The organism is Klebsiella sp. C349492 (assembly GCF_042055345.1).
GTDB classification, from domain to species: Bacteria; Pseudomonadota; Gammaproteobacteria; order Enterobacterales; family Enterobacteriaceae; genus Klebsiella; species Klebsiella scottii.
Genome location: NZ_JANQCE010000002.1, coordinates 287048 through 517733, shown reverse-complemented (window position 1 = coordinate 517733; position 230686 = coordinate 287048). Strand labels below are relative to the sequence as shown.

The window sequence follows — 230686 nt, the reverse complement described above, 5'->3', positions numbered from 1 at the left end:
GGGTCGCGCTTCTGAGCCTCGGCATGGTGGAGTGGCAGATGTCCTATCTGTGGCTGCTGCTCCTGCCGCTCGTGGTCTGCCTCGCCTGCGGGGCGATCAACTCCGGGCTGGTGCTGGTCGCCGGGCTGCCGCCGCTGCTGGCAACGCTCTCAACCTCCGTGGCCTTTACCGGCCTGACCGATTTACTCACCGGCCAGCGGCGCATTGCGGTCAGCGATCCGCTGATGGTGGCTTTTCGCGACCAGACGCTGCTCGGCATCCCCTGGCCGCTGATCTATCTGCTGGCGGTATTCGTCCTGTTCCAGCTGCTGGTGCACCACTCGCGCTTCGGCCAGCATCTGCAGGCGGTCGGCGGCAACCGCGATATGGCGCAAATGAGCGGGCTTAACGTGCGCCGGCTGACGGTTTACGTCTGGCTGCTGGCAGGCATCGCCGCCGGTCTGGCGATTCTGCCGCTGCTGAGCCAGGGCTCGGGCAGCTCCAGCGGTACCGCCACGCCGCTGCTGCTGGAGACCGTGCTGGCGACCTTTATCGGCGCCGCCTTCTCGCGCCGGCGCGTCGTCACCATCTGGGGCGCGCTGCTTGGCGCGGTGCTGGTCAACGCCCTCTCCAACGGCCTCGGGCTGCTGGGGGTCAATATTTTCTGGATGGGCGCCATCAAAGGCACCCTGATCCTTATCGTGCTGGCGGCTTCTGCGGTCAGACATCACGGAGGCAATCAATGAGCCAGCTGACGCTCAAATCCTCATCGCCGGAGCAGACCGCCGGCGGCCCGCTGGCCTATCTGTCGCGGGCGGGCTTCGGCATTATCACCCTGCTGGCTATTGCCCTGTTCGGCTGGGCTAACCCGGTATTTCTGACCGTTGATAACTGGGCAAACCTGCTCCAGGGCAGCGCGATTCTGCTGATTGTGGCGATGGCGATGACCCTCATCGTCAGCGCGGGCGCCATCGATCTCTCGGTTGGCGTCGCGCTCGACTTTGGCGCCGCCTTTGCGCTGGTGGCCCTGAAAACCTGGCACCTGCCGTGGCAGGCCGCGGTGGGCTATGCCCTGCTCGGCGGGGCGATCATCGGTCTGCTGAACGCCTTTCTGATCCTGATTTGCCAGATCCGTCCGTTCCTTGCCACCCTCGGGACCTGGTTTATTGCCAGCAGCGTGGAGCGGATCTATACCGACGGCGGCGGCTCGATCGCCTATCGCCGGATGGCGCCGGAGTACCACGATCTGGCAGTGGGAAATATCGCCGGTATTCCGACGCCAGTGGTTATCGTGCTGGCGCTGTGGCTGGTGGCCTGGCTGATTACCGAGCGCACGCTCTTCGGCAAGTACGTTCGCGCCATTGGCCAGAACGGGGAAGCGGCGCGCATCGCCGGGATCCGCGATCGGCTGACCATGCTATGGGTGCTGGTCGCGGCCTCAGCGCTGTGCGCCATCGGCGGCGTGATCCTCTCCGCTAACCTGCGGCAGTTTACGCCGCTGGCCGGCCAGTCCTATTTGATGGATGCGATTGCCGCCGTCTTTATCGGCACCGCCTTTAACCGCCAGGGCCGGGCCAGCATCGCCGGTACCCTCGGCGGGGTACTGTTCCTCGCCATCATTGATAACGGCCTGAACCTGATGGGTCTTAACTACCTGGTCAAAGACGCGCTGGTCGGCGTCATTCTGGTGGTCGCGCTGGCCCTCTCTTTCTGGCAGGCGCGTCTGCGTCAGCAGCATCGTTAACGGAGTATCTATGGCAGCCTTTGACGCCGTTTTTGTCGGCCTGACGATCCTTGATATCGCCGGTCGACCGGTTCTCGACATCCCGCCCCGCGGCGGGGTGGCCTTTATCGAACAAATTCGCCTGAACCCGGCGGGCACCGCCGCCGGAGCGAATATCAACGCCGCGAAGCTCGGCGTTCGCACCGCCGCCGTCGCCTGCCTCGGCCACGATGAAAAAGCCGATTTTATTCTCGCCAGCTACGCGCGCCTGGGAATCGACTGCTCGCTGATTCAGCGCACGACGCAAAAGGAGACCTCGGCAACGATCCTGCCTATCCGCCCGAACGGCGAGCGGCCCGCGCTGCACTGTCGCGGCGCCTCCGATGCGCTGTTCGTCGGCGAAGAGGCGTTCGCCTCGATTCTCGACTGCCGCTTCCTGCATCACGGCGGCACGGGTCTGCTGGCGGCAATGGACCAGGGTCAGAGCGCGCGACTGCTGGCGGCGGCCAGGGCGCGCGGCGTCACCACCAGCTTCGACCTGATCGCCCCCGATGAGCGAACCCTGGATCTGCTGCGCCCGCTGCTGCCGTCGGTAGACTACTTTATGCCCTCGCTGGAGGAGGCCGCCTATCTGTCGGGACGCAGCGAGCCCGCCGAAATCGCCCGTTTCTTCTTCGACCTCGGCGTGGGGACCTGTATTTTGAAAGACGGCGCCAACGGCTCCTGGCTGCTGACCCGCGACGGTCGCGTCGAGCATATCGCCCCGTGGCGCGTAGAGGCGGTAGATACTACCGGCTGCGGCGACAGCTACTGCGGCGGCTTTATTGCCGCGCTGGCCCGCGGGTTGAACGAAAAAGAGGCCTGCGAAGTGGCATCGGCCGCGGCGGCGCTGGTCGCCACCGGCCTGGGATCGGATGCGGGCGTGATCGACTGGGACCACACCCTGGCATTTATGGCCGCGAATCGGGCCGGATAGCCTGCGACCCCGCGCTTAGCGCCACTGGTATAACAGCGGCTCGCCGGCGACGTAGCGCTGGAGATCGGCGGCAATCATCGCCGTATGCTTGCTGATGCTTTCGCGGGTCGCGCCGGCAATATGCGGGGTGATAATCACGTTAGCAAACTCGGTGACAAACGGGTGATCGCGCCACAGCGGTTCGCGATGATAAACGTCCAGCGCCGCGCCGCCCAGCGGCCCGTGGCGCAGAGCGTGAATGAGCGCCTCCTCGTCAACCACCGCCGCGCGGGAAGTGTTAATCAGCAGCGCGCCGGGCTTCATGCTGTTCAGCAGCGGCGCGTTTACCAGGCCGTCGCTGCCGGCGCCGCTGCTCAGATGCAGGCTGACGATATCCGCCTCGCGGAACAGCGCTTCGAGAGTGGTTTTCCGCAGCCCCGGCTCGTTGATATCCTCGCCCGCCACGAACGGGTCCACCACCAGCACCGCCATGCCGAACGCGCGGGCGATACGCGCCACCCGGCGACCAATATTCCCGTAGCCAATCAGCCCCAGCGTTTTATTGCGCAGCTCGCTGCCTTTAAACACCTCGTAAGGGCTCTGCGGGCTCACGTCCCACACCACGTCGCGGCGCAGCCCGGCCTGAGTGACCGCCGCCGCATTGTCGGCGTTGGTAAACTCGCCGCGCTTCAGCGCCGCGTGCGCCTGCGGGATATGCCGCGCCAGGCTCAGCATCAGCCCAAGCGTGAGCTCCGCCGCCGCGTCGGCGTTGCGGCCCGGCGTGTAGAGCACGCGAATGTCGCGCGCCGCCGCGGCTTTAACGTCGATATTCACCGGATTGGCGCGGGTACAGGCAATCACCTTCAGGCGCGGGCAGGCGGCGATCACCTCTTCCGTCACGTCGTCGTAGCTGGTCACCAGCACTTCGGCATCGTGAGCCAGATCGATCAGCTGGTCGGCGCTGAGCTTCGGTTTGCCCAGCGCCCATCCCTCAACCCGCAGATCGCCCAGCTGGTGGAACGCCGCAAGATCGCCGGAGTGTTCAGCGGTAAATACAATTTTCATTGGTCTGATTCCTGAGAAATACGTTGAAGCGCCTCCTGCCTGGCCTGCCAGACGGGCAGCATCTGTTCGCGTAGCAGGCGATAAACCGGATAGAGCGCGGCGTAGCGGGCGTGCGCCCGCGGATCTGGCTGATAGCGCGTCTGCTCCAGCTGCGGGTAGTGCGAGAGTCCGTTAACGCTGCGGGCTGCCAGAATCGCCGCCCCGCGGGCGCTGAGTTCGTTAAAGGTGCTGGAGACCACCGTTCTGCCGCTGCAGTCGGCAATAATCTGTAGCCAGGTCGCGGAGGCCGCGCCGCCGCCGGTCAGGTACAGCTCTCCGCCCTGCGGATAGCCCTGCAGCGAGTCGACGATGGCGTAAGCCAGCCCCTCAAAGACCGCCCGCTGCAGCTCGGCGCGGGTAGTATGCTGGCTGATGCCAAAATAGCCGGCCCGCGCATCCGGGCTATAAAACGGCGCGCGTTCGCCGTTCAGATAGGGCTGCCAGAACACGCCCCCGCTGCCGGGCTCGACGTCGGCAATCGCCCGCTCAAGCTGCTGGAGATCCGGGCTCAGGGAGATATGCTGCTGCAGCCAGTCGATATTCGGCGTTCCGGCCTGCATCGGAAAGAGGTTAATAAAGCTCCCCGCTTCGGTATGGGTGACGTAGCGCGTTCCTTCGTTCACCGTCTGACGACCGTGGCACACGATGCCGGTACAGCAGGTCGTACCGAGGATCGTATAGATATCGCCGTCATTCACCGCGCCGCAGCCGAGCGCCGCGCTGCACACGTCGAGCGCGCCGGCGGCCACCGGCGTACCGGCCGCCAGCCCGGTCAGCTCCGCCACCTCGTCGCGCAGGGCGCCGGCCTGCGCATCCGGCGCCAGCAGCGGCGGGAACAGATGATGCAGGTCGGCAAGCCCCATTTCATTCAGCACCACCGCCGACAGCTCCCCGCTCTGCTGATTGAGCAGCGAGGTGCTGGCATCGGTGATATCCAGCGCCGCGACGCCGGTCAGGCGAAAGCGGATCCAGTCTTTGGCAAAAAACAGATAGCGCGCCGCCGCCAGCCGCTCCGGCTGATAATGCCGGAGCCAGCATAGCTGCATGCTGGTATTGCACGGCTGCAGGTGGGTGCCGGTCTCGGCAAAAAAGCGGCGATCGAAGCCCGGGCGGCGCAGCAGATCGCTCATCAGCTCCCGGCTGCGGGTATCGCTCCACAGGATCCCCGGCCCGACCGGCTCGCCCTCGGCATCGCTTAGCCACACCCCTTCGCCCTGCCCGGCAAGGCCAATGGCTCTTAAGCGCCCGCTCTGCAGCTCCGGGCGTTGCGCAATCTGGCGCAAAATAGCGATGACCGACTGCCACAGCTGCGCCATATCCTGCTCGGCGTAGCCGTTAGCCGACAGACGCGGCCCGGTATTCTCCGCCGCGCTGGCCCGCGCCTGAAAATGCTCATCAAACAGCACCGCCTTGACGCGCGAGGTGCCGATATCGATACCCAGATAAAAATCCATGCCTGATCCGATCGCTTATTGAAAATTAGTCGCGCTCGTAGCGGCGACGCATCAGCTCGCACTCGAACAGGAATTCCAGACCTTCCAGCTGACGGCGCGCCTCGTTAATATCTTTCCCCCAGCAGGTCAGACCGTGGCCGCGCAGCAGGAAGCCGTAGCGCAGCGGGCGGGTTTGCGCATAATCTTCGATGCGCGCCGCCAGGGCGTCGATATCCTGGTCGTTATCAAAAATCGCCACCGGGACGGTGTCGAGATGGCTGTGCTGGCCGGTCAGCGTTTTCTGCATTTCGTAGCCCTGCAGCGCCAGCGTCCCGCTCTTCTCGATGCGCGACAGCACCGTCGCGTTGACGGTATGGACGTGCAGCACGACGTTGGCCTCGGGGAACAGGCGATAGACCAGGGTATGCAGCCCGGTTTCCGCCGAGGGCTTGCGCCCGGAAGGCGCGGTATTGCTGGCAATATCAACCTGCAGAAAATCTTCGCTGGTCAGGCTGCCCTTATCGCGTCCCGACTCGCTGAGCCAGCACCAGGTCTCATCCTGGCGCACGGACATATTGCCGCCGGTCGCCGGCGCCCAGCCCTTCGCACCGATCCAATGACAGGTGGTGACCAGTTGCGCGAGTCTTTCTTGCCACATAGCAGTTCCTTAGTTTAGCGATGGTATTTTGAGAACCTTGACGCTCGGGCGCCGTTGTTGCTGGCAGCGTGGGCGCTGCTGTGACTCAAAATGGTAAACAGGGTATCCCGAGACAACGTTCTTTAGCCGTCTAAATGGCTATTTATCCGATACTAACACCGCCTGCCCGGCTGAACAATATTTCAGGAAAGGCTTACATTAAGAATGGTTATATCAGAAATGCATATGAAATTACCGTTTTTAACAGTGATACAACTGAACGTTTTCATAACGCCAATATTACCCGCTGCGGGCCGCTAAAAAGACGGGGGATCGTTCTGCGTGCGGCTGGCGTAAATTTCAGCGCCGGCGATAGCGACCGCGCGCGATGGCAAAGTCCGAACGGCTGCTCCACGCTGGTGCAAAACTTTGCACCATGCACACCATTCTGGCAAAACGGCGCCGTTTAACGCCTTTTTATGTGCACACTGCATACCCCAATATGTTCCCGTTGCCCCGCTTTTTTTGGCACACCTCTTGCTACCCCTCTGGCATCGCCATTCGGGTGACCACTCAGAGGTTCCACTATGTCAAACAGCAACGATTTCCCGCTCGTCGAAGCGCCGGCCTCAGGGCGCAAGGGCCTGTTTTCAATCTCCATGGTTCTGTTCAGCTTTACCTTTTTTACCGGCACGATGTTCGCGGGCGGTAAGCTCGGCGTCTCTTTTTCCATCGTTAACCTGCTGTGGATTGCGGTTATCGGCAACTTTCTGCTGGCCCTGTACGCGGCGTCGCTCGGCTGGATTGCCGCCCGCAGCGGGCTGAACACCGTACTGATGGGGCGTTTTTGCTTCGGCGAGATCGGTAGCAGGCTCGCCGATTTTATTCTCGGTTTCGCCGAGCTGGGCTGGTACGCCTGGGGTACCGCAACGGTGGCTATTTCGCTGGTCAAAATCCTTGCCCTGCCCGAGGCGATGACCATTCCGCTGATGGTGCTGTTCGGCATCCTGTTCTGCGTCACCGCGCTGGTGGGCTATAAGGGGCTGGATGCGCTATCGAGGGTTTCGGTCCCGCTGATGTTTATCCTGCTGGTGGTCTCGATGTACCTTGCCGCCCACCACGCCGGCGGCTGGCAGGCGATGACCAAAATCGAACCGGGCGAAACCATGACCTGGTCGGCGGCCATCACGATGGTATTTGGCACCTTCGCCAGCGGCGCGACCCAGGCGACGAACTGGACGCGGCTGGCTAACTCCAGCCGCACCGCCATCCTCGCCAGCATGGGCAGCTTCCTTATCGGTAACGGGTTGATGATTGTGGCCGGGGCCTGGTGCGCCATCGTTTATCAGCAGGCCGATATCGTGGAAGTGCTGATTTTGCAGGGGCTCTCCGTCGCCGCGGTGGTCATGCTGTGCCTCAATCTGCTGACGATTCAGGGACCGACAATCTATAACGTTTCGGCCGCCGCCTGCCACCTGCTGCGCAGCGAACGCCGCCGGACCCTGACCGTTGTCGCCGCCGGCGTCGGCATTCTGCTGGCCATTGGCGGGATGTACGAAATGCTGATCCCGTTCCTGGTTCTGCTGGGCAGCATCATCCCGCCCATCGGCGGCGTGATCCTCGCCGACTACTGGTTTTATCGCGGCGGACGCTATCCTCTGCTGCAAACCGCGCGCTTACCGCGCTTCAACTGGCTGGGCCTGGGCGCTTATGCCGTCGGCGCGCTGGTGGCTTACCTGTCGCCGTGGGTTGCGCCGCTGGTGGGCATCTCCGTCTCCGCGCTGGTCTATATCATCCTGACCCGCCTGAGCAAACGCCAGCCCGCGGCTGACGCGGCTGCGGAGCAGTAGCCATGAGCCTGACGGTCAGCGAAATCCTCGCGCTGGAGGGACTCTCGGCGATGCGGCTGCGCGCGGGGCGGCAGGGGCTCCAGCTGGCGGTGCGCTGGTACTACGTCGCGGAAAATGAAAATATCGCCGAGTGGATCATGGGCGGAGAGCTGGTGTTTATCACCGGGATCAACCATCCCCGCAATGAGGAGAACCTGATCCATCTGCTGATGGAGGGCAAGCAGCGCGGGATCGCCGGCATGGTGATCCTGACCGGCGACGCCTATATCCAGACGATCCCTCCGCGGTTGATCGCGCTGGCCGACGAGCTGGGCATTCCGCTGATCGAACAGCCCTATCTGCTCAAAATGGTGATCGTCACCGAGCGCATCGGTACCGCGCTGGTGCGCAGCGAAAACGCGCTGCAGTCGCAGCGCGATATTCTGCTGCAGCTGTTAACCGGCGACTATCCCGACCTGCAAATCCTGCATCAACGCGCGCTTCATCAGCAGCTGGATTTTACCCGCCCGCTGCGGGTGGCGGCGCTGCGCCTTGAGGGGATTCAGCGCCTGTTTCGCCAGTTTCCGCCGGAGCAGGCCGAAGCCTGGCTGCAGCAGGCCCGTCGCACCGTGCGCCAGCGATTGCAGCAGCAGCTTAACCAGCAGGGCAACCCCTTCCCGCTGGTAGAGCGCAGCAATATGTTGCTGTTCCTGCTCCCGGATGAGGAAGGCGAATTTTATCAGCAGAAAAAGTGGCTACAGCAGTGGCTGCTCCAGCTTGCGGAGGGCGATGACGGGATGTCGCTGCTGTGCGGCCTCTCCGCGCCGGTGCAGGAGCTGCAGGGCTATCAGCGGGCGCTGTCGCAGGCGCGCCAGGCGCTGGATCTCAGCGATACCCTGCGCCCGGCTCAGCGCATCAGCGACTATCAGCAGCTGGGCTTTATCAAGCTGCTCTCCGCCGTCGGCGATCCCACGCTGCTGAGCGATTTTATGCACGACACCCTTGGCTGCCTGATCGAACCCGATCGTAAAAGCCCGTGGCTGCTCATGGAGACCCTGGAAACCCTGCTCCAGGAGAACGGCAACGTGATGAGGGCCGCCGAGCGGCTGGGCATTCACCGCAACACCCTGCATCAGCGTATCCAACGTATTGAAAAGCTGACCCGCTATCCGGTCAGCCATCCGCAGTTTCATCTCAACGCCTCGGTCGCCTTAGCGATCTGGCGTATGTCGCAAAACCATTTACGGGAACAACCATGAAAATTATCAACGCGCGCCTGCGCCATAAAGAAGCGCTCTATACCCTTGAGTTACAGGACGGCATGATTAAAAGCATCGCCCCGCAGGCCGCCGCGCGGGCGGCTGACGCCAGCGATATCGACGCGCAGCAAAAGCTGGTTATCCCGCCGTTCGTCGAGCCGCATATCCACCTTGACGCCACCCTCACGGCGGGCGAGCCGGAGTGGAATATGAGCGGCACGCTGTTTGAGGGCATCACCCGCTGGAGCCAGCGTAAAGAGAGCGTCACGGTAGAAGATACGCGCCAGCGCGCGCTGAAGACCATCGGTATGCTGCGCGATAACGGCGTCCAGCACGTGCGCACCCACATTGATGTCACCGACCCTTCCCTGACGGCGCTGGAGGCGATGCTGGAGGTGAAAAAAGAGGCTGCCGATCTTATCGACCTGCAAATCGTCGCCTTCCCGCAGGAGGGGATCGAGTCGTTCCCCGGCGGACGAGAGCTGATGACCCGCGCCATTGAAATGGGCGCCGACGTGGTGGGCGGCATTCCGCACTACGAGAACACCCGCGACAAGGGCGTCAGCTCGCTGGCCTTTCTGATGGACCTGGCCCAGCGCCACGGCTGCCTGGTGGACGTGCACTGCGATGAAATCGATGACCCGCAGTCGCGCTTTCTGGAAGTGCTGGCGGAAGAGGCTCGGGTACGCGGCATGGGCGCGCAGGTCACCGCCAGCCATACCTGCGCGATGGGTTCCTACGATAACGCCTACTGCTCGAAGCTGTTCCGCCTGCTCAAGGCGTCGGGCATCAACTTTATCTCCTGCCCAACCGAAAGCATTCACCTGCAGGGGCGCTTCGACAGCTGGCCAAAACGCCGCGGCGTGACGCGGGTGGCGGAGCTGGACCGCGCCGGGATTAACGTCTGCTTTGCCCAGGACTCCATTCAGGACCCCTGGTACCCGCTGGGCAACGGCAACATCATGCGCATCCTCGATGCCGGGCTGCACATCTGCCATATGCTGGGGTATGAAGATTTGCAGCGCTGTCTCGATTTGATTACCGATAACAGCGCCCGGGCGCTGTGCCTGGGCGATAATTACGGTATCGCCGAAGGCCGCCCGGCGAACCTGCTGATCCTTGATGCGGAAAATGACTATGACGCCGTGCGGCGTCAGGCCAAAGTGCTGACCTCCATTCGCCGCGGCAAAATCATTCTGCAGCGCCAGCCGGAGCAGATCCGCTATCCGGCGGCAGACCCGCGCCGTTAGCCAATATTTGGCGCAAATGCTCCGGCCGCCACCTGCTCGCGGGTAACGACGCCGCTGTCCAGCACCCAGCCGCTGATTAATGCCGCAGGCGTGACGTCAAACGCCGGGTTATAAACCGATGCATCCGCCGGCGCCCACTGCACCGCGCCGAAGCTGCCGGCCACGCCGGTCACTTCCGCCGCCGCGCGCTGTTCAATAGGAATGGCCTCGCCGTTCGGGCAGCCGCGGTCGAGCGTGGTTTGCGGCGCGGCGACATAGAACGGAATACCGTGATATTTCGCCAGCACCGCCAGCGAATAGGTACCGATTTTGTTCGCCACGTCGCCGTTGGCGGCAATGCGATCGGCGCCAACCCACACCGCATCGACCTGCCCTTTAGCCATCAGGCTGGCGGCCATCGAATCGGTAATCAGCTGATAGGGCACCCCCAGCTCACCCAGCTCCCATGCGGTCAGACGGCCGCCCTGCAGCAGCGGGCGCGTCTCGTCGACCCACACGTTCGCCACCAGGCCGCGCTGATGGGCCAGCGCGATCACCCCTAACGCCGTGCCCACCCCTGCGGTCGCCAGCCCGCCGGTGTTGCAGTGGGTCAGCAGGCGACTGCCCGCTTTGACCAGGCTGACGCCGGTTTCCGCGATGCTGGCGCACAGCTGCTTATCTTCAGCGATCAGGCGCAGCGCTTCTTCTTCAAGAGCCGGAATATAGTTCTCTTTCGCCAGCGCCAGCTTCATGCGGTCGAGGTTATTCATCAGGTTGACCGCCGTCGGGCGCGCGGCGCGCAGCGTATCCAGCGCCTGCGATAGCTCATCGCGGGTCAGGCCGCGCTGCGCCAGAAGCGCTAACAGCAGACTGGCAGAGAGACCGATTAACGGCGCGCCGCGCACCCGCAGAGCGTGAATATGGTCAACCAGTAACGAAACGTTATCTGCCGCCAGCCAGCGTTTTTCCTGCGGCAATGCCTGCTGGTCAAGAATAAAAAGCTGATTTTCGCTTACCCGCAGGCTGGTGGTCTGTAGTGTCTGCATGTCGTTAAATCCCTGTTGCGTTGTTGTATCACATTGTGTCAGGATGGAATCCAGAAGTATAGACGTCTGAACGGCTTAACCGGAACTTTTGAGGATCGAGGCAATGTCGCAATACCATACCTTCACGGCCAGCGATGCGGTGGCTTATGCACAACAATTTGGCGGTCTCGACGACCCGTCGGAACTGGTGTCCGCGCAGGAAGTGGGTGACGGTAACCTCAACCTGGTATTTAAAATTTTTGATACCCAGGGCGTGAGCCGCATTGTCGTTAAGCAGGCGCTGCCCTACGTCCGCTGCGTCGGGGAGTCCTGGCCGCTGACGCTCGATCGCGCCCGACTCGAGGCGCAGACGCTGGTGACCCACTATCAACACTGCCCGCAGCACACGGTAAAAATTCACCATTTCGATGCTGAACTGGCGGTGATGGTGATGGAGGATCTTTCCGATCACCGCATCTGGCGCGGCGAGCTTATCGCCAACGTTTACTATCCGCAGGCGGCGAGCCAGCTGGGCGAATACCTGGCCCAGGCGCTGTTCCATACCAGCGATTTTTATCTCCATCCTCACGATAAAAAAGCCCAGGTCGCGCGCTTTATTAACCCGGAGATGTGTGAAATAACCGAGGATCTGTTCTTCAACGACCCCTACCAGGTTCATGAACGCAACAGCTATCCGCCGGAGCTGGAGGACGATATTGCCGCCCTGCGCCACGATAGCCAGCTCAGGCTGGCGGTGGCCTCGCTCAAGCACCGCTTCTTCTCCCAGGCGGAAGCGCTGCTGCACGGCGATATCCACAGCGGTTCAATTTTCGTTGCCGAGGGCAGCTTTAAGGCCATCGACGCCGAGTTCGGCTATTTCGGCCCGATTGGCTTTGATGTCGGCACCGCCATCGGCAACCTGCTGCTGAACTACTGCGGCCTGCCGGGCCATCTGGGCATTCGCGACGCCGCCGCCGCGCGCGAACAGCGCCTGAACGATATTCAGGCGCTGTGGACGACCTTTGCCGAACGCTTCCAGGCGCTGGCGGCGGAGAAGAGCCGCGATGCGGCGCTGGCTTATCCCGGCTATGCCTCAGCGTTCCTGAAAAAAGTGTGGGCGGATGCGATTGGCTTCTGCGGAACCGAGCTGATTCGCCGCAGCGTCGGCCTGTCGCACGTTGCCGATATCGACAGCATTGAGGATCGGGCCATGCGCCATGAATGTCTGCGCCATGCGATTTCGCTCGGCAAAGCGCTGATCGTGATTGCCGAACGTATCGACAGCGTCGACGAGCTGATCGCCCGCATTCGCCAGTACAGCTAAGCCGTTCCCCGTGTATTCCCGGGCGCGGCGCTAACGCTGCTTTGCCCGGGCTACCCGCTCACCGCACTTCCCTACCCCAAATACTCGATCACCGACAGCCCGCCGTTATAGTCGGTGCTGTAGATAATCCCCTGCGCGTCAACGAACACGTCGCAGGACTGGATCACCCGCGGGCGACCCGGACGGGTATCCATCATCTTCTCCGGCGCCGCGGGCACCAGCGCCCCGGTTTCTACCGGCCGGTACGGGTCGGAGATGTCATAGGCCCGCACGCCCGCGTTTTGGTAAGTGGCGAAAATCAGCGTCGAGCTGACGAAGCTTCCGGGGCGATTCTCATGCAGATTATGCGGGCCAAAATGCGCCCCTTTCGCCACATAGTCGCTCTCCCGCGGCTGCGGGAAGGTCGAGATGCTGACCGGATTCGCCGGGTCGCGGATATCGAACAGCCAGATCAGCTTCTCGCCGTCCTGCTGGTTGTCGAGCACCGCTTCGTCGAGCACCACCAGCAAATCGCGATCCGGCAGCGGCAGCGCGGTATGGGTGCCGCCGCCAAACGGCGGGCTCCAGTTGCGGTGGCTAATCAGCTTCGGCTGGGTGCGGTCCTTGACGTCGAGCAGGGTCAGACCGCCGTCGCGCCAGCTGCCGTAGGCGGTATCTCCGGCGATAATGGCGTGATGCAGGGCGTAGCGTTTCCCCTGCGGCCAGCTCGCCGTCTCCCCTGCCGCCTGGTTCATCCCCGGCAGCCACCAGCGCCCGGCGACCTGCGGCTTGCGCGGATCGGCGAGATCGATGGTCAGGAAGATATAGTCGCTAAAACCGTCGATCAGCGCGGAAACGTAGGCCCAGCGGCCGCCGACGTACCAGATCCGGTGAATGCCGATCCCGTCGAGCGACAGAAAGCTGATTTCACGCGGTTTATCCGCAACGGAGATATCAAAAATACGCAGCCCGGCGCTCCAGCCCTTCTCCCGTACGTCGCTGACCGTCTCGCCCACCGAACGGGTATAGTAGACCTTCTCGTCGGCAAAGCGGGCGTCGGCAAAGAGATCCCGGGCGTTGATCACCAGCAGCAGATCGTCGTGCGCCTGCAGGTGCACGTTCCAGGTGCCGCGCGGCGCGGCGATGTAGTTCACCGCTTTGGGGTTTTTCGGATCGCGAACGTCCACCACCGAAAAACCCTGGGACACCATGTGGCCGATATAGGCAAAACCACGATGCACCATCAGCTGGACGCCATCCGGGCGTCCGCCCTGATCGCTATGCCCAATCAGCCGCATATTGCGGCTGTAATCGGGACGCGGGAGTTCCGTCGCCATACCTGCTCCTTACTTGTTTTTAGCTTCCAGGGTGGCGAACCACGGGGCGATAAAGTCTTCGGTCTGGCCCCAGCCCGGAATGATTTTGCCAAGCGACGCCACGTTTACCGCCCCCGGCTGCGCGGCCAGCAGCGCCTGAGGGATTGCCGCGGCTTTAAAATCGTAGGTTGCAGGCGTCGGCTCCCCGGCAATCTTGTTGGCCACCAGACGTACGTTGGTCGCCCCGATTAGCTTCGGATCCACGGCCACGCTCACCTTCCACGGGCTGCCGGATTCGCGCATCAGCTGCAGATCCTGGTTAGAGATATCAATGCTGTAGAGCTTAATTTCGGTACGGCCGTTCTCTTTCAGCGCCTTATAAGCCCCCTGGCTGAAGGCGTCCCAGGTGCCCCAAATCGCGTCAATTTTGCCTTTCGGGTATTTCGCTAAGATCGCCCCGACTTTGTTGGCGGTATCGCCCTGCACGTCGGAGGAGACGGCGCCGATCGACTCCAGCTCTTTGATGCCCGGGTTCTGCTTGAGCAGCGCCTGGTAAGCCACCTGACGGCGCTCCATCGGCGGGAAGCCGGCGACCCACAGCTTGATAATGTTGGCTTTACCGTTGAAATCTTTCACCAGCTGACCAAAAGAGAGATCGGTCAGGGAGGCGTCATCCTGCTGGGTCACGGTCACGCCCGGGATCTCGCCGCTGACGGCGGTGTCGAATACCGCGACCTTAATCCCGGCGTCCACCGCCTTCTTCACCAGCGCGGTCGAGTAGGGATCGCGCCCCTGGGAGAGAATAATGCCGTCATATTTCTGGCTAATGGCCTGATTGACGAAGTCCTGGAATTTCGCGTCGTCGCCGTTGCTCAGGAAGGTGCTCATTTTAAAGCCGAGCTTCTTGCCTTCCTGGATAGCCCCGGACACAAACTGGGTGGTGTTATCATCGGAACCCAGGTTACGGATCACCGCAATGCGGATCGGCCCGTTATGTTCAGCGATAGCGGCCGGCACCGGCGTTGGGGTTTGAGCATAGGCGGCTACGGAGTTGAGCAGCCCAAGCGCAATAAGAGAAAGCGTTATTTTTTTCATCATGTTTACCCTGTTTATAATTAAGTGCGGCGCTGAAAATAGGTCAGTGCTAACGCGCCAGCCAGCACCAGCCCTTTAATAATGTCCATTGCGTAGTACGGAACCGAGAGCATCACCAGGCCGTTGGAGAGCACCCCGAGGATCACCGCCCCCACCAGCGTGCCCAGCGCGTTCGGTTTGCCCGAGCCCGCCAGCGAGAAGCCGATCCACGCCGCCGCCACCGCGTCCATCAGGTATCCCCCGCCGGCGTTAACCTGGGAGGAGCCGATGCGCGACGCCAGCAGGATGCCGCCGAGGCCCGCCAGCAGCGAGGCGATAACGTACGCCGCCACCTTATAGCGCGTGATGCGCAGGCCGGAGAGGCGCGCGGCCTCCGGGTTGCCGCCGATGGCGTACATCCGCCGCCCGTGGGTGGTGAAAGAGAGCGCCAGCTGGGCAACCACGGTCACCGCCAGCATAATGATGACAATCGTCGGAACCTGCCCCAGCAGGCCGAACGCCGCCGGAATGGTCCCTTCCGCCATCTCGCCGCTCGGCAGCACCATGTTCTCGGTAATCGAGCCGCCGTAGCTGTAGGTCATCGCCACGCCCTGAATCACGAACAGGCTGGCGAGGGTCGCGAGCATGTCGGGAATGCGCAGCACCACGATCAGAAAGGCGTTAAACAGCCCCACCAGCGTACACAGCGCCAGGGTGATCAGAATCGCCTCGGTGGTGCCAAATCCGTGCCAGACGAACAGCGAAATCACCAGCGCGTTCGCCAGCGAGGCGGTCGAGCCGACCGACAGATCGAATCCGCCGATGGTGAGCGAAATCGACACCCCGATGGCGATCACCGTCACGATGGCAATCGAGCGCAGGATGTTGATGATGTTGAACGGGTCAAGGAAGTTATCCGATGCGAGGCCAAAAACGGCGATCAGCAGCACAACGGTCAGCAACATGCCCCATTTGTAGAGAAAATCGAAAAATCGCTGACGGCTCGATGCCGTCGCGGTAGCGGTCAGGGCCTTGCTCACGCTGCTGCTCCTCCGGTGGAGTAATAAAGTAGGGTCTCTTCGCGGGCCTCTGCGCCCGCTATTTCTGCCACAATGCGGCCATCCCACAGCACGCAAATACGGTCGCACAAACCAACCAGCTCCGAGAATTCGCCCGAGGCGTAGATCACCCCTTTGCCCTCTCGCGCCAGTCCGTCGATTAAATTGAACAGGTCGGTCTTTGCCTTCACGTCGACGCCTTTGGTCGGCTCATCAAAAATCAGCACGTTGGCGCTACCGCGCAGCCATTTACCGATGGCCACCTTCTGCTGATTGCCGCCGGAGAGACGACGCAGCGTCTGGCCTGGGCCGGTGGTGCGAATACCGATCCGGGCCACCACCTCCTCCGCCCAGCGCCACGCCTGACGATGGCCAAACAGGCTCCAGCGCGAAAAGCTGCTATCGTCGCTCACCGCGAGGTTCATGGCGATAGGCTCTTCGATAAAAATCCCCTCCTTGCGCCGCTCCTCTGGCACCAGCGCCAGCCCGTGGGCGACGGAGTCCGCCGGGTCGCGCGGGCGCCACGGCTGGCTATTCAGCTCGCCGCGCGTCAGACGGCTTTTACTGGCGCCGAACAGCGCCTTACATAGTTCGGTTTTACCGGCTCCCGCCAGCCCGGCGATGCCGAGAATTTCGCCTTTGCGCAGGCGCAGAGAGATATCCTGCAGCAGCCCCTCGTCGTGCAGCCCTTCCACCTGGAGCAGCACCTCTTCACCGTGCGGCGGGCGCTTCGGGGGAAAAATATCGCTAAGCTCATGGCCGAGCATCTTTTCCACGATCTGCTCGCCGCTGAGCTCCGCCATCGGGCCGCTTTCGATCAGCCGTCCGTCGCGCAGCACCGTTAAGGTGTCGCAAATGGCCTTCAGCTCATGAATGCGGTGCGAGATAAACACCACGCCGATCCCCTGCTGCTGCAGGCGGCGCACCACGGTAAACAGGCGTTCGCTTTCGTGACGATCCAGCGGCGCCGTCGGTTCATCAAGGATCAGGAAGCGGCAGTGATGCGACAGGGCCCGCGCCAGCAGAATTTGCTGCTTCTCGGCCAGAGAGCAGCTATCGATAGAGCGCCGCACGTCAAGAACGATATCCAGCTGGGCCAGCGCGGCCCGGGCCTGCTCGCGGACCCGCCGCCAGCTAAAGCCCTGGCCCGGCAGCGCCAGCCGGTCCAGCATGATGTTCTCGGCAATGCTCAGGCCGGGAACGAGCGCCACGTCGACTTCCTGCTGCACCAGATGAATGCCAAGCTGCTTTGCATCGCGTGGAGAACGAATATTTACCGGCTGATTATTGATGACAATCTCGCCCTCATAATGCGCGTGCGTCCCGCAGAGCACCGCCATCAGCGTCGATTTTCCCGCGCCGTTGGCGCCGGTCAGCGCGTGCACGGTCCCCCCCTTCAGGGAAAACGCCACGTTGTTCAGCGCCCGAAAGCCGGAAAAGGCCAGGTTAATGTTGTGCATCTCGAGGCGATTGGCTGTCATCCCCTGCTACCCTTTACGATTAATATTTTGATTTAATGAATTTTTCACAGCCGCCCTTGACTGACAACTGCGTAAAAGGCATAAGATAAAACGAAATAATATTAGCCATCCGGATGTCCAGACATAACATCAGGTTAGCGAAACGACAATAAGGTCAGCCTCTATGAGCAACAGCGATATCCGCGTGGTCCCCGGCCCCGCCAACTACTTCTCCCATCCCGGCAGCCTCGCGCGGCTGAATGATTTTTACAGCGCAGAGCAGCTTTCCCGGGCGCTGTGGATCTACGGCGAGCGGGCAATAGCGGGCGCAGAACCCTTTTTACCCGAGGCCTTCAATGCGCCCGGCGCCAAAAAAATCCTCTTTAAGGGCCACTGCAGCGAAAGCGACGTCGCCCGACTGGTTCGCGAGGCGGGTGAAGACCGCTCCGTGGTGATTGGCGTTGGCGGCGGCGCGCTGCTGGATACCGCCAAAGCGGTGGCCAGGCGGCTTGCGCTACCGGTGGTGGCGATCCCGACCATCGCCGCCACCTGCGCGGCGTGGACTCCGCTATCGGTGTGGTACAACGACGCCGGCCAGGCGCTGCATTTTGAAATTTTCGACGACGCCAACTTCCTGGTGCTGGTGGAGCCGAGGATCATCCTCAACGCGCCGGAGGAGTATCTGCTGGCGGGGATCGGCGATACGCTGGCGAAATGGTATGAGGCGGTGGTGCTGGCGCCGCGTCCGGAAACCCTGCCGCTGACCGTACGCCTGGGGATTAACGGCGCGCTGGCGATCCGCGACGTCCTGCTGGAGAGCAGCGAAACGGCGCTCGCCGACCGGCAGCGCGGCGAGCTGAGCCAGCCGCTTCTGGACGTTATCGATGCGATTATCGCCGGCGGCGGGATGGTCGGCGGCCTGGGCGAGCGCTACACCCGGGTTGCGGCCGCCCACGCGGTGCACAACGGCCTGACGGTGCTGCCGCAGACGGATAAATTTCTCCACGGCACCAAGGTCGCCTACGGCATTCTGGTGCAGAGCGCCCTGCTCGGCCAGGATGCGGTGCTGGCTCAGCTGGTGGCGGCCTATCAGCGCTTTAACCTGCCGACCACCCTCGCGGAGCTCGACGTAGATATCCACAACCAGGCCGAGCTGGAGAAGGTGATTGCCCATACGCTGCGCCCGGTGGAATCGATCCACTTCCTGCCGGTGGAGCTGACCCCGCAGACCCTGATGGCCGCCTTTGAGAAAGTGGAAAATTTCCGCCGCCAGGTGCACTGAGCGCGGGAAAGCGTAAGAAAGGCCCGGCCGCCGGGAAGATTTCCGGCGCCGGTCTGGACGTAGGTGGCGGGTTTAACGCCTGAGGGAGCGGCCTAGCAGCACTTAGCGCCGCCCTTGCCGCCGTAGCGCGCGTCCTGGCGCTCGCGGAAGAACTCTTCGTAGGTCATCGGCGTCTGCTCAGGGTGAGTCTGGCGAATATGCTCGACGTAGTTATCGTAATCAGGCACGCCAATCATCATTTTTGCCGCCTGGCCTAGGTATTTTCCCGCTTTCGAAAGGCTATCGAACATTTTCATCTCTCACATCATCCTCTCCCTTACGGGAGAGGATTTGGCTAACAAAAAGCGGCTCGCTAATGCGCGCGTTTCGCCTGGGTGACCAGGCGCTCGGCATCGGCGGGCATCGCTTCGTACGGCGTCTCTTTGGCCGTTGGCTGGTCCTCTTTCAGCGCCGCCAGCGCGGTTTTGATTGAGAACAGCGCCAGCACGACCACCACCACCATAAAGAAGATGGTCAGACCGGCATCCAGACGGTTGTTAAAGACCAGCTGCGCCAGCTGGGATTCGGTGTACTGCGGCGGGATGGCGCCGCTGTCGATCATCGCCTGGAACTTATTGGCGATGGCCAGGAAGCCGACTTTGGTATCCGGGCTGAACGACTTCTGCCAACCGGCGGTCAGGGTACAAATCAGCAGCCACGACGTGGGCAGCAGCGCGACCCATGCATAGCGCTGACGTTTCATTTTAAACAGTACCACCGCACAGAGCATCAGCGCCATCCCTGCCAGCATCTGGTTGGCGATGCCGAACAGCGGCCACAGGGTGTTAATCCCGCCGAGCGGGTCCACCACCCCCTGGTGCAGGAAGTAGCCCCAGGCCAGTACGCACAGCGCCGTCGCCAGCAGGTTCGCCGGCAGCGAGCTGGTTTTCTTCAGCCCCGGGCTTATCACGCCGAGCAGATCCTGCAGCATAAAGCGCGCCGCGCGGGTGCCGGCATCCACCGCCGTCAGAATAAACAGCGCTTCAAACAGAATGGCGAAGTGGTACCAGAAGGCGACATCCATCAGGCCGCCAAGCGAACCGTGCAGGATGTAGGCCATCCCGACCGCCAGCGTCGGCGCGCCGCCGGCGCGGGAGATAATCGACTGTTCGCCGACCTCGCTGGCTATCTGGCGCAGCGTATCCGGGGTGATGCTAAAGCCCCAGCTGCTGACCACCTGCGCGGCGGACGCCACCACGTCGGTGGTTCCGGCAGGCGCCAGCACCGCCATCGGGCTGTTCATCGCAAAGTAGACGCCGGGGTCGATAACGCAGGCCGCCACCAGCGCCATAATGGCGACGAATGATTCCATCAGCATGCCGCCATAGCCGATAAAGCAGGCCTGGCCTTCGTTGGCCAGCATTTTCGGCGTGGTGCCGGAGGCGATCAGCGCGTGGAAGCCCGAAACGGCGCCGCAGGCGATGGTGATAAACAGGAACGGGAACATGCTGCCGCTCCACACCGGGCCGGTGCCATCAATAAATTTGGTCAGCGCCGGCATGGTTAGCGTCGGGCGCATAATCAGAATACCAATCGCCAGCCCGACGATGGTGCCGATTTTCAGGAAGGTCGAGAGGTAGTCGCGCGGGGCCAGCAGCAGCCAGACCGGCAGCACCGAGGCGATAAAGCCGTAGCCCACCAGAATCCAGGTCAGCTGTACGCCGGTGTAGTCAAACCACGGCGCCCAGGTCGGGCTTTCCGCAACCCATCCGCCGGAAACGATGGCAAACACCAGCATCACCAGGCCAATCACCGACACTTCGCCAATGCGCCCAGGACGCAGATAGCGAATGTAGATCCCCATAAAGACCGCCAGCGGGATGGTGAAGGCGACGGTGTAGGTTCCCCACGGGCTGTGGGTCAGCGCTTTAACCACGATCATCGCCAGCACCGCGAGGATGATCACCATGATCATAAAGCAGGCCACCAGCGCCAGCACCCCGGCGGTCGGCCCCATCTCCTCTTTCACCAGCTCACCGAGCGAGCGCCCGTCGCGGCGGGTCGAGACAAACAGCACCATAAAGTCCTGCACGGCGCCGGCCAGCACCACGCCGGCGAGGAGCCAGATCATCCCCGGCAGGTAGCCCATCTGCGCCGCCAGCACCGGCCCGACCAGCGGTCCGGCGCCGGCAATTGCCGCAAAATGGTGACCGAACAGCACTTTTTTATCGGTCGGAACGTAGTCGAGGCCGTCGTTGTGCCGCACCGCGGGCGTCATCCGCGTCGGGTCAACCGCCAGCACGTTTTTGGCGATATAGAGGCCATAGAAGCGATAGGCAATCAGATAGATGCAGACTGCCGCCACGACAATCCATAGCGCATTAATCTGTTCACCGCGGTTTAAAGCTATGTAGCCGAGGGCAAAGGCTCCAATGACGGAGAGCAGTGTCCAGATGAGGTATTTCCCTGAATTATTCATTATCGGGTTCCACGGGTAGGGTAATCAATCTGTTACATTTTGTTTCTAGAACACAACGCAGATTTTAACAACTTCGGAACCGTGTAGATGTCGCCCAGGGGCAGGGATTTATCTCACATTGCTAGCGAGATCACTTCTGGCAGGAAAATGGATGAAAACCGTGGCGTCATAAAGGCGTTCGCGCGGTGCCTGTTCAGGCTACAGAAATGAGACCGTAGCCCGGACGGGCGCAGCGCGAGCCGGGGAAAGCGGCGACTTAGCCGAGCACCGAGGTGCCCAGGCGGCAGGTGCAGCAGCGCCGTCCGCGGGCGTCGAAGATGGCAATTTCCCAGCTTTGCCCCTGGCGGCCCAGGTGCAGAGGACGGCACTCGCCGCGGACTTTACCGCTGGAGACCGCCCGATGGTGGGTGGCGTTCAGTTCGGTCCCGACCACGCACTGGCCCTCTTCGGTCATCAGCCAGCCGGCCATCGAACCCAGCGTCTCCGCCAGCGCCGCCGACGCGCCGCCGTGCAGCAGGCCAAAGGGCTGATGGGTGCGGGCATCGACCGGCATTTCGGCCTCCAGCACTCCCTCTTCCAGCCGGGTATAGACAATGCCCAGATGGGCCACCATCGTATTCGCGCTGGTAGCGTTAAGCTCGTCCAGCGTCAGCTGACGTTTCCAGGCCATTTATGCCCCCAGCGTCGAGCCGCCGTCGACCACGATATCCTGCAGCGTGATATGGCTGGCGTGATGGGAGGCGAGGAACAAAATGGTGCTGGCAATCTCCTGCGGCCGGGCGATCTTACCCAGCGGAATGCCGAGCTTGAACTGCTCGCCAAAACCGCGAATGCGCTGCTGCTCGGCGTCATCGCTAACCCACAGCGTGCGCTGCATATCGGTGTCGGTCGAACCCGGCGAGACCAGGTTACAGCGCACCCCGCTGCCCGCCAGCTCAAGTCCGACGGTCAGCGCCAGGCTCTTCAGCGCCGCCTTCGACGCGCCGTAGGCGCTCATCCCGATCCGCGGCGTATGCGCGGCGTCGGACGCCACGGTGACAATCGCCCCGCCCCGCTGGCGGCGGAACTGGGGCATCGTCTGCTGGAACAGGTTAAACGCGCCGCCAACGTTAACGGCGAAGGTCTGCTGCCACTCTTCAACGCTCAGCGCATCGGTCGCGCCCATGCGTAAAATACCGGCCGCATTAACCAGCACGTCGAGACGCTCAATGCCGTTCAGCAGGCGCCCACACACCTCAGCCACCTGCGGCGCGTCGGCCACGTCCAGCGTCTCGGTGGCGAACGGATAGCTTTCGCCCGCGAACGCGAGGTCAAAACCGGTTACCTGCGCGCCGGCCTCGACGAAGGCCAGCGCAGTGGCATAGCCGATGCCCTTCCCCGCTCCGGTAACCCATACGGTCTGGCCCTGAAAATCGAGAGCGGCCATTATTTCACCTCGCGGGACAGCAGCGCCCACCAGGCGTCAACAGAGGGATTTTTAGCCAGCATGACGAAGTCGATATCGCCGTGCACTTTGCGCCAGCGCGCGGCCAGCGCCATCATGCGCACCGAATCCAGGCCGTAGTCGATCAGATTTTCATCATCCATCGGCTCGTCTGACTCATCGAGCAGCGGCAGTATCAGCGCGCGCAGCGCCGCCTTTGACGCCGGCAGCGGCAGCAGCTCTTCGGTCATGACCACCCGACCGCAGCGTCCGGCGACGTATTTCAGCGCCATCAGATGATCTTCGCGGCTAAAGTCCGCCAGCGCGTCGGCAACGAAGAACGGCTTGATGTCGCGCATAAACGCATCGGTAGCGGTCGTCATGCAGCCGATATGAGCATACACGCCGGTGACGATCAGCTGGTCACGTCCGCTCTCTTTCAGCATCTCTTCCAGCGGCGAACGGTGGAACGCGCTGTAGCGCCACTTCACCAGCACGGTGTCGTTTTCGTCCGGCGCCAGGGCGGCAATCACCCGCTGCTGCTCCGGCGAGCGGGTCAGGCCCGGTCCCCACATATCGTTCAGCAGGGCGCGATCTTCCTCGCTCTGCTCTTTCGGCTGCGCGGTGTAAAACACCGGAATATTGTGCTGCTTGCAGAAATCGCGCAGCGCGGCAATGTTGGCGACCACTTTCGCCATCATCGCGCTATCTTCACCCCAGAAGTTGAGGAAATACTCCTGCATATCGTGGATAAGCAGCGCGGCGCGGGACGGCTCAAAGGCCCAGCTTACTTTGTTCGCCGGGATATCGCTGGCTTCCGGCAGCGCGTAAGCCTGTAATTGAGGAATGGCCATTCTGTCTTCTCCTTCAGCCCAGCTTGCGTTCAGCCAGCCACTGACGTAATTGTTTTTTATCGACTTTGCCCACCGGCGTCAGCGGCAGCGCGTCCACGCACTCCACGCGATCCGGCAGCTTAAATTCAGCCACGCCCTGCTCGCGCAGGAACCGGCGTACCGCGACCGCGCGCAGCGGCTCTTTGACTACCAGATACGCACAGCTTTTCTCGCCCAGCAGGCTATCCTCCATGCTCACCAGCGCGGCATGGATCGTCGCCGGGTGGCGCAGCAGCAGGTTTTCAATCTCTTCCGCAGCGATCTTCTCCCCGCCGCGGTTGATCTGATCTTTCTCACGCCCCTGCACGGTGATATAGCCGTCTTCGTCGATCGAGATCAGATCGCCTGAGCAGTAGAACCCGTCGGCGTCAAACGCCTCCAGATTATGCTGCGGGCTTTTATAGTAGCCGCGGAAGGTGTAGGGCCCGCGGGTCATCAGGCGGCCGACTTCGCCGCGCGGCAGCGGGTTGCCTTCGGCATCCGCGACCCACACTTCGTCGTCGGGGCTCATCGGGCAGCCCTGGGTATTGATAATGCGCTGCTGGCTATCGTTGAGGCGGGTATAGTTCACCAGCCCTTCCGCCATGCCGAAAACCTGCTGCAGCTGGCAGCCAATCTCGGCCGGAATGCGCGCGGCGAGCGTCGCGGACAGGCGCGCTCCGCCAACCTGCAGCAGCTGCAGCGACTGCAGCTGCGCATTGCTGCCCCATTCGTGGATCGCCTGCAGCCACAGGCTGACCGCCGGCGGCACCAGCGAGGCAACGTTAATCTGATGCTTTTCAATCAGCGGGAAGCACAGCGTGGCGCTCGGATCGGCGGCAAGGATCACCCGTCCTCCGGCAAGAAACACCCCCAGCGATCCCGGCGAGCTCATCGCATAGTTATGCGCCGCGGGCAGCGCGTTGAGATAGCGCGTATCGGCGCTGATAGCGCAAATTTCATTACTGCGGCGAATGCTGTATTCGTAATCGTTGTGGGTGCGCGGGATCAGCTTTGGCGTACCGGTGCTGCCGCCGGAGAGCTGGAAAAAAGCCACCTCATCGGCAGGCGTCGGGTTAGGGATGAAGCCTGCGGCCGGCTGGGCGATCGCCGCGGCCAGGTCATACTCACCGCTATCGCCGCGCAGCAGCGCCACCCGCACCGACGGATGCTGTTCGATAAATCCGTTAAGGAAGCTATCGTCGGCAAACAGCGCATGCTGGCGATCGGCAATCAGCAGCGCGGGTTCAATTTGCGTGGCGTAGGCGTTGAGCTCGCTGCGCTGATGGCTGAACAGCGCGTTGACCGGCGCCACGCCGATGCGCAACAGCGCAAAGAAGGTGATATAGAATTCGGCGACGTTGCCCAGCTGCACCAGCGCGGTTTCACCGCGTTTGAGCCCCATGCCCTGCAGGGAGCAGGCGAGATTATCCACCAGTTGGTTGAACTGGCGATAGCTGTACTGGACTTCGCCGTCGATAATCGCCACGGCATCGCTCGCCGCGTGACGGGTAATCAGCTGAGTTAACGGCAGATCCTGCCAGTAGCCTTTTTCACGGTAGCGGGCGGCAAAACTTTCCGGCCAGCGGTTAAATGCAATCATCATCGCCTCTTAATACAAGCCGAACACGTTCAGCATAGTGGTCAGTTTGACGCCGGTTTCGCGCCACTCCCCCAGCGGAGAGGAGGCCGGAACGATCCCTGCGCCGGCAAACAGGCGCAGCGTGTGCTGATGCAGGCGGGCGCAGCGAATGGTCACAACCCACTCACCGTTGCCTTCGTCATCACACCAGCCGACGATGCCGCCGAACAGCTGGCGATCGAACGGTTCCAGCTCGCGGATCAGGCGCGTGGCGGCCTGGTGCGGGAAACCGCTGAGGGCCGGCGTCGGATGCAGCAGGCACGCCAGAGACATGGCGTTTTCCCCGGCCGCGGCGGTCCCTGCGATTGGCGTCGCCAGATGCCATAAAGTTGGGGTGGTGATCAGCTGCGGAGAGTCCGGCAGCGACAGCTCGCGGCAGCGCGGCGCGAGCACCGCTTTCATCGCCTGGGTCACCAGCTCGTGCTCGTGGCGATCTTTGCCGGAAGCCAGCAGCTTATTACCCGCTTCGCGATCCAGCACATCGTCCGGCTGGCGCCGGGCCGATCCCGCCAGCGGCAGGGAGCTAAAGCTATCGCCCTCTTTACGCAGCAGCAGCTCCGGGCTGGCGCCGAGTAAAACGCCGCCGTCCGAGAGCGGCACATGGAAGTTAAAGCTGGCGGGGTTTTGCGCAATCAGGCGCTCCAGCAGCGCACCGCTGTCCACGCGATCGCGGGTGGTGATATCAATCAGGCGCGACAATACGACCTTATCGACTTCCGGCGTAGCGGTCAGCGCGGCGGCGCGCTCGACCATTGCCATAAATGCGTCCTGCTCGGGGATCTCCTGCCGGGCCACGACGTCCATCGCCGCCTGGCCTGACGCGTAGCGCGCAGACTGCTGCTTGCCGGTGCGGGAGAAGGTTTCCCAGCGCTCGGGAATAAACAGTTCGGACGGCTGGCGGGTATCAAAGGGGATCGCACCGACCATCACCGGCTTGTGGATCCCGGCGGCTTTCGCCTCCCGGAACGCGGCGGCCATTTGTTGCTGGAATTCACCGGTCAGCGCATCGCCGTCGGCGGCGGAATGGGAGAAGCGCCTGAAACAGCCTGAAGTGCTAAAACTGCGGTACGGCGACATAAAGAAGAAGCTTTCTGGTGCCAGAGTCATTTTTTGTTCCCGTACATCCTCGGCCAGTGACGTTTCCATATCATCCTCCAAAAACGATAAAGATATTACGAATAATTATCATTTATATTTTGGTTGGCTAACCTAAAAGGTATTGCTCTACATGTCAACCGTATAAACAGCATGTTGTGCTACTTAGGCTTGCATCCATGCGGCACAAAGCTGAAAATGAGACGCATTTATCTCAACTCAATCAGGATGCAAATTCGTGAATTTCTCCACTTTGTGCCGCCGTACTCTGCTGGCCTGCGGGCTGGCGTATTTAGGAATTACCTCAGCGCTCGCCGCCGACTGGCCGCGTCAGATTACCGACAGCCGCGGCGCGCACACCCTCGAACACAAGCCGCTGCGCATTGTTTCCACCAGCGTCACCCTCACCGGCTCGCTGCTGGCGATTGATGCCCCGGTGGTAGCCAGCGGGGCCACCACGCCGAATAACCGCGTGGCCGATGCTCAGGGATTTCTGCGTCAGTGGAGCACAGTCGCCCGGGATCGTAAGCTGGCGCGACTCTATATCGGCGAGCCGAGCGCTGAAGCCGTCGCCGCACAGATGCCGGACCTGATCCTGATTAGCGCCACCGGGGGCGATTCCGCGCTGGCGCTGTACGATCAGCTTTCTACTATTGCGCCAACGCTTATCATCAACTACGACGACAAAAGCTGGCAGGCGCTGCTCACCCAGCTCGGGCAGATTACCGGTCAGGAACAGCAGGCTTCGGTGCGCATTGCTGAGTTTGATAAACAGCTGGCGGCGCTGAAGCAGCAGATGAAGCTGCCGCCGCAGCCGGTTAGCGCGCTGGTTTATACCGCCGCGGCCCATAGCGCCAATCTGTGGACGCCGGAGTCGGCTCAGGGCCAGATGCTCGAACAGCTGGGCTTTACGCTGGCCACCCTGCCCGCCGGGCTGCATGCCAGCCAGAGTCAGGGTAAACGTCACGATATCGTCCAGCTTGGCGGGGAGAATTTAGCCGCCGGACTCAATGGTCAAAGCCTGTTCCTGTTCGCCGGCGACGAGAAGGACGTTAAGGCGATTTACGCTAATCCGCTGCTGGCCCACCTGCCTGCGGTCGAAGCCAAACGCGTCTATCCGCTGGGCATCGAAACGTTCCGACTCGACTACTACAGCGCCATGCTGGTGCTGCAGCGTCTCGCAACCTTCTTCGGCTAAACCCTGTTCCCGGCCGGCGCAACGCCTGGCCGGGAAGCAGGCTCAACTTTCGCTCACCGTCTCCGGACGCTGAAAGCGGCGTAATTCACTCAGCAGCCCGATCAAAATCGCACCAACGATAACCAGCACCCAGCCGCTGGCGCTTGCCGAAGCGACCGGGGTCATCATCACGCCGAGGCCGCCCAGCAGCGCGGCGCCAATGGCATCGCCGGTGACGTTCTGCGCGGTCCACAGGCCGTTAATGCGCCCAAGCATCGCCTCCGGCGTCTGGGTTTGAATCAGGGTGTACTGCAGCAGCGAACTGATGGCGCTCAGCCAGCCAAACAGCGCCAGGCACAGCGCGCCCAGCTGCCACAGCGGCATCAGGCTAAACAGCGCGATGGCGACAAAGGAGCCGACGGTGGTGCCCAGCATCAGCGCGCCAGGTCTGGCGGTTTGCGCCAGCTGGCCGCTGGTTAGCGCCCCGAGCGCTGCGCCCAGCGGGATCGCCGCGTACAGCAGGCCGATTTGCGAGGCCGACATCCGCCAGCCTTCGGCCAGCGCCGGATAGAGCACGCGCACCGCGCTCGCCATCGTCAGCAGGCCGCCAAGCAGCGCGATACCGCCAATCAGCGGGCTATTAAAGAGGAACTTAAGCCCCGCCAGCAGCGACTTCAGCGGATGCTCGCGCGGCTGCGGCGGCGGAGGTAGCTGCGGTAAGCGCAGCAGAGTCAAGGTGGTGATAAAGGTTCCGGCCGCCGCCAGGCCGTAGTTCCAGGCCACGCCGCCGGTCGCCAGCAGCAGGCCGCCGATCATCGGCGAAATCACCGAGCCCAGGCGCACCGTCAGCATGGTAATCGCCCCGGCCTGCATCAGATTTTCCCGCCCGACCAGCGCGGGCGTTGCCGCCAGCAGCGCCGTCACGCCCAGCGAGGCAAAGAAGCCGTCCCAGATGCCCAGCAGGTAGATGGCGATCAGCGAAGGCTCGGGCAGCAGCGCGTTCAGGCACAGGCCGACAAAACCGATCCCGCAGGTACCGCGCGCCAGCAGGATCAGGCGCTTACGCTCGTAGCGATCCGCCAGCACGCCCCCCACCATCAGGCCGATAAACATCGAGCCGCCGGTCAGAGTGACCGAGAGTCCCACCTGCAGGGTGGAGTGGGTCATCATCTGGATTTGTACCGGGATCGCAACGCCCAGCAGGCCAAGCGAGAGGATAGAGATAAAGCGGGCGATAAAGACGGCGCGAAACGCCGGATGCGTTTTCAGCAGGCTCAGGTCCAGCAGCCGGGATTGTCGGTTCATTACAACACCTTGTTATTATTTTCCATCAATACTCGTCATACGTCGGGCTGCAGATGCGCCGGCGGCGACCGAACGACCCCGCCTCGCTGCACCTCGGGCCATTGCGGGCGGATTGACTCTTCGCCCGAGCGGCGCTGTGCGTCAGCGCCCGGGCGCCCACGCCCTGCCGTCGCGATGCATCCCGAATGATTTGCGTATACCATTCTTAGGGGCCGCCATGCTAACATAACTGGATAGAATCGATAACGATAATTACTATCATTATCATGTCAGGGATGTGAACTATGTCGTTTTCTACGACCACGGTGCGCGCCGTTGCCGTGCCTGGTCTGCTGCTGGTTTTAGCCGTTGCGATTGCGCTCAGCCTGCTGGTCGGCGCCAAACCTCTGCCACTCAACGTCGTTGTGGATGCCTTTACCGGCACCTGCCAGAGCGCTGACTGCACCATCGTGCTCGATGCCCGACTGCCGCGCACCCTTGCCGGACTGCTCGCCGGCGTCGCGCTGGGCCTGGCGGGGGCGCTGATGCAGACCCTCACCCGCAATCCGCTGGCCGACCCCGGCATTCTGGGCGTCAACTCCGGCGCCAGCTTCGCGATCGTCCTCGGCGCCGCGCTGTTCGGCATTCATTCTCCGCAGGAACAGCTGCTGATGGCCTTTTGCGGCGCCTTTGCCGCCTCGCTGCTGGTGGCCTTCACCGGCAGCCAGGGCGGGGGTCAGCTTAGCCCGGTGCGCCTGACGCTGGCCGGCGTCGCGCTGGCGGCGGTGCTCGAAGGCCTCTCTAACGGCATTGCGCTGCTTAACCCCGATGTATACGACCAGCTGCGGTTCTGGCAGGCCGGCTCGCTGGATATCCGTACCCTGCAAACGCTTAAAATTGTCCTGATCCCGGTGCTGATCGCCGGCGCCGTCACGCTGCTGCTCAGCCGGGCCCTGAACAGCCTGAGCCTCGGCAGCGATACCGCCACCGCGCTCGGCAGCCGGGTAGCGCGCACGCAGTTTATCGGCCTGCTGGCGATAACCGTCCTTTGCGGCAGCGCCACGGCGGTGGTCGGCCCAATCGCCTTTATCGGCCTGATGATGCCGCACATGGCGCGCTGGCTGGTGGGCGCCGACCACCGCTGGTCGCTACCGGTCACCCTGCTGGCAACCCCGGCGCTGCTGCTGTTTGCCGATGTTCTTGGCCGCCTGCTGGTTCCCGGAGAGCTGCGGGTATCGGTAGTCAGCGCCTTTATCGGCGCGCCGGTGCTGATCTGGCTGGTGCGTCGTCAGCCGCGCGGAGGTGCAATGTGATCGCCCCTTCCCGTCGTTTGCTGCTTAGCTGTTTTATCCTGATCGTCGCCAGCGTGCTGGTTTCCCTTTGGGGGCTCGGCAGCGGCCTGGTGCCGCTGCGGGTGGAGCAGGTTATCTCCGCTCTGCTGGGCGATGCGCCGCGTAATATTACGATGGTAGTCACCGAATGGCGGCTGCCGCGGGTGCTGATGGCGCTGCTGATCGGCGCGGCGCTGGGCGTCAGCGGCGCGATTTTTCAGTCGCTGATGCGCAACCCGCTGGGCAGCCCGGACGTCATGGGCTTCAACACCGGCGCGTGGAGCGGCGTGCTGGTGGCGATGGTGATCTTTGGCCAGAACCTGACGGCTATCGCGCTGGCGGCGATGGTTGGCGGGGTGCTTACCGCCCTGCTGGTCTGGCTGCTGGCCTGGCGTAACGGGATTGAAACCTTCCGGCTGATTATTATCGGCATCGGTATCCGCGCGATGCTGGTGGCGTTCAATACCTGGCTGCTGCTGCGCGCGTCGCTGGAAACCGCGCTTTCCGCCGGGCTATGGAACGCCGGTTCGCTCAACGGGCTGACGTGGAGTAAAACCTGGCCATCGGCGCCGCTTATTGTGCTGATGCTGGCGTGCAGCGTGCTGCTGGCGCGGCGTATGCGCCTGCTGGAAATGGGTGACGACACCGCCTGCGCGCTGGGCGTGCGGGTTGAGCGCTCTCGCCTGCTGCTGATGCTGGTGGGGGTGGTGCTGACCGCCGCCGCCACCGCGCTGGCGGGTCCGATCTCCTTTATTGCGCTGGTAGCTCCGCATATCGCCCGCCGCCTCAGCGGCACCACGCGCTGGGGTCTGACCCAGTCGGCGCTGTGCGGCGCGCTGCTGCTGGCGCTGGCCGACTACAGCGCCCAGCGTCTGTTTATGCCCTATCAGCTACCGGTGGGGGTCGTCACCGTCAGCCTCGGCGGTATCTATCTCATCGCACTGTTAATTCAGGAGTCCCGCAAAAAATGACCGCTGTAACCCCCCGTTTGCGCGGCGACCAGTTGACCCTGGCATACGGCAAAAAGATCATCGCCGAATCGCTGAACGTGACCATTCCCGACGGCCACTTCACCGCCATTATCGGCCCCAACGGCTGCGGCAAATCGACGCTGCTTCGCACCCTCAGCCGCCTGATGACTCCGGCCAGCGGCCATGTTTATCTCGACGGTGAGCAGATCCAGCGCTACGCCAGCAAGGACGTGGCCAGGCGGATCGGCCTGCTGGCGCAAAACGCCACCACCCCGGGCGATATTACCGTCCAGGAGCTGGTTGCCCGCGGTCGCTATCCGCATCAGCCGATGTTCACCCGCTGGCGTAAAGAAGACGATGACGCGGTCAATCAGGCGATGAGGGCCACCGGCATCACCGACCTTGCGCTGCAGAGCGTTGACACGCTCTCCGGCGGCCAGCGTCAGCGCGCGTGGATTGCGATGGTGCTGGCGCAGGAAACCGCCATCATGCTGCTCGATGAGCCGACGACCTGGCTGGATATCAGCCATCAGATCGATCTCCTGGAGCTGCTGAGCGAGCTGAATCGCGAGAAGGGTTATACCCTGGCGGCGGTGCTGCACGATCTCAACCAGGCCTGCCGCTACGCCACCCATCTGATCGCCCTGCGCGACGGCAAAATTATCGCCGAAGGGGCGCCGAAAGAGATCGTTACCGCCGAGCTTATCGAGCGGATTTACGGCCTGCGCTGCACGATCATCGACGATCCGGTCGCCCATACGCCGCTGGTGGTGCCACTGGGCCGACGCTAGCCTCCCCTTTTCTCCCAGGCTAAAGCATAAAAAACCCCGGTCGCGCTACGCTTACCGGGGTTACAGGATTATGCGCCGGGGTCGCCCGGATAACTCCGGACGACGCTCTACCTATCCCAGAATCTCCCGCACCACCGGACCTATCGACTCAAAGGCCTGCGGAGAGATGATCTCGACGTGCGCGCACGCCTGGCTGAAGACCTCCAGTTCGCCGATCCACGGCCCCCACACCGCCCGCGGGTCCATCCCCGGCTGGCGCGTTTTTTCCGCAACGAACAGGGTCGCCTTGCCGTCGAACTTCGCGCTGTGCGCGGTGGTCAGCAGGCGCACCGCGTCGGCGTAGTTGCCCTCAATCACGCTAAACAGCTCGCCGGACGGCTGACCCTGCTGCGCGGCGAGGAACGCTTCCCGCTCGCGGTCAATTTCGGCCAGCACCTGCGGGTCGAGGCCGTTGGCCTCTTTTTCCGCCCAGTTTTGCGACTCCGGCGGCCAGGTATCCAGCAGCCCGAGGAACGCTACCGCTTCGCCACGCTGGCGTAAGCGCGCGGCAATTCCCTGCGCCAGGGTGCCGCCGAGGGAATAACCGAACAGGTAATATGGCCCGTGCGGCTGCTGCGCCAGTAAAGTTTGCAGATGAGATTCGCAGACTTCATCAAGGCTGGCGGCGCTCACCATCGGCCCTTCCGGGCGCGGCGATTGAATGCCGGTAATTGACCAGCGCGGATTGAGATAGCGAGCCAGCACGCTGAACTGCCAGGCAAAGCCGGAGGCCGGATGGAAGCAGAACAGCGTCGGGCCGTCGCTTTTACGCAGGGGTAAAATCGTATCAAAGCCCAGGCGCTGCGCCTGCTCGTCGCTCAGATCGGACGCCAGCAGCGCGCTCAGCTGCCCTACCGTCGAGGCGACCATCACCTGTCCCGGCGTCACCTGACGCGCAAACCGGCGGCTCAGCTGCGCCGCCAGGCGCATCGCCAGCAGCGAGTGGCCGCCAAGCGCAAAGAAATCCGCTTCAATATCGTTCACTTCGCAGCCCAGCAGCTGGCTGAACGCCTCGGCAACCGCACGCTCGCTCTCTGACTCCGGCGGCCGGCCGCGACGCTCCTGGCTCAGCGTTGGCAGCGGCAGCGCTTTACGATCCAGCTTGCCGTTAGCGCTCAACGGCAGCGCCGGCAGCTGGATCAGCACCACCGGCACCATATGCGGCGGCAGCTGCTCGCCGAGACGCGCTTTCAGCGCCGCGGTATCCAGCGGCAGCCCGGATTCAGACACCAGGTAACCGACCAGTTGGCGCGCATCGCCGCCGGTCGCCGCCGCCTGATTAAAGACGCAGGCGTGGGTGACCGCCTGAGCCACCTCCGGCAGCGCCGCCATGACGCGATCTATTTCGCCCAGCTCAATGCGCTGGCCGCGAATTTTCAGCTGATCGTCGCTGCGCCCCAGATACTCCACCGCCCCGTTATCGAGCCAGCGCGCCACGTCCCCGGTGCGGTACATGCGCTCGCCGGCGCTAAACGGGTCGGCAATAAAGCGGCCGGCGGTCAGGTCCGGTCGTCCGAGATAGCCCTGCGCCAGCTGGATGCCGGTAAGGTACAGATCGCCTGCGACGCCGGGCGGTACCGGGCGCATCGCGGCATCAAGAATACGTAATCCGGTGTTCCACACCGGCCAGCCGATCGGCACGCTGCTGCCGGTCACCGCCGCCAGCTCCGCGCCGCAGGCCGGGTACCAGCTGACGTCTACCGCCGCTTCGGTCGGACCGTAGAGGTTATGCAGCGCCACGCCGGTCAGGGCCTCCCATTCGCGGCACAGCCCGGTCGGCAGCGCTTCCCCGCTGCAGAATACCCGCCGCAGCGTTTGGCAGGCGGTGACGTTTTCCGCGTCGAGCGAAGCGACGAACGCCGCCAGCATCGACGGCACAAAGTGGGTCGTGGTCACGCCGTAGCGGGCGAAGAACTGCTGCATCGCCAGCGGGTCGCGATGCGCTTCGGGTTCCGCCATCACCAGGCGAGCGCCGGCGATAAACGGCCACCAGAACTCCCATACCGAGACGTCAAAGCTGCACGGCGTTTTCTGCGCCACCACGTCATCGGCGCCGAGCGGATAGTGATTTTGCATCCACAGCAGGCGGTTGACGATCGCGGTCTGCCCCACCATCACCCCTTTCGGGCGTCCGGTCGAGCCGGAGGTAAAGATGATATAGGCGGTATGCTCCGGCGTTGAGAGCGCCAGCGGCGCGTCATCCCCCGCCGCCAGCGGCTGCTGATAGCACAGGCTGGCAAGCCCGGGGATATCGCTAAAGCGCGCCAGCTGATCGTCAGAGGTCAGCAGCAGCGTCGGGCGCGCATCTTCGAGCATCATGCGCAGGCGATCGTCAGGATAGCCGGTATCGAGCGGCAGCCAGGCGGCGCCCGCTTCAACGATGGCGTGCAGCGCCAGGGTGAGGAAGACCGAACGCGGCAGCGCCACCGCCACGCTATCGCCGGGCTTAACCCCGCGCGCGCGCAGCACCTCGGCGAGCGCCACAACCTGCTGGCGCATTTCGCGGTAGCTGAACTGCCAGCTGGCGTCCGCCAGCGCGGGCGCATCCGGGGTCTTCATCGCCTGTTCTGCGACCAGCGTGCTCAGCGTCGTGGCGGGCAGCGCGATGCCGGTATTATTGATTTCCGCCAGCCGCTGCGTTTCCCGCGCTGACAGCATGTTCGCTTCGCCGCAGCGCAGCGCCGGGTCGGCGGCAAACTGGGTCAGCAGCGCGGAGAGGCGCTCAACGTGCGCGCGCAGCGTGGCCTCATCGTAGCGCTGCTTATTGGCCAGCACTTCCAGCGACAGGCCGCCGGCTTCGTCCGGGAACAGCGCCAGCTCAAGATCGTTAACCGGGCCGGTCGCCAGGGTATGCGTCACCGCCTGCACGCCGTCAATATCGAGAACGTAATCAAAGACTTTGATATTTAATACCGGGCCAAACAGCGGCTCATCGCCCGCGGCCTTGCCGCTATCGCGGACGATTTGTTCCGCATCATAGCGCTGGTGGCGACGCATTTTTTTCAGCTGTCCGGCCAGGCGGAGCGCCAGCTCGGCCAGGGTTTCCTGGGCATCGATGTTTATCGCCAGCGGCAGGACGTTAAGCACCGGCCCGGTCGCGGTCAGCGCCGCCGATCCCATGCGGCGCATAAAGATAAAGCCGGCGGCATAGTCCATACGGCCGCACAGGCGCCCCAGCCACAGCGCGGTAAGCGCCAGCGCCAGGTCGGCGCGCTGGCACTGCGGGGCGCCGGCGGCCAGACGGCTGAACGTCGCGGCGTCAGCGTCAAGCTTCAGGCGCCAGATCTCCGTGCCCGTTGCCCGTCCCGCCAGCGGCGCGGCGGAGAGCGAGACCGGCGCCGGCAGCGCCTTGCGCTGCTCCTGCCAGAACTGCTTGTCCCGCTGCCAGCCGTCGCTGCCGTAATAGCGCTGATACTCTTCCACCACCTCAGCGAACGGCGTAAACGGCGACTCCGGCGTCGCCTCGCCGCGCTGCCAGGCGCGGTAAATGGCGGCGATCTGGCGGGTAATAGCGGGGAAACTAAAGCCATCTACGAGTAAATGATGATAGCGCTGATACCAGTACCAGCGATTATCCGCCGTGCGCAGCAGCTGGTGGCAGACCAGCGAATTCCCGCTATCGACGCGCAAATTCTGTCCGAGGTCGGCCCGCATAATTGCCAGCGCGGCCTCGTGCGGATCGTCCGCCTCGCGCAGGTCGCGGTACTGCGGTTCGTCGAAGGCCCGGGCCTCATCAACCCACTGCCAGGCTTCGCCGTTGTCTTCGCAAAAGCGCATGCTAAGCGTATCGGCCTGGCTCAGACCGGCGACGATCGCCCTGCCGAGCAGCGCCGGATCGAGGCTGCCGCAGAGCTCGACGTAGTGAGCGACGCTCCAGGCGCCGGGCAGCGTAGACAGCCGCTCCGCCATCCAGATCCCCGGCTGCGCTGCAACCAGCGGTAAACGAGTGGTCATCATCGGCTCCTTAGGACGCGTAGTGCGCGGGGGTGAGGGTTGACCAGTTCGCCGCCAGCCAGGCATTGCACGCTTCCAGCGACTGCGGCGGACACTCTACCGTCCAGCCCTCCGGCAGCGCGCAGTGATGGGGCCACAGGCTGTACTGCTGCAGCTCGTTACGCAGAATGTAAAACTGCCCTTGCGGATTATCGAAGGGGTTACTGAATTGCATTTCAAACTCCTGTTAATACTCGCTATCCTGCTGGCCGCGTCGGCAGCCCTGGCGCACGATCAATGATTGGGTTGCGAAGGGGCGGATTCTGTAGATTGCCACAGCTGAATCAGTCCCGCCGTCAGCCCGCCGCGCCAGCACAGCGCATCGTGTCCGCCGTCAACCTGGCGCCAGAACACCGTCCCTTCCGGCCGCTGCAGCCGGGCTAAAAGCGCCTGATTGGCGCGGAAAATTAGGGGCTCCCGCTCGCCGGCTTCGAGCCAGACTCGCAGCCCCTCGGCGCGCAGCTCGCCCAAACTCAGGCCTTCAATCAGCGCGCCATCCTGCGCGCCGCCGCGGTGCGGCCACCAGTAGGAGCCGGACTGGCTGAGCACGCAGCCAAAACGCTGCGGCCAGTTCAGGGCGGCGAACATTGCCGCCAGGCCGCCAAAGCTTTGCCCGGCCACGACGGTCCGCTCGGCCCGGTCGCTAAAGGCCGCGATTTGACGCACCTGCGGCAGCAGCTCCTCCTGCACCGCCAGCCAAAAATCGCGGTTGCAGGGCAGCTCGCGGCCGCGGTGCGCGTTATCAATCACGTCGATCAGCAGATATACCGCCGCCGGCAGCCGGCCCTCGCGGGTGAGTCCGGCCAGCGGCGACCATACCGGCATGCTCTCGGCCCAGAACTGGCCGTCCAGCAGCACCGCCAGCGGGCGCTCTTCCGCCGCGCCCTCGCCGGTGGCATAAACCCACGCCCGACGGCTGTTGCCAAGCCGCGCGCTGCGCCATTGAATGCAGACCGGCGGGGCGTAACTTTCATCGCGCAGCGCCCAGCCGGGCTGCTCCGGCGCCTGCGGAAGCTCCAGCGCGGAGACCGCGTGGCCGCGCCCGCCCTTCCAGCTTTGCGGATTGAGCGGGTCGGCAACCGCACGCGGCAGCAGACGTCGCCAGCCCTCGCGCAGCAGCGTGCGGTCCGGACTGTCGCCGTTAAAAATCTCAGGAGCAAAATCGTCATCGCGTTCGGAGGGGATAAAACAGTAGCTGCCGCGCCAGGTCGGCGAGAGCGTGGTCTGCCATTGCCAGGCATCGGTGCCCGGGACGCGCCGCAGGGTTTGCGGGACGGCATTTTTGTGGTGGTCGGTGACGCCGGTGATGTAAATCCACACCCGCCGCGTCGCCGAAGTGGCCTCGCTGCCCGCCGGGTCCCGCCACCAGAACGTCACCCGGTATGCATCGCCAGACGCCTCTGACTGCGGGCCGGTAAGGTTCTGCCACCAGTCATCGCTTCCTGTCTTGAGCATTCAATAACCCTATGTTTATCGTGATATTTATCAATAAACGTAATATTTTATTGATAATATTATTGATAACTATTTGCATTTGCAATAGCGTATTACCGCGCGTTGGTAAGAGTAACTTCTAAAAACATGCCAGAGATGGAACCCATTTGTCCTCTACTGGCAACATTGGTGTATGCCGTCTCCTCTCCCGGTGGGAAGGGGCCTTTGGGGAAAGCGGCAACAGACAGCAGGATTTAAAATGAATAACAGGATCAAATCCCTGGCCTTGCTGGTCAATCTGGGAATTTATGGTGTTGCCTTCCCGCTGTGCGCGGAAGAGACTACAGACAGCAAAAAAGCGGCCGCTGAAGAGACTATGGTCGTTACCGCGGCGGAACAGAATCTGCAGGCTCCCGGCGTCTCCACCATCACCGCCGATGAAATTCGTAAGCGTCCACCGGCCCGCGATGTCTCAGAAATTATCCGCACTATGCCGGGCGTTAACCTGACCGGCAACTCCACCAGCGGCCAGCGCGGCAACAACCGCCAGATTGATATTCGCGGCATGGGCCCGGAAAATACCCTGATCCTGATTGACGGTAAGCCGGTCACCAGCCGCAACTCTATTCGTCTCGGCTGGCGCGGCGAGCGCGACACCCGCGGCGATACCAGCTGGGTGCCGCCGGAAATGATCGAACGCATTGAGGTCATTCGCGGCCCTGCTGCGGCGCGCTACGGCAACGGCGCGGCGGGCGGCGTGGTCAATATCATCACCAAAAAAGGCGGCAACGAGTGGCACGGTTCATGGAATACCTACATGAACGCCCCGGAGCATAAAGACGAGGGCTCCACCAAGCGCACTAACTTCAGCCTCAACGGTCCGCTGGGCGGCGATTTCAGCTTCCGCCTGTTCGGCAACCTTGAGAAGACGCAGGCCGATGCCTGGGATATTAACCAGGGGCATCAGTCCGAGCGTACCGGCATCTACGCCGATACCATGCCTGCCGGGCGTGAAGGGGTTAAAAACAAAAGTATCAACGGCGTCGTGCGCTGGGACTTCGCGCCGATGCAGTCGCTGGAGTTTGAGTCGGGCTACAGCCGCCAGGGCAACCTCTACGCGGGCGACACGCAGAACACCAACACCAACGACCTGGTGAAAGAGAACTACGGTAAAGAGACCAACCGTCTCTATCGTCAGACCTACTCCGTCACCTGGAACGGCGGCTGGGATAATGGTATCACCACCAGCAACTGGGCGCAGTACGAGCACACCCGCAACTCGCGTAAGGGCGAAGGCCTGGCCGGGGGTACGGAAGGTATCTTCAACAGCAACCTGTTCTCCGATACCGACCTTTCCGACGTGATGCTGCACAGCGAAATCAGCATTCCGTTCGACCTGTGGGTCAATCAGAACCTGACGCTGGGGAGCGAATGGAACCAGCAGCGGATGAAGGATAACGCCTCCAATACCCAGACCTTTATGGGTGGCGATATTCCGGGCGCAAGCAGTACCAACCGCAGCCCGTACTCACAGGCGGAGATCTTCTCGCTGTTTGCCGAAGACAACGTTGAGCTAACCGACTCCACCATGCTGACGCCGGCGCTGCGTTTCGATCACCACAGCATCGTCGGCAATAACTGGAGCCCGTCGCTGAACCTGTCCCAGGGCCTGGGCGACGACTTTACCCTGAAGATGGGTATTGCCCGCGCCTATAAAGCGCCGAGCCTGTATCAGACCAACCCGAACTACATCCTGTACAGTAAGGGCCAGGGCTGCTACGCCAGCGCAACCGGCACCGGCTGCTATATGGTGGGTAACGATGACCTGAAGGCAGAGACCAGCATCAACAAAGAGATTGGGCTTGAGTTTAAACGAGACGGCTGGCTGGCCGGGGTGACCTGGTTCCGCAACGATTACCGCGACAAAATCGAAGCGGGATACGCGCCGCTCTCCTCTACATCAAGCGGTAAGGTGAAAACCGATATTTACCAGTGGGAGAACGTGCCGAAAGCGGTGGTTGAGGGCCTGGAAGGGACGTTAAACGTGCCGGTTAGCGAGACCGTTAACTGGACCAACAACATCACCTACATGCTGCAGAGTAAGAACAAAGAGACCGGCGATCGCCTGTCGATTATCCCGGAATATACGCTCAACTCGACCCTCAGCTGGCAGATATACCAGGATGTTTCCGTGCAGTCGACCTTTACCTGGTACGGCAAGCAGGAGCCGAAAAAGTATAACTACAAGGGCGAACCGGTTACCGGCAGCGAGAAGAACGAGGTTAGCCCATACAGCATCCTCGGCCTGAGCGCGACCTGGGACGTCACCAAAAACGTCAGCCTGACCGGCGGCGTGGATAACGTCTTCGACAAGCGCCACTGGCGTGCGGGTAACGCCCAGACCACCGGCGGCACCACCGGTTATATGTACGGCGCGGGCGCCGAAACCTATAACGAATCGGGCCGTACCTGGTATATGGGCGTCAACACTCACTTCTGATTGCTCGCCTGAATCCCAGCCGCCCTCCAGCCATAGAGGGCGGCCGGGAAATCGGTTAACATCCTTTCATGCAGACACAGCACAGCACTCTTTTACTTGCCGGCCATCCTCTCCAGCGGATTGATTTCGACCCAGCCAGCTTCCAGCCCGCGGATCTGCTGTGGCTGCCCCATCACGCCCTGCTCGCCGCAGGCGGCCGTAAGCGCCAGGCCGAACATCTTGCCGGACGCATCGCCGCCGTTCACGCCCTGCGCGAAGTTGGCGAAAAAATGCCGCCGCCGCCCGGAGAGCAGCGCCAGCCGCTGTGGCCCGCGCCGTGGTTCGGCAGCATCAGTCACTGTGAAAATAGCGCCCTGGCGGTAGTCTCTTCTCGCCCGATAGGGATTGATATTGAGCGGCGCTTTACTCCAATCCTCGCGGAGGAACTTGCCAGCAGCATTATCAACCCGGTGGAAAAAACGCTGCTGGCGGCCAGCGGGCTGCCCTTTGCGCTGGCGCTGACGCTGGCGTTCTCGGCAAAAGAGAGCGGGTTTAAGGCGCTCTCCCTCCCCCGCCAGCTCGGGATGGATTTTCTGCGCATGCGGGTGACGTATATAGAGGAAGGAATGCTGCGGATGCAAATTGATGATGAGATAGTTCAGGTTCACTGGATGCAAAGCGACGCGCGGGTCATCACGCTCTGCGGGTTGCCAAAATAGCATCACCCGCGCGGGCTGCCCGCACGGGTTATCTGGCTACGGTTAGAGCAGCGTAGGCGCCAGCGCCGCGATCGCCGGCGCATCGAAACCGTGGTGCTGACGAAGCCAGCCGCGGTCTGCCGCCGCCGCATACTCACCGTCCGGGATCCCCAGGCGCTTCAGGGGGATACCGGCGCCGCCTTCGGCCAGCACTTCGGCAACCAGGCTGCCGAGTCCGCCATTCACGTTGTGCTCTTCAACCGTGATGACCGCGCTACAGCCCTCCAGCGCCGCCAGCAGCGCCTGAGTGTCGCAAGGGCGAATCGACGGAACGCTCACCACCTTAGCTTCAATGCCCTGTTCCGCCAGCAGTTGCGCAGCGTCGACGATTTCATGCACCGTCGACCCCGTAGCAACCAGCGCAATATCCCGGCCTTCGCGCAGGGTAACCACCGCCCCCGGCACAAAGCGGTAGCTCTCGTCGTGCAGCTCCGGCAGCGCCTTGCCGTCAAGGCGGATGTAGACCGGCCCCTGATGCTGGATGGCGTAGTCGATTATCTGCCGGCACTCGCGCGGCGTAGAGGGGGCAAAGATTTGGATATTGCCGAACCCGCGCATCACGGCAAGGTCGTCAATGGAGTGATGGGTGCTCGCCAGCGGGCCGTAGCTGGCCCCGGCGTTCAGACCAAACAGCTTAACGTTGGTGTTGTTGTAGCAGACGTCGACTTTGATCTGCTCATTGGCGCGCGAAATCAGGAAGGGCGCGGCGTTACAGGTCACAGCAACTTTCCCGCCCAGCGCCAGCCCGGCCGCCATGCCGACCATGCTTTGTTCGGCAATCCCGACGTTAACCAGACGGCCGGGAAATTGTTTAATAAAGGGCGCAATTTTCGCCGTCGAAGTGGAATCAGCAACGACCGGCACCAGATCAACACCGCTTTCTACCGCGTCAATAAACGCTTGCACCATTACGCTCGCCAGGTGTTCTGCATTACTCATCTTTCAGTTCCTCCAGTGCCAGTTCAATCTCTTCGCCTTTCGGTACCCGGTGGTGCCATTCCGGACGCCCCTGAATAAAGGAAATACCGGCGCCTTTTGTCGTATTTGCGATAATGACGTTAGGTTTACCTGCCTGCTGCAACCCTTCCAGAGCGGCCACTACTGAGGCCATATCGTTTCCCTGACACTCGGTCACGGTCATGCCAAACGCTTTCCACTTATCGGCAAGCGGGTCGGTATTCATAATCTCGCGGGTCGGCCCGGCGAGCTGAAGGTTGTTTTTATCGTTGATAATAATCAGGTTATCGAGCTCGTAATGCGCCGCAGCCAGCGCCGCCTCCCAGTTGCTGCCCTCGGCCAGTTCGCCATCGCCGGTAATTAAAAAGATGCGGCGGGTGCTGTTGCTTTTCTTTGCAGCCAGCGCCAGCCCCACCGCAACAGGCAAACCGTGGCCCAATGCACCGGTATTCAGTTCGATGCCGGGGGTTTTTTGACGAACCGGGTGGCCCGGAAGGTGCGAGTTCGCGTGCTGATAGGTCGCCAGCCACTCGACCGGGAAAAAGCCGGCTTCCGCAAGCACGCAGTAGTAGCACCCCACCGCGTGGCCTTTAGACTGGATATAAATATCCCGCTCCGGGTCGGCAATCTGCTCCGGGGAGACGTTTAGCTCGCGGAAATAGAGGGCGGTTAATAGCTCTACCTGCGACAAATCGGCGCCGGTATGCCCCCCGGCCGGGCTGTTGGCATTCAATCTGATAATATGGCGGCGTACCGCGCGAGCTTTACGCTCAAGTGCCTGGACATCGTAGCTATAGGGATTCATTTAATACCTCTGAATTTAATTTCAACTTGGAATATTTATTCCACAAGGGACTAAAAAAACCAGACATCCCCAGGCAGCGCATCATCAGGCTTCCGCCGCTGCATCATACTCAGGAACATTCTGCCTCCTTACTATCAGGCATGTCTGTGCCTGGATAAGTTTTCAGTTGACTTGATATCACCATGAATATATATTCAATAATGATTCTTTATTCAATTATGCGACAGCTGTTCTGTTTTTGTCCATAGCTGATTTTGAGGATTGATAAAAGTTAGAGTTTCATCACACTTAGTTCTCTTTCTTTTTCACGTATGATAAAAGCCTCTATACCCTGAATTATTCGAATTACAGTCTGCTCAGGCAGGGGCCGGCGCGGTAGACGCACGCAGCCAGCGGACATGTAGTTTTCGGCCTGACGGGTATAACATAATGGATATACGTTAATGATTTTCGGGGATATATATGGCTAAGCAGGATGAACAAAGGCTGTTAGTTAAGATTGCCACACTTTACTATCTTGAAGGACGAAAGCAGTCCGACATTGCACAACTTCTTTCGCTTTCCCAGTCATTTGTCTCCCGTGCCATCACCCGCTGCCAGAAAGAAGGGGTGGTAAAAATTAGCGTCGTTCAGCCCTCGAATATTTTTCTTAACCTCGAAAAAGGCATCGAAGATCGCTACGGAATTAAGCAGGCTATCGTCGTCGATACCGAAGAGGATGCCAGCGATCACACCCTCAAACGCGCGATTGGGTCCGCTGCGGCCCACTATCTGGAAACCCGCCTGCGGCCAAAAGATCTGATCGGCGTCTCCTCATGGAGTTCGACCATCAGGGCCATGGTCGATGAGGTCCACGCGCAAAACCTGAAGGCCAGCGGAGTTATCCAGCTGCTCGGCGGCGTGGGGCCGAACGGCAACGTACAGGCAACCATCCTGACCCAGACGCTCGCTCAGCATCTTAACTGCCAGGCCTGGCTGCTTCCTTCGCAGAGCATTGAGGGCTCGATGGCGGAGAAAAACCGTCTCATCGCCAGCCAGGACGTCGCCGATGTGGTTTCGCGTTTCGACGAGGTCGATATTGCCATCGTCGGGATTGGTATTCTCGAACCTTCTCAGCTGCTGAAAACGTCAGGTAACTATTACCACGAAGATATGCTGCAGGTGCTCGCCGAGCGCGGCGCGGTGGGGGATATCTGCCTGCACTATTACGACAAAAAAGGCCAGGCCGTGTTAAGCGATGATGAAGATCCTGTTATCGGCATGGCGCTGGAAAAAGTAAAAAAATGCCCCAACGTCGTGGCGCTGGCCGGCGGTAGCGATAAGGTTGCGGCGATCAAAGGCGCCCTCTCCGGCGGCTATATCGATGTTTTAATCACCGATTATCCAACCGCGAGGCTGCTGGTCACCGGCTAATTTTCCATCAGACATCTTTTTGCATGCCTTTGCGCCACCTTTTCTGATGCCGAGGCGTGCAAAATAAACATTTATATTTCAATATCCTGATTAAATTTCCTGGCGCTTCCCCCTCCAGCCCTCCGCGCATTTATCCATGCAGATAAGTGTGATTGCCAGCACAATTGATAACTTTTCCTCTAGCCCCGGGGAAAGTTTCTGGCTAAGGTATTAAATAAATAATCACTATCGAATATATATTCAGTGATTACAAAAGTGATAACGAAATGTCACATCATGGCCTGCTAAGTAGCAACGCGATAGCGAGGAATGTTCGCCCCCTCAGCGCCAGGACGAAGTGTGACTCAGGAGACTATCTAATGCCGGCAACACAACAAGAGTTCATTATTGCGCTCGACGAAGGGACGACCAATGCAAAAGCGGTGGTGCTCGACGGCCGCGGCAACGTTATTGTGAAATTTTCACAACCCCTGGCGATTCAAACCCCTCGCGATGGCTGGGTAGAGCAATCTGGCGAGACGTTGATCGAGGCCTCGCTTGAGGTGATTGCCAAAGCGGTTGAGCACGTTGGCGCGGAAAATGTTGCCGCATTAGCCATCAGCAACCAGCGGGAAACCGCCATCGGCTGGTATCGCCATAGCGGAAAGCCGGTTAACGCCGCCATCACCTGGCAATGCACCCGCAGCGCCGTTTTTTGCGACGATCTGCGCCATGCGGGCAAAGAGCAGCAGATTAAAACCACGACCGGGCTGCCGATTGCTCCTCTGTTTTCCGCCTCCAAAATGCGCTGGCTGCTGGAGTCTATCCCCGAGGGTCGCCTTCTCGCCGAACGCGGTGAGATCTGCCTCGGCACCATTGATAGCTGGCTGCTGTGGAATTTAACCCACGGCGACGCCTTCTGCTGCGATTACTCCAACGCCGCGCGCACCCAGCTGCTCAATTTACAGAGCGGGCAGTGGGATGACGACATGCTGGCCTTGTTCCAGATCCCCCGCGCCGCGCTGGCGGAAATTAAGCCATCCAGCGGATTATTTGGTTACACCCGCGGGCTCGCGGCGATACCTGACGGCATTCCGATCATGGCGATGGTCGGCGACTCTCACGCCGCGCTTTTTGGCCATGCATTAGGGGAACTCGGGTGCGTGAAAGCCACGTACGGTACCGGCTCGTCGGTGATGGCGCCGGTTAAATCAGCGCAGTGCGATATTGACGCGCTGGCCACCACCATTGCCTGGCATGACGGCGAGCGCATCACCTATGGACTGGAAGGCAATATTCCCCATACCGGCGATGCCGTGGCGTGGATGGCTGACAGCACCGGCCTGAGCGAACTCTCCGCCGACGAGCTGGCCCACGAACTTAACACCCTGCCCGCTTCGGTTGACTCGACGATGGGAGTCTATTTTGTGCCGGCGCTGACCGGGCTTGGCGCTCCGTGGTGGGACGATAGCGCCCGCGGCGTGATTTGTGGACTGAGCCGCGGCGTTAAGCGCGCGCACCTGATCCGCGCCGCGCTGGAATCCATCACCTATCAGATAGCCGATGTGGTGGTCGCCATGCGCCAGCATGATGATTTCAGCCTGTCGGCGCTGATGGTCGACGGCGGACCGACCAAAAACGACTGGCTCATGCAGTACCAGGCGGATCTGCTGGGCTGCCCGGTCATGCGCAGCGATGTGCCTGAACTCTCCGCCATCGGCGCAGCCCTGCTTGCCCGCAAGGCGCTCAATCCCGATACGCCCGTCGACCTGACGGCCTTTTTAACCGAACACAGTGAATTTAGCCCCGACATGGCCCGCCATCAGCGCCTGCAGGCAAGGTGGCAGGAGTGGCGCCATGCGGTGGACAGAACATTATGGAAACCGGCTACGTCCGCCTGACGCCCACCAGGGAAAACGAAGGTGACGAACCTTAATCATTAACAGAAGGAGAATTCCGGCCCATACAACCGCCTTTCCGGCCTTACGTTGTTTCACCGTACCCGACAATAACAACATAGAGAGAACATTGTCATGAAATTACGTTTAACGCTTTTGACTGTTGCAACCCTGACCGCGCTTTCTTTTACTGCTCAGGCAGTAGAAAAAGGCACCATCATGATCATGGTTAACTCGCTGGATAACCCGTATTACGCTTCTGAAGCCAAAGGGGCCAGCGAGAAAGCAAAAGAACTCGGATATAAAACAACCATTCTGTCTCATGGCGAAGATGTAAAAAAACAGAACGAACTGATTGATACAGCCATCGGCAAAAAAGTTCAGGGTATTATTCTGGATAACGCCGACTCAACCGCCAGCGTCGCGGCGATTGAAAAAGCGAAACAAGCAGGCATTCCGATTATATTAATTAACCGGGAAATTCCTGTCGATGACGTGGCCCTTGAGCAGATTACGCATAATAACTTCCAGGCTGGTTCGGAAGTCGCCAACGTATTTGTCGAGAAAATGGCGGAAAAAGGAAAATACGCCGAACTGACCTGCAACCTTGCAGATAATAACTGCGTCACGCGTTCTAAATCATTCCACCAGGTTATTGACCAGTATCCGGATATGGTCAGCGTAGCTAAACAGGATGCCAAAGGTACGTTAATTGACGGCAAGCGCATCATGGACAGCATTCTGCAGGCCCACCCTGATGTCAAAGGCGTGATCTGCGGCAACGGCCCGGTGGCTCTTGGCGCCATCGCCGCCCTGAAGGCGGCCAACCGTACCGACGTCGTGGTGGTCGGCATCGACGGCAGCAACGACGAGCGCGATGCGGTTAAGGCCGGCACGTTGCAGGCAACCGTCATGCTGCAGGCCCAGGCTATTGCGGCGCAGGGCGTTACCGACCTCGATAACTACCTGCAAAAAGGCGTGAAGCCCGCGAAGCAACGCGTCATGTTCCGCGGAATTCTGATAACCAAAGATAACGCAGATAAAGTTCAGGACTTCAACATCAAATCCTGAGTTCGGGTTGTTGCGCCCCTTCGGGGGCGCGTAGGAGAGTGATATGTACAAAAAAACCTGGCTGGCACTGGCCGTTCTTGCTCTCGGGGGCTGTCGTATCGTCTCCCAGCAGGAGCTGGCCGATCTTAAATCCCCGCCCAATCCGCACATGGCAAATATCGATCAAACGTGGCAGAACAAAATCGTGCCGCAGGTTGTGGCGCAGGCCCGCCCGGTCAGCGAACTGATGGCCGCACTGCGCGCGGCTAAAGATTTCGATAGCGCCTGTCAGGCTCTGGGCTATCGCGCCCAGGAGGAGAATCCCTGCATTTTTTACGTCAAAGTAGCAGGTAAAATCACCGGGATCGACTCAGCCTCCCGCAGCGGAAAAATGACGGTCGAAGATAGCGCCGGCGGCCCGGCTGTCGTGCAAATTGGCCCGACGCTTCGCGGCACCCAGCTGCGGGATGGCTATAAAGGCGCCAGCTATCAGGATTTTAATGACCAGGTACTGTTTGGCGAATACGGCCGGGCCATTAATGAACAGGCGGTGAAAATGATCCAGGCCGCGCAGGTGAAAAGCGGCGAAATGACCCAGGTATACGGCGTCTTCTCCGCCTGGGATATTCCGCAGACGCTACCCGACATTACGCCAGCAAAAATCGAACGTTCCGGAGGACAATAAGATGCCGTCGCAACCTATCGTCGCTCCCCAACCAGTCGAATCTGAAGTTATTATCGAAACGCGCGAGCTGTCGCGGGTTTATCCGGGCGTTATTGCCTTAGATAATGTCAATTACCGGGTATATCGAAATAAAGTAAACGTTCTGATCGGAGAAAATGGTGCGGGTAAATCCACCATGATGAAAATGCTTGCCGGTGTCGAAACGCCCTCCTCCGGACAGATTATTCTCGACGGTGCCGAAGTGTCATTAAGCTCCACTCATCAGGCGGAAAGTCAGGGCATTAGCATTATTTTCCAGGAGCTCAATTTATTCCCCAATATGAACGTCATGGATAATATTTTCATGGCGAACGAATTTTTCCAGAAAGGCCGGATTAACGAAAAATATCAGTATGAACTGGCGAAATCGCTGCTGGAAAGACTGGAGCTTGATGTCGATCCCTACACCCCGCTGGGAGAGCTGGGGATCGGCCATCAGCAGCTGGTGGAAATCGCGCGCGCGCTCTCAAAGGACACCCGGGTCCTGATCATGGATGAGCCCACTTCAGCGCTCAGCCAGTCGGAAGTTAAGGTCCTGTTTAACGTCATTGAGCAGCTAAAACGACGCGGCGTCACCATTATTTATATCTCCCATCGCCTGGAAGAGCTGATGGAGATTGGCGACCACATCACTATTTTCCGCGATGGCCGCTTTATCAGCGAACGCACCGTCAGCGATGCCAGCATTCCCTGGATCATTGAGCAGATGGTCGGGGATAAGAAAAAGCACTTCGACTATCAGCCGGCCCCGCAGGGCGAGGCGGTTCTTGCCGTCGAGGGCCTGACCGCGCTGCATCACAGCGGCGGCTACAAGCTTAATGACGTGACCTTCACGCTGAATAAAGGCGAGGTCATCGGCATCTATGGCCTGCTGGGCGCCGGGCGCACCGAGCTGTTTAAGGGCCTGATCGGATTGATGACCTGCCAGACCGGCAGCATCCATCTCAACGGGGAGAATATCGGCAAAGCCCACTTTCAAACCCGCTTAAAAAAGGGTCTGGCGCTGGTACCAGAAGACCGCCAGGGCGAAGGCGTGGTGCAGATGATGTCCATTCAATCCAACATGACGCTCTCTGACTTTAGCCTGCAGGGCTTTCGCCGGGCGTGGAAGTGGCTGAATCCGCAGAAAGAGAGCGCCAGCGTGAAGGAGATGATCCGCCAGCTCGCCATCAAGGTCAGCGACCCCGAGCTGCCCATTACCTCCCTGAGCGGCGGCAACCAGCAGAAAGTCGTGCTGGGTAAAGCGCTTATGACGCAGCCACAGGTGGTGTTTCTCGATGAACCCACCCGCGGGATTGACGTCGGTGCCAAAACGGACGTCTATCACCTGATTGGCAAAATGGCGCATCAGGGGCTGGCCGTCATGTTCTCCTCCTCGGAACTGGATGAAGTGATGGCCCTGGCCGACCGCATTCTGGTGATGGCCGATGGCCGTATTACCGCCGATTTACCGCGCCATGCGGTTACCCGCGAAAAGCTCATCGCGGCTTCAACACCCCAAGATTAATCAGGCTGGAATCCATCATGAACCAGAAATATATGATTTATATGTACCTGCTGAAGGCCAGAACGTTTATCGCTCTGCTGCTGGTAATTGCATTCTTCAGCGTGATGGTACCGAATTTCCTGACCACCTCTAACCTGCTGATTATGACCCAGCACGTGGCGATTACCGGCCTGCTGGCCATTGGGATGACGCTGGTGATCCTTACCGGCGGTATCGACCTCTCGGTCGGGGCCGTCGCCGGGATCTGCGGCATGGTCGCCGGCGCGCTGCTGACCAACGGGCTGCCGCTATGGAACGGCAGCGTGATCTTCTTCAACGTGCCTGAAGTGATCCTCTGCGTGGCCATTTTTGGCATCCTGGTCGGCTTTATTAACGGCGCCGTAATCACCCGCTTTGGCGTCGCTCCCTTTATCTGCACGCTCGGGATGATGTACGTCGCCAGGGGTTCTGCGCTGCTGTTTAATGACGGCAGCACCTACCCTAACCTCAACGGCATGGAAGCGCTGGGAAATACCGGTTTCTCGATCCTCGGTTCCGGCACCGTGCTCGGCATTTATCTGCCCATCTGGCTGATGATCGCCTTCCTTGTGCTCGGCTACTGGCTGACGACAAAAACGCCGCTCGGTCGCTACATCTACGCGATCGGCGGCAACGAGTCCGCTGCCCGCCTCGCCGGGGTGCCCATCGTGAAAGCGAAGATCTTCGTCTACGCCTTCTCCGGCCTCTGCGCGGCGTTCGTTGGGCTGATCGTTGCTTCTCAGCTGCAAACCGCCCACCCGATGACCGGCAATATGTTTGAAATGGACGCCATCGGCGCCACCGTGCTTGGCGGCACGGCGCTGGCAGGCGGCCGAGGCCGGGTCACAGGCTCCATTATTGGCGCCTTCGTTATCGTGTTCCTCGCCGACGGCATGGTCATGATGGGCGTCAGCGATTTCTGGCAGATGGTCATTAAAGGCGTGGTGATTGTAACCGCCGTCGTCGTTGACCAGTTCCAGCAAAAACTACAGAACAAAGTCATCCTGATGCGTCGTCATGAAGAAAAGCAGACCACCGCGCTGCCTGGCGGCGCTGCCTCCAGCTAATACGCCGACAGACAACGATCATTGCGCCGGGCGTACACCGCCCGGCCTCGCTAAAGGGAAAATAATATGAACAGAAATTTTCACAACAAAACGATTGTTATTACCGGAGCCTGTCGCGGCATTGGCGCGGGGATCGCCGAGCGCTTTGCGCGCGATGGCGCCAGGCTGGTGATGGTCTCTAACGCCGCTCGCGTTCATGAAACCGCGGAAACCCTGCGTCAGCGCTACCAGGCGGACATTTTGTCACTGGAGGTCGACGTGACCAACGAAGCCCAGGTTCAGTCTCTTTATGAACAGGCCGCCGCGCGTTTCGGCACCATTGACGTCTCCATTCAAAATGCCGGGGTGATCACTATCGACTACTTCGACCGTATGCCAAAGGCTGATTTTGAGAAGGTGCTGGCGGTGAACACCACCGGCGTCTGGCTGTGCTGCCGCGAAGCGGCTAAATACATGGTCAAGCAAAACCACGGCAGCCTGATTAATACCTCTTCGGGCCAGGGCCGCCAGGGCTTTATCTATACCCCGCACTACGCCGCCAGCAAGATGGGCGTTATCGGGATCACCCAAAGCCTGGCCCATGAACTGGCGCCGTGGAATATCACCGTTAACGCCTTCTGCCCCGGGATCATCGAGAGCGAAATGTGGGACTACAACGACCGCGTGTGGGGGGAAGTCCTCAGCAGCGATCGGAAACGCTACGCCAAAGGCGAGCTGATGGCCGAGTGGGTTGAAGGTATTCCGATGAAGCGCGCGGGGAAACCGGAGGATGTCGCCGGGCTGGTGGCGTTTCTCGCCTCCGACGACGCGCGCTACCTCACCGGACAAACGATTAACATCGACGGCGGCCTGATTATGTCCTGATGCCCCTCAGGGGGATTATCGGGCAGCGCCGTTCAGCGATGGTTCATAACAGATAGCCCGGAGGCCGCGCGTTGCGCCGCTCCGGGCTACGGGACATTCATTAAAAGAGTGATAACTATGATCGCAAAAGATTTTGCTCAACAGCTGTTTAATCTGCAGGGACGCGTCGCTTTCGTAACCGGCGCGGGCAGCGGGATCGGCCAGACCATTGCTTACGGACTTGCCAGCGCGGGTGCGCGGGTCGTGTGCTTCGATCTGCGGGAAGACGGCGGCCTCACTGATACCGTGAATCATATCGAAGCCATCGGCGGGCAGGCCTGCCTGTACACCGGGGACGTACGCCAGCTCAGCGATCTCCGCGCGGCCGTAGCGCTGGCGAAAAGCCGCTTCGGACGCCTGGATATCGCCGTTAACGCCGCCGGTATCGCCAACGCCAACCCGGCCCTGGAGATGGAAACCGAGCAGTGGCAGCGCGTGATTGATATCAACCTCACCGGGGTGTGGAACTCCTGTAAAGCCGAGGCGGAGCTGATGCTGGAATCCGGCGGCGGCTCGATCATTAATATCGCCTCCATGTCCGGCATTATCGTTAACCGCGGCCTTGAGCAGGCGCATTACAACAGCTCTAAAGCGGGCGTCATCCATCTGTCCAAAAGCCTGGCGATGGAGTGGGTCGGTAAAGGGATCCGCGTGAACTCCATCAGCCCCGGCTATACCGCCACGCCGATGAACACCCGTCCGGAAATGGTCCATCAGACCCGCGAATTCGAAAGCCAGACGCCGGTTCAGAGGATGGCGAAAGTTGAGGAGATGGCGGGCCCGGCGCTGTTCCTCGCCAGCGACGCCGCGTCATTCTGCACCGGCGTCGACCTGGTGGTCGACGGTGGATTTATCTGCTGGTAAACCGCGCCGCCTCTTCGACCGCGTCAGTCCTTTGACGCGGCCAGCTACGCGCCTCCCCCTCCGGTTATTCAGGCGGGGGAGATTGCTTCCCTGAACTCATCCAGCCGCTTTATCTGCCGCCCCTGGGCATCAAAATTGTCCGCCGCCAGCCACGCCCGCAGTTCGGCGTCGCGCTGCGGCCATTCGCCATCGATAATCGACAGCATGTCGCTGTCGCGGCTGCGCGCCTTGCGCACCATCTTCTGGCGCAGGCGCCCCTCCCAGGTAAAGCCCAGCCGCTCGGCGGCCCGCCGGGAGGCGATATTCATCGAGTCGCACTTCCACTCCAGACGCCGGTAGCCGGCTGCGAACGCGTACTTCAGCAGCAGCCAAACCGCCTCGGTTCCCAGCGGGGTATTTTTCATCTTTCGCGACCAGGTGACGTGGCCGATTTCGACCGAGCCCATAGCCTGTTCAATCGCCATAAAGCTCACCAGCCCCACCGCCTGACCGGAGCCGAGATCGATAACCGCAAAGGGGACCAGCGCGTCGTCGCCAACTTTACCTGCCACCCAGTGCGCCGTGGCCTCCACGGTTTCGGGGCGTGTGCTGGCAAGCTAGGTCCAGTCGCTGCCGTCGCCCAGCGCGTAGGCGGCAAACAGATCGGCGGCGTGTCGCCGGGTATCCAGCGGTTCAAGCCGGCAATAGCGTCCCGTTAACGCGCTTCGCTTTAGCACGCTGGCGCCCTGCCAGCCAACGACCACATCGTTCACCTGCTGGCCATACTGATTGATTTCCGGCATCTTTAAGTTCCGTTAAATTGTGATCAAATCGTTATATCAAGAAGCACAACGCGCAGAAAGACGACCGCGTTATTTTTCACTCATAGCCCGATGATATTGATTATGCTTTTTAAGCATAAGCTTATCCGCATTTTGACTTTACGCCTTTCATGAAGGGGCCTAATTTAGCGACACATAAATAATCAAAACATCATTTTTCAGGGATTGCTCATGACTAAAAAACTGCTGTCATTACTGGTGCTGACCGCGCTATCCGCCGCCGTCCATGCCGCCACGCCGCCAACTACCCTGGTCGTTGCCCAAGGCCTCGACGACATCGTCAGCCTCGACCCGGCGGAAGCCAACGAACTTTCCAGCATCCAGACGGTACCGAGCCTCTACCAGCGTCTGGTGCAGCCGGACCGCGACAACCCTGAAAAAATCACCCCTATTCTGGCAGAGAGCTGGCAGGCGGACCCGGCGGCGAAAACGCTGACCATTAAGCTCAAGCCCGAGGCGAAGTTCGCCTCCGGTAACCCGCTACGTCCGGAAGATGTTATTTTCTCCTACACCCGCGCGGTGACCCTGAATAAATCACCGGCCTTTATCCTCAACGTCCTCGGCTGGCAGGCGGACAACATTGCCGGCCAGCTGAAAAAGGTGGATGACCACACGCTGGCGCTGCACTGGACCGCCGAGGTGAGCCCGGCGGTGGCGCTGAATATTCTCTCCACGCCTATCGCCTCTATCGTCGATGAAAAGCTGGTGGCGCCGAATGCCAAAGATAACGATTTCGGCAACGGCTGGCTGAAGATGCACTCGGCGGGCAGCGGGGCCTTTAAAATGCGCGTTTACCAACCGCATCAGGCCATCGTGCTGGAGGCTAACGACAGCTCGCCCACCGGCGCGCCGAAGCTGAAAAGCATCATCATCAAAAACGTGCCCGATCCGGCCTCCCGCCGCCTGCTGATCCAGCAGGGTGACGCCGACGTGGCGCGCGATCTGGGCGCCGATCAGATTGCCGCCCTGCAGGGCAAGCCCGGCGTGAAGGTGCTGAGCATCCCGTCGGCGGAACAAAACTATCTGGCGTTTAACACCGGCAACACCGCCAACCCGCTGCTGAAAAACCCGGCGCTGTGGGAGGCCGCGCGCTGGCTGGTGGATTACGACGGCATCACGAAGGACCTGCTCAAAGGCCAGTATTTTGTCCATCAGAGCTTCCTGCCGGTCGGTCTGCCGGGGGCGCTGGACAACAATCCGTTTAAATTCGACCCGGCGAAAGCCAAAGCGATCCTCGCCAAAGCCGGAATTAAAGACGCCCACTTCACCCTCGATGTCGAAAACAAACCGCCGTTTATCACTATCGCCCAGTCCATGCAGGCCAGCTTCGCCCAGGGCGGCGTGAAGATCGATCTGCTGCCGGCGGCCGGTAGCCAGGTGTATGCCCGGGTGCGGGCGAAGCAGCATCAGGCGGCGATTCGCCTGTGGATCCCCGACTACTTCGATGCCCACTCCAACGCCAGCGCCTTTGCTTACAACGACGGGAAGTCGAGCACCGTGGCCGGTCTTAACGGCTGGCAAATCCCGGAGCTGAATAAAGCCACCCTCGCGGCGGTTGCCGAGCCGGATGCCGCCAAACGCCTCGGACTGTATAAACAGATGCAGGAAGAGCTGCAGCGCAGCTCGCCGTACGTGTTTGTCGATCAGGGAAAAACGCAGATTGTGGTCCGCGACAACGTGAAGGGTTACCAGCAGGGCCTGAACGCCGATATGGTCTGGTACGATCGGGTAAGCAAATAGCGATATTTTAGTCACCCGGAACCGGCGTTACGCCGCGGTCCGGGGATTTTACCCGCAACGGTTACACTGCACTCTTTACCTACGGAATAACCATGTCTGCTGTTTCACCCACCGGAGCGGAGCGGCGCGCAAAGCGCCCTCTGCTCGCGCTATTTCAGGGGCTGCTCACCCTGGCGCTAACTCTGCTCGGCCTGCTGCTGGTGACCTTCGCGCTCTCGGCGCTGTCGCCGGTTGACCGGGTTCTGCAAATCGTCGGCGACCACGCCAGCCAGTCCACCTACGATCAGGTACGCCACCAGCTCGGCCTTGACCGGCCGCTGCCGGTACAGTTCTGGCACTATCTCACCCGGCTCGCGCACGGCGATCTTGGCACCGCCAGCGCCACCGGTCAGCCGGTGCTTCACGACCTGCTCTCCACCTTCCCGGCGACGCTCGAACTGGCGACGCTGGCGCTGATTATTGGCGCCCTGCTTGGCGTCATTGCCGGCGTGCTCTGCGCCCGCTACGTCGGCTCGCCGTGGGACCTGGCGGTACGCACCTTTACCCTGCTCGGCAACTCGGTGCCGATTTTTTGGCTCGGCCTGCTGATGCTGGCGCTGTTCTACGCCAGGCTGCAGTGGACGCCTGGCCCGGGGCGGCTGGACGATATCTATCAGTACAGCGTCGAGCCGCGCACTGGATTTGCGCTGATTGACACCTGGCTGTCGGGTGACAAAGAGGCGTTTAAAAATGCCGTCGGCCACCTGCTGCTGCCGGTGCTGCTGCTGGCCTACTACTCGCTGGCCAGCATCACCCGCCTGACGCGATCCGCCTGCCTGAGCGAGATGAACAAAGAGTACATCCTGCTGGCGCGCGCCAAAGGGGCCAGCGAAATGACGATCCTGTTGCGCCACGTGCTGCCCAATATTCGCGGCACCCTGCTGACGGTGATCGCTCTGGCCTACACCGCCATGCTTGAAGGCGCGGTGCTCACCGAAACCGTCTTCTCATGGCCGGGAATTGGGCGCTATCTGACCACCGCGCTGTTTGCCGGCGACACCACGGCGATCATGGGCGGCACGCTGCTGATTGGCGCCAGCTTCGTCCTGATTAATAACCTCACCGACCTGCTGGTGCGGTTAACCGACCCGAGGGTACGCTGATGCCGACATGGCTGTTTTTGCGCCGCCTGCGCCGCTCCCCCGCCGCCTTCTGCGGGCTGGTGATTATTCTGCTGCTGGTGCTGGTGGCGCTGTTCGCGCCGTGGCTGGCGCCGCTGGACCCCAACTGGCAGGATGCCGCCGCCCGCCTGCAGGGGCCGGGAGCCCAACACTGGCTCGGCACCGACAGCTACGGCCGCGACCTGCTTTCGCGCCTGATCTATGGCGCCCGGCCGGCGCTAGGGCTGGTCGCGCTGGTCACCCTGATTACCCTTCCAGCCGGCCTGCTGGTGGGCATTCTCTCCGGCTACTACGGCGGCTGGCTGGAACGCGGACTGATGCGCTTTACCGACGTGGTGATGTCGATGCCGCGGCTGATTCTGGCCTTTGCCTTTGTCGCCATGCTCGGCCCGGGTCTGGTCAACGGCGCGCTGGCGCTGGCGCTCACCACCTGGCCGGCCTACGCCCGCCAGGCGCGGAGCGAAATTCAGCGCCTGCGCCATAGCGACTACCTGGCGGCGGCGGAAATGATGGGCATTCGCGGCTGGCGGCTGCTGATGGGCCATATTCTCCCGCTGTGCCTGCCTTCGGCCATCGTGCGCCTGGCGCTGGATCTGGCGGGCATTATCCTCGCCGCCGCCGGGCTGGGCTTTCTTGGCCTCGGCGCCCGCCCGCCGATGGCGGAATGGGGGGCGATGATCGCCGATGGAATGCAGGTGATTTTCGACCAATGGTGGATTGCCGCCGCGCCCGGGGCGGCGATCCTGATCGCCAGCCTGGCGTTTAACCTGCTGGGCGACGGCCTGCGCGACGTTCTGGAGCCGCAACATGACTGATATCCGACTCAACGTTCAGGGGCTCTCCATTGATTACCCCGGCGCCCGGGTGGTGAACGATTTAAGCTTTACGCTCGGCAACGAGCGCCTGGCGCTGGTTGGCGAATCGGGTTCCGGGAAATCGATGACCGCCCGCGCCCTGATGGGGCTGGTGCGCAGGCCGGGCGTGGTCAGCGCCGGCGCGCTCAACGTGCTGGGCCGCGACGCGCTAACCCTCAACAACCGCGGCTGGCGCGCGCTGCGCGGCAACGATATGGCTATGGTGCTGCAGGACCCGCGCTATGCGCTAAACCCGGTGCTCAGCATCCAGGCGCAGCTGGAGGAGGCGCTAACGCTCCACCAGCGCCTGAACCGCCGCCAGCGGCTGGAGGCGGTAAAAGCCGCCGTTGCCGCCGTGGGCCTCGATTTACCGGTGCTCGGCCGCTATCCGGGGGAGCTCTCCGGCGGCATGGGCCAGCGGGTGATGATTGCCCTGGCGCTGCTCAACAACCCGAAGGTGCTGATTGCCGATGAGCCAACCTCGGCCCTCGACGCCCGCCTGCGCAGCCAGATCCTCGAACTGCTGGTTGAACAGTGCGAGCAGCGGCAGATGGCGATGCTGCTGATCAGCCACGACCTGCCGCTGGTGGCCGAACACTGCCATCGGGTGCTGGTGATGTATCAGGGGGCGCAGGTCGACGAGATGGCGGCGCGCGACCTGCCTGCGGCCACCCACCCGTATACCCGCACGCTGTGGACCTGCCGTCCCGACGCGCAGACCTACGGCCGGATGCTGCCGACCCTCGACAGAAATCAATCCTTTACGGAGGCGGCGCATGACGGTCGTTAATCTCGCAGCGTTACAGGTTATTTTCGGCGATAAAACGGCGGTTTCTGCCGCCAGCTTTAGCGTTGACGCCGGGGAGACCTTCAGCCTGATCGGCGCTTCCGGCTGCGGAAAATCCACCATTTTGCGGGTACTCGGCGGCCTGCAGCGCGACTGGAGCGGCGACGTCGCGCTGTTCGGCAAAGCCATTACGCCGGGCGTTCGCTTTCAGGGCCAGCTGCGGCGCAACGTGCAGATGGTGTTTCAGGACCCGTACGCCTCGCTGCATCCAAACCATACCCTGTGGCGCACCCTCGCGGAGCCGCTGAAAATTCACGGCATCAGCGATATTGAGCAGCGGGTCACCACCGCGCTGGAGCAGGTAGGGCTGCCCGCCGATGCCGCGCGCCGCTATCCGCACCAGCTTTCCGGCGGCCAGCGCCAGCGCGTGGCGATTGCCCGCGCGCTGCTGCTGCGCCCGCAGATTCTGCTGCTGGATGAGCCGACGTCGGCGTTGGATATGTCGGTACAGGCGGAGATCCTCAACCTGCTGAACCGGCTGAAGCAGGAACACGGTATGACCTACCTGCTGGTCAGTCACGATGCGGACGTGGTTGCCCATATGTCGGACCGGGCGGCGTTTATGGCGGAAGGGGCGATCCAGCGCTTCTTCAACCGCGAAGCGCTGGTCAACGGCGAGCATCGGATGAGCTGAGGTTGTCGATCCGCAGGCCGCCCCGGCGTAAATGCCCAATCCGGGAGGCGGCCGCGGCGCGTGTTCTACTTCGCCAGATCGGCAAACCGGGCGAACACCGCGTCAAAAATAGCCAGCCCTTTTTCGACCTGCTCGGCGCTGATGGTGCAGGGCGGTACCACGTGGATCCGGTTTTCCACCACGAAGGCCAGCAGTCCGGCCTCGGTTAATGCGCCCTTAATCGCCGCCATATCGGAGGCGGCCAGCGGCGTTTTCTGCGCGCGGCTGCTGACCAGCTCCAGCGCCTGGAACAGCCCGCGCCCGCGCACGTCGCCGATGATAGCGTGCTTTTGCGCCAGCGCCTCCAGCCCCTGGCGCAGCACGCCGTTGCCAATCGTCGCCGCATTTTCGACGATCTTTTCCTCTTTCATCGCGTCGATAGTGGCCACAATGGCCGCCATCGCCAGCGGGTGGCCGGAGTAGGTCAGGCCGCCGGCAAAGAAATGATCGTCAAAGTGACGGGCTATCGGCTCGCTAATCAGCACGCCCCCCGCAGGCACGTAGCCGGCGTTAACCCCTTTGGCGAAGGTCACCAGATCCGGCACAACGCCATCCTGTTCAAAGGCGAACCAGCTGCCGGTGCGGCCAAAGCCGGCCATCACTTCATCAAGGATCAGCACGATGCCAAACTCGTCGGCCAGCGCCCGCACGCCCTGCATATAGCCATCCGGCGGCACGAGGATCCCGGCGGTGCCCGGAATAGACTCCAGCAGGATCGCGGCGATAGCGCCAGGGCCTTCGCACTCGATCATTCTGCGCAGGTGCGCCAGCGCGCGCTGGCACTCCTCCTCTTCGCTGGCGGCATTAAATTCGCTGCGATAGAGGTACGGGTTGAAGAAGTGAACGTGGCCGCGCGAATACTCGTTCGGCACCCGACGCCAGTCGCCGGTGGCGGCAATCGCGCTGCCGGTATTGCCATGATAGGAGCGGTAGGCGGACAGCACCTTATCGCGCCCGGTATACAGCCGCGCCATGCGGATCGCATTTTCGTTGGCGTCCGCGCCGGCGTTGGTGAAGAACACCTTGCTAAAGCCTTCCGGCGCCAGCTCAACGATGCGCTTCGCCGCTTCGCCGCGGGCGAGGTTAGCGGTAGCCGGCGCGATGGTCACCAGCTCCTCCAGCTGCGCCTTCATCGCCGCCAGCACCCGAGGATGCTGATAGCCGATATTGACGTTGACCAGCTGGCTGCTGAAATCAAGGTACGTTTTACCTTCGTAATCCCACAGCTCGCAGCCTTTGGCTCCGGCAATCACCAGCGGGTTCAAATTGCCCTGCATCGACCATGAGTGAAATACATAAGCGCGATCCAGTTGGCGTACGTCATCGTTGCTTACCGATACATCGTCTTGTAGTGCCAGCTTCATACCTTGCCCCTCTGATGGCGTTGTTGTTGTCCCTATCATTGGGCGCATTGCCGAAAAAGGGATAGAGCCAGTGCGCGGCAGACGATGTGACACGGTGTCACATCGCCGCATGACGACTGGCCCTGTGCGCGCCCGCCGCGGATTTTTATAGTGGGTGAACCAGGCACACAGGAGAATGAAATGACGACCAACAACGTGGTATTTATTACCGGGGCAACCTCGGGTTTTGGCGAAGCGGCGGCGCAGGTTTTTGCCGAGGCGGGCTGGTCGCTGGTGCTCAGCGGCCGCCGTCTGGCGCGGCTGGAGAAGCTGAAGGATGCGCTGAGCCAAAAGGTGCCGGTGCATATTATCGAGCTCGACGTGCGCGACAGCGACGCGGTGGAGGCGGCGGTGGCCGCGCTGCCGGCGGCCTTCGCCGATATCAAAACCTTGATTAACAACGCCGGGCTGGCGCTGGCGCCGCAGCCGGCGCAAAAGGTTGACCTGCAGGACTGGAAAACGATGATCGATACCAACGTCACCGGGCTGGTCAACGTCACCCACGCGCTGCTTCCGACGCTGATTAAGCACGGCGCCGGGGCCTCGATTATCAACATCGGCTCTATCGCCGGCCAGTGGCCCTATCCGGGCAGCCACGTCTACGGCGCGAGCAAAGCGTTCGTGAAGCAGTTCAGCTACAACCTGCGCTGCGACCTGCTGGGGACCGGGGTGCGGGTCACCGACCTCGCGCCGGGGATCGCCGAGACCGAATTCACCCTGGTACGCACCAAAGGTGACCAGGCGGCATCCGATAACCTCTATCGCGGCACCACGCCGCTGAGCGCGCAGGATATTGCCGGACAGATGTTCTATATCGCCACCCTGCCGGATCATATGAATATCAACCGCGTGGAGGTGATGCCGGTACGTCAGGCCTGGCAGCCGTTCGCCATCGATCGCGATTAAAACAGCGTATTGAACAGGCCCGGTCGGCCAGCCGACCGGGCTTTTTAGCGCTAGCGGCTGCTCTGCAAAAACTGCCGTACCCGCTCGGAGTCCGGATTAGTGAAGAACTTCTCCGGCGGCGCTTTCTCAATCAGCAGCCCTTTCTCAAGAAACACCACCTCATCGGATACCTGACGAGCAAAGTCCATCTCGTGGGTCACCACCACCATCGTGTAGCCCTCGGCCGCCAGCGCTTTCATCACCCCCAGCACTTCGTTGACCAGCTCAGGGTCCAGCGCCGAGGTGGGCTCATCGAAGAGAATCACTTCCGGCGACATGGCCAGCGAGCGGGCAATCGCCACCCGCTGCTTCTGCCCGCCTGACAGGGTGATCGGATAGACGTCCGCTTTGTGCGCCATGCCGACTTTCTCCAGCTGACGCAGGGCCATCTCATTGGCTTCGCCGCGCTTCATTCCCTTCACGTGCAGCAGGGCTTCGCTGACGTTCTGCTGCACGGTCAGGTGCGGCCACAGGTTAAAGCTCTGGAATACCATGCCCACCCGCTCTCGCACCTTTGACAGCTGGCGGTGGGACATGGCCCGGCCGCTGCGTTCATCAACCCCGAGGCGCAGGCCGCCGATATGGATCTCGCCGCGATCCGGCTGCTCCAGCCAGTTCATGCAGCGCAGCAGCGTCGATTTTCCGGACCCCGACGACCCCAGAATGCTGACCACCGTGCCTTTTTCAACCGTCAGGTTGATGTCGCGGAGCACTTCAATATTATCGAACTGTTTGGAGACGTTTTTAATGCTGACAGCGGTTGAATCAGGCATGGCTCATTCCTCTTTTCGCTCCCCAGGCGCTCAGCCGCTTAACAAGCAGCTCCAGCAGAATGCCGATCGCCCAGTAGAGCGCAATGGCGACGATAAACGCGTTAAACGGGATAAAATAGGTCGCCTGGACGCTGTTAGCGGCGGCGGTAATTTCCTGGACGGTGATAATGCTCAGAAACGCGGTATCTTTCAGGCAAATAATCAGCTGGTTGCCCATCAGCGGCAGCGATGATGAAACGATATTGGGCAGAATAATGCGGATAAATATTTTGTAGCGCGAAAAGCCCTGGGCCACCGCCGCCTCAATATAGCCGCTGGAGAAGACCCGCCGCTGGCTGCGCAGTATTTCAAAGAAATAGGCGCCATGATAAATAATCAGAGCCACCAGCCCTGCCGTCCAGGCCTCCAGGCTGATACCGATTTCGGGCAGTCCGTAATAAAGCAGATACGCGAGAATTAAAAAAGGAATGGCCCGCATCAGGCTGACGAAGCCGATAATGAGCCGGTTAAGGAACTTCTTCTGATATTCGGTGAGATAGCACAGCATAATCCCGATAAATAAACCGGCCAGCGCCGCGATGATAAATAGTTCAAGGGTGGCAAACAAACCGGCAATAAAGCTGTCGCGCACCGACCAGATAACGGCCCACTGATTCATAGGATCTCCTGTTTTAGCGCGCCAGGCGTTTAGCTTTGCGTTCCGCCATACTCTGCAGCTTCAGCAGCAGCCCGATAATGACCACATACAGCAGCCCCGCGGCGAGGATCGGCGATAAAGGTTCGTAGGTCACCGAGGAGATACGGTTTGTGACGCGGGTTAAGTCCACCACCCCAATCACCGCAATCGCCGGGCTGCCTTTGATCAGAAAGGACATTTCGTTAACCAGCGCCGGCAGGCTCTCGATCCACATTTGCGGCAGCATGATGTAGCGGAAGTAGGTCCAGCGCCGCATGCCGACGGATTCCGCGGCCTCGCGCTGCTCGCGGGGAAAGGTGCGAAACGCGTTGCGCCAGATCTCGGCGTTAAATGCCGAGGTATTCAGCGTCAGCGCCACGATTGCCGACAGGTTCTTATCGAGATTGATCCCCACCGTCGGTAGCGAAAGGAACAGAAACAGCACCAGCGTCACCAGCGGCGTGGCGCGGGCAAGGCTGATATAGACGACCAGCAGCTGATCGATAAGCGGAATTCGCAGCATCCGTACCAGCGCGATCAGCAGGCCAATCACCACCCCGAGGGCGATGGCGATAGCCGAAATCCAGAGGGTCGTCCACGCGCCTTCAATCAATAACTGCCAGGAAATTGCATCCATGTGGCCCTCCTTCGCATCAACAGGCGGCGGTTGCCCGCCGCGACGTGTTACAGACCCGCCAGCTTATGGAACTGCTCAGGGCTGGTTATCGCCTCCGTCGGGAGGTTGTCGTAGGTTTCACCAAACCATTTTTTCTGCAGCTCTGCGAGGCGGCCAGTTTCTCGCATATGGTTGATAAATTTGGTCATATAGGCCAAAAGCTGCGGTGAGTTTTTAGGAATAGGCCACGCCATATAGCCCGGACCGGAAACCGCCAGCCCTTTGGCAAAAACCTTGGGCTTAGACTTCGCCAGGTCGTTCACCGAAATCACCACGTTAATCACGTAATCAAGGCGCTTGTTGGCAAGATCCGCGTAGGCTTCCGGGTAAGAGGGATACTCCACCACCGGCCCGAGCTTGCCGCCGGTTTTCTCCAGCATCGCTTTCAGCTCCGGCAGCCGCGCCAGCAGCGCGCTGCCGGCCTGCAGGCCAACCTTTTTGCCGCTAAGCGCGGCGATGGTATCGAGGGAGTTATCCCCGGCGCGTTTCACGAAATAGTGCTGCGCCGATGCCCACGGCGGAGTGAAGTCAAACACCTTCAGCCGGTCGTCGGTAATCACCGCGCCGGTGAGGGCCATATCGTACTGGCCGGTTGAGACCGCCGCTAGCAGGCCGGTCCACGGCAGGATGCTCTGGTCGACGTTGAATTTCGCATATTTACGCAATTCATCGAGCATATCTTTGTTAAAACCATCTGCCTGGCCATTATTCATAAAGTTAAAAGGCGCGTAATCATCTTCGGTCGCGACTTTCAGGGTGCCCGCTTTTTCGATTGCCGGAAGATCGGCGGCGGCTGCGTGATAAGAAAAGGCCATTGCCATAACGGCGCCCAGACAAACTGAACCCAATGATTTGTTCATCAATCTACCCCTCATTAATTCGCCAGACTGGTTCACTCCGGAACACGGAAAGGTTTTGCAAAATATGTGCCGACGGACGTTCCGGTCCACGACCGATAGATGGTTTCTTACTGTATGGAGCGTTTTCAATTTCTCCATAGAGCCAGATTCGCCGCGTAGATGTGTCAGTCATTTTCAGGGTGGTATGGAGTTTGCAACATGCCCGATACCGTTTTTGCGTAAGGAGCTGAGCATGATCCGTCACCTTTTACACGTCGATTTCGACCCGCATCGCGGGCTGCAGGAACAGGTACGAGAGACGCTGATTAACGCCATTCTGAGCGGTATCTTCGCCGCCGATACCCCGCTCCCCTCCTGCCGCCAGCTGGCCAGCCAGCTGCGGGTCTCGCGCAATACCACGGCCCTGGTTTTTGAAAGCCTGGTCAACGAAGGCTATCTCATCAGCCGGCCGCGCAGCGGGTTCTATCTGCACCCGGATTATCCGCAGCCCACCGCCGGCGCCGCCGTTCACAGTGCACCGGAAGACGAGGCCGCTGCACCACGCTGGGGCACCCGGCTGCAGATGACGCCCAGCCAGCAGGAGTCGATCCTCAAACCCGCCGGCTGGATGAACTACCGCTATCCGTTTATCTACGGCCAGCCGGATACCCGCCAGTTCCCGCTGGCGACCTGGCGCTCGGCGGCCAACTGGCTGCACGGCGGCGTGCGCGATCCGGCATGGGTTGTCGATCACGTTGACCAGGACGTGCCGATGCTGATTGAGCAAATCCGCACCCGGGTACTGCCGAAGCGCGGAATTGTGGCCGCTGCGGATGAAATCCTGATAACCCTCGGTTCGCAGAACGCGCTGTACCTGCTCACCCGTCTGCTGATGTCCTCCGCGACCCGGGTCGGCGTGGAGAATCCCTGCTTTCGCGAAGCGATTAATACTTTCCTGCTGGCGGATGCCGACATCGTGCCGCATCCGGTGGATGACGAAGGGATTGTGCTCAACGACGCCCCCTGCGATTACTACTACGTGACTCCCGGCCACCAGGTCCCCACCGGCGTGGCGATGAGTAAGGCCCGGCGCAGCCAGCTGCTGGAGTACGCCGCGAGCCATGACGCGGTGATCGTTGAGGATGATTACGATTCGGAGAGTAACTTTATGCTCAACCCGCTGCCGGCGCTGAAGGCCAGCGATCGTAGCGGGCGCGTGGTGTACGTCAGCAGCCTGTCAAAAGCGCTGTCGCCGGGGCTGCGCCTGGGCTTTATGGTGGCCGACCCGGATCTTATCGACGAGGCGCGGGCGCTGCGGCGCCTGATCTATCGCCATCCGCCCACCAATATTCAGTATCAGATGGCGCACTTCCTCGCCCAGGGGCACTATGAAACGCACCTGCGGCGCTACCATTACGATTCGGCCCAGCGCTGGGATCGGCTCAATAGCGCCCTGCAGAACCATCTCCCGGACTGCCGGATCATACCCGGCAGCGAGTACGCCAACGCCTTTTGGCTGGCGACGCCGGAACATATCAATACCCAGCAGCTCACCTGGCGCGCCGCCCATGCGGGAGTGCTGATTGAGCCCGGCGCGCGCCATTTTCTCAGCGACGCTCCGCCGGATAACTTCTTTCGTATGGGGTTCCATGCCATCAACCCCGACGCCATCGAACAGGGGGTTGAGGTGCTGTGCGGCCAGCTGGAGCAGATGGGGTAGCCCGGCTAAGGGCTACCGTTGCGCAGGACTATACCGCCCGGGCGTATTGCAGCATCACCTGCAGCAGCACGTTAGCGCCGGCGGTGACGTGTTCCGGCGAGGCGTACTCGATTTCGTTATGGCTGATGCCGTCCTTGCAGGGGATAAAAATCATGCCGGTTGGCGCCAGATAGCTCATGTACACCGCATCATGCCCGGCGCCGGAGACGATCGCCCGGGCCGGATAGCCCAGCCGCTGCGCCGCTGCGGCAATCGCGGCCTGACAATCCGGATTGAACGGCGCGGCCGGATAGTGGCTGACCTCTTTCAGCGCCACCGCGAGGCCGCTCTCCTGTTCGACTTTGGCGATAAACTCCCGCAGCTGGCGGTCCATCTCATCCACCAGCTCGTCGCTGAGATTGCGCATATCAATAGAGAAGGTCACTTCGCCCGGCACCACGTTGCGGCTGTTCGGATACACCTGCACCCGGCCAACGGTCCCGCGCCCCTCTTCGCTGCGCCCGGCGATCGCCACCACCTCCTGCATAATGTGGGTTGCCACCTGCAGGGCGTCTTTTCGCAGGCGCATCGGCGTCGGCCCGGCGTGAGACTCCTGGCCGCTGACCACGCAGTCGTACCAGCGAATGCCCAGCACGCCCTGCACCACGCCAATCACCTTCTCTTCGGCTTCGAGGATCGGTCCCTGCTCAATATGCGCTTCAAAATAGGCGCCGACCGGCCGATCCCCCGGCGTCTGGCTGCCGATATAGCCAATTCGCGCCAGCTCTTCGCCCACCGTTTTCCCTTCCGCATCCTGCACGGCATAGATATCTTCCAGCGCAAACACGCCGGCAAAGACCCCGGAGCCCATCATCACCGGTACAAAGCGCGAGCCCTCCTCGTTGGTCCAGAACACCACCTCAATCGGCGCTTCGGTTTCGATATCGAGGTCGTTCAGCGTGCGCACCACCTCCAGCGCCGCCAGCACGCCGTAGTTGCCGTCAAACTTGCCGCCAGTGGGCTGGGTATCGATATGGCTGCCGGAAACGATCGGCGGCAGCTGAGGGTTGCGCCCTTCCCGGCGCATAAAAACGTTGCCGATTTTATCAACGGTGACGCTCAGCCCGGCCTCTTTCGCCCAGCCGATCACCAGATCCCGCCCCTGCCTGTCGAGATCGGTTAAGGTCAGACGACAGCAGCCGCCTTTCGGCGTCGCGCCAATCTCCGCCAGCGCCATTAACGAATCCCACAGCCGTTCGCCGTTGACCCGATCGGCGTCAACCCCGGCGACCGGGGTAAAAAGGACATCACTGCTCATTGTCTTCTCCTTGCACAAAAGCGGCGGCCAGCTCCACCAGCAGACGATCGCTGCCGCGCGGCCCCAGGAATGAAATACCCAGCGGCAGGCCGCCCACCAGGGCGACCGGCAGCGTCACCTGCGGGCGCCGGGTCATAACGGAAATCAGCAACAGATCGTGCGACAGGCGGCGCACCGCCTCAATTTCATCGGCCTGCGCCGTCAGCAGCGGCGCGCCGTCAGGCACCGTCGGCAGCACTAAGATGGCCTCGCCCAGCTGCCGATCCCACCAGGCGCTGAAGCGGGCCCGCTGCTGGCAGGCGCTGTCGAACTGCGCCGCCGTCACCGCTTTCCCCCACAGGAACCGCTCGCGCACGTCCGGCCCCAGCTGCAGCCCGTAGCGCTCAATCGTCTCTCCCTGCGCCTGCCAGGCTTCATAACCCTGAATCTGGCGGAAGGCGAGATAGATATCGTCGACGTCCGGCAGCGGCGCGCTAAGCGAGGCTATTTCGCCAAAAGCGCGGCTCAGGCGCTGGCGTACCGGCAGCAGCGCCTGCTGGCTGCGCAGCGGCAGGCGTGAAAACAGCGCCTCGTGGCAGGCCAGCCTGACGTCATCGACCGCCGGGCGCTCGCCGCCGAGCAGGCATCCGGCGACGACGCTAAAGACCTCCGCCGAACGGGCAAAGAAGCCGCAGGTGTCCATCGTGGCGCACAGCGGCTGGCAGCCGTCGAGGGAGATCCCCCCGTGGGTTGGCCGCAGGCCGAACAGCCCGCAGTAGCTCGCCGGCGTGCGTACCGAACCGCCGGTGTCGGTGCCGAGGGCAAAATCGCAGGCCGCACTGGAGACCGCCGAGGCCGAGCCCGAGGAGGAGCCGCCGGGAATATGATTCGGCGCCGCGCCGTTGCACGGGGTGCCGTAATGAACGTTGTGGCCGCTCATCGAATAGGCCAGCTCGCTGGTGTGGGTTTTGCCCATAAACCGCGCGCCGCTATCCAGCAGCGTCTGCACGACCGGCGCGGTGCGGCTTTTAATCCCGGAGAGCGCCAGCAGATGCGGATTACCGCCGCCGGTCGGGTAGCCCGCCACGTCGAACAGATCTTTTACCGCAAAGGTCATGCCGCTCAGCGGCCCGCTGTGCGCGTGCGGAACCGGGTGCGCCGGATAGGGCATAAACGCGCGAATATCATCCTGCATGCTTGTCTCCTTATTGCTTCAGGCGTACTGCGCCTGGTTCTCGACGCTGGCGGCCAGCTCCCGCCAGCGATGGCAGCTCACCACGTGACGCTGACCAACCTGCTCCGTCGCCGGCTGGCTTTGCCCGCAGACCGCCCTCGCATGGGGGCAGCGGTCGGCAAACGCGCAGCCCGCCGGCAGGCGCGCTAAGTCCGGCGGCGAGCCGGGGATGCAGCGCAGCGCATCGCCTTTTTTAAGCCCCTCTTTCGGGCGGCTGCCCAGCAGAACCTGGGTATAAGGGTGGCGCGGACGGTAGAGAATATCCTCCATCGACGCCTCTTCGACGATGCGCCCGGCGTACATCACCGCCACGCGGTCGGCAATTTCCACCGCGGCGCCGATGTCGTGGGTAACAAAGATAATCGACAGCCCGCGCTCCTTTTGCTGCTCGCGCAGCAGGATCAGGATCTGGATCTGCACCGTCGCGTCGAGGGCGGTGGTCGGTTCATCCGCCAGCAGCAGCTGCGGGTTGCACGACAGCGCGAGGGCGATCATCGCCCGCTGGCGCATCCCGCCGGACATCTCGTGCGGATAGGCATCCAGCCGCCGCTCGGGGCTCGGAATGCGCACCTGACGCAGCGCCTCCAGCGCCCGCTCCCTTGCCGCCGGGCGCGAAAGCCCTTCATGGCGGCGCAGGCCTTCGACGATCTGCTGGCCGACGGTATACACCGGATCGAAGGCCAGCAGCGGCTCCTGAAATATCATTGCGCAGCGCGCGCCGCGATAGCGCCGCAGCCGGGAAGCGCTCATCTCCAGCACCGCTTCGCCATCCACCCGCAGGGTTCCGGAAAGGACGCTGCTTTTGGGAGGATGCAGGCGCATCAGCGCTCTGAGGGTCACGCTTTTTCCGGAGCCGGACTCGCCAATCAGCGCCAGCACCTCGCCCTTTTGCACATCAAAAGAGACGCCGTTTACCGCATTGATCGTCTGACCATCGCGGCGGAATTCAACCCGCAGATCGCGGATATGGACAAAGGCTTCATGCGACATGGCGTACCTCCCGTACGGCGATAGCGTGATGCCAGGGCGACGCCGGCTGCGCCATCAGGCAGGCGCTTTGATGCCCCTCCCCCACGCTTTCGAGGGCGGGTTTCACCTCGGCGCAGACCGTTCTGGCGTGCGGGCAGCGGGTATGGAAGCGGCAGCCCGCTGGCGGTGAAATCGGGCTGGGCGGATCGCCGCTGAGCGGCGAGGTCAGGGTGCGATTTTTCGGGTCCATTGACGGCATCGAACTCAGCAGCGCCCGGGTATAGGGATGGGCCGAGGCGGTAAACAGCTGCTCCGCTGGCCCGATTTCCACCACCTCGCCGAGATACATCACCAGGATCCGATCCGACAGCCAGCGCACCACGTGCAGATCGTGGCTGATAAATACGTAGGTCAGCTCCAGCGTGCGCTTCAGCTCCTGCAACAGCTGCAGCACCTGCGCCTCCACCGATTTATCCAGCGCCGAGACCGCTTCGTCGAGGATCACCAGCCGCGGCTTCATCGCCAGCGCGCGGGCAATATTCACCCGCTGGCGCTGGCCGCCGGAAAGCTCGTGCGGATAGCGGTGGGCAAAGCGCCCCGGCTCAAGGCCAACGTGCGCCAGCAGATAGCGCGCGTACTCGCTGGCCTCCTTCGCGCTGACCCCGTGCACGCGCTGGCCGAAGGCAATGCTCTCCTCCATAGTCATCCGCGGGTTGAGCGAGGCGTAGCTATCCTGAAACACCATCTGCACCTGGCGACGGTACTCTTTCATCGGCAGGCGGGATGATCCCACCTCAAGTCCGTCGAAAACCAGCTCTCCGCGATCCTGGTTCAGGAGCTGCATTAGCAGCCGCGCGGTGGTTGATTTCCCGCAGCCCGACTCTCCGACGACGCCCAGCGTTTCGCCTTTGACCACCGTAAAGCTGACGTCATCCACCGCCTGCACCACTTCATGTCCCTTCCCGCCGCCGGCGCGAAAGTATTTCAACAGATTGTTGACCTGCAGCAGCGGCTGGGCCGGGCCGCCGAGGTCAATATTGACAAAAGGTTGCATCGTTTACTCCTTGATCGCCATCGCCGCGCGCAGGCGGTCCGCGAGGATATTGAACGAAATGGAGGTGATAAAAATCATCAATCCCGGCAGGGCCGCCACCCACGGCTGGGTATAAATCGCCGTGCGCAGCGTGTTGAGCATCAATCCCCACTCCGGCTCAGGCGGACGCACGCCCAGCCCAAGGAACGAGAGCCCGGAGGCGAGGATCATGCAGACCGAAATTAAACCGGTTGAGAAGACGAAGATCGGTCCCAGCACGTTGCCTAACACCTGAACCCGGATAATCGTCAAAGCGCTGGCCCCGGTTGCCCGGGCGGCGTCGATATAGTCCATGTGCCGCACCTGGGCGGTGACGCTTTCGGCGATGCGCGCCACCTGCGGGACGAAAACCAGCGTTAACGACAGCAGCGCGTTGCCAATGCCCGCCCCCAGCGCGCCGGAGAGCGCAATCGCCAGCAGGACGGAGGGAAAGGCGTAAAACACGTCGATGGTGCGCATGATGATGGTGTTGGTTTTACCGCCCGCGTAGCCGGCGACGATGCCGATCGCTCCGCCGATGAAAAAGGCGAAGACCACCGGGACAATTCCCATAAACAGCGACAGCCGGGTGCCGAGAATCAGCCGCGACAGCATATCCCGGCCCAGCTCGTCGGAGCCCAGCGGAAAGCCGTCGGTGCCAATCGGCTTCAGGCGCAGAAACATCGACGTCTGGTAAGGGTCTTTCATTATCAGCCACGGGCCAAACAGCGCCAGAATAAGCAGCAGCAGAATAATTGACCCGACCGCCACGCCGCCGGGATCGCGCAGCAGGCGGCGGAATACGCCGCGCCAGTAGCCCTGCCGGGCGGGAATGGCCGGGGAAGCGGGTCGCGCTTTCGTCGTCAAGGTATCCACCATTGTCAGCTCCTCTTAATGCGCGGATCGAGGGCGGTTTGCAGAATATCCACCAGCAGATTGAGCAGCACAAAGAACAGCGCCAGCACCCAGATGGTGCCCTGCAGCAGCGGCAGATCGCGCTGGAAGATAGCGGTGTTGAGCAACAGACCGGTGCCGGGCCACGAGAATACCGTTTCCACCAGAATCGAGCCCCCCATCAGATACCCCACCTGCAGCCCCATGACCGCCAGCGCGGTGGGGGCGGCATTTTTCACCACGTGGAGGAAAATGCGCGATTCGCCCAGCCCGCGAGCGCGCAGCCCGACGATAAACTCCTGGCTCAGAATGTCGGCGACCTGCGAACGCACGGTGCGGGCAATGATCCCGGTCGGGATCACCGACAGGGTGATCGCCGGCAGCAGCATAAACTGCAGATGATCCCAATCCCACTGCCAGCCGATTTCGCCGATCGGCCCGCCGCCGGTGGCGGGTAAGACCGCCAGCTTGACGCTAAAGGCAATCACCAGCAGCATTCCCAGCCAGTAGTGCGGCACGCTGACGCCAAACACCGAGAGCACCGATGCCAGACGATCGATGATGCTGTTGCGAAAATAGCCGGCGACAAAGCCAAACAGGCTGCCGAGCACGAAGCCGATAATCGTCGCCAGCAGCGCCAGGCGCAGGGAGTAGCTGACGGCGGTCATCACTTCGCCGATCACCGGTCGTCCGGTGGCTACAGACATCCCTAAGTCGCCGTGCAGCGCCCGCCACAGCCAGTGAACGAACTGCAGCGGCAGCGGTTTATCAAAACCGTAGGCCTGCATCAGCGTCTGGCGCAGCGCCTCCGAGGCGTCCGGCGGCATCACCGACACCAGCGGATCCCCCGGCGCAATCTGCACCAGCATGAAACAGATTACCGCCACGCCGAGCATGGTCGGCACGGCCAGCAGAACGCGGTACAGCAGCGTATTGATCATCTTTGGCTCCCGTCACGATTACTCTTTCTTACTCACCAGGCTGAGATCGATAAACCAGCTCTGCGGCTGCACCACGCCGCTAACCGCCGGCGAAATTGCCCGCGGTCCCACGTCATGCGCGACGAACAGGAACGGGACCTGGTCCACCAGCGCGGCGTGGAGCTCGCCGGCCGCTTTGTTCATCTCTTCGGGGGTAAAGGCGTGCTTCACCGCCGTTGCCAGCTTTTCGGTTTCCGGGGTGGAGAAATAGCCCCAGTTCGTCGCCACCGGCGGGAACGCTTTGGCGGTTGAGAAGCGGATCATGCCGAAGTAAGGGTCGTTAACCGCCGCGCTGACGTTGATGGCATCAATGCCTTTTGCCGAAGGGTCTTTTGCCCCGAGGCGCCAGTTGGTGAACAGGGTGTTCCATTCGGTCACCTTGATGTCGACGTTAAAGAAGCAGCTTTTCAGGCTCTGCTGAATGTACTCATTCATCGGCAGCGGCTGCATCTGTCCGGAGCCGGACGCCGAGGTGGCGACGGTAACGTGCAGCGGTTTGCCGGTGCTGTACCCCGCTTCGGTCATCAGCTTACGGGCGGCTTCCGGGTCATATTTGATCTGGAAGGAGGGCTTGCCGTGCCACGGGCTGTCGGCCTCATAGACGCCGGTCGCTTCGGTCATATAGCCGCCAAGGTAGCTCTTCAGCTCCGCGCGGTTAAGGCACAGGTTGGCCGCCTTACGCACGCGAATATCCTTCCACGGCGAGCCCTCTTCGAATGAGAACTGCCACGGCCACAGGTGCGGCTGGGTGTTGGCGTAGATTTTAAAGCCCTGGGCTTTGATTTGATCCACCGCGTCCGGGGCCGGAGCCTCAATCCAGTCCACCTGCTTCGACAGCAGCGCCGCGGTGCGGGCATTGGCCTCCGGCAGCGGGATCAGCACCACCTTATCGACCCGCGGGATGCGGTCTTTATTCCAGTAGTCCGGGTTTTTATCGAGGATCAGCTGCTGGCGAGGAACCAGTTTTTCCATTTTGAACGGGCCGCTGCCCACCGCATGGGCGGCGAACTCCGTCCACGCCAGCTTGCCGCGCGCGGCGGTATCGCCGGCGCTGGCCGGTACCGCGGCATACAGTTTCTGCCATGCCGTCGGCGAGACGATAAACAGGTTGGTAATGTTGTACGGCAGCAGGGCATCGGCTTCGGAAGTGGTGAGCGCGACGGTGCGATCGTCAATTTTTTCGGCCCCGGTCAGCGTCGGCATACGGGACAGCGTATTGCCGATCTGCCCTGGGGCATACTGCGGCGCATTTTTGTTTAAGACCTTATCGACGTTCCAGACGATGGCGTCAGCGTTAACGTCGGTACCGTCATGAAACTTCACGCCGGGGCGCAGGGTAAAGATCCAGCGGGTCTGATTTTGCGGGTCAACGTGCCACTCCGTCGCCAGGCCCGGTACCAGCCCGCTCGGTTTCTCCCCTTGTGAGAGGTCCCATTCCACCAGCGCATCGTACAGCGGGATCCCGGTGAAGCGGTTGCCTTCATAGCCCTGGTCAGGCTGGCCGAGGGTTAACGGGATGTCGGCCGCGGTCATCGCAATTCGCAGCGTTGAGGCGGTCGCCTGCAGGGAGGTCAGCAGCGCCAGCGCCCCAACCGCCGCGGCCACGGGGCGGCGTTTACGCAAGGGTAAGGTATTTTTGAGCATCACAATGTCCCTGTTAAATAAAAAGTCGTTATTTAGCAGGCAAGATGCATACCACATCTGAACGTCAGGAAAATAAGTGTGAAAGCGCTTATAAAATAAGAATAAATTATGGTATCTACATGATATGTATTAATAAAATAATAACAGCTTATTCTCCCGCACCGCCATCGTGAAATATGTTGCAGAACTGCACCAGCTTATTTTGTCGCGGCAGGTAATAATAACGCAGCGGAAGCTTATATAAAATAAATTCATAATCCCCCTCAATTTATAAGCGTTTGTCCCACTCATCCGACGGGACAGGCTCTAAGCCGGAAAAATTTTACCTATACTTTTGGCATATCCGTACGCAAGGAATCGCCATGTCATTACCTGATTTTCACGTTTCGGCCCCTTTTACGCTCGGTATCGAGCTGGAGCTGCAGGTGGTCAACCCGCCGGGATACGATCTGAGCCAGGACTCCTCGGCGCTGATTGCGGCCGTGGAGGACGCCATTCCTGCCGGGGAGGTTAAGCACGATATCACCGAGAGCATGCTTGAGGTGGCGACGGGGATTTGCCACGACATTCACCAGGCGATGGCGCAGCTGACCACTATTCAGCAGGAGATACTGCGCGCCGGCGCGCAGCAGCATTTGCAAATATGCGGCGGCGGCACTCATCCGTTTCAGGCCTGGCAGCGCCAGCAGATCAGCAGCAACCCGCGCTACCTGAAGACCGTCGAGCACTTTGGCTACCTCGCGCAGCAGTCAACGGTGTTCGGCCAGCACGTCCACGTCGGCTGCCAAAACGGCGACGATGCGATTTATCTTGTCCACGGATTGTCGCGCTACGTGCCGCATTTTATTGCGCTTAACGCGGCATCTCCCTGGCTCGACGGAGCCGACAGCGGATTCGCCACCGCCCGCCTGAACCTCTTTTCCGCCTACCCTGACAACGGTCCGATGCCGTGGGTCACCGGCTGGCAGGCGTTTAACGGGCTGTTCCGGCGCCTCAGCTATACCAGCATGATCGACAGCATGAAGGATCTGCACTGGGATATTCGTCCCAGTCCGCGCTTCGGCACCGTTGAGGTGCGGGTGATGGATACCCCGCTGACCGTTGCGCAGGCGGTAAATATTGCCGGCTATATTCAGATCCTTGCCTGCTGGCTGCTGACGGAAAGGCCGTTTAATCCGCAGCCCGAGGACTATCTGCTCTATCCCTTCAACCGCTACCAGGCCTGCCGCTACGGCCTCGCGGGGATCGTCACCGACGTCCGCTCCGGCGAGCGGCGCACCGTCCGGGAGGAGATTTTACGCCTGGCGGATCGCCTGGTCCCCTTCGCCCACAGGCTCAATGCCACCAGCGCCCTCGACGCCATCGTCCGCCAGGCGCAGCAGGATCGCAGCGAAGCCCGGCGCATGCGCGAATTTGTCGCCAACGGCGGCTCGCTGATCGGCCTGGTGCAAAAGCACTGCGAGATCTGGGCGGCGTAGCGCCGGCAAAAAGGTATACTGCCCGCCTTAGCCGCTTCAAGGAATGCCCATGCTCCCGCGCCTCTCTCCGCGACTCGTCGCGCTGATGCTGTTACCGTTTTCGGCCTTTGCCGCCGGAAAATGCACCCTCACCGACCCGTCGCTGACGCTGCAAAGCTACGCCGTCAATCCGCAGCAGGAGCGGATCGCGATGTACTGGAAAAACGGCGACGGTAGCGCCTGGGGCTCCCTGCGATCGCTGCTGGCGGATATCAATCGCGACGGCCGCGTGCGGATGGCGATGAACGGCGGGATTTACGATAAAGCCTATGCCCCGCTGGGGCTGTATATCGAAAAGGGCAAACGGCTGACCGCGCTCAACCGCGCCTCCGGCGGCGGCAACTTTTTCATTCGTCCCGGCGGGGTCTTTTTTGTTAAAGGCCAGCAGGCGGGGATTGTCAGCATCGATAAATACCGGCCGTCGCCGGCCATCGATTACGCCGTGCAGTCCGGCCCGATGCTGATCGAAAACGGCAGGATAAACTGGCGGCTGAAGCCGTCGGCCGCCTCGCGCAAGCTGCGCAACGGCGTCGGCCTCACCCGCCAGGGACAGGTAATATTCATGCTCAGCGCGCGGGAAACCAATTTCTACGATTTCGCCTGCTACGCGCAGTCAAAGCTCAACGTCCGGCAGATGCTCTACCTCGACGGCACCATTTCGAAAATGTACCAGCGGGGCGGCGGCGTACCCTGGCAGTACCATCCGTTCGTCAGCATGATTACGGTGGAAGCCCGGTAGCGCCGGACCTACATCCGGCGGTGTCCCCACTCGCGCAGGCGCTGAAAGAGCACGAACAGCGAGGGAATAAACAGAATGCCAATCAGCGTCGCCACCAGCATGCCGCTGAACACGGTGGTGCCGATAATCCGCCGACTCTGCGCCCCGGCGCCGGTGGCGAACATCATCGGCATGATCCCGATAATAAAAGAGACCGCGGTCATCAGCACCGCGCGAAAGCGGCGGATAGCCCCTTCCCGGGCGGCGTCGGCTATCGACATCCCCTCTTCGCGCTTCGCCCGGGCGAACTCGACGATCAGGATCGCGTTCTTCGCCGCAAGGGCGATGAGCAGCACCAGGCCAATCTGCACGTACACGTCGTTGGCGTAGCCGGCGATCCACAGCCACAGCAGCGCCCCGCCGATGGCGAACAGCACCGACAGCATCACGCTCGCCGGCAGCGTCCAGCTTTCATACTGCGCGACGAGGAACAGCCACGCCATCGCCACCGCCGCCAGCACGATCCAGATAGCCTGATTACCGGTCTGCTGCTCCTGCCATGAGATCCCGCTCCAGGCGTAGTCGTAACCTTGCGGCAAATTGGCCTGCAGAATCTCCGCCATCGCGGCCATCGCCGCGCGGCTGCTGACGCCCTCTCCCGCCGAGCCGCTTATCGATACCGACGGGGACTGATTGTACTGCTGGATAAACGGCGCCCCCACCGCCGGGGTGACGGTGACCAGATTGCTCAGGCGCACCCGATCGCCGTGGTTGCTGCGCACGTAGAGCTCGCTTATCTGCTCCGCCCGCTCGCGCCACTGCATCTCGTTTTGTATCACCACGTGGTAGACCCGATTATTGATGCTAAAGTCCCCGGCGCGGGTGCCGCCAAATGCCGTTTGCAGGCTGCTGAAGATCCGCGAAACCGGGACATCCAGCCGGGCGGCGCGATCGCGATCGACGCTCAGCGTCAGCTGCGGCACGTTGCTGCTCCAGGTGGTAAAGACCCGGCTCAAATGCGGATTCTGATTGGCAATTTGCAGCACCTGCAGCGCCACGCGCTCCAGCTCCGCCGACGATTGTCCGGCCTGGGCCAGAATGCGCAGGTTAAAGCCCGAGGCGTTGCCCAACCCCGGCAGCGTCGGCGGCGCAAAGGCCATAATCGTCGCCTCCGGCAGAGCCAGCAGCTGCCCCTGCAGCTTGCTCATCACCTGCTCCAGCGGCGGCCGCAGGTGCCAATCTTTCAGCATCACCGAGATAAACCCGCCGTTTGAGGCGCTGGTGCCGTTCAAAATATTGAAGCCCGACACCTGAATGACGTCCTCCACCGCCGGATTGGCCAGCAGCAGCTCGCGCGCCTGGGCCATCACCGCTTCGGTGCGCTCCAGCGAAGCAGCCTCCGGCAGCTGAACGCTGGCGAAAAAGTAGCCCTGATCTTCCTCGGGCAGAAAGCCCTTCGGCATGGTGCTGAAGCTGAACGCCACCACCCCGGCGGCCAGCGCGACCGCCGTCAGCGCCAGCCACGGACGGCGGTTCATGCGAGCGACGATCGCCCCGTAGCCGTCGCGCAGGCGATCGAGACCGCGATTGAACAGCCGCCAGACGGCCGCGGGCTGCGCCGGACGCGGGCGCAGCAGCAGCGCGCACAGGGCCGGCGTCAGCGTCAGCGCCACGATGCTCGACAGCGTGACCGCCGTGGAGAGGGTGACCGCAAACTGGCGATAGAGCTCGCCGACAATGCCCGGCAGCAGCGCCACCGGCACAAACACCGCCAGCAGCACCAGGGTGGTGGCGATAACCGGCCCGGCGATTTGACGCAGCGCCTGGGCGGTCGCCTCCAGGCGGCCCGCGCCTTCCGCCATCTGGCTTTCGACGCTCTCCACCACCACGATGGCGTCGTCCACCACCATCGTCAGGGCGAGGATAACGGCAAACAGGCTGAGGGTATTGGCGCTGTAGCCCAGCAGATAGAGCACCGCGAAGGTGCCGATCAGCGATACCGGGATCGCCAGGGCGACAATCAGCGTCGCCCGCCAGCTTTGCAGGAACAGCGAAACCACCGCGACTACCGCCAGCAGGGTGAGCACCAGCGAAACGCCAATCTCTTTGATGGTCGCCGACACAAAGCGCGTGGTATCGAACTTCACCTCCCAGGTGAGATCCGGCGGGAAGCGCGCGTGTAGCCGCGTGAGCTCGGCGCGCACCGCGCTGGCAACCTGCAGCGCGTTGGCGGTCGGCGTGGGATAAACCCCGAGATAGGCCGAGTCGCGACCGTTGAGCTGCGCGCCGGAGCTGTAGCTGCGCGCGCCGAGCTCAATAGTCGCCACCTCGGAAAGGCGCACCAGCTGCCCCTGCTCGCCGCTGCGGATCGCTATCTGACCGAAGCTTGCCGCATCGCTCAGACGCCCGATACCGTTGATGGTCAGCGTTTGCTGCTGGCCGTTAAACACCGGCGGCGTTCCCACCTGCCCGGCGGCGCCCTGCACGTTCTGCTCCCGCAGCGCCTGGGCAATATCTTCGCTGGTGACGTTCAGCGCATTCATGCGATCCGGACGCAGCCAGACGCGCATGCTGTAGTCGCGGGCGCCGAACATCTGCACTTCGCCGACGCCCGGCAGCCGGGCCAGCGCCTCGCGCACCTGGGTACTGGCATAGTTGCTGACAAACAGCGGCGAGAGCGTTTCCGTCGGCGAATAGAGGCTGATCCCCATCAGCAGATTGGTCGCCCGCTTGCGCACCTGCACCCCGTTCTGCTGCACCTCGGCGGGCAGCTGCGCCACCGCCTGCGAGACGCGGTTTTGCACATCGATCGCCGCCAGGTCGGCGTCGGTGCCGGCCGCAAAGGTCAGGCTCAGGCTGTAGGTCCCCTCATCGGAGCTGGTGGACTCCATGTACAGCATATGGTCAACGCCGTTGAGCTGGGTTTCCAGCGGCGCGGCGATCGCCTCGGCCACATCTCCCGCGCTGGCGCCCGGCCAGCTGGCGCTGACGCTGATCACCGGCGGCGTAATTTGTGGATATTGCTCAACCGGAATCAGCTTCAGCGACACCGCGCCGATAAAGGTTATCAGCAGCGCAATCACCATCGCAAAGCGCGGGCGACGGATAAAAAACGTCAGCATCCCTTCTCCTTCCTTATTTCAGTAGCCGCACGGCCGCACCGTCACGCAGGCGCTGTACGCCTTCCGTCACCACGCGCTCGCCGACATCCAGCCCCTGCGCTACCGCGTAGCGCTGCCCCTGCTGCGCGCCCAGCGTCACCCGACGCAGCGCGACGGTGTCATTTGCCGTCAGCACCCAGCAGTAAAAGCCCTCCACGTCCTGCTGCACGGCCGCCAGCGGGATCGTCAGGCTTTCCTGCTGCTGGCGCGGGCGCAAAATCACCGTCACGCTGCCGCCCGGCAGCAGGCGATGCTGCGGATTGGCAAATTCGGCGCGCATCACGACGCTGGCGGTGCGGCTGTCGATGCGGTTATCAACCGAGGTCAGCACGCCCTCTTCGCGCTCGCCGCCCGGGGCGATCTGCGCCTGCCACGCCTGCTTCAGCGCGCCAATATCGTCGTGCTGCCCCGCCTTGCTATAAAAAGCGCTTTCATCTAAGGCGAAAGAGACGCGGATCGGATCAAGCTGCACGATATCCACCAGCATGCCGCTGGCCGGATTCACCAGGCTGCCGACGTGAAAGAGGCTGTGGCCCACGCGCCCGGTCACCGGCGAATCAATGCGGGTGTAGCCGAGCGTAATCTGTCCGGCGGCAACGCGCGCCCGCGCCTGCTCCACGGCGGCGGCGGCGACATCGCGCTGCATCTGCGCGTTATCGACATCGTTGCGGCTAATCGAGTGGTTGTTTTTCAGGCGCTGATAGCGGCTAAGCAGCTGTTCGGCCTGGCGCAGCGAAGCCTGCGCGCTTTTCAGCTCGGCCTGCGCCAGCGCCAGCGCGGCGCGGGGCTGGGCGTCATCGAGGGTAAACAGGCGATCGCCTTGTTTGACGTACTGTCCGTCCGCAAAATGGCGCTGGACGATCGCGCCTTCGGTACGGGCGCGGATCTCGACCGCGTGAATCGCCTCGACGCGTCCGGGAAGCTGACGTTCATCGACATGGGCGGTGCGTTCGACGGTCGCCACGCGGACCGGGATCGCCGGCGCGGCGGCGGCGCTGAGGGTGCAGCCGGCCAGGCCGCAGGCCAGTAAGGCGCAGCGGAGTATTTTTTTCATGAGGGGAATTCCTTGCTGACGTTATCGCGTCCCTCCCGGACGGGGAGGGACGCGAAGGTTCAGGCGGTTTTACGCCAACGGCGGGTCAGGCGTTTCTCAACCTCCACCACCAGGAACATCACCATGCCGATGACGAGGGTGATAAACCAGTAGCGCAGCGGCAGCCCTTCGGTGCCAAACATCGTCTGCATCACCGGGACGTAGATGATGACCAGCTGCATCAGCAGCAGCACGCCGCTCACCAGCCAGATGCCTTTATTACGCAGCAGGCCCATGTTCAGCGAGAAGCTGTCGCTGCTGCGGCAGTTAATCATATACACCCACTGGGCGGTCACCAGCATCTGCAGCAGCACGGTACGGATAAACTCCGGGCTGTGGCCGCGCGGCGCCAGCCAGGCCTCAAGGATAAAGGCGGCGACGGCGATCATCGTGCCGACGAACGCCACCCGCCAGACGGCGAAGGCATCCATCACGTGCTGGCCGGTTTTACGCGGCGGACGGTTCATGGCGTTGCGCTCGGCGGCTTCAAAGGCGAGGCCGAAGGAGAGCGTGGCGGAGGTCGCCATGTTCATCCACAGGATCAGCACCGGCGTCAGCGGAATAATGTTCCCCGCCAGCAGGGCGATGATAATCAGCAGCCCCTGCGCCAGGTTGGTGGGCATGATAAACAGGATGGTTTTCTTCAGGTTGTCGTAGACCCGGCGCCCCTCTTTTACCGAGCTGGCGATGGTGGCAAAGTTGTCGTCGGTCAACACCATATCGGCGGCTTCTTTGGTGACTTCCGTCCCTTTAATCCCCATCGCAATACCGACGTCGGCCTGACGCAGCGCCGGCGCGTCGTTAACGCCGTCGCCGGTCATCCCGACCACTTCGCCGTTATCCTGGAGAGCCTTCACCAGGCGCAGCTTATGCTCCGGGCTGGTGCGGGCGAAAATATCGTACTCTGCGGCGACTTTTGTCAGCTCGGCATCATCCATGTGCTCCAGCCGGTAGCCGGTCATCGCCTGGCTGCTGTTGGTGATCCCCAGCATCTGGCCGATGCTCATCGCCGTCTGCGGGTGATCGCCGGTGATCATCTTCACGCGGATCCCCGCATTCTGGCAGGCGTGAATGGCGTCGATGGCTTCCGGACGCGGCGGGTCCATCATCCCGGCGATGCCGAGGAACACCAGGCCTTCGCGCAGATCATCGTGGGTCAGCGTCGCGCTGCCGGCGGCCGCCGGCTTGCTGGCGGCGGCAACCATACGCAGGCCCTGACGGGCGAAGCGCGCCATCTCATCTTCCCAGTACTGCAGCTCGAACGGTACCGCGCCCTGCTTGCTCATCTGCTGGCGGCACATGGCGAAAATAACGTCCGGCGCGCCGGTAATCAGCACCCGCGCCTCATCGCCAATCTGCTGCAGGGTGGCCATATATTTGTACTGCGAGTCGAACGGAATTTTGGCAATCAGACGCGTGTCAACCGGCGCCAGCTGCGCTTTCGCCGCCAGCACCTTCAGCGCGCCTTCGGTTGGCCCGCCGGTAATGCCCCACAGCCCGCGCTCGTCCTTGACGATCTGGCTGTCGTTACACAGGTCGATGGTCCGCAGCCAGCTTTCCAGCACGCTGCCCGGCTTAATCTGCACCGGCTCGTCGCTGCCTTCGAGGCAGATATCGCCCTGCGGCTCGTAGCTGTCACCTTCGACGCGGTAGCAGCAGTCGGCGGTAACGATCGCTTTGACGGTCATTTCGTTCATCGTCAGGGTGCCGGTTTTATCCGAGCACACCACGGTCATCGCCCCGAGGGTTTCGACGGTCGGCAGCTTGCGGATAATCGCCCGCTGCCGCGCCATCGCCTGTACGCCCAGCGATAAAATAATCGAGATGATGGCCGGTAAACCTTCCGGTACCGCGGCCACCGCCAGGCTAATCAGCGACAGCAGCAGTTCGCCAATCGGGATGTCGCGCAGCGCCAGGCTAAAGATGAACAGCGCGGCCATCATCGCCAGGATGATGACGAAAATCGCTTTTCCGAGCTTGTCCATCTGCACCAGCAGCGGCGTGCGGTGCTTCTCAATCCCCGCCATCATCTGGTTGATATGGCCGAGCTCGGTCTCCTGGCCGGTGGCGGTCACCACGCCAACGCCGGCGCCGGCGCTGATGGTGGTGCCGGAGAACAGCATATTGGTGCGATCGCCCAGCGGCAGCTCGCCCTGCAGCGCGTCGGTGGTCTTATCCACGACCGTCGATTCGCCGGTCAGGATCGCCTCCTCCACCCGCAGGCTGTGGGTTTCAATCAGGCGCATATCCGCCGGGACGCGGTCGCCGGCGCGCAGAATAACGATATCGCCCGGCACCAGCTCGCGGGTCGCCACGGTTTCGTGCCTGCCGTTGCGCTGCACCCGCGCATCGCTGGAGAGCATATTGCGAATGCCCTGCAGGGATTTTTCGGCGTTGCTCTCCTGCACGTGGCCAATCAGGGCGTTGATAACGGTGACGCCAAGAATAACCAGCGTATCCACCCAGTGGCCCATCACCGCGGTGAGCGCGGCGGCGGCCAGCAGGACAAAGATCAGGACGTCGTTAAAATGCGCGAGAAAGCGCAGCCAGCCCGGCTTGCCTTTCTTTTCCGGCAGCGCGTTAGGGCCATAGGTTTCCAGGCGCTCTGCGGCCTGGGCGGAAGTCAGGCCGTCGGCACGGCTCTCTTTCTGCGCCAGAACATCAGCCACGGTCTGCTGATAAGCCTGACGGGATGCGGCCTCTCCCGAAAGGGGCGCGTTGCGGGGATTTATCATTCTGGTCAAATTAAATTTTCCTTATAAACTCCGTGATTCGGAAAGCCTGAAATCATTTCTGGCCAATGAACGATTATAATTTCACGGGGTGCAAGAGATTACCCAAGGGCAACTTTTAATCTCTCGCAAAAATCAAAATATGTGATAAGTTATTTCTCTAAGCAACTATTACAGAAGATTAATAAACCTATATTAAACGAGGCCTATTATGTTTGGAATCTACCGCGGACGCCGCCTGGTGCTGTACATCCTGCTGGCTATCATTATCGCCACTCTGGTGGGCTACAGCACCTATAGTTTTGTAAAAGCGACGATCTAATAATGACTTTAATTTACATTAAAGTGTTATTAACTTAATCACAAAAGTCTCCATTTAAATTAACAGAAAAATTAAAATTGAAGTATCAGATATAATACAGAGAGGAGAAAATAATAGCCGGCGAAAGAATATTGCGTTAAAGAATATTTTGCCCGACAATATGTTTTTTAACTGACGATTAACAAGTAATGAAACATCCGCTTGAAACGCTGATCTCTGCCGCCGGTATCCTGCTGCTGGCTCTGCTCTCCTGCCTGCTGCTGCCGGCCCCCTCCCTTGGGCTAACGCTGGCGCAGAAGCTGGTTGCGACCTTTCACCTGCTCGATCTCAACCAGCTCTACACCCTGCTGTTTTGCCTGTGGTTTTTAGCGCTTGGCGCGATTGAATACGTGGTGCTGCGCTGGATCTGGCGCCGCTGGTTTTCCCTTGAGCGTTAGTCCGGTAAAATCGCGCATCCCCGCCACCAGCGCCTCGCACCATGCGGCATAATCGTGGCCGCTGGAGGAGGGGTGGAAGCTGACGCGATAGCCTTTGTCGCGCAGCACCTGCTCAAACTCCAGCGTATTGGCATAAATCCCGCCGTCCGGCCCCGAGCTCTCAAACTTACCCGCCTGCAGCCAGAAGCGCACCGGATAGCGCGGCGACTGCTGATACTGCCGCGTCAGCCAGCTCGCCTCCTCCCCCTTCGGCGCCCACCAGTACGAACCCGACAGGCTGAGCACGTTGGCGAACTGGCGCGGATAGCGCAGCGCCACCCATGAAGCGGCCAGGCCGCCGTAGCTCGAACCGGCGACCACGGTTTTTTGCCGCGTCAGGCTCAGCCCCTGCTGGCGCAGCCAGGGCAGCAGTTCATGGGCCATAAAGTCGGCGAAGAAGGGGTTGGGCGGCAGCTCTTTTGCCCGCCGCGGGTGATCGAGGCTATCGATAAACACCACGTTAACCGGCGGCAGCGCGTGGCTGGCGATCAGGCTATCGAGGACGTTGGCGAAGTGGTATTCATCCTGGTAGGTTTTGCCATCAAACAGCATCAGCGTCCAGCGCGCCGGCTGCGGCAGGCGCGGGCGATAGATCGATACCTCCCGACTATTTTGCAAAAAGTCGCTGTACAGCTGATGGCGGGTCAAGGTGCCGTAGCGCAGCGGCTGCGCCATCCGCTGCGGGGTGCAGAAACGCGCCGGATTGAGGGCCAGCAGCGAATAGCGGTTCCAGCGATCGCTGGCGGCGTTGACGCTTTGCGGATTCAGCGGATCGGCCTGGGCACTGACCAGAATCGCCCGCCGCTGGTCGCGCGCGCTGCCGTCAATCACCGGCACGTCCGGCGCCAGCTTGTACTGCATCAGCGTATCCGCCGGAACGACGTAGCTGCGGAACCAGACGTCGGAGCTGCCGAGACGAAACAGCGGATCGTGATCGCCCGCCGGCGATCCCAGAATAAACACGTTGCGGCTCGCCCCGCGCCACAGGAAGGTGACGCGCTTATGGCTCGCGTCCAGCGCCTCAACCATCGGCGTCCCCTCCTGCTCGCGCTCCTGCCAGAAGCCCGCCGTTGAGCCTCCCGCCGCCAGCTCCCGCATCAGCAGCTGTAGACGCGGGCTAACGGGGTCCAGAGGCTGGTTTTTTGCCAGCGCGGTCGTCTCCTTCATCCGCCACTGAAAGCGCCAGCGGGTGCCCTCTTCGCCGTGCAGCACCAGCGCCGAAGGGCGGTTGACCGGCAGAGAGAACAGCAGCGTCTGTTCGCCGTCCGCCGGCCCGCCCGCCAGCAGCGTGCGCAGACGGCGGCTGTGCTCATCGAGCAGACGGGCATCCGTCACCCCAGAAAGGGTCGCGGTGACGTAGTTTTCACCCAACGTCGGCAGGTCAAAACAGACCTCACCGCTGGCATCGAATTTTCCCTGCAACTCTCCCTGCAGCGAGGGAGACTCGCAGTTCATTGCCGCCGCCGGTAGCGCGCTCATCCCCACCAGCAGACCACTCCATGCCATCTTCATTGCCCGATTATCCCTGTAAGAATTTGTTAACAACGCTAATGCAAATGGGAATGATTTGCAATAACATCCAGGAGGTTAGTGATGACCGTTAGATTTTCCCTTAGCGGAAAAACGGATTTCTATGGCAATTAAAACCAAGGATATAGCAGAAAATATGTTTAAAAATAATAATATAACAAAAATCTGGGTCACGGGTCTGGCGCTGGCTTCATGCGCGGGGCAGGTACGGGCGGCGGAGGAGACGCTGGTGGTCACCGCGGGCAGCGGCGAAGATCCTACCGCGCCGCTCAGGGGCATCGTGGCGACAAAAACGCTATCGGCCACCAAAACCGCCGCCGAGCTTATCAAAACGCCGCAGTCGGTCTCGGTGGTCACCCGCGATCAGATGAAGGCCCTCGACGTTACCTCGGTATCCCAGGCGCTGCGCTACAGCGCCGGCGTCTTTACCGAGTATCGCGGGTCCTCCAACCGCAATGACGAAGTCTTCGTTCGCGGCTTCAGCTACGTGCCAAAATATCTCGATGGCCTGAGCTACGGCGCCACCGCCTCATCGCAAACCGGCACCTTCGACCCGTGGCTGCTGGAGCGCGTGGAGCTGGTGCGCGGCCCGGCCTCGGTGCTGTTTGGTCAGGTCAATCCCGGCGGGCTTATCAGCATGACCAGCAAACGCCCTACCAGCCAGCCGGTTCACGAAGTGCAGTTCCGCACCGGCAATAACAATCTGGCCGAAGGGGCCTTCGATTTTGGCGGCCCGCTGAACGATGACGGCAGCCTGCTGTATCGCCTGAACGGTATCGGCCGCAGCCAGAATAACCAGATCGACGACTACAAAGAGACGCGGATGGCGATTGCGCCGGCGCTGACCTGGTATCCAAACCAGGCCACCCGCTTCACGCTGCTCACCAGCTATCAAAAAGATCCCGATGCCGGCTACCGTAACTTCCTGCCGCGCTACGGCACCGTCAGCAGCGTCGACGGCAGCTATATTCCGCGCGATTTTAACGTCAGCGACCCTAACTATAATCAGTCGTGGCGCGAGCAAACGATGATCGGCTATGAGTTTGAGCATCAGCTTAACGACACCTTCACGCTGCGCCAGAACGCGCGCTACGCCACCATCAAGCAGAAGTATCGCTATCTGGTGTACACCACCAGCGACGCCAACAGTTCGGTACTGTCGCGCCGCGCCCAGCGCGAGGAGCGGCAGACCGATGAGTTCGGCATTGATAACCAGCTTGAGGCGCAGTTTACCAGCGGCCAGCTGACGCATACCGCCATCGGCGGGCTGGACTATAAGACCAGCAAGGATAAACAGTACCTCGGCCGCGCCGGCGGATCGCAGTACGATCTCGACTGGCGCCATCCGGCGTACGGCGTTAACGTCGACGAAAGTACCTTCAGCACCGCCAGCGATGAGCAGCAGAATCTCGACCAGCTGGGCGTCTATCTGCAGGATCAGCTGAGCTGGGAGAACTGGGAGCTGCTGCTTTCCGGCCGCTATGACTGGGCGGAGGTGCGGACGACCGATTTTACCGACGCCAGTCGCAGCCAGAAAAACGACAGCAAGTTCACCTGGCGCACCGGCCTGCTGTACGCCTTTGATTTCGGCCTCTCTCCGTATATCAGCTACAGCACCTCCTTTGAACCTAACCTGCAAACCAACCGGGCGCCGGGAGTCGGTCCGTTCGACCCCAGCGTGGGCAAGCAGCTGGAGGTGGGCCTGAAGTATCAGCCAAACCAGAATGCGCTGATGACCCTGGCGATGTACGACCTGACGCAGAGCAACGTCGCCACCTACAACAGCGCGGCGGGATGGTTTGAAAACAGCGGCAAAGTGCGTTCGAAAGGGATTGAGGCCGAGGCGCACGCCACGGTATTCGACAACCTGAACCTGATTGCGTCCTACACCTGGACGGACGCCGAAACCGTCAGCACCACCGTGGCGGGAACCGAAGGGAAAACGCCGGCGCGTATCCCGACGCATATGGCGTCGGCCTTCACCAGCTACACGCTGCCGAGCGGCGCGCTGAAAAGCCTGACCGCCGGGGTAGGCATGCGCTATATCGGCACCAGCTACGGTGACGCCAAAAACACCTTCAAGGTGCCGTCGGTGGATCTGTATGACGCGATGGTGAGCTATGAGTTAGGCGAGCTTAGCCCGCGCCTGCAGGGGGCGAAGGTGCAGTTCAACGTGAATAATATCGCCGATACCAAATACGTCGCATCATGCGCCAGCGATAGCGCGTGTTTCTACGGTATTGGCAGAACGGTAACGGCGACGGTGAACTACGCCTGGTAAGAAAAGCATCCGCCGGTCTCCCCCGGCGGATGCGTCTCAATGGGCGCGATGGTGGTTTTCTTTACGGTAGGCGCCCGGCGGCTGGTTAAACGTCCGGGTAAAAATGCGGGTAAACGTCTGCTGCGAATCAAAGCCGTATTTCAGGCAGATATCGTAAACCCGCTGGTCGGTATCGCGCAGATCGCGCGCCGCCAGCCGCAGCTTACGTTCACGAATATAGCGCCCCAGACTCTCCCCTTTATATTGTAAAAACAGTCGTTGCAGATGCCATTTTGAGTAACCGGAGTGGCGAGCAATATCATCAATACGCAGCGGCTGATGCAAATTGTCATCAATCCACCCGACGATAGTCTCAATCACCTGAGCGGAAATAGTCATAAGTCCTCTCTCCTCTTGAACCATACTGGCGATTACTGCCACCAGGCATTAAATGATTGTGTCTTATCAGCGACCCAAACCGGCTCGCCCAGCATTGGCGTCAGCAAACGCCATGCGCGTTTTTCACTGGCCGCAGCCAGCCGTTTATAGGGGTCGTCCCAGCTGTGCTTTGCCAGCACGAAACGCCCGGCATGTCCCGGCAATACCGCGCGAGCGCCGAGATCGTCGGCAGCCTGCGCCGTCTCATCCGGCATCATATGAATATATTTCCAGTCCTGGTCGTACTGGCCGTTTTCCATAATCGCCAGATCCACCGCGCCAAACCGCTCGCCGATGGCCTTGAAATGCGGGCCATAGCCGCTATCGCCGCTGTAGTAAATTTTCTGCTGCGGCGTCACCAGCATAAAGCTGGCCCACAGCGTCTGGTTGCGCTTGAGGCCGCGCCCGGAGAAGTGGCGGGCCGGCAGCACGTGCACGGTGAACTCATCGCTGATCTTCACCGACTCGTTCCAGTCCGCCTCGCTGATAATCGCCCCGTCCATTCCCCAGTAGCGCAGGTGTGAGCCGACGCCAAGCGGCGTAACCACGCGCTTAATTTTCGGCATCAGCGCTTTGATGGTTGCGTAATCGAGATGGTCGTAGTGGTCGTGCGAGATAATCAGCAGATCGATTTCCGGCATCTGCTCGGCGCGCCACGGGTAGTCACCCGGGAAGGCTTTGTTGATAAACGAAAACGGCGCGGCATAGTTGCTGAAGACCGGGTCAATCAGGATACGTTTGCCCGCCAGCTGCAAAAACCAGGAGGAGTGGCCGAGCCACACCATCGCGTCCTGCCCTGCAGGAAGGCTGGCAAGATCGGTATTGACCAGCGGCAGCGGCTGCTGTGGCCTGGCGTTTTCGCGTTTAGTCACCAGAAAATCCCACATCGCGGCCAGCATATTTTTCTGTCCGGTAAAGCTCGGCGTGGACAGCTGGTTATGAAACTGGCCGTCATGATAGTGCGGCGATTGTTCAACGAGGCTAAGCTGTGCGCCCTGTGGCGCCTTACCAAACCCGGCATTTAACACAAACGGTAAAGCTGTTGCTGAGGCTAATAACATGATGGCGACCACGCTGACAATGACACGGTTCATATTCGGACCAGGCTCAACCCTCTGTCCCAAAGGTTTTGCTACTATAAGACTTGATTATGAGTGAGTAAGCACTCATTATTAGGAAGAAGACGAAAGTCGTCAAGACGATTTTCAATTTTTGACATACACCGTTGCAGTGCCATGACCAGGCATGCTTAGATCCGGGTTTAATTACGTGCGAGGTAAAGCGCAGTGGCTCGTCCTAAGAGTGAAGATAAAAAGCAGGCGTTACTGGAGGCCGCAACCGCCGCCTTCGCCCAGTCAGGTATTGCCGCCTCAACGTCGGCCATAGCCCGCAGCGCGGGGGTTGCCGAGGGGACGCTGTTCCGCTATTTCGCCACCAAGGACGATCTGCTCAACGAACTGTACCTCTCTATCAAATCGGGTTTGGTTGCCTCGATGGTGGCCGGGCTGACGCCGAACGAGAAGCGTCCAAAAGAGAACGCGCGCAATATCTGGAACAGCTATATCGACTGGGGTATTCGCAGCCCGATGGAGCACAAGGCCATCCGCCGGATGGCGCTTAGCGAAAGGATCACCGACGAAACCCGCACTCGCGTTAAAGAGATGTTCCCCGAACTCAACGAGATGTGCCAGCTGTCGATAAAGGCTATCTTTCAGAGCGACGCCTATCGCGCCTTCTGCGATGCGCTGTTTCTGTCGCTGGCGGAAACGACTATCGAATTTGCCAGCCACGACCCGCACCGCGCCCGGGAGCTGATCGCGCTCGGGTTTGAAGCCATGTGGCAGGCGCTGCATGAGGATACCGCCTGATGACACCTGCGTCACTGCACGCCAGCGCCCACCGAATGGCGCTGGCCTATCCGTTTACCGAGCACTGCTGGCCGTTCGGCCCGGAGTACGACGTGTTTAAAGTGGGCGGACGCATTTTTATGCTGACCACGCACATTCGCGGCCGGGCGCTGGTGAATCTGAAGGCCGAGCCGCAAAAATCGCTGCTTAATCAGGAGATTTATCGCAGCATTGAGCCGGGCTACCACATGAACAAGAAGCACTGGATTACCGTAGTTCCCGGCGCCGACATCAGCGAAGATCTGCTGGCGGAGCTGATTGACGACTCGTGGAACCAGGTGGTGAACAAACTGCCGAAAAAAGTCCAGCAGCGGCTGCGCCCTGAATGATTTTCAGCGCAGCGCGATAAGTGTTATCGCATTTTTGTCTCTTATCATTTCCCCGGCATCGCTGTACTCTTCCTTCACCGAACGCTCCGTAAGGGGCTGTAAACTCAAATTATCTTGAGATTAAACCTGAGGAAGAGTTATGGATATCGTTTCTGTCGCCCTAAAGCGCTACTCCACCAAAGCATTTGACGCCAGCAAAAAACTGACGGCAGAACAGGCGGAAAACCTGAAAACGCTGCTGCAGTTCAGCCCGTCGAGCACCAACTCCCAGCCGTGGCACTTTATCGTTGCCAGCACCAATGAAGGCAAAGCGCGGGTGGCTAAAGCGGCCAGCGGCACCTACGTGTTCAACGAACGTAAAATTCTCGATGCTTCTCACGTGGTTGTTTTCTGCGCAAAAACCGAGCTAGACGATGCCTGGCTGGAACGCGTGGTCGATCAGGAGGAGGCCGACGGCCGTTTCGCGACGCCGGAAGCGAAAGCGGGTAATCACAAAGGCCGCACCTTCTTTGCCGATATGCACCGCAAAGATTTTAAAGACGCTAACCACTGGATGGCCAAACAGGTCTATCTGAACGTCGGTAATTTCCTGCTCGGCGTGGCCGCGATGGGCCTCGATGCGGTGCCGATTGAAGGCGTCGATTTCGCGATCCTTGATGCTGAGTTTGACCTCAAAGCGCAGGGCTATACCAGCCTGGTGGTGGTGCCGGTTGGCCATCATAGCGTCGAAGACTTCAACGCCGCGCTGCCAAAATCACGCCTGCCGCAGGCGACCACCATTACCGAGATTTAATCTCGCCCCGCAGAAAGCCCGGGGGCGGCGCTCTTGCGCCCTCGCCCGGGCCGGCTTCCCGCCCCCGACGCCGACTTCAGGCGTCTGAAATCCGCCGGCCCTACTGGTTATCCAGCCACGCCAGCGCCCGCTCGCCGGCCTCATCCATCGGCAGATAGACCAGCAGCCGCGAGCCGTTGCGCGGCGCCGAGTACCAGTACATCTGCTGCAGGCTGAAGCGCCCCAGCTGCGGATGGTTGAAGTTTTTCACCTGATTTTCCACGCCGCGGACCTCGTAGCGCTGGTGCCAGAGCGCCTCAAACTCCGCCGAGGCGGCGAAAAATCGCGCCAGCTTATTTTCCCATAGCGGATCGCCCCGATGCTCGGCCATCGCCGCGCGGAAATAGGAGACAAACGTCGCCAGCACGTCGCGGTTTTCGATCCGGCTGCGCCAGGTTTCGTTGGTCAGATAGAGATAGATGCAGTTGCGGTCTTCCTCGGGGAGGGTGGCGAAATCGAGGCCCATCAGCCGGCAAAAGCTCTCGTTCCACGCCACGATATCAAAGTTCGGTTTCTGGATACTGGCCGGTTGCGGCATCAGGCTATCGAGCATCCGCCGGGTGCCGGGGCTGATCCCTTCGCAAACCGTAACCTGGGCGGCTTCCGGCGGCGTCACTCCCGCCAGCACAAACAGATGCCGGGTCTCCAGCGGGCTGCACTGCAGCGCATTCGCCACCGCGGCCAGCACCGATTCAGAGGGATTAACGTCCCGCCCCTGCTCCAGCCAGGTGTACCAGGTTACGCCGACGTCGGCGAGCATCGCCACCTCTTCGCGGCGCAGGCCGGGCGTTCGCCGCCTCCCGACGCGCGGCAGGCCGAGACGCTGCGGATCGAGGCTCTCACGGCGGGCGCGCAGAAAGGCGCCCAGCTGCTTACGGCTGTCATCGGGCGCGACTGGCAGCGGCGCGCGTTGCGGCATTACGGTCATATGACCTCCAGCATGGTAGTGCCAATACCAGTATAAGCAGGAACTGGTACCCGTTTAATTTATCGTTGATGCTACGTCCATCCGCTGAATGACGCAATGGAGAGATCCAATGAATTCGTCTGCTGTTTCACCCGGCCGCGCCGGTTTATTTCTGCTGTTGACCGGTCAGATGCTGCCGCTGATCGATACCTCAATTACCAACGTCGCGCTGGATTCAATCACCCGCTCGCTGGACGCCAGCGCCACCCAGCTGGAGCTGATCGTCGCGCTCTACGGCGTCGCTTTTGCCGTGTGCCTGGCGATGGGCAGCAAGCTTGGCGATAACTACGGTCGCCGGCGCCTGTTTATGTGGGGCGTGACGCTATTCGGCGTCGCTTCTCTACTCTGCGGGATGGCCAACTCCATCGGCGCGCTGCTGGCGGCCCGTACGCTGCAGGGCGCCGGGGCGGCGCTGATCGTCCCGCAGATCCTCGCCACCCTGCACGTAACCCTCAAGGGCACCGCCCACGCGCGCGCCATCAGCCTCTATGGCGGCATCGGCGGGATTGCGTTTATCGTCGGCCAGATGGGCGGCGGCTGGCTGGTGTCGGCGGATATTGCCGGGCTGGGCTGGCGCAACGCGTTCTTTATCAACGTGCCAATCTGCCTGCTGGTGCTGGCTTTCAGCCGCCGCTACGTACCGGAAACGCGCCGCGAAAGGCGCTCCAGAATCGACTGGCAGGGCACCTTCAGCCTGGCGCTGATCCTCTGCTGCCTGCTGTTCCCGATGGCGCTGGGGCCGGAGCTGCACTGGCCGTGGACGCTGCAGCTGATGCTGGCGGCGGTGCTGCCGCTGCTGGCATGGATGCGCGTAAGCGCGCTGCGCAAACAGCGTCGCGGCGAGCAGCCGCTGCTGCCTCCTCGCCTGCTCAGGCTCACCAGCATCCGCTTCGGCATGGCAACCGCCCTGCTGTTTTTCAGCGCCTGGTCCGGCTTTATGTTCTGCATGGCGCTGACCATGCAGGCCGGAATGGGCATGGCGCCGTGGCAGTCGGGCAACAGCTTTATCGCCCTTGGGGTGGCCTATTTCGTCTCCGCGCTGTACGCGCCAAAGCTGATTGCCCGCTACAGCATGGGGCGAATTTTGCTGATCGGCCTGACGGTGCAGATTATCGGCCTGCTGCTGCTGATGGCGACCTTTTATCATTTCGGCACCCGCACCTCGGCGCTGGCGCTGGTCCCTTCCACCGTGCTGGTCGGCTATGGCCAGGCGCTGATCGTGAACAGCTTTTACCGTATCGGGATGCGCGATATTAGCGCCAGCGACGCGGGGGCCGGCAGCGCGATCCTCAGCACGCTTCAGCAGGCCTCGCTGGGGTTGGGCCCGGCGCTGCTGGGTTCGCTCTTTTTAGCCCTCGCCCGGCGCAGCGGCGGCGACTACGCGCTGGCGCTGATCGACTTTCTGGCGGTTGAGGTCGTGATGATGCTGCTACTCGGCGCCATCGCGCTGCGCCTGCGTCACCATCTTAATATCCGCCCGCTGGTCGCCGCCTCATAGTTCATCGGCGCGTAACCGGAGATTTGCATAATAGACATCCAGCGGTCATCATAACCGCTGGATGTAAAGGAGACGTTATGCAGGAATTAATATCGCAAATCGCCGCAGCAGGCATCAAAATTACCCCTACGACCTCGCTCATTATTATCTTCGGCATTATTTTTCTGACCGCAATCATTGTCCATCTTATATTGCATAAGGTAGTGCTACGGACCTTCGAAAAGCGCGCGCAGGCCAGCAGCCACCTGTGGCTGCAAATCATTACCCAGAACAAGCTGTTTCACCGGCTGGCCTTTACCCTCCAGGGGATTATCGTCAACGTGCAGGCGGTTCTGTGGCTGCAAAAAGGCAGCGAAGCCGCCGACATATTAACCACCTGCGCTCAGCTGTGGGTGATGATATATGCCCTGCTGTCCTTCTTTTCGCTGCTGGACGTGGTATTCAATCTCTCGCAAAATTTCGCCACCGCGTCGCAGCTGCCGCTGAAGGGCATATTCCAGGGCATTAAGCTGGTCAGCGCCATTATCATCGGGATTCTGGTGATTTCACTGCTGATTGGTCAGTCGCCGGCTATTCTGATTAGCGGCCTTGGCGCAATGGCCGCGGTCCTGATGCTGGTATTTAAGGACCCTATTCTCGGCCTGGTCGCCGGCATCCAGCTCTCCGCCAACGACATGCTCAAGCTCGGCGACTGGCTGGAAATGCCGAAATACGGCGCCGACGGCGCGGTTATCGATATTGGCCTGACGACGGTAAAAGTCCGCAACTGGGATAATACCATCACCACCGTGCCGACCTGGTCGCTGGTTTCTGACTCCTTTAAAAACTGGAGCGGAATGTCAGCCTCCGGCGGCCGTCGAATTAAGCGCAGCCTGAATATTGACACCACCAGCATCCATTTTCTCGATGAGCAGGAGCAGCAGCGGTTAATTCAGGCAAAGCTGCTGAAACCCTATATGAACTCGCGGCATGAGGAGATCAGCCTGTGGAATCAGCAAAATGCCGCCGATCTCTCGGTGCTGAACTTGCGCAAGATGACCAATATCGGCACCTTCCGCGCCTATTTGCAGGAGTACTTACGCAACCATCCGCGGCTGCGTAAAGATATGACGATGATGGTGCGCCAGCTGGCCCCGGATGCCAACGGCCTGCCGATTGAGATCTACTGCTTCACCAACACCGTGGTCTGGGCGGAATATGAGAGCATTCAGGCCGATATCTTCGACCACATCTTCGCCGTGGTCGACGAGTTTGGCCTGCGCATTCACCAGTCGCCTACCGGCAACGACATTCGCTCGCTGGCCGGGAGCATCGGCTCCTGACCTCAGGCACTGGCGCGGATAATCACGCGCCAGTCCATCATCACCCGCTCGGCTTCCGCCGTCGGGTTATCGATTTTCTTCAGCAGCAGGCTCACCGCCGTGCGGCCAATATCGCGCGAGGGCTGCTCAACGGTGGTCAGCTGGGGCGAGACCATCTCCGCCAGCTCGGTCCCATCAAAGCCGATCACCGCAATATCTTCCGGCACCCGCAGCCCGGCCTGGGCAATAGCCCGCAGCGCGCCGGCGGCCAGTGAATCCGCCACCGCGAAAACCGCATCAGGCCGCTCTTTCGCCGCCAGCAGGGTTTCCATCGCCGCTTTGCCGGCCGCCGCGCTGAGTTCGCTGGCGTAGGCCACCTGCTGATAGCTGAGATCCCGCACGTGCAGCACGCTTTTATAGCCGCGCTCGCGCAGGCGGGCGTAGCGATAGCTCAGATCGTGGTTAATCAGGGCGATACGCTGACGACCGCTCTCCGCCAGGCGCAGCACCGCCCCCTGGGCCGCATCAAGATCGTTAATCCCCACGCAGGAGATATTGCCGGCATCGGCGTACTCGGCGCACTGCACCCAGGGCGCGTCGCCGATAAGCGTGGTCAGCTCCGGCAGGCTGGCGAGCGCGTTCATCGTAATGACGCCATCAACCATTTTCCCGGAGAGCAGCCGTAATCCGGAGGTCGAGCGCGCCAAATCGGAGCCGGAATGGCAGAGTAAAATACGATAACCGTGCTTTTCGGCCTCTTCTTCTATCCCCTTCACCACCTCGGCGCAAAAGGGATTGGCGATATTTGAGACCATCACCAGGATCATATAGCTGCGGGCGGTGCGCAGCTGGCGAGCCAGCAGATTGGGCTGATAGTTGCTTTCCGCAATTGCCTGCAGCACGCGCTCGCGATTTTTCTCTTTAACGGTCTCGCTGTTATTGAGCACGCGCGATACCGTCGCCACCGAGACGCCCGCCAGACGAGCAATTTTCTGAATTGACATAGGGGCTGCACTTCCTGCGATAAGCGTAATATGACGCAGGCTATCATAAATGAGCGTGCCGCAGGCATCCAGCATCGTCGGGAGCGGCACGATGGCCCGCCCGGGCCGTAAAATCGTTCGCCGCTGCGGCTGCGGCGAAAAACTATCAATTATCAGGGCTATTCTCTTCTGCCGTTTACGCTGTCTTTTTTTTATGCAAAATAGGTCCAAAAGAAGATAAAAACAGAGCGTTATTTACGCCTCCGATTAATTAATAATTATTAAGTTTCAAATAGTTAAACCACTCATAGTTAGGGATGATGTTACAATGAAATTAAAATCAACGATTATCGCCATCGCCTGCGCGGCGGCCGTTCTTTCCGGCTGCAGCGCCTCAAAGCCTTCCCCCGAGCGCCACGCCTACTATTTTGTCTCCCATCGCTCCGATTTTGTCGGCGGTAATTTTGCCGTCAATGTCCAGGATAATTACCGCTTAAATCTGCCGACGTTCAGTAAAATCTATCAGCTCGGCAAAGAGGATCGCGCGGCGGGAATGAGTGAAAGCGACGCCAGAAGCAGGGCCGAGCAGATTAAGCAGCAGGCCAGCCAGGGGACGAAGACCGAGCACTCTTTTGACCGTAAGTCTGACGATAAGTGGACCTCATCGATGGAGGATAAAGACGCGCAGCTGTTTGGCCGCGAGCTTTCAGCCGCCTATCTCGATGGCTATCTCGGCGTGAAATAGCCCGTCAATGCGCCGCCTCAGGCGGCGCATTATCCCCACGCTACCTCTCGACGCTGACCCAGCGCTGCTGCTGATGGCTGCGCAAAATAGCATCAACGATATACATCACGTCCGCCCCTTCATAAAACGATGCGAATCGCCGGGAGCGCGCATCCGGCATTGCCCCGGCGCGCACCGCCTGGTAGAAGCTCAGCATCATGTTTTTGAAGGCGTCGGGCCAGCCTTCGATATGACCGGCGGGGAAGTGCGCGCTGCCGGCAACGTCCCGCTGCATCAAGGCCGGGTCATCGCTTAGGATCTGGTTTGGCTGCCCGCGCTGGCCGACCCATAGCCGCTGGGGGATCTCCTGATCCCACGCCAGGGCGCAGGCGCTGCCGCTGATTTCAACCGTCAGCTGATTCTTCCTGCCGGCGCTCACCTGCGAGACGCTGAAGCAGCCTTTGCTGCCGTCATCAAAGCGCACCAGCACCGATCCCCGATCTTCGGTATCCACCGCCCGCTCCTCGTCGCCCCGGCCGTCATCCTGCTGGCCGAAGGTCGCATCGCCTTGCGAAGCCGCCCGGCGGGTCGGCCATACCGTAGAGAGGTCGGCCATCACCTCGGTGATGCGGCGTCCGGTCATAAACTGCACCGTATCGCACCAGTGCGAGCCAATATCCGCCATCGCCCGTGACGCCCCGCCCAGCGCCGACTCCACCCGCCAGTTGTAGTCCGTTTGCAGCAGCATCCAGTCCTGTAAATAGCCGCCGTGCGCCGAAAACAGCCGCCCGACCAGGCCCTCACGGATCATGCTGGCCGCCTGCTGAACCATCGCATACTGGCGGTAGACAAAGCTCACGCCGTGCACCACCCCGGCCTTTTCCGCCAGCGCCACCAGCTCGCGCGCCTCTTCCGGCAGCATGCACAGCGGCTTTTCCGAGAATACGTGCAGCCCGGCGCGCAGGATCTGGCGATTAATCCCGGCATGCAGATGGTTCGGCGTACAGTTATGCACCACCTGCAGGCCCGGATGAGCCAGCAGGCTTTCGACGCTGCCGTAAGCATGGGCTACGTTCAGCTGCCGGGCCTTTTGCTCCGCCTGCGCCAGGCTATGGTCGCCCAGCGCCACCACCTCTATATCGCCTACCCGGCGCAGCGCCTCAATATGCGCCGGGCCGATAAACCCGCTGCCAATAATGCCGACCTGAATCATCCCTGCACCTCGCTTCCTGCGGCAAAATCGTCAAACGCGCGCCCGGAGACCGGAATGATATGGCGGCGGATAAATTCGCTGCCCTCGCGGGCGCCGGCTTCCGCCTCTTTCAGGCAGCACTCCCACTCCAGCACCGCCCAGCCCGCATAGTCATACTCGGCGAGTTTGCTAAAAATACGCTTAAAATCGATCTCCCCGTCCCCCGGCGAGCGGAAGCGCCCCGCCCGCTGGAGCCAGTTCTGGTAGCCGCCGTAAACGCCGCAGCGGCCGTCGCGGCGGAACTCCGCGTCTTTGACGTGGAAGGCTTTTATCCGCTGATGATAGATGTCGATGTAGGCCAGATAGTCCATCTGCTGTAAATGCAGATGGCTGGGGTCATAGAGCATATTGCAGCGCGGGTGGTTATCAACCAGCTGCAGAAAACGCTCAAAGGTCACGCCATCGTGCAGATCTTCGCCGGGATGAATTTCGTAACACAGATCCACCCCCTGCTCGTCAAAGCAATCGAGGATCGGCCGCCAGCGGCGGGCCAGTTCGCTAAACGCGTCTTCAAGCAGCTGCGGGTTGTGCGGCGGCCAGGGGTAAAAATAGGGCCACGCCAGCGCCCCGGAAAACGTGGCGTGCGCCGCCAGGCCTAATCGCCCGGAAGCGATCGCCGCCTGTTTCACCTTTTCGCTGGCCCACCGCTGACGCGCCTGCGGATTTCCGCGCAGCGCCGAGGGCGCAAAGCCATCAAACGCCGCGTCGTACGCCGGATGCACCGCCACCAGCTGCCCTTCCAGATGCGTAGACAGCTCGCTAATCACCAGCCCGCGATCCGCCAGCCGCCCCTTAACGTCGTCGCAGTAGGTCTGGCTGGCGGCCGCCTGCTCAAGGTCAAAGATCGCCGGATGATTGCACGGGATCTGCAGCGCGCGATAGCCCAGACCCGCGGCCCACTCCGCCAGCCCGTCGAGGGTGTTAAACGGCGGCTGCGCGCCGATAAACTGCGCCAGAAAAATGCCCGGCCCCTTGATAGTTCTCATCACCACCTCCGAAATAATTAGTGCTGCTCTTTCTCACGATACTGGAAAGAGAAAAGGAAAATCAGTGCGATAACGGCCGCCGCGATCGCCGGGATCCACCAGAAGGTGACCCACGCCTGCGGTACGGCCTGTCCGGCAACCAGCTGGTTATACAGCGCCCCGGAGATTTGCGAACCGAGCAGCATGCCGATGCCGTAGGTGAACATCACGATCATGCTCTGCGCCTGGCCTTTTACCTTTTCCCCCGCCACCCTGTCGGTATAGATAAAGCCGACGACAAAGAAAAAGTCGTAGCACACGCCGTGCAGCAGGATGCCGAGATAAAGCAGGAAGCGCCCCTCTTCGCTGACGCCAAGGGCAAAGAAGGCGTAGCGTACGAACCACGCCAGCATCCCCACCAGCAGCATATATTTCACCCCGAGACGGCGGAACAGCAGCGGGATCACCAGCATAAAGACGATTTCCGACATCTGGCCGAACGACATCGCGGTGCTGACGTCAGCCACGCCGGCATCCGCCAGGTATGAGGCGGTGTAGGCGTAGTAGGTCCCCAGCGGAATGGAGATCAGCGTGGCGCACAGGCAGAAGATAAAGAAGTGGCGCGTTTTCAGCAGCGCAAAGGCGTCGGCACAGAGCAGATCGCGCAGCTTTACCGGCATCCCCTTCGCCGGCGCCGGCGTATGGGGCAACGTCAGGCTGTAGAGCGCCAGCGCCACCGAGCACAGCGCCGCAAGGCTGAAGATGGCGGTGGTGTTGGAAATACCGGTGACGCCGATACAGATCCCGGCGATAATCCAGCCGATGGTGCCGAAGACGCGCACCACCGGGAAGGTTTTATCGACGTTCGCCAGGCTGTGGAAAGCGATATTATTGGTCAGCGCCAGCGTCGGCATATAGCACAGCGTATAGCCAAACAGCAGGCCGATCAGCAGCGCGCCGTTTTGCGCAACCAGCGCCTGCGGGACAAACCACAGGATCGCCGCCCCCGCCAGGTGCATCACCGCCATCACCTTCTGCGACGGGAAGAAGCGATCGACCAGCATCCCCAGCACAAACGGCGATAAAATTGAGGCAATCGGCCCGGCAGAGAACGCATCGCCGATGAGCAGCGCCATATCGTAGCGCGTCATCACCAGGCCGAGGGTGACCGACCAGCTCCCCCAGATAAAGAATTGCATAAACATCATTAACGACAGGCGCGGCACCAGAAACCGGTGCTGTACGCGGGCACTTTCACGACCTTCAGCTGTTGATACCATTTTGATCGCCCTCAAAAAGTAATCGATTACAAAACCGCTCGACAAACAAAGTAATCGATTACAAAAAGAAGATCCTTAAGCAAATGCGCTAAGCGCGAAGAAGATCACAATAAAGGGTAACGGCTCCGCCGGACGACGGAGCCGCGGGCGTTACGCCGGGCGGCGCAGCAGCCTGAAGACGATAAACAGGAACAGGATCCACACCGGCAGCAGAATGGCCGACAGCCGCATTCCGTCGATAGTGCACATCAGCACCAGAATCAGCGCCAGGAAGGCGATGCAGAGGTAGTTTCCGCCTGGCGCCAGCAGCGCCTTAAACTTCGACTCCCGCCCCTTACGACGCTGCGCGGCGCGGAATTTCAGATGCGCCATGCAGATCATTATCCAGTTCAACAGCAGCGTCGCCACCACCAGCGCCATCAGCAGGCCCAGCGCCTTTTGCGGCAGCAGGTAGTTGAGCAGCACCACCAGGGAGGTGATCACCCCGGAGAGGATCAGGGAGTTGACCGGCACGCCGCGCTTGCTGACCCGGGCGAGAAACTTCGGCGCGTTGCCCTGCACCGACAGGCCGAACAGCATCCGGCTGTTGGAATACACGCCGCTGTTATAGACCGACAGCGAGGCCACCAGGATGACGAAATTGAGCGCAGAAGCTACCACGTTACTGTCGAGATTATGAAAAATCATCACGAACGGGCTGCTGTCAGATTTGATATCCACCCACGGGTAGAGCGCCAGCAGCACCACCAGCGAACCGATATAGAACAGCAGGATACGGTAGACCACCTGGTTCACCGCTTTCGGAATGCTCTTTTCCGGGTTCTGCGCTTCCGCTGCGGTAATGCCGATCAGTTCGAGGCCGCCAAAGGAGAACATAATCACCGCCAGCGACATCACCAGGCCATGCCAGCCGGTGGCCAGGAAGCCGCCGTGACGCCACAGGTTATCGAATCCCGCGTTGCTGCCGCCGTGGCCGCCAAACAGCATCCACAGGCCGAAGCCGATCATCCCGACAATCGCCAGCACTTTAATCAACGCAAACCAGAACTCCGCCTCGCCGTACAGGCGAACGTTCACGAGGTTAACGGCGTTAATGATAATAAAGAAGACCGCGGCCCACACCCAGGTCGGCACGTCCGGAAGCCAGTACTGCATGTAGATGCCGGCGGCGGTCAGCTCCGCCATGCCCACCAGCACGAACATCACCCAGTAGTTCCAGCCGGAAAGAAAGCCGGCAAACGGGCCCCAGTATTTATAGGCAAAGTGGGCAAACGAGCCGGAGACGGGCTCTTCCACGACCATTTCGCCAAGCTGGCGCATGATGAGAAAGGCGATGATCCCGGCGACGGCGTAGCCGATCAGAACTGCCGGTCCCGCCATTTGAATCGCCGGGCCAATGCCGAGAAACAGGCCGGTGCCGATAGCGCCGCCGAGGGCGATGAGCTGGATATGTCGGTTCTGTAAACCGCGATGAAGCATCGGACCGCTTTGTTCTACGGTATCCGACTGCGTTGACGCGTCTTTCACGTCGATCCCCTGTCAGTTTTAGTGAAGGGGGTCCTTTTACACTTATGCTCGTCCGACTTCAAGCCGCAGTTGCGTTTGTTGCCGGCGACGAGGGGCGAGCCGTCCGGGCCCGCCCCGCGCTTTGGCATTAGAAATCGTAGCTCATCGATACGCGGAGGGTGCGCGGATCGCCCACCGACAGATAGGTGCCGGAATCATCGACGCCGGACCAGTACTTCTCGTTGGTCACGTTGGTGACGCCCGCGCGCCAGACCATCTCGTTACGATCGGCGTTGAGGCGCATGCGGTAGCGAACGCCCAGATCGAGGGTGGTGTAGCTGTCGAGCTTTTTCGTGTTAGCCGCATCGGCGTACTGCGAACCGGTGTGGTTAACGCGGGCGGTCGCCGTCAGGCCCTCGACCGGCTTGATATCATATTCGGCCCCCAGCACCGCATAGAAGCGCGCGACGCCCACCGCGTCTTTACCGTCGTTGGCGCCCTTAGCCGTTTTGCTCTGCTCAGGATCGAGCCACTGCGTGCTGCCGTTGAGGCGCAGTCCCAGCATCGGCTCGCCGAAGACGTTCAGCTCGGCGCCGCGGTTGCGCTGTTCGCCGTCCAGCCCGTAGTAGCCGTTGGCATCGGAAATCGCGTTCGGCTTTTTGATTTGAAACAGCGCCAGCGACCCACCGACGGTGCCGTAGTCAACCTTCACGCCCACTTCATCCTGCTTCGAGTGCGCGATCCCGGTGCTCTGCCCGGCGTTGGCGGCGGAATTCGGCGCCACGCTGCCCGGCTGCAGCGCTTCGGTATGGTTAGCATACAGCGACAGGGATTCCCACGGCTTGTAGACCAGCCCCACCGTCGGCGTCCAGCGGCTTTGGGTATAGAGCGAAGTGGGATCTTCCACGCCGGTTTTATTACTGTAGTTACGCACCACCACCTTCTGATGACGGGCGGCGGCGGTCAGCAGCACCTTGTCGTTGAAGAAGCCCAGCGTATCGCTCAGCAGCCAGCCCTGAGTGCGGCTGCGCGAAGTGGTCAGCGGGTCGAAGTAGTTGCCGCCAAAAGCGGTGTTATCCGGCATCGGCACGTCGTGGCCGTCATAAATATTGATGGCCGGGTTTTTCGTCGACATCCGCCACGCGGTTTTATCGCGCTTGATCTGCGCCGAGTAGCCGACGTTGATCTGATGGGAAATTGCGCCGGTGTTGAAATTGCCGCGCACGCCGCCCATGCCGCTGAAGGCGTCGATAATCCGGTTGGTATCCAGACGCCCGGCGGTGGCGTCGCCGTTTTTATTCAGCAGCTTCGCCGTGCTGTAGGTGCCGGTCTCGTGCGCATGCTGGCCTCCGAGGGCGCCGTACAGCGTCCAGCTGTCGCTGAGATCGTACTCCGCCTTCGCCATCCCGAATTCGTTTTCGATATCGCTGTAGCCCCACTTCTGGCCGTAGTTTTTGCGGTTATCCGGCACCGCGGGCACGAAGTCGACGCCGCTGACGTTAACCCCCATCTCGCCGCCGTGGAAGGTCTTTTTCTGGTAGCCAAAATCGAGCGAGGAGCGCAAGCGGTCGCTGCGATAGTCCAGCCCCAGGGAGGCCAGCGTCGTCCGGCGGCGGTCGTTCTCCACCGCCGCCTCGCCTTCGCGATGCACCAGGTTTACGCGCGCGCCGAACTGGTTATCGTCGCCAAAACGACGGCCGAGGTCGAGGCTGCCGCCGATCTGAGAATCGGAGGTATAGTCGACGCCCACCCGGGCGGTGGGAAGATCCTCAGCCCGCTTCGGTTCAAGGTTAATCATCCCGCCGACGCCGCTGCTGGCGGCGCCGTTAAGCAGGCCGTTGGCGCCCTTAAAGACCTCCACGCGCTCCAGCATCTGGGTATCCATCACCTGACGCGGCACCACCCCGGCGAGGCCGCCCATAGTCATATCGTCGCCGTCGAGCTTAAAGCCGCGAATGCGATAGGTTTCGGCAAAGTTGCCGTAGCCCTGGACCGTCTGGATCCCCGCATCGTTGCTGACCACGTCGGCAATGGTACGCGCCTGCTGGTCCTGGATCAGTTTGGCGGTGTAGCCGATGACGTTAAAGGGGACGTCCATCGCCTTTTGTTCGCCCAGCATGCCCAGACGGCCGCCGTGGGCAATCTGCCCATCAAGGAATGCCGGAACCACCAGGTCGCCGCCGGCTTTAAAGTCGCCGCCTTCGCTCGCCTGGATGACCATAACCTCTTCGCTTTTCTTGCCGCCGGCCGCGTCGTCCGCCGCCGCAGCACCGTGGGTGATGGCGCCAATCGTTAACGCCAGCAGCGTTTTACGTAGCGGGAAAGATGAAGTATGAGTGACGTGCATAATTTGTCCCGTGGAGGAGAAAAAGAAGTGAAACAAAGGGCCCGCTGCCGGGCCAATTTTATTTATTTACTCGTCAGGTCGATGCGGGCAACGCTGTCCGGACCTTTGGTCGAATGATCTTTATTAAACGGCTGCTTGACGGTAACAAACAGCGTCTGACCATCGGCTGAGAGCAGCAGGCTGTTCGGGTTGGCCGGAATATCCCACTGATGTTTCTGCGCGTAGCTGGTGCCGTCGAGGCTGATAACCTTGCCGGACTCGCGCTGGGAGATATAAATCTCATTGCGTTTCGGGTTGAACAGCACCGCCAGCGAGTCGCCCACGTCGAGCTGCTTAATCACCTTGCCGCTGTGAATATCCAGCACCAGGGTGGTTTTCGCTTTTGAGTTATCGGTGACGAACAGGCGGCCGGTCTCGCTATCTTCGGCGATATTCAGCAGCAGCGCCGGCTTGTCGCCCAGCGGCTTCCAGCGCTGTTCAATGCGGTTATTGCGCGGGTTGATTACGAGGATTTCCCCGCCGCCGTTGGCCGCATACAGACGCCCGGTTTGCGCGGAATAGTGCAGGCCGGTCATCCATTTGCCAGTGTTTTTAATCCGGGCTTTCAGCTTCAGCGTATTGGCATCAACCACCCAGATTTGCGCCGGATCGGCAACGGCACCCACGTAGAGGGTATTATTCAGCAGCAGGATCTGGCGCGCGCCGTACGGCAGCCCCTTCTCGTTGCGCTCGCTAAACAGCAGGCGTTTTTTGACTTTGCCGGTGGCGGTGTCAATGGCGCTGATGCCGCCGTCAAGCGAGTTAGTGACGAACAGCGTTTCGCCATCCGGCGTTATCTGGACGGCAAAGTTTTTCAGGTCGGTGTAGCTCAGGCCGATGGTTTTCAGCGTTTTCGGGTCGAGCTTATATACCGCCCCGCCCTGCACGTCTTTAAAACCTTCCGCGCTGGCGACATACAGCGCATCGCCTTTCGGGCTCAGCGCCATTTCGTAGAGACCTTCGGCCAGCTCGCGCTTCAGCGGCTGAGCCACGGCGGCAGCGGCGGCGCTTTCGGCAACCGGTTGAGTAACAGGAGGAGTATGGGTAGCGGCACAGCCGCTTAAGACCGCAGAGATAGCCAGCGCGAGGGCCGGGATAGCGTATTTCACAGGAGGTATCCTTTACAAAATCAATGACCTGATGGTAGCTCCTGGCCGATATTGTTTTCTTCAGCCTTATCGTACTGAGCCCCACCCTACGCCTTCGCTGTTTCCCTGTGAGCGACTCACTAACGCAGGTCATTCCCTACTTAGCCTGCAAACAAAAAGAAGAATGAGAACTATACTCATTATCGAAAATCAGGCAAGCGCAATCGCCTCCGCCGAGGGAAAAAACAGTAATCGGCTGATTTTAGAGGATGATACGCGAAGGGTTTTGTCGCCGGATTAGCGCCGGGACGGGCAGCCGGATTTAACGCCTCCCGGACCGCCGCCTGCGCCGCCGTCCGGGAGGTTATCTCACCTTTAGTGCAGCTTGAGGTGCGGACGAATGATGCGGTTGATCCCGCCGGAGAGCATCAGCAGGCCGGTTTTCACATAGCCGTGCAGCGTCACCTGATGCATACGGTACAGCGAATCGTAGACCAAACGCGCCAGACGCCCCTCCACCATCATCGGCCCCACCGGCAGATGGCCCATAATGCTCCCCAGAGTGGTATAGCCGGAGAGCGAGACCAGCGAGCCGCGGTCGCGGTAGACGAACGATTTCAGCGGCCGGCCTTTCATCTGCGCAATAATATTATTCGCCGTGAACAGGGCCATCTGGTGCGCCGCCTGGCCGCGCGGGGGAATAAATCCGCCCTCCGGACGCGGGCAGGCGGCGCAGTCGCCGAAGGCAAAAATATTGGCATCGCGCGTCGTCTGCAGCGTCGGCTCAACAACCAGCTGATTGATCCGGTTGGTCTCAAGGCCCGCAATCTCGTGCATAAAGTCCGGCGCCTTGATGCCGGCAGCCCACACCATCAGGTCCGCGCTAATCAGGTTACCGTCTTTGGTATGCAGGCCCCGCTCGTCGGCGCGGGTGATCATGGTTTGGGTCAGCACCTTGACGCCCAGCTTCGTCAGCTCGTCGCGTGCCGCAGAGGAGATGCGCTCCGGCAGCGCCGGGAGAATACGCTCCCCGGCTTCAACCAGGCTGACGTTCAGCGCCTCGTTGGTCAGGCGCTTATAGCCGTAGCGCCGCAGCTCTTTCACCGCATTGTGCAGCTCGGCCGACAGTTCGACGCCCGTCGCCCCGCCGCCGACAATCGCAATGTTCACCTTGCCGAGGTTCTGCGGGTTAGCCGAATGCCGGAGGAACAGGTTAAGCATCTGCTGATGGAAGCGCTTTGCCTGTTCGGCGCTGTCGAGGAAAATACAGTTCTCCTTCACGCCCGGGGTATTAAAGTCGTTAGAGGTGCTGCCCAGCGCCATCACTAAGGTGTCCCAGCCAAGCGTGCGTTCGGCAACCAGCAACTCGCCGCTTTCATCGCGCAGCTCCGCCAGCACGATGGTTTTCGCGTCGCGATTAATATCGATAACGGAACCGTGCTGGAACTCAAAATAATTCTTACTGGCATGCGCCATAAAGCTCAGGGCATCCACGCCGGCATCCAGCGATCCGGTCGCCACCTCATGCAGCAGCGGCTTCCACAGGTGGCTCTGGCTGCGATCGACGAGGATAATCTGGGCCTTATTACGGCGGCCAAGCTTATGCCCCAGCTGCGTGGCCAGCTCCAGCCCGCCGGCGCCGCCGCCGACAATGACAATTTTTTTTAATGGCGCAGTCACTGCGACCTCCTGAAAATAAAAAACAAATGTTAATTAAAAATCATTAATTAATATTTAATTAACAACAGTTCGCCGAGAAGCGATAAGCAAAAGAAATAATTCCGCAGCCTGTAGTAATAAGGTCAAAATGGATAAGCGCCAATTTCCAACCAGCTTATTATTGTACAAGTTTTCGGTGAATTAACCGGCAGGCATATATGAGGTAAATAAAACGGCCACTAAATTGTTAGTTAGCGGCCGGAGGGAGGGTGATTTAAATATAAACCAAAAGTATTATTTTATTCCCGACGACAGGTAAGCCCTAACGAGTATATTTCGTCAGGTCAGCCCCGCCTTAATAACGCACCATGACGGATTTAAGTCCGGCGTAATTATCGATAAACGCGCGGCCAGACTCACGGCCGATGCCTGACCCTTTATGCCGCCAAAGGGGAGCGCCAGCGCGCAGGTGCTGAACGTTACGACGCACCGCTAGCCGGGAAACCGGAGCCCGACGGCTCCGGCGGGCGGCCGTCAGGCGCTGGCAATTTCGAGCCGCGCCAGCTGCGCGGCGTTGAGCGTCAGCCCGGCGGCGCGAGCAAAGCTTTCAACCTGGGCTACGCTGGTCGCGCTGGCGATCGGCGCGGTCACCCCTTCCCGGCTCATCAGCCAGGCGAGGGCCACTTCCGCCGGTTTAGCATGGTGCTGCCCGGCGACCTCTTCCAGGGTATCGATAATGCGCATACCGCGCGGATTGAGGTATTTAGCGATGCCGCCGCCGCGCTGGCTCTGCGTCAGGTCAGCCTGCTGGCGGTATTTGCCGCTCAAAAAGCCGGAGGCCAGGCTGTAGTAGGTCACCACGCCAATCTCGCGGCTGATGCAGAGATCGCAGAGCGCGCCTTCAAAAGCGGAGCGGTGATAAAGATTATATTCCGGCTGCAGCACCTGCCAGGCCGGCAGGCCGCCCTTACGCGCCACCTCCAGCGCCGCTGAAAGCTGCTGCGCATCGAGGTTTGACGCGCCCGTCGCGCGAATTTTTCCGGCCTGCTGCAGGGCCTGGAACGCTTCCAGGGTTTCCGCCAGCGGGGTTTGCGGATCCGGCCAGTGGGCAAAATAGAGATCGATATAATCGATATTCAGGCGGCGCAGCGAGTTTTCTACCGCCTGCTGGACCCAGGCTTTACCCAGTCCCTTCTGCCCGGCAGGCCCCATATCTGAACCGACCTTGCTGAAGATTTTGACCCTGTCGCGCATCCCTGGCCGCGCCTGCAGCCAGCGACCGATAATCGTTTCCGACTCTCCGCCCTGATTGCCGTCCGCCCAGCGGGAGTAAACGTCCGCCGTATCGATAGCGTCAAAGCCGTGGTCAACGAAAGCATCAAGAATGGTAAAACTGTTTTTTTCATCGCAGGTCCAGCCGAAAACGTTGCCGCCAAAAACCAGCGGCGCAATGGAAAATCCGGTTTTGCCCAATGGACGTGTCATCATGCCGTTCACTCCTTATTGACCCGTCATCCTTCAGGTTGCCCGCGCCCGGCCTGGTTCAACTCGAATTAGTTAGGGTCTCGTTTATATTCTGCGTCCTGAGAAATCGAGCCAGGGTCAGAAATGATAGTAGAGAAAGGAAGCCTGAAGCGGGCTTTCCGTGCCCGCCGAATGCATAACCGCATTATGTCCCGGAATAGACGTCAAAGCTAAAATATTTCCCGGCCAGTTTTTTATAGGTTCCGTCGGCAAGAATTTTGGCAATCGCGCCGTTAATCTCCTGACGTAAGGCTTCGTCGTCCTTGCGCAGGCCAATGGCCGCCCCGGCGCCAAACAGCTTATCGTCCTGCAAATGACCGCCAACGAAGGCGAAATCTTTGCCCTGCGGCTGCTGCAGGAAGCTATAGTCCGCCATCATCCCGGAGAGCACCGCGCCGTCGATACGCCCGGACTCCAGATCCCGAACCACGCTGTCGGCGCCCTGATAGGCCACGATATTAATTCCCGCCGGACGCCAGTGCTGATTAACGTACGTTTCCTGCGCCGAGCCCTGCTCCACGCCGATGGTTTTGCCCTTCAGCTGCTCCGGCGTATTGCCGCTCAGCGTATTTTTGCGCGCCACGAGGAACACCGGGCCGTTATAGAGCTTATCGCTAAAGCCAATCTGCTCTTTGCGCTTCTCGGTCATATACATACCGGACAGAATGGCATCAAATTTACGCGCCTTCAGCGCCGGAATAATGCCGTCGAAGTTGCTTTCCACCCACACGCATTTGGCCTGCAGCTGCTGGCAGATGGCGTTGCCTAAATCAATATCGAAACCCGCCAGCTTGCCCTGCGGGTCCTTCCATTCAAACGGCGCAAAGGTCGGATCGACGCCAAAGCGAATTTCCTTATTTTCTGCGGCCAGCGCCGACGTTGAGGCCATCAGCGCAACCCACAGCAGAAGAGATTTTTTCATTATTTACGAGCTCCAGAGATCAGCGGCAGTACGTTTCAACTAACCGGGCGAAAAGCGTCGCGCCGGTGCTAATAATGTCATCATTAAAGTCATAGCCCGGGTTATGCACCATGCAGCTGCCCTTTCCGCCCTTCTCGCCGTTGCCCAGCAGGAAGTAGCAGCCCGGACGCGCCTGCAGCATAAAGGCAAAATCTTCGCTGGCGTTCATCGGCGAGATCGATGGCAGCACCTTCTCGCTGCCGAAGACCTCCAGCGCCAGCTCCCTGGCAAACGCGGTCTCCTCAACGCTGTTCGTCAGCACCGGATAGGAGTCATAAACCTCGATCTCGCTGGTTGCGCCGTAGCTTTTGGCGGTGAACTCGGTGATTTCGTGGATGCGTTTAATCAGCAGATCGCGCACTTCCGGCTTCATCGCCCGCACGGTCAGCTCCATGACCGCGCTTTCCGGAATGACGTTGGAGGCGATGCCCGACTGGAAGGTCCCGACGGTGACAACGGCGGTTTCTCCCGGCGGCACGTTGCGGGCGACGATGCTTTGCAGGGCCATGACCAGCGCCGCGCCGGCAAGAATGGGGTCAACCGTGCGGTCCGGGTGGGCGCCGTGCCCGCCGTAGCCATGAACGGTGATTTTGACCGTATCCGCCGAGGCCATAAAATTCCCGGCGTAAAAGCCCAGCTTGCCGACCGGCAGCCCCGGCATGTTGTGCAGCGCAAAAATACGATCGCAGGGGAAACGCTCGAACAGCCCGTCTTTGATCATTAAATCCGCCCCGCCGATGGCCTCTTCCGCGGGCTGGAAAATAAGGTGCACGGTACCGTTAAATTCGCAGGCCGGAGAAGCGATATACTTCGCCGCCGCCAGCAGAATGGTGGTGTGGCCGTCATGGCCGCAGGCGTGCATTTTTCCCGCAACGGTGCTGGCCCAGGGCAGGTCGGTGGTTTCAAAAATCGGCAGCGCGTCCATATCGGCGCGCAGCCCGATGGTGCGCGGCGAGTCGCCCTTGCTTAATGAGCCTACCAGCCCGGTTTTTCCCAGCTCGCGGGTCACCTGGTAGCCCCACTCCGCCAGTTTTCCGGCCACCAGCTCGCTGGTATTAAACTCTTCCAGGCTTAATTCCGGATTGGCATGTAAATAATGACGGATCGCAATCATTTCATCTTCAGCTGCTTTTATTTCTGGAATTACAAAATCTGTCATGCCGGTCTCCGGGAAATAAGATATACCCCCTGTCGTTCAGGCCGCATCTGCGTTGGCAATACCAGGTTTCGCCCCGACGGGCGCGGCGTACGGCCGCTTGCTTATGTCAGCTCCGGGGGGGATGCGCTGCCGCCTTGCCGCAACTCAAAAGCCATTGGGTAAAGATATCTTCAATAATTCACGCTCCAGCGGCGCTGAAAACCTGAAGGACGAAGAATATACTCAGACTGAATAACTTATCTGGATAAGCGTTTAATGCAAGCAGGATTTCTAATTCCTGAGGGGGGCGTCATCTTATTTACTAATGATTATTCAGCGGTTTATCAAGCGGCCCGGGAAAATACGCCGCCGCCCGACGCATTAAAAAAGCGCGCCAACGAGCGGGCTATTTCCCTTTCGCAGAAAGCGGCGGCGAACCGTCGTGGCCTTTTATGATTAACGGCTACAGCGACTGGCCGGATGATGGGCTAAATAGAGAACAGGCCGCACGGATCGGGATCGGGTTCGGGGACAGGGAGCAGCGTCGTCCCAGGCTTGACGGCGGGCATTCCCGGAGACGGTACGGAATACCGCTCCGGGATATCGACTGCTAGTGGTTGAGAAGACCATTCACCAGAATTGAGGTGATGATCCCGGTCGCCGCCGCAATCAGGACGTAGTTGCCGTCAATATAGGACCAGTGCTGCCCCTGAGGAGGCGCCGGCAGGCCGCGATCGTTCCAGTCATTAATCCGATACGCATTGCCGCGGAAGCGCTCAGGCGCGGGCTGTCCTTTGCGGAAGTCATGGCCGTTCCAGGCAAAATGCTCCTGCTCATGGCGCGCCTGCGAAGCCTTACCGCGCTCCTGCTCGCCGCGATTCGGTCCGCGATTATTGCCACTATCCTGATGGCCGTTCGCCTGCTTTCCCTGCGGCCCGTTGCCGGGGCCCTGTTGACGATTGCCGTCCGTTTTTCCGTGCCCGGATTCATTTTGCCATACCTGCTGCTGGCCGGGGTTGTTGTTGCCGTTCGGGCCATCGGCATAGGCCAGAGACGTTAACGTGCAGGATAAAATAACCGCCAGAGAAATAATCTTTTTCATTGTCCACCTCCTGATGTATTTCCTTTTTACCGCCAGAATGTGGAGAAACGGTGAGTATCGGGATAACCAGGAGTATTCCTGGCATATTGCCGGGGCAGTTACCTTAATCGAACTGTGGGGATTACGCCTGAAATAGCAAAATAAAAAGGCCGCTTGCGCGGCCATTTTATGTGGAACAGTCAGTGATTACTCAGTGACTTTCTTTTTTAAATCTTCAGCACCCTGCTTGGTTTTATCCCAGCCTTTCTCGGTGGCGGCTTTGGTTTTATTCCAGCCTTTTTCAGTCCCTTCTTTGGTCTTATCCCAACCCTTCTCAGTCCCTTCTTTGGTCTTGTTCCAGGTTTTCTGCGTGCCTTCGCTGACCTTGCTGCCTAAGCTATCGCTTTTGCCTTCAGCCGCGTGCTGGGATTTGAGCTTCAGCTCATCGCCCTCATTCTGGGCCTTATGCAGTTTTTCTTTCGCCGTGTTTGCCCCTTCATGGGCCACCGCGACGGTTTCATCAGTTGCGTGTGTGGTGGTTGTCGCAGCAAAAACAGGAGCTGCTACCAGAATCGCAGATAACGCAATCATTGCCTTTTTCATAATATCCTCTCTAACGTGCTTATTGTTATGAGTCGCATTCAGCATGGCACAAGATGCTGCCGTTTGGCTTTAGGGATAGTTCTTAAAACTTCCTTTAACGTTAATTGCCTGTTTTTTAAGCAGCGAATGGCGGATTCCGGCCACTCTTATAAATTCCAGTAAAGTTGTTACATTTTATGAAATCAACGATTCATATATCTGCCGTTTATTTTCACACGAGAATAATTATCAAAATCATTATATTTATAATTAGCAAACGGAACTCACATTATGGCAATAAAATCAGTAGGTTCGCTTATTTTCACTGCGCTAATCTCCGCTCCGCTATACGGCTATGCCACCCAATATCCGCTCACCGTAACCGACCTCGACGGCCGCAGCATTACTCTCCAGCACGAGCCGCAGCGCATCATCCTGCAGGATGGCCGGGATATTATGGCGCTGGCGCTTCTGGACCGGGATAATCCCTTCAGGCGGCTGGTCGCCTGGAATAATCTGGCGAAAAAACAAGATGTTGAAACCTGGAAAATGCTGCAGCAGAAGTGGCCGCAGTCGGCGAGCATTCTTGATATGGGCTTTAGCGACAAGGGCAATATTGACCTTGAAAGCGTGATTTCCCGCCAGCCGGACCTGATGATTGCCCAGCTGCGCGCGAAGCCGGCGCTGGAAGAGAGCGGCATTATCAGCAAGCTCGGCGCGCTCAATATTCCGGTGCTGTTTGTCGATTACGAAGTGAATCCGGCGAAAGATACCGCCCCGAGCATCGACCTGCTGGGCCAGGTGCTCAACCGTGAAAACAACGCCAAAGCCTATACCGACTACTATCGCCAGCAGCTGCAGGCCATTCGCCAGAAAACCGCGGCCATCGAGCCAAAGGCGAATGTCTTCGTGGAGGCGCTGGCAGGCAATAGCGACGCCTGCTGCTTTACCCACGGACACAGCGGCTGGGGCGGGCTGGTTGAAGCGGTCGGGGCCAACAACATCGGCGCGCAGGTGCTGCCCGGCGCCTCCGGTTTTGTGGCGCTGGAGAAGGTTATCAGCATGAAGCCCGACGCCTATATCATGACCGGCTCAAAACGCGGCAACAGCCAGGTTCTGCCGCTGGGCTACCGGGTTAATCAGCAGGAGGTGGACGCTCAGGCTCAGGTTTTGCTGTCGCGGACCGGGGTCAGCGACATTCCGCCGGTGAAGGCCGGCCGGGCCTACGGGATTTATCACCACTTCTACAACCATCCGTGGAATATCGTTGGCATGGAGTATCTGGCGAAAGATATCTATCCGCAGACGTTTAACAGCCTTAATCCGGATGATAGTTACCACTATATCGTGCGCCATTTCACCTCGCTGCCCGATCTGCCCTTCGTCTTTTCCTGGAAACAAGGTGAGTAAGCGCCCATGAGCTCGACGACTGAATCCGCCATCGGCGTCCTCAGCGCCGGACGGGAGGTGATGGCAAACTATCGCCGCATCGTGCGCCGCCGTGTGGGTTTTATGCTGCTGCTGGTGGTGCTGATTGTCACCTCGCTGCTGCTCGATTTTATGATGGGCCCGTCCGGGATGCCGCTGCATACGCTGTGGCAAACCCTGATCGATCCTGCCGGCGCCAGCGCCGGAACGCGGGTCATCGTCTGGGATATCCGCATGCCGTACGCCCTGATGGCGATTATTGTGGGCCTCGCGCTCGGCCTCGCCGGAGCGGAGATGCAGACCATCCTCAACAATCCGCTGGCCAGCCCCTTTACCCTTGGCGTTTCGTCGGCGGCGGCGTTCGGCGCGGCGCTGGCCATCGTGCTGGGGATCGGCATTCCGGGTATCCCCAGCCAGTGGTTTATCTCGGCCAACGCGTTTATCTTCGCGCTGCTGGCCGCGCTGCTGCTGGACGGCATTACCCGCTGGACGCAGGTGGCCTCCTCCGGGGTGATTCTGTTCGGTATCGCGCTGGTCTTTACCTTCAACGCGCTGGTCTCGATGCTGCAGTTTGTCGCCAACGAAGACACGCTGCAGGGGCTGGTGTTCTGGACTATGGGCAGTATTGACCGCGCCTCGTGGCAGAAGGTCGGCATTTTACTCGCGGTGCTGGCGGTGGTGATGCCGCTATCGATGCTGAGCTCATGGAAGCTGACGGCGCTGCGCCTTGGCGAAGATCGGGCCATGAGCTTCGGGATTAACGTGCGTCGTCTGCGCTTAACCACCCTGCTGCGGATCAGCATTTTGTCGGCTATTTCGGTGGCGTTCGTCGGTCCAATTGGCTTTATCGGTCTGGTGGCCCCGCATATCGCGCGCCTGATTTTCGGCGAAGACCATCGCTTTTATCTCCCGGCCAGCGCCCTGATCGGCGCGCTGGTGCTGTCGCTGGCGTCCGTGGCGTCGAAGAATCTGATCCCTGGCGCCATTATTCCGGTAGGGATCGTCACCTCCCTGGTTGGCGTTCCGTTCTTTCTGAGCATCATTTTACGCCATCGGGGGAACGTATGAATCCGCACACCTGTACCGGACTGGCGCTGTCGCGCTTTAGCGCCGGCTATCCGAAGCGCCAGGTTATCCGCGACCTGACGGTACCGCAGCTGCCGCGCGGTAAAATCACCGCCCTGCTGGGCCCCAACGGCAGCGGCAAATCGACCCTGATGCGGGCGATGGCCGGTCTGGGCCCCTCGACGGGCGAGCTGTCGCTTGACGGGGAAAATCTGCTGGCGCTGCCGTTTGCCCGGCGGGCGGAAAAGGTGGTTTATCTGCCGCAAACGCTGCCGGCGGGCGTCCACCTGCACGTGCTGGAGTCGATTATCGTCGCCCAGCGCGCGGCCGGCGGGCTGCACGGCGCGGAAAGCGAGGCGCAGGTGATGTCCCTGCTGCGCCAGCTGGGCATTGAACATCTGGCGCTAAGCTACCTCGATAGGCTTTCCGGCGGGCAGAAGCAGCTCGTCGGCCTGGCCCAGTCGCTTATCCGCCAGCCTGCGCTGCTGCTGCTCGATGAGCCGCTCAGCGCGCTGGATTTAAACTATCAGTTTCACGTGATGGATCTGGTGCGCAGAGAGACCCGAAGGCGCAACATCGTCACCCTGGTGGTGGTGCATGACATTAATATCGCCCTACGCCATGCCGATCGCGTGCTGATGTTAAAAGAGGGGCTTCTGCTGGCCGAAGGCGCTCCGTCGCAGGTTATTACTCCGCAGATATTAGCCGAGGTGTACGGCGTGCGGGGACGCATTGAGCCCTGCTCCCAGGGGGTCATGCAGGTGATTATTGACGGTCTGGTCGGTAGCGCGGTGCCGACGTAGGCGGGGGCAATGTTAAACAGCGCCGGCCTGGTGCGGGAATGAGCGATCGAGAGAGATAGCGAGGCAATCCGGGTATTTTCCCCGCCAACCGCGGAGTGCAGGGCATTACGCGCCTGAACAACGTTCTCTTTTGCTGCCGCTACGCGGCTTCGCCCGCTTTCCACGTCCGGCGACGGGTATCGACCATTGGATCGGAAAAGTCGCCCTTTTCATCCCCGATCGCAAAACGGGCATATTCCCGCCGCGCCCGGCGGCCATTTTCCGGCGTCAATCCTGGCGCCGCGTTTTTTTGTCCTGTCTCCCACTTTACGCATCACGGCGTTTCGATCTGCACAGGGCTATGCTTTAATAAAGCTAAACCGGTTTAATATAGTTTAGCAATGAGGTGAAATGAGCATGAACGCAAAAGTCTGGGTGGTCGGAGATGCGGTGGTGGACCTGCTGCCGGAGAGCGGAGGGCGGCTGCTGCAGTGTCCCGGCGGCGCGCCGGCCAACGTCGCGGTAGGCATTGCCCGCCTCGGCGGAGAGAGCGGATTTATTGGTCGCGTCGGCGACGATCCCTTCGGCCGCTTTATGTACCAGACGCTGAGTCAGGAACGGGTCGACGTGAGCCATATGCGCCTCGACCCGCAGCAGAGAACGTCAACCGTGGTGGTCGATCTCGACAGCTACGGCGAGCGAACCTTTACCTTTATGGTGCGCCCCAGCGCCGATCTTTTCCTGCAGCCGGAGGATTTACCGCTCTTCGCGCCCCGCCAGTGGCTCCACGTCTGCTCTATTGCCCTCAGCGCTGAGCCAAGCCGGAGCACAACCTTCTCGGCGATGGAGAAGATAAAAAGCGTCGGCGGCTGGGTGAGCTTCGACCCCAATATTCGCGAGGACCTGTGGCAGGACCCGGCGCTGCTGCAGGCCTGCCTCGACAGGGCGCTGTCGCTTGCCAACGTGGTGAAGCTCTCAGAGGAGGAGCTGGTCCTTATCAGCGGCAGCAGCGATCTGGCGCAGGGTATCGCCATCTTAACCCAGCGCTACCGCCCGGAGCTGCTGCTGGTCACCCAGGGTAAAGCCGGCGTGCTGGCGGCTTTCCAGCAGCAGACGATCCACTTTGCGGCGAAACCGGTGGTCAGCGTCGACACCACCGGCGCTGGCGATGCCTTCGTCGCCGGGCTGCTCGCCAGCCTCGCCGCCAACGGAATACCCACCGACCTGGCGTCGCTGGAGCCCGCGCTGCTGCTGGCGCAGACCTGCGGCGCGCTGGCGACCACCGCCAAAGGCGCCATGACCGCCCTCCCCTGGCAGCAGGATCTCAATCGCCAGTTTTGATCCCCCGCGGGCCGTCCTCAACGGCCCGCTTTGTTGCCTCCGTCACAATTATTAAATCGGTTTAGCAAAATTCATTTCAAGATGTTATCAGTCGTGTTTAACATATGACTTAAACCGGTTTAGCAAAAACAACACACCATTCAATTTTACCTTTGGGATGCGAACAGCATGTATAAAAAACGCACACTTGCCGTCCTTATTGCTTTGCTAACCGGTGCCGGATCGGCCCATGCGCAAACGGATTTAAGCACCATCGAAGCCCGTCTGATCGCCCTGGAAAAACGCCTGCAGGATGCGGAAAACCGGGCGCAGACCGCGGAAAACCGCGCCGAGTCGGCCGAGAAGAAAGTCGAGCAGCTCACCACGCAGCAGCAGAAAACCCAGGACAACACCCAGCAGGTGGCCCAGCGCACCGCCCAGCTGGAGAAGAAAGCCGATGAAAAGAGCGGCTTTGAGTTCCACGGCTACGCCCGCTCCGGCGTAATCATGAACGACTCAGCCTCCAGTACTAAATCCGGCGCATATATGACGCCTGCGGGGGAAACCGGTGGGGCTATCGGCCGCCTGGGGAACCAGGCCGACACCTATGTTGAAATGAATCTTGAACATAAGCAGACCTTGGATAACGGCGCGACGACCCGCTTCAAAGTGATGGTGGCCGACGGACAAACCACCTACAACGACTGGACGGCAAGCACCAGCGATTTGAACGTTCGCCAGGCCTTCGTAGAACTGGGCAACCTGCCGACCTTCGAAGGACCGTTCAAAGGTTCAACCCTGTGGGCCGGGAAACGCTTTGACCGCGACAACTTTGATATTCACTGGGTCGATTCCGACGTGGTATTCCTCGCGGGTACCGGCGGCGGTATTTACGACGTGAAGTGGAACGACAGTCTGCGCAGTAACTTCTCTCTATACGGACGCAACTTCGGCGATATTGATGATTCGAGCAATAGCGTGCAGAACTACATCCTCAGCATGAACAACTTCATCGGCCCGGTGCAGGTGATGGTCAGCGGGATGCGGGCGAAAGATAATGACGAGCGGAAAGATACCAACGGCAATCTGGTCAAAGGCGATGCGGCAAATACCGGGGTACATACGCTACTCGGTTTGCACAACGACAGTTTTTACGGCCTACGGGAAGGGAGCAGCAAAACGGCCCTGCTCTACGGGCACGGTCTGGGCGCAGAGGTGAAAGGCCTCGGTTCCGACGGGGCACTGCGTCCGGGAGCCAATACCTGGCGCTTCGCCAGCTACGGCACCACGCCGCTCAGCGAGAACTGGTTTATCGCCCCGGCGGTACTGGCGCAGAGCAGTAAAGACCGTTATGTCGATGGCGACAGCTATCAGTGGGCGACCCTCAACATGCGTCTGATTCAGGAGATCAACCAGAACTTCGCCCTCGCTTACGAAGGCACCTACCAATACATGGATCTCAAACCCGAGGGCTATAACGACCGTCATGCGGTGAACGGTAGCTTCTATAAGCTCACCTTCGCACCGACCTTTAAGGTCGGCAGCATCGGTGATTTCTTCAGTCGTCCGGAGATCCGTCTCTACACCTCGTGGATGGACTGGAGCAAAAAACTGGATAATTACGCCAGCGATGACGCTTTAGGCAGCAGCGGTTTTAAATCGGGCGGCGAATGGTCGTTCGGTATGCAAATGGAAACCTGGTTCTGATGGTTAACACCTGACGACAGAAACAACCGGGGCGACAAAGCGCGTTTCATCGCCCCGGACACAATAACAACGCAGAGACTGCGCCCCCGTCACCACGGGACCAAACACGCAAATCATTACGCATTCAGAGGGTACTATGGATTTCGAACACATTTCCCGCTCGCTGCTTCCGCTGTTGGGAGGTAAGGAAAATATCGCCAGCGCCGCGCACTGCGCCACGCGCCTGCGTCTGGTGCTGGTCGATGATTCGCTGGCCGACAAGAAGGCCATCGGCGAAATCGAAGGGGTGAAGGGCTGCTTTAATAACGCCGGCCAGATGCAGATTATCTTTGGCACCGGCATCGTGAACAAAGTCTACGCCGCGTTTATCCAGGCCGCCGGGATCGGCGAGTCCAGCAAGTCGGAAGCCGCCAATATTGCGGCGAGAAAGCTCAACCCCTTCCAGCGCATTGCGCGCCTGCTGTCGAACATCTTCGTCCCCATTATCCCGGCTATCGTCGCCTCCGGCCTGCTGATGGGCCTGCTGGGGATGGTAAAAACCTACGGCTGGGTCGATCCGAGCAACGCCATCTATATCATTCTCGATATGTGCAGCTCGGCGGCATTTATCATTCTGCCGATCCTGATTGGCTTCACCGCCGCGCGCGAATTTGGCGGCAACCCTTATCTCGGCGCAACCCTGGGCGGCATCTTAACCCACCCGGCGCTCACCAACGCCTGGGGCGTGGCCGCCGGTTTCCATTCGATGAACTTTTTCGGTCTGGAAATCGCCATGATCGGCTACCAGGGCACGGTATTCCCGGTGCTGCTGGCGGTATGGTTTATGAGCATCGTCGAGAAACAGCTGCGCCGGGTGATCCCTGACGCCCTCGATCTGATCCTGACGCCGTTCCTGACGGTTATCATTTCCGGTTTTATCGCTCTGCTGATTATCGGCCCCGCCGGCCGCGCGCTGGGCGATGGCATCTCGTTTATTCTTAGCACCCTGATCGCCCACGCCGGCTGGCTGGCCGGGCTGCTGTTCGGCGGCCTCTACTCGGTTATCGTGATCACCGGTATTCACCACAGCTTCCACGCCATTGAGGCCGGGCTGTTGGGCAACCCGTCGATCGGCGTCAACTTCCTGCTGCCGATTTGGGCCATGGCCAACGTCGCCCAGGGCGGCGCCTGTCTGGCGGTATGGTTTAAAACCAAAGATGCCAAAATCAAAGCCATCACCCTGCCCTCAGCCTTTTCCGCTATGCTGGGGATCACCGAGGCGGCGATATTCGGTATTAACCTACGCTTCGTGAAGCCGTTTATCGCGGCCCTTATCGGCGGCGCGGCGGGCGGCGCGTGGGTGGTTTCGATGCACGTCTACATGACGGCGGTCGGGCTGACGGCAATCCCCGGCATGGCTATCGTGCAGGCCAGCTCGCTGCTGAACTACATCATCGGGATGGTTATCGCCTTCGGCGTGGCCTTCACCGTTTCCCTGCTGCTGAAATACAAAACGGACGCTGAATAATGTCACTTCCTTCACGTTTGCCGGCAATTTTACGGGCCGTAATGCAGGGCCAGCCGCGCGCGCTGCGCGATAGCCACTATCCGCAGTGGCACCTGGCCCCGACCACCGGCCTGATGAACGATCCTAACGGCTTTATCGAATTTGCCGGGCGCTATCATCTGTTTTATCAGTGGAACCCGATAGCCTGCGATCATAAGTTCAAGTGCTGGGGGCACTGGAGCTCCGCCGACCTGCTGCACTGGCAGCATGAGCCGATCGCGCTGATGCCGGACGAAGAGTACGACCGCAGCGGCTGCTACTCGGGGAGCGCCGTCGATAACGACGGAAAATTGACCCTGTGCTACACCGGCAACGTGAAGTTTGAAGACGGCAGCAGAACCGCGTGGCAGTGCCTGGCAACGGAAAACAGCGACGGTACCTTTAGCAAAACCGGCCCGGTGCTGCCGCTGCCGAAGGGCTATACCGGCCACGTCCGCGACCCGAAGGTCTGGCAGCACGAAGGCCGCTGGTACATGGTCCTCGGCGCCCAGGACCTGCAAAAGCGCGGTAAGGTGCTGCTGTTCAGCTCCGCGGATTTGCACCAGTGGGAGGCGGAAGGCGAAATTGCCGGCAGCGACGTCAACGGCCTGCACGATGCCGGCTATATGTGGGAGTGTCCGGATCTGTTCCCGCTCGCCGACCAGCATATCCTGATCTGCTGCCCCCAGGGCATCGCCCGCGAGACCGACCGCTACCTCAACACCTACCCCGCCGTGTGGATGGCGGGCCGCTTCGACTACGCCAGCGCCAGCGCCAGCTTTGACCACGGCGCGCTTAATGAGCTGGATGCCGGGTTCGAATTTTACGCCCCGCAGACCATGCAGGCCGCCGACGGCCGTCGGCTGCTGGTCGGCTGGATGGGGGTTCCGGACGGCGAAGAGATGCGCCAGCCGACCCTCGCCCACGGCTGGATCCACCAGATGACCTGCCTGCGGGAGCTGGAGCTACGCGACGGAAAACTCTACCAGCATCCGGTGCGCGAACTGGCGGACCTGCGCGGTGAAGCCCGCGGCTGGCAGGGACCAACCCTGCCGCTGGCGCCAGTGGACATCGCCTTTGAGGTCGCACCCGGCGACGAGCTGGCGATTGATTTCGGCGGCGCCCTCAAGCTCACTCTCGACGCCGACGGCATTCGCCTCGAACGGCGCAGCCTGGCCTCCGACGAAGCGCTCTACCGCTACTGGCGGGGAGAGGTGCATGCCCTGCGGATTTTATGCGACAGCTCAAGCGCTGAGGTTTTCATCAACGGAGGGGAAGGCGTGATGAGCAGCCGCTATTTCCCGCAGTATCCCGGACAAATGATTTTCAGCGGTGCGACGCCGGCTGCATTCTGCTACTGGCCGCTGCGGCCATGCATGGTAGAATCAGCGTTTTAATTTCGGGCGTATGCTGTCGTGATGAAAACCAAACGCGTTACCATTAAAGATATCGCCGAGCTGGCGGGCGTCTCGAAAGCGACCGCCAGCCTCGTGCTGAACGGTCGTGGCAAAGAGCTGCGCGTGGCTCAGGAAACCCGCGAACGCGTCCAGACCATAGCCCGCGAGCAGCACTATCAGCCGAGCATTCACGCCCGCTCCCTGCGCGATAACCGCAGCCATACCATCGGACTGGTGGTGCCTGAAATCACCAACTACGGCTTCGCGGTCTTCTCCCATGAGCTGGAGATGCTGTGCCGCGAGGCGGGCGTTCAGCTGCTGATCTCCTGCACCGACGAAAACCCGGCTCAGGAAAGCATGGTGGTCAATAATATGATTGCCCGCCAGGTTGACGGGCTGATCGTCGCCTCCTGCATGCACAACGACGCGGATTATCTCAAGCTCAGCGAACAGCTGCCGGTAGTATTGTTTGACCGCAGCCCCAGCGGCAGCAGCCTGCCGCTGGTGATGACCGACTCCATCACCCCCACCGCCGAGCTGATCTCACGGATCGCCCCCCAACACGCCGACGAGTTCTGGTTTCTCGGCGGCCAGCCGCGGCTTTCGCCTTCGCGGGACCGGCTGGCCGGCTTCACCCAGGGACTGGCGCAGGCGGGCGTTGAGCTCCGCCCCGAATGGGTGATTAACGGCAACTATCATCCCAGCTCCGGCTACGAAATGTTTGCCGCGCTCTGCGCGCGGCTGGGGCGACCGCCGAAGGCGCTGTTCACCGCCGCCTGCGGCCTGCTGGAAGGGGTGCTGCGCTATATGAGCCAGCATAATTTACTGGATTCCGGCATCCACCTCGCCAGCTTTGATGACCACTATCTGTATGACTCGCTGTCGCTGCGCATTGATACCGTCCAGCAGGATAATCGCCAGCTGGCCTGGCACTGCTATGACCTCATCAGCCAGCTAATCGACGGCGCGGCCCCGGAGCCGCTGCAGCGCTACCTGCCGGCGACGCTGCAAATTCGTCACCAGGCAAAAATATGAGCGGCATTGGGTAAATTCTTAAGCGCATACTGATTGCAGCAGGGAGGCTAGTCAGTGAAGAAATATTCATATCCGTGGTTAATATCCGTCACCGTTTCTACGCTGCTGGTGATTTTTTTTGCCGTGGCGTGGAGCGTTGAAATCGACCGTGAAACATTTCTCAATCCGGTCGTGATTCGCGGCATGCTGTATGCCGCCTTAGCGCTGGCCCTGCTTATCATGGCCCTGTTTATCTGGTTAATCATCCGTAAGGGCGTCGTCAGCAATATGCCTCCTCGCCAGCTGTTCAACGCCATAGTCGGCAGTTTTGTGGTGACGTTTGCCCTCGCCATGTTAATTCAGCATGTGATACTGATCACCCTGACCTGGCTGCAGCCCGGTGAAGTATCAACCTATACCGCCCCCTACCAGTATGCCTCCGGCGGCTCGCGCAGCTGCTCCGGGGCGTACGTTGAAGAACCGGAGCTACAAAAAGAGATCCGCATCTGCTACCCCTTTGGCTACTATCCCGGTGACAACCGGATTACGATTATAAAACGCAGCAACGCGCTGGGCATCGTGATCCTGTATGCGCAAACGTCAACGGTCGATGACTAGTGGGCTATCCCAGCGCCTCGCTGCGCAGCCAGCTCTGCAGCAGCCTGCCGTTAGGCGTCATTTCGCTGTCCTGGCGCACGCACAGATAGTAATCCCGGCCGTCATCGATCGCCGCGTCGAAGATTTTCACCAGCTCGCCGCTGTTGAGGTACGGCGCGATCAGCGGTTCGCGCATCAGCGCGCAGCCCAGCCCGGCCTGCACGCCGGCGAGGGTTAACAGCCCGTCCTCGAACAGCGGCCCCGTCGATCGCGGCGGGCGCCTCACCCCCTGCTGCACAAACCACTGGTTCCAGGTGCTGCGCTCCTCGTCATGAAGCAGCGGCATCTGCAGCAGCTGCTCCGGCGTATCAATATGCCCGTGCAGGCGGATAAACGCCCGGCTGCACACCGCCACCATTCTGCCGGAAATCAGCTTTTCACTCTGATATCCCGCCCACTGCCCGTTGCCGAAGCGAATCGACATATCCGAGGCGTCGCTGAGGTAGTTACGGTGGTTGGCGTAAACCACGTTGATTTCGGTCTGCGGGTTGGCGTGGACAAATGACGGCAGGCGTGGAATAAACCAGCCCATGCCGAACAGCGGGATCAGGCTGATCGTCACCTGCTGGCTCTGGACCTGATCGACCAGATGCTCGGTGGCCTGGCGCAGAACGTTAAACGCCGCGCGAATGGAGCGGTAGTATTCGCGCCCCTGCAGGCTGAGGGTCAGCCGTCGCCCCTGCCGCTCGGTGAGCGGGATCTGCAGGTATCCTTCCAGCACCTTCAGCTGATGACTGACCGCCGACGGCGATATCGCCAGCTCCCGGGCGGCCAGGGTGATGCTGCCGAGACGGGCGATAGCTTCAAATGCGCGCACTGCCCGCAGCGGCGGATCGTTGACCAGGCCGCTTTCCGTCCATACTTCCCGCTCCACTGACTGTTCTGTTTTTTTCATATATTGATTTTCTTAGCGCTAAATGAGATCCGGTACGTTATTTAATTATATTAAATATCATATAGATAGATAAATTCGCGATCATAATAAGAAAGAATATATCCGTATTTTACAATTTAATTCATTTATTGGATGGTAGCCGTAATTTGAGCAAATTGTCGGGTAACTCGGTTGGACACACTCATACAACAATTCATCAATGGGATCATGCTGGGAAGCATCTATGCCCTTATCGCGCTCGGCTACACCATGGTGTACGGCATCCTGCGCATCATTAACTTTGCCCACGGCGATATTCTGATGATCGGCGCGCTGACGACGCTGTCGGCAATGAACGCGCTGAACGCCCATTTTCCCAACCTGCCGCCGCTGGCCCAGCTGATCCTGGCGCTAATGCTGGCTATGGCTGTATGCGCGCTGCTGGCGATGGCGGTTGAGCGCTTTGCCTACCGCCGCCTGCGCAACGCTCCGCGCCTGGCGCCGCTGATCTCGGGGATCGGCGTATCGGTGCTGCTGCAAACCGTGGCGATGATTATCTGGACCCGCAACCCGCAGATGTTCCCGCAGATCCTGCCGATGGAGCCGATCGCCATTACCCACGGCAGCGAAGCGCATCCGCCGGCGATCGTCACCGTGACCGGCATCGTCACCGTTGCGCTGGCTTTTGCGGTCATGCTCGGCCTGTGGCTGCTGGTGGAATTTACCCGCTTAGGCCGCGGCATGCGCGCGGTGGCGGAGAACCCGCGCATCGCCACGCTGATGGGGGTGAACCCCAACGCCATTATCACCCTCACCTTCGCGATTGGCGGCGCTTTTGCGGCGCTGGCGGGCGTCATGATGGCCAGCAACTACGGCAGCGCCAGCTTCTCAATGGGTTTTCTCCCCGGCATTAAGGCCTTCACCGCGGCGGTACTCGGCGGCATCGGCAATATTCGCGGCGCGATGCTCGGCGGCCTGCTGCTGGGGATCATCGAATCGCTGGGCGCCGGCTATCTCGGCGACCTGACCCACGGCGTCTTCGGCAGCAACTATCAGGATATTTTTGCCTTTATGGTGCTGATTGTGGTGCTGGTATTCCGTCCCGCCGGTTTACTCGGCGAGCGCGTCGCGCATCGGGCATAGGAAAAAATATGACAACGGCACAACTCGTCGCGGCCCCCGCCGCCTCCCGTCGCTTCTGGTCCGGCATGACCCTGTTTATCTGCGCGCTGCTGGTGGCGCCGATGGTCGCCAGCCAGCTCGGCGGCAACTACTGGGTGCGGGTCATCGACTTCGCCCTGCTGTACATCATGCTGGCGCTGGGTCTCAACATCGTGGTCGGCTACACCGGCCTGCTGGATATGGGCTTTATCGCCTTTTACGCCGTCGGCGCGTACCTGGCGGCGCTGCTGGCCTCCCCGCATCTGCTGGAGGCGTTCCCGCAGCTTCTGGCCTGGTTCCCTGACGGCCTGCACACCTCCTGGCTGCTGATTATTCCGTTCGCCGCGCTGGTGGCGGCGGGCTGCGGCATCGTGCTGGGCGCGCCGACCCTGAAGCTGCGCGGTGACTACCTGGCCATCGTCACCCTCGGCTTTGGCGAGATTATCCGCATTCTGATGCGCAACCTCGATCGCCCGGTGAATATTACCAACGGCGCAAAGGGCATTTCCGGCATCGATACGCTCAGCCTGTTTGGTCTTAAATTCAGCGGCGTCTATCACTGGTTCGGCGTTAAGGTTCCGGCGCTGTGGCTGTGGTACTACCTGCTGATGCTGGTGATTGTGGCGATTATTTTCGTCTGCCTGCGCCTGCAGCACTCGCGGATCGGCCGCGCCTGGCACGCCATCCGTGAGGATGAGGACGTTGCCCGGGCGATGGGCATTAATCTGCGTAACTATAAGCTGCTGGCATTCGCCATCGGCGCGTCGTTCGGCGGCGTCGCCGGGGCGCTGTTCGGCGCATTCCAGGGCTTTGTCTCCCCCGAATCCTTCACCCTGCAGGAGTCGATTGCGGTCCTGGCGATGGTGGTGCTCGGCGGAATGGGGCATATCCCAGGCGTTATCCTCGGCGCCGTGCTGCTGACCGCCCTGCCCGAGCTGCTGCGCAGCCAGGCCGCCCCGCTGCAGCAGGCGCTGTTTGGCGAAGTACTGATTGACCCGGAAATTCTGCGCCAGCTCTTTTACGGCCTGGCGCTGGTGCTGGTGATGCTGCTGCGCCCGCAGGGCATCTGGCCCGCCGGACATAAAGGAGCCAAAGCATGAGCCTGCTAAGCGTTAGCCATATGTCAAAGCGCTTCGGCGGCCTGACGGCGGTCGATAACGTCTCGCTCACCATCAACGAGGGCGAAATCTACGGTCTTATCGGCCCCAACGGGGCGGGTAAAACTACCTGCTTTAACCTGATAACCGGGCTCTATCCGGCGGACAGCGGCGAGTTCGCCATTGCCGGTCAGCCCTACTTCCCGAAGAACATCGAGAAAGTCACCGCCGCCGGTATCGCCCGCACCTTCCAGAACGTGCGGCTGTTTAACCAGATGTCGGTGCTGGAAAACGTGATGGTCGGCCGCCACGTACGCACCCGCAACGGCCTGTGGGCGGCGCTAAGCCGCCACCGCCGCGCCCGCGCCGAAGAGGCGCAAACCCGCGAGCTGGCGTGGCACTGGCTGGAGTATACCGGCATCGCGCAGTTCGCCCACTACCGCGCCTGCGACCTCGCCTACGGCCACCAGCGGCGTCTGGAGATTGCCCGCGCGCTGGCTACCGATCCGCGTCTGCTGGCGCTGGATGAGCCGGCCGCCGGGATGAATGCCGCGGAAAAAGTGGCGCTTGGCGAGCTGCTGCTGCGCATCCGTAACGACGGCAAAACGCTGCTGATGATTGAGCACGACGTCAAGCTGGTGATGGGGATCTGCGATCGCCTGATGGTGCTGGACTATGGCAAAACGCTGGCCAGCGGCACGCCTGAAACCGTACGTCGCGACCCGGCGGTTATCGCCGCCTGGCTGGGAGGAAATGCGCATGTCTGATCTGTTAACCGTCAGCGGTCTTGGGGTGCACTACGGCGGCATCCAGGCGGTACGCGAGGTGTCGTTTAGCGTCCAGGAGGGCGAGCAGACGACGCTTATCGGCGCCAACGGCGCGGGCAAAAGCTCCACCGTCCGCGCCGTTACCGGCCTGGAGCCGTTTAGCGGCGACATCTTCTTCAACGGCAGGCCGGTACGCAAACGCCGGGCCGAAACGCTGCTGCGTGAAGGGCTGGTGATGGTGCCGGAAGGCCGCGGCATTTTCGCCCGCATGACGGTGCTGGAAAATCTGCAGATGGGCGCCTGGCTGCGCCGCGACGGCGCGGCGGTTAAGCGGGAGATGGACGACATCTTCAGCCAGTTTCCCCGCCTCGGCGAGCGCCAGCATCAGCTGGCCGGGCTGCTCTCCGGCGGCGAACAGCAGCTGCTGGCGCTGAACCGCGCCCTGCTCAGCCGCCCGCGATTGCTGATCCTCGACGAGCCGTCGATGGGGCTGGCGCCGCTGATGGTGGAGAATGTTTTTCGCGTTATTGCCACCCTGCGCCAGCGCGGCGTGGCGCTGCTGCTGATCGAGCAGAACGCGCGCCTGGCGCTGGAGGCCACCGACAGCGCGTGGGTGATGGACAGCGGCAGCATCGTTGAGCGCGGCGCATCGCAGGCGCTGCTGGCCGACGACCGCATTGCACAGATTTATTTGGGCGAAATGCCCGTTTAACACACCAACCAACATCAGGGAAAAACAATGAAAACAGCAAAAATCAGTGCGCTCAGCGCCGCTATTGTGCTCAGCGGTTTTGCCTCAACCGCCGCATGGTCCGCCGCTGGCGAAACCGTCACTATCGGCCTTGCCGGCCCGCTAACCGGCCCTTCCGCGCGTATCGGCAAGGACCTGGAAAACGGCGCCCGGCTGGCCATTGACGATATCAACAAGCAGCACCCGACGATCGGCGGCAAGGCGGTAACCTTTAAGCTGCAATCAGAAGACGACCAGTCTGACCCGCGCACCGCGGTAGCCGTGGCTCAGCGCCTGGTGGATAGCGGCGTGGCGGGCGTGGTCGGCCACTGGAATACCGGCACCAGCATTCCGGCGGCGCGGGTCTATCACGACGCCGGGATCGCCCAGGTTGCGCCGGTGGCGACCGGTCATGCGTATACCAAACAGGGCTTCGATACCAGCTTCCGGGTGATGGGCCATGACGATGACGGCGGCCAGTTTGCCGGCCAGTACGCGGTGCAGACCCTGAAGGCCAAACGCATTGCGGTGATCGACGATCGCACCGCCTTCGGCCAGGGCCTGGCGGATGAGTTTATTAAGTCGCTGAAGGCCCAGGGGATCGATATCGTCGATCGCCAGTACGTCGATGACAAAACGGTGGACTTCAGCGCCGTGCTGACGGCGATTCGCAGCAAAAACGCCGATCTGATCTTCTTCGGCGGCGTCGACAGCCAGGCCGCACCGCTGGCGCGCCGCATCAAGCAGCTGGGGCTCAGCGCCACCCTGATGGGCGCAGGCGGCTTCGTCAGCCAGACCTTCCTGCAGTTGGCGCAAAAAGAGGGCAACGGCGTGGTGGCGCTGGAGCCGGGGCTGCCGGTAGAGCAGATGCCGGGCGGCAAGGCCTTCGAGCAGGCCTATCAGTCGCGCTATCACACCCATATCGAGCTGCACGCGCCGTTCGCCTACGACGCTACGCGCGTGCTGGTCGCGGCGATGGAAAAAGCCGACTCCGTCGATCCGGCCGTCTACCTGCCCGCCCTGCGCGCCATCAGCTACTCAGGCGTTACCGGGCAGATCGCCTTTGATAAAGAGGGCAACCTGAAGTCGCCAACCTTTACCGTCTACAAAGTCGTCGACGGTAAATGGCAGCCGCAAACCGTACTCGGCGGCGGCGCCACGAAGTAACGCAGTGAGGCAACGTGATGAGTGATAATAATGAGCTGGGCATTCTCGCCCGCCGCAAAATTGAAGCAGAGATTATTAAGCCGATTTACGACATCCTGGTCCGCGAGATTGGCAAAGCTCGCGCCCAGGCGGTCATCGGCGAGGCGATTGAAAACGCCGCCATTGAGGCGGGGAAAACCTTCGCCGCCAAAGAGCCCAACGGCGCGGATATCCAGAGCTTTGTCGCCCTGCAGTATCTGTGGGAAAAGGACAACGCGCTGGAGGTCACCGTGCTGGATGCCGACGATCGGCAGTACAACTACAACGTTAACCGCTGCCGCTATGCCGAAATGTATCACCAGATGGGCCTCGGCGAGATTGGCCACCTGCTCTCCTGCGCCCGCGATGACAAGTTTATCGTCGGCTATGCTCCGGAGGTTGAGCTGACCCGCACGACGACCATTATGCAGGGCGCGCCGTGCTGTGATTTCCGCTATCGCGTAAAGAAGGACCCATCATGATAACCGTCAACGGCGAGCGCCTGTGGGCAACGCTTAACGCAATGGCGACCATCGGCGCGACGCCCGCCGGCGGCGTCACCCGGCTGACGCTGAGCGAAGAGGACCGCCAGGCCCGGGATCTGCTGCGCGACTGGGCGCTGGAGGCGGGATTTGGCTACCGGGTCGATAGCATGGGCAATATGTTTATCCGCCGGGCGGGTAAAAACCCGGCGCTGGCGCCGGTGCTGACCGGTTCGCACGTCGACTCCCAGCCGCTGGGCGGCCGCTATGACGGTATCTACGGCGTACTGGCGGGGCTGGAGGCGCTGCGGGCGCTTAACGAACGCGGCAGCGAAACCGAGCGCGATATCGTGCTGGTGAACTGGACCAACGAAGAGGGCGCGCGCTTTGCCCCGGCGATGCTCGCCTCCGGCGTGTGGGCCGGGCAGTTCAGCGAAGAGTGGGCCCTTGCCCGCGAAGATCGCACCGGCGTCAGCGTCGGCGCGGCGCTGGAGGCTATCGGCTATCGCGGCCAGCACCCGACGGCCGCATTTCCCCTGCACGCCTGCTACGAGGTGCATATCGAACAGGGGCCGATTCTGGAAGACGAAGGAATTGATATCGGCCTCGTGCACGCGGCAATGGGCCAGCGCTGGTTCAACGTCAGCCTGACCGGCTTCGCCGCCCACGCCGGCACCACGCCGATGGGCAGCCGTCGCGATGCGCTAACCGCTTTTGCCGAGCTGGCGCTGGCGGTGGAAGAGATCGGTCTTGCCCACCAGCCAGACGGCCGCGCGACGGTCGGCACCGTGCAGGTGACGCCGGGTTCGCGCAACGTGGTGCCCGGCCGCGTGGAGTGCAGCGTCGAGTTTCGCCATCCGCAAAGCGACGCCCTCGAAGCGATGGAGCTCGCGCTGCGCCGCGCCGCCGCAGCGCTGGGCGAACGCGGCGTGACGGCAGAGGTCGAGCGCATTTTTGACTACGCGCCCATCGCCTTCGATCCCGACTGCCTGGCGCGCAGCGAACGGGCCGCCCAGGCGCTCGGCTACAGCGCCAGACGGATGGTTTCCGGCGCCGGGCACGATACCTGCTATATCAGCAAGGTAGCCCCCGCCAGCATGATATTTATCCCCTGCGAGAAGGGGATTAGCCATAATGAGGCCGAAAATATTCTGCCCGCCTGGGCCGAAAAAGGGGCCAACGTCCTGCTGCACAGCCTGCTGCTGGCGGCAAACGAGGCGTAACCCCCCCGCGTATGAAAACCAATGGCCCGCAGCGGGCCATTTTTAAAACCTAGTGTTTTTTACGGTTGCGGCGCATATCGATGGTCACCGCGGCCACGATAATGATGCCTTTAATAATATCCTGCACGTAGGCATCCACCCCGACGAAGGTGAAGCCGCTTTTAATCAGCCCCAGGATCACCGCCCCTATCAGCGTTCCGGTAATCCGCCCGACGCCGCCCATCAGGCTGCTGCCGCCGATCACCGCGGCGGCAATGGCGTCCAGCTCATAGGACATCCCCATGCTCGACTGGCCGCTGCTGACGCGCGCCGCCAGCACCACGCCGGCGAGGCCGGAGAGCGCGCCGGCAATGGTATAAACGATAACCAGATACTTGTTGACGTTGATGCCGGAAACTTTCGCCGAGGTCATGTTGCCGCCGATGGCGTAGACGTATTTACCGTAGCGGGTATGCTTTAGCGCGACATGGAACAGCGCGGCGATCACAAAGAAAATAATGACCGGCATCGCCCCCTGCCCCACGGCGGTAAAGCTGTCGGACAGGAAGCTAATCGGGTTGCCCTGGGTGTAATACTGCGCGAGACCGCGGGCGGAGACCATCATCCCGAGGGTGGCGATAAACGGCGGGATCCCGGTGCGGGTCACCAGAAAACCGTTGGTCAATCCGCAGAGCAGGCCGACGCCGATCCCGGCCAAAACGGGGATCGCCGCCGGCAGGTTGACCAGCGACGGAAACATCGGCGTCAGGCTGTCCGATGTCTGCGCCAGGCTCGCCGCCACCACCGCCGCAAGGGCGATAACCGAACCGGAGGAGAGGTCAATCCCGGTGGTAATAATCACCTGAGTCACCCCAACGGCGATAATACCGATAATTGCCACCTGTAAAACAATCAGCACCAGGCGGTTGCTATTCATTAAAAATGATTGGTCGCGAACGAACCAGCCGGCAATTTCAAAAGTCAGGGCAATCACCACCATGACGATAAATATCCCGGTATCTTTCGGCATTTTATGCCGCAGATGACGAAAGAAAGAGGGTTTCTCATTTACGGGAGCTGCGGTCAATTTCATATTGCTCATTCTCTACGCCTCAATTGGATGCTAGCGACAAAATGGTTTCCTGATCGGCCTCATCTTTTTCAAGGATGCCGGTAATACGCCCTTCGTGCATGACCATCACGCGGTCACTCATCCCGAGAATTTCCGGTAGTTCAGAAGAAACCATAATCACCGCGACGCCACGGTTCGCCAGTTCGCTAATCAGATGGTAAATTTCAGCCTTCGCTCCCACGTCAATACCGCGGGTCGGCTCATCGAGAATTAATATTTTGGGCTGGGCTAAGAGCCAGCGGGCAATCAGTACTTTTTGCTGATTACCGCCGCTGAGGTTATTAATAATTTGATCCATCGTCGGAGTTTTTATATTCAGGCGGCGGATCTGCGCCATACAGTCTTCCGCCATTTTCATATGTTTCACGAACCCGCTTTTGCCGACATATTCCGGCATATTGACGATGCTCATATTCTCCAGCACCGACAGGACGAGGAACAGGCCTGACTTTTTGCGATCCTCGGTCAGCAGCGCCATCCCTTTTTCGATGGCCACGGAAGGAGAATCGATCTTCACCGGGACGCCATCAATCAGGACCTCTCCGTCGTCAAAGCTCTCCATGCCGAACAGACACTCCATCACCTCGCTGCGTCCGGCCCCGACCAGCCCGGCAACGCCGAGGATTTCGCCGCGACGCACGCTGAAGCTGATGTCATCGAAATAGCCCTTTCGCGACAGATTCCGCACGCTCAGGACATCCTCCCCAATCGTATTATTGAATTTTGGGAACAGCTGGGTTAATTCACGCCCGACCATCTGGGTAATTAACGACTGGCGGGTGTACTCCGCCGTCTGTTTACTGTCCACCCAGCTGCCGTCGCGAAAGACGCTGACTTCATCGGTGATAGCAAAAATCTCATCCATCTTATGGCTGATATAGATGATGGCTTTACCCTGCGCGCGGAGGTCGCGAATAATCGTAAACAGGTGCGCGACCTCCCCTTCGGTTAATGCCGAGGTCGGCTCATCCATAATGACGATATCGGCGTTCCACGAGACCGCTTTGGCAATTTCGACCATCTGCTGGGCGGCGATGCTAAGATCGCCCACCAGCCGATCGGCAGCGAGGCGAATATTGAGTTTATTCAGCAGCGCCTGGGTCTGGCTAATCAGCTGGCGATGATCGACAAAGCCATACTTCATCGGCTCGCGGCCCAGCCAGATATTTTCCGCCACCGTCATATGCGGCACCAGATTAAGCTCCTGGTGGATCATCGAGATCCCCGATCGCAGCGCATCCATCGTGTTCTGAAACTGAACCGGCTGGCCTTTGACTCTTATTGCGCCCTTATCGGGCCGGTAAATCCCGATAAGGCATTTCATTAGCGTGGATTTACCGGCCCCATTTTCGCCCATCAGCGCGTGCACCGTTCCCGGGCGCACGCGTAATGAGACATTATCGAGCGCCTTCACGCCGGGAAAGAACTTGCTGATACCTTCGGCTTCTAGGGCAAAAGCGTTCATACATCAACCTCCGTACCGCTGGGCCTGGAATGGTTATTTTTGGTTGCGGCTGACGAAATCAGACATGTTTTCTTTGGTAATCAGCTGGTAGGGGACGTCGATGAATTTTTCTACTTTCTCACCGTTAGCCAGCTTGATGGCGGCGTTGACCGCGCCTTCACCCTGACCTTTCGCGTCCTGGAAAATCGTGGCGATCATCTTGCCGTTTTTGAGCATCTGCAGCGCGTCGGGGGTGCCGTCAACGCCGGCGATCAGAATATGATTTGGGTTGCTGCCCAGCGCCTGCAGCGCGCCAATGGCCATTTCATCATTGTTTGACGCAATGGCCTGGATATCTTCCCCGCTGGTCATCCAGTTGCTCACCACGTCCACCGCGTCATTACGCATGAATTTGGCGGTCTGCTTTTGCACAATTTTAATATTCGGGTATTTTGCCACTACCTCTTCCACGCCCCTGGTGCGGTCGCGGGTCGATTCATTCGCCAGATCGCCCAGCAGGATCGCGACGTTTCCTTTACCGTTCATCGCCTTCGCCAGCGCTTCCATCTGCAGACGACCGGCGAGGACTGAATCCGAGCCGACGTAGGCCATTTTGTCCGTCAGCGGCAGCTGCGGGCGACGGTTAACGAACACCAGCGGAATACCGGCTTTGGTCGCCTGATCTATAATCGGTTTCACCGCGTTGGTGTCGACCGGGGCAACGATGATGGCATCAACGCCCTGGCCGATGAAGTTCTGAACCTGCTGGAGCTGCTGCGCCACGTCGCCCTTGGCGTCTTCAACCTGCGACTTGACGCCATCTTTTTGCATCTCTTTTTGCATTGCGGTACGCAGGATCGTCAGAAAGTTATCATCAAAAAGCGCCATCGAAACGCCGACGGAAATATCTTTTGCCATAACAACCGCAGGCAACATACAGGCTAACAAAGAGGCAACAATCGTTTTCTTGATATTCACAGTTGATCCTTGAGCGTCGTTGATACGCCAGTTTATTGAGATAAATGAAAAATTCATTTCATAAATAACGAGGCAAACACCTGCCTGTCCTTCGGCCAGAGCACGCGTCTCTGCCAGCGCCGTCGGCTCACCTTTCGTTTAAAACCGCTAAAATCAGTTGATTTATAATGAATTATTAAAACAGCAGTTCATTAATCATCTACGCTTGCGGTCATCACATTTCAGTCAATTTGTTTCATTAACAACTAATTTGAAACTTTTATAATTAAATAACTGAAATGAAAATTTTAAAACCACGTAGTAACAGAACTTTGACAGATATCTAACATTGCTGCATAAACGAGCGAAAAATGAGAGGCGGCCAGCAGTTTGCTCACGAGCCGATGGGGCGGGACTGGCATTCAGCAGGAGATGGTTTCATTGGGGAATCATTCATGGATGGACATGCTTTATCATGGATAGACACTGGAACGATGCGCCGCCGGGAGCGTAGACTGCGCCCTTCCGGTTCTCCCGATCTCGACAGGACAGTTATGCTGCGCTCCTCAATCTATCAGCCGCTGATATTCGCAACGGCGCTATCGCTGTCCGCTTTCGCCCAGGCCGCACCTGATGTCGAGGTGGGCTTTTCACCGGAGGGGTCGGCCCGGCAGCTGGTTCTACAAACGATTAATAAGGCCCACATCTCGATCCGCATGATCGCCTACGCCTTTCAGGCTCCAGATATTGCCCGTGCGCTGGTGGCCGCCAAGGATCGCGGCGTTGACGTGCGGATCGTGGTGGATAAAAAGCGCAACCGCGCGAAAGCCAGCCGGCTCATGATGCAATATATGGTGCAACATGGCGTGCCGCTCCGCGTCGATGGCCACTATCACATTCAGCACGACAAGACGATTATCGCCGATGGCGCAACGGTGGAAACCGGGTCATTTAACTACGCCCCTTCGGCGGAAACGATGAATAGCGAAAACGTGGTGGTTATTCGTAACCGGCCGGAGATTGCGAGGAAGTATATCGCGCACTGGCGATCGCGGTGGGCGCAGGGTACTCCCGCCGGCGGGCTATAAGCGCACTAAATAGCCGCCCGCAGGCTAGTGGATAATTTTAAGCGTCAGCTCATAGGGGCTGGTTTTACCCTCATCGCGCGCGCCGCCCATTTGGTACACGCGAACGGTATATTTCCCGCCGGTCGCCAGGCGCTGCTCGAAATCGCCTTCACGCATGGAGCCATTAAAAACCGTTTCATTAGCCGGGTTAATGACGTTGAAATAGGGATGGTGGGCGCTGCTTTTCATACTGACGCGCATCGTCTGGCCCGCTTTAGCCACCAGCGTATAGTCTTTCACATCGGCCCCGCTCACCGCATTATGGAGCGTGGCGCCGCTGGTGCCTTTAGCGAAATGAATCGGCTGGGTATTTATTATTTTATAATTTGCCAGCGATAATACCGGCGTTAATAAACAACCAGCACAGATCAAGCCGCCAACAATTAGCTTTAATTTTCTCATTTAATTAACACCTTATGTTTTTATACCCGCTGTTATATCACATAAAGTGGCCGGGTCCGTTCCCGTTATTTCCCCCGATGGAGTAAATCCTGATAAATAGCGGTCAACTGGCCGCCCGGACGAAACTCCTTTTTAATCCACTGGGTCACCTGCCCGGTCGCCGCGTGCTGGGTGGCGAGGAGCATTCCCGAATCCTGGCGCGGGTTGTGGATCTGGCGCGTCACCAGCAGCCGCTCGTCCATCGCTTCATGGACCATATAATCCGGCAGAAAGCCAATTCCCTCGCCGAGGATCTGGCACTGGCACTTGGTATTAAAATCCGGCACCAGGATCGCCTCCTGACCATGCAGCAGCCAGCCGACCTTTTTATTAATCGTATTCGCGGTGTCTTCCACCATGATATTCGGATACAGGCGCAGCTGGCTTTCGGAGATAGGCTCCGGCATAAACGCCAGCGGGTGATCCGGGGCAATGGCGAATACCCAGCGAATCGCGCCGATTTCGGTGTAATCAATGCCGCCGCCGTCAAGCAGCGTATCCGGGGCGCCGATGGCAATGTTGGCCTGATTATTAATAATGGCGTCCCAGACGCCGTTATAAACCTGGGTGGTGACGGTTATCTGGCAGGTGGGAAACTGTTTTTTAAGCACCTGCAGCAGGCGCGCGGTGTGGCGCGGCGTATACAGCAGCTGATTAATGCAGATCCGCACCCGCGCCTCGATGCCCTGGGCGATGGTATCGATGCTGCGCTTGATGGCGTGGAAATCATTCAGCAGGTCGGTGGCTTTGCGAAAAAGGTAGTAGCCGGATTCGGTGAGCTCAATGCTGCGGGTATTGCGGGTAAACAGCACCACGTCCAGCCCGGTCTCCATCCGCTTAATGGTATAGCTGATGGCGGAGGTCGTGAGCCCCAGCTCATCCGCCGCCTTGCTAAAGCTGCCAAAGCGCGCCGCCGTGGTAAACGCCAGAAGATTCTCTTCGGTAAAAATTGAGTTCATGCGCCCGCTCCTGCTCTCGTCAACCGGCCATCCGCTAAATTCTCATGCTGAATGTATTTGCTGCGCTGATGATTGGGCAACCATTTTTGAATAACTTTTAACGCCATGCTGACAGCCTGGCCGAAGGAGCTCCCGGTTCCTTCGGCCAGCGGCGTCGTTTCAGGCCTCGGGTTTCGACGTCGCTTCGCTCAGCCGACGGCCGGTATACTCGGAAATAAGGCCGACGCAGTTGCCGGCAAAGAAGCCCAGCAGCGTCACCGGCCAGTTCAGCCCGGAGGCGAAGAATAGCGTCATGCCGAGAAAGCCGCCGGGAATAAATGAAGTCAGAGCAAACCGTCCCTGCCAGACAATCACGGCCGAGAACGGCACCGTGACGATGACGCTGGCCCAGAAGCCCGATATACCGCTCAGCGCGGCGACCCATCCCGAGGCCAGCGCCGCAAGAAACGCCCACACCGCCCCGGAATAGTTAACAAACAGGCTTTTGATAAACCCCTCTTTTCCCCCGCCCGCGGCGTAAAAACTGCAGAAGGCGACGAAGCCAATCGTACCTAATAATTCCCAGCCGTGCTCAAGCCCAACCTGCGAGGAGATCAGCTGCCAGACGCCGGCGCTAATTCCGACAGTAATCCCCGTAGCCGTGAGTCCGTTCATCTTGTCCTCCTCCGGATAATCGTTTCCAGGAGTCGTTATTACGTTCGGCAACTATATATAAATAAAACCCGATTGCATTAAGGGGAATACGGAGAAACCAGCAAAGGGTGCACCACCGCACAGTCTGCATCCATTATTAAATAAAATTCAACAATCGGCCGCTTTCCGGCGAATAAATTTTAAGCGGGTTCTTTTATCATTTTTTCATTGCTATTCTCAGCCCATCGACCAAAAGCATCAGCGCAAATTTATCCGGAGCCGGTTTATGTCCAGGGAAAATCTCATCACTGAATACCTGTTAGCGGCGGAGCAAGGAAACCTCGCACAATTAAAACAGTGCCTGCTCCAGGGCGTTAATATTAACAGCACTAACCGCCTCGGCCAGACGGCAATTGTCCTTGCCAGCCTCCATCAACACTATGACTGCGTGGAGCAGCTTATCGATGCGGGAATCGATATTAATAAACAGGACCAGACCTGTTTTACCCCCTTCCTGCTAAGCTGCCTGAATAATGATTTAACGCTGCTGCGTTTAATTCTTCCCGCCGCTCCGGACCTGAATTGTTTAACTCGTTTCGGCGGAGTCGGCCTGACCCCAGCCTGTGAAAAAGGCCATCTGGCGATCGTCAAAGAGCTGCTGACGCACACCGCGATTAACGTTAATCACACCAACTTTGTCGGCTGGACGCCGCTGCTGGAAGCCATCGTGCTCAACGACGGCGGCGACACGCAGCAGGCGATCGTTGCGCTGCTGCTGGAGCACGGCGCCAGCCCGCATATGACCGATAAATATGGCCGAACTCCGCTGGAGCTGGCGCGGGATAAAGGCTTTAGCGAAATAGCCCGGCTGCTGATTGCCGCGGGCGCCTAGCCGAGGAGAACCGCTATCGACACCTCCGGACGGCGGTGTGTGCAAGCGCTAACTGCGGACGAACGGTTTCTCGCACAGCGCGGCAGCGGGCGGGTTGAACAGCTCTTTTCCCGGGCGGTAAATCTGTTTGTTCCGGGTCCGCAGCGGATGCTGACGCTGCTTTGCGCGGATTACGATAACGCGCCCAACAGCTGTAGGTTGGCACTCACACACTTTGACAATCTGTTGCGGCCCGGCCAGCCGGTTCGCTTTCTTGATTCAGGCATCGCGTTCGGCGATAGCGGATGGATAGAGACATCGCTATGCCGGCGCTGGCAAATGGCCAAACCGACGCTGAGCGTCGACCGCCTGCGGCATATTCCGTGGCGGCGCTGGAGCCAAACGCTCCGCCAGCAGCTGCGCGAAGATGAAACTTTATTTCTCTATCGCGGCAATAATCCTTTTCATCAGGAAATTAGCCGGCAATTACGGCAACGCCGCCGCATTTTACTAGCGGCCCTGCAGCAGGGAGAAGAAATTACGCCTGCGGTATCCTCGATGCTGGGGTTGGGTATTGGCCTGACGCCGTCGGCGGATGATTACCTGGTTGGCATGAGCACTATTTTATTGCTCCCAGGACACCCGGCAGAAAAATACCGGGAAGATTTTTTATTGGCCCTCCAGCGCACCGGGAATAATACCACGACGCTCAGCGCCATAACCTTAGAGGCTGCATTAAACCAGCGTTACAGAGAAAGTATTGCGCGCTTTATTCATTATTTACTGAATGAACCAGAATCTTTTTCTGTCGACGCTATTGGCGATATTAAAAATATTGGCTCAAGTTCCGGCTGCGACATGCTGTACGGCATGGCGGACGCCTGCGCCCTGAGCCAGGCGTATGGAGGAAATGATGTCAGTTAAAATAATCGTTAAGCCAAATACCTATTTTGATTCCGTTTCGCTGATGTCGATTTCGACGCGGGCTAATAAGCTCGACGGCGTCGAGCAGGCGTTTGTGGCGATGGCCACGGAAATGAACAAAGGGGTGCTGAAAAATCTCGGGCTGCTGACGCCGGAGCTGGCGGCAGCGAAAAACGGCGACCTGATGATCGTCATTAAGGGTCGCGACGGCGCGGACAACGAACAAACCCTGGCGGCCATCGAAGAGCTGTTCCACAACAAGGCGCAGAGCGGCCAGCATGAAGCCCGTTATGCCACGCTTGCCAGCGCCAAAAAGCATCTTCCCGAGAGCAATCTCGCGGTGATTTCGGTCAACGGCCTGTTCGCCGCCCGGGAAGCCCGCCAGGCGCTGCAAAACGACCTTAACGTTATGCTGTTCTCCGATAACGTCACGGTAGAAGAGGAGCTGGCGCTTAAGCAGCTGGCCCATGAAAAAGGTCTGCTGATGATGGGACCGGACTGCGGTACCGCCATTATTAACGGCACCGCCCTGTGCTTTGGCAACGCGGTGCGCCGCGGCAATATCGGGATTATCGGCGCTTCCGGCACCGGCAGCCAGGAGCTGAGCGTCAGGATCCACGATTTCGGCGGCGGCGTATCGCAGCTTATCGGCACCGGCGGCCGCGATCTGAGCGAAAAAATCGGCGGCCTGATGATGCTGGACGCCATCGGGATGCTGGAAAACGATCCGCAGACCGAAATCATCGTCCTGATCTCCAAACCCCCGGCTCCGACGGTGGCGCGGAAGGTCGTTGAGCGCGCTCGCGCCTGCCGCAAGCCGGTGGTGGCCTGCTTCCTCGGTCGCGCCGAAGCGCCTGCGGATGAGAGCGGCCTGCAGTTTGCCCGCGGAACCTACGAAGCGGCGCTGAAAGCGGTCGCGCTCTGCGGCATTACGCCCGCAGACGACGATCGCCAGGCTGCCGATCGGGCGCTGATTGCCGAGGTTCGCGGGCGCCTGACTCCGCAGCAGAAGTATATTCGCGGCCTGTTCTGCGGCGGCACCCTGTGCGATGAAACGATGTTCGCGCTGCTGGAAAAAGAGGCCGAGGTCTACAGCAATATCCAGCCCGATCCGGCCCTGCGCCTGACGGATATCAACCGCAGCATTAAGCATACCTTCCTCGATTTTGGCGACGACGACTTCACCAACGGCAAGCCGCACCCAATGATCGACCCGACCAACCGCATCCAGCGGCTATTGCAGGAGGCCCGCGATCCGCAGGTCGGCGTCATCGTCATGGATTTCGTGCTCGGCTTCGGCTCCCATGAAGACCCGGCCGGCGCGATGCTGGAGGCGATTAAGCAGGCGCAGGCTATTGCCGCCGCCGACGGGCGCCCGCTGGCGATCCTCGGCTACGTGCTGGGCACCGACCTCGACGCCCCTTCCCTGGAGCAACAGCGCCGCATGCTTAGCGATGCGGGCGTCATTCTGACCAGCAGCAGCAGCCATACCGGCCTGCTGGCGCGCGAGTTTATCTGCAAAGGAGAGAAAGCCTGATGAGCCAGCCACTATTCAACCAGCCGCTGAACGTGATTAACGTTGGGATCGCCCTGTTCAGCGACGATCTGAAAAAGCAGCACGCCGCCGTTACCCAGCTCGACTGGACGCCGCCGGGCCAGGGAAATATGCGGATAGTACAGGCGCTGGACGCCATCGCCGACTCCGCGCTGGCCGACAAAATCGCCGCCGCCAACCGGCAGGCGCTGGAGCGCATTATTCAGTCGCACCCGGTGCTGACCGGCTTCGACCAGGCCATTAACGTGGTTCCCGGCATGACCGCCAAAACCATTCTCCACGCCGGGCCGCCGGTGCAGTGGGAGCAGATGTGCGGCGCGATGAAGGGCGCGGTGACCGGGGCGCTGGTGTTTGAAGGCCTGGCACAGGATCTGGATGAGGCCGCAGAGCTGGCGGCTTCCGGGGAGATCATCTTCTCGCCGTGCCACGAGCACGACTGCGTCGGCTCAATGGCGGGCGTCACATCGGCCTCAATGTTTATGCATATTGTCGAGAATAAAACCTACGGCAACGTGGCGTTTACCAACATGAGCGAGCAGATGGCGAAGATCCTGCGCATGGGGGCCAACGACCAGAGCGTGATCGATCGCCTCAACTGGATGCGCGACGTTCAGGGACCGATGCTGCGGGATGCGATGAAGATCGTTGGCGAAATCGATCTGCGCCTGATGCTGGCTCAGGCTCTGCATATGGGCGACGAGTGCCACAACCGCAACAATGCGGGCACCACCCTGCTGATCCAGGCGCTGACGCCGGGCATTATCCAGGCCGGCTACTCCGTCGAGCAGCAGCGCGAAGTCTTCGAGTTTGTCGCCAGCAGCGACTACTTCTCCGGCCCGACGTGGATGGCGATGTGTAAAGCGGCGATGGATGCGGCCCACGGCATTGAATACAGCACCGTGGTCACCACCATGGCGCGCAACGGCGTCGAGTTCGGCCTGCGCGTCAGCGGCCTGCCGGGAGAGTGGTTTACCGGCCCGGCCCAGCAGGTTATCGGCCCGATGTTTGCCGGCTATAAACCGGAAGACTCCGGGCTGGATATCGGCGATAGCGCGATTACCGAAACCTACGGCATCGGCGGTTTTGCGATGGCGACGGCCCCCGCTATCGTCGCGCTGGTTGGCGGCACGGTTGAGGAGGCTATCGATTTTTCACGCCAGATGCGCGAAATCACCCTCGGTGAAAACCCCAACGTCACCATTCCGCTGCTCGGCTTTATGGGCATCCCGACCGCTATCGATATCACCCGCGTCGGCAGCAGCGGCATTCTACCGGTGATCAATACCGCCATCGCGCATAAAGATGCCGGGATCGGCATGATCGGCGCCGGCATTGTCCACCCGCCGTTCGCCTGCTTTGAAAAGGCGATTTTGCGCTGGAGCGAGCGCTACCTCGCGTAGCAAAGAGTAGTCCGGGAGCGGCGCAGGCGCCGCGTCCGGGCAACGGTGAACAACAAGCTCTCTTACCCTCTGTAGCGGAATCTGGACAATGAAAGAACTCGTGGTCGTTGCCATTGGCGGCAACAGCATCATAAAAGATAACGCCAGCCAGTCGATTGAGCATCAGGCCGAGGCCGTGAAAGCCGTGGCGGATACGGTGCTGGAGATGCTGGCATCGGACTATAACATCGTGCTGACCCACGGCAACGGGCCGCAGGTCGGGCTGGATTTACGTCGCGCCGAAATCGCCCACGAGCGCGAAGGCCTGCCGCTAACGCCGCTGGCCAACTGTGTCGCCGATACCCAGGGCGGCATCGGCTATCTGATCCAGCAGGCGCTCAATAATCGCCTGGCCCATCGCGGCGAGCAAAAGGCGGTCACGATCGTCACCCAGGTTGAGGTGGATAAAAACGATCCGGGGTTTGCTCATCCCACCAAGCCGATTGGCGCATTTTTTAGCGCCGCCCAGCGCGACGAGCTGCAGCGGGCGCATCCCGACTGGCGCTTCGTCGAAGATGCCGGACGCGGCTATCGCCGGGTGGTAGCCTCGCCGGAGCCAAAACGCATCGTCGAGGCCGAGGCCATTAAAACCCTCACCCGCCAGGGCTTCCTGGTGATTGGCGCCGGCGGCGGCGGCATTCCCGTAGTGCGCGGCGAACAGGGCGATTATCAGAGCGTGGATGCGGTCATCGATAAAGACCTTTCCACCGCGCTGCTGGCGCGGGAAATTCACGCCGACGTGCTGGTTATTACCACCGGCGTTGAAAAGGTGTGCATTTATTTTGGCAAAGCCAACCAGCAGGCGCTGGGAACGGTGACGGTCGGCGAGATGACCCGCTATATGCAGGAAGGCCACTTTCCGGCGGGCAGCATGCTGCCGAAAATCGTCGCCAGCCTGGCATTCTTAAAGCACGGCGGCAGCCGGGTCATTATCACCACCCCGGAGCGCCTGCCCGCCGCGCTGCGCGGGGAAACGGGCACCCACATTGTGCATGACTAACGGTGCATGACTAAAGGAAGAAAGATGAACAAAGACAATAGCCGCCGGGAATTTATCACCCGCAGTGGAAAAATAGCCGCCGCCGCGGCCCTGCTCGGCGCCGCGGCGCCGTCCGCCTACGCGGACAGCAGCGCAGTGGCCGCCTGCAGCGATCCTCAGGGGACCATGAGCCTCAGCGATAAACACTATTACCTCGATAACGTGCTGCTGGAGAGCGGCTTCGGCTATGAAAACGGAGCGGTGGTCCATACCCGCACCGAGCTGCAGACCCTGGAGATTCGCGACGGGAAGATAGCGGCCCTGCGGCCCAATAAAAGCCATCCCGATGCCACCCTTCCCCGCTACGACGCGGCGGGAATGCTGATGCTCCCGGCGATGCGCGACATGCATATCCACCTCGATAAAACCTTTTACGGCGGCCCGTGGCGTTCCCTGAACCGCCCGGCGGGCACCACGATTCAGGATATGATTAAGCTTGAGCAGAAGCTCCTGCCGGAGCTGCAGCCCTATACCCAGCAGCACGCGGAGAAGCTGATCGATCTGATCCAGTCCAAAGGCTCCACCGTTGCCCGCAGCCACTGTAATATCGAACCAACTTCGGGGCTAAAAAACCTCGAAAACCTGCAGGCGGTGCTGGCGCGGCGCAGTCCGGGATTCGAATGTGAAATCGTCGCCTTCCCGCAGCACGGCCTGCTGCTGTCGCACTCCGAGTCGCTGGTACGCGAAGCGATGCAGGCCGGGGCGCACTATGTCGGCGGGCTCGATCCGACCAACGTTGACGGCGCGATGGAGAAGTCGCTCGATACCATGTTCCAGATCGCGCTGGATTATGACAAAGGGGTGGATATTCATCTGCACGAAACCAGCCCGGCGGGCGTGGCGGCGATAAACTACATGGTAGAAACCGTGGAGAAAACCCCGCAGCTGAAAGGCAAGCTGACCATCAGCCACGCCTTTGCCCTGGCGACCCTCAACGAACAGCAGGTCGATGCGATTGCTGACCGCATGGCGGCGGCGCGGATAACCATCGCCTCAACCGTGCCGATCGGCACCCTGCATATGCCGCTGCGGCAGCTGCGTGAGAAAGGCGTGTTTGTGATGACCGGCACCGACAGCGTCATCGATCACTGGTCGCCGTACGGCCTCGGCGACATGCTGGAGAAGGCCAACCTCTACGCCCAGCTCTACATTCGCCCAAATGAGCAGACGCTCTCCCGCTCGCTGGCGATTGCCACCGGCGACGTGCTGCCGCTGAACGATAAGGGCGAGCGCGTGTGGCCAAAAGTCCAGGACGACGCCAGCTTCGTGCTGGTTGACGCCTCCTGCTCCGCCGAAGCGGTGGCGCGAATTTCGCCGCGCACCGCAACCTTCCACCGGGGGCGGATGGTCTGGGGGAGCGTGGGCCGCGCCCGATCGTCGGCCAGCTGACATAAAAAAGCCCCGGGATGCCGACGCGCCTCGGGGCTTTGCTTTTTACGGCCGCTTATTTCTGCGGACGCATCGCCGGGAACAGGATCACGTCGCGGATGGTGTGACTGTTGGTAAACAGCATCACCATCCGGTCGATGCCGATGCCCAGACCGGCGGTCGGCGGCAGACCATACTCCAGCGCGGTCACGTAGTCTTCGTCATAGAACATCGCTTCGTCGTCGCCGGCGGCTTTGGCGTTCACCTGATCGAGGAAACGCTGCGCCTGGTCTTCGGCATCGTTCAGCTCGCTGAAGCCGTTGCCGATTTCACGTCCGCCGATAAAGAACTCAAAGCGGTCGGTGATCTGCGGATTGACGTCGTTACGCCGCGCCAGAGGCGAAACTTCTGCCGGATACTCGGTGATGAAGGTCGGCTGAATCAGGTGCGCTTCCGCCACTTCGTCAAAGATTTCGGTGACGATGCGGCCCAGGCCCCAGCTCTTCTCAACGTTGATGCCGATAGATTCGGCAATCGCTTTCGCCGCATCGAAATTATCCAGATCCGCCATCTCGGTTTGCGGACGATATTTCTTGATAGCCTCGCGCATGGTCAGCTTTTCAAACGGCTTGCCGAAGTCGAAAATCTGGTCGCCGTAAGGCACTTCGGTTTTACCCAGCACGGTCTGCGCCAGGGTGCGGAACAGCGACTCGGTGAGTTCGATCAGGTCTTTGTAATCCGCGTACGCCATATAGAGTTCCATCATGGTGAACTCGGGGTTATGGCGCACGGAGATGCCTTCGTTACGGAAGTTACGGTTGATCTCGAACACGCGTTCAAAGCCGCCAACAACCAGCCGTTTAAGATACAGTTCCGGCGCGATACGCAGGTACATGTCCATGTCCAGCGCGTTGTGGTGGGTGATAAACGGACGGGCGGAGGCGCCGCCGGGGATCACCTGCATCATCGGGGTTTCGACTTCCATAAAGCCGCGAGCCACCATGAACTGACGCATCGTCGCGAGGATCTGCGAGCGCACTTTAAAGGTGTGACGCGAGGCGTCGTTGGAAATCAGATCCAGATAGCGCTGGCGATAGCGCGCTTCCTGATCCTGCAGACCGTGGAATTTGTCCGGCAGCGGGCGCAGGGCTTTGGTCAGCAGACGCAGCTCGGTGCAGTGGATCGACAGTTCGCCGGTTTGGGTTTTGAACAGCTTGCCGCGGGCGGCGATGATGTCGCCGAGGTCCCACTTTTTAAACTGCTCGTTGTAGACGCCTTCCGGCAGATCGTCACGCGCCACGTACAGCTGGATACGGCCGCCGACGTCCTGCAAGGTGACGAAGGAGGCTTTACCCATGATACGACGGGTCATCATGCGGCCAGCCACGGAGACTTCAACGTTCAAGGAGGTAAGTTCTTCGTTGTCCTTGCCGTCAAATTCAGCGTGCAGCTGGTCAGAGGTATGGTCACGGCGAAAATCGTTCGGGAACGGGATACCCTGCTCGCGCAGCGCAGCCAGCTTTTCGCGACGGCTTTTCAGTTCATTATTAAGGTCAATTGCCTCATCGGCACTTTGTGCTTGTTGTTCAGACATGTTGGTTCCTCATAACCCTGCTTTCAAACTTGCTTCGATAATTGAACCAGGTCACCATCCGGCGCGGCCCGTCTCGGGCGTCATCACCGGAGAACAATCTTAACGAGCCTGGCTTCACTTCCGGCCGATCTCACTCAGCCATCGCTTCAGTAACGATTTTTAGTCTTCGGCTTCCTCTCCATCCAGAATATCCTCCTCCTGATTATTGAACGGTGCAAGGAGCGTATGCCGCTCCCGCATTTGCGATAGCCTCATGGCTTACGCGCCGCCGCCGGGAATTTCGCCGGCGGCGCGACGTTTGCCGAGGCTGCAGGTTGCGGCAAACGCCAGCAGCACGATCGCCGCCACGCAGCCGAGCGTCCATGCGCCCATCCGGGAGAAAAAGTGCTGATAAGCGGCAATGGCCGTTTCGCTGATTTGCGATTCGGTGGTCCGCTGTGCCACCATCCCCGCCAGCCAGTTGGCGACCGCGCCGGTGGCGAGCATGTAAATACCGGTCAGCACCCCCGTCACGCCGGGCATGTTGAGGCGGGTAATCTGCGCCATCGCCACCGGGTCGATAAACAGCTCGGCAAATCCCATCAGCGCCAGCCCGCCGACCATCAGCCCCATTGAGGCCTGGCCGTCGACGGCTGCGTGGCGGGCGTTAAGCGCCAGCAGCATAAATCCGCAGCCCATCAGCACCAGGCCAAAGGCAAATTTCAGCCATACCCGCAGCGCGGAGCGGGCTGCGCCTTCCGGGCGCATCAGCCATGCCAGCACTACGCCCGCCGCCATCACCGCCACCGCGTTGACCGACTGGAACAGCGCCGTCGGCACTTCAATATTCAGCAGGCGCCGGTTAACGAAGTGGTCGATAAACAGGCTGATCGAGCTGCCGCCCTGCTGCGCCAGAACCCAGAACAGCGTGCCGGTCAGCATCAGCAGAACGATTTGCCACAGCGCCCGGCGGTGCTGCGGAGAGCGGATCATAATCCGCGCCACCATCTGGGCGGCAAACACGCAGACGATCGCCAGCAGATAGCCGGACCAGTTATTTTCCAGCAGCAGCGTAAAGAACACCGGCGCCACGCACAGCATCACCGCCAGCCAGCCCCAGGCTGGCAGCACAAACGTCACCGCCCGCAGCGCCTGCTTGTCGACGCCGCGGGTGTGGCTGAAGTAGCGGCTGCCGCTTAAGAAAATCAGCAGACCGATAAACATGCCGATCCCCGCCAGCGCAAAGCCAATGTGCCAGCCGTACCACTGGGCCGTCAGCCCGCAGGCAATCGGCGCGGCGATTGAGCCGACGTTCCCCGCCGCGTAGAGCAGCGAAAAACCGCCGTCGCGACGATGATCGTCAACGGCATACAGCTCGCCGAGCAGGCAGCTGATGTTGGATTTGAACAGGCCATAGCCGCAGATAATGATCGCCAGCGCGAGGTACAGGCTCCAGGTTGAGTCGGATTCGACGCCGAGCACCACGTGGCCGAGCGTCATCAGCAGCGCGCCGGCAATGACCGCCGTGCGATTGCCGAGCAGGCGGTCGGCAAGCCAGCCGCCAAGAATGGGGGTAACGTAAACCAGAGAGGCGTAGGCGCTAAACAGACTGATGGCGTGGCTGTCATCAAAGCCAAGCTGATGGGTGAGATAGAGGATAAGTAAGGCACGCATGCCGTAAAAGCTGAAGTATTCCCAGATTTGAATCGCCACGATGTAATAGATCGCGCGCGGCTGTGAGGGTGTTTTCATGAGGTCTCCTTGCAGCGTGAAAAAGGGAAGCGGCAGGCCACTTCCCTTCGGTGCTTCAGTTACTTGTTGTTTTCGTCTTTCAGCACCTTAACGGTGTAGCGACCATCCGCCTGACGGTATGCGCCGTGGATATCGGTTTCGAAGCCCGGGTAGTGGGCGCCGATTTCGCACAGCATCTGCAGGAATTCCAGCACCGGACGGCTCTCTTCGGCGATCATTTCACCCGGCATAACCAGCGGAACTCCCGGAGGATACGGCAGGATCATGTTGGCATTGACGCGACCGACCATCTCTTCGAGATAGACTTCTTCCGTCTGACCGTGCAGCTCTTTCTGGAACGCGGCGTACGGCGTTACTATCATTTTTGGCAGCACTTCGAACGCACGGAACATCAGGTCCGGCAGGTTGTGATGCTCAACCAGTTTGTGAATGTTCTGCGCCAGCTCCTGAACGCGCATGTTTTCATAGAATTCAGGATCTTCACGGTACAGAGACGGCAGCATGTTTTTCACACGCAGGTTCAGATCGAACGCGCGTTTGAAGTCGGTCAGCGCGCGCAGCAGGCTCAGGGCCTTGGTTTTGTCGATACCAATGCTGAACAGGAACAGCAGGTTGTACGGACCGGTTTTCTCCACCACGATGCCGTGTTCGTCGAGGTATTTCGCCACGATGCTGGCCGGAATACCGAACTCGTCCATGGTGCCGTCTTTTTTCATCCCCGGAGTCAGCAGAGTGACTTTAATCGGGTCGAGGTACATGTGTTCGTTATCGATGTTTTTGAAGCCGTGCCAAGCGCTGTCAGAGCGCAGCGGCCAGCATTCAGCCCCGTCGATATGCTCCGGCTGCCATACGTCGAAGAACCAGCCCTCGGACTCGCCTTTCAGACGTTTGATCTCTTTACGAAACTTAATAGAACGTTCAATAGAGCCGTCGATCAGACGCTTACCGGCGTTACCTTTCATCATCGCCGCGGCGGTTTCGGTGGACGCCACGATCCCGTAGTGCGGGGAGGTGGTGGTGTGCATCATGTAGGCTTCGTTAAAGGTTTCTTCGTTGATATCACCTTTCACGTGGATCATTGAAGCCTGGGAGAACGCCGCCAGCAGCTTGTGGGTGGACTGGGTTTCGTAGATGATTTTCCCTTCCACACGACCGCCGCTCATCCCGCATTTACCGGCATAGATTGGCGAGAAGTTGGTGTAAGGCACCCACGCAGAGTCAAAGTGGATGGATTTCACATCGAGGTTTTTCTTGATGAAGTCGGTGTTGTACAGCAGACCGTCGTAGGTGGAGTTGGTGATCACCGCGTGCACCGGCCAGGTGGCGTTCGGGGTCTCTTTAACGCGCTTCGCGATGGTCGCGTGCTGGAATTCGCTCTGCGGGATACCGCCGAGGATACCGTAGGCGTTACGGGTCGGGCGGAAGTAGATTGGCGTAATGTCGCTCATCATCATCAGATGGGTCAGCGATTTGTGGCAGTTACGGTCAATCAGCACGGTGCTGCCGGCCGGAGCGGAGTACATGCCGACGATTTTGTTGGCGGTAGAGGTCCCGTTGGTCACCATGTAGCTGCGTTCAGCGTTAAATACGCGGGCGATATACTCTTCCGCTTCTTTATGCGGGCCGCTGTGATCCAGCAGGGAGCCGAGCTCAGAAACCGAGATGGAGATATCCGATTTCATGGTGTTCGGGCCAAAGAAATCGTAGAAGATGCTGCCGACCGGGCTTTTCTGGAAGGCGGTACCGCCCATGTGGCCTGGGGTACAGAAGGTGTATTTGCCTTCACGCACGTATTTGAACAGCGCTTTGGTCAGCGGCGGCAGAATAGCATCGATATATTCATCGGTGTTCTGTTTGATTTTGTCGGCGATGTCGTCGGCCGCGCCCAGCGCATATTCGAAGAAGCGAACCTGCATGCGCAGATCGTTGAGGCTTACGTCCAGCGTGGAGTAGGTGTTGGCGAAAGCGTACAGCGGCATATATTCGTTCAGCTTGCTGATCTCTTCGCACAGCTCAAGATTGTATTTATCCCAGTCGAAGATAACGCCGCACAGGCGGGAGTTATTTTCGATAAGTTTCAGTAAATCTTCGCGGTCGTTCGGATAGACAATACGGAAGTCCAGGCGTTCAAGGGCGCGATGCAGCTCACGGATAGGCTCTTCTTTAAAGTAGACGCCCATATGATTCATGATTGCGATAACGTTCATAGTCAAATCTCCAGATATAGAAAGCCCCTCCCGTCGCGTGGTGACAGGTGCAGGAAGGAGCTCCAGGAAAAGGGGTTACTGATTAATGCGCGCCAGCGGTAGAGTTGTCAGCAGGGTCATTTTCATGCTGGCGCTGGTGCATTTTGCGGCCGTAGAACATCAGGATAATCAGGCTGACGATAAAGGTACCGGCCAGTTCGAAGGAGCTTGCCCCCATCAGGGCGATGAAGCAGAAGCCGCAGCCCAGCACCGAACAAATCAGGCTAACCAGGTTACGGATGTTGATGCCTTCGAAGCGAATCAGGTCAACGCAGGAGTAGAAGTAAGGCAGCATGGTCAGCAGTACCGCGATGCCGGTCAGCTCGCCGAACAGGTCAGATGCTTTACCGCCGCTGGAGTTCATCAGGGTAATCAGCACCATCAGCACGGTCATTTTCACCGCCGCCAGCAGCAGGCCTTTTTTCGGGTTACCGTTGCTATCAAGCTCGCCGTAGATTTTCGGGAAGTTGCCGTCGTTGGCGGCACGTACGCCGGCCTGTCCAACCAGCATCATCCAGGAACCGAGAGACGTCAGGCAGGCAAAGGCGGTGAAGGCGGAAACCATCGGAGCCGCCCAGCCGCCGAGGATAGTTGAAGCGCTAATGGCGAACGGTGCGCCCGATGCGGCCATCTGGGCTGCAGGGTACATCCCGGCAATCACCTGAGTTGCGGCGATATAAACGATACCTGCCAGCGCGGTACCCAGCATGGTGGCCAGCGGCACGGTACGTTTCGGGTTTTTCACCATCCCGGTACTGACGGCAGCGGATTCAACCCCGACGAAAGCCCACAGGCACAGCAGGATACTTTTGATTACCGCGTGGCTGTCGGGGGTGGTGGAGGTGTTCCAGTTGGCCTGATAGGTTGCAGCGTCAAACCAGTGCCAGCCGACAACCGCCGTCATGACCACCGGAATTAATACCAGCACCAGACCAATTGTCGTCAGGCGGCTAACCCAGGTCCCACCGAGCATATTAACGAAGGTAAATACCCAGACGATCGCGATACAGGCGATACCGGCCGGAACCGGGTTATTTAATATTGGGAAGAATGTCGACAGATAAGATACGGCGGTAATCCCGATCGCCAGGTTACCAATCCAGTTGGCATGATAATAAAGCACCCCGGTCTGAAAACCGAACGCCGGAGATATTTCACCAGCGTACGCAATTGGCCCCCCCTGCTGCGGATTCTTGGTCGCCAGCCGGGCATAAACATAAGCCAAAGACATTGCGCCAATAATAGAGATCACCCACCCCCAGATAGCAATTGAACCGATACTGGCGAGGTTCGCGGGTAATAATGCAATACCGCTCCCCATCATATTACCGGCGACCACGCCGGTACAGGCAAATAGCCCGATCTTCTTGGCAGAACTCATGTTTTCTTTTCTCCTAAGTTTATTTTGGAGGTACAGATCATGATAGTGAACCTTTTATTGACCCGACCAACTGCCAATAAGATTACTGACTCATACGAGATAAGTCCTAAAGATAAAGTGAAATAACAGCAAACGTCAGACAAATGATATTTTGACCTTTTTGGATTAACATATCAGGATGACATGTTGATATCATAAAAAGATAAACACCATTAAATTACAGTCAGTTACAAGACGCTCGCGGTGTTGAAAATGTGTTGCAACCGGCAATTAAATTACCGCATAAATATAACAATCACCGGCCTCATGAGAAACATAAGTTTAACCTCACCAGGCCCGAAACCATTCGCGCGGTGAGGGTTTACTTATTCTGAAGAGAGGAAGTTATCGAGATATGGCACAACGCGCGTAACCGAGGTCTGGAATACCGCGTTTTCAATCCAGTAAAAAGTGTTTTCGCCCGGACGTAAATTAAAGGCGGTCAGGTAAGCATCGGCGGCTTCCCGGTTCTCCCCCTTCATTTCGTAGACTTTACCCAGCAGCACATAATTCATCCACGACATTTCCAGGTCGATGCCGGTATTAATCGCGTGGTACGCTTCGTCTACTTTCCCCTGCCCTAGCATATCGACGGCTTTAATTTGATAAAATACCGCCAGATCTTTAATACCCGGCATATCGCCAACCCGGTTTATTTCTGCGTACAGCGCCGCGAGCTGCTGTTCATCCAGCGGCTGTTGCGAATGGCGTAATACATCTACCAGCGCCTTTTCCGCATACGCATAGGAAAAGTCAGGGGCTTGTTTAATCACGTCATCAAGCAGCGCACTGGCTTTCCCTAATGAATCGACATCACCATTCATTAATAGCTGATGCGACTGATAGAAATGGGTCAGCGCTATGCTTTGCGACGGCTGGTACTGCTTAAGCATGGTCTGCATACGCTCCGGCCACGGCTGCTTCAGCGTTTCCGACAGGCTGTTCAGCAGGTCGTTTTGAATCGACAGCTGGTTGTCGCTGGTGATGAAATAGCGCTTGTCCATCATGGTGGAGCCGTCGGCGTTATCCACCATCTGCACCGACATAAAGCACTGCTGGGCGCGATAGTGCCGCTGGTTGACGAACTCGATGGTCAGGGTTTTACCGGAACTGCTCGGTTCGTTGATGTTGTAGTTGGTTTTATCATGCACCATAAAGGTGGAGAAGGTATTCAGCGACGTGGTGACCAGGCTGCCAAGCCCCACCGCGTAGGAGTGCTGGGACGCCCAGTTGGTGCAGGAGTTGCCGTTAAGCAGGTGGATATCGATGTCGCGCGGGTTTAACAGCAGGCGGGCTTTATTGACCGGCGGGCGCGATTCGATGCTCGACAGCGCCACCAGCGCCACGCAGGTTCCCAGCGCCAGCAGGAACAGACCCCAGACAATAAAGGTGCTGATCCGCTTACGTTTCTCGGTTCTGGTTGGGGGTTGAACGTCGGGCGCGGCGGGCGAAGATGGCGCAGTGGCTTCCGGCATCGCCTGCGGTGCGAGCGGCGTCAGCTCTTCCCCCTCCTCCGTACACCAGATAGCCGGTACCGTCAGCTTATAGCCGCGCTTCGGTACCGTTGCGATATATTCGAGGCTACCGTCGTCGCCATCCTTCAACGACTTGCGCAGTTCAGAAATGCTCTGGGTGACAACATGGCTGGTCACAACGTTGCGCGTCCAGACATTATCAATAAGTTCATCCCTGCTGAGCACCTCGCCAGGGTGGCGGGCAAAGAAAACCAGAAGATCGATCAAGCGCGGTTCAAGGGTAAGCTGGCGTCCCTTCCGGCTAATTTGGTTAACAGAGGGGGTAACCAGCCATTCTCCAACGCGAACAACAGGTTGTTGCATAAAAAGAGCCCAAACGAAAAGGGAAAGGCGGGATGATACCACATTTCCCCTACCTATTTATGATAGGGGTCATGACCTTGAGCGCGTTATATCACTCTGCATTTATTAAGTTTAGCCATTTTTTGTTTTTAGACAAAATCAGCAATAGTCTATTAACACTTTTGTCATTTCATTAAAAATAGCCGGGGACTATTCTGCGTCCATCATTTATTCAGGGTCCGTTCCGGGAGGCGCGAGGGTTTACGCGCCGGCGGCGAACGGACTCCTGGGAGACGCATCATGCTATTTAATCGCTACCCTTTATCCGCGCTGCGCTGAAAGGCGGGGGCCAGGAGGGCTATCTCGACTCCCCCCGTCGCGGCGAAGTAAACCGGGACTCGCCCGGAGCCCTTTTGCTCCGGGCCTTTTCGCGCCTGACGAGCTAGCGATAGCGCCGCACCGCCTGCTCCAGCGCCGTAATATCCTCGCCGGACAGCAGCGCCAGCAGGTCGTCTTCCGGCAAAACGTAGAGGTTCAGCGCAAGCAGACGCTGAATATCTGACTCCGCAAAGCGGTATTTGATAAATTTGGCGGATTACCACCCACCACAGCATACGGCGGCACGTCTTTGGTCACCACTGCTCCGGCGGCAATCGCCGTCCCCTCGCGCAACAACCTCCGCAAAGTCGGCAAAGAGCCCGCTTCCCCTTATTTACTGTGACCGAGCCAACGTCCTGAGAAATGACTGCGGGCTGCGGGGTGTACAAATATCGTGAACCGTTCATACTTAACTGTATAGATGAGTCATTGATTTTTAATATTAATTTAGTATTAGCACTGTCGTGTAGCACAATAAATAAAAAGGAAGACCGGCCAATGAAATACAAATTAGTCAAACAGGTTATGGATAATGATGCATTAAGGAACAGCTTCATTGACCTGGCTATTAAGACCTTTGATCTCTCATTTAAGGACTGGTACAAAAAAGGCTACTGGACCGGGTCATATATTCCCTACGCTTTCGTTGATAATAATAGAGTTATCGCTAATGCCTCCGCCAACGTCATCGATCTGAAGTGGCAAGGAAAGATCGTCCATTATATTCAGATCGGCACCGTGATGACCGATACCGACCATCGCGATAAAGGCCTCGCGACGCAGTTGATTAACCACATTCTGGATGACTGGAAAGATAAAGCTGATGCGATCTTTCTGTTTGCTAACTCTACTACCGTGGATTTCTATCCACGATTTGGTTTCGAGCAGTACGATGAGTATCAATATACCCTGCCGGTGACTCCAACCCCGGGAGACTTCCGCCGGCTTGATATGGATAAAGAGAGCGATGTGGCGATCCTGAAGCACTATTATCAAAAATCCAATCCCTTCTCTCAGCTCTCGGCGCACGATAACTTCGGCCTGCTGATGTTCTATTGCTCCGCGTTTATGAAGCACTTCGTCTACTATTCGGAAAAAAATGGTGCCGTGGCGATCGCGATGCAAAACGATCGTGCGCTAATCTGCTTCGATATTTTCTGCGACGCCAGCGGTTCGATGTCAGCGATCGTCAATGAGCTCGCCGACCAACAAACTCAGCTGGCGATTTTAGGCTTCACCCCGATCGAAGGTCGAATCGGCGAGTATGAAAAAATCGAGGGTGACGACTTTTTATTTATCTATACCGCAAAAGAGAACATTTTTAAGGGCAACAAGCTGATGTTCCCGACGCTATCGCATGCCTGAGCCGCGGCGGCGGCTGGCCGTTGGCTTTACGCACCGGAAAATCCCCTTATGAGCCCTCATGAGGGGACAAAACGGCGGATGAATGGCACTCCGCTCTCCTTTATTATTTATCGCCAGCATTAATGACATCGCTTTATTTTTACTTTATCGCTACACATTGTTTTAAATAGCCGTTCAGGAAGGGGCGAATAGTGTTGACTTCATCTCCGGCCTGATAGAGGATCCCTTACTTATAACGATCTTTTGCGGCGGCGGCGAAAGTTAAGCATTTATTCCGCTTCAGCACGGGCAAAAATAGAGCCTTCCCGTCTTTAGATCGCGCCCTGTCGAAACCAGCAATGAAATAAATTAAAAATGTCAATGATATAAGTCAGAACCTAAAGAAAAATAAGAAATAAAAAGATCTGAGGTTCAATGATTAAAATGGCAACCTTCCGTACTAAAGATTACTTAAGATAAATTAACTACCAAAAACAACACAACCCGCCTTATCATTTTCACCATGAGTTCAGACGCTCCCTGTGAACAATTAAAATTGCGGGCATTTTCTATGCATGAACAAATAAGCTCACCCGATCGGCAGAGTAAGATAATTAAACCCGATACCGAACACTACGCTTACCTGGATCTTGAATTATTATTAAAAAACTATAGCGGCGGTCGCCTTACGGATATCCCGCCGTCAACGGAGATCTCTTCTTATTCATATATGGCGAACCAGTACGTAAGCGACGGCCTTGAGACACTAAAAGCGTCGATAAGGCCCTGCGGCGCCGGGGATCTCTTTGTTCTTGAAGAAAGCTACTTTCCTAATATCTGCGCTCTTCTCGCGGTTATTCAGGTGCTGATCATTCGCGGCAACGCTTCGGTTTTAATTATCAGCGATCGCCAAATAAAAGACGGCATGGCTGATTTTTTCATCTCTAAACAGGCCGGCTTACGGGAATGGCGTAGAAAGCTCAAGAGCAACAATGTCGCCAGCATTGGTAAGCTGCTGAGATATTATAGCCAAATGCGCAGCGGCGGCCATTTAACAAAAAGAGAGTATGACGTTCTTCGTGCCGCATATACCTCGCCGACCCGCGGTGGCGTCGAACGCATACTCTGCATGAGCAATAAACAGGTCTCCCATTACTATCTGAGAATTAAAGATAAGCTCGGCGTAAATAATAAAATCGCTCTGCTCAACTATATTGGCTGGTTATTCCCTTAACCAATTTGGGCCTGCCCCCCTACACCTACGTTTAACAACCAGGAGGCCTGGTGAAGAAAATAAAGCTCGACATGGACGTTTTTGACGCGGCGCTACTCCGCCTGGATTGGGTATTTGAATCATTTGACCAGGTTTGTTTGTCTTTCTCCGGGGGCAAGGACTCAACCGTCTTATTTCACCTGGCGGCAACCGTGGCGCGCAAGAAGCGGAAAAAGTTCGTGGTTCTGTTTATTGACTGGGAGGCGCAGTATTTATTAACGATTGAGCATGTGGAAAAAATGCGGGCGCTCTATCAGGACGTAATCAGCAAGTTTTACTGGATCGCCCTGCCGCTGACCACGGTAAGCGGCGTATCGCAGCACCAGCCGGAATGGATCTGCTGGGAACCCGGCGCCGAATGGGTGCGCCAGCCGCCGGCTGGGGCTGTGACCCGCAGCGCCGACCTTCCCTTCTACCAATATCCGATGACCTTCGAATCCTTTGTGCCGGCATTTATTCAGTGGCTGGCCGCCGGACGCAGCCTGGCCTCGCTGATCGGCATTCGTACCGACGAATCTCTGCACCGCTATATGGCGCTGACATCGCAGACAAAATCGCGCTTTGATAATGAAAAACCCTGGACTACCGCGCTGCCGGGGGGCGACAGCTACACCTGCTATCCGCTGTACGACTGGCGAACTCAGGATATTTGGATCTTCAATGCGAAATCAAAGCTGCCCTATAACCCGCTGTACGATTTGATGTACCGCGCCGGCGTCACGCTGAAAAACATGCGCGTTTGCGAGCCTTTTGGCCCGGAACAGCGTCGCGGATTGTGGCTGTACCACACGCTCGAACCAGAAACATGGGAGAAGATGTGTCGCCGGGTATGCGGCGCGCACGGCGCGGCGAAATATGCGAACGAAAGCGGCGACTATTTCGCCCTCAGGACGCAAATGCGTAAACCGGAGCAGCATACCTGGCGCAGCTACGCGCTGTTCCTGCTTGAAAGCATGCCGGATAAAACCGCGGAGCATTACCGCAACAAGATCGCCATCTACCTGCGCTGGTACCAGACGCGCGGCTTTCCGCAGGATATTCCCGATGCCCAGGAGAAGGACCTTGGCTTCCGCGATATCCCCTCCTGGCGCAGGATCTGCAAAACGATTCTCAAGAATGATTACTGGTGCCGGACGCTGTCATTCAGCCCGACCCAATCCCAGCATTATAAGAGATACTGCAACAATATCAGTAACAAACGAAAGACATGGGGGACGCTGTAATGTCAACGGATATCAACAAGGTCGTGGCCGAATACCTTGACTCTTTCTCAGATACAGAAAGTAAGATTGACGCCATTAACCAGCTTAAAATGCTCATCCACCGGCACAGTCCCTTCTGCGATGAGCCCGTGGACTGCGTATTGTGGGTCGACGCCGAATCAGTCACGGCCAATGACTATAATCCCAATAGCATGAGCGCAACGGAAAAAAAGCTGCTGGAACGCTCGGTAGAAATGGATGGATTCACCCAGCCGGTGGTGGTCGCTCGCCAGCAGGAGCAGTATCTGGTTGTCGATGGCTTTCATCGCCACCTGATAAGCGCTTCCAACCCGCAGATTCACCATCGCCTTCATGGCTATCTGCCGGTTACGCTGATTAACTCATCGCGTCAGGGGAAGAAAGAGCGTATCGCCGCGACCATTCGCCACAACCGCGCCAGAGGGAAACACCAGATCGCCGCGATGTCGGATATTGTGCGCGATCTTTACCGCCTGGGCTGGGACGATATGCGCATCGGCCAGGAGCTGGGAATGGACAAAGATGAGGTTTTACGCCTGAAGCAGATTAGCGGGCTGGCGGAGATTTTTATCAATGATAACTTCAGCCAGGCCTGGACGGTTGAATAGCTCGATGGCCTGAGCCCGCCATGATGCGCTCCCTACTTTTCTGCCGGGATAACCGATATATGGCCGTTACGCTCCAGAATGGCATACTTTATTTTGCGAAATTCCGTAATGCCTTGATTTTGACGCGCGGCGACCAGGATGTCGTCGCAAGAGACGTCGACCTTTTTCAGGTTATCGGTTAACGGCACCCCGTCGGCCACCAGCACAACAGGGGAGCCGTCAAGCGCCGACTCCGCGCCAGAAATATACTTTTTCATTAACCCAAACAGAATATCGACCACCACCAGCGTAATAATCGTCAGCATTGCCCCGGTAACCGAAAAATCGTTGCCTAGCAGGGCCTGCTGCGTCGCCTCGCTGATAATCAGCAGCAGGATCAGATCGAAACTGGTCATTTGTAATAATGCACGGCGTCCGGCAATTTTAAATACCACCAGCAGGATTAAATAAATGGCTAACGCCCGGAAAACCATCTCCATACCAGCCCCCTAAGGATAAATAAACTGCCAAAAGCGGATTTCAGGCTCGGCGTTCACCTGGATGGAATTCTCCGATCTCCCCGGCTTCGCCGGCGTGACGTACAGCCAGATGGAGAAATCACCTTTATTTTTCACATTGTTATAAATCAGATACAGCGTCTTTCCCTGGCTATACATACCGTCCGGCTGTGGCCAGATGCTGCCCGGCTCATAATTTTCAATAAAATCGCCGCCGAGGCTGAATACATATTTATCAGCCGGGAGCGGAAGTGCCGTGATTTTGAGGCGAAACTCTTTTTGTAACCGACCAAAATATTCATAGTCGACTTTTACCGTTCGCGGCGCATTGACTTTTTCAGCCTCACTAAAATACCCGACAGAAAATCCACCGGCTAATGCAGCGCAGATAATAGCCAGCAGAATAACCAGCCCCACCGTCCTTGAGGCCGCCTCAAAATTCAGCAAGCGCTGACTCTCTTTTATACCGGGCAACTTCACCTTATTACCTGCCATTCATCACCCCGCCGCTTCGCCTGTAAACTATAAGGCCGATGATTTACAAGGAAACATTGCTTTAAGGCTCAGCCTATTGCCTGATTAAGCAATAGCAAGCACGCTTAATATGTCAAGCTGATGGCGCGATAAAGTCCGCATGAGGCTATTCTCGATACCAGTATTGTGCCGATTTTAATCCAGGCGCATTTGCTGCGATCGCGAAGGGCTGCGGAAAGGCGCCGCTCCCCCTGAGAAATAACGGGCAGCGGCGCAAACGAGTTTTAACTATAATCACCCAGCACCTACATTTTCAGCGAGGCCTGTCGTGTTAGCCAATCTCCTTATCGCCCTGGTGGCCGCCATCCACCTCTACATACTGATCCTCGAGATGTTTCTATGGGATACAAAAACTGGTCACAAAGCCTTTAACCTGAGCGCTGATTTTGCTCGCGACACTCGGGTGCTGGCCGCTAACCAGGGACTGTACAACGGCTTTTTAGCGGCGGGTTTACTATGGGGGTTATGGGCGGGAGAGAGCGGCTTGCAGTTTAAAGTCTTTTTCCTGTGCTGCGTTCTGCTTGCCGGGATATACGGTTCGATTACGGCAAGCAGGAAAATACTCTACGTTCAGGCTTTCCCGGCCATCGCGGCGCTGGCTGCTCTGCTCATCGGCTGACGGCGGATAAAATAAGCCGGCGCTACCGGCCTGCTGCAAATTACGCTAAGTTGCTTAATAATCAGCCGCTCCTTAATTACGGCCGGCTTTTCTTACTCTTCGCGGAGGTCATCCTGAACACGTTCAGCATTATTGCCATACCTTTTTTCACTCTTGCCGTTGTTCTCTTAACCCTGGGCGCGACCAGGAAGAACCGGGCGTGCTTTATCGTTGGCGGCGTGCTGATATCCTCCGCCGTTGTCAACGCGGTGATTGGAATGTCGCTTTAGCGGGACGCCGGAAAAACGCCCCGACCAGCGGCTAAAACGAGCGCGCCGTCCGGCATTTGATGCGCGATCCCCCGCCTGAGCGGAAAAGGTCCGCGCTTATCAGAAGCGCCATGCGGCAAACAGGACGCCGTTAACCTGCCCTGACTTTTGCGTAACGGGGCTGTCGGCGGCATCGTTTTGCAGATGCTGCGCGCTGATCCGGGCGCCGATCAGCCATGCCGGCGTCACCGAATAGTCCATACCCAGCTGCCAGCCTACTTTCTCCAGCCCGGCCCCGCTGTCGTAGCGTGACAGGCCGCTGCGCGCCGACTGAGCGGCGGTGACGCCGTACTGCGTCTGCATGTAATCGCTGTCCCCCCAGCTCAGGCTTGGGCCGGTATAAAAGCGCAGGCTCTCCAGCGGCCGCCACTGAAGATGCGCCCAGGAGATGAGCTTAAAGCCCTGCTGATTCCCCCCGATATCCTGGGTCAAAATCACGCCGCCGTTGAAGAGCCTATTTTCATACACAGCCGAGCTAAAGGCGCGCGGCGAGAAGCGAATATCGCCCAGCCCTCTGAGGTGTTCATCATCAGACTCCTGACGGGGAGAGAGATCCGCGCCCACGCCAAGCGAAAAAGTCCAGCTTTCGGTGCGGGCAAACTCCCACCCCAGCGCCGTAAGATCGTCCACTCCGCCGACAAAAAACGGCCCGTAAGCCAGCTTTAATGCGGGTACGAACGTCGTTTTGGACTCTTTAGCGCCGGAGTACTTCGGCTTTACTCCCACGCCGCCGCCGATAAAACCGGAAAGTCCGTTATCAGACGGCTCGGCGATGGCGGGAAAAGTTGCCGTAGAGAGCAGGCACAGGAGCGTAAAGGGTTTAGCCAACGTGGATAGCATGTAGATGATCCTTACCGTTACAGGAAGCCGACAATGAGTTGGCTTATTAGAACAGGCTCCTGTAACCCCTCTTTTTACCTCCGGTAAAGTTATGTAACTGCGACAGGCATACGCACCTGAAAACAGGCTCCCCCGCCGCTACGGTTGCGTACCGAAAGGGCGCCCCGGTGGTATTCGGTGATTGAACGAACCAGCGCCAGGCCAAGCCCGTAGCCGTTTCCGCTGCTGCTGAGCCGATAAAATGGCTCGAAGATACGCTCCATTTCCGCTTCCGGAATGCCGAGGCCGCGATCTTTCACCTCGAGGGTGAAGTGCTCCCGGTCGGTAAGCTTCAGGACGACCGAAATATCATGACCCGCATAGCGCCGCGCATTTTCAATCAGGTTGCGCAGCAGGCGCCGTATTAACCGCGCATCCACCTCGGCTGTCACATGCTCAGCCCGTAACTCCACCTGCGCGCTGGCGCACTCCTCGGCCGCAATGGCGGTTATATCAGCCGGCTGGAAATCGCCGGTAATGACGCTGGTCGCCAGCGTCAGGCGGCTCAGCGTCAAAATCTCCTCCACCAGCTCATCCAGCTCACCGACGCTGCGCCGCAGCTCGCGGGAGGCGGGCGACTCCTTCTGCACTAATAACGCCGCCGCCATTTGAATACGCATCAACGGCGAACGCAGCTCGTGCGAGGCATTAGCCAGCATCGTTTTTTGTGATTGAACCAGCTGCTCAATCTGTGTGGCAGCACGGTTAAAACTGGCCGCGAGCTGCGCCACTTCATCGCGCCCGGTAACCTGCACGCGCGCGCCAAGATTGCCTTTGCCGAGCGACTCGACGCTCTGCTGTAACGACTCCAGGCGGGCCGTTAAGCGACGGATCACCGGAAACGACACCAGCACCACGCTGGTCGTCATGGCCAGCAGCATCAGAATAAACAGCCACGGGCGCTTTTGCCGGTCGCTGCTTAGCTGAATGACCAGCACGCGCTTATCCTTGAGCTGCCAGACAAAACGCGTGCCGTACCAGTCATCAAATAATCCTCCTGACGCCACGCGCAGCGGGAAAGAGAGCGGCGGATTAAGCGGGCGGCTAAGCGGAGAGCCATCGGCGGCGTACAGGGAGAAGCGCGTATGGGTGCGCTGGATCCAACTATCGATGGCCTGGAATTGCACGGCGCGCGGAGCGGAAGCTGGCGGAAGATTTTGTTCCACCAGCTCGGAGAAGGTGGCGAAGGCGTTCAAATGACGGTTGTTATCGTTGTTCCATAGCCACAGGGCGATAGTGCAGATCACCACCAGCGCAAGGGCGCAGCTAAAGGCAAAAAAGATCTGCAGGTGCATGGGAAAACAGGCGAGCCGTTTCATGAGTTCGGTAGTGCTGAGAAGACGTAACCGACGCCGCGCACGGTAATGATGCGCTTCGGCACCTGCGGATCGTCCTCGATAGCCTGTCGGATACGCCCGATATGGACATCGATGGCGCGATCGAAGCTGTCATAGCTTTCGCCGCGCACTGACTGCCAGATCTGTTCGCGGTTGAGTACGCGGCCCGCATTGCGCGCCAGCGAGACCAACAGGTCAAACTGTAAGGAGGTCAGGCTGCAGGCTTGCTGGTTAAGCGTGACGCTGCGCGCCGCGGTATCAATTTCCAGCGCGCCGGAACGAATGACGCTGTCGCCGCCCGACGCCGCTCCGGGCTTCATACGCCGTAACACCGCGCGCATGCGCGCCAGCAGCTCGCGCGGCTCAAAGGGTTTTGCCAGATAGTCGTCGGCCCCCACTTCGAGCCCGATAATACGATCCGCCGGATCTCCCCGGCCCGTCACCATAATAATCGCCGGGTCGTACTGGAACCGGGTGCGAATCTGCCGACACAGCGCCAGGCCGTCGGCGTCGCCCAGCATCAAATCCAGCAGCACGACATCGAACTTGCGTTGCTTCATCTTATTTTGCGCGTCCTGCGCGCTGGCGCTGTGTACCACGCTAAATTCGTACTGGGCAAGGTACGGCATCAGCATGCCGGCCAGCCGGTTATCATCCTCAATCAACAAAACGGACGTCATCTTTATCTTCCACACCAAAAGCATTGCGCCAATGAATTAAAGACAGCGTCAGCTATCAGTTAGTTTCAGGCAGCAGCGCGGCGCCCGATAATTACTTTGCCCGGGCGGCCCAGCGCCCTCCGCATGCGACCCGACGGCGATGCCTGTCCGCTCACGGATAAAAGCCGGACCCGCAGCGTAGGCTGGGTCCGGCGTATAGGCTCAAGATTTAACGAACGCCAGCAGGTCCGGGTTTATTACCTCAGGATGGGTGGCAAACATCCCGTGCGAGAGCCCCGGGTAGGTTTTCAGCGTCCCGTGCTTCAGCAGCTTGATTGATTTGCGCGCGGCGTCATCGACAGGCACCACCTGATCGTCTTCGCCGTGCATTACCAGTACCGGTACATCAATCGCCAGTAAATCCTGCGTAAAGTCGGTTTCAGAGAACGCTTTGATACAGTCATATTGCGCTTTGGCGCCGCCTGCCATGCCCTGACGCCACCAGTTATCGATCAGGCCCTGGCTGATTTTGGCCCCCGGGCGGTTAAAGCCGTAGAACGGACCCGACGGCACGTCAATGAAGAATTGCGCGCGGTTGGCGGCAAGCGCGGAGCGGAAGCCATCAAACACGGATAGCGGGAGCCCTTCCGGGTTAGCGGCCGTTTTTAGCATAATCGGCGGGACCGCGCCCATCAGCACCGCCTTCGCCACGCGCCCTTTTTCGGCCCTGGCGACATAGCGTGCCACTTCTCCACCGCCGGTAGAGTGGCCGATATGGATAGCATTTTTCAGATCCAGCGCGCGGGCAAGTTCAGCGACGTCGGCGGCATAAGTATCCATCTCGTTGCCAGTATCGGTCTGGTCGGAACGCCCATGACCGCGACGGTCGTGAGCAATCACCCGATACCCCTGCGATAAAAAGAACAGCATCTGATTATCCCAGTCGTCAGCGCTTAACGGCCAGCCGTGGTGGAAAACGACGGGCTGCGCGTTTTTAGGGCCCCAGTCTTTATAGAAAATTCGGGTACCGTCTTTGGTAGTAATAATGCCGTTGCTCATAGGAATATCTCCTGTCTGTGATGAGAATGATGTCATACCCCGGCCTAAGGGCGAAAGTGACAGCCCGATACCGGCAGACAACGTACCGCTGAGGATCAGCAGACGCCGCCGTGAAATCGCAAACCGTTCGTCTGGCATACCCGCTCCTTTCTCGTTCAGGTCATCGCTGTTGTTGGCCGATGGAGCTATTGTTATGGAATACGTCGGGAGATAGAATTGTCAAAAATGACACTATAAGAGGCAAAAATGACAAATGAAGCCTTCTGTTGAAAAGAGCATCGTGGCGGAAGTGGGTCTGCTGATTTATCCCGAGTGCCAGCTGGCGGCGGTATATGGATTGACGGATATGTTCAGGATCGCGGCGGACTGGGCGGTGAGCATTTCCGGCGAGGAGCGCGTTCGCGCGATCCGGGTGTCGCACTGGCAGGTCATGCCCGACGGCGATACGGTGGCGTGCGTCTGGGACAGCCATCCGGACGAGCCGCATCGCCTGAGCCACGCGATAGCCCCGCCCAGCCTGGTTATGCCCGCTCAGATGAAGCCGATGGCGGCCCCTGCCGCCTGGATGAGCGCCCTGTACCATGACGGCGTGACGCTCTGTTCGGTCTGCGCCGGAGCGTTCGTACTAGCGGAGACCGGGCTTATCGATCATCGTCGCGCAACGACGCACTGGGCGTTTGCTCAGACCCTGTCGGAGCGTTTCCCGGAGATTGACGTCGCGGCGGAAAATATGGTTATCGACGACGGCGATATTATCACCGCTGGCGGCATTCTTGCCTGGACAGATCTCGGCCTGACGCTGATAGAGAAGCTGCTGGGAAACGGTACCATGCTGGCCACAGCGCGTTTTTTACTTATCGACCCTCCCCGCCGCAAGCAAAACACCTATTCGGCATTTATTCCGCATTTCGACCACGGCGACCCCGTCATTCTGCGCGTCCAGCATCACCTCCATGCGACATATTCTGAACAGCAAAGCATCGATGAAATGGCGGCGCTGGCGGGGATGACCCCGCGGACTTTTCTCCGCCGCTTTCAGAAAGCGACGGGCGTGCGGCCAACGGAGTATCTGCAGCAGGTTCGCATCATGAAAGCGCGGGATGCCCTGGAGTTAACCGGGCGTTCGGCCGACCGTATTGCCTGGGAAGTGGGATATACCGATCCCTCAGCCTTCCGCAAGATTTTTCGCAAAATCACCGGCGTAACGCCGGGACAGTACCGGCAGCGTTTTGGTCTGGAATAAAGCGGCCTGCCGCTGCCCCGGCTTAATTTTAATTAACGAACAAAGGCACCCGGCATATTATTTAATTGCCGCCACGTAAGGAATTAAGCAGAAATGTTTATAACTTGATGTTTTCTTTTTTCAATTGTATGATTATCGCAATAATATTCTTAATATGATAAAGGCTGTTAAATGTTCGACGTAAAAATCCGTGAAGTTAGTCACGAACTATCGGCCAAAGAACGGAATGTCGCCAATTATATCATTGAAAACAAACAGTCCTTAAAAAGTATGAGTATTCAGATGCTGGCTAAGGTAAATGGCGTGAGCACCACCACTATTTTACGCTTATGCCACAAGCTAGGTTATCAGGGGTTCAGCGATCTGAAAATTGATTTGATGACCTCATCCAGCACGCTAAACAATAATAAATTTCTCCAGGAGGATATTTGCCTTGATGACTCAATAGAGGCCGTTAATGCTAAAATCCTGCAGATAGAGAAATCATCAATCGATGAGACGCACGCTCTTGCTAATGCCGGCACGCTTCTTGAAGCCAATGCGCTGATCAGGAAAAGCCATAAAATCGTTATTTATGGCGCAGGCAGCAGCGGCCTTGTGGGGAAAGAACTTGAATATCAGCTAATCAAAATTAAAAAGGATGTCAGCTGCCATCTGGACTACAGCATTCAGTTTAGTATTGTTAATACCCTGGATGAAAACGATCTGCTGATTATTATCTCGCATTCTGGCGAAAACCAGGAGGGCGTGATGCTATTGACCCTGGCACAGCAGCTCCGCGTCCCCTCCATTGCCGTGACTAAAATGGGGCAAAGCCGCATTTCCGCCTTAGCCGACATCGTCCTGCACACGGTTTCTACGGAGAGCGTCTCACGCCTGATCCCCATCCGCTCCAAAATGTCGCAGCTGGCGGTGATTAACATGCTGGTGACCAACCTTTTCGTCCAGCAATATGACGAGCGCTTGCTCAAACAAATTCAGATGCGCGCCGAGCGTTTTTATCGTCAAAATCATAAGCCCTGAAGCTGCCGCCGCTCAGCCGATCGCCTTGCGCGGCTGAGCATCTCTCCCAGCGCCGGCGGTGTTCCGCTCATCTCCGCGTCTTAAGCTCGCCCCTACTCCTCACTCCCCGGCCGGAAAACAGCCTCTGAAAGCTCAAGCTGGCTCATTGCCAAAGAGCGATCGTTATCACATATCGGTCAAAATAGTGTTTCACGGTATTTCCTTAAGCAAAAAGTAATAGTATTACTATAATTAAAATTAATCATAGTAACAATATTACAAAAAAGGAAAGCTATGTCAGCCGAACTTCCCGTCATCTTGATCAGCCACGGCCCCTTTGCTCAGGGAGCCCTCACCTGCGCGGAGATGCTCATTGGTAAGCAAAGTCATGTTTTGGTTATTTCCATTGAGGAAGAGAGCAATATCAACGAGGTGCGCGCGCGGCTGGCCGAGGCCTATCGTGCGCTGAATAAAGAAAATGGCGTTCTCATTCTGGTTGATATGCTGGGCGGTTCGCCCTGTAATTTAGCCAGCGAGCTAGTATTAACCTATGATGACGTTGTTTTATTCTGCGGATTTAACATTCCAACGCTGCTTGAAGTCTTTAACAACCGCGACCTGCCGCTGCCTGCGGTTAGCAAACTTATTGCTGAAGTATTTCCGCAAAGCTGTTTCAACGTCGGGGATATTTTAAATGAAGAACAGCAGCAAGCCGCCGATCTCTAAGGGGAATATCATGCCAGTTAATGTTGCAAGAATAGACGACCGCCTTATCCACGGCCAGGTAATTACGACCTGGGTAAAAAATCATGATATCGAGCAGGTGCTGATTATTAACGATAAGGTCGCAGGCGATAAAGTTCAGCAGTCCGTGCTGACCATGTCCGCGCCGCCTGAGCTGAAGGTCCTCGTTTTTGGGGTACAAAAATTCATAGATGTTCTGAAAAAAACGGAAATAAAGAAACGCACGATGCTGTTATTCACCAATAGCGTCGACGTCAATATTCTGGTGGCAAACGGTTTAAACATTACCACTCTCAACGTCGGCGGCATGCGCATGCAGGAGGGGCGCAAAAGCCTGACCCGCGCGGTTGCCGTTACGCCGGAAGAAGAAGCGGCGTTTAAATCCCTTATCGCCAAAGATATTGCCGTAGAAGTACAAATGGTGCCTAAAGACCCCGTCATTGAGCTTCACACGTTACTTAAATAAGTACCTGGAACATTTATTTTATAATAAATGAGGAATATCAAATGTTAATTGAAGCGCTTTTAGTCGCTATCTGGGCAGGCATTTGCTCAATGGATGACGTGGGCCCGCAGATGCTCCGCCGGCCTCTGCTAACCGGCACCGTTGCCGGTATTATCATGGGCGATACGGTTCAGGGACTGGCGATCGGCGCCACGCTGGAGCTGATGTGGATGGGCATCGGCAACGTTGGCGCCTACTCCGCCCCCGACATTATTGCCGGCTCTATCATCGGCGTCGCTTTGGGGATTGCCTCCAAAGGGGGGATTGCCGCAGGGATTGCGCTTGCGGTTCCGGTCTCTATTTTATGCCAGCAGCTGCTTATCGTATGGCGCTCTTTCGCCAGCTTTCTTAACCTCTGGGCAGAAAAATCTATCCATGATGGCAACTACCGAGGGCTGGTTAAAGTGCATTACTTCTCCACTCCGCTGTGGTTTTTAATTCGCGCCATCCCCTGCTTTCTGGCGATCTACTTCGGCGGCGATCTGGTAAGTAAAATTTTAGCGGCGATCCCTGAAAACGTCTTAACCGGTATGGGCGTCGCATCAAAAATGATCCCGGCCGTCGGCGTATGTATCCTGCTATTGATGTTATTAAAAGGCAGAATGTGGTTTTTCTTCTTGCTCGGTTTCATCCTGACAACGTATTTGAAGCTGCCAATTATTCCTATCACCTTTATTGCCCTGGCGTTTGCCGTTTTGTATGACATGGCCTACACCAACGGAATTAACAACGCTAACAATGCGACGCCGGACGAAAAAAACTCCGCCGCGACATCTGAAGAAGAGTACGACTTATGAATACCGAAAATATCCGTACAGACGTCAGTGAAGAACACGCTTCCCATCCGCGCAAGCTGAATAAAAAAGATCTGAATCGTATTTTTTGGAATCTGCAAACAATGTCCTTTTCATATAACTATGAAAAGCTGCAGACCATCGGCTTTGCGCACTGCATGATCCCCGTTCTTGATAAACTCTACGCGCAAGCCGATAAAGAGACACGAATTAAGGCAATGCAGCGCCATTTCGAGTTTTTTAACTCGCAAATAAACACCGGCGCTCTTATTTTAGGCATCACCGCCGCGCTGGAAGAAAAAACGAGCGAAGAAGAAAAGGACGCCGTTGTTTCCGTAAAAGCCGGATTAATGGGGCCGCTGGCCGGCCTGGGCGACAGCCTGTTAAAGTTTACCTGGCTACCCATCTGCGGAAGTATTGGCGCGGCCTTTGCGCTACAGGGTAATCTCATTGGCCCGGTGCTGATGTTTCTGTTATTTAATATCGTCAACATTGGTACCAAATACTTCTTTATCCACTATGGCTATAACAAGGGCGTAGATTTAATCGAGCAGTCGAAAAATTCCAACATTATTCAACGTATCACCAACATCGCCAACGTTGTTGGGGTTATGGTGCTCGGTTCTTTAATCGCCACGACGGTCAAAATATCAACGCCGTTGGTCATTGCGGTGGGTCAACAGTCCATCAAAGTGCAGGAGATGTTTGATAAAGTTACGCCTAATTTATTAACCCTGCTTTTTTCTTTAGGCGTGTTTTTCCTCGTCAAAAGGCTGCGCGGGAAATATACCGTAACGCTCATTATTTCGATGATAGTGCTCGGCGTTGTTTGTTCGACCTTCGGTATTTTAGCTTAAGGATAAAAAATGCGTTTATGTCAGATCCCGTCAGTATCTAGAAATAATAAAAATTATCTCACGCTTTCTTTTACCGCTCCCGCGGAAAACGCAGCGCTGTACTGGACCAAAGATAATGATGTCAAAACAAAAGAGCGCTACCTTATTACCCAACATGCCGTCAGCCCGTATGAACTGGAGGACCCTTTACGGGCCGAACAGCGTATCTATTTTATTCTGGAGCACAGCGGCCGGTCGATCCTTTTCGCCGAGCGAACGCTGCCGGTTTCTGGATTAAATAACTTCCGCGATTTTGGGGGGTATCCCGCAGCCGGGGGGAAAACCGTAAAATGGGGCGTGCTATTTCGCTCCAACCATTTGTACAAACTCGATCGGCAGGCGTTATCCTACATCCAACGCCTTAATATTCGATCCATCATCGATTACCGAAGCGACAATGAAATCGCCAAAAGCCCGAACGACCGCGTCGGCGAAGAGAGAACCTACCATTTAAACGCAACGGCACAAACGGCGGAGCTGGCGGCACAGTTTTCTGCAGAACCCAGCAATGAAGATCGCGCGTTAATCGAAAGCGTGATGCGCGACATCCCCGCGGAATTAATTAATGGCCGAGGCGCACAGGTTTTAGAGCAATATCGCCACTTTGTGACCAGCGAAAAATCTAAGCGCGCATTTAAGCGCATGATCGATGTGCTGCTCGATCCCCATAACGCGCCTAATATCCAGCACTGTCGTGGGGGAAAAGACCGCACTGGTTATGGCGTTCTTCTGGCGCTATCGATGCTCGGCGTATCCGAAGAGGATATCATCGCCGATTATATGATCACGCAGGCTAATCGCATGGAGCGTAACGCTATAAAAATGGACGCCTACCGCAAAATAACCGACGATGAGGATGTCCTTGCCTATCTTCATACGTTAATCGATACCCGTGAATCATTTATTATTGAAGTGCTTAACACCATCAAAGCCCTTTCCGGTAGCGTCGCTAACTATATCCACAGCGAGCTGGGTTTTTCACAACAGGCCTTTGATAAGATGCGGCAGAACTATTTAACCGATGATTAACGGGTCCGCTATGCGTAAACGCGCCCGCGGCGCTGGCTCAGGATCGCCGCCGGAACTGCACCATCCGGTCAATAACGATCGCGCAGATCAGGATCGCCAGCCCTGCCAGAATGCCTTTCCCCTGGGCGGCGTACTGCAGCGCGGAAAGGACATCCTCGCCTAAACCTTTTGCGCCGATTAGCGCGGCAATCACCACCATCGACAGGCTCATCAGCACCGTCTGGCTGACGCCCGCCAGAATCGCCGGGCGGGCAATCGGCAAATCGACTTTAAATAGCATAAACCCCCTCCCGGCGCCAAAAGCCAGAGCCGCCTCCCGCACGGCGGCCGGAACGTTGGCAATACCAAAGGCCGTCTGGCGAATCACCGGGGCGATGCCGAAGATGATGGTGGCAATAATCCCAGCCGTCTTACCGATACCAAACAGAGCAATGATCGGGATCAGGTATACGAAAGCGGGCGTGGTTTGCATAAAATCAAGGACCGGCCTGATAACGGACGCCACGCGCCGGTTATAACCGCTCCAGATGCCGAGCGGGATGCCGATCGCGATGGCGATAAACGACGCCGTGCCCAGCAACGCTACCGTCTGCATCGCTTTGATCCAGTAACCAAAGGCGAGGATATAGGCCAGCCCCACCCCGACGCCAAATGCCAAACGCCAGCCGCCGCGTTGCGCAGCAAAGGCGAGGAGTACGATAAACACCACGGGCCACGGCGTGGCAATCAGAGCATATTCCAGGCCACTCAGCAGCGCATCAATCACCCGGGATATATGCTGCGCAGCGGGAGCAAGGGCCGCGGCCAACGCGCCCATCCCCTCATCAATCCACCGCGATGCGTTCGACGCCAGATCGGGTAACCCGGCGGGGTTGAAAATCTGAGCGGGGATCATTCCGGCATAGTTTAAGAGCGCCATCGGCACAATAGCCAACCAAATCAGCGCCGCGAAGATGGCGGAGCCGGTCGAACAGGCCATACCGCTAAAATCCTCCGTCAGGCGCGCTCTGCGCAAACGCCCGGCCATCAACGGCACGGCCGTGAATCCCAAAATGACGCGCGTCCCCAGCAGCGCGGCCAGCCCGCCGAGGATAAGACCGCGCCCTCCCCGCTCGGCCTCAAGCGCCGTCCGCGCATCGCTGGCGGCTTTGCTCAGCGACGCGGCGGATCGTTCCAGGGATTGCGTCATCGCACTCTGCGGGTCCTGTTTGTGGGCCACGGCGGCCTCCTGCGCACGCTGGCTCGCGAGTTCGACCAGAGTGGTTACGCGCTCTTGCTGGTCGCGCGACAGGCCGTGACTCAGGGCAAGTACGATCAGCGCCGCCCCAATAAGTTCCGCGCTTAAAAATAGCCAGAACAGCCCCCGAAACCGATGTGCGCCAAGCCAGAAGCTGCCGAACAACGCCGCTTTGGTATGAAAAGGCGGCAGCCTGCGCGATCCATCCTGCAGTTGGCTAAACGCGCGCTGGTAAAACGGCGTCACGACATCCGGCTGGTGCATCATGTGATTTCCTCTGCTTTCGCCATGCCAATGCGGATAAATCTGGCGACATACTCATTGGCCGGACTGGCCAATAGCTCCGCCGGCGTGGCCAGCTGCTCAAATCTGCCCTGCCGCATAACGGCTATACGATCCGCGATGCGCAGCGCCTCAGCGACATCATGGGTAATAAACAGCGTGGTTTTATTAAGATCGCGCGACAGGCTGCGAAACTCGGCCTGCAGGTCATCGCGGATTAACGGGTCCAGAGCGCTGAAGGGCTCATCCATCAACAAAACGTCCGGATCTGAGGCCAGCGCGCGCGCCAGCCCAACCCGCTGCTTCATCCCGCCGGATAGCGTGTCGATCCCGCGCCGCCCCATCCCGGCGAGTCCTAATCGTTCCAGAAGCTCTTCCGCTCGCGCTTCGCGCCGGGCGCGGGCGACCCCGAGAATTTCCAAAGGTAATGCCACGTTTTCCTGAATGCTCATATGTTCAATGAGAGCATGACTTTGGAACACCATGCCGATGCGGCGAGCGCGTAGCTCACGCAGCCTGGCAGGCGAGAGATCGGCAATCGGCTCCCCGGCGATTCGCACGCAGCCGATGCTGGGTGCGATCAGGTGGTTAACCATGCGCAGCAGCGTGGATTTGCCGCACCCGGAGAGACCTAAAATACATAACAACTCGCCGCGCTCGACGCTCATATCGATACCGCGCACTGCGGCAAGGCCGCCTGCGGGCAGGCGGGCGTCGGGGTCGCGCCGCAGCGTAGCGATGGCATGCTGCGGATCGCAACCGAATACCTTCCAGACATTTTCCAGCTGGATCATTTCGCACTCAGCCAGTCAGCAACGCGCGCCTTATTCGCATCCAGCCAGCCGCGTGCAGCCTGTTCCGGCGTCTTCCCTTCAACGGCAATCGCATACGCCAGGGCGCTGACATCCTGGGTGTTGAAGTGGATAGCTTCAACGATTTTCACTCCGTCAGGGTTCGTTTGGGCAAAGTGATTGCTGTAGGCGATGTGGATCGCCGCATCGCCATAACCGGTGCTGATGCGCGATTTCTTTAACCAGTCCGGGTCCGACTGATCCGCAACCTGCCAGGTCGCCGGATTATGTTCAGGCTCCTGCAGATTTGTGAGCTTGTAGCGGACGTAGTTCTGATGCGGCGCGTAGCAGTAGCCAATCCAGGCGCCGCCCGTTTTCGCGGCGTTATCCAGCGCCGCCGTCGCCACCGCCTCATCGGAGCGGGTCAGGTCGAAGAACGGCGCGAAGCCATAGGTCCGCGCGCGGATCTCTTCATAATTAGTGGACAGCCAGCCCGCCGCGCCCAGCCAGATCTGACCGCGTTCCGAACCTTTCGGCGCAAAAACTTTTGCTTTGTCAGGGTCGGTCAGGTCATAGACGGAATGAATGTTGTGCGCCTCGGCGGTCGCCGTCAGGGTGCAGTAACCCTGCGTTCCGGCATAGGCGTTTTTCGCCAGGGTGACGTTCTTGCCGGCCCCGGCGTATTTCGCCACCAGCGCATCCTGATTGGGTAGCCAGACGTCTGTCCAGATATCGATCTCGCCGTTGTTGCGGTTCAGCCCTTCCCAGATAACCGGCACGGAAGAGACGGGCACAATTTTGGTCTCCGCCCCCGTTTGATCTGCGAGCAGCAGTTTGACGACATACGCCGTGCCCTGAGCGGTGGCATAGCCGGCATCCACGATACTTACGGCGTGGGCTGCAGGTGTCGCCAGCAGAAGGGCGACAATCATTTTTTTAGCTAAAAATTTCATCTGGTTATCATCCTTCCGGGTCAATATTGTGTGTGAGATGAGGTTGCGGGACGGGCAGACAGAGCCTCTCGCGCAGCGTGCCGCTAAATTCCAGCGGCGTCAGCAGACCGCGCTCGCGAAGCAGGGGAACAACATCGGAAATAAAGAGATCCAGCCCTTCCGGGAAGGTTGGAGGCAGCAGCATAAAGCCGTCCGCCCCGCCCGCTTCGTACCAGCGGATCATCTCCGCCGCCACCTGCTCCGGGGTGCCGACGATCTGCAGGTGGCCGCGCGCGCCGGCAATGCGCCGCGCCAGCTGCAGCACGGTGAGGTTTTCGCGCTCTGCCAGCTCCCGCAGCAGCTGCTGGCGGCTGGCAATGGAATTGGACGCGGGAAGCGGTGGCAGAGGGCCATTGGGATCGACATCCGTTAAATCAATATCTCCGAGATAGCTCCCCAGCAGCGCCAGCGCGACGTCTTCGGCGATCAGCCCCTGTAGCTGGTCAAACTTCGCCTGGGCCTCGGCTGCGGTTTTGCCAATCACCGGAAAAATGCCGGGCAGAATATAAAGGTCGTCGCTGCTGCGGCCTGCCGCTTTACGACGGGCGTGCAGATCCTGACGATAGGCAACCGCCTCTTCCAGCGTGGGCGCCGCGACGAAGATCGCTTCGGCATGGCGGGCGGCGAGATCCCGTCCCGCGGGCGAAGCCCCTGCCTGCAGCAGCACAGGCTGCCCCTGCGCCGAGGGAAAGACATTCAGCCCGCCCAGCGCGCGGAACCAGCGGCCCTGAAAGCCAGGCTCACGCAGCGCATCGGCTTCAAAAAAAACGCCGCTTTGCTTATCGCGCGGAAATTTTGTGACATCCCAGGAGCCCCACAGCGCCCGCACCGCCGCAATAAACTCCTCTGCGCGCTCGTAGCGTTTATCGTGACGAAACTCCGTCGGGTTAAAATTTGTGGCTTCACTCGACAGGCCCGACGTCACGATATTCCAGCCCAGACGTCCGCCGCTGATAAGATCGAGCGAAGCCAGCTGGCGCGCCAGGGTGTAAGGTTCATTGAAGGTGGTGCTGGCGGTGACCACAATGCCGATGCGCTGAGTGGTGGCCGCAATCGCCGCGGCCAGGGTCAGCGCCTCAAAGCCATGCGACCATTCATCCACGCGCCGCGTAGCCTCGAGAGGGCCTTCGGGAATGCCGAGGCGGTCCGCAATAAAGGTGATATCAAACCCTGCCTCCTCGGCGGCGCGCGCGCTGGCAATATAGCGTTCGACGGAGATATTGGCCTTTGGGTCCGTCTCCGGATGGCGCCACGCGGCGACATGATGGCCGCTTGGGTACTGCAACAGCGAAAGCACCAACGGCTTTTTCACGCGGTTCATAGAAGCGAATTCCGATTGCTAACTGCCGTAGACACGGCAGCGTGAGGCTAAACAATCAGCTAAACTTATTGGAATAAGAAACGCCATTCAAATACCATTTTGGCATATTTTATATGCCATCAGCAGGCAGCATCGGCAGCCGGAAAGGGGCCGATGACGGTACCTTCCGCGGTGCCGCTGTTCGCCGCCGATATCCTGCCGCCACCGCGCGAGCAGGCGCCCGGCGCATCGATTACGCTCCGGCGCTGAGGCGCATTTTTTCCCGTAAAAGCGGCTCAAGCCAGGCAATAAATAGCTGAAGTGGCCGCGACAGATGCCGTCGGCTGGGATACAAAATACTTACCGGCAGCGGTTGCGGTAAGCAGGACGGCATCACTTCGCATAGTATCCCCGCGGACAGCCATTCGCTCACATCATATTCAGGGATCTGAATCATGCCCATTCCTGCTACGCAGGCCGCAATATAGGCCTCAGCGCTGTTTACGGTCAGGTGGCTGTTGACGTCGGCGCCGAATATCTCCCCGTCCCGTGCCCACTCCCAGCGCTCCCTGCGCCCGGTGGTCGGCGAGACGTATCCTACGGCCACGTGACTATCGAGCTGTTCCGGCGATGCCGGCGAGCCAAAGGAAGAGATGTAGCCTTGAGAAGCCACGTTAATAAACTTCAGCTCGCCCACCCGACGCGCCACCATTCCTGAATCGTTCAGCACGCCGACGCGAACGGCGCAATCCACTCCCTCCTCCGGGAGATTCACGCTGCGATCGGTTATGCCGAGATCCACCTGAATCGACGGGTGGCGGGCAAAAAATTCCGGTAGCGCAGGAATAACGATGCGGCTTCCAACCCGGCCCGGAACATCAACCTTAATTTTCCCCCTCACCTGCCCGCTGGACTGCCGGAAAAGGTTTTCCGTCTCCTCTACGTCCTGTACCACAACCAGGCAGCGCGCATACAGCGCGCTCCCGTCAGAGGTCAGGGAGACGCTGCGCGTGGTGCGGTGTAAAAGACGAGTTCCCAGGCGGGACTCCAGCTCCCGAATAGCGGCAGAGATAGTAGAAGCCGGTCGGTTCAAGGTCTCAGCGGTGCGAATAAAGCTGCCGTTTTCCGCCACTCGGATAAATATCCGGAAAAGATCGATCGTATCCATTTTCACCTCACTATTCGTTAATTCTGGATAGTGTATGCAGGATTAGCCCCTTTATACATAACCGGCAGGTATTAAGCTGCTATTGACGGGATTCGCCCGGACAATAACCGAAACAGGAGCTAAACCATGGTAGATCACGCTATCAAAGGTAAAACCGTTCTCATCGCCGGCGGGGCAAAGAATCTCGGAGGACTCATTGCCCGAGACTTCGCCCAGCAGGGCGCCCGCGCCATCGCTATCCACTACAACAGTAATGCGACGCGTGAAGAGGCCGAAGCTACCGTTGCCTGGATCAAATCCGTCGGTGCCGAAGCCGTTGCGCTGCAGGCCGATCTGACTTCGGCCGCCGCGATGGAAAAACTTTTTGCTGATGCCACGGCAGTGGTGGGGCAACCCGATATTGCCATCAATACCGTAGGTAAAGTTCTCAAGAAACCGATGGCTGAAATCAGCGAGGCGGAGTTCGATGAAATGAGCGCCGTTAACGCTAAAACTGCCTTCTTTTTCCTGAAAGAAGCTGGTAAACACGTTAAAGATAACGGAAAAATCTGTACGTTAGTGACCTCGCTTCTTGGGGCTTACACGCCATTCTATTCGGCATATGCCGGTATGAAAGCGCCGGTTGAACACTTCACGCGAGCGGCGTCTAAAGAGCTGGGTGAACGCGGTATTTCCGTCACGGCCATCGGCCCAGGCCCCATGGACACGCCCTTCTTCTACCCCGCCGAAGGTGCCGATGCCGTCGCCTATCATAAAACAGCAGCAGCCCTGTCCCCCTTCAGTAAAACTGGCCTGACGGATATCAGTGACATCGTTCCCTGGATCCGTTTTTTAGTTAGCGACGGCTGGTGGATGACCGGACAGACGATTCTGGTCAACGGTGGCTACACCACGAAATAAATCATTGGCTAATCGCCCCTCCGATTTCGAGGGGCTTCCGTTTTCCTCTTCCCCTTCCTTAGGAGGCCCCCCGATGATGCCGCTTTTCCTGACCGAAAACCGGGCTTTTCTGTATAACGCCCTTCTCCGAAGATCCGATCCAATCAGCTGAGACCCTTTTTTATACACAGCGCTCAGACCACTTCACGCAAAAAAATTAATCATTTGTTTTTAATGGATTTTTAAAAATCCCCGCTCGTTGCGCTTAAATTTTTTACATATACATATTGATAAATATAAATATGTAGAATAGTGTATTTGCAACATCGCAAAACAACGTCATATGGAGCTATAGATGAACACCACCGAAACGCCGTTCAAACCAGACCAGGAGTACGGTTTATTCATCAATAATCAGTGGGTTAATTCAGAAAGCGGGCGAACTATTGAAAGCCGTAATCCTGCTAACGGCGAGTTCATTACCCGCATCCCGGATGCGACTGCCGGCGATATCGACCGTGCAGTTCAGGCTGCGACACAGGCATTTGAATCCTGGAAAAAAACAACGGTCGCACAGAGATCCCTCGCCCTTCTTAAAATTGCAGACCAGCTTGAAGAACAGGCTGAACGCTTTGCCATTCTGGAGGCCCTTGACGTTGGCAAACCGATTCGGGAATCGAGGATGATTGATATCCCTGGCGCCATTGACCACTTTCGCTATTTTGCCGGCGTTATCCGCAGCCAGTCCGATGAAGCGACGATGCTTGATGAAAATACCCTTAGCATCGTTCTCAGCGAACCGCTGGGCGTAGTCGGTCAGGTTATTCCGTGGAATTTCCCCTTGCTGATGGCCGCGTGGAAAATTGCCCCGGCGATTGCCGCCGGCAATACCGTGGTGATCAAACCGTCAGAAATGACCCCCGTCACCATTATGGAACTGGCAAAAATCTTTGCCCGGGTTCTTCCGGCCGGGGTGGTCAACATCGTGACCGGGCTGGGAGCGACTGCCGGCCAGGCTCTGCTCGATCATCCGGACGTCCGTAAGCTGGCCTTTACCGGTTCTACCCGCGTCGGCGAAATTGTCGCCGCGGCAGCAGCGAAGAAAATCATTCCGGCCACGCTGGAACTGGGCGGCAAGTCTGCCAACATTGTCTTCCCTGATGCCAACATGGATCGTGCCGTTGAAGGGGCCGCGCTGGCCATTCTCTGGAATCAGGGTCAGGTATGTGAATCAGGCGCCCGCCTGTTTGTGCACCGTTCGGTGTACCAGGATTTCCTGGCACGACTCATGAAGCATTTCACCCACGTCCGCGTTGGTAACCCTCTTGACGAGCAGACTCAGATGGGCGCCCAGATCAGCGAAACCCAGATGAATCGTATCCTCGGCTACATTGCGATCGCGAAAGAGGAAGGAGCCACCATCCTGACCGGCGGTAAACGTCTCCAGGGTGAAAAATACGACAACGGATATTTCATCGAACCCACCATCCTGGTGGACGTGCGCAACGACATGCGGGTTGCATACGAAGAAATCTTTGGTCCGGTATTGTGCGTCATCCCGTTTGATGACGAAGCAGAAGTTATCAGGCTGGCAAATGATTCCGAATACGGACTGGCTGGTGGGGTATGGACGCAGGATATCAACCGGGCACTACGCGTATCCCGGGCGATAGAAACCGGTCGTATCTGGGTAAATACATACCATGAGATCCCGGCTCATGCCCCGTTTGGCGGCTATAAGAGATCCGGTTTAGGTCGTGAAACCCATAAATCTATCCTTGATGCGTATACGCAGAAGAAAAACATTTACATCAGTCTGGCTGAACAGCCTTTCAATCTGTTCTGAGTTTACTTTAACCACCAACATCTAAATTTCTATATATCGAGGTATTTAATGAAATCGAATAGCCTTTTCACCAGCGCCAGGATTGGCCATTTTACGCTGAAAAACCGCGTCGTCCTGCCGCCGTTGACCCGCTCACGCAGCTCGCAGCCGGGCGATATCCCCAATGAGATGATGGCTGAATACTATGCCCAGCGAAGCGGAGCGGGCTTTATGGTGACTGAAGGGACGCAGATTGAGCCTCGCGGACAGGGCTATGCGTGGACTCCGGGGATCTACAACGCCGCGCAGGTAGAGGGCTGGCGGAAAGTTACCGACGCCGTACACGCCAGAGGAGGGATTATTTTTGCCCAGTTGTGGCACGTCGGGCGGATATCCCATACGTCCCTGCAGCCAGGAGGTGCAGCCCCCGTCGCACCTTCCGCGACTCCCGCCGGTAATAACGTTAAAGTTTTCATCGAAACCGGGCCTGGAACCGGCACCCTGGCCGTCGCGTCGATGCCGCGCGCCCTCGAAACCGGCGAGGTAAAGGAGATTGTCCGCATGTATGCCCGCGCCGCGCAAAATGCGCTGAACGCCGGTTTTGATGGGGTAGAAATCCACTGCGCAAATGGCTATCTGGTTAACCAGTTCATGTCCATTCATAGCAACAAACGCGATGATGAGTACGGCGGTTCGCTGCAGAATCGCCTGCGATTTCTGCGTGAAGTGGTTGAAGCGGTGGCAAACGTGGTCGGTAAAGATCGCGTAGGAGTGCGTTTTGCTCCTCTGTTTGCCAGCACCAATGAAGAGCGCGTATATCTCGGGCTTGTGGAGGACAATCCGCACGAAACCTACACTGAAGCGATTAAAATTCTTCAGGAAATCGGCATCGCCTACCTTTCCCTCGCTGAGGCCGACTGGGATAACGCGCCTGAATTGCCGGAATCGTTCTACCAGCAGGTGCGCAGCATTTTCAGCGGCACCATAATGTATGCCGGTCGTTATACAAAAGAGCGTGCTGAGCGGATCCTGAATGCCGGCTGGGGAGACATTTTTGGGTTTGGCCGCCCCTTCATCGCGAATCCTGATTTACCAGCCCGGCTGGCAAATAGCTGGGTGCTCAATGAAGTCGATCCTTCCACTATGTATGGCGGCGCAGCAAAAGGTTATACCGACTATCCTCTTTACAAATGATCAGTTGGTAAAACATCATCTCTGCCGCCCAGGCAGAGATGATGCATATCATATCTAAGTATTGTAATATTGGGATATGACAACTTATCTACAGGAGCTTAGCGAGAATGTCTGAAATCAAACTAAATGAGGTTCTGAAAGCGCTAAGCAATCCAGTGCGAAAAGAAATTCTCCAGTGGCTTAAAGAACCTAAAAAACATTTTCATCAGCCAGATGCTGATGCAGATGAGGTTGGCGTGTGCGTAAGCATTATCCAGGAAAAGGTGGGATTGTCGCAGTCTACCGTATCGCTTTATCTTGCCGCCCTGCAGCGAGCGCAGCTTGTCACATCCCGGCGCATCGGCCCCTGGACATACTACAAGCGTGATAATGAGAAAATCGCAGAGTTTTTCCAGCTGCTGAAAAAAGAGATCTGAATCGCCGGCTGATTAAGAAGATCCTGCCCCACATCACGCCAAATGGCCGGCCAAATTAATGCCTGTACGCCAGCGGCATGGCCGCGCACGCAATCGTCAGCGCGTTTAAAGCAACGTCGCCGATGTCCCACCTACGCTGATATCTAAAGTCACCGACGCCATAAAAAGCCGCTCAATGGATGGCAAACCGGCAGCCAGATGGCCTATATCCTGTGGTTTATATGGCATGTGTTGTCTCAGAATCGCAGCGTCATCAGCAAGGAAACGTTCCTGGCTGGAGGGATATTCTCACACGGTCCGCGGTCAGGCTGCGGATCGGTTTTTCTATGACCGGAAAAGCTTAACAGGCCGGCTTAAAGCCCACGATTGCGCCTAAAAGCAGAGTGTTTATCACCTGAATATTTGTTAAAGTTCGCATAAACCCTGCCATAGCTATCACTCCCTCGCGCCAGCCCCCACGGTTATGCAAGATAACACATTGACCACCTACCTACTAGTAGGTTAATGTCTGTTCACTTGAGCAGAAACATCATTAGACGAACCGTCTCATCCAGCCGTCACTTTGCTGCCCTGTACTCAAGTCAGTCCCCGCGCGTATGGCAGGGACACAACCACTCTCACATTCTACCTACTAATAGGTCGTTAACGGCTTTGATGGCCTGACGACCGGGAGAACTGACATGCCAAATACCGCTGCCACCGCTAATCGGTCGCTGAACCAATGGCTCCAGACCTACTACTTCCTGCGCACCGGGGTGTCGATTGTCTGGATCGCTCTTGCCGCTTTCGTCGGCAAGCACAATCCCGCCGTCGGTGCGGCCCTGCTGATCCTGTATCCGGCCTGGGACGCCTTTGCTAACTATCTGGACGCGCGCAGAAGCGGCGGCCTGGGCGCGAATCCATCGCAAAAGTTCAACTTCATCGTCAGCATCATCATCGCCCTCGCCGTCTGCGGAGCGCTTACCGTCGGCATGCCTATGGTGATTACGGTGTTCGGCGCCTGGGCGATCTTCTCCGGCCTGCTGCAGCTGGCTACGGGCGTGCGGCGCTGGAAAACGACGAGCGGCCAATGGCCGATGATCCTCAGCGGCGCCCAGTCCGCGCTCGCCGGCGCTTTCATGTTCAAGCAGGCTCATAGCGGCATGGCGCTGGACGTGACCACGGTTGCTCCCTATGCGGCCTTCGGCGCGTTCTACTTCCTCGTCTCTGCGATCTGGCTGACCGTCAAGAATGTCCGCCAGCGCGCCGTGCTCGCCGACTGATCGGTTCTACCCGTTGGACAGCAGCATCGCCTGAGCCAGGGCGACATGACTCCCTGTCTTTGGACGTTCAGGAATGACCCAAATGAGACAACTTTGCAATGCGCCCGTCCCCGTCGACAACGGGGACCATTTTTATCAGCTATATTGCCAGGTGCGTGCCAGGAGCGAGGCTTTGGCCGCGCCGTTGAGCCCCGAGGATCAGGTGGTACAATCGATGCCCGATGCCAGCCCGACCAAATGGCACCTGGGCCACACCAGCTGGTTCTTCGAGACCTTTCTGCTGTTGCCGCACCTGGCGGACTACGTCGCATTCGACCCGTCCTTCGGCTATCTGTTCAACTCCTACTACGAGGCCGTGGGGCCGCGCCAGCCCCGCCCCGAACGAGGCCTTATTACCCGCCCTTCTGCCCGCGATGTGCTGGGCTACCGGGCCTACGTCGATGCGGGTATGGCGCGCCTGCTGCGCTCGATTTCCCCGGCCCTGGCACCGCTGATTGAGCTGGGTCTGGCTCACGAGGAGCAGCACCAGGAGCTCATCCTGATGGATGTGCTGCACCTGTTCTCACGTTCGCCGTTCACTCCGGCCTATCGGCCGGGGCCAGCGCGAACGTATCCGCCAGCCGCCCCGCTGAAATGGTGCCGGGTCGAGGGAGGGATCGTCGAGATTGGCGCCGTCGGGAACCGCTTTGCCTTCGACAATGAGACCCCGCGTCATAGGGTCTATCTGCAGCCCTATGCGCTGGCCGACCGCCTGGTGACGAACGGAGAGTGGATGGCTTTCATAGCCGATGGCGGATACCGCCGGCCGGAGCTCTGGCTGGCCAGTGGCTGGGCTACGGTACAGGCCGAGGGCTGGCAGGCGCCGCTATACTGGCGTCGCGAATCCGATGGCTGGTCTGAGTTTGGCCTGCAAGGACGAGCTCCTGTCGATCCCGGCGCGCCGGTCCTGCACGTCAGCTACTACGAAGCGGTCGCCTACGCCGAATGGGCGGGCGCACGCCTGCCGACCGAGGCGGAATGGGAGCATGCGGCGGTGACCGCCGCGGGCCTGCGCGATCTGTATACCGAAGCCTGGCAATGGACCCGCAGCGCTTACGACGCCTACCCGGGCTTTCATCCGCAGCCCGGAGCCGTCGGTGAGTACAACGGCAAGTTCATGGTCGGGCAGATGAGCCTGCGCGGCGGCTCGTCGATCACGCCCCCCGGCCATACGCGCGCGACCTATCGCAATTTTTTCCCGCCAGAGGCGCGGTGGATGTTCAGCGGCGTGCGGCTTGCCGGGGACGCCGCCGGGGAGAACGCGCGACTGCCGTCGGCTTTTGCCGAGGACGTGCTCGCAGGGCTTGCGCGACCGGACAAGTACCTCCTGCCGAAATATTTCTATGACGATGAGGGTTCGCGTCTGTTCGAAGCCATCTGCCAGACTTCTGAGTACTACCCAACGCGAACCGAGCTTGCGCTGCTGCGCGCGGCCGCTGCCGAAATAGCCGACCGCATTGCCGATGACGCGGTGCTGGTCGAGTTCGGCAGCGGCGCGAGCCTGAAGACCCGCGTGCTGCTTGACGCCGCGCCTCGGCTCGCTGCCTACGTGCCGGTGGACATCAGCGTAGATGCGCTGGAGCGGGCCGCGGCGGCGATCCGCGACGACTATCCCGGCCTGGCGGTTTGCCCGCTGGCGGAGGACTTCACCTCCGCGCTGTCCTTGCCTCCGGACGCTCACGGTCGTCCCCGCATCGGTTTCTTCCCCGGCTCGACCATCGGCAACTTCTCGCCCGGCGACACGGCTGCGTTTCTGAGCCGCGTGCGGCGGCTGCTCGGCGCCGGATCGCAGTTCCTGGTCGGCGTCGACCTGGTGAAAGATGAAGCGACTTTGCTTTCCGCCTACGACGACGCCGGCGGCGTCACCGCGGCGTTCAACCGGAATCTGCTGGCGCGGATCAATCGCGAACTGGGCGGCGACTTCGACCCTGACGCCTTCGAGCATCGTGCGGTGTGGAACGCCGCGGCGAGCCGGATGGAAATGTGGCTGGTCAGCCGGCGCGAACAGGAGGTACGCGTTCTCGACCGGGTCTTCCACTTCGCGGCGGGGGAAGCCCTGCACACGGAAAACTCGTATAAATTCACCCCCGCGGCCTTTACAACCCTGGTGGAACGCGAGGGCTGGACGGTGGCCCGACGGTGGATCAGCCCGGACCCGCAGTTCGCCATTTTCTTGCTGTTTACTGCGTAATCGCGCGCCGGGCGTGGCTGACGTGAACGGGCAGGCCCGCAGGCTGGCAAAGGAACGATCCTGAGGCAAAACCCGGCACCGTTTTAATGCAGGGCCGGTCTGCGGTACCTGAGTCAGGAAAATGCGTTTTTGATTCGCGCAAGCCCTTTCTCCAGGATTCCTCTGGGGCAGGCAAAATTGATACGCTCGAATCCCTCGCCTTCGTGACCGAACGATTCTCCCCATGTCAGGTTTACCTTGGCTTTTTCGAGGATGATGTTTCTGAGTGCCTCCGGGGTGAGGCGAAGCGCGGTGAAATCCAGCCAGGCGATATAACCGCCGTGCGGTCTGATCAGTTTTACCTGCGGCAGGTTGGTCTTCAGATAGCTATCCAAAAAATCCAGATTGCCCTGGAGATAGCGGTTAAGGCAAATGAGCCATTCTCCTCCATAGCGATAAGCGGCTTCGGCTGCCGCAATGCTAAATACATTAGTCGCAAAATCAACGCCCATACCGACCCGGACTTGTTGCAGTTTCTGCCGCTTTACTTTGTCGGGGATGATGCCGATCGCATAGGTCAGCCCCTGCAGATTGAAGGCCTTGGACGGGGAGGTAAGCGTGATTGAATTAAGGCGACTAACCGAAGATAGACTGGCGTAGGGAACAAATACGGCATCGTCGTAGGTCAGATAGCCGTTGATTTCATCTGAAACCACCAGCACGCCGTACTTTTCACAGATCTCTGCGATAACAGATAACTCTGCTCTGCTGAACATCAGGCCGGTTGGGTTATGAGGATTCATAAGGAAAAACAGTCTGACGTTTTGTCTGGCGAGAGTTTCCTCAAAGATACGCGGGTCAAAAATGTATCTGACGCCATCGAAAGCGAGCGCTTGCGCGACAATCTTTCGCCCTGCGCTTTCTATGACGCTAACCGCAGGATGAAAATGGGGAGCGTGGATGAGGATGTTATCTCCTGGCATCGTATATGCCTGAAGGCACAGAGCGAGCATGGCCCAGCTTCCGGGGCCGTCGGTCAGCCACTCTTTTTCAATTGTCCAGTGGTGACGATCGTTGAACCAACCGCTAATCGCCTGGTAGTAACCATCCGTTTTATACTCGTACGCATAGAGACCGCTTTTAGCTTTGTTTATTAATGCATTGCGAATGCAGGATGGGGACTGAAAATCCATATCAGCTATGCCAAACGAAATGACTTCAGCCTGCCGGGAACCTCCCCATTTGATTGATGGAGAATCGGCCCGGTTAATAATCGTATCAAAAATACCGTCTTCTTCTGCCATCGTTAACAGGCCCCGAGTTTACGCTGATTTTCCTAAGAGCATTAGCATAAAGGTACTACCGCCGCAACGGACGTGACGACGACCGGAGTGGAGGTCGTCCATCACCGTTCGGCGGTATCGGGTGCTCGCTTAGCCCTGAATGCCTCCCCTTTTCAGACACGACAAATCTGACCTCACGTTGATATTTATCAAGAACGCCTTCGATAAGGCGATGACAAGTCGAACAATTCTTGAATATCGGACAGCACAGGGATAGTAATGATGATTATTAGACGATCGGTCAATATTTTTTATATACTCCTGAATACCTGACTGTCATACAACCAGACACACGAGGTGAAAATGTTTAAATCATTATTAATCAATAAAGTAGAAAATCGCTACGCCGCACTATTTGCTGAAATAGCGGAAAGTGAGCTACCCGAGGGGGATGTGACTGTCAATGTCGACTACTCATCCATCAACTATAAAGATGCCCTGGCCATCACCGGACGCGGCCCTATCGTCCGCCATTTCCCGATGGTGCCGGGCATCGACTTCGCCGGTACGGTTTCCGCCAGCTCTCATCCCGACTATCAGGCTGGTGATAAGGTCCTCCTGACCGGCTGGGGCGTTGGCGAAAAACACTGGGGCGGACTTGCAGAGAAGGCCCAGGTTAATGGCGACTGGCTGACCCCTGTTCCGGCCGGGGTAAGCAGCAAACACGTCATGGCCATTGGGACCGCAGGCTTCACCGCGATGCTGTGCGTGGACGCGCTTCTCAATCATGGCGTTAAGCCTGAAGATGGCCCGATACTGGTTACCGGCGCCAGCGGAGGGGTAGGAAGCATCGCGGCGATGATCCTATCGTCTATGGGGTACCACGTTACGGCCTCTACCGGCCGTCCTGAAGAGGCGCCCTGGCTCTATAAAACGGTAGGCGTAAACGACATTATTCATCGTGCAGAACTCTCAAACCCAGGCAAGCCGCTGCAAAAAGAACGCTGGGCGGCGGCCATTGATACCGTTGGTAGCCACACCCTCTGCAACGCCTGTGCCGGGGTACGATATGGCGGAATTGTTGCTGCCTGCGGTATGGCTCAGGGTATGGAGCTGATGGGCAACGTGGCGCCGTTTATCCTCCGCGGGATCACCTTAAAGGGCGTTGACAGCGTCATGTTCGCTAAAGAGAAAAGAGCGGGCATCTGGCTGAAAGCTTTACAACATTTACCGCTCGCTAAGCTGGAGAGCATGACCACCGTTTACCCTCTCAGTGAAGCAATCAATGTCGCTGAAAAGTTGCTTAATGGCGAAATCCGCGGGCGCGCGGTTATTCAGTGCAACTAAGGCCGCTGCCAATATATCCTGAGAGAAAAACAGACGGATAGCTAAGTATCAAACTTTGCCAAGGGCTCGCTTCCGGGCCCTTAAACCAGCTTCTCACTGAATTCATTCTGCTCATGGCGATATCTGACGGAGATTTTAAAATAGTCCCAGAAGTCGTGAATGGGTTGCGTTGAACAATAAAGCTTCGCCCGCATCACGGCCCCTTCCCAACCGCTCCAGAAAATAGCCGCCAGCTGTTTTTCATTAACATCGGAGGTGATATCACCAGCTAATAGCGCATTGTAGAGACAGGAGGAAACGATGTTTTGCCAGCTATCTAAAATATCCTGAAGCTGCTTTATAAATGACGGCGGAAGCCCCGGGCTCTCCTGCATCATATTGCCAACAAGGCACCCTCTGGTGAATTCGTATTTTTTCATCCCCTCGCAGGCGTCGTTGATGAAGTTTTCCATGCGCTCCATCGGGGTACCGGATTTATTATGAAGATGTTTTTTTAGTTTGTGTTCAAAAAAACTGTCATATGCGCCCAGCACGGTTTGCACATATTCTTCTTTGCTTTGAAAGTAGTAATAAAATGAGCCTTTAGGGACATTTGCGTTCTTGACGATGGCATCGACGCCGGTAGAAAGAAAACCATTTTGCGTCAGAAGTTCGAGCCCGCTGCGGATCAAATCATTACGCGTATCTGAATATGTACTCTCCGTTTTCCGGGGCCTTCCCCGCCCGCGTGGCGCATCTGTCATATCTCATCTCCTGCATAAATAATCAAGCAAGCCTGTTTCTGTTCGCTAAGGCCAATGCCATTAGCGACCTGCCGTTTAGTTGCTGGCTGCTGGTACAGGGTTTCATGGAACAGGCGTACCATCACATATACCAACAGATACTACTTGATGCCGGTTGATGTCGGTAGAGTAAAGAAGAATTTCAACGCGCTAAAATCATCCAGCCAGCTGAACTTAAAAAATAAAAAAGACTTCTGTTACAACGCCATCCGGGAAAAAAACGGGAATTTATCAGGCCAGCACCACAATGAGGGATGATAAAACAGGGATTACTTTTCCTGTGATTGTCTTCACCGCTGCGGTAGTGTTTCTGACGGCGTAACCGAGGCGGCGATCCGGCGTCAGCAAAGCCAAAGCCAAAGCCGGCCGATGACAACCAGATAATGAGAACCGATAGCATGAACGATCGACAGGTTGTACCGGACGAGGAAAAGTGGGAGCCCTGGAGCCCCGCCGAGCTATCTGGTCGGCTGAGCCGCGTATCGAGGCCCTGGTGCGTCGTTGGCGGCTGGGCTCTCGACCTGTGGCACGGGGAGAAGACGCGCGAGCATGAGGATCTCGAGTTCACGATCCTGCGCGAAGATCTGCGCATTTTCCGCGATGAGTTGCGCGATCTGGAATTTTACACCGTTAATGACGGTGTGCTCGAACGGCTGGCGGCCGACCGGGAACCGAAGGCGGAGATTGCCCAGATCTGGTGTTTCGATCGCCCCGCTGACCGCTGGCGGGCGGATATGATGATTGAGCCGGGAACGGATGAGCATTGGGTCTATAAGCGGGATCGGCAAATCACGCGCCCCCGCAGCGAAATGGTCGCGCTGACCGCGGAAGGAGTCCCTTACCTCACCCCTTCTGCCGTGCTGCTGTTCAAGGCCAGATACCGCCGGGCGAAGGACGAGGAAGATTTCGCGAAGGCCGCGCCGGGATTACTTCCGTCTGAGCGCTTATGGCTGCGGGATTGTCTCGATCGCCTGCACCCTGGCCACGCGTGGGCAAAAATGCTGTAACAGGCTGGATTTGCCTAATAGCGCTCAGCCGGTTGCGCCGAACCATGTAACGCTCACGCTGATGGCCGCGTGAGCGTTACGGCAAGGAAATAAGAAAGATGGCGCGGCTCCATCTGATCTCATCCCACTGACGCGGGAAAGCCGTGATATCTGGCCGACCAGGTCACCAGGAGCGTAGCCAGCAGTAGCACCAGGAGCGCAGGAGAGAATGCCCCTACGCCAAGACGATCTAACAGCACGCCGCCAACAATACCTCCGCTGGCAATCGCCGCGTTCCAGGCTGTAACCAGCATGGACTGCGCGATATCGGCAGCATCGCCGGCGGTTCTGGCCAGCGCGGTCTGGAACAAGGTCGCTGCGCCACCGAAAGCCAGCCCCCAGCTACCCACCGCCGCATAGACCGCGATGGGCTCGGTGCCGGCTATGCCCAGCATCAGCGCCGCAACGCCGAATAAGACCGTACTTGCCAGAGTCAGCACCCGCAGATACCGGTCGATCAGCACACCGATGATCCAGATACCGGATACCGACGTAATACCAAAAACCAGCAGTACCAAATCCGTGCGCTCCACCATTCCCGCCGCCAGCAGAAACGGAGCAATGTAGGTGTAGAGGATGTTATGCGCGAGAACGAAGGCCAGCACGACGAACAGCACCGGGCGAATACCCGGCAGGGTGAACACGTGCCCCAGCGACAGGCGTTTTTCCACCGACTGCCCCGCGAAGTCCGGCACTTTCAGCCTCACCCAGCCCATCAGCAATAGCGCCATCAGGCTCATGATGCCAAAACAGATGCGCCAACCCAGCAGATTGCCAAGCAAAGTACCGGCAGGTACCCCCAGAGAAAGCGCCAGCGGCGTGCCCACCATCGCGATAGCAATGGCGCGGCCCTTCTGATGTTCTGGCACCATCCGCGCCGCATAGCCGGCCAGCAGAGCCCACAGTAGCCCAGCAGAAACGCCCGCCAGGAAGCGTGCCACTATCGTCAGCGCATAGCTGGCGGAAAGCGTCGTCACCGTGTTGGCGATGGCGAAGCCGGCGATAGCGGCCAGCAGCAGCGGGCGGCGACGGACCCCTTGCGTCGCGGCGGTCAGCGGAATGGCCGCCACCAGCGAACCGATGGCATAGATAGTGACCGTCTGGCCAACCCACGCCTCGGAGACGGCCAGGCCCTGCGCCATTTGGGGCAGCAGGCCGGCCGGCAGCGCTTCGGTCAGAATAGTGATGAAAGCCGCCATCGCAAGCGCCAGTAGCGATGCGACAGGCATGCGATCCTGAGGAGTCGAACTCATCGCTCAGCCTCCAGGGCACCGTAGACCGCATCGCGCAGATCGCTGACGAAACGGCCCGACATCCCTTCGTATAAGGTGTTGGTGAAAGCGACGACGCTAAGCCCCAGCGCCCGATCCACGAACCAGGAGTGGCCGTAGGCGCCTCCCCAACGCCAGGTGCCCTCCGACTCGGGCGAAGCGGCCAGCGTCCGATCGCGCAAGACCGAAAACCCCAGCCCAAAGCCGAATCCCGGCGCATTGGGCAGCTCCAGATCCCCCGTCCGATCGCGCGCCATTTCCGCAATCAATGCGTTGGGCAGAATCGCACCGCCGCCCTGACGCAGGGCTTCCAGCAGGCGCAGAAAGTCTTCGGCCGTGCCCGCCATGCCCGCGCCAGCCGAAGGGAATGCCTGCGGATCGAAGATGCGTGCAGGGCTGTAGCGAATGCCGACCGCCCCCTCGAAGGGCGAAACGGTTTCACCTTCCGCCAGCGGGTGCGGCTGAGGCTCATCACTCACGTAGGCGGTCGCTACGCGCTGCGCATCCGGCGCGACAAAACCGGTATCCGCCATGCCCAACGGGCCGGTCACGAGCTGGCGCACGGCTGCGTCAAGCGGTTCGCCATGCACTCGCTCGATCAAGGCGCCCAGCACATCGGTGGCCAGCGAATAACCCCAGCTCGTGCCTGGTTCGTACAGCAGCGGCACGCTGGCGATACGGCGCAGGTTCTCCGCCAGGCTAATCCCGGACGCATCCATGCCGTCCGACACGCCGGCTTGCGCATAGGGCCCGTTGGCATCAGCCTCGAAGAATCGGTAGCCCAGCCCTGCCGTATGGCTTAGCAGTTGCCATACGGCGATCCGCGCAGGTTGGCCGTCGGCCAATCGTGGCCTGAACTCGGGCAACCAGCGATCGAGGCTGTCGTCCAGGCTGAGCCTGCCTTGCGCCACCAGCGCCAGCGCCGCCGTTGAGACGATAGGCTTGCTCACCGATGCCAGGCGGAAGAGCGCATCCGCGGTCATCATCCGACGACTTTCGCGATCGGCCCAGCCGGCGGCCTGGCGGTGAATAAGCGCGCCGTCGCGGGCCGCCAGGACCACGACACCGACCAGACGTCGCTCGTCCAGCGCCTGTTGCACAACGGCCTGAATGCGGGCGGACAGAGACGCAAGCGGGACGCCAGCCTGCAGCGAAAATGCGGGAACCGACATGGGAAATTCCTTTCATCAGTGAACATTCCCGCCATGATAGAAACGCAGCTATTAAAGAAAAAGTAGGGTACAGTTCCTTTCTTAGCGGAACTATTTGTCCGCAATGGAGGGGTGAAGTGGACAACCTTAACGGCTTCGTGGTGTTCGTGCGGGTCGCCGAGACGCGCAGCTTCGTCGCGGCCAGCCGGCTGCTGGGCGTATCGGCATCGGCCATCGGCAAAAGCGTGGCGAGGCTGGAAGAGAAGCTCGGCGTGCGCCTGTTTCATCGCAGCACCCGCAGCGTCACGCTGACGGCCGAGGGTACGCTGTTCCTGGAGCGCAGCCGCCGCATCCTTGCCGAGATTGAGGCCGCGGAACTGGAGCTGTCGCAGGCGACGGCTGCGCCGCGCGGCCGATTGCGGGTCAGCCTGCCTCTGGTCAGCTCGCTGGTGCTGCCGGTGCTCGGCGAGTTCATGCGCCAGTACCCGGCCATCGAGCTGGATCTCGACTTCACGGACCGGCTGGTCGATGTGATCGAAGAAGGTTTCGACGTGGTGGTGAGAACGGGAAACCCGACGGACTCGCGCCTGTCGGCGCGGAGGCTGGGCACCTTCCGCTCGATGCTGGTCGCCTCTCCCGATTACCTGGCGCGGCGAGGTATACCCAAAGTGCCTGCCGATCTGCTGGAGCACACCTGCCTGCACTACCGCTTTCCCAACAGCGGCAAGCTGGAGCCGTGGGCGCTACGGCAGGCGCCTGGAGACCCCGAGCTGCAGCTTCCCACCTCGATGATCTGCAACAACATTGAGACGCGAGTGTGCTTTGCTCTTCAAGGCCTGGGCATCGCCTATCTGCCGGAATTCTCGATCGGGGAAGCGCTGGCGGATGGACGCTTGTGCGCCATTCTGGCCGATCGCGTGGAACGCGCTGGCGTATTCCACGTGCTCTGGCCCGCCAGCAGGCATCCCTCGCCGAAAGTTCGGGCTATGGTCGATTTTCTGTGCGCTCGGGTGTTTCCGCCCTCCGCCAGCGGGCAGCCGACCCGGAGCAGATGATGAGCTTTCGGCGGCAGTGGACGGAAGGATACGAACCGCAAGCTCCCCCCTCCGGCATCGGTATGCCGGCCTTTTCCGATGCCTTCGCAAACGGACGTGAATTAAACCACGGGCAATCTCCCCCTCAAAAGCGGCGGGAGTGAAACGCCATCGGCTCAGACTCATGTCCGCCCTTCTGCCGGTATCCGGCCATATTAGATATTGGTAGCGATAATATCTGCATACCTTAGCTCATCACTCTTATTGGTTAAGGCAGTGATTTCATCGGTTTCAATGCTGAACACCGCTAATTTATTGCCAGGAACGGTAATGCTAAATAGCCTGGCTGGAATACTGCTCGATAAAAACCACCTTGCATTCCATTCAATAGCGACAGGATCATCATTTCCATGCGGATACTAGCGTTATTAAGCGGCGATAGAAAAAGATCGGAGCAGCAGTCACCTACATACGATAGTCTAATAATGTGACACACTTCACAATTAAATTAAAATCGACTCAACCCAACTATAATAAATAGTAAAAAACACCACCACACTCAAAATTAAAAAAAACAAAAACAACAAGTTACAATATATAAGCCAAAAAAAAGTAAAAGTCTTCCTTGCAGGTGGGAAATTATTTATTTGTTGCTCACCGAAAGCCTGTGGTGAACTGCTCTTCAGCAAGAGTTCATTTTCTCTCTCCATCCGAAGCTAATAAACAACGGCAATAAAGAGATTAACTGCATAGTGAGATAACCAATGGATAAAACAGAACAGATTAATAGTACGGCAATGAATATTATTATGGATGCCGGCGATGCCCGCGCTTTAATTACCGATGCGCTCTCTGCCATTGAAAAAAACCAGTTTAGCCTCGCGGATGAAAAAATCACCCAGGCCCAGCAGAAAATAAAAACAGCCCACGGCAACCAGACCGATATTGTGCAGAGCGAAATCCACGGTGAAGTCTTCCCGCCATCTCTGCTATTTACCCACGCGCAGGATACGCTGATGACCATTAATAGCGAGCTGCTGATGAGCCGTCATCTGCTCAAAATCTTTCGCACCCTTGATAAGCGCATAGGCGAGCTGGAACCACGTAGATAGCGGTAAAAGCATGCGATAAAACTACCCGCCTCCCTTTTAACAGGAAACGTTAATGGAACAATTTCAATACACTATCCGCGACGATCTCGGCATCCACGCTCGCCCGGCGGGTCTGCTGGTGCGGCTGGCGCTGGGCTACAGCTCCACTCTGCATATTGCCAGGCAAGATCGGCAGGTCAGCCTGAAAAAAATCTTCACCGTAATGGGCCTGAACGTGAAGGTCGGCGATACGGTGACGATCAGCGCCAGCGGCGCGGATGAGCAGCAGGCGATCGCCGCGCTGCACGACTTTTTCCAGCAGCATCTTTGATTATCGCTTAAGGAAAGTTCATGCAGATCGTAGCAGGTAAAGCCGTTTCATCAGGTATCGCACGGGGGCAAATATGGTGCTACCGGCCAGCAAAATCGCACGTCAGCCCGGAGCCTATCGACAGCCCGCAGCAGGAACTGGCAAAACTGGAGCGCGCGTGCAGTACCGCGCTAATACAGCTGCAGGCGCTGGAGGATAAGGTCCGCGCGGAGAGCGGAGAAGAAACCGCCCAGCTGTTCGCAGCTCATCAGCTAATGCTGCTGGACGACGATTTCCAGCAGGAAATACGCGAGGCGATCGGCGAGCAGAAGCTCAACGCCGCCTGGGCCGTCGAGCAGGCCGGAGAGCTGTTTGCCAACCAGCTGGCCGCCATGGAAGATGCCTATTTCCAGGCGCGCGCCGCGGACGTGCGGGATGTCTCCGGGCGACTGGTTGCCATTCTCTGCGGCCATCAGGCCCCCGGGCTACGGCAGCCCGACGGAGAGGCAATTCTTCTTGCCGACGATCTGACCCCCAGCGAGACCGTACAGCTCGACAGGCAGCGCGTCGCCGGCATCGTCACCCGCCAGGGCTCATCCAATTCCCATACCGCTATTCTGGCTCGCGCAATGGGGATCCCCGCGCTCGTCGGCCTGGATCTGGCGGAACTCCCCTCCGCATGGGACGGCCTGGAGGCGGTGATTGACGGCAATCGCGGCCGCCTCTGCCTGACGCCCGATGATGAAACGCGTCGGCGTTATAGTAAGGAGCTGGAACAGCAGGCCCGGCAGCGCGAGATTCTGCTCGCCGCCAAAGACGAACCGGCCATCACGCGCTGCGGACGCCGCATCGAGCTGTACGCGAATATCGGCTCAGCGCAGGAGCTGGCGTCGGCCCTGGACAACGGAGCAGAAGGCATCGGCCTGTTTCGTAGCGAATTTCTCTACCTCGGGCGCCAGGATCTACCCGGCGAGGAGGAGCAGTTTGCCGCCTATCGCGCCGTTGCCGAAGGCATGAACGGCAAACGGGTGATTATTCGTACGCTGGACCTCGGCGCGGATAAACAGACCGCAGCGCTGCGCCTGGAGAAAGAAGAAAATCCGGCGCTGGGCTGCCGGGCAATTCGCCTGTGTCTGTCGCAACCAGAACTGCTGATAACCCAGCTCCGCGCAATTTTACGGGCCAGCGCCTGGGGACGCATTGCCATTATGTTCCCGATGGTGGCGTCGCTTTGGGAAGTGCGGGCATTGAAAGATCTTTACCAGCAGTGTCGCCAGCAGCTGGATGCGGAAGGTGTCCCCTACCGGGCGGATATTGAGCTGGGGATAATGATCGAAACGCCCGCGGCCGCACTGACCGGCGACCTGTTAGCGCCTGAGGTGGATTTCTTTAGTATCGGCACCAACGATTTAACGCAGTACACCCTGGCGGTCGATCGCCAGAACCAGGCGCTTGCCCCCTACGGCGATCCGACGCACCCGGCGCTATTACGCCTGATCGAGCAGGTCTGCGCCCATGCGCATCAGCATGGAATATGGGTGGGCGTTTGCGGCGAACTGGCGGCAGACTTAGCGCTGAGCGAATATTTTATTCGTCTGGGTGTTGCTGAACTTTCAGTATCACCACCGGGACTATTGCCGTTAAAAAAAGCGATTCAGCAAATTATTTTGAAATAAAAACGTTCACTCAGCGTGATGGCGATCACTTATTTTCATCGCTGCCGGCGTAAGTAAATATTTTCACTTCGACAGTGAAATAGCATATTTGAATGCCGGCAATAATGATGACCATAATAAAATGACCCTACATCACAACACTTATATAAAGGTTTATACGCAAATGAAGAAATTAAACGTATTGCTGATTTGTGGCTCGGGAGCATCCAGCGGTTTTCTTGCCGCGAACATTCGCAAGGAAGCGGCAAAGCGCGGGCTCGACTGTAGCGTCGTTGCTCGTAGCGAAGCCGAAGTTGAAAGCTTTTTACAGGAAATCGACTGCCTGATGGTTGGGCCACACCTCAAATATTTAATTCCGGAACTGGAAGAAAAAGTGGCAACCATGAACATCAAAGTCATCTTAATGGATAAATCTTATTATTCACTGCTGGATGGCGCTAAAGCGCTGGATCATCTTCTTGGCGAATTAAAGAAAGGTTAAGCGAGGCATAACCGATATGCAAAAATTTATCGACTGGATGGAGGTGCATTTTGCACCGCCAATGAACAAGGTCAACCGCAATGTTTGGGTTTTAACGCTCAAAGACTCAATCATGCAGGTGCTGCCGATGATTCTGGTTGGCTCGCTGGTAACCGTTTTATCGATTCTGAAAAATTTTCTGCCGTGGTTCCCCAACCTATCGACAATATCCAGCTACACGATGGGGTTGCTTTCCGTATTTATTGCATTTTTGATTCCATTTAACTATATGGAAAAAAAGAAAATCAACAAAATGCGCTTAATTGCCGGTATGTCCGGAATTGCCCTGTTTATGATTATTGTCAAACTGCAGGAGGTTTCAGTCCTGCAATTTAAATACTTTGGCGCCGGCGGGATGTTTGTTTCTATTATTGCCGGGATCTATGTTGCCTTTATTATGGGGATTGCCGGCAGGTATTCATTCTTTAAACAAGACAGCGCGATTCCAGATTTTGTCAGGGTATGGTTTGATGCGATTATTCCAATCCTGGTGGTGACGGTGACCGGATGGCTGGCGGTATACGTACTGCAGCTGGATCTGTATCAAATATTACTTAATATTTTTATGCCGATCACCAGCTTCGCGCAGACGCTGCCAGGATTTTTACTGATTACCTTTTTAGGCGTATTTCTCTACTCGATGGGGATCAGCGGCTGGGTGCTGTTCCCTATAACCAAGCCTATTTTTCTCGCCGGTATTACCGCCAATATGGCAGCGGTGTCCGCCGGTGGGGTAGCCAAAAACATTGTGACGGCAGAAGTGCTCTATTCCGGGTGGGTAGCGATCGGTGGGATAGGCGCAACCCTACCGCTGGTGATTATGCTGGTCAGATCGAAATCTAAAAGATTGAAAGCGCTAGGGTCGGCATCGCTGGTTCCGGGAATCTTTAATATTAATGAACCGGTCATTTTTGGCGCGGTAGCGTGGAACCCAATATTAATGGTCCCGCTGTGGCTCCAGGGCATTATTTTACCGCTAATTACCTATGTCGTTCTCGATATGGGAGTCGTCAATATCCCGGCCGCCGTCTTTGATATGTGGTACTGCCCGTTCCCTATTTCGACGTGGATTGTATCGCAAGATTTAAGCGGGCTGGTGCTGTTCGCCGTCGTGGCAACCGTCAGTACGTTGATCTGGTATCCCTTTTTCAAAATGTATGAAAAACAGCAGGTTGAATCAGAAGCTGCGGCATCCTGAAACCGTACTTTATACCCTGTTCCCGAGCAGCGGCCAGCCGGCCGCTTAATAAAAGGAGTGACCTATTTTGACCAGTAAACGCGTTCCTGATGGATTTCCCAATAACTTTCTCTGGGGCGGCGCGGTAGCCGCTAATCAATGTGAAGGAGCCTGGCAGGAGGATGGTAAAGGATGGTGTGTGGCGGATATTAATCTTTTTCGTAATGATGTTGCGCTCGAAAAAAAATACAACGAAGAGATCACGACCGAATATATCCGCAATGCGATGACGGATGACCAGGGCGTTTATCCAAAACGTAATGCCATCGATTTTTATCATACCTATAAAGAAGATTTGCAGCTGCTAGCCGCCACCGGCATGAATGCTTTCCGTACCTCGATTAACTGGTCGAGAATCTACCCTAACGGCGACGATCGGGTCGCAAACGAGGCCGGACTGCAGTTTTACGATAACCTGATCGATGAGATTATCGCCAACGGCATGGAGCCGGTGATCACCCTCTCCCACTATGAAATGCCGCTGCATCTGACTACCGCCTATAGCGGCTGGTATTCACGAGAGCTGGTTGATTTCTTCGTCCGCTACTGTGAGACGGTCTTTACCCGCTATCAGCACAAGGTGAAGTACTGGATTATTGTGAACCAGATAAACCTGATCGTTCATGAGTCATTCAACCACCTCGGGATTGCGGAAGATAAAGTAGCCAATCTTCATGAAGCAAAATATCAGGGAGTGCATAACGAGATGGTCGCCTGCGCAAAAGCTACCGAGATTGCGCGCCGCATCAACCCGGAATTTCGTATCGGCATGATGTTTGCCGACGGCATTAGCTACCCCGCGACCTGCAAGCCGGAAGACGTGCTGGCGACCGTGCGTCGCAATCAAATGGAGTATTTTTACGGCGATGTGCTGCTGCGGGGCCGCTATCCGGGATATGCGTTCCGCTATTTTGCAGAGCATAATATTCAGCTGCATTTCTATCCCGGCGACGAAGAGGCTTTACGCAATACGGCCGACTTTCTCGCTATCTCATATTACTACACCCGTATAAGCGACGCGCAGAGCGTGCTGAAGCATAAAACGTCCTACCCTAACCCAAACATTCAGGCCAGCGACTGGGGATGGGGCATCGATCCCATCGGCCTGCGCACCAAGCTCAACCTCTACTGGGATCGCTATCAGGTTCCCGTCATGATTGCCGAAAATGGGATTGGCGCATTCGACACGAAAGAAGAGAATGGCGAGGTTAACGACGACTATCGCATCGATTATATGAGCGCACATCTGGCGCAGGTGAAAGAAGCGGTCCGTGACGGCGTTGATGTCATTGGCTACTTCCCCTGGGGGCCTATTGATATCGTCAGCTGTTCCTCCTCGGAGATGAGCAAACGCTACGGCTTTATCTATGTTGATTTAGACGATTACGGCCGGGGTAGCGCCGCGCGGAGTCCGAAGAAAAGCTATAGCTGGTATCAGCGGGCAATTGCCAGCCACGGTGAAGAGCTTTGATAGCATCAGAAAAACCCGCATTGCTGGCGCTGGGCGCCGGCATTTGCTGGGGTACGTCTGGCCTGGTAATGCGCCATCTTGGCGCCTATGGCTTCACGGCGGCCGAAATCGGTGCCCTGCGCCTGACGGTTGCCGCCGCAGCGGTGAGCATCATTGCGCTGCGCCGCCCCGGCGGAATGCATATCCGTCTGCGCCAGCTTCCCTCGCTGGCGATAATGGGCGCAGGATGCCTGTTTTTCTACTCGCTGTGCTACGTGCTGTCGGTACGGGAACTTTCGCTCTCGCTGACTGCGGTGCTGGTTTATACGTCTCCGGCCATCGTCATGCTGCTTTCAGTCCGGGTATTTCGTGAGCCGCTGACGCCGCGTAAAACGGTAGCGCTGGGGCTAACTTTAGGCGGGATCTGCCTTGCGGCCGGCGTCTCCCCCGCGGCTCAGCACTATTCCGCACGCGGGATCGGTTTTGGTCTTCTCGCCGCGCTGCTGTATGCGCTTTACGCCGTGCTGGCGAAAATAGAGGCGCGGCGCGGCAATCCGCTGACGATCACCGCCTGGTGTTTTATCTTCGGCACCGCGGCCGCGCTGTGTGCGGTCGATATACCTCATGGACTTGCCATCCTGTACGCGGCGCCCGGGTCGGTGCTCTGGATAGCCGTTATCGGCATACTGAATACGGCGCTCCCCTATCTGCTTTATACTCAGGCGATCGGCCAGGGAGAAGCAGGCAAGGCGGCGATGATGGCCTCGATAGAACCGGTAGTGGCTACGCTGTCAGGAATGATATTTTTCCATGAAACGCTGGGGCTGTGGGCATGTTTGGGTATGCTGCTGACGATCGCCGGGCTCACGGTGATGAACCGTTCGCCGCGGCGGAAAGACGCCCTGTCGGCAGGCTCAGATCCGCGCTGAAACGCGTCAGACAAAGGAGAGGAAATGCAAAATAAGCATCTGAAACTGCTGCGGCTGTTTCTCGACGGCGCTGACGCGCAAACCGCACAGATGCTGGCTATGAATATGGCCGTCAGCGATCGCAGCGTGAAGAACTACATTGCCGAGATAAACGCGCATGAGCCAGGGCTTATCCAGTCTTCGCACCGCGGTTATGCGGTGGATAAAGAGCGCATCATGCGCGTGCTCTCCAGCCATGCCCATAAAATGCCGCAAACGCCGGAAGAAAGAATTAACTACCTACTGACCCAGCTCCTCAACAGCCGCCAGCCGACGGCGCAACTGCCCGACCTGTACGGTCTGAGCGATGTGCTGTGCGTCAGTTATGAAACCGTCAAAAAAGATCTGCTGCTGGTCAGAAAAAAACTGAAAGATTTTAATCTGTACCTCACCGTGACCAACGATTGTCTGGCTATTGAGGGGCTGGAGCAGGACAAACGGCGGATGTTTTCCAGCATTCTGTACGCGGAATTTAGCGCGAATATTCTCAGCCTGACGGAAATCGGACGGATATTTCCCCGCTACGATATCGACCAGCTGGTCTCTATTCTGGTCGAATCATGTAAATCCTGGCACTACTTCATCAACGAATATGCGTTGCTAAGCCTGGTGCTGGATGTCGTTATCAGTATTGATCGCATTCGGAACGACCACACCTTTAATCCGTGTTCCGCCGCCTCGCCCGCTGCCGGTGAAAGAAAATATGATGAGCGTGAAACAACGCTGGCGCGCCACGTCATTAACGAAATTGAGCAGCACTTCGAGGTGATTTATAGCGAACAGGAAGCCGAAGCGCTCACCGTGGTTCTGCTCAGCAGTCTTATCAGAATCGACATGGACGAAATCCACGCCGGGAATATCGAGGTGCTGGCCGGCAAAGAGTGCATGGAGCTGGTGGCGATACTGTGCAAAGAAATGCGGCGCTATGATTTTATTGATGGCGACAGCGAGCAGTTCCTGGTGCGATTCACCATCCATATTAAAAATTTGCTGGTGCGGCTTCAGCATGGGCACGTTACCCGTAATCCCCTAACTGAACAGATTCGGACATCCTGCCCGCTTATTTTTGACTGCGCGGTGGCGATTTCGGAAAAAATTCGCCAGGCCACCGGCTTCACCGTGGACGAGCATGAAATTGCCTATATTGCGCTGCATATTGGCAGCATTTTGGGCAACCAGATCGCCGGACAAAATAAGGTGAGCTGCGTGCTGCTGGTGCCGCACTATCATAACCATACCAACCAGCTAATATCGCAGATTGACAGCCTGTTCGGCCAGCAGCTTATTATTCGGGCTATAATTACCTCCTATGAAGAGTTTGCCAACCTGCCGGCGCCTGACTTTCTGATCTCCACGCTGCGGATCCCGCAAACCCTGATGGAATGGGTTTATATTAATCCGTTTCTGACCGACAGGGATATTTCGGCCCTGCAGTATAAAATCGAGCGCGTACGGCAGAAGAAGAAACGGGCCCGGCTGCTGGAAAACCTGCAGCTTATCTCCAACGAAAAACTGTTTTTCCACAATCCGCAGCTGGCGGATGAAAACGAAGCGATTCCGTTTATGGCGGATGCGCTGCACCGCCACGGCTACGTGGATGCGGATTTCGTGCACGATGTTTTCCAGCGGGAGCACAACTACTCCACCACCTTTGGCAATATCGCCGTTCCGCATTCAATGAAGATGAATGCGGACAAAACCGGGCTATGCGTCGTGATTAGCGAGAAAAGCTTCCCGTGGGGCAATAACATGGTCAATGTAGTGCTGCTATTTTCGATTAATCAGGCCGAGAGGGCCCTGTTCTACGATATCTTCGATAACCTTATCGTACTGCTCCTCGAGCCGCCGAATTTGAAAAAGGCCAGCGAATGCCGTACGTGGCAGGAGTTTGTCACCACTATTATTGAATGTTTTTAAATCTAAAAAATACCCGCATATTTGACAGCCCATAGCCGATACGCCGTATTCGCGCCTTGGGATATTTATGGACATGGAAACGCTACGCTACGTGCCGAAAAACGGCTTTTGGGGTCCTTTGAGGGTAACGCAATCGATGCTGCCCTGTTAAGAAGGGCATCTGGTTGCATAAGGAACGCTCACTTCAGGCGGCACTCTTTGTTTATTTCATTCTCAATATCTCGATCTTTCGAGTGCTCTACCAGTCGTTTAAATTTACGCTTGAGCTCAATACCGGACGGAGTACAGTTTTTTGAGTCAGCTAGCTGTACCGCAGCACTGTAAGCGTTGTAGCAGCGATCAACATCCGAAACGTCCTTTTTGCACTGGCTGAAAAGGAGATAAGTATTGTCGGGTTGCTGCAACATTTTTTCTAACTCACTATTGGTTTGCAACTCCCGAAATATTTTGGGAAAAAACAGGGCTGTCGCTACCGCTACCAGAACTACGCCAATCGCCACCGTTAATTTGAATGTCATACTGATTTTCTCGCGCTGACGTAATATTTGCTTCCGGATAACCGCTACACGGCAGAACGTGTAATTAAAGGTCGTTTTGGCAGCTGGATATCATAGACAAAATGGCCCTCTGTAAGTCCGGAGCATGAGGGGCATAATAAAAATCTACGCTTGTTTGTTTTTTACCAAAGGATGAGACATCAACCCACGCCACATCTTCATAGTTGGCGTCCTGCAAATTGTAGCGTTGCGTCCCTCCAGGCAAAAGGTCATCCTTCATTAAGGACAATTTCTGCGAGAGCGCTGCTGAGTACAGACAATTCTCTACAGCGGTCTTTTGCCCGTCGAAATATACCGTTTTTAATTCCGGGTGAATGCCAACACGACCAGGATCCACGCAACCACAAAGCATAACGGCGATAATGCTTATAGCGGTTTTATTCATCGCCATAAGTCCTCCTTCGAATAAATGCCGCTCATATTAACCGGGCGTTCTTATACACATGCTCAATAGTATCTTAACCTTGAACGTCTGGTTTGAACTGAAACACGGCAAACTGACAGCCAACCATTTGCGATAAAGAGGCCAACACTATTATTGAAAATAACACTCATTCTCATTATATTGTTATGCTATTCTTCCCTCCGCCGCGTCTAAGTCGTCAGTAATAATGGATAACTTTTCTTTTCCTGTCAGTATCTTAGTCGTTGATGATCACCGAAAAATTCGCGAACCGCTTGCTGCATGGCTGCGGCGTCAGCGCCTCAATGTCATCACGGCTGATGATGCCACCTCAATGTGGTCAATGCTGCGTTCAAACACCTTTAACCTGATCGTTCTGGATGTCATGCTGCCTGACGGTGACGGCATGCTGCTTTGCCAGCAGATTCAGCGCAAATACAAAACGCCTGTCATCCTGCTTACGGCGAAGGACGCGCTTGACGACCGCATCAGTGGGCTGGAGATGGGGGCTGATGATTACGTGGTAAAGCCATTCGAGCCGCGTGAGCTACTTGCCCGCATCCATACCGTTCTGAGGCGTGCCCGGAGAACGGATGGGCCGCAGCATACTGCTCACCAACGGCCCGATCGTACGATGAATTTTTCCGGGTTGATCTACCGGCCGGTCAGCCGCACGGTCACCAATCCACAGGGGATAACGCTGAAGCTGAGTACTGTGGAAGCCAGGCTCCTGACCGCTTTTCTCTCCAGCCCGGGTGCTGTACTCAGCCGGGAAGTGCTGATGGATCGCTGCATAACGCCCGGAAATGAGGTTTTTGACCGGGCAATCGATCGACAGGTCAGCCGCCTACGAAACCGCCTGCAGCAGTTGCTTCCGGGCGTTGTTCTGCTGGATACGGTATGGGGAGAGGGCTACCGTCTGGCTTCGCAGGTTGAGGCGCGCGACGAATGCCTCAGCTAAAACGCCTGCTGCCGCAGAGAATGATGAGCCAGCTTGGTTTGCTGATGGTTTCGGCAATTGTGATTGCCAATCTGCTCGCGGTGGGCGGCCTTCAGCTGATCGGTAATTTGCTCTCTCCTGCCACGCGTAATCTGGCTGTGGAACGTATTGAGCTGGCCTATCTTACCAGCCAGCTGGCGGCTGGTTCTCCGTTACATATTCTTCGTGAGGATGGCGCCAGGTTCTGGATTGCCGATCATGCTGAAGTGACGCCTTTCCCCATGCGGCGTGAAGAGCGGCGCCTGCGTGACGCTATTTTGAAGTTAAAGGGATTTGCGCCGGACATGCAGGTGACGTTTCAGCTCGAGCGTTCCAACGGTGGGCCGGCGCGCTGGCATCTCTTTAGTACGGAAAATAGCGACCCTTTAAGGCTGCGATCGACGCTCTCTTTGCCTGACGGGACTTATCTGAACGGCATACAGCCGCTTGATCCGGCATATGCATGGATACAGCTGCTCTCACTGTCACTGGTCATCATGACGGTTCCGCTGATCCTGCTGAGTCTTTACTTCACCCACCGCGTTGTCAGGCCGATTCAGCGACTTGCCGCCGCCGCTGATGCCCTTAGTCGGGGAGACTGGACCGGTAGTCTACCTCTCGTTGGCCCGCGGGAATCGAAAGACCTGACGGGTAGCTTTAATCTGATGCAGCAACGTCTTGCCCGACATCTGGAAGGCAAGACCCGTATGCTGGCCTCAATGAGCCACGACTTCAACACGCCGCTGACAGAACTGCGCCTGCAGATAGAACTCATGGACGCCGGAGAGGCTCGTGATGACATGCTGGAAAGTCTCATTGAATTGCAGAGTATGGTCAGTGAAACGCTGAACTTTATCCGTGATGAAACGCCGCAGGAGAAGACCTGCCGCTGCAACCTGAGCAAGTTACTGAGCGATCTGACGCATCGTTACGGCCAAAAAGGCGAGTCAGTTAACTGGCAGGGAGAGGCAGAAATTACGATCAACTGCCGACCGCTGGCGATAAAACGGGTACTAAGCAATCTTATTGAGAACGCATTGAGCTATGCAGGCGAGGCATCCGTCATACTCACAACGGAGAGCAACATGGTAAGGATAGATGTTCTGGACAGCGGTCCGGGTATCCCGGAGAAACAGCTTGAGCAGGTCTTCGAACCCTTCGTTCGTTTGAATGATAATCGCGCCGCCCGACACCACTTTGGCGGCGGGCTGGGTTTAGGTTTATCGATTGCCCGTGCTTGCGTCCATGCCCACGGCGGCGAGCTGAGCCTGAAGAATCGCTCGCCCGCCGGTTTATGTGCAACGATTTTGCTGCCAGGAGCGATCAGAAGCTGAGCGTCACTCCCCCCCAGAAGGTTCGACCGTAGTTGACCGTACCGTAGGTTTCGTCGTTCAGACGCTTATCGCCAATGTTGTAAATAGCGCCATTGAGGGCCAGATTCCGGCTAAGCTGATGCGACACGCCAACATCTGCCGTCAGGTAATCGGGGGCCGGCTCAGCGGTAACGGAGGTCCCGTACTCTTTACCGTAATAGTTAGCCGCTGCCCAAAACTGCGTTTGTCCCGTGTAATCCCATTCGCTGCGCAGGCTGGCTTTATGCTTAGCAGTTAAAGCCAGCGGCGCCCCTTTATTGCTGCCGCTTTTCTGCTCTGAATCCAGGAAGGTATAGTTAGCCTTTAACGATAGCTCAGGCGTTATCTTCCAGCTGCCGGTTAATTCCGCGCCTCTGATGATCGCTTTATCAATATTGATACGCTCCATCACGATATAACCGTTCCAGCGTCGATCCGTCGTTAGCGTGGAAAGCTTGTCCTGGAAATCGTTGTAGAAGAGCGTAGCGCTGGCAGAAAGATCGTCACGATTCGACCACATCGCGGAAAGCTCGTAATTGGTACTGGTTTCAGGCTTCAGATTGGGATTACCGAGCATGGCCCAGGTATTGCGGCGCAGTACCGCGTAATCGTCAATCACTGCGCGAATTTCCGGCGCCTTAAAGCCTCGCGCGACGCCGCCTTTCAGGGTCCACTCATCACTGACATACCAAACGCCATATAAGCGCGGGCTGTAGTGATTGCCGTACTGTTCGTGATTATCAAGGCGTAATCCACCGGTGAGCGAGAACGCTTCAGCGAGCCGCCATTCGTCCTCGATGAACAGCGCTCGTTGCACCACGCTATAGCGATGATCCTGGCGTGTACCATCTCCCTGGTTCCAGTCTTTTAGCTCATTTTCCTGCCACTGTCCGCCCAGCGTGGCGGTATGGTACATGGTTGGCACGATCAGTTTTGCATCCAGCACGCTATTTTTGATGGTGGGTTTACGGCCGTAAACGTCACTCTGTGAAGGGCTGGCTAATCCTTCACGGCTGGTTTTTTCCTGAGCAAAAGAAACCGTCGATGTTCCCCAGTCCCAGCGGCCGTCGTAGCTGACAGACCAGTGATCGCGGTTATTTTTTTGTTCACGCGTCGCCCAGTTTGCACTCTCGCCGTCACCGTTTTTCAGGCGACTGACGCCGCCTTCAAGCTGCAGCTCCTGGTTATCGGTTGGCGCGAATGACAGCCTCCCGGTTACGTCCTTATGGTCGGCTTTGCTGAAGCCATTGGTGTTCTGCACATCATCATCGGCCTGACGATCCAGATAGCGCCCCCATAGCTGTAAGCCCAGCTTGTCATCGACCAGGGGACCCGCCAGGTAAAACTGCGTGTTTGCCGCATTGCCCTGGTCGTCATGCTGGCGAGCAGCATAGTCCCAGGAGAGCGACCCGCCCCACTGCTTATTGACCTTACGGGTAATGATATTGATGACTCCGCCAATCGCATCTGACCCGTAAAGCGATGACATTGGCCCGCGAATCACCTCAATACGTTCGATGGCGGCCGCCGGCGGGATAAAACTCTGCTCATAACCGGCATTGCCATTCACCCGGGAATCGCGACCACTCTGGCGCTTTCCGTCAACAAGGATGAGCGTGTAATCTCCCGGCATGCCGCGAATGGAGATGTCATTTTCATTGGCGCCGCCGATGACGGCTACACCTTCGACATCGCGAACGGCATCAGCCAGGTTTTGGATAGAACGTTTACGGAGATCCTCGCCTGAAATCACGGTCACTGACGCGGGTGCATCTTCCAGCCGCTGTTCAAATCCGGATGCTGTGACCACCATCGTCTCTGACTCTGCGGCGCTGGCCGCTGAGGTGAATAGCAGGATCAGACTGGCTAATTCAGTTCGTTTAAATTTAATGATTGAGTTGCACATGATTGATTAACGCCCCCGACAAAAACGCTAATAGTAATCATCCGCATCTGTGAAAATTGGACAAAGTGAGACAGATAAATGACTTCCGGACCCATGATGGCCCGCGTATGGCACCGACTATCGGCAATGCTGCCGGGGGAGCGTTCTGTTTACCGATCGTTCTTTGAAAAAGTTTGGACGGATCGGGCCGATCGCTATACTGATGCATCAATAGATTGAACCATCCAGATCTTTGCCAGCTGCATAGTGCAGACCCGGCATAAATACGCGATGGCTGAAGTGAAAAAACTTTCACAGGGAGATGGATAATGATGAGAAAACTAGCGTATAGCTTACTGATGATATTATGTGGGGCCGTTTTGACGATTTCCGCCATTTTCGTGATGATGGCGTTTTCTCGGGTTTTCCCAGCCAGCGATGAATTTCAACAATCCTGTCGAAAGTTTGATGCTGAAGAGATAAAAACAAAATTCATTCAGTCGTGGTTCAGGATGGCGGCAAAGGACGATCGTCTGGAAAAGATGGGGTTATCTAAGGTGGCATTCATTACAACGCCCTCCTTTTCAGACAACGCCTGGTCCGGGAAATTATTGGTCATTGGCGAAAAGAGTCGATACTCAGCGTACGTCATTCTTAACTGTCACAACGGTTATTATGATTACACAGACCTCTCCGAGGGTGAGGACGAATAAGCATTATCCCTGCCCTCTGGGCTAAAGCTAGCAGCCATATCCCGCAATATTGATCGAGAGATCTTCCTGTTCCATGCAGTAGAACCCTGCACTATGCTGGGGAATCTGCATCCTCGTAGTGCAATGCCGCCAAATCAAAAATTCTAACCTGATGATCTCGCAGAACTTTAAAGATGGCATGAATTTTTCATGCCGGTTATATACAAGCCGGGGCAACCCTTAAGCCTTGTTCCCATTAAATATCGACAGGTAATGAAGCCTGATTGTCCTGCTAAGGACGATCGGGCTTTTTTTATTGAGGCGGAGAGCAAAGCACGTGCAAACCATTGATATCGGCATTCTGCTGTCAACGGAAGGGACCTATAGCCATATGGCGAACAGCGCGCTGTCCGGCGCGCGCCATGCGCTGGCGGAAATCAATGCCGATCCCGCTTCCCCATTTCAGCTCCGGGCCCGGCATATCAACCCGGCGGGCGAGCTGGCGGCCTACGGCGAAGCGGTGAGCGACTTTATCGATCGCGGCATCCGCCATATTTTCGGCACCATAACCTCCGCCAGCCGTAAGGAGATAATCCCTGACCTGGAGCAGCATAACCTGCTGCTGTGGTACGGCTGTCCTTACGAAGGGTTCGAGAGCTGCGAGCAGGTGGTGTATCTCGGTGGCTGCCCGAACCAGACCCTGCTGCCGCTGCTGCGGCTGGCGCTGGATACGTTCGGAACCCGCGCCTGGCTGACCGGCTCCAACTACGTCTGGGGCTGGGAGAGCAACCGCATCGCCCGCGAAGTGGTGGAAGCCTCCGGCGGCACGGTGGCGGGTGAAAAATATCTGCACCTGAGAAACAGCAGCGTAACGGAGCTGGTCGAGGCGATTCTCAGCACAGATGTCGATTTTGTGCTCAACAACCTGGTGGGCGAAACCTCTTACGCTTTTCTGCGCGCACTGGACGCGGCCTGTGTTCGCGAGCGGCGGACGCTAGCAGTGCTCAGCTGTAACTTTACCGAAGCGGAAGTCGATGAGGTTGCCCCGCTGCGGGCGGTGCGCCTGCTCTCCTGCGGCCCGTTTTTTGAAAGCGTCGACCCCGACTTTTGCGCGCGGCAGCGCCTGCTGCACGGCGCGCAGCGCATCTCCCACTACTACATCGGCGCCTGGCGGGCGGTAAGGCTGTTTGCCGACAGCCTGCGTCAGGCCGGAGACAGCCAGCCGGAAGCGGTGCTGGCGGCGCTGTATCGCCAGCATGACGCGCGGTCGCCTGGCGCTCGCTCGGTGCTGGCGCAAAACAACCACGCCTGCCTGCCCTGCCATATCGCCGAGCTGCAGCAAACCCGCTTTCAACTGCTGCATAGCGAACCGCAGCCGGTGATGCCCGACCCCTATCTTTCTGCGACCGACCTGCGCCACGGTCGGACGGTTTCGGCCAGACCTGCCCTGAGGATTGTGAAATGAAAACGCTACTGTCCCCGGATTTTGATGCTCAGCCGCTCCTGCTGGTGGATTGTGAAGCGAGGAGCCGTGAAGCGCTGGAAAAGAATCTCACGCGGATGGGCATTCGCTGGCATCACCTGACGGCGGATGAGGCCGCGCCGCCGCTTACCCCCTGCGCGGTGCTGGTGGAGCTGGAGGCGTTCGCCAGCCCGCTGACCCTGCAACAGGTCAATCTGGCGGGGATACCGGTGATTGCGCTGACCTCGCACGAGGGGCTTTCCCAGGTACAGCGCGCGCTGGAGCTGGGAGCCACGGCAATCCTCGCCAAACCCATTACCCAGCGGGCCATCTATACCACCCTGATGATGGCGGTAGGGCTGCGTCAGCAGCTGAATGACGGCCGGCAGCAGCAGGCGCTGCTGCGCCAGCGTCTGGCGGCGATGCCGCAGATTACCCGGGCGCTGGCGGCCCTGATGATGGCGGAAAATATTGATGAACAACAGGCCTGGGTTCGCCTGCGCACGGAATCGATGCGCACCAACCAGCCGGTGGCGCAGGTGGCGCAGCAGTGGTTGCTGCGGATGGCGCCCGGCGAACGGGGGGCGCAATGAGCCGGATGGGGTATCTCCTGCGGCGGCCCGCGCTGCTGCTCTCGCTGCTGTTTATTCTGCTGGTGGTGCTGGCCGCGCTGTTCGCCCCCTGGCTCACGCCCTTCGATCCCAATGAACAGTTTGTCGAGGGGCTGAGCCTTGAGGGCGCCCCGCTCCCGCCCAACGCAACTTACTGGCTGGGAACCGATCTGCTGGGGCGCGATCTGTTCTCGCGGCTGATTTACGGCGCGAGAACTTCGCTGCTGATCGGCGTGGTCGCCAACGGTATTGCGGTACTGACTGGCGTACTGGTGGGGCTGAGCGCCGGTTATATGCAGGGGCGTATCGGAGGGCTGCTGATGCGCTTTACCGATCTGATGATGGCGTTTCCGGCGCTGCTGCTGGCGATTGCGCTGGCGGCGATTTTCCAGCCCAGCGTCTGGATCGTGGCGATGGTGATCGCCATGGTGAACTGGGTGCAGATCGCCCGGGTTATCTACGCCGAAACCAGCGCCCTCAGCGCCCGCGACTTTATCGCCGTGGAACGTACCCTGGGGGCCGGAACCTTACGCATTCTCGGCGTGCATCTAATTCCGCATCTGGTGCCTACGGTACTGGTCTGGGCCACCCTGGGCATCTCCACCACGGTACTGCTGGAGGCCACCCTCTCGTTTCTCGGGGTGGGGGTACAGCCGCCGACCGCGAGCTGGGGCAATATCATCTTTGAAAGCCAGACCTGGTTCACCTCGGCCCCGTGGCTGGTGTTCTTTCCCGGTGCGGCGATCGTGCTGCTGTCGCTCGCTTTCAATATCGCCGGCGACGCCCTGCGCGACGCCCTCGACCCTGGTTTAAAACGGAGAAGCTGATGCTGTTTCTGGGAAAACGTCTGTTGCATGCCGGGCTGATCCTGCTTGGCGTCACGCTGATCTGCTACCTGCTGCTGTTTATGCTGCCCGCCGATCCGGCACGCCAAATCGCCGGACGCAGCGCCACGCCGGAAGTGGTCGAAAACATCCGTCATCAGCTGGGGCTGGATCTGCCGTTTTATCAGCAATATTTGCGCTATCTGAACGGGCTGCTGCACGGCGATCTGGGTCGCTCGTTTATTCAGCGCAGCGAAGTGAGCGAACTGATTTCCGCCCGTATCGGGCCTTCGCTGCAGCTGATGGCGGCGGGGATTTTCTGCGAGCTGGTGCTGGGGATCGCTCTCGGCACCCTGGCGGCGCTAAAGCGCGGCGGGCTGGCGGACCGGCTGCTGATGGCGCTCTCCTTTATCGGCGTCTCGGCACCGCAGTTCATCGCCGCGATGCTGTTTCTCTATCTTTTCGCCGTGGTGCTCAACTGGTTCCCGATGGGGGGCTACGGCGGCTTCAGCCATCTGGCGCTGCCGGCGCTCACCCTCGGCCTGCTCGGCAGCGGCTGGTACTCGCGCATGCTGCGCTCATCGATGATTGAAGTGCTGCACCAGGATTTTATCCGCACCGCGCGGGCAAAAGGGCTCGGCAGAACCCGCGTGCTGCTGCGCCACGTGCTGCCAAATGCCGTGCTGCCGCTGATTCCGATGATCGGCATTGATATCGGCATATTTATGGGCGGGCTGGTGGTGGTCGAGTCGGTCTTTGGCTGGCCAGGCATCGGTCAGCTGGCCTGGCAGGCGATTCAACAGGTGGATATTCCGGTTATTGTCGGGGTCACCACCGTCTCAGCGGTTGCCATTGTTGGCGGCAACCTTATTGCGGATCTGGTGCTGCCGTGGGTCGATCCGCGCATTGATGTCAAAAAGTAGCAGGGGAAAATGATGAAAAAAGCGTTACTGACAATGGCGGTGGCCGCAGCCTGTTTCTCTTATGGCGCGCAGGCTGACGAGAAGACCGGCGGCGATATCGTGGTGACATACCAGAACGACGTGGCGACTCTGGATCCGGCCATTGGCTATGACTGGCAAAACTGGTCGATGATCAAAAGCCTGTTCGACGGCCTGATGGACTACCGCCCCGGCACCACCGAGCTGGTGAACGATCTGGCGGAAAGCTACGCCGTTTCCGACGATGGCAAGGTCTACACCTTTGTGCTGCGCAAAGGGGTGAAATTCCACAACGGCCGCGAGGTCACGGCGGCGGACGTGAAATATTCGCTGGAGCGTACCGTCAACCCGAAAACCCAGAGCCCGGGCGCCGGATTCTTCAGCCCCATCGCGGGCTATGACGAAGAGGCCAGCGGTAAAGCCACAACCCTGAGCGGCATCGAGGTCGTGGACGATCATACCGTAAAGATCACCCTGAAAGAGCCCAACGCCACCTTCCTGCACGTGCTGGCGCTGAACTTCGCCTCGGTGGTGCCGCATGAGGAGGTGGCGAAATGGGGCCCGGACTTCGGCAAGCATCCGGTCGGCAGCGGCGCGTTTGAGCTGCAGGAGTGGAAGCTGGGCCAGGAGCTGATTTTCCGCAAGAACCCGAACTACTTTAAAGCCGGCGTGCCGCGGCTGGATCGCATTAAGTTTGAAATAGGCCAGGATCCCTCGGTCGCCCTGCTGCGGCTGGAAAAAGGCGAAGTGGATATCGCCGGCGACGGCGTGCCGCCCGCGCAGTTTCTGGCGTTTAAAAACAACCCGGCCTATAAGGGCCTGATGGTCACCGGCGACCAGCTGCAGACCGGCTACGTGACGATGAAAACCACGCTGCCCCCCTTCGATAACCTCAAGGTTCGCCAGGCGGTGAACATGGCGGTCAACAAAGACCGCATCGTGCGCATCATCAACGGACGCGCGGCGCCGGCCAATCAGCCGCTGCCGCCCGCTATGCCCGGCTACGACAAGGCTTATCAGGGTTTCAGCTACGATCCGGAAAAAGCGAAGCAGCTGCTCAGCGAAGCGGGCTTTCCCAACGGTTTTGCGACCGAACTGTACGTGATGAATACCGATCCGCAGCCGCGAATTGCCCAGTCCATCCAGCAGGATCTGGCTAAAGTGGGCATTCGCGCCAGCATCAAATCCCTGGCCCAGGCGAACGTGATTGCGGCGGGCGGTTCCGCTAGCCAGGCGCCGATGGTCTGGTCCGGCGGCATGGCGTGGATCGCCGACTTTCCGGACCCCTCCAACTTCTATGGCCCGATCCTAGGCTGCGCGGGGGCGGTAGAGGGCGGATGGAACTGGGCGCGTTACTGTAACAAGGCGCTGGACGCACAGGCGGCCGCGGCGGACAACATGGTGAAACCTGACCAGCAGGCCGCGCGTATTGAAGCCTGGCGCAAAATCTTTACCACGGCGATGAGCGACGCGCCCTGGGTGCCGGTATTCAACGAGAAGCGTTACACCGTGCACTCCGCGCGTATGGGCGGCGAGGATGCCCTCTATGTGGATCCGGTCCATGTACCGGTCAACTACGACTATATCGGGCTGAAATAATCTGCCGGCATCGTGCCGCGTTTACCGGGACGGTGCCGCTGCTTAAAGGGGATTCAAGATGTGCCAAAATTGTCTGGTGAAGACCATTCATCATACGCAACACCATTTCGGCTGGGACAACAGCCTGAGCCCGGCGCTGCGCGTGGCTTCCGGCAGCCAGCTGGAGTTTCACTGCCTGGATGCCGCTAACGGCTGGTTCAGCGCCGGCTCAACCGCAGCGGATATCCCGACGCTGCCTTTTGATAAGCTCAACCCGGTCAGCGGGCCGGTCTATGTGGAGGGCGCCCGGCCGGGCGATGCGCTGAAGGTCACGCTGGAATCATTTCATCCCAGCGGCTTCGGCTGGACCGCCAATATCCCGGGCTTCGGCCTGCTGGCCGATGCGTTTCCCGAGCCGGCGCTGACGCTCTGGCAGTATGACAGACAGAACTTATCCCCCTGCGCCTTTGGCCGCTATGGCCGCGTGCCGCTGAAGCCCTTCGCCGGCACCATCGGCGTCGCCCCCGCCGCCGCCGGCCATCATTCGGTGGTGCCGCCGCGCCGCGTCGGCGGCAATCTGGATATTCGCGATTTGGCCGCCGGCTGCACGCTATGGCTGCCGGTGGAAGTAGAAGGCGCGCTGTTTTCAATTGGCGACACCCACGCCGCACAGGGCGATGGCGAAGTCTGCGGCACGGCGATCGAAAGCGCCATGGATGTGGTGGTAAAGCTGGAGGTGGTTAAGGATATGCCGCTGAAAACGCCGCGTTTTACCACCCCAGGTCCGGTGACCCGTCATCTGGATCGGCAAGGCTACAGCGCCTTCACCGGCATTGGCCCGGATCTGATGACCGCCGCCCGCGACGCGGTAAGCTACACCATCGATGCCCTGTGCCGCGAACAGGGAATGTCGGCAGAAGAGGCCTATATGCTCTGTTCCGTGTGCGGCGATCTGCGCATCAGCGAAATCGTCGATCGGCCTAACTGGGTGGTGTCGTTCTATTTTCCCAACAGCGTGTTTAATTAGGAGCGTTATGTCAGCAGCCATGTTCCCGGCGCCACTACTCTCGGTGGAGCGCCTGTCGATCCAGTTTGGTACACAGCGGGTGGTGGATGACGTCAGCTTTGCGCTCTGGCCAGGAAAAACCCTGTGCATCGCCGGCGAGTCGGGCAGCGGTAAGTCGCTGACCTCGCTGGCGATCATGGGACTGCTTCCTGAGGAGGCGCATATTCCTGGCGGCGCCGTGATTTTTGCTGATCAGGATCTGCTCAGCTTGCCGGAGCGGCAAATGCAGCAGCTGCGCGGCAAAGCGGTCGCCATGATTTTTCAGGAGCCGATGACCTCGCTCAACCCGCTGATGACGGTAGGCCAGCAGCTGGAAGAGACCCTGCAACGGCACGAAGCGCTGGGCCGCCGCGAGCGGCGCGGGCGGATCGGCGCGATGCTGGACGCGGTCAAAATCGGCCAGGTGGAGAAGCGCCTGCAGCAGTATCCGCACGAGCTTTCCGGCGGCATGCGCCAGCGGGTGATGATCGCCATGGCGATGCTGTGTCAACCGCAGGTGCTGATTGCAGATGAGCCGACGACGGCCCTTGATGTCACTATTCAGGCGCAAATTCTCGATTTGATGCGCGAGCTGCAGCAGGAGTTTTCCACCAGCCTGCTGCTGATCACCCACGATATGGGGGTGGTAGCGGAAATGGCCGATGACGTGCTGGTCATGAATCACGGCAAAATCGTGGAGCAGTCCCCGGTAAAAACGCTGTTTACCGCGCCGCAGGCGCCCTATACCCGCCAGCTGCTGCAGGCGGTGCCGGTGCTGGGCCAGGCGCCCGCGCTGGCGCCGGTTGAACAGACCCAACCGCTGCTCAGCGTCCGCGACCTCTGCGTACGCTTTCCGGTACGCGGCGACGGCCTGCGCGTGCGCCGCGAAGTTCATGCCGTAGATGGCGTCAGCTTCGATCTTTTCCCCGGCGAAACGCTGGGCATCGTCGGGGAAAGCGGCTGCGGTAAATCAACGACGGCGAAGGCGTTGATGAATATGGTGCCGTTTAGCGGCAGCGCGCAGCTCAGCGGGCAGGAGATGCACGGCCTGCAGGGTGAGGCGTTAAGAGCGATACGGCGTGATTTGCAGATGGTGTTTCAGGATCCCTCTGCGGCGCTCAATCCGCGCAAAACCATTTTCGATCTGATGGGGGAACCGCTGCTGATTCATGAGCAGATGCCTGTGGCACAGCGCACGGAGCGGGTGGCGCAGCTGTTGCAGCAGGTAGGCCTGCCTGCTGACGCGATGCGGCGGTATCCGCACCAGTTTTCCGGCGGCCAGCGCCAGCGCATCTGCATCGCGCGCGCCCTGGCGCTGAACCCTAAAGTGATTATCGCCGATGAATCGGTCTCGGCGCTGGATGTGTCGGTACAGGCGCAGGTGCTGACGCTGCTGGAGGATTTGCGCCAGCGCTACCAGCTCAGCTATCTGTTTATTTCCCATGATATGGCGGTAGTGGAACGCATTTGCCACCGGGTGGCGGTGATGTTTGGCGGCCAGATCGTGGAGATCGGCCCGCGCGATCGGGTACTGCACCATCCGCAGCATCCTTATACCAGACACCTGCTCAGCGCCGTTCCTATGCCGGACGTGCAGCGCAAGCGCGAACCCCGCGTCGCCAGCGCAATACCGGAGCGCCCTGACCCCATCAAACCCCTGGGCTGGCAGAGCGTCCGGCAGCGCTTTACTGATTTTGGCGGCGGACACCTCGCCGCCTGCTGATCGACGAAAGCGTTAAGCCGTCGGGTTTTCCGCCGGTGATTCAGACGAGGCAACAACGCCTTTTCTGCCGGGTTGCGGTTCCCGGACCCAGCGCATCTGCTGCCTCTCCCTGCGGCCCTGACCAGCCTCCAGGACGTACCGTTCTGGCGGCTGAGGACGCTGTCCGCAATGACCTGGAGGATTTATCTTTAAGTTTAGATATATCGACCCGGCGGGATGGTAGCCCCATTTTGGGGTATCTCATTTCATTGAGCCGGAATCTACCCCACATGAATGGCGATTTCAGTAGACGATAGCAGGCGTTGAGGTAATGGGATATTGGCGAATGCCGCGCGTATGCTGGATTTAGTAGACTTCAGGAGACGTTAAGAGAAGTGATAATGGTACGCCCTACAGGGCTCGAACCTGTGACCTACGGCTTAGAAGGCCGTTGCTCTATCCAACTGAGCTAAGGGCGCACTGAGAAGCGGGAGCTTCATGATGTGCAATCGCCGGGAATTATACGGTGCACGCCTGATGAGTCAATGCATTTTGCCATCAAACTGTTTTCTGTAGGTCACTTGTCTACTTATGCGACAGGCGATGCCTAAGGATTATCCAATCCTCGCGGTCATTTCCCAGCATAACATCGGCTTAAATGCGTGCTGGTCCGCCATTTATTCATCTTAAACCCGCCTCAACGATATGGTTTATCGTCCCCCCTCGCGCCGAAAAGCGATAAAAAATCAAACGAGGACTGACAGGGAGGCTGGCTTCTGACAAAATATCCGCATCCCCCTTTCGTTAAGATACAGATGGAATCCTCTCTCTGATGGCAGCAAAAATTATTGACGGTAAAACGATTGCGCAGCAGGTGCGCTCTGAAGTCGCGGAAAAAGTGAAGGCGCGCACTGCGGCCGGAAAACGCGCTCCAGGGTTAGCCGTCGTGCTGGTTGGCAGCAACCCGGCATCGCAGATTTATGTCGGCAGCAAGCGCAAAGCGTGTGAAGAGGTGGGGTTCATCTCCCGCTCATACGATCTTCCGGAAACCACCAGCGAAGCGGAGCTCCTGGAGCTTATCGATACGCTGAATGCCGATTCGGCTATCGACGGTATCCTGGTGCAGCTGCCGCTGCCTGCCGGGATCGATAATGTGAAAGTACTGGAACGCATTGCGCCGGACAAAGACGTCGATGGTTTCCATCCCTACAACGTCGGCCGCCTGTGCCAGCGCGCTCCGCGTCTGCGCCCGTGCACGCCGCGCGGTATTGTGACGCTGCTTGAGCGCTACAACATCGATACCTACGGCCTGAACGCGGTGGTGATCGGCGCCTCTAACATCGTCGGCCGCCCGATGAGCATGGAGCTGCTGCTGGCAGGCTGCACCACCACCGTTACCCACCGCTTTACCAAAAACCTGCGCCAGCACGTCGAAAATGCCGATCTGCTGATCGTCGCGGTCGGTAAACCGGGCTTTATTCCGGGAGAATGGATTAAAGAAGGCGCGATTGTGGTCGATGTCGGCATTAACCGCCTGGAAAGCGGCAAAGTGGTTGGCGATGTGGTCTATGAAGATGCCGCCGCGCGCGCGTCATACATCACGCCAGTCCCTGGCGGCGTCGGCCCGATGACCGTTGCCACCCTAATTCAGAACACGCTGCAGGCGTGCGAAGAGTATCACGACATTCAGGAGGCCTAAGATGGCGACTTTTTCTCTGGGTAAACACCCGCACGTTGAGCTGTGCGATCTGCTGAAGCTGGAAGGCTGGAGCGAAAGCGGCGCGCAGGCAAAAATCGTCATTGCCGACGGTCTGGTTAAAGTCGACGGGGCGGTTGAAACCCGCAAGCGCTGCAAGATCGTTGCCGGCCAGACGGTGAGCTTTGAAGGCCAGAGCGTAACCATCACCGCCTGATTGCCGTCGCTGAATAAAAAAATGCCGGGCCCCTGAAGGTCCGGCATTTTTATTTCGCTTAATTTATTTCGCGCAAGGCTCTGACATCCCCGGACGCCTCGCCCGGGGTACGGCTCCAGGCCTACTTGCGGCGCCAGGTGGTGCCCTGAGCGCCATCTTCCAGCACGATCCCCATCTCGTTGAGACGGTCACGCGCGGCGTCCGCTGCGGCCCAGTCCTTCGCTTTACGCGCATCGAGACGCTGCTGAATCAGCGCTTCAATCTCAGCCACTTCGCCGTCGTCCGCCTGCGCCCCGCTCTGCAGGAACACGTCCGGCTCCTGCTCCAGCAGGCCCAGCACGCCGGAGAGCTTACGCATATGCGCCGCCAGCGCGTTCGCCGCCTGCGCATCTTCGGTTTTCAGACGGTTCACTTCGCGCGCCATATCGAACAGCACCGAATAGGCTTCCGGGGTGTTGAAATCATCGTCCATCGCTTCCACAAAGCGCGCTTCAAACGCCTCGCCGCCTGCCGGGGCTACGCTGCTGTCGGTACCGCGCAGCGCGGTGTACAGCCGCTCCAGCGCAGAACGCGCCTGCTTCAGGTTCTCTTCGCTGTAGTTCAGTTGGCTACGATAGTGGCCGGACATCAGGAAGTAGCGGATGGTTTCGGCATCGTAGAACTTCAGCACATCGCGCACGGTAAAGAAGTTGCCCAGCGATTTCGACATCTTTTCGCGGTCAATCATCACCATGCCGGAGTGCATCCAGTAGTTCACGTATTCACCGTCGTGCGCGCAGGTAGACTGCGCGATCTCGTTTTCGTGGTGCGGGAACATCAGATCCGAACCGCCGCCGTGAATATCAAAATGGTTGCCCAGCTGTTTGCAGTTCATCGCCGAACATTCGATGTGCCAGCCCGGACGCCCTGCGCCCCACGGAGACGGCCAGCTCGGCTCACCCTCTTTCGACATCTTCCACAGCACGAAGTCCATCGGGTTACGCTTGACGTCAACCACGTCAACGCGAGCGCCCGCCTGCAGTTGCTCCAGATCCTGGCGCGACAGCTGACCGTAGTTCGGATCGGTCGGAACCGAGAACATCACGTCGCCGTTATCCGCCACGTAGGCGTGCTCGCGGGCGATCAACTGCCCGGTGATTTCAATAATTTCCGCAATATGATGCGTCGCGCGCGGCTCAAGGTCCGGGCGCAGAATATTCAGCGCATCAAAATCTTGGTGCATTTCGCCAATCATGCGATCGACCAGCGCCACGAAGCTTTCGCCGTTCTCATTCGCACGCTTAATGATTTTGTCGTCAATATCGGTAATGTTGCGCACATACTTCAGCTTATAGCCGAGGAAGCGCAGGTAGCGAGCCACCACGTCAAAAGAGACAAAAGTACGGCCGTGACCGATGTGACAGAGATCGTAAACGGTGATACCACACACGTACATGCCAACTTCCCCGGCATGAATAGGTTTAAACTCTTCTTTTTGGCGCGTCAGTGTATTAAAAATTTTTAACATCGAAGATTCCGTGTAAACGTGTGTAGTGATAAGCCGCGTATTCTAACCTGAATTCAACCCCGAAGCAGCACACAATGCAAGGTGATCCAACCCCGCGGTTATGCTATAACAGCCCACTATGTCACGCCCAACCTTGGGTTCAAGCACCACAATCATCGGAACAGGATGCAAAAATGGTTACTTTCCACACTAATCATGGCGATATCGTAATCAAAACCTTTGACGAAAAAGCGCCGGAAACAGTTAAAAACTTCCTGGACTACTGCCGCGAAGGTTTCTACAACAACACCATTTTCCACCGTGTTATCAACGGCTTTATGATCCAGGGCGGCGGTTTTGAGCCGGGCATGGAGCAGAAAACAACCAAGTCTCCGATCCAGAACGAAGCTAACAACGGTCTGAAAAACACCCGCGGTACTCTGGCGATGGCCCGTACTCAGGCGCCGCACTCCGCCACCGCGCAGTTCTTCATCAACGTGGCTGATAACGACTTCCTGAACTTCTCTGGTGAAAACCTGCAGGGTTGGGGCTACTGCGTATTTGCTGAAGTCGTTGAAGGCATGGACGTGGTAGACAAAATCAAAGCGGTTTCTACCGGCCGCAGCGGCATGCATCAGGATGTGCCGAAAGAAGATGTGGTGATCAAAAGCGTCAGCGTCAGCGAATAATTCGTGGCGACACTTTTTATTGCAGACCTGCATCTGCAAACCGAAGAACCGGCGATCGTCGCCGGTTTTCTCCGCTTTTTACGCGGCCAGGCCCGCGAGGCGGACGCGCTCTATATCCTCGGCGACCTGTTTGAAGCCTGGATCGGCGATGACGATCCTAACCCGCTGCATCAGGAAATCGCCGCCGCGCTCAGCGCATTGACCCGCTCCGGCGTCCCCTGCTTTTTCGTTCACGGCAACCGCGATTTTCTTATCGGCCAGCGCTTTGCCCGCGCCTGCGGTATGACGCTGCTGACGGAAGAGAACGTGCTCGATCTCTACGGCCGCCGCGTTTTAATTATGCATGGCGACACGCTCTGCACCGACGATGCCGGCTATCTGGCGTTTCGCGCTAAGGTGCATACGCCGTGGATCCAACGTCTTTTCCTTGCCCTGCCGCTGTTTATTCGCCGCCGTATCGCCGCTAAAATGCGCGCCAACAGCACCGCAGCCAACAGCAGTAAGTCGATGGAGATTATGGATGTTAACCAACAGGCGGTAGTGGCGACCCTGGAAAAGCATCGCGTACAGTGGCTGATCCACGGTCATACCCATCGCCCGGCCATCCACCAAATGGAGGCTAACGGCATGCCGGCTTTTCGCGTGGTCCTCGGCGCGTGGCACAGCGAAGGTTCGATGGTCAAAGTCACCAAAGACGACGTTGAACTGATCCCTTTCCCGTTTTAATTATCGCGCTATTTTCCGCCGACATCAGCCTACGCAACCGTTTTCCTCGCCCGTATATCGTGTTATTCTCTGTGGCCTCTAAAGCAGTGTGAAGCACACCCACAGGAGTTTTAAGACGCATGTCTTCCCGCAATAATTCGGCGCGTATCGCCATCGTGATGGGGTCCAAAAGCGACTGGGCTACCATGCAGTTTACCGCAGAAATCCTTGATGCCCTGAACGTTCCGTACCATGTTGAAGTGGTCTCCGCGCACCGTACTCCCGATAAGCTGTTCAGCTTCGCCGAAGGCGCGGAAAGCAACGGCTATCAGGTGATTATTGCCGGCGCGGGCGGCGCGGCGCATCTGCCGGGCATGATTGCGGCGAAAACGCTGGTCCCGGTCTTAGGCGTGCCGGTACAGAGCGCAGCGCTGAGCGGCGTTGACAGCCTCTACTCCATCGTCCAGATGCCGCGCGGGATCCCGGTCGGCACCCTGGCTATCGGCAAAGCCGGCGCCGCCAACGCCGCGCTGCTGGCGGCGCAGATCCTGGCGGTGCACGACGCCGAACTGCACCAGCGCCTGAGCGCATGGCGCCAGGCGCAAACCGATGAAGTGCTGGATAATCCGGACCCACGGGGTGCGGCATGAAGCAGGTTTGTATCCTCGGCAACGGCCAGCTCGGCCGCATGCTGCGCCAGGCCGGAGAGCCGCTGGGTATCGCGGTCTGGCCGGTTGGCCTTGAGGCCGATCCTGAAGCGGTGCCGTTTCAGCAAAGCGTCATCACCGCTGAAATCGAGCGCTGGCCGGAAACGGCCCTCACCCGCGAACTGGCGCGTCACCCGGCGTTTGTTAACCGCGACGTGTTTCCCATTATTGCCGATCGCCTGACGCAAAAGCAGCTGTTCGACAGGCTGGACCTGGCCACCGCGCCGTGGCAGCTGCTGGCGGATAAAAACCAGTGGCCGGAGATTTTCGCGACCCTGGGCGAGCTGGCTATCGTTAAACGCCGCGTGGGCGGCTACGACGGGCGCGGCCAGTGGCGTCTGCGTGAGAACGACTGCGCGCAGCTGCCCGACGATAACTACGGCGAATGCATCGTCGAACGGGGAATTAACTTCTCCGGCGAAGTGTCGCTGGTTGGCGCCCGCGCTCAGGATGGCAGCACGGTGTTCTATCCGCTGACCCGCAATCTGCATCAGGACGGGATTCTGCGCACCAGCGTGGCCTTCCCGCAGGCCAATGCTCGCCAGCAGGATCAGGCCGAAGGCATGCTGTCCGCCATTATGGAAGAGCTGAAATACGTCGGCGTCATGGCGATGGAGTGCTTCGTCACCGCCGATGGTCTGCTGATCAACGAGCTGGCCCCGCGCGTGCACAACAGCGGCCACTGGACGCAGAACGGCGCCTCCATCAGCCAGTTTGAGCTGCATCTGCGGGCCATTACCGACCTGCCGCTGCCGCCGCCGGTGGTCAACAGCCCGTCGGTGATGATCAACCTGATCGGCACCGATCTCAATTACGACTGGCTGAAGCTGCCGCTGGTGCACCTGCACTGGTATGACAAAGAGGTTCGTCCGGGCCGCAAAGTGGGCCACCTGAACCTCACCGACAGCGATACCGACCGCCTGAGCGCCACGCTCGAAGCGTTAAAGCCGCTGCTGCCGCCGGAGTACGCCAGCGGTATTTTCTGGGCGCAGTCACAGCTTAACTAAGCCTTTCGTGCCGGGGGAAGCGCGTTATTCCTTCCCCGGCACGCCTTCAGGCGCGTAGAATCCCTCCTTCGCTTTACAGAAAATCTCGGTTTCACTGCAAAAGGAAGACCCATGAATAATGGGACGGATTACCGCGCAATTCTCGCCGCGGATACCCCACTCATTGACGTACGCGCCCCGGTTGAATTCAGCCAAAGCGCTCTCCCCGCAGCGCTCAACCTGCCGCTGATGGACGATGAAGAACGCGCCGCCGTCGGCACCTGCTATAAACGTCAGGGGGCAGAAGCCGCCCTGGCGCTCGGCCATCGCCTGGTCAATGGCGACATTCGCGCCCAACGCATGCGGGCGTGGCGTGAAGCCTGCTTACGCAATCCTCAGGGCTATCTTTGCTGCGCCCGCGGCGGCCAGCGCTCGCACATTGTTCAGCAGTGGCTGCGCGAATCGGGCGTCGATTATCCGCTGATCGTCGGCGGCTATAAGGCGCTGCGCCAGGCCGCCATCCAGCTGACGCAGGAGCTGGTCCAGCGCTCGATAGTGCTTATCGGCGGCTGCACCGGCAACGGTAAAACTCAGCTGGTCGGCGCGCGGCCCGACGGAATCGACCTCGAAGGGCTCGCCCACCATCGCGGCTCATCGTTCGGGCGGACGCTGCGCGACCAGCATGCTCAGGCAACGTTTGAAAACCACCTCGCGGTCGCAATGCTGAAAAAAGCGGCCAGCCAGCGCCGCTGGGTGCTGGAGGATGAAGGGCATATGATAGGCGCCAACCATCTGCCGGAATGCCTGCGCGAGCGCATGGCGCAATCGCCGCTGGCGGTGGTGGAGGACCCGTTTGACGTCCGCCTGGCGCGCCTGCGGGAGGAGTATTTTGACCGGATGCACCGCGACTTTATAGCCGCGTACGGCGAAGATCGGGGCTGGCAGGAGTACAGCGCGTATCTGCACCACGGCCTGTTTGCTATCCGCCGTCGCCTGGGGCTCCAGCGTTTTGCTCAGCTCACCGCCCTGCTTGATGACGCGCTGGCTGAACAGCTGCGTACGGCGAGCACCGATGCGCATTTTGCGTGGCTTGTTCCGCTATTGAAAGAGTACTACGACCCAATGTATCGCTATCAGCTGGGTAAAAAGGCAGAGAAGATTATCTTTCGCGGAACCTGGCAGGACGTCGCCTCCTGGCTGGCGCGGTAGCCCGCGTAAACGCAGCGCAAGCCGGGATTTTCGGCATCGCGCTGCGCGGGAGGTCGCGGTTTAGAAGTCGTAGCGCAGACGCACCAGGTTCATATCGCCCAGGTTGTCGGTGCTCGAAGTAAAGACGTGTTCGTAATCAACGCGGAAGCCATAATCCAGCTGGAAGCTGATCCCCAGACCGTTATCAATGCGCTGGTAGTTACGTCCGTTCACGTATTCCAGGCGGTCGCCCATAAAGTACGGCTGAACGGATTTAAGCGCGTACTGGCCAACCGGGATTTTATAGCCCGCAAAGTACTCAATACCCCAGGCATCGCCGGCGAAGTAGTTATTCACATCGGCTTTTTTGGTGGTCAGGAAGTTCTGATACCAGCCGCCGCCGAAGGAGAAGGTCCAGTTATCCGGCGTCCAGCTTAGGGCGGTACCGAGGATATTTTGGTCATAGGTTTTATTCTCAGCGCTGGACGGATCGCGCATTTCGGCACGCGTATAGTTCCACGCCGTACCCCAGGTCAGGTTCTTCATGATGTGATAATCCACGCCAACGGAGCCCCCGCCTTTACGCTTATAGCGCAGGCCATTCCCCGGCAGATACTCATTATCTTCAAACAGATAAGAAGCATAAAGATCGACGTCGCCGGCAGATTTCTTATACTTGAGCATATTGCGCGAGCGGTAAGAACCATCGTAATCGCCGTTGATCCCGTTACCCGGCGCCTGGGCGATCATGTCGTAATCCCAAATATCCGTCTTGGCGCCGACCACATCGTAATAAATACTGTTTTGCTGACCGTAGGTTAGCGTCCCCCAGGTGTCGCTCTTCAGCCCGGTATACAGCATACGGCGAGAGGTGTTATTAGCGCCTTCCGCATAGTGATTATCCCAGTCGAACAGCGCCGGAATATTGACCCCCAGTTCGTAATAGCTGATCCAGCTAATATCATCAAACAGATAATAATCAGCGGCGAAGCGGAAACGGGTACCGCCGTCGAAACCGTTACGCTTATAGGAGCCTTTATCGCCATCGCCGGACATCATGTTGAACTGCGGACGAATACTTCCGCCGACGGTGAAGTTCAGGCGGCTTAACGGGTCGCCGGCCTGCGGATCTTGTTTCAGCAGCGTAATCTCAGCCTGGGAAGCAAAAGAAGTCACTGCCAGTACTGCGCCGATCGTCATCGCCAGCGCTTTTATTTTATGTGCCATGCTTTTTCCTTGAGTAATAAGCAACCTTATATTTGCAAGGTGAATATTAACCGTGATTACCAACTCCGTGTTGTCGCTTTTTTACGCTTTCGTGCTCTTAAAAATCAGTGACTTATCATTTTGTGCCGTTAAAAGAAAGCCGCCGCGAATTTCATCAAACCGTCATGCAAATGCACTACCTCCGTCGCGCCGCCGCCACGCTTTCAGGGGCGCGCTTTGCCGTCGCAGAGCAATGAATGAACCGCTAACCGCGCGTCAGGCTTAAACGGAACGCAGTAAAAAGCCCGGGGCGTTGGTACTCAACCCCGGGCCTGCAGATGCCAAGCGCGCTGAATTACTGGCTAAACTGGCGGAACAGCGCTTTGCCTTTTAACAAACGCAGCCCCAGCCAGCCGCCGCACAGGGAGAGCAGCAGCGCCCCGCAGAGCGGCAGCATCACCCACAATCGCCAGTCCGGAGACCAGGGGAAATCAAAGACTTTGGTTTGCAGCATCGCCAGCGCCACCTCAGCCCCTATCGCCGCCACGATCCCGGACACCACGCCCAGCAGGGCAAACTCCGCCCATAGCGTGGTGCGCAGCAGCGACTTTCCGGCCCCCAGCGTGCGCCAGACCACCAGCTCCTGATAGCGCTGGCGCATCCCGACCTGAACCTGCGCCAGCAGCAGTAAAATACCGCAGGCGGTCACCAGCACCACCATCACTTCCAGCGCGCGGCTGACCTGAGTCAGTACCTGACCCACCTGACGCAGAATGGCGCCAATATCCAGCAGGCTGACGGTCGGGAATTCGCGGTTCAGCTGCGTCAACATGCCGCTGCCGTTATCCCAGCGGAAGCTGGTCAGCCAGCTCTGCGGCTGTCCGTCGAGCGCGCCCGGCGGGAAGATAAAGAAGAAGTTTGGCCGCAGGCTCTCCCAGTCAACTTTGCGCACGCTGGTCACCTTAGCGCTGAAGTCCTGGGTATCGCCGGTAAAGGTGACGCTATCGCCGAGCTTAACCCCCAGGCGCTGCGCCAGCCCCTCCTCGATCGACACTTCACCCGCTTTTGGCGGCCAGGCGCCGGCCACCAGCGGATTATGATCCGGCCTGTCGTCGCTCCAGGTCAGGTTCAGCTCGCGATTCAGCGCTTCGTCCTTATTGCCCTCCATCGCCTGAGCGTTAATCTGCGTCAGGCGCGCGCGGACGATGGGGTAAAACTCCGTCGCCGCCGTCTGGTTCCCGGCGAGGAAAGCTTTTACCGGCGCGACCTGATCCGGGGCAATATTAATCAGGAAGTAGTTGGGGCTTTCCGGCGGCAGCTGCTGCTGCCAGCGATCCAGCAGATCGCCGCGCAGCACCAGCAGCAGGGCGAGCAGCATAAACGACAGCGAGAACGCCGCCAGCTGGCTTAGCGTCGACCACGGCTGGCGCAGTAGCCGGTTGACCGCCAGGCGCAGCGGCAGCGCCTTCAGCGTCACCCGCTTCAGCAGCCACAGCAGCCCCCATCCCAGCAGGCCGCACAGCAGCGCCAGCACCACCGCGCCGGCCAGTACCGCCCACAGCAGCGGGCTGCCGCCCATCAGCCACGCCAGCAGGATAACCACCACCGCGCACACCAGCGGAATATAGACCTTCAGCGGCCAGACGTTAGCCACCACGTCCTGACGAAGTACCCGCAGCGGCAGCGTCGCCAGCAGCAGCCGATAGGGCCGCAGGCCCACCAGCAGCGAAATCACCACCATCGCGCCAATCGCCCACAGCCACGGCCAGAGGCTGGCGGCCGGCAGCGCGCCCGGGAGAACCGGTTTCAGCATCACCAGCAGGATCGTCTCCAGCCCCATCCCCATCGCGCCGCCGGCAATCGCCGCCAGCGCCAGCAGCATCAGCCACTGCCCGACGATCAGCTTGCGCAGCTGCGCCCGCCCGGCACCTAAGGTTTTAAGGATCGCCACCAGATCGTAACGGCTGCGGCAGTAGTGGCTCATGGCTACCGCCACCGCCGCCACCGCCAGCAGGAGCGTGAGCAGCGCCGAAAGCAGTAAGAACTGCTGCGAGCGTTCGAGCGATTTACCCAGCGCGCTGTCATCCTGTTCCAGGCCAATCCAGCGGTGTTCCGCCCCCAGCTTTGGCAACAGCCACCGCTCATACTCCGCCAGCTGCGGCGCGGTTCCGGCGAACTTATAGCGCCAGGAGACGCGGCTGCCGGGCTGCACCGCCCCGGTCTTTGCCACATCGGCAGTGTTCATCATCAGCCGCGGCGCCATCTGAAAAGGATTGAACCCGGCGTCCGGCTCCTGAATCACTTCGCCGGCAATGCGCAGCGTGGCGTCGCCGACATCAATGGTATCGCCGGTTTTTAAATTCAGCAGCGCCATTAATCGCGGGGCCAGCAGCACGCTGCCCGCCTGCGGTTTTAAGCCCGGCGGCTGGGTTTCCAGCTGACCGTAAAGGGGATAGGTGTCGTCAACCGCCTTGACGTCGGCCAGCTGCGGCGTATCGCCGGCAAAGGTCATGGTGGCGAAGCTGAGCTGCTCGCCGACCGTTAATCCCAGCCGACGCGCCTGCGCGAGCCAGTCGGCGGGGACCTCGCGCGAGCTGCGCAGCGTCCGGTCCCCGGCCATAAATTCACGGCTCTGCTGGCTCAGCCCCTTTTCCATGCGATCGCTTATCGACCCCAGCGCCAGCACGCAGGCCACCGCCAGGCTCAGCGCCAGCCAGACGATCAGCAGCGATGGCGATCGCCATTCGCGCCAGAACCAGCGGGCAATCATGCTTCCTCCCGCAGCTGACCATCAACCAGCCGCAGCCGCCGGTCGCAGCGCGCCGCCAACAGCGGATCGTGCGTCACCAGGATCAGCGTCGTACCGTGTTCGCGATTGAGCGAAAACAGCAGGTCGGCAATTTTATCCCCGGTCTGCCGATCGAGGTTGCCGGTCGGCTCATCGGCAAACAGCAGCTCCGGACGCCCGTTGAAGGCGCGGGCCAGCGCCACCCGCTGCTGCTCGCCGCCGGAAAGCTGCGCCGGCAGATGGTTCAGGCGTTTACCCAGCCCCAGCTGCTCCAGCAGCGCCCTGGCGCTGCCCCGACTCTGGCTGTCGCTCTCGCCGCGCAGCAGCGCCGGAAGCTCGACGTTTTCCAGCGCATTGAGGGTCGGGATCAGCATAAAGGACTGAAAAACAAAGCCGATGTGCTTCGCGCGCAGCTGCGCCCTCGCCTCTTCGTCCATGCGGTGCAGCGGCTGCCCGAGTAAAGAGACTTCACCGCCGCTGCCGTCGTCCAGCCCGGCAAGGATCGCCAGCAGCGTGGATTTGCCGGAACCCGACTCGCCAATCAGGGCGATGGTCTGCGCCGGTTTGACAACCAGCTCAACTCCGGTGAGGATGGAAAGCTGATGCTCTCCCTGACCGACGGACTTCTTAAGATGATGAACTTCAAGTATGTTTTCCGCTGGCATTTGCCTTTCCTGTTTCTGGTCCTGTTTACCTGCCGCGCGATGGCGGCGGACACGCTGTTAGTTCTCGGCGACAGTCTGAGCGCCGGCTATCGAATGGCGGCCAACGCCGCGTGGCCTGCGCTACTTAACGATAAGTGGCAGGCAAAAACGCCGGTAGTTAACGCCAGCATCAGCGGCGACACGTCGCAGCAGGGGCTGGCGCGTCTGCCGGCGTTGCTTAAACAGCATCAACCGCGCTGGGTGCTGGTCGAACTGGGCGGCAATGACGGACTGCGCGGCTTCCCGCCGCAGCAAACGGAGCAGACTCTGCGCACCGTTTTGCAGGATATCAAAGCGGCGAATGCCCAGCCGCTGCTGATGCAAATTCGCCTGCCCGCCAACTATGGGCGTCGTTATAATGAAGCCTTTAGCGCAATGTATCCCGCACTGGCCAAAGAGTTTGATATTCCTCTGTTACCCTTTTTTATGGAAGAGGTCTATCTGAAGCCACAGTGGATGCAGGATGATGGAATCCACCCCAACCGCGACGCCCAGCCGTTTATTGCCGACTGGATGGCGACGCGGCTGGCTCCCTTAGTTAATCATGACTCCTGATCCTCAGGGGTTGTTTGCAGGTAAAGTTATGCAAAAAACGGTTTTAGTTACAGGATGTTCCAGCGGTATTGGCCTTGAAAGCGCGCTCGATCTGAAACGTCAGGGCTTTAACGTTCTGGCCGCCTGCCGCAAGGCTGACGACGTTGCGCGGATGCAGGAACTCGGACTGACCGGTATTTTGCTGGATCTCGACGATCCGCTGAGCGTGGAGCGCGCTGCGGCAGAGGTTATCGCCCTGACCGAGAATCGGCTGTATGGCCTGTTTAATAACGCCGGTTACGGCGTCTATGGCCCGCTGAACGCCGTTAGCCGCCAGCAGATGGAGCAGCAGTTTTCCGCCAACTTTTTTGGCGCCCACCAGCTCACCATGCTGCTGCTTCCGGCTATGGAGCCGCACGGCGAGGGCCGTATCGTGATGACCTCCTCGGTCATGGGGATCATCTCCAGCCCCGGTCGCGGCGCCTATGCCGCCAGCAAATACGCGCTGGAAGCCTGGTCCGACGCCCTGCGCATGGAGCTGCGCTATAGCGGCATTAAGGTCAGCCTGATTGAGCCGGGGCCGATTCGCACCCGCTTTACGAGCAACGTCAATCAAACCCGGAGCGATAAGCCGGTGGAAAACCCCGGTATCGCTGCGCGCTTTACCCTCGGGCCGGAGGCGGTGGTGGAAAAAGTGCGCCATGCTTTCGTTAGCGATAAACCCAGGCTGCGCTATCCGGTGACCTTAGTCACGCACGCGGTGGCCCTGCTCAAACGCCTGTTGCCAACGCGGATGATGGACAAAATTATCCAGGGCTGAGTTGAAGCTCCGGCCGTCGCCCCCATGTATACAAAAAATTGATTAAAGAGATGCGCTTATGTCAGTACAGAATATTATCAACATTACCGAAGCTAACCTGCACCAGACGCTGGAACAATCCGTTACCGCGCCGGTGCTGTTTTATTTCTGGTCCGCGCGCAGCCAGCACTGCGAGCAGCTGACGCCGGTTCTGGAAAGTCTGGCGGCGCAGTACAACGGTCAGTTTACGCTGGCGAAGGTGGACTGCGATGCCGAGCAGATGCTGGCTTCGCAGTTTGGCCTGCGCTCGATTCCAACGGTTTATCTGTTCCAGAACGGTCAGCCGGTAGACGGCTTTGAAGGCCCGCAGCCGGAGGCCGCCGTCCGCGCGCTGCTTGATAAAGTGCTGCCGCGCGAAGAAGAGTTAAAAGCCCAGCAGGCGCTGGCGCTGATGCAGGAAGAGAAGTACGCCGAAGCCCTGCCGCTGCTGAAAGAGGCGTGGCAGCTCTCCGCTCAGGAGAGCCAGATTGGCCTGCTGCTGGCGGAAACGCTGATCGCCTTGCACCGCTCCGACGAAGCCGAAGCGGTGCTGAAAACGGTTCCGCTGCAGGATCAGGATACCCGCTACCAGGGGCTGGTTGCGCAGATTGAGCTGCTCAAGCAGGCGGCCGATACGCCGGAAATCCAGCTGCTCCAGCAGCAGGTTGAGCAAAACCCGGAAGACGCGGCGCTGGCGGCTCAGCTGGCCCTGCAGCTGCATCAGGTTGGCCGCAACGAAGAGGCGCTGGCTCTGCTGTTCAGCCATCTGCAGAAAGATTTAGACGCCGGCGACGGCCAGGTGCGCAAGATGCTGCAGGAAATTCTTGCCGCCCTCGGCACCGGCGATGCGCTGGCCGCGAAATATCGCCGTCAGCTCTACTCCCTGCTGTACTGATCGTTACGCCCAGGCGGCGCTTCGCTGACCGGGCTACGGCCCCCCGTAGCCCGGGTCAGGCGTCCAGCGCCTTCTGCGGGAACGACGCTACTCGCTCTTTTTCAACTGCGTCACCACCAGCTGGTGACGAGGGTTAAAGAATTTCCGGTAGGTCAGATAGCCGGCGATGATTGTTGATAAGCTGGCGGTCGATAGCAGCATAAATGTGACCATTATCTGATACTTAATCGCTTTAACCGGGTCTATCCCGGCAAAAATCAGCCCCGACATCATCCCCGGCAGGCTCACCAGCCCCACCGTTTTCGCCGAATCGATGGTCGGGATCAGCGCGGCGCGAATGCTGTCGCGAATTAATCTGGCCGAGGCCATCTTTGGCGTCGCGCCGAGGCTCAGCTTCTCCTGAATTTGCTGCTGTTCGCTGCTGAAGCGCTGGCCCATATTGTTGTAGCACAGCCCCACCGCCACCATCGCGTTGCCGGCGACCATGCCGGCAATAGGGATCACCTGCATCGGCACGAAAGAGATCGATCCGGAGAAGACCAGCACCGCCAGCGTAAGCCCTGCGCCGGTGGTAATGGCGATAAATGATGAGATGAAGGCCTTATCGATATATTTGCTGCGCTTTTGCGCATTCCACGCCGCGTTAAAACAGATAAACAGCACCATAAGCAGCGTCAGCAGGACGTGGTTAACGTTGAAGATATATTTCAGCACGTAGCCGACGATAATCAGCTGCACCACCGCCCGACAGATGCTCCAGACGATATCTTTCTCCAGCGCCAGCTTTTCGCGATAGCTCACCACGATGGCTACCAGTACCAGCACCATCGACAGGGCCAGCGATTCGTTGGTGATATTATGCCCGTTCATTGATAACCTCCTGACCGCCTGCGCTAGCCGGCTGCAGCGTCATCACTTCATCGGCGTGGTCGATTTCATTACGGTCATGCGTCACCCACAGCACCGCAATATTCTTTTCCGTCACATAGCGATGAATAATATCGTTAACGTTGCGCTTATTGCTGTCATCCAGCGCGCTGGTAATTTCATCGAGCAGCAGCACCTGCGGCAAAAACTGCAAATTGCGAATAAGCGAAACGCGCTGCTTTTCTCCCCCGGAGAGTTCGTTGATCGATTTGCCCAGCGTATTTTCCGCCAGCCCAAAGCGGCGTAAATCGGCAACCAGCGCCTGCGGGTCCGGCTGCTGGTGGCGAATTTGCCAGGGAAAAATGAGATTGTCATAGACCGAGTCGCCAAATAGCGCCGGAGTTTGCGCGCAGTATGAGACCTGCTGGCGGTAGGTTTCCGGCGATAGCGTATTGATATCCTTGCCGGAATAAAAAATCTTCCCGCTGGTCGGGCTAAGCAGCGAGGCGATAATTTTAAGCAGCGTGCTTTTACCGCAGCCGGAGGGCCCGGTAATCAGCTTAAATTCCCCGGCGCTCAGCTCGAGATTAATATTATGCAAAATGATCGACTTATCGACCTGAAAGCCAACATCCTCAAGGCGCAAGATAGCGTTATTTTCCTTCATTATCGTTCCATATATTTCCCAAAACCCGACTAGTTTACTCCACTTTTCTTTCGCCAGGATGAGGAGAAAGATATACTCGGTTTAAACATGCGTCACTTTGCTGACGTCTGGCAGGCAATTAAACAGGAGGTTTTTTGATGCTAATTTTTATCCCCGTTCTTATTTTCGTCGCGCTGGTTATCGTTATTGCCGGAGTGAAAATTGTTCCGCAGGGCTACCAGTGGACCGTCGAACGCTTTGGCCGCTATACCATGACTCTCCAGCCGGGGCTGAGCCTGGTGGTACCGTTCATGGACCGCATCGGGCGAAAAATTAATATGATGGAGCAGGTGCTGGATATTCCCTCGCAGGAGGTTATTTCGCGCGATAACGCCAACGTCACCATTGATGCGGTGTGCTTTATTCAGGTTATTGATGCGCCGAAAGCGGCCTATGAAGTCAGCAACCTGGAGCTGGCGATTATCAACCTGACGATGACCAACATCCGTACCGTACTCGGCTCGATGGAGCTCGACGAAATGCTCTCCCAGCGCGATAGCATCAACACCCGCTTGCTGCATATCGTCGATGAGGCCACCAACCCGTGGGGGATCAAAATCACCCGCGTGGAAATCCGCGACGTGCGCCCGCCGGCGGAGCTTATCGCCTCGATGAACGCCCAGATGAAGGCCGAGCGTACCAAGCGCGCCTATATTCTGGAGGCCGAAGGGATACGTCAGGCGGAGATCCTCAAAGCCGAAGGCGAAAAGCAGTCACAAATCCTGAAAGCAGAAGGCGAGCGCCAGTCGGCATTCCTGCAGG

At 58.9% G+C, this 230686-nt stretch carries 203 protein-coding genes, 1 tRNA gene and 3 pseudogenes (2 of these 207 cut by a window edge); 114 read left to right on the top strand and 93 right to left on the bottom strand.

Annotated elements, in window-relative coordinates:
• The 3 genes in view from NWP14_RS10075 to NWP14_RS10065 are tightly spaced (at most 10 nt apart) and all read left to right on the top strand, a layout consistent with a single transcriptional unit that may run on beyond the window.
• Nucleotides 1–725 carry the 3' portion of an ABC transporter permease gene (locus tag NWP14_RS10075; RefSeq protein ID WP_375215274.1) on the top strand. Its footprint begins 265 nt before the window's first position, so the window shows 725 of its 990 coding nt (coding positions 266–990); its start codon lies off the left edge, out of view; it ends in the stop codon at nt 723–725.
• Nucleotides 722–1723: an ABC transporter permease gene (locus tag NWP14_RS10070; protein ID WP_095094955.1), complete on the top strand. Its 1002-nt coding sequence runs from the start codon at nt 722–724 to the stop codon at nt 1721–1723. The genes NWP14_RS10075 and NWP14_RS10070 overlap by 4 nt, the downstream gene beginning before the upstream one ends.
• A 10-nt stretch (nt 1724–1733) precedes the next feature.
• Nucleotides 1734–2678: a carbohydrate kinase family protein gene (locus NWP14_RS10065; RefSeq protein WP_375215273.1), complete on the top strand. Its 945-nt coding sequence runs from the start codon at nt 1734–1736 to the stop codon at nt 2676–2678.
• 15 nt (nt 2679–2693) lie between these two features.
• Here NWP14_RS10065 and NWP14_RS10060 read toward each other — a convergent pair whose 3' ends face one another.
• Genes NWP14_RS10060 through NWP14_RS10050 form a run of 3 tightly spaced genes read right to left on the bottom strand, consistent with a single transcriptional unit; the run spans nt 2694 to nt 5852 of the window.
• The gene (locus tag NWP14_RS10060) at nt 2694–3722 is read right to left on the bottom strand and encodes a 2-hydroxyacid dehydrogenase (RefSeq protein WP_315301706.1); all 1029 of its coding nucleotides are present in this window, start codon (nt 3720–3722) and stop codon (nt 2694–2696) included.
• Nucleotides 3719–5215: an FGGY-family carbohydrate kinase gene (locus tag NWP14_RS10055; RefSeq protein ID WP_375215272.1), complete on the bottom strand. Its 1497-nt coding sequence runs from the start codon at nt 5213–5215 to the stop codon at nt 3719–3721. The genes NWP14_RS10060 and NWP14_RS10055 overlap by 4 nt, the downstream gene beginning before the upstream one ends.
• Nucleotides 5216–5240: 25 nt before the next feature.
• Nucleotides 5241–5852 (bottom strand): methylthioribulose 1-phosphate dehydratase, encoded by a 612-nt coding sequence (locus tag NWP14_RS10050; RefSeq protein ID WP_095094944.1) that lies wholly within the window; start codon nt 5850–5852, stop codon nt 5241–5243.
• 134 nt (nt 5853–5986) lie between these two features.
• Between NWP14_RS10050 and NWP14_RS10045 the strand changes: the two genes are divergently transcribed.
• The 4 genes from NWP14_RS10045 to codA all read left to right on the top strand — a co-directional run bounded on the left by NWP14_RS10045 (nt 5987) and on the right by codA (nt 10169).
• Entirely contained in the window at nt 5987–6301 is a 315-nt protein-coding gene (locus tag NWP14_RS10045; protein WP_331850574.1) for a hypothetical protein, read from the top strand.
• A 117-nt stretch (nt 6302–6418) separates the two neighbouring features.
• Entirely contained in the window at nt 6419–7681 is a 1263-nt protein-coding gene (codB, locus tag NWP14_RS10040) for a cytosine permease (protein WP_095094942.1), read from the top strand.
• 2 nt (nt 7682–7683) lie between these two features.
• Nucleotides 7684–8919, top strand: coding sequence for a PucR family transcriptional regulator (locus NWP14_RS10035; protein ID WP_375215271.1), 1236 nt, complete (start codon nt 7684–7686; stop codon nt 8917–8919).
• Nucleotides 8916–10169 (top strand): cytosine deaminase, encoded by a 1254-nt coding sequence (gene codA, locus NWP14_RS10030; protein ID WP_159236034.1) that lies wholly within the window; start codon nt 8916–8918, stop codon nt 10167–10169. The genes NWP14_RS10035 and codA overlap by 4 nt, the downstream gene beginning before the upstream one ends.
• Here codA and mtnA read toward each other — a convergent pair.
• Nucleotides 10166–11194 carry an S-methyl-5-thioribose-1-phosphate isomerase gene (gene mtnA, locus NWP14_RS10025; RefSeq protein WP_095094934.1) on the bottom strand — a complete coding sequence of 343 codons (1029 nt, stop codon included), beginning with the start codon at nt 11192–11194 and terminating at the stop codon, nt 10166–10168. The genes codA and mtnA overlap by 4 nt on opposite strands.
• A gap of 103 nt (nt 11195–11297) precedes the next feature.
• Between mtnA and mtnK the strand changes: the two genes are divergently transcribed.
• Entirely contained in the window at nt 11298–12497 is a 1200-nt protein-coding gene (gene mtnK, locus NWP14_RS10020) for an S-methyl-5-thioribose kinase (RefSeq protein ID WP_331850576.1), read from the top strand.
• 71 nt (nt 12498–12568) lie between these two features.
• Here the strand turns inward: mtnK and NWP14_RS10015 are convergent, their stop codons facing one another.
• Genes NWP14_RS10015 through NWP14_RS10000 form a run of 4 tightly spaced genes read right to left on the bottom strand, consistent with a single transcriptional unit; the run spans nt 12569 to nt 17405 of the window.
• Nucleotides 12569–13813 (bottom strand): LVIVD repeat-containing protein, encoded by a 1245-nt coding sequence (locus NWP14_RS10015; protein WP_375215270.1) that lies wholly within the window; start codon nt 13811–13813, stop codon nt 12569–12571.
• 9 nt (nt 13814–13822) lie between these two features.
• Nucleotides 13823–14887: a sugar ABC transporter substrate-binding protein gene (locus tag NWP14_RS10010; protein WP_331850708.1), complete on the bottom strand. Its 1065-nt coding sequence runs from the start codon at nt 14885–14887 to the stop codon at nt 13823–13825.
• A 20-nt stretch (nt 14888–14907) separates the two neighbouring features.
• A complete protein-coding gene (locus tag NWP14_RS10005) occupies nt 14908–15906 on the bottom strand; it encodes an ABC transporter permease (protein WP_095094922.1) in 999 nt (332 codons plus the stop codon).
• On the bottom strand, nt 15903–17405 hold the full coding sequence (locus NWP14_RS10000) for a sugar ABC transporter ATP-binding protein (RefSeq protein WP_375215269.1): 1503 nt from the start codon (nt 17403–17405) through the stop codon (nt 15903–15905). The genes NWP14_RS10005 and NWP14_RS10000 overlap by 4 nt, the downstream gene beginning before the upstream one ends.
• 163 nt (nt 17406–17568) lie before the next feature.
• On the opposite strand from NWP14_RS10000, the gene NWP14_RS09995 reads away from it, so the two are divergent.
• Nucleotides 17569–18666, top strand: a complete 1098-nt coding sequence (locus tag NWP14_RS09995) for an oxidoreductase (RefSeq protein WP_346431902.1) — start codon at nt 17569–17571, stop codon at nt 18664–18666.
• Between the two features lie 92 nt (nt 18667–18758).
• On the opposite strand, the gene NWP14_RS09990 is transcribed toward NWP14_RS09995, so the two are convergent.
• The 7 genes from NWP14_RS09990 to entC form a co-directional block, all read right to left on the bottom strand.
• The gene (locus NWP14_RS09990; protein ID WP_095097970.1) at nt 18759–18956 is read right to left on the bottom strand and encodes a YbdD/YjiX family protein; all 198 of its coding nucleotides are present in this window, start codon (nt 18954–18956) and stop codon (nt 18759–18761) included.
• 62 nt (nt 18957–19018) lie between these two features.
• Nucleotides 19019–21124 carry a pyruvate/proton symporter CstA gene (gene cstA / locus NWP14_RS09985; RefSeq protein ID WP_095094913.1) on the bottom strand — a complete coding sequence of 702 codons (2106 nt, stop codon included), beginning with the start codon at nt 21122–21124 and terminating at the stop codon, nt 19019–19021.
• 256 nt (nt 21125–21380) lie between these two features.
• Nucleotides 21381–21794 carry a proofreading thioesterase EntH gene (gene entH / locus NWP14_RS09980; protein WP_095094910.1) on the bottom strand — a complete coding sequence of 138 codons (414 nt, stop codon included), beginning with the start codon at nt 21792–21794 and terminating at the stop codon, nt 21381–21383.
• Nucleotides 21795–22550, bottom strand: coding sequence for a 2,3-dihydro-2,3-dihydroxybenzoate dehydrogenase EntA (gene entA / locus NWP14_RS09975; RefSeq protein WP_241722050.1), 756 nt, complete (start codon nt 22548–22550; stop codon nt 21795–21797). It lies immediately after the preceding gene.
• Entirely contained in the window at nt 22550–23401 is an 852-nt protein-coding gene (locus tag NWP14_RS09970; protein WP_095094904.1) for an isochorismatase, read from the bottom strand. The genes entA and NWP14_RS09970 overlap by 1 nt, the downstream gene beginning before the upstream one ends.
• Nucleotides 23402–23414: 13 nt before the next feature.
• Nucleotides 23415–25022 (bottom strand): (2,3-dihydroxybenzoyl)adenylate synthase EntE, encoded by a 1608-nt coding sequence (gene entE, locus NWP14_RS09965; RefSeq protein ID WP_331850709.1) that lies wholly within the window; start codon nt 25020–25022, stop codon nt 23415–23417.
• Nucleotides 25023–25031: 9 nt separating this feature from the next.
• On the bottom strand, nt 25032–26207 hold the full coding sequence (gene entC / locus NWP14_RS09960; protein WP_331850579.1) for an isochorismate synthase EntC: 1176 nt from the start codon (nt 26205–26207) through the stop codon (nt 25032–25034).
• Between the two features lie 187 nt (nt 26208–26394).
• Here entC and fepB point away from each other — a divergent pair, with 187 nt between their 5' ends.
• Complete coding sequence (gene fepB / locus NWP14_RS09955) at nt 26395–27354, top strand: Fe2+-enterobactin ABC transporter substrate-binding protein (protein ID WP_095094895.1); 960 nt, start codon at nt 26395–26397, stop codon at nt 27352–27354.
• A 42-nt stretch (nt 27355–27396) separates the two neighbouring features.
• On the opposite strand, the gene entS is transcribed toward fepB, so the two are convergent.
• A complete protein-coding gene (gene entS / locus NWP14_RS09950) occupies nt 27397–28638 on the bottom strand; it encodes an enterobactin transporter EntS (protein ID WP_331850581.1) in 1242 nt (413 codons plus the stop codon).
• Nucleotides 28639–28922: 284 nt separating this feature from the next.
• On the opposite strand from entS, the gene fepD reads away from it, so the two are divergent.
• The 3 genes from fepD to fepC are packed head-to-tail and all read left to right on the top strand — an operon-like array spanning nt 28923 to nt 31710.
• Entirely contained in the window at nt 28923–29930 is a 1008-nt protein-coding gene (gene fepD / locus NWP14_RS09945; protein WP_095094889.1) for a Fe(3+)-siderophore ABC transporter permease, read from the top strand.
• Entirely contained in the window at nt 29927–30919 is a 993-nt protein-coding gene (gene fepG, locus NWP14_RS09940; protein WP_375215268.1) for an iron-enterobactin ABC transporter permease, read from the top strand. The genes fepD and fepG overlap by 4 nt, the downstream gene beginning before the upstream one ends.
• Nucleotides 30916–31710 carry an iron-enterobactin ABC transporter ATP-binding protein gene (gene fepC / locus NWP14_RS09935; protein WP_095094883.1) on the top strand — a complete coding sequence of 265 codons (795 nt, stop codon included), beginning with the start codon at nt 30916–30918 and terminating at the stop codon, nt 31708–31710. Before fepG ends, fepC begins: the two co-directional genes overlap by 4 nt.
• A gap of 111 nt (nt 31711–31821) precedes the next feature.
• Here fepC and entF read toward each other — a convergent pair whose 3' ends face one another.
• The 3 genes from entF to fes are packed head-to-tail and all read right to left on the bottom strand — an operon-like array spanning nt 31822 to nt 37197.
• On the bottom strand, nt 31822–35703 hold the full coding sequence (gene entF / locus NWP14_RS09930) for an enterobactin non-ribosomal peptide synthetase EntF (protein ID WP_375215267.1): 3882 nt from the start codon (nt 35701–35703) through the stop codon (nt 31822–31824).
• Nucleotides 35704–35713: 10 nt separating this feature from the next.
• Nucleotides 35714–35917, bottom strand: coding sequence for an MbtH family NRPS accessory protein (locus tag NWP14_RS09925; protein WP_041144522.1), 204 nt, complete (start codon nt 35915–35917; stop codon nt 35714–35716).
• Between the two features lie 59 nt (nt 35918–35976).
• Nucleotides 35977–37197: an enterochelin esterase gene (gene fes, locus NWP14_RS09920; protein ID WP_375215266.1), complete on the bottom strand. Its 1221-nt coding sequence runs from the start codon at nt 37195–37197 to the stop codon at nt 35977–35979.
• Nucleotides 37198–37435: 238 nt separating this feature from the next.
• Between fes and fepA the strand changes: the two genes are divergently transcribed.
• Together fepA and entD are read left to right on the top strand one after the other, a co-directional pair.
• Nucleotides 37436–39676 (top strand): siderophore enterobactin receptor FepA, encoded by a 2241-nt coding sequence (fepA, locus tag NWP14_RS09915; protein WP_095094873.1) that lies wholly within the window; start codon nt 37436–37438, stop codon nt 39674–39676.
• Between the two features lie 68 nt (nt 39677–39744).
• Nucleotides 39745–40374, top strand: a complete 630-nt coding sequence (gene entD, locus NWP14_RS09910; protein WP_375215265.1) for an enterobactin synthase subunit EntD — start codon at nt 39745–39747, stop codon at nt 40372–40374.
• A gap of 42 nt (nt 40375–40416) precedes the next feature.
• Here entD and NWP14_RS09905 read toward each other — a convergent pair whose 3' ends face one another.
• Both NWP14_RS09905 and NWP14_RS09900 read right to left on the bottom strand, forming a co-directional pair.
• Nucleotides 40417–41352, bottom strand: coding sequence for a transketolase family protein (locus NWP14_RS09905; protein WP_095094869.1), 936 nt, complete (start codon nt 41350–41352; stop codon nt 40417–40419).
• Nucleotides 41345–42175 (bottom strand): transketolase, encoded by an 831-nt coding sequence (locus NWP14_RS09900; RefSeq protein ID WP_095094867.1) that lies wholly within the window; start codon nt 42173–42175, stop codon nt 41345–41347. Before NWP14_RS09900 ends, NWP14_RS09905 begins: the two co-directional genes overlap by 8 nt.
• A 462-nt stretch (nt 42176–42637) precedes the next feature.
• On the opposite strand from NWP14_RS09900, the gene NWP14_RS09895 reads away from it, so the two are divergent.
• From NWP14_RS09895 to NWP14_RS09860, 8 genes are all read left to right on the top strand, one after another.
• Nucleotides 42638–43588 (top strand): sugar-binding transcriptional regulator, encoded by a 951-nt coding sequence (locus NWP14_RS09895; RefSeq protein ID WP_041144517.1) that lies wholly within the window; start codon nt 42638–42640, stop codon nt 43586–43588.
• Between the two features lie 359 nt (nt 43589–43947).
• Complete coding sequence (locus NWP14_RS09890) at nt 43948–45468, top strand: FGGY family carbohydrate kinase (protein ID WP_095094865.1); 1521 nt, start codon at nt 43948–43950, stop codon at nt 45466–45468.
• A gap of 132 nt (nt 45469–45600) precedes the next feature.
• Nucleotides 45601–46536, top strand: coding sequence for a D-ribose ABC transporter substrate-binding protein (locus NWP14_RS09885; RefSeq protein ID WP_095094863.1), 936 nt, complete (start codon nt 45601–45603; stop codon nt 46534–46536).
• Nucleotides 46537–46579: 43 nt separating this feature from the next.
• Nucleotides 46580–47200 carry a DUF2291 family protein gene (locus NWP14_RS09880; protein ID WP_095094861.1) on the top strand — a complete coding sequence of 207 codons (621 nt, stop codon included), beginning with the start codon at nt 46580–46582 and terminating at the stop codon, nt 47198–47200.
• Between the two features lies 1 nt (nt 47201).
• On the top strand, nt 47202–48746 hold the full coding sequence (locus tag NWP14_RS09875; RefSeq protein WP_095094859.1) for a sugar ABC transporter ATP-binding protein: 1545 nt from the start codon (nt 47202–47204) through the stop codon (nt 48744–48746).
• A 17-nt stretch (nt 48747–48763) separates the two neighbouring features.
• The gene (locus tag NWP14_RS09870; RefSeq protein ID WP_095094857.1) at nt 48764–49831 is read left to right on the top strand and encodes an ABC transporter permease; all 1068 of its coding nucleotides are present in this window, start codon (nt 48764–48766) and stop codon (nt 49829–49831) included.
• Between the two features lie 66 nt (nt 49832–49897).
• Nucleotides 49898–50695 (top strand): SDR family oxidoreductase, encoded by a 798-nt coding sequence (locus NWP14_RS09865; RefSeq protein ID WP_375215264.1) that lies wholly within the window; start codon nt 49898–49900, stop codon nt 50693–50695.
• A gap of 117 nt (nt 50696–50812) precedes the next feature.
• Entirely contained in the window at nt 50813–51598 is a 786-nt protein-coding gene (locus NWP14_RS09860; RefSeq protein WP_375215263.1) for an SDR family oxidoreductase, read from the top strand.
• A 68-nt stretch (nt 51599–51666) separates the two neighbouring features.
• Here the strand turns inward: NWP14_RS09860 and NWP14_RS09855 are convergent.
• Nucleotides 51667–52380, bottom strand: a pseudogene (locus tag NWP14_RS09855) (GNAT family N-acetyltransferase).
• Nucleotides 52381–52590: 210 nt separating this feature from the next.
• Between NWP14_RS09855 and NWP14_RS09850 the strand changes: the two are divergent.
• The 5 genes from NWP14_RS09850 (at nt 52591) to NWP14_RS09830 (ending at nt 57654) form a co-directional block, all read left to right on the top strand.
• Entirely contained in the window at nt 52591–54159 is a 1569-nt protein-coding gene (locus NWP14_RS09850; RefSeq protein ID WP_375215262.1) for an ABC transporter substrate-binding protein, read from the top strand.
• Nucleotides 54160–54251: 92 nt separating this feature from the next.
• On the top strand, nt 54252–55301 hold the full coding sequence (locus tag NWP14_RS09845; protein ID WP_223261743.1) for an ABC transporter permease: 1050 nt from the start codon (nt 54252–54254) through the stop codon (nt 55299–55301).
• Nucleotides 55301–56134 carry an ABC transporter permease gene (locus tag NWP14_RS09840; protein WP_095094847.1) on the top strand — a complete coding sequence of 278 codons (834 nt, stop codon included), beginning with the start codon at nt 55301–55303 and terminating at the stop codon, nt 56132–56134. Before NWP14_RS09845 ends, NWP14_RS09840 begins: the two co-directional genes overlap by 1 nt.
• Nucleotides 56127–56963, top strand: coding sequence for an ABC transporter ATP-binding protein (locus NWP14_RS09835; protein ID WP_331850589.1), 837 nt, complete (start codon nt 56127–56129; stop codon nt 56961–56963). The genes NWP14_RS09840 and NWP14_RS09835 overlap by 8 nt, the downstream gene beginning before the upstream one ends.
• Nucleotides 56950–57654 (top strand): ABC transporter ATP-binding protein, encoded by a 705-nt coding sequence (locus NWP14_RS09830; RefSeq protein ID WP_375215261.1) that lies wholly within the window; start codon nt 56950–56952, stop codon nt 57652–57654. The genes NWP14_RS09835 and NWP14_RS09830 overlap by 14 nt, the downstream gene beginning before the upstream one ends.
• 65 nt (nt 57655–57719) lie before the next feature.
• Here the strand turns inward: NWP14_RS09830 and NWP14_RS09825 are convergent, their stop codons facing one another.
• Complete coding sequence (locus NWP14_RS09825; RefSeq protein ID WP_095094841.1) at nt 57720–59057, bottom strand: aspartate aminotransferase family protein; 1338 nt, start codon at nt 59055–59057, stop codon at nt 57720–57722.
• A 180-nt stretch (nt 59058–59237) separates the two neighbouring features.
• Between NWP14_RS09825 and NWP14_RS09820 the strand changes: the two genes are divergently transcribed.
• The gene (locus NWP14_RS09820) at nt 59238–60002 is read left to right on the top strand and encodes an SDR family NAD(P)-dependent oxidoreductase (RefSeq protein ID WP_375215260.1); all 765 of its coding nucleotides are present in this window, start codon (nt 59238–59240) and stop codon (nt 60000–60002) included.
• A 50-nt stretch (nt 60003–60052) separates the two neighbouring features.
• Here NWP14_RS09820 and NWP14_RS09815 read toward each other — a convergent pair whose 3' ends face one another.
• Genes NWP14_RS09815 through NWP14_RS09800 form a run of 4 tightly spaced genes read right to left on the bottom strand, consistent with a single transcriptional unit; the run spans nt 60053 to nt 63026 of the window.
• Nucleotides 60053–60814, bottom strand: coding sequence for an amino acid ABC transporter ATP-binding protein (locus NWP14_RS09815; RefSeq protein WP_095094837.1), 762 nt, complete (start codon nt 60812–60814; stop codon nt 60053–60055).
• On the bottom strand, nt 60807–61472 hold the full coding sequence (locus tag NWP14_RS09810; RefSeq protein WP_375215259.1) for an amino acid ABC transporter permease: 666 nt from the start codon (nt 61470–61472) through the stop codon (nt 60807–60809). Before NWP14_RS09810 ends, NWP14_RS09815 begins: the two co-directional genes overlap by 8 nt.
• A gap of 13 nt (nt 61473–61485) precedes the next feature.
• Nucleotides 61486–62127 carry an amino acid ABC transporter permease gene (locus tag NWP14_RS09805; protein WP_095094833.1) on the bottom strand — a complete coding sequence of 214 codons (642 nt, stop codon included), beginning with the start codon at nt 62125–62127 and terminating at the stop codon, nt 61486–61488.
• 47 nt (nt 62128–62174) lie between these two features.
• Complete coding sequence (locus tag NWP14_RS09800) at nt 62175–63026, bottom strand: transporter substrate-binding domain-containing protein (RefSeq protein ID WP_095094831.1); 852 nt, start codon at nt 63024–63026, stop codon at nt 62175–62177.
• Nucleotides 63027–63258: 232 nt separating this feature from the next.
• Between NWP14_RS09800 and NWP14_RS09795 the strand changes: the two genes are divergently transcribed.
• On the top strand, nt 63259–64725 hold the full coding sequence (locus NWP14_RS09795; protein WP_375215258.1) for a PLP-dependent aminotransferase family protein: 1467 nt from the start codon (nt 63259–63261) through the stop codon (nt 64723–64725).
• Nucleotides 64726–64753: 28 nt separating this feature from the next.
• Here NWP14_RS09795 and NWP14_RS09790 read toward each other — a convergent pair whose 3' ends face one another.
• Genes NWP14_RS09790 through NWP14_RS09760 form a run of 7 tightly spaced genes read right to left on the bottom strand, consistent with a single transcriptional unit; the run spans nt 64754 to nt 72794 of the window.
• A complete protein-coding gene (locus tag NWP14_RS09790) occupies nt 64754–66022 on the bottom strand; it encodes a Zn-dependent hydrolase (RefSeq protein ID WP_375215257.1) in 1269 nt (422 codons plus the stop codon).
• Nucleotides 66012–67196, bottom strand: a complete 1185-nt coding sequence (locus NWP14_RS09785) for an amidase (RefSeq protein WP_375215256.1) — start codon at nt 67194–67196, stop codon at nt 66012–66014. Before NWP14_RS09785 ends, NWP14_RS09790 begins: the two co-directional genes overlap by 11 nt.
• 18 nt (nt 67197–67214) lie before the next feature.
• The gene (locus tag NWP14_RS09780) at nt 67215–68225 is read right to left on the bottom strand and encodes an ABC transporter ATP-binding protein (protein WP_095094823.1); all 1011 of its coding nucleotides are present in this window, start codon (nt 68223–68225) and stop codon (nt 67215–67217) included.
• Nucleotides 68215–69258, bottom strand: coding sequence for an ABC transporter ATP-binding protein (locus NWP14_RS09775; protein WP_095094821.1), 1044 nt, complete (start codon nt 69256–69258; stop codon nt 68215–68217). The genes NWP14_RS09780 and NWP14_RS09775 overlap by 11 nt, the downstream gene beginning before the upstream one ends.
• Before the next feature lie 3 nt (nt 69259–69261).
• The gene (locus NWP14_RS09770) at nt 69262–70155 is read right to left on the bottom strand and encodes an ABC transporter permease (protein ID WP_095094819.1); all 894 of its coding nucleotides are present in this window, start codon (nt 70153–70155) and stop codon (nt 69262–69264) included.
• Nucleotides 70156–70157: 2 nt separating this feature from the next.
• Nucleotides 70158–71111, bottom strand: a complete 954-nt coding sequence (locus tag NWP14_RS09765) for an ABC transporter permease (RefSeq protein WP_045854382.1) — start codon at nt 71109–71111, stop codon at nt 70158–70160.
• Between the two features lie 18 nt (nt 71112–71129).
• Nucleotides 71130–72794, bottom strand: coding sequence for an ABC transporter substrate-binding protein (locus NWP14_RS09760; protein WP_346431919.1), 1665 nt, complete (start codon nt 72792–72794; stop codon nt 71130–71132).
• A 362-nt stretch (nt 72795–73156) separates the two neighbouring features.
• Here NWP14_RS09760 and NWP14_RS09755 point away from each other — a divergent pair, with 362 nt between their 5' ends.
• Together NWP14_RS09755 and NWP14_RS09750 are read left to right on the top strand one after the other, a co-directional pair.
• The gene (locus tag NWP14_RS09755; RefSeq protein WP_375215255.1) at nt 73157–74272 is read left to right on the top strand and encodes a YbdK family carboxylate-amine ligase; all 1116 of its coding nucleotides are present in this window, start codon (nt 73157–73159) and stop codon (nt 74270–74272) included.
• A 49-nt stretch (nt 74273–74321) separates the two neighbouring features.
• Complete coding sequence (locus tag NWP14_RS09750; RefSeq protein ID WP_375215254.1) at nt 74322–75050, top strand: phosphodiester glycosidase family protein; 729 nt, start codon at nt 74322–74324, stop codon at nt 75048–75050.
• An 8-nt stretch (nt 75051–75058) separates the two neighbouring features.
• Here NWP14_RS09750 and NWP14_RS09745 read toward each other — a convergent pair whose 3' ends face one another.
• From NWP14_RS09745 to NWP14_RS09735, 3 genes are read right to left on the bottom strand one after another with little or no spacing between them, the layout of a single operon-like run.
• Nucleotides 75059–78151, bottom strand: coding sequence for an efflux RND transporter permease subunit (locus tag NWP14_RS09745; RefSeq protein ID WP_095094811.1), 3093 nt, complete (start codon nt 78149–78151; stop codon nt 75059–75061).
• Nucleotides 78152–78164: 13 nt separating this feature from the next.
• Nucleotides 78165–79244, bottom strand: a complete 1080-nt coding sequence (locus NWP14_RS09740) for an efflux RND transporter periplasmic adaptor subunit (RefSeq protein ID WP_331850601.1) — start codon at nt 79242–79244, stop codon at nt 78165–78167.
• Between the two features lie 59 nt (nt 79245–79303).
• The gene (locus NWP14_RS09735; RefSeq protein ID WP_375215253.1) at nt 79304–82027 is read right to left on the bottom strand and encodes a cation-transporting P-type ATPase; all 2724 of its coding nucleotides are present in this window, start codon (nt 82025–82027) and stop codon (nt 79304–79306) included.
• A 498-nt stretch (nt 82028–82525) separates the two neighbouring features.
• On the opposite strand from NWP14_RS09735, the gene NWP14_RS09730 reads away from it, so the two are divergent.
• Nucleotides 82526–82774, top strand: coding sequence for a DUF1158 domain-containing protein (locus tag NWP14_RS09730; protein WP_095094806.1), 249 nt, complete (start codon nt 82526–82528; stop codon nt 82772–82774).
• On the opposite strand, the gene NWP14_RS09725 is transcribed toward NWP14_RS09730, so the two are convergent.
• Nucleotides 82703–84325: an alpha/beta hydrolase-fold protein gene (locus NWP14_RS09725; RefSeq protein ID WP_331850603.1), complete on the bottom strand. Its 1623-nt coding sequence runs from the start codon at nt 84323–84325 to the stop codon at nt 82703–82705. The genes NWP14_RS09730 and NWP14_RS09725 overlap by 72 nt on opposite strands.
• A gap of 154 nt (nt 84326–84479) precedes the next feature.
• On the opposite strand from NWP14_RS09725, the gene NWP14_RS09720 reads away from it, so the two are divergent.
• Nucleotides 84480–86624 carry a TonB-dependent siderophore receptor gene (locus tag NWP14_RS09720; protein WP_331850604.1) on the top strand — a complete coding sequence of 715 codons (2145 nt, stop codon included), beginning with the start codon at nt 84480–84482 and terminating at the stop codon, nt 86622–86624.
• A 36-nt stretch (nt 86625–86660) separates the two neighbouring features.
• On the opposite strand, the gene NWP14_RS09715 is transcribed toward NWP14_RS09720, so the two are convergent.
• A complete protein-coding gene (locus NWP14_RS09715) occupies nt 86661–87002 on the bottom strand; it encodes a RamA family antibiotic efflux transcriptional regulator (protein WP_041144482.1) in 342 nt (113 codons plus the stop codon).
• A gap of 32 nt (nt 87003–87034) precedes the next feature.
• Nucleotides 87035–88135 carry an MBL fold metallo-hydrolase gene (locus NWP14_RS09710; RefSeq protein ID WP_095094802.1) on the bottom strand — a complete coding sequence of 367 codons (1101 nt, stop codon included), beginning with the start codon at nt 88133–88135 and terminating at the stop codon, nt 87035–87037.
• A 192-nt stretch (nt 88136–88327) separates the two neighbouring features.
• Between NWP14_RS09710 and NWP14_RS09705 the strand changes: the two genes are divergently transcribed.
• From NWP14_RS09705 to nfsB, 3 genes are all read left to right on the top strand, one after another.
• Complete coding sequence (locus tag NWP14_RS09705; protein ID WP_375215252.1) at nt 88328–88909, top strand: TetR/AcrR family transcriptional regulator; 582 nt, start codon at nt 88328–88330, stop codon at nt 88907–88909.
• Complete coding sequence (locus NWP14_RS09700; protein WP_095094798.1) at nt 88909–89277, top strand: MmcQ/YjbR family DNA-binding protein; 369 nt, start codon at nt 88909–88911, stop codon at nt 89275–89277. Before NWP14_RS09705 ends, NWP14_RS09700 begins: the two co-directional genes overlap by 1 nt.
• A gap of 139 nt (nt 89278–89416) precedes the next feature.
• Nucleotides 89417–90070, top strand: a complete 654-nt coding sequence (nfsB, locus tag NWP14_RS09695; RefSeq protein ID WP_375215251.1) for an oxygen-insensitive NAD(P)H nitroreductase — start codon at nt 89417–89419, stop codon at nt 90068–90070.
• Between the two features lie 100 nt (nt 90071–90170).
• On the opposite strand, the gene NWP14_RS09690 is transcribed toward nfsB, so the two are convergent.
• Entirely contained in the window at nt 90171–91037 is an 867-nt protein-coding gene (locus NWP14_RS09690) for a helix-turn-helix transcriptional regulator (protein ID WP_095094794.1), read from the bottom strand.
• Between the two features lie 109 nt (nt 91038–91146).
• Here NWP14_RS09690 and NWP14_RS09685 point away from each other — a divergent pair, with 109 nt between their 5' ends.
• Both NWP14_RS09685 and NWP14_RS09680 read left to right on the top strand, forming a co-directional pair.
• Entirely contained in the window at nt 91147–92574 is a 1428-nt protein-coding gene (locus tag NWP14_RS09685) for an MFS transporter (protein WP_375215250.1), read from the top strand.
• Nucleotides 92575–92651: 77 nt separating this feature from the next.
• Nucleotides 92652–93896 carry a mechanosensitive ion channel family protein gene (locus NWP14_RS09680; RefSeq protein ID WP_375215249.1) on the top strand — a complete coding sequence of 415 codons (1245 nt, stop codon included), beginning with the start codon at nt 92652–92654 and terminating at the stop codon, nt 93894–93896.
• Nucleotides 93897–93898: 2 nt separating this feature from the next.
• Here the strand turns inward: NWP14_RS09680 and NWP14_RS09675 are convergent, their stop codons facing one another.
• Complete coding sequence (locus NWP14_RS09675; protein ID WP_375215248.1) at nt 93899–94879, bottom strand: LacI family DNA-binding transcriptional regulator; 981 nt, start codon at nt 94877–94879, stop codon at nt 93899–93901.
• A 307-nt stretch (nt 94880–95186) separates the two neighbouring features.
• Here NWP14_RS09675 and NWP14_RS09670 point away from each other — a divergent pair, with 307 nt between their 5' ends.
• Entirely contained in the window at nt 95187–95603 is a 417-nt protein-coding gene (locus NWP14_RS09670) for an Exc2 family lipoprotein (protein ID WP_095094785.1), read from the top strand.
• A gap of 40 nt (nt 95604–95643) precedes the next feature.
• On the opposite strand, the gene NWP14_RS09665 is transcribed toward NWP14_RS09670, so the two are convergent.
• The 11 genes and pseudogenes from NWP14_RS09665 to NWP14_RS09615 all read right to left on the bottom strand — a co-directional run bounded on the left by NWP14_RS09665 (nt 95644) and on the right by NWP14_RS09615 (nt 109362).
• On the bottom strand, nt 95644–96795 hold the full coding sequence (locus NWP14_RS09665; protein ID WP_375215247.1) for a Gfo/Idh/MocA family protein: 1152 nt from the start codon (nt 96793–96795) through the stop codon (nt 95644–95646).
• A complete protein-coding gene (locus NWP14_RS09660) occupies nt 96792–97820 on the bottom strand; it encodes a sugar phosphate isomerase/epimerase (RefSeq protein WP_346431926.1) in 1029 nt (342 codons plus the stop codon). Before NWP14_RS09660 ends, NWP14_RS09665 begins: the two co-directional genes overlap by 4 nt.
• 17 nt (nt 97821–97837) lie before the next feature.
• On the bottom strand, nt 97838–99079 hold the full coding sequence (locus NWP14_RS09655) for an MFS transporter (RefSeq protein WP_375215246.1): 1242 nt from the start codon (nt 99077–99079) through the stop codon (nt 97838–97840).
• Nucleotides 99080–99229: 150 nt separating this feature from the next.
• Nucleotides 99230–100606, bottom strand: a complete 1377-nt coding sequence (gene pheP / locus NWP14_RS09650; protein WP_346431928.1) for a phenylalanine transporter — start codon at nt 100604–100606, stop codon at nt 99230–99232.
• A 127-nt stretch (nt 100607–100733) separates the two neighbouring features.
• Nucleotides 100734–102932 (bottom strand): TonB-dependent receptor, encoded by a 2199-nt coding sequence (locus NWP14_RS09645; protein WP_375215245.1) that lies wholly within the window; start codon nt 102930–102932, stop codon nt 100734–100736.
• Nucleotides 102933–102994: 62 nt separating this feature from the next.
• Nucleotides 102995–104080: a YncE family protein gene (locus tag NWP14_RS09640; RefSeq protein ID WP_331850614.1), complete on the bottom strand. Its 1086-nt coding sequence runs from the start codon at nt 104078–104080 to the stop codon at nt 102995–102997.
• A gap of 354 nt (nt 104081–104434) precedes the next feature.
• The gene (locus NWP14_RS09635) at nt 104435–105739 is read right to left on the bottom strand and encodes an NAD(P)/FAD-dependent oxidoreductase (protein ID WP_375215244.1); all 1305 of its coding nucleotides are present in this window, start codon (nt 105737–105739) and stop codon (nt 104435–104437) included.
• Between the two features lie 334 nt (nt 105740–106073).
• A pseudogene (locus NWP14_RS09630) lies at nt 106074–106177 on the bottom strand (aldehyde dehydrogenase family protein); the annotation flags it as partial.
• A 75-nt stretch (nt 106178–106252) separates the two neighbouring features.
• Nucleotides 106253–107206, bottom strand: coding sequence for an aldo/keto reductase (locus NWP14_RS09625; RefSeq protein ID WP_375215243.1), 954 nt, complete (start codon nt 107204–107206; stop codon nt 106253–106255).
• Between the two features lie 181 nt (nt 107207–107387).
• Nucleotides 107388–108164 carry an ABC transporter substrate-binding protein gene (locus NWP14_RS09620; RefSeq protein WP_095094767.1) on the bottom strand — a complete coding sequence of 259 codons (777 nt, stop codon included), beginning with the start codon at nt 108162–108164 and terminating at the stop codon, nt 107388–107390.
• A 19-nt stretch (nt 108165–108183) separates the two neighbouring features.
• Nucleotides 108184–109362: a M20 aminoacylase family protein gene (locus tag NWP14_RS09615; protein WP_331850616.1), complete on the bottom strand. Its 1179-nt coding sequence runs from the start codon at nt 109360–109362 to the stop codon at nt 108184–108186.
• A 255-nt stretch (nt 109363–109617) separates the two neighbouring features.
• Here NWP14_RS09615 and NWP14_RS09610 point away from each other — a divergent pair, with 255 nt between their 5' ends.
• A complete protein-coding gene (locus NWP14_RS09610; RefSeq protein WP_095094763.1) occupies nt 109618–109797 on the top strand; it encodes a hypothetical protein in 180 nt (59 codons plus the stop codon).
• A gap of 154 nt (nt 109798–109951) precedes the next feature.
• On the opposite strand, the gene NWP14_RS09605 is transcribed toward NWP14_RS09610, so the two are convergent.
• Both NWP14_RS09605 and NWP14_RS09600 read right to left on the bottom strand, forming a co-directional pair.
• Nucleotides 109952–110443 carry an RcnB family protein gene (locus NWP14_RS09605; protein ID WP_095094761.1) on the bottom strand — a complete coding sequence of 164 codons (492 nt, stop codon included), beginning with the start codon at nt 110441–110443 and terminating at the stop codon, nt 109952–109954.
• Nucleotides 110444–110629: 186 nt separating this feature from the next.
• Complete coding sequence (locus tag NWP14_RS09600; protein ID WP_375215242.1) at nt 110630–111025, bottom strand: hypothetical protein; 396 nt, start codon at nt 111023–111025, stop codon at nt 110630–110632.
• 270 nt (nt 111026–111295) lie between these two features.
• Between NWP14_RS09600 and NWP14_RS09595 the strand changes: the two genes are divergently transcribed.
• From NWP14_RS09595 to NWP14_RS09585, 3 genes are read left to right on the top strand one after another with little or no spacing between them, the layout of a single operon-like run.
• Entirely contained in the window at nt 111296–112414 is a 1119-nt protein-coding gene (locus NWP14_RS09595; RefSeq protein ID WP_375215241.1) for an ABC transporter substrate-binding protein, read from the top strand.
• Between the two features lie 57 nt (nt 112415–112471).
• Nucleotides 112472–113500 carry an iron ABC transporter permease gene (locus tag NWP14_RS09590; protein ID WP_189339833.1) on the top strand — a complete coding sequence of 343 codons (1029 nt, stop codon included), beginning with the start codon at nt 112472–112474 and terminating at the stop codon, nt 113498–113500.
• Nucleotides 113497–114300: an ABC transporter ATP-binding protein gene (locus NWP14_RS09585; protein WP_095094755.1), complete on the top strand. Its 804-nt coding sequence runs from the start codon at nt 113497–113499 to the stop codon at nt 114298–114300. The genes NWP14_RS09590 and NWP14_RS09585 overlap by 4 nt, the downstream gene beginning before the upstream one ends.
• Before the next feature lie 56 nt (nt 114301–114356).
• On the opposite strand, the pseudogene NWP14_RS09580 reads toward NWP14_RS09585, so the two are convergent.
• Nucleotides 114357–114550: pseudogene (locus NWP14_RS09580) on the bottom strand (hypothetical protein); the annotation flags it as partial.
• Nucleotides 114551–114696: 146 nt separating this feature from the next.
• On the opposite strand from NWP14_RS09580, the gene NWP14_RS09575 reads away from it, so the two are divergent.
• The 6 genes from NWP14_RS09575 to NWP14_RS09550 all read left to right on the top strand — a co-directional run bounded on the left by NWP14_RS09575 (nt 114697) and on the right by NWP14_RS09550 (nt 121860).
• Complete coding sequence (locus NWP14_RS09575; protein ID WP_331850712.1) at nt 114697–115620, top strand: aminoimidazole riboside kinase; 924 nt, start codon at nt 114697–114699, stop codon at nt 115618–115620.
• Nucleotides 115621–115788: 168 nt separating this feature from the next.
• On the top strand, nt 115789–117306 hold the full coding sequence (locus NWP14_RS09570) for a carbohydrate porin (protein ID WP_095094751.1): 1518 nt from the start codon (nt 115789–115791) through the stop codon (nt 117304–117306).
• A gap of 136 nt (nt 117307–117442) precedes the next feature.
• Nucleotides 117443–118813, top strand: coding sequence for a sucrose-specific PTS transporter subunit IIBC (locus NWP14_RS09565; protein WP_095094749.1), 1371 nt, complete (start codon nt 117443–117445; stop codon nt 118811–118813).
• A complete protein-coding gene (locus tag NWP14_RS09560) occupies nt 118813–120228 on the top strand; it encodes a sucrose-6-phosphate hydrolase (RefSeq protein WP_375215240.1) in 1416 nt (471 codons plus the stop codon). The genes NWP14_RS09565 and NWP14_RS09560 overlap by 1 nt, the downstream gene beginning before the upstream one ends.
• A gap of 21 nt (nt 120229–120249) precedes the next feature.
• Nucleotides 120250–121263 (top strand): LacI family DNA-binding transcriptional regulator, encoded by a 1014-nt coding sequence (locus NWP14_RS09555; RefSeq protein ID WP_095094745.1) that lies wholly within the window; start codon nt 120250–120252, stop codon nt 121261–121263.
• A 54-nt stretch (nt 121264–121317) separates the two neighbouring features.
• Nucleotides 121318–121860, top strand: coding sequence for a hypothetical protein (locus NWP14_RS09550; protein ID WP_095094743.1), 543 nt, complete (start codon nt 121318–121320; stop codon nt 121858–121860).
• Between the two features lie 4 nt (nt 121861–121864).
• Here the strand turns inward: NWP14_RS09550 and NWP14_RS09545 are convergent, their stop codons facing one another.
• Nucleotides 121865–122794: a LysR substrate-binding domain-containing protein gene (locus NWP14_RS09545; RefSeq protein WP_375215239.1), complete on the bottom strand. Its 930-nt coding sequence runs from the start codon at nt 122792–122794 to the stop codon at nt 121865–121867.
• Nucleotides 122795–123001: 207 nt separating this feature from the next.
• Here NWP14_RS09545 and NWP14_RS09540 point away from each other — a divergent pair, with 207 nt between their 5' ends.
• Genes NWP14_RS09540 through NWP14_RS09510 form a run of 7 tightly spaced genes read left to right on the top strand, consistent with a single transcriptional unit; the run spans nt 123002 to nt 129418 of the window.
• Entirely contained in the window at nt 123002–123916 is a 915-nt protein-coding gene (locus NWP14_RS09540; protein ID WP_331850625.1) for a branched-chain amino acid ABC transporter permease, read from the top strand.
• A gap of 8 nt (nt 123917–123924) precedes the next feature.
• Nucleotides 123925–125034 carry a branched-chain amino acid ABC transporter permease gene (locus NWP14_RS09535; RefSeq protein WP_095094737.1) on the top strand — a complete coding sequence of 370 codons (1110 nt, stop codon included), beginning with the start codon at nt 123925–123927 and terminating at the stop codon, nt 125032–125034.
• The gene (locus tag NWP14_RS09530; protein ID WP_346431936.1) at nt 125031–125798 is read left to right on the top strand and encodes an ABC transporter ATP-binding protein; all 768 of its coding nucleotides are present in this window, start codon (nt 125031–125033) and stop codon (nt 125796–125798) included. Before NWP14_RS09535 ends, NWP14_RS09530 begins: the two co-directional genes overlap by 4 nt.
• Nucleotides 125791–126510 carry an ABC transporter ATP-binding protein gene (locus tag NWP14_RS09525; RefSeq protein ID WP_095094733.1) on the top strand — a complete coding sequence of 240 codons (720 nt, stop codon included), beginning with the start codon at nt 125791–125793 and terminating at the stop codon, nt 126508–126510. The genes NWP14_RS09530 and NWP14_RS09525 overlap by 8 nt, the downstream gene beginning before the upstream one ends.
• A 27-nt stretch (nt 126511–126537) precedes the next feature.
• On the top strand, nt 126538–127695 hold the full coding sequence (locus NWP14_RS09520; RefSeq protein ID WP_095094731.1) for a branched-chain amino acid ABC transporter substrate-binding protein: 1158 nt from the start codon (nt 126538–126540) through the stop codon (nt 127693–127695).
• A gap of 17 nt (nt 127696–127712) precedes the next feature.
• Entirely contained in the window at nt 127713–128195 is a 483-nt protein-coding gene (locus NWP14_RS09515) for an L-2-amino-thiazoline-4-carboxylic acid hydrolase (RefSeq protein WP_331850628.1), read from the top strand.
• Nucleotides 128192–129418, top strand: a complete 1227-nt coding sequence (locus NWP14_RS09510) for a Zn-dependent hydrolase (protein WP_375215238.1) — start codon at nt 128192–128194, stop codon at nt 129416–129418. Before NWP14_RS09515 ends, NWP14_RS09510 begins: the two co-directional genes overlap by 4 nt.
• A 49-nt stretch (nt 129419–129467) precedes the next feature.
• Here the strand turns inward: NWP14_RS09510 and NWP14_RS09505 are convergent, their stop codons facing one another.
• The 3 genes from NWP14_RS09505 to NWP14_RS09495 are packed head-to-tail and all read right to left on the bottom strand — an operon-like array spanning nt 129468 to nt 132951.
• On the bottom strand, nt 129468–130490 hold the full coding sequence (locus tag NWP14_RS09505; RefSeq protein ID WP_331850713.1) for an ABC transporter permease: 1023 nt from the start codon (nt 130488–130490) through the stop codon (nt 129468–129470).
• A gap of 19 nt (nt 130491–130509) precedes the next feature.
• Complete coding sequence (locus NWP14_RS09500) at nt 130510–131994, bottom strand: sugar ABC transporter ATP-binding protein (RefSeq protein WP_375215237.1); 1485 nt, start codon at nt 131992–131994, stop codon at nt 130510–130512.
• Between the two features lie 33 nt (nt 131995–132027).
• On the bottom strand, nt 132028–132951 hold the full coding sequence (locus NWP14_RS09495; protein WP_095097958.1) for a sugar ABC transporter substrate-binding protein: 924 nt from the start codon (nt 132949–132951) through the stop codon (nt 132028–132030).
• Between the two features lie 533 nt (nt 132952–133484).
• On the opposite strand from NWP14_RS09495, the gene NWP14_RS09490 reads away from it, so the two are divergent.
• Nucleotides 133485–134018 carry a phospholipase D family protein gene (locus NWP14_RS09490; protein ID WP_375215236.1) on the top strand — a complete coding sequence of 178 codons (534 nt, stop codon included), beginning with the start codon at nt 133485–133487 and terminating at the stop codon, nt 134016–134018.
• Between the two features lie 24 nt (nt 134019–134042).
• On the opposite strand, the gene NWP14_RS09485 is transcribed toward NWP14_RS09490, so the two are convergent.
• From NWP14_RS09485 to NWP14_RS09475, 3 genes are all read right to left on the bottom strand, one after another.
• Nucleotides 134043–134459: a DNA breaking-rejoining protein gene (locus NWP14_RS09485; RefSeq protein ID WP_375215235.1), complete on the bottom strand. Its 417-nt coding sequence runs from the start codon at nt 134457–134459 to the stop codon at nt 134043–134045.
• Nucleotides 134460–134524: 65 nt separating this feature from the next.
• Nucleotides 134525–135457 (bottom strand): LysR substrate-binding domain-containing protein, encoded by a 933-nt coding sequence (locus NWP14_RS09480; RefSeq protein ID WP_095094717.1) that lies wholly within the window; start codon nt 135455–135457, stop codon nt 134525–134527.
• Nucleotides 135458–135616: 159 nt separating this feature from the next.
• Entirely contained in the window at nt 135617–136111 is a 495-nt protein-coding gene (locus tag NWP14_RS09475) for a DUF1097 domain-containing protein (protein WP_095094715.1), read from the bottom strand.
• 265 nt (nt 136112–136376) lie between these two features.
• On the opposite strand from NWP14_RS09475, the gene NWP14_RS09470 reads away from it, so the two are divergent.
• The 6 genes from NWP14_RS09470 to NWP14_RS09445 all read left to right on the top strand — a co-directional run bounded on the left by NWP14_RS09470 (nt 136377) and on the right by NWP14_RS09445 (nt 143307).
• Nucleotides 136377–136982, top strand: coding sequence for an ankyrin repeat domain-containing protein (locus tag NWP14_RS09470; protein ID WP_375215234.1), 606 nt, complete (start codon nt 136377–136379; stop codon nt 136980–136982).
• A 39-nt stretch (nt 136983–137021) separates the two neighbouring features.
• Nucleotides 137022–137885 carry a DUF2877 domain-containing protein gene (locus tag NWP14_RS09465; protein ID WP_095094711.1) on the top strand — a complete coding sequence of 288 codons (864 nt, stop codon included), beginning with the start codon at nt 137022–137024 and terminating at the stop codon, nt 137883–137885.
• Nucleotides 137875–139422 (top strand): acyl-CoA synthetase FdrA, encoded by a 1548-nt coding sequence (gene fdrA, locus NWP14_RS09460; RefSeq protein WP_375215233.1) that lies wholly within the window; start codon nt 137875–137877, stop codon nt 139420–139422. Before NWP14_RS09465 ends, fdrA begins: the two co-directional genes overlap by 11 nt.
• Nucleotides 139422–140840, top strand: a complete 1419-nt coding sequence (locus NWP14_RS09455; RefSeq protein WP_375215232.1) for a DUF1116 domain-containing protein — start codon at nt 139422–139424, stop codon at nt 140838–140840. Before fdrA ends, NWP14_RS09455 begins: the two co-directional genes overlap by 1 nt.
• Nucleotides 140841–140928: 88 nt before the next feature.
• Complete coding sequence (locus NWP14_RS09450) at nt 140929–141879, top strand: carbamate kinase family protein (RefSeq protein WP_375215231.1); 951 nt, start codon at nt 140929–140931, stop codon at nt 141877–141879.
• A gap of 24 nt (nt 141880–141903) precedes the next feature.
• Nucleotides 141904–143307: an amidohydrolase family protein gene (locus NWP14_RS09445; RefSeq protein ID WP_375215230.1), complete on the top strand. Its 1404-nt coding sequence runs from the start codon at nt 141904–141906 to the stop codon at nt 143305–143307.
• 55 nt (nt 143308–143362) lie between these two features.
• Here the strand turns inward: NWP14_RS09445 and lysS are convergent, their stop codons facing one another.
• The 5 genes from lysS to cadC form a co-directional block, all read right to left on the bottom strand.
• Complete coding sequence (gene lysS / locus NWP14_RS09440) at nt 143363–144880, bottom strand: lysine--tRNA ligase (protein WP_375215229.1); 1518 nt, start codon at nt 144878–144880, stop codon at nt 143363–143365.
• A gap of 258 nt (nt 144881–145138) precedes the next feature.
• Nucleotides 145139–146611: a dipeptide permease DtpD gene (dtpD, locus tag NWP14_RS09435; RefSeq protein ID WP_375215228.1), complete on the bottom strand. Its 1473-nt coding sequence runs from the start codon at nt 146609–146611 to the stop codon at nt 145139–145141.
• Nucleotides 146612–146670: 59 nt separating this feature from the next.
• Nucleotides 146671–148818, bottom strand: a complete 2148-nt coding sequence (gene cadA, locus NWP14_RS09430) for a lysine decarboxylase CadA (RefSeq protein ID WP_095094697.1) — start codon at nt 148816–148818, stop codon at nt 146671–146673.
• 82 nt (nt 148819–148900) lie between these two features.
• Nucleotides 148901–150238, bottom strand: a complete 1338-nt coding sequence (gene cadB / locus NWP14_RS09425; RefSeq protein ID WP_095094695.1) for a cadaverine/lysine antiporter — start codon at nt 150236–150238, stop codon at nt 148901–148903.
• A gap of 365 nt (nt 150239–150603) precedes the next feature.
• Complete coding sequence (cadC, locus tag NWP14_RS09420) at nt 150604–152115, bottom strand: lysine decarboxylation/transport transcriptional activator CadC (protein WP_375215227.1); 1512 nt, start codon at nt 152113–152115, stop codon at nt 150604–150606.
• Between the two features lie 855 nt (nt 152116–152970).
• Here cadC and NWP14_RS09415 point away from each other — a divergent pair.
• The 4 genes from NWP14_RS09415 (at nt 152971) to NWP14_RS09400 (ending at nt 156938) form a co-directional block, all read left to right on the top strand.
• Entirely contained in the window at nt 152971–153837 is an 867-nt protein-coding gene (locus NWP14_RS09415; protein ID WP_375215226.1) for a GNAT family N-acetyltransferase, read from the top strand.
• Between the two features lie 550 nt (nt 153838–154387).
• Nucleotides 154388–155050: a hypothetical protein gene (locus NWP14_RS09410; protein ID WP_143350128.1), complete on the top strand. Its 663-nt coding sequence runs from the start codon at nt 154388–154390 to the stop codon at nt 155048–155050.
• Between the two features lie 50 nt (nt 155051–155100).
• Complete coding sequence (locus tag NWP14_RS09405; protein WP_375215225.1) at nt 155101–156312, top strand: phosphoadenosine phosphosulfate reductase; 1212 nt, start codon at nt 155101–155103, stop codon at nt 156310–156312.
• Complete coding sequence (locus tag NWP14_RS09400) at nt 156312–156938, top strand: ParB/RepB/Spo0J family partition protein (protein WP_095094685.1); 627 nt, start codon at nt 156312–156314, stop codon at nt 156936–156938. Before NWP14_RS09405 ends, NWP14_RS09400 begins: the two co-directional genes overlap by 1 nt.
• Nucleotides 156939–156970: 32 nt before the next feature.
• Here NWP14_RS09400 and NWP14_RS09395 read toward each other — a convergent pair whose 3' ends face one another.
• Complete coding sequence (locus NWP14_RS09395) at nt 156971–157417, bottom strand: DUF421 domain-containing protein (protein WP_095094683.1); 447 nt, start codon at nt 157415–157417, stop codon at nt 156971–156973.
• 9 nt (nt 157418–157426) lie between these two features.
• Nucleotides 157427–157930 carry a hypothetical protein gene (locus NWP14_RS09390; RefSeq protein WP_331850640.1) on the bottom strand — a complete coding sequence of 168 codons (504 nt, stop codon included), beginning with the start codon at nt 157928–157930 and terminating at the stop codon, nt 157427–157429.
• Between the two features lie 307 nt (nt 157931–158237).
• Between NWP14_RS09390 and NWP14_RS09385 the strand changes: the two genes are divergently transcribed.
• Nucleotides 158238–158588: a DUF1304 domain-containing protein gene (locus NWP14_RS09385; protein WP_095094678.1), complete on the top strand. Its 351-nt coding sequence runs from the start codon at nt 158238–158240 to the stop codon at nt 158586–158588.
• Between the two features lie 368 nt (nt 158589–158956).
• On the opposite strand, the gene NWP14_RS09380 is transcribed toward NWP14_RS09385, so the two are convergent.
• The 4 genes from NWP14_RS09380 to NWP14_RS09365 form a co-directional block, all read right to left on the bottom strand.
• A complete protein-coding gene (locus NWP14_RS09380) occupies nt 158957–159736 on the bottom strand; it encodes a MipA/OmpV family protein (RefSeq protein WP_095094674.1) in 780 nt (259 codons plus the stop codon).
• An 89-nt stretch (nt 159737–159825) separates the two neighbouring features.
• On the bottom strand, nt 159826–161070 hold the full coding sequence (locus tag NWP14_RS09375; RefSeq protein WP_157349057.1) for a HAMP domain-containing sensor histidine kinase: 1245 nt from the start codon (nt 161068–161070) through the stop codon (nt 159826–159828).
• 20 nt (nt 161071–161090) lie between these two features.
• The gene (locus NWP14_RS09370) at nt 161091–161792 is read right to left on the bottom strand and encodes a response regulator (RefSeq protein ID WP_189339812.1); all 702 of its coding nucleotides are present in this window, start codon (nt 161790–161792) and stop codon (nt 161091–161093) included.
• A 201-nt stretch (nt 161793–161993) separates the two neighbouring features.
• Complete coding sequence (locus NWP14_RS09365; protein WP_095094670.1) at nt 161994–162830, bottom strand: alpha/beta fold hydrolase; 837 nt, start codon at nt 162828–162830, stop codon at nt 161994–161996.
• A gap of 253 nt (nt 162831–163083) precedes the next feature.
• Here NWP14_RS09365 and NWP14_RS09360 point away from each other — a divergent pair, with 253 nt between their 5' ends.
• The 7 genes from NWP14_RS09360 to NWP14_RS09330 all read left to right on the top strand — a co-directional run bounded on the left by NWP14_RS09360 (nt 163084) and on the right by NWP14_RS09330 (nt 169043).
• Complete coding sequence (locus tag NWP14_RS09360) at nt 163084–164073, top strand: GlxA family transcriptional regulator (RefSeq protein WP_095094665.1); 990 nt, start codon at nt 163084–163086, stop codon at nt 164071–164073.
• Nucleotides 164074–164244: 171 nt separating this feature from the next.
• Nucleotides 164245–165096: a MurR/RpiR family transcriptional regulator gene (locus NWP14_RS09355; protein WP_095094663.1), complete on the top strand. Its 852-nt coding sequence runs from the start codon at nt 164245–164247 to the stop codon at nt 165094–165096.
• A gap of 273 nt (nt 165097–165369) precedes the next feature.
• The gene (locus NWP14_RS09350; RefSeq protein ID WP_095094662.1) at nt 165370–165801 is read left to right on the top strand and encodes a PTS sugar transporter subunit IIA; all 432 of its coding nucleotides are present in this window, start codon (nt 165370–165372) and stop codon (nt 165799–165801) included.
• A gap of 10 nt (nt 165802–165811) precedes the next feature.
• Entirely contained in the window at nt 165812–166285 is a 474-nt protein-coding gene (locus NWP14_RS09345; protein ID WP_095094660.1) for a PTS sugar transporter subunit IIB, read from the top strand.
• A gap of 41 nt (nt 166286–166326) precedes the next feature.
• Nucleotides 166327–167121, top strand: coding sequence for a PTS sugar transporter subunit IIC (locus tag NWP14_RS09340; RefSeq protein WP_095094659.1), 795 nt, complete (start codon nt 166327–166329; stop codon nt 167119–167121).
• Nucleotides 167118–167975 carry a PTS system mannose/fructose/sorbose family transporter subunit IID gene (locus tag NWP14_RS09335; protein ID WP_095094657.1) on the top strand — a complete coding sequence of 286 codons (858 nt, stop codon included), beginning with the start codon at nt 167118–167120 and terminating at the stop codon, nt 167973–167975. Before NWP14_RS09340 ends, NWP14_RS09335 begins: the two co-directional genes overlap by 4 nt.
• A 9-nt stretch (nt 167976–167984) precedes the next feature.
• Nucleotides 167985–169043, top strand: a complete 1059-nt coding sequence (locus tag NWP14_RS09330) for a tyrosine-protein phosphatase (protein WP_375215224.1) — start codon at nt 167985–167987, stop codon at nt 169041–169043.
• A gap of 37 nt (nt 169044–169080) precedes the next feature.
• Here the strand turns inward: NWP14_RS09330 and NWP14_RS09325 are convergent, their stop codons facing one another.
• From NWP14_RS09325 to NWP14_RS09305, 5 genes are all read right to left on the bottom strand, one after another.
• Nucleotides 169081–170547, bottom strand: a complete 1467-nt coding sequence (locus NWP14_RS09325; RefSeq protein ID WP_375215223.1) for an ABC transporter permease — start codon at nt 170545–170547, stop codon at nt 169081–169083.
• Nucleotides 170544–171356, bottom strand: a complete 813-nt coding sequence (locus NWP14_RS09320; protein ID WP_346431948.1) for an ATP-binding cassette domain-containing protein — start codon at nt 171354–171356, stop codon at nt 170544–170546. Before NWP14_RS09320 ends, NWP14_RS09325 begins: the two co-directional genes overlap by 4 nt.
• Nucleotides 171353–172306 (bottom strand): glycine betaine ABC transporter substrate-binding protein, encoded by a 954-nt coding sequence (locus NWP14_RS09315; RefSeq protein WP_095094649.1) that lies wholly within the window; start codon nt 172304–172306, stop codon nt 171353–171355. Before NWP14_RS09315 ends, NWP14_RS09320 begins: the two co-directional genes overlap by 4 nt.
• 7 nt (nt 172307–172313) lie before the next feature.
• Nucleotides 172314–173666, bottom strand: coding sequence for an LLM class flavin-dependent oxidoreductase (locus NWP14_RS09310; protein ID WP_375215222.1), 1353 nt, complete (start codon nt 173664–173666; stop codon nt 172314–172316).
• A gap of 232 nt (nt 173667–173898) precedes the next feature.
• Nucleotides 173899–174813, bottom strand: a complete 915-nt coding sequence (locus NWP14_RS09305; RefSeq protein ID WP_331850649.1) for a LysR family transcriptional regulator — start codon at nt 174811–174813, stop codon at nt 173899–173901.
• A gap of 126 nt (nt 174814–174939) precedes the next feature.
• Here NWP14_RS09305 and NWP14_RS09300 point away from each other — a divergent pair, with 126 nt between their 5' ends.
• The 6 genes from NWP14_RS09300 (at nt 174940) to egtB (ending at nt 182619) form a co-directional block, all read left to right on the top strand.
• Entirely contained in the window at nt 174940–175713 is a 774-nt protein-coding gene (locus tag NWP14_RS09300; protein WP_375215221.1) for an SDR family oxidoreductase, read from the top strand.
• 334 nt (nt 175714–176047) lie between these two features.
• Nucleotides 176048–177538: an aldehyde dehydrogenase family protein gene (locus tag NWP14_RS09295; RefSeq protein ID WP_375215220.1), complete on the top strand. Its 1491-nt coding sequence runs from the start codon at nt 176048–176050 to the stop codon at nt 177536–177538.
• 48 nt (nt 177539–177586) lie between these two features.
• On the top strand, nt 177587–178711 hold the full coding sequence (locus NWP14_RS09290; protein ID WP_375215219.1) for an alkene reductase: 1125 nt from the start codon (nt 177587–177589) through the stop codon (nt 178709–178711).
• 107 nt (nt 178712–178818) lie between these two features.
• Nucleotides 178819–179127 (top strand): helix-turn-helix transcriptional regulator, encoded by a 309-nt coding sequence (locus NWP14_RS09285; RefSeq protein ID WP_095094637.1) that lies wholly within the window; start codon nt 178819–178821, stop codon nt 179125–179127.
• 680 nt (nt 179128–179807) lie between these two features.
• Nucleotides 179808–180389, top strand: a complete 582-nt coding sequence (locus tag NWP14_RS09280; protein WP_095094635.1) for a DUF308 domain-containing protein — start codon at nt 179808–179810, stop codon at nt 180387–180389.
• A gap of 82 nt (nt 180390–180471) precedes the next feature.
• Nucleotides 180472–182619, top strand: a complete 2148-nt coding sequence (gene egtB, locus NWP14_RS09275) for an ergothioneine biosynthesis protein EgtB (RefSeq protein WP_375215218.1) — start codon at nt 180472–180474, stop codon at nt 182617–182619.
• Nucleotides 182620–182732: 113 nt separating this feature from the next.
• On the opposite strand, the gene NWP14_RS09270 is transcribed toward egtB, so the two are convergent.
• The gene (locus NWP14_RS09270) at nt 182733–183902 is read right to left on the bottom strand and encodes a MalY/PatB family protein (protein WP_375215217.1); all 1170 of its coding nucleotides are present in this window, start codon (nt 183900–183902) and stop codon (nt 182733–182735) included.
• 342 nt (nt 183903–184244) lie between these two features.
• On the opposite strand from NWP14_RS09270, the gene NWP14_RS09265 reads away from it, so the two are divergent.
• A complete protein-coding gene (locus NWP14_RS09265) occupies nt 184245–185228 on the top strand; it encodes an MDR family oxidoreductase (RefSeq protein WP_331850656.1) in 984 nt (327 codons plus the stop codon).
• An 80-nt stretch (nt 185229–185308) separates the two neighbouring features.
• On the opposite strand, the gene NWP14_RS09260 is transcribed toward NWP14_RS09265, so the two are convergent.
• The gene (locus NWP14_RS09260) at nt 185309–185971 is read right to left on the bottom strand and encodes a TetR family transcriptional regulator C-terminal domain-containing protein (protein WP_331850657.1); all 663 of its coding nucleotides are present in this window, start codon (nt 185969–185971) and stop codon (nt 185309–185311) included.
• A 422-nt stretch (nt 185972–186393) separates the two neighbouring features.
• Between NWP14_RS09260 and NWP14_RS09255 the strand changes: the two genes are divergently transcribed.
• On the top strand, nt 186394–187017 hold the full coding sequence (locus NWP14_RS09255; RefSeq protein WP_375215216.1) for a nucleotidyltransferase domain-containing protein: 624 nt from the start codon (nt 186394–186396) through the stop codon (nt 187015–187017).
• Between the two features lie 119 nt (nt 187018–187136).
• On the opposite strand, the gene NWP14_RS09250 is transcribed toward NWP14_RS09255, so the two are convergent.
• Entirely contained in the window at nt 187137–188309 is a 1173-nt protein-coding gene (locus NWP14_RS09250) for an MFS transporter (protein ID WP_375215215.1), read from the bottom strand.
• Entirely contained in the window at nt 188306–189499 is a 1194-nt protein-coding gene (locus tag NWP14_RS09245) for a serine hydrolase domain-containing protein (RefSeq protein ID WP_375215214.1), read from the bottom strand. Before NWP14_RS09245 ends, NWP14_RS09250 begins: the two co-directional genes overlap by 4 nt.
• A gap of 116 nt (nt 189500–189615) precedes the next feature.
• On the opposite strand from NWP14_RS09245, the gene NWP14_RS09240 reads away from it, so the two are divergent.
• The 9 genes from NWP14_RS09240 (at nt 189616) to NWP14_RS09200 (ending at nt 199681) form a co-directional block, all read left to right on the top strand.
• Nucleotides 189616–190533, top strand: coding sequence for a LysR family transcriptional regulator (locus NWP14_RS09240; protein WP_331850661.1), 918 nt, complete (start codon nt 189616–189618; stop codon nt 190531–190533).
• 743 nt (nt 190534–191276) lie between these two features.
• Nucleotides 191277–191624, top strand: coding sequence for a PTS lactose/cellobiose transporter subunit IIA (locus NWP14_RS09235; RefSeq protein ID WP_331850662.1), 348 nt, complete (start codon nt 191277–191279; stop codon nt 191622–191624).
• A gap of 52 nt (nt 191625–191676) precedes the next feature.
• A complete protein-coding gene (locus NWP14_RS09230) occupies nt 191677–191934 on the top strand; it encodes an HPr family phosphocarrier protein (RefSeq protein ID WP_095094619.1) in 258 nt (85 codons plus the stop codon).
• A 20-nt stretch (nt 191935–191954) separates the two neighbouring features.
• Complete coding sequence (gene ptsP / locus NWP14_RS09225; protein ID WP_375215213.1) at nt 191955–193589, top strand: phosphoenolpyruvate--protein phosphotransferase; 1635 nt, start codon at nt 191955–191957, stop codon at nt 193587–193589.
• Between the two features lie 163 nt (nt 193590–193752).
• Nucleotides 193753–194070: a PTS sugar transporter subunit IIB gene (locus NWP14_RS09220; RefSeq protein WP_095097948.1), complete on the top strand. Its 318-nt coding sequence runs from the start codon at nt 193753–193755 to the stop codon at nt 194068–194070.
• A 16-nt stretch (nt 194071–194086) separates the two neighbouring features.
• The gene (locus NWP14_RS09215) at nt 194087–195307 is read left to right on the top strand and encodes a PTS sugar transporter subunit IIC (protein WP_375215212.1); all 1221 of its coding nucleotides are present in this window, start codon (nt 194087–194089) and stop codon (nt 195305–195307) included.
• A 67-nt stretch (nt 195308–195374) separates the two neighbouring features.
• Nucleotides 195375–196817, top strand: a complete 1443-nt coding sequence (locus NWP14_RS09210; protein ID WP_331850664.1) for a glycoside hydrolase family 1 protein — start codon at nt 195375–195377, stop codon at nt 196815–196817.
• Entirely contained in the window at nt 196814–197725 is a 912-nt protein-coding gene (locus NWP14_RS09205) for a DMT family transporter (protein WP_375215211.1), read from the top strand. Before NWP14_RS09210 ends, NWP14_RS09205 begins: the two co-directional genes overlap by 4 nt.
• A gap of 24 nt (nt 197726–197749) precedes the next feature.
• Nucleotides 197750–199681 (top strand): transcription antiterminator, encoded by a 1932-nt coding sequence (locus NWP14_RS09200; RefSeq protein WP_095094609.1) that lies wholly within the window; start codon nt 197750–197752, stop codon nt 199679–199681.
• Between the two features lie 179 nt (nt 199682–199860).
• On the opposite strand, the gene NWP14_RS09195 is transcribed toward NWP14_RS09200, so the two are convergent.
• Both NWP14_RS09195 and NWP14_RS09190 read right to left on the bottom strand, forming a co-directional pair.
• Entirely contained in the window at nt 199861–200199 is a 339-nt protein-coding gene (locus tag NWP14_RS09195) for a hypothetical protein (protein WP_095094607.1), read from the bottom strand.
• A 64-nt stretch (nt 200200–200263) separates the two neighbouring features.
• Nucleotides 200264–200629, bottom strand: a complete 366-nt coding sequence (locus NWP14_RS09190; RefSeq protein ID WP_375215210.1) for a hypothetical protein — start codon at nt 200627–200629, stop codon at nt 200264–200266.
• Between the two features lie 220 nt (nt 200630–200849).
• On the opposite strand from NWP14_RS09190, the gene NWP14_RS09185 reads away from it, so the two are divergent.
• Together NWP14_RS09185 and NWP14_RS09180 are read left to right on the top strand one after the other, a co-directional pair.
• A complete protein-coding gene (locus NWP14_RS09185) occupies nt 200850–201602 on the top strand; it encodes a response regulator transcription factor (protein ID WP_095094605.1) in 753 nt (250 codons plus the stop codon).
• Nucleotides 201590–202954: an ATP-binding protein gene (locus NWP14_RS09180; protein WP_223261740.1), complete on the top strand. Its 1365-nt coding sequence runs from the start codon at nt 201590–201592 to the stop codon at nt 202952–202954. The genes NWP14_RS09185 and NWP14_RS09180 overlap by 13 nt, the downstream gene beginning before the upstream one ends.
• Here NWP14_RS09180 and NWP14_RS09175 read toward each other — a convergent pair.
• Nucleotides 202944–204878, bottom strand: a complete 1935-nt coding sequence (locus tag NWP14_RS09175) for a TonB-dependent receptor domain-containing protein (RefSeq protein ID WP_346431963.1) — start codon at nt 204876–204878, stop codon at nt 202944–202946. The genes NWP14_RS09180 and NWP14_RS09175 overlap by 11 nt on opposite strands.
• Nucleotides 204879–205186: 308 nt before the next feature.
• Here NWP14_RS09175 and NWP14_RS09170 point away from each other — a divergent pair, with 308 nt between their 5' ends.
• The 8 genes from NWP14_RS09170 to NWP14_RS09135 all read left to right on the top strand — a co-directional run bounded on the left by NWP14_RS09170 (nt 205187) and on the right by NWP14_RS09135 (nt 213733).
• The gene (locus tag NWP14_RS09170; protein ID WP_095094601.1) at nt 205187–205570 is read left to right on the top strand and encodes a hypothetical protein; all 384 of its coding nucleotides are present in this window, start codon (nt 205187–205189) and stop codon (nt 205568–205570) included.
• Between the two features lie 316 nt (nt 205571–205886).
• Nucleotides 205887–207014, top strand: a complete 1128-nt coding sequence (locus NWP14_RS09165) for a transporter substrate-binding protein (RefSeq protein ID WP_375215209.1) — start codon at nt 205887–205889, stop codon at nt 207012–207014.
• Entirely contained in the window at nt 207011–207604 is a 594-nt protein-coding gene (locus tag NWP14_RS09160; protein ID WP_346431966.1) for an ANTAR domain-containing protein, read from the top strand. Before NWP14_RS09165 ends, NWP14_RS09160 begins: the two co-directional genes overlap by 4 nt.
• Nucleotides 207601–208449: an ABC transporter permease gene (locus NWP14_RS09155; protein ID WP_095094595.1), complete on the top strand. Its 849-nt coding sequence runs from the start codon at nt 207601–207603 to the stop codon at nt 208447–208449. The genes NWP14_RS09160 and NWP14_RS09155 overlap by 4 nt, the downstream gene beginning before the upstream one ends.
• Nucleotides 208449–209369 (top strand): ABC transporter permease, encoded by a 921-nt coding sequence (locus NWP14_RS09150; RefSeq protein ID WP_095094593.1) that lies wholly within the window; start codon nt 208449–208451, stop codon nt 209367–209369. Before NWP14_RS09155 ends, NWP14_RS09150 begins: the two co-directional genes overlap by 1 nt.
• A gap of 12 nt (nt 209370–209381) precedes the next feature.
• Entirely contained in the window at nt 209382–210986 is a 1605-nt protein-coding gene (locus NWP14_RS09145) for an ABC transporter substrate-binding protein (protein WP_331850675.1), read from the top strand.
• Between the two features lie 58 nt (nt 210987–211044).
• A complete protein-coding gene (locus NWP14_RS09140; RefSeq protein WP_331850676.1) occupies nt 211045–211992 on the top strand; it encodes an acetamidase/formamidase family protein in 948 nt (315 codons plus the stop codon).
• Between the two features lie 7 nt (nt 211993–211999).
• Nucleotides 212000–213733, top strand: a complete 1734-nt coding sequence (locus NWP14_RS09135; protein WP_346431969.1) for an ABC transporter ATP-binding protein — start codon at nt 212000–212002, stop codon at nt 213731–213733.
• A gap of 381 nt (nt 213734–214114) precedes the next feature.
• Here the strand turns inward: NWP14_RS09135 and NWP14_RS09130 are convergent.
• A tRNA-Arg gene (locus tag NWP14_RS09130) sits at nt 214115–214191 on the bottom strand.
• Nucleotides 214192–214544: 353 nt separating this feature from the next.
• Between NWP14_RS09130 and folD the strand changes: the two genes are divergently transcribed.
• Nucleotides 214545–215411 (top strand): bifunctional methylenetetrahydrofolate dehydrogenase/methenyltetrahydrofolate cyclohydrolase FolD, encoded by an 867-nt coding sequence (gene folD / locus NWP14_RS09125; RefSeq protein WP_041144398.1) that lies wholly within the window; start codon nt 214545–214547, stop codon nt 215409–215411.
• Nucleotide 215412: 1 nt separating this feature from the next.
• The gene (gene ybcJ / locus NWP14_RS09120; RefSeq protein WP_095094561.1) at nt 215413–215625 is read left to right on the top strand and encodes a ribosome-associated protein YbcJ; all 213 of its coding nucleotides are present in this window, start codon (nt 215413–215415) and stop codon (nt 215623–215625) included.
• A 121-nt stretch (nt 215626–215746) separates the two neighbouring features.
• On the opposite strand, the gene cysS is transcribed toward ybcJ, so the two are convergent.
• Nucleotides 215747–217132: a cysteine--tRNA ligase gene (gene cysS / locus NWP14_RS09115; RefSeq protein ID WP_375215208.1), complete on the bottom strand. Its 1386-nt coding sequence runs from the start codon at nt 217130–217132 to the stop codon at nt 215747–215749.
• A gap of 173 nt (nt 217133–217305) precedes the next feature.
• Between cysS and ppiB the strand changes: the two genes are divergently transcribed.
• The 5 genes from ppiB to mnmH all read left to right on the top strand — a co-directional run bounded on the left by ppiB (nt 217306) and on the right by mnmH (nt 221407).
• Nucleotides 217306–217800, top strand: a complete 495-nt coding sequence (ppiB, locus tag NWP14_RS09110; protein WP_095094557.1) for a peptidylprolyl isomerase B — start codon at nt 217306–217308, stop codon at nt 217798–217800.
• A gap of 3 nt (nt 217801–217803) precedes the next feature.
• Entirely contained in the window at nt 217804–218526 is a 723-nt protein-coding gene (gene lpxH / locus NWP14_RS09105; protein ID WP_095094555.1) for a UDP-2,3-diacylglucosamine diphosphatase, read from the top strand.
• Between the two features lie 119 nt (nt 218527–218645).
• Nucleotides 218646–219155: a 5-(carboxyamino)imidazole ribonucleotide mutase gene (gene purE, locus NWP14_RS09100; RefSeq protein ID WP_095094553.1), complete on the top strand. Its 510-nt coding sequence runs from the start codon at nt 218646–218648 to the stop codon at nt 219153–219155.
• A complete protein-coding gene (gene purK, locus NWP14_RS09095; protein ID WP_346431971.1) occupies nt 219152–220219 on the top strand; it encodes a 5-(carboxyamino)imidazole ribonucleotide synthase in 1068 nt (355 codons plus the stop codon). The genes purE and purK overlap by 4 nt, the downstream gene beginning before the upstream one ends.
• Nucleotides 220220–220330: 111 nt before the next feature.
• Nucleotides 220331–221407, top strand: coding sequence for a tRNA 2-selenouridine(34) synthase MnmH (gene mnmH / locus NWP14_RS09090; RefSeq protein WP_375215207.1), 1077 nt, complete (start codon nt 220331–220333; stop codon nt 221405–221407).
• A 60-nt stretch (nt 221408–221467) separates the two neighbouring features.
• On the opposite strand, the gene NWP14_RS09085 is transcribed toward mnmH, so the two are convergent.
• The 3 genes from NWP14_RS09085 to ybbA form a co-directional block, all read right to left on the bottom strand.
• Nucleotides 221468–222613 carry a porin gene (locus tag NWP14_RS09085; protein WP_375215206.1) on the bottom strand — a complete coding sequence of 382 codons (1146 nt, stop codon included), beginning with the start codon at nt 222611–222613 and terminating at the stop codon, nt 221468–221470.
• A 334-nt stretch (nt 222614–222947) separates the two neighbouring features.
• Nucleotides 222948–225362, bottom strand: coding sequence for a putative ABC transporter permease subunit YbbP (gene ybbP / locus NWP14_RS09080; protein WP_375215205.1), 2415 nt, complete (start codon nt 225360–225362; stop codon nt 222948–222950).
• Nucleotides 225359–226045, bottom strand: coding sequence for a putative ABC transporter ATP-binding protein YbbA (gene ybbA, locus NWP14_RS09075; protein ID WP_041144387.1), 687 nt, complete (start codon nt 226043–226045; stop codon nt 225359–225361). The genes ybbP and ybbA overlap by 4 nt, the downstream gene beginning before the upstream one ends.
• Here ybbA and tesA point away from each other — a divergent pair.
• From tesA to NWP14_RS09060, 3 genes are read left to right on the top strand one after another with little or no spacing between them, the layout of a single operon-like run.
• Nucleotides 226013–226639, top strand: a complete 627-nt coding sequence (tesA, locus tag NWP14_RS09070) for a multifunctional acyl-CoA thioesterase I/protease I/lysophospholipase L1 (protein WP_095094542.1) — start codon at nt 226013–226015, stop codon at nt 226637–226639. The genes ybbA and tesA overlap by 33 nt on opposite strands.
• Entirely contained in the window at nt 226629–227438 is an 810-nt protein-coding gene (locus NWP14_RS09065; protein WP_375215204.1) for an SDR family oxidoreductase, read from the top strand. The genes tesA and NWP14_RS09065 overlap by 11 nt, the downstream gene beginning before the upstream one ends.
• 58 nt (nt 227439–227496) lie before the next feature.
• On the top strand, nt 227497–228351 hold the full coding sequence (locus tag NWP14_RS09060) for a co-chaperone YbbN (RefSeq protein WP_095094538.1): 855 nt from the start codon (nt 227497–227499) through the stop codon (nt 228349–228351).
• An 87-nt stretch (nt 228352–228438) separates the two neighbouring features.
• On the opposite strand, the gene fetB is transcribed toward NWP14_RS09060, so the two are convergent.
• A complete protein-coding gene (gene fetB, locus NWP14_RS09055) occupies nt 228439–229221 on the bottom strand; it encodes an iron efflux ABC transporter permease subunit FetB (RefSeq protein WP_095094536.1) in 783 nt (260 codons plus the stop codon).
• The gene (fetA, locus tag NWP14_RS09050; protein WP_095094534.1) at nt 229208–229885 is read right to left on the bottom strand and encodes an iron efflux ABC transporter ATP-binding subunit FetA; all 678 of its coding nucleotides are present in this window, start codon (nt 229883–229885) and stop codon (nt 229208–229210) included. The genes fetB and fetA overlap by 14 nt, the downstream gene beginning before the upstream one ends.
• A 137-nt stretch (nt 229886–230022) precedes the next feature.
• Between fetA and NWP14_RS09045 the strand changes: the two genes are divergently transcribed.
• Nucleotides 230023–230686 carry the 5' portion of an SPFH domain-containing protein gene (locus NWP14_RS09045; RefSeq protein ID WP_045854276.1) on the top strand. 254 nt of this gene lie beyond the right edge of the window, so the window shows 664 of its 918 coding nt (coding positions 1–664); it begins with the start codon at nt 230023–230025; its stop codon lies beyond the right edge, outside the window.

What these genes read in the sequence shown, in the direction of transcription:
- NWP14_RS10070 (WP_095094955.1), top strand. Translation starts at nt 722, where the DNA reads ATGAGCCAGCTGACGCTCAAATCCTCATCGCCGGAGCAGACCGCCGGC.
- NWP14_RS10065 (WP_375215273.1), top strand. Translation starts at nt 1,734, where the DNA reads ATGGCAGCCTTTGACGCCGTTTTTGTCGGCCTGACGATCCTTGATATC.
- NWP14_RS10060 (WP_315301706.1), bottom strand. Translation starts at nt 3,722, where the DNA reads ATGAAAATTGTATTTACCGCTGAACACTCCGGCGATCTTGCGGCGTTC.
- NWP14_RS10055 (WP_375215272.1), bottom strand. Translation starts at nt 5,215, where the DNA reads ATGGATTTTTATCTGGGTATCGATATCGGCACCTCGCGCGTCAAGGCG.
- NWP14_RS10050 (WP_095094944.1), bottom strand. Translation starts at nt 5,852, where the DNA reads ATGTGGCAAGAAAGACTCGCGCAACTGGTCACCACCTGTCATTGGATC.
- NWP14_RS10045 (WP_331850574.1), top strand. Translation starts at nt 5,987, where the DNA reads ATGGCTATTTATCCGATACTAACACCGCCTGCCCGGCTGAACAATATT.
- codB (WP_095094942.1), top strand. Translation starts at nt 6,419, where the DNA reads ATGTCAAACAGCAACGATTTCCCGCTCGTCGAAGCGCCGGCCTCAGGG.
- NWP14_RS10035 (WP_375215271.1), top strand. Translation starts at nt 7,684, where the DNA reads ATGAGCCTGACGGTCAGCGAAATCCTCGCGCTGGAGGGACTCTCGGCG.
- codA (WP_159236034.1), top strand. Translation starts at nt 8,916, where the DNA reads ATGAAAATTATCAACGCGCGCCTGCGCCATAAAGAAGCGCTCTATACC.
- mtnA (WP_095094934.1), bottom strand. Translation starts at nt 11,194, where the DNA reads ATGCAGACACTACAGACCACCAGCCTGCGGGTAAGCGAAAATCAGCTT.
- mtnK (WP_331850576.1), top strand. Translation starts at nt 11,298, where the DNA reads ATGTCGCAATACCATACCTTCACGGCCAGCGATGCGGTGGCTTATGCA.
- NWP14_RS10015 (WP_375215270.1), bottom strand. Translation starts at nt 13,813, where the DNA reads ATGGCGACGGAACTCCCGCGTCCCGATTACAGCCGCAATATGCGGCTG.
- NWP14_RS10010 (WP_331850708.1), bottom strand. Translation starts at nt 14,887, where the DNA reads ATGAAAAAAATAACGCTTTCTCTTATTGCGCTTGGGCTGCTCAACTCC.
- NWP14_RS10000 (WP_375215269.1), bottom strand. Translation starts at nt 17,405, where the DNA reads ATGACAGCCAATCGCCTCGAGATGCACAACATTAACCTGGCCTTTTCC.
- NWP14_RS09995 (WP_346431902.1), top strand. Translation starts at nt 17,569, where the DNA reads ATGAGCAACAGCGATATCCGCGTGGTCCCCGGCCCCGCCAACTACTTC.
- NWP14_RS09990 (WP_095097970.1), bottom strand. Translation starts at nt 18,956, where the DNA reads ATGTTCGATAGCCTTTCGAAAGCGGGAAAATACCTAGGCCAGGCGGCA.
- cstA (WP_095094913.1), bottom strand. Translation starts at nt 21,124, where the DNA reads ATGAATAATTCAGGGAAATACCTCATCTGGACACTGCTCTCCGTCATT.
- entH (WP_095094910.1), bottom strand. Translation starts at nt 21,794, where the DNA reads ATGGCCTGGAAACGTCAGCTGACGCTGGACGAGCTTAACGCTACCAGC.
- entA (WP_241722050.1), bottom strand. Translation starts at nt 22,550, where the DNA reads ATGGCCGCTCTCGATTTTCAGGGCCAGACCGTATGGGTTACCGGAGCG.
- NWP14_RS09970 (WP_095094904.1), bottom strand. Translation starts at nt 23,401, where the DNA reads ATGGCCATTCCTCAATTACAGGCTTACGCGCTGCCGGAAGCCAGCGAT.
- entE (WP_331850709.1), bottom strand. Translation starts at nt 25,022, where the DNA reads ATGATTGCATTTAACCGCTGGCCGGAAAGTTTTGCCGCCCGCTACCGT.
- entC (WP_331850579.1), bottom strand. Translation starts at nt 26,207, where the DNA reads ATGGAAACGTCACTGGCCGAGGATGTACGGGAACAAAAAATGACTCTG.
- entS (WP_331850581.1), bottom strand. Translation starts at nt 28,638, where the DNA reads ATGAACCGACAATCCCGGCTGCTGGACCTGAGCCTGCTGAAAACGCAT.
- fepD (WP_095094889.1), top strand. Translation starts at nt 28,923, where the DNA reads ATGTCGTTTTCTACGACCACGGTGCGCGCCGTTGCCGTGCCTGGTCTG.
- fepC (WP_095094883.1), top strand. Translation starts at nt 30,916, where the DNA reads ATGACCGCTGTAACCCCCCGTTTGCGCGGCGACCAGTTGACCCTGGCA.
- entF (WP_375215267.1), bottom strand. Translation starts at nt 35,703, where the DNA reads ATGACCACTCGTTTACCGCTGGTTGCAGCGCAGCCGGGGATCTGGATG.
- NWP14_RS09925 (WP_041144522.1), bottom strand. Translation starts at nt 35,917, where the DNA reads ATGCAATTCAGTAACCCCTTCGATAATCCGCAAGGGCAGTTTTACATT.
- fes (WP_375215266.1), bottom strand. Translation starts at nt 37,197, where the DNA reads ATGCTCAAGACAGGAAGCGATGACTGGTGGCAGAACCTTACCGGCCCG.
- fepA (WP_095094873.1), top strand. Translation starts at nt 37,436, where the DNA reads ATGAATAACAGGATCAAATCCCTGGCCTTGCTGGTCAATCTGGGAATT.
- entD (WP_375215265.1), top strand. Translation starts at nt 39,745, where the DNA reads ATGCAGACACAGCACAGCACTCTTTTACTTGCCGGCCATCCTCTCCAG.
- NWP14_RS09905 (WP_095094869.1), bottom strand. Translation starts at nt 41,352, where the DNA reads ATGAGTAATGCAGAACACCTGGCGAGCGTAATGGTGCAAGCGTTTATT.
- NWP14_RS09900 (WP_095094867.1), bottom strand. Translation starts at nt 42,175, where the DNA reads ATGAATCCCTATAGCTACGATGTCCAGGCACTTGAGCGTAAAGCTCGC.
- NWP14_RS09895 (WP_041144517.1), top strand. Translation starts at nt 42,638, where the DNA reads ATGGCTAAGCAGGATGAACAAAGGCTGTTAGTTAAGATTGCCACACTT.
- NWP14_RS09890 (WP_095094865.1), top strand. Translation starts at nt 43,948, where the DNA reads ATGCCGGCAACACAACAAGAGTTCATTATTGCGCTCGACGAAGGGACG.
- NWP14_RS09885 (WP_095094863.1), top strand. Translation starts at nt 45,601, where the DNA reads ATGAAATTACGTTTAACGCTTTTGACTGTTGCAACCCTGACCGCGCTT.
- NWP14_RS09880 (WP_095094861.1), top strand. Translation starts at nt 46,580, where the DNA reads ATGTACAAAAAAACCTGGCTGGCACTGGCCGTTCTTGCTCTCGGGGGC.
- NWP14_RS09875 (WP_095094859.1), top strand. Translation starts at nt 47,202, where the DNA reads ATGCCGTCGCAACCTATCGTCGCTCCCCAACCAGTCGAATCTGAAGTT.
- NWP14_RS09870 (WP_095094857.1), top strand. Translation starts at nt 48,764, where the DNA reads ATGAACCAGAAATATATGATTTATATGTACCTGCTGAAGGCCAGAACG.
- NWP14_RS09865 (WP_375215264.1), top strand. Translation starts at nt 49,898, where the DNA reads ATGAACAGAAATTTTCACAACAAAACGATTGTTATTACCGGAGCCTGT.
- NWP14_RS09860 (WP_375215263.1), top strand. Translation starts at nt 50,813, where the DNA reads ATGATCGCAAAAGATTTTGCTCAACAGCTGTTTAATCTGCAGGGACGC.
- NWP14_RS09850 (WP_375215262.1), top strand. Translation starts at nt 52,591, where the DNA reads ATGACTAAAAAACTGCTGTCATTACTGGTGCTGACCGCGCTATCCGCC.
- NWP14_RS09845 (WP_223261743.1), top strand. Translation starts at nt 54,252, where the DNA reads ATGTCTGCTGTTTCACCCACCGGAGCGGAGCGGCGCGCAAAGCGCCCT.
- NWP14_RS09840 (WP_095094847.1), top strand. Translation starts at nt 55,301, where the DNA reads ATGCCGACATGGCTGTTTTTGCGCCGCCTGCGCCGCTCCCCCGCCGCC.
- NWP14_RS09835 (WP_331850589.1), top strand. Translation starts at nt 56,127, where the DNA reads ATGACTGATATCCGACTCAACGTTCAGGGGCTCTCCATTGATTACCCC.
- NWP14_RS09830 (WP_375215261.1), top strand. Translation starts at nt 56,950, where the DNA reads ATGACGGTCGTTAATCTCGCAGCGTTACAGGTTATTTTCGGCGATAAA.
- NWP14_RS09825 (WP_095094841.1), bottom strand. Translation starts at nt 59,057, where the DNA reads ATGAAGCTGGCACTACAAGACGATGTATCGGTAAGCAACGATGACGTA.
- NWP14_RS09820 (WP_375215260.1), top strand. Translation starts at nt 59,238, where the DNA reads ATGACGACCAACAACGTGGTATTTATTACCGGGGCAACCTCGGGTTTT.
- NWP14_RS09815 (WP_095094837.1), bottom strand. Translation starts at nt 60,814, where the DNA reads ATGCCTGATTCAACCGCTGTCAGCATTAAAAACGTCTCCAAACAGTTC.
- NWP14_RS09810 (WP_375215259.1), bottom strand. Translation starts at nt 61,472, where the DNA reads ATGAATCAGTGGGCCGTTATCTGGTCGGTGCGCGACAGCTTTATTGCC.
- NWP14_RS09805 (WP_095094833.1), bottom strand. Translation starts at nt 62,127, where the DNA reads ATGGATGCAATTTCCTGGCAGTTATTGATTGAAGGCGCGTGGACGACC.
- NWP14_RS09800 (WP_095094831.1), bottom strand. Translation starts at nt 63,026, where the DNA reads ATGAACAAATCATTGGGTTCAGTTTGTCTGGGCGCCGTTATGGCAATG.
- NWP14_RS09795 (WP_375215258.1), top strand. Translation starts at nt 63,259, where the DNA reads ATGATCCGTCACCTTTTACACGTCGATTTCGACCCGCATCGCGGGCTG.
- NWP14_RS09790 (WP_375215257.1), bottom strand. Translation starts at nt 66,022, where the DNA reads ATGAGCAGTGATGTCCTTTTTACCCCGGTCGCCGGGGTTGACGCCGAT.
- NWP14_RS09785 (WP_375215256.1), bottom strand. Translation starts at nt 67,196, where the DNA reads ATGCAGGATGATATTCGCGCGTTTATGCCCTATCCGGCGCACCCGGTT.
- NWP14_RS09780 (WP_095094823.1), bottom strand. Translation starts at nt 68,225, where the DNA reads ATGTCGCATGAAGCCTTTGTCCATATCCGCGATCTGCGGGTTGAATTC.
- NWP14_RS09775 (WP_095094821.1), bottom strand. Translation starts at nt 69,258, where the DNA reads ATGCAACCTTTTGTCAATATTGACCTCGGCGGCCCGGCCCAGCCGCTG.
- NWP14_RS09770 (WP_095094819.1), bottom strand. Translation starts at nt 70,155, where the DNA reads ATGGTGGATACCTTGACGACGAAAGCGCGACCCGCTTCCCCGGCCATT.
- NWP14_RS09765 (WP_045854382.1), bottom strand. Translation starts at nt 71,111, where the DNA reads ATGATCAATACGCTGCTGTACCGCGTTCTGCTGGCCGTGCCGACCATG.
- NWP14_RS09760 (WP_346431919.1), bottom strand. Translation starts at nt 72,794, where the DNA reads ATGCTCAAAAATACCTTACCCTTGCGTAAACGCCGCCCCGTGGCCGCG.
- NWP14_RS09755 (WP_375215255.1), top strand. Translation starts at nt 73,157, where the DNA reads ATGTCATTACCTGATTTTCACGTTTCGGCCCCTTTTACGCTCGGTATC.
- NWP14_RS09750 (WP_375215254.1), top strand. Translation starts at nt 74,322, where the DNA reads ATGCTCCCGCGCCTCTCTCCGCGACTCGTCGCGCTGATGCTGTTACCG.
- NWP14_RS09745 (WP_095094811.1), bottom strand. Translation starts at nt 78,151, where the DNA reads ATGCTGACGTTTTTTATCCGTCGCCCGCGCTTTGCGATGGTGATTGCG.
- NWP14_RS09740 (WP_331850601.1), bottom strand. Translation starts at nt 79,244, where the DNA reads ATGAAAAAAATACTCCGCTGCGCCTTACTGGCCTGCGGCCTGGCCGGC.
- NWP14_RS09730 (WP_095094806.1), top strand. Translation starts at nt 82,526, where the DNA reads ATGAAACATCCGCTTGAAACGCTGATCTCTGCCGCCGGTATCCTGCTG.
- NWP14_RS09725 (WP_331850603.1), bottom strand. Translation starts at nt 84,325, where the DNA reads ATGAAGATGGCATGGAGTGGTCTGCTGGTGGGGATGAGCGCGCTACCG.
- NWP14_RS09720 (WP_331850604.1), top strand. Translation starts at nt 84,480, where the DNA reads ATGTTTAAAAATAATAATATAACAAAAATCTGGGTCACGGGTCTGGCG.
- NWP14_RS09715 (WP_041144482.1), bottom strand. Translation starts at nt 87,002, where the DNA reads ATGACTATTTCCGCTCAGGTGATTGAGACTATCGTCGGGTGGATTGAT.
- NWP14_RS09710 (WP_095094802.1), bottom strand. Translation starts at nt 88,135, where the DNA reads ATGAACCGTGTCATTGTCAGCGTGGTCGCCATCATGTTATTAGCCTCA.
- NWP14_RS09700 (WP_095094798.1), top strand. Translation starts at nt 88,909, where the DNA reads ATGACACCTGCGTCACTGCACGCCAGCGCCCACCGAATGGCGCTGGCC.
- nfsB (WP_375215251.1), top strand. Translation starts at nt 89,417, where the DNA reads ATGGATATCGTTTCTGTCGCCCTAAAGCGCTACTCCACCAAAGCATTT.
- NWP14_RS09690 (WP_095094794.1), bottom strand. Translation starts at nt 91,037, where the DNA reads ATGACCGTAATGCCGCAACGCGCGCCGCTGCCAGTCGCGCCCGATGAC.
- NWP14_RS09685 (WP_375215250.1), top strand. Translation starts at nt 91,147, where the DNA reads ATGAATTCGTCTGCTGTTTCACCCGGCCGCGCCGGTTTATTTCTGCTG.
- NWP14_RS09680 (WP_375215249.1), top strand. Translation starts at nt 92,652, where the DNA reads ATGCAGGAATTAATATCGCAAATCGCCGCAGCAGGCATCAAAATTACC.
- NWP14_RS09675 (WP_375215248.1), bottom strand. Translation starts at nt 94,879, where the DNA reads ATGTCAATTCAGAAAATTGCTCGTCTGGCGGGCGTCTCGGTGGCGACG.
- NWP14_RS09670 (WP_095094785.1), top strand. Translation starts at nt 95,187, where the DNA reads ATGAAATTAAAATCAACGATTATCGCCATCGCCTGCGCGGCGGCCGTT.
- NWP14_RS09665 (WP_375215247.1), bottom strand. Translation starts at nt 96,795, where the DNA reads ATGATTCAGGTCGGCATTATTGGCAGCGGGTTTATCGGCCCGGCGCAT.
- NWP14_RS09660 (WP_346431926.1), bottom strand. Translation starts at nt 97,820, where the DNA reads ATGAGAACTATCAAGGGGCCGGGCATTTTTCTGGCGCAGTTTATCGGC.
- NWP14_RS09655 (WP_375215246.1), bottom strand. Translation starts at nt 99,079, where the DNA reads ATGGTATCAACAGCTGAAGGTCGTGAAAGTGCCCGCGTACAGCACCGG.
- NWP14_RS09645 (WP_375215245.1), bottom strand. Translation starts at nt 102,932, where the DNA reads ATGCACGTCACTCATACTTCATCTTTCCCGCTACGTAAAACGCTGCTG.
- NWP14_RS09625 (WP_375215243.1), bottom strand. Translation starts at nt 107,206, where the DNA reads ATGATGACACGTCCATTGGGCAAAACCGGATTTTCCATTGCGCCGCTG.
- NWP14_RS09620 (WP_095094767.1), bottom strand. Translation starts at nt 108,164, where the DNA reads ATGAAAAAATCTCTTCTGCTGTGGGTTGCGCTGATGGCCTCAACGTCG.
- NWP14_RS09615 (WP_331850616.1), bottom strand. Translation starts at nt 109,362, where the DNA reads ATGACAGATTTTGTAATTCCAGAAATAAAAGCAGCTGAAGATGAAATG.
- NWP14_RS09610 (WP_095094763.1), top strand. Translation starts at nt 109,618, where the DNA reads ATGCAAGCAGGATTTCTAATTCCTGAGGGGGGCGTCATCTTATTTACT.
- NWP14_RS09605 (WP_095094761.1), bottom strand. Translation starts at nt 110,443, where the DNA reads ATGAAAAAGATTATTTCTCTGGCGGTTATTTTATCCTGCACGTTAACG.
- NWP14_RS09600 (WP_375215242.1), bottom strand. Translation starts at nt 111,025, where the DNA reads ATGAAAAAGGCAATGATTGCGTTATCTGCGATTCTGGTAGCAGCTCCT.
- NWP14_RS09595 (WP_375215241.1), top strand. Translation starts at nt 111,296, where the DNA reads ATGGCAATAAAATCAGTAGGTTCGCTTATTTTCACTGCGCTAATCTCC.
- NWP14_RS09585 (WP_095094755.1), top strand. Translation starts at nt 113,497, where the DNA reads ATGAATCCGCACACCTGTACCGGACTGGCGCTGTCGCGCTTTAGCGCC.
- NWP14_RS09575 (WP_331850712.1), top strand. Translation starts at nt 114,697, where the DNA reads ATGAACGCAAAAGTCTGGGTGGTCGGAGATGCGGTGGTGGACCTGCTG.
- NWP14_RS09570 (WP_095094751.1), top strand. Translation starts at nt 115,789, where the DNA reads ATGTATAAAAAACGCACACTTGCCGTCCTTATTGCTTTGCTAACCGGT.
- NWP14_RS09565 (WP_095094749.1), top strand. Translation starts at nt 117,443, where the DNA reads ATGGATTTCGAACACATTTCCCGCTCGCTGCTTCCGCTGTTGGGAGGT.
- NWP14_RS09560 (WP_375215240.1), top strand. Translation starts at nt 118,813, where the DNA reads ATGTCACTTCCTTCACGTTTGCCGGCAATTTTACGGGCCGTAATGCAG.
- NWP14_RS09555 (WP_095094745.1), top strand. Translation starts at nt 120,250, where the DNA reads ATGAAAACCAAACGCGTTACCATTAAAGATATCGCCGAGCTGGCGGGC.
- NWP14_RS09545 (WP_375215239.1), bottom strand. Translation starts at nt 122,794, where the DNA reads ATGAAAAAAACAGAACAGTCAGTGGAGCGGGAAGTATGGACGGAAAGC.
- NWP14_RS09540 (WP_331850625.1), top strand. Translation starts at nt 123,002, where the DNA reads ATGCTGGGAAGCATCTATGCCCTTATCGCGCTCGGCTACACCATGGTG.
- NWP14_RS09535 (WP_095094737.1), top strand. Translation starts at nt 123,925, where the DNA reads ATGACAACGGCACAACTCGTCGCGGCCCCCGCCGCCTCCCGTCGCTTC.
- NWP14_RS09530 (WP_346431936.1), top strand. Translation starts at nt 125,031, where the DNA reads ATGAGCCTGCTAAGCGTTAGCCATATGTCAAAGCGCTTCGGCGGCCTG.
- NWP14_RS09525 (WP_095094733.1), top strand. Translation starts at nt 125,791, where the DNA reads ATGTCTGATCTGTTAACCGTCAGCGGTCTTGGGGTGCACTACGGCGGC.
- NWP14_RS09520 (WP_095094731.1), top strand. Translation starts at nt 126,538, where the DNA reads ATGAAAACAGCAAAAATCAGTGCGCTCAGCGCCGCTATTGTGCTCAGC.
- NWP14_RS09515 (WP_331850628.1), top strand. Translation starts at nt 127,713, where the DNA reads ATGAGTGATAATAATGAGCTGGGCATTCTCGCCCGCCGCAAAATTGAA.
- NWP14_RS09510 (WP_375215238.1), top strand. Translation starts at nt 128,192, where the DNA reads ATGATAACCGTCAACGGCGAGCGCCTGTGGGCAACGCTTAACGCAATG.
- NWP14_RS09505 (WP_331850713.1), bottom strand. Translation starts at nt 130,490, where the DNA reads ATGAAATTGACCGCAGCTCCCGTAAATGAGAAACCCTCTTTCTTTCGT.
- NWP14_RS09500 (WP_375215237.1), bottom strand. Translation starts at nt 131,994, where the DNA reads ATGAACGCTTTTGCCCTAGAAGCCGAAGGTATCAGCAAGTTCTTTCCC.
- NWP14_RS09490 (WP_375215236.1), top strand. Translation starts at nt 133,485, where the DNA reads ATGCTGCGCTCCTCAATCTATCAGCCGCTGATATTCGCAACGGCGCTA.
- NWP14_RS09485 (WP_375215235.1), bottom strand. Translation starts at nt 134,459, where the DNA reads ATGAGAAAATTAAAGCTAATTGTTGGCGGCTTGATCTGTGCTGGTTGT.
- NWP14_RS09480 (WP_095094717.1), bottom strand. Translation starts at nt 135,457, where the DNA reads ATGAACTCAATTTTTACCGAAGAGAATCTTCTGGCGTTTACCACGGCG.
- NWP14_RS09475 (WP_095094715.1), bottom strand. Translation starts at nt 136,111, where the DNA reads ATGAACGGACTCACGGCTACGGGGATTACTGTCGGAATTAGCGCCGGC.
- NWP14_RS09470 (WP_375215234.1), top strand. Translation starts at nt 136,377, where the DNA reads ATGTCCAGGGAAAATCTCATCACTGAATACCTGTTAGCGGCGGAGCAA.
- fdrA (WP_375215233.1), top strand. Translation starts at nt 137,875, where the DNA reads ATGTCAGTTAAAATAATCGTTAAGCCAAATACCTATTTTGATTCCGTT.
- NWP14_RS09455 (WP_375215232.1), top strand. Translation starts at nt 139,422, where the DNA reads ATGAGCCAGCCACTATTCAACCAGCCGCTGAACGTGATTAACGTTGGG.
- NWP14_RS09450 (WP_375215231.1), top strand. Translation starts at nt 140,929, where the DNA reads ATGAAAGAACTCGTGGTCGTTGCCATTGGCGGCAACAGCATCATAAAA.
- NWP14_RS09445 (WP_375215230.1), top strand. Translation starts at nt 141,904, where the DNA reads ATGAACAAAGACAATAGCCGCCGGGAATTTATCACCCGCAGTGGAAAA.
- lysS (WP_375215229.1), bottom strand. Translation starts at nt 144,880, where the DNA reads ATGTCTGAACAACAAGCACAAAGTGCCGATGAGGCAATTGACCTTAAT.
- dtpD (WP_375215228.1), bottom strand. Translation starts at nt 146,611, where the DNA reads ATGAAAACACCCTCACAGCCGCGCGCGATCTATTACATCGTGGCGATT.
- cadA (WP_095094697.1), bottom strand. Translation starts at nt 148,818, where the DNA reads ATGAACGTTATCGCAATCATGAATCATATGGGCGTCTACTTTAAAGAA.
- cadB (WP_095094695.1), bottom strand. Translation starts at nt 150,238, where the DNA reads ATGAGTTCTGCCAAGAAGATCGGGCTATTTGCCTGTACCGGCGTGGTC.
- cadC (WP_375215227.1), bottom strand. Translation starts at nt 152,115, where the DNA reads ATGCAACAACCTGTTGTTCGCGTTGGAGAATGGCTGGTTACCCCCTCT.
- NWP14_RS09415 (WP_375215226.1), top strand. Translation starts at nt 152,971, where the DNA reads ATGAAATACAAATTAGTCAAACAGGTTATGGATAATGATGCATTAAGG.
- NWP14_RS09410 (WP_143350128.1), top strand. Translation starts at nt 154,388, where the DNA reads ATGCATGAACAAATAAGCTCACCCGATCGGCAGAGTAAGATAATTAAA.
- NWP14_RS09400 (WP_095094685.1), top strand. Translation starts at nt 156,312, where the DNA reads ATGTCAACGGATATCAACAAGGTCGTGGCCGAATACCTTGACTCTTTC.
- NWP14_RS09395 (WP_095094683.1), bottom strand. Translation starts at nt 157,417, where the DNA reads ATGGAGATGGTTTTCCGGGCGTTAGCCATTTATTTAATCCTGCTGGTG.
- NWP14_RS09390 (WP_331850640.1), bottom strand. Translation starts at nt 157,930, where the DNA reads ATGGCAGGTAATAAGGTGAAGTTGCCCGGTATAAAAGAGAGTCAGCGC.
- NWP14_RS09380 (WP_095094674.1), bottom strand. Translation starts at nt 159,736, where the DNA reads ATGCTATCCACGTTGGCTAAACCCTTTACGCTCCTGTGCCTGCTCTCT.
- NWP14_RS09375 (WP_157349057.1), bottom strand. Translation starts at nt 161,070, where the DNA reads ATGCACCTGCAGATCTTTTTTGCCTTTAGCTGCGCCCTTGCGCTGGTG.
- NWP14_RS09370 (WP_189339812.1), bottom strand. Translation starts at nt 161,792, where the DNA reads ATGACGTCCGTTTTGTTGATTGAGGATGATAACCGGCTGGCCGGCATG.
- NWP14_RS09365 (WP_095094670.1), bottom strand. Translation starts at nt 162,830, where the DNA reads ATGAGCAACGGCATTATTACTACCAAAGACGGTACCCGAATTTTCTAT.
- NWP14_RS09360 (WP_095094665.1), top strand. Translation starts at nt 163,084, where the DNA reads ATGAAGCCTTCTGTTGAAAAGAGCATCGTGGCGGAAGTGGGTCTGCTG.
- NWP14_RS09355 (WP_095094663.1), top strand. Translation starts at nt 164,245, where the DNA reads ATGTTCGACGTAAAAATCCGTGAAGTTAGTCACGAACTATCGGCCAAA.
- NWP14_RS09350 (WP_095094662.1), top strand. Translation starts at nt 165,370, where the DNA reads ATGTCAGCCGAACTTCCCGTCATCTTGATCAGCCACGGCCCCTTTGCT.
- NWP14_RS09345 (WP_095094660.1), top strand. Translation starts at nt 165,812, where the DNA reads ATGCCAGTTAATGTTGCAAGAATAGACGACCGCCTTATCCACGGCCAG.
- NWP14_RS09340 (WP_095094659.1), top strand. Translation starts at nt 166,327, where the DNA reads ATGTTAATTGAAGCGCTTTTAGTCGCTATCTGGGCAGGCATTTGCTCA.
- NWP14_RS09335 (WP_095094657.1), top strand. Translation starts at nt 167,118, where the DNA reads ATGAATACCGAAAATATCCGTACAGACGTCAGTGAAGAACACGCTTCC.
- NWP14_RS09330 (WP_375215224.1), top strand. Translation starts at nt 167,985, where the DNA reads ATGCGTTTATGTCAGATCCCGTCAGTATCTAGAAATAATAAAAATTAT.
- NWP14_RS09325 (WP_375215223.1), bottom strand. Translation starts at nt 170,547, where the DNA reads ATGATGCACCAGCCGGATGTCGTGACGCCGTTTTACCAGCGCGCGTTT.
- NWP14_RS09320 (WP_346431948.1), bottom strand. Translation starts at nt 171,356, where the DNA reads ATGATCCAGCTGGAAAATGTCTGGAAGGTATTCGGTTGCGATCCGCAG.
- NWP14_RS09315 (WP_095094649.1), bottom strand. Translation starts at nt 172,306, where the DNA reads ATGAAATTTTTAGCTAAAAAAATGATTGTCGCCCTTCTGCTGGCGACA.
- NWP14_RS09310 (WP_375215222.1), bottom strand. Translation starts at nt 173,666, where the DNA reads ATGAACCGCGTGAAAAAGCCGTTGGTGCTTTCGCTGTTGCAGTACCCA.
- NWP14_RS09305 (WP_331850649.1), bottom strand. Translation starts at nt 174,813, where the DNA reads ATGGATACGATCGATCTTTTCCGGATATTTATCCGAGTGGCGGAAAAC.
- NWP14_RS09300 (WP_375215221.1), top strand. Translation starts at nt 174,940, where the DNA reads ATGGTAGATCACGCTATCAAAGGTAAAACCGTTCTCATCGCCGGCGGG.
- NWP14_RS09295 (WP_375215220.1), top strand. Translation starts at nt 176,048, where the DNA reads ATGAACACCACCGAAACGCCGTTCAAACCAGACCAGGAGTACGGTTTA.
- NWP14_RS09290 (WP_375215219.1), top strand. Translation starts at nt 177,587, where the DNA reads ATGAAATCGAATAGCCTTTTCACCAGCGCCAGGATTGGCCATTTTACG.
- NWP14_RS09285 (WP_095094637.1), top strand. Translation starts at nt 178,819, where the DNA reads ATGTCTGAAATCAAACTAAATGAGGTTCTGAAAGCGCTAAGCAATCCA.
- NWP14_RS09280 (WP_095094635.1), top strand. Translation starts at nt 179,808, where the DNA reads ATGCCAAATACCGCTGCCACCGCTAATCGGTCGCTGAACCAATGGCTC.
- egtB (WP_375215218.1), top strand. Translation starts at nt 180,472, where the DNA reads ATGAGACAACTTTGCAATGCGCCCGTCCCCGTCGACAACGGGGACCAT.
- NWP14_RS09270 (WP_375215217.1), bottom strand. Translation starts at nt 183,902, where the DNA reads ATGGCAGAAGAAGACGGTATTTTTGATACGATTATTAACCGGGCCGAT.
- NWP14_RS09265 (WP_331850656.1), top strand. Translation starts at nt 184,245, where the DNA reads ATGTTTAAATCATTATTAATCAATAAAGTAGAAAATCGCTACGCCGCA.
- NWP14_RS09260 (WP_331850657.1), bottom strand. Translation starts at nt 185,971, where the DNA reads ATGACAGATGCGCCACGCGGGCGGGGAAGGCCCCGGAAAACGGAGAGT.
- NWP14_RS09255 (WP_375215216.1), top strand. Translation starts at nt 186,394, where the DNA reads ATGAGAACCGATAGCATGAACGATCGACAGGTTGTACCGGACGAGGAA.
- NWP14_RS09250 (WP_375215215.1), bottom strand. Translation starts at nt 188,309, where the DNA reads ATGAGTTCGACTCCTCAGGATCGCATGCCTGTCGCATCGCTACTGGCG.
- NWP14_RS09245 (WP_375215214.1), bottom strand. Translation starts at nt 189,499, where the DNA reads ATGTCGGTTCCCGCATTTTCGCTGCAGGCTGGCGTCCCGCTTGCGTCT.
- NWP14_RS09235 (WP_331850662.1), top strand. Translation starts at nt 191,277, where the DNA reads ATGGATAAAACAGAACAGATTAATAGTACGGCAATGAATATTATTATG.
- NWP14_RS09230 (WP_095094619.1), top strand. Translation starts at nt 191,677, where the DNA reads ATGGAACAATTTCAATACACTATCCGCGACGATCTCGGCATCCACGCT.
- ptsP (WP_375215213.1), top strand. Translation starts at nt 191,955, where the DNA reads ATGCAGATCGTAGCAGGTAAAGCCGTTTCATCAGGTATCGCACGGGGG.
- NWP14_RS09220 (WP_095097948.1), top strand. Translation starts at nt 193,753, where the DNA reads ATGAAGAAATTAAACGTATTGCTGATTTGTGGCTCGGGAGCATCCAGC.
- NWP14_RS09215 (WP_375215212.1), top strand. Translation starts at nt 194,087, where the DNA reads ATGCAAAAATTTATCGACTGGATGGAGGTGCATTTTGCACCGCCAATG.
- NWP14_RS09200 (WP_095094609.1), top strand. Translation starts at nt 197,750, where the DNA reads ATGCAAAATAAGCATCTGAAACTGCTGCGGCTGTTTCTCGACGGCGCT.
- NWP14_RS09195 (WP_095094607.1), bottom strand. Translation starts at nt 200,199, where the DNA reads ATGACATTCAAATTAACGGTGGCGATTGGCGTAGTTCTGGTAGCGGTA.
- NWP14_RS09190 (WP_375215210.1), bottom strand. Translation starts at nt 200,629, where the DNA reads ATGGCGATGAATAAAACCGCTATAAGCATTATCGCCGTTATGCTTTGT.
- NWP14_RS09185 (WP_095094605.1), top strand. Translation starts at nt 200,850, where the DNA reads ATGGATAACTTTTCTTTTCCTGTCAGTATCTTAGTCGTTGATGATCAC.
- NWP14_RS09180 (WP_223261740.1), top strand. Translation starts at nt 201,590, where the DNA reads ATGCCTCAGCTAAAACGCCTGCTGCCGCAGAGAATGATGAGCCAGCTT.
- NWP14_RS09175 (WP_346431963.1), bottom strand. Translation starts at nt 204,878, where the DNA reads ATGTGCAACTCAATCATTAAATTTAAACGAACTGAATTAGCCAGTCTG.
- NWP14_RS09170 (WP_095094601.1), top strand. Translation starts at nt 205,187, where the DNA reads ATGATGAGAAAACTAGCGTATAGCTTACTGATGATATTATGTGGGGCC.
- NWP14_RS09160 (WP_346431966.1), top strand. Translation starts at nt 207,011, where the DNA reads ATGAAAACGCTACTGTCCCCGGATTTTGATGCTCAGCCGCTCCTGCTG.
- NWP14_RS09155 (WP_095094595.1), top strand. Translation starts at nt 207,601, where the DNA reads ATGAGCCGGATGGGGTATCTCCTGCGGCGGCCCGCGCTGCTGCTCTCG.
- NWP14_RS09150 (WP_095094593.1), top strand. Translation starts at nt 208,449, where the DNA reads ATGCTGTTTCTGGGAAAACGTCTGTTGCATGCCGGGCTGATCCTGCTT.
- NWP14_RS09145 (WP_331850675.1), top strand. Translation starts at nt 209,382, where the DNA reads ATGAAAAAAGCGTTACTGACAATGGCGGTGGCCGCAGCCTGTTTCTCT.
- NWP14_RS09140 (WP_331850676.1), top strand. Translation starts at nt 211,045, where the DNA reads ATGTGCCAAAATTGTCTGGTGAAGACCATTCATCATACGCAACACCAT.
- NWP14_RS09135 (WP_346431969.1), top strand. Translation starts at nt 212,000, where the DNA reads ATGTCAGCAGCCATGTTCCCGGCGCCACTACTCTCGGTGGAGCGCCTG.
- folD (WP_041144398.1), top strand. Translation starts at nt 214,545, where the DNA reads ATGGCAGCAAAAATTATTGACGGTAAAACGATTGCGCAGCAGGTGCGC.
- ybcJ (WP_095094561.1), top strand. Translation starts at nt 215,413, where the DNA reads ATGGCGACTTTTTCTCTGGGTAAACACCCGCACGTTGAGCTGTGCGAT.
- cysS (WP_375215208.1), bottom strand. Translation starts at nt 217,132, where the DNA reads ATGTTAAAAATTTTTAATACACTGACGCGCCAAAAAGAAGAGTTTAAA.
- ppiB (WP_095094557.1), top strand. Translation starts at nt 217,306, where the DNA reads ATGGTTACTTTCCACACTAATCATGGCGATATCGTAATCAAAACCTTT.
- purE (WP_095094553.1), top strand. Translation starts at nt 218,646, where the DNA reads ATGTCTTCCCGCAATAATTCGGCGCGTATCGCCATCGTGATGGGGTCC.
- purK (WP_346431971.1), top strand. Translation starts at nt 219,152, where the DNA reads ATGAAGCAGGTTTGTATCCTCGGCAACGGCCAGCTCGGCCGCATGCTG.
- mnmH (WP_375215207.1), top strand. Translation starts at nt 220,331, where the DNA reads ATGAATAATGGGACGGATTACCGCGCAATTCTCGCCGCGGATACCCCA.
- NWP14_RS09085 (WP_375215206.1), bottom strand. Translation starts at nt 222,613, where the DNA reads ATGGCACATAAAATAAAAGCGCTGGCGATGACGATCGGCGCAGTACTG.
- ybbP (WP_375215205.1), bottom strand. Translation starts at nt 225,362, where the DNA reads ATGATTGCCCGCTGGTTCTGGCGCGAATGGCGATCGCCATCGCTGCTG.
- tesA (WP_095094542.1), top strand. Translation starts at nt 226,013, where the DNA reads ATGATGAACTTCAAGTATGTTTTCCGCTGGCATTTGCCTTTCCTGTTT.
- ybbA (WP_041144387.1), bottom strand. Translation starts at nt 226,045, where the DNA reads ATGCCAGCGGAAAACATACTTGAAGTTCATCATCTTAAGAAGTCCGTC.
- NWP14_RS09065 (WP_375215204.1), top strand. Translation starts at nt 226,629, where the DNA reads ATGACTCCTGATCCTCAGGGGTTGTTTGCAGGTAAAGTTATGCAAAAA.
- NWP14_RS09060 (WP_095094538.1), top strand. Translation starts at nt 227,497, where the DNA reads ATGTCAGTACAGAATATTATCAACATTACCGAAGCTAACCTGCACCAG.
- fetB (WP_095094536.1), bottom strand. Translation starts at nt 229,221, where the DNA reads ATGAACGGGCATAATATCACCAACGAATCGCTGGCCCTGTCGATGGTG.
- fetA (WP_095094534.1), bottom strand. Translation starts at nt 229,885, where the DNA reads ATGAAGGAAAATAACGCTATCTTGCGCCTTGAGGATGTTGGCTTTCAG.